168 protein-coding genes, 8 tRNA genes, 2 pseudogenes, 4 riboswitches and 1 other annotated feature are annotated in these 182,089 nt (G+C 32.0%); of the genes and pseudogenes, 26 read left to right on the forward strand and 152 right to left on the reverse strand.

What is annotated here, in order from left to right:
* Positions 1-221: 221 nt before the first annotated feature.
* The 16 genes from LGK97_RS04880 to LGK97_RS04955 form a co-directional block, all read right to left on the reverse strand.
* Positions 222-1,040, reverse strand: a complete 819-nt coding sequence (locus LGK97_RS04880) for a 3-keto-5-aminohexanoate cleavage protein (protein ID WP_226258632.1) — start codon at positions 1,038-1,040, stop codon at positions 222-224.
* A gap of 32 nt (positions 1,041-1,072) precedes the next feature.
* Positions 1,073-1,453 (reverse strand): hotdog domain-containing protein, encoded by a 381-nt coding sequence (locus tag LGK97_RS04885; RefSeq protein ID WP_226258633.1) that lies wholly within the window; start codon positions 1,451-1,453, stop codon positions 1,073-1,075.
* A 147-nt stretch (positions 1,454-1,600) separates the two neighbouring features.
* Positions 1,601-1,781, reverse strand: a riboswitch (Lysine riboswitch).
* Between the two features lie 139 nt (positions 1,782-1,920).
* The gene (locus LGK97_RS04890; RefSeq protein WP_226258634.1) at positions 1,921-3,339 is read right to left on the reverse strand and encodes a flotillin family protein; all 1,419 of its coding nucleotides are present in this window, start codon (positions 3,337-3,339) and stop codon (positions 1,921-1,923) included.
* An 18-nt stretch (positions 3,340-3,357) separates the two neighbouring features.
* On the reverse strand, positions 3,358-3,975 hold the full coding sequence (locus LGK97_RS04895) for a hypothetical protein (protein ID WP_226258635.1): 618 nt from the start codon (positions 3,973-3,975) through the stop codon (positions 3,358-3,360).
* A 138-nt stretch (positions 3,976-4,113) separates the two neighbouring features.
* Positions 4,114-5,007 (reverse strand): GNAT family N-acetyltransferase, encoded by an 894-nt coding sequence (locus tag LGK97_RS04900; RefSeq protein ID WP_226258636.1) that lies wholly within the window; start codon positions 5,005-5,007, stop codon positions 4,114-4,116.
* Between the two features lie 134 nt (positions 5,008-5,141).
* Entirely contained in the window at positions 5,142-5,978 is an 837-nt protein-coding gene (locus tag LGK97_RS04905; RefSeq protein WP_226258637.1) for a GNAT family N-acetyltransferase, read from the reverse strand.
* A gap of 59 nt (positions 5,979-6,037) precedes the next feature.
* Complete coding sequence (locus LGK97_RS04910; protein WP_226258638.1) at positions 6,038-6,649, reverse strand: TetR/AcrR family transcriptional regulator; 612 nt, start codon at positions 6,647-6,649, stop codon at positions 6,038-6,040.
* 194 nt (positions 6,650-6,843) lie between these two features.
* Positions 6,844-7,095 (reverse strand): cysteine-rich small domain-containing protein, encoded by a 252-nt coding sequence (locus tag LGK97_RS04915; RefSeq protein WP_226258639.1) that lies wholly within the window; start codon positions 7,093-7,095, stop codon positions 6,844-6,846.
* 30 nt (positions 7,096-7,125) lie between these two features.
* Positions 7,126-7,995 (reverse strand): formate/nitrite transporter family protein, encoded by an 870-nt coding sequence (locus LGK97_RS04920; protein WP_226258640.1) that lies wholly within the window; start codon positions 7,993-7,995, stop codon positions 7,126-7,128.
* A gap of 69 nt (positions 7,996-8,064) precedes the next feature.
* Positions 8,065-8,463 carry a hypothetical protein gene (locus LGK97_RS04925; protein ID WP_226258641.1) on the reverse strand — a complete coding sequence of 133 codons (399 nt, stop codon included), beginning with the start codon at positions 8,461-8,463 and terminating at the stop codon, positions 8,065-8,067.
* Between the two features lie 128 nt (positions 8,464-8,591).
* Positions 8,592-9,692, reverse strand: coding sequence for a hypothetical protein (locus tag LGK97_RS04930; RefSeq protein ID WP_226258642.1), 1,101 nt, complete (start codon positions 9,690-9,692; stop codon positions 8,592-8,594).
* 225 nt (positions 9,693-9,917) lie between these two features.
* A complete protein-coding gene (locus tag LGK97_RS04935; RefSeq protein WP_226258643.1) occupies positions 9,918-11,945 on the reverse strand; it encodes a urocanate hydratase in 2,028 nt (675 codons plus the stop codon).
* A 303-nt stretch (positions 11,946-12,248) separates the two neighbouring features.
* Complete coding sequence (locus LGK97_RS04940; protein ID WP_226258644.1) at positions 12,249-12,716, reverse strand: response regulator; 468 nt, start codon at positions 12,714-12,716, stop codon at positions 12,249-12,251.
* A gap of 223 nt (positions 12,717-12,939) precedes the next feature.
* Entirely contained in the window at positions 12,940-15,249 is a 2,310-nt protein-coding gene (locus LGK97_RS04945) for a hypothetical protein (RefSeq protein WP_226258645.1), read from the reverse strand.
* 34 nt (positions 15,250-15,283) lie between these two features.
* Positions 15,284-17,383, reverse strand: a complete 2,100-nt coding sequence (locus tag LGK97_RS04950; protein WP_226258646.1) for an efflux RND transporter permease subunit — start codon at positions 17,381-17,383, stop codon at positions 15,284-15,286.
* Positions 17,384-17,407: 24 nt separating this feature from the next.
* Positions 17,408-18,031, reverse strand: a complete 624-nt coding sequence (locus LGK97_RS04955; RefSeq protein ID WP_226258647.1) for a TetR/AcrR family transcriptional regulator — start codon at positions 18,029-18,031, stop codon at positions 17,408-17,410.
* Between the two features lie 306 nt (positions 18,032-18,337).
* Between LGK97_RS04955 and LGK97_RS04960 the strand changes: the two genes are divergently transcribed.
* Positions 18,338-19,402, forward strand: coding sequence for an AI-2E family transporter (locus tag LGK97_RS04960; protein ID WP_226258794.1), 1,065 nt, complete (start codon positions 18,338-18,340; stop codon positions 19,400-19,402).
* A gap of 79 nt (positions 19,403-19,481) precedes the next feature.
* Here LGK97_RS04960 and tsaD read toward each other — a convergent pair whose 3' ends face one another.
* Positions 19,482-20,504, reverse strand: a complete 1,023-nt coding sequence (tsaD, locus tag LGK97_RS04965) for a tRNA (adenosine(37)-N6)-threonylcarbamoyltransferase complex transferase subunit TsaD (RefSeq protein ID WP_226258648.1) — start codon at positions 20,502-20,504, stop codon at positions 19,482-19,484.
* 233 nt (positions 20,505-20,737) lie between these two features.
* Between tsaD and LGK97_RS04970 the strand changes: the two genes are divergently transcribed.
* On the forward strand, positions 20,738-21,376 hold the full coding sequence (locus LGK97_RS04970) for a RusA family crossover junction endodeoxyribonuclease (protein WP_226258649.1): 639 nt from the start codon (positions 20,738-20,740) through the stop codon (positions 21,374-21,376).
* A 220-nt stretch (positions 21,377-21,596) separates the two neighbouring features.
* Positions 21,597-22,631: a branched-chain amino acid aminotransferase gene (locus LGK97_RS04975; protein ID WP_264174969.1), complete on the forward strand. Its 1,035-nt coding sequence runs from the start codon at positions 21,597-21,599 to the stop codon at positions 22,629-22,631.
* 69 nt (positions 22,632-22,700) lie between these two features.
* Here LGK97_RS04975 and LGK97_RS04980 read toward each other — a convergent pair whose 3' ends face one another.
* A complete protein-coding gene (locus LGK97_RS04980; RefSeq protein WP_226258651.1) occupies positions 22,701-23,564 on the reverse strand; it encodes a hypothetical protein in 864 nt (287 codons plus the stop codon).
* A gap of 13 nt (positions 23,565-23,577) precedes the next feature.
* Positions 23,578-24,951, reverse strand: a complete 1,374-nt coding sequence (locus LGK97_RS04985) for an MATE family efflux transporter (protein ID WP_226258652.1) — start codon at positions 24,949-24,951, stop codon at positions 23,578-23,580.
* Positions 24,952-25,188: 237 nt separating this feature from the next.
* On the opposite strand from LGK97_RS04985, the gene LGK97_RS04990 reads away from it, so the two are divergent.
* The gene (locus LGK97_RS04990; RefSeq protein WP_226258653.1) at positions 25,189-25,800 is read left to right on the forward strand and encodes a DUF4230 domain-containing protein; all 612 of its coding nucleotides are present in this window, start codon (positions 25,189-25,191) and stop codon (positions 25,798-25,800) included.
* Between the two features lie 63 nt (positions 25,801-25,863).
* Here the strand turns inward: LGK97_RS04990 and LGK97_RS04995 are convergent, their stop codons facing one another.
* The 3 genes from LGK97_RS04995 to LGK97_RS05005 all read right to left on the reverse strand — a co-directional run bounded on the left by LGK97_RS04995 (position 25,864) and on the right by LGK97_RS05005 (position 28,524).
* Complete coding sequence (locus LGK97_RS04995; RefSeq protein ID WP_226258654.1) at positions 25,864-26,745, reverse strand: TPM domain-containing protein; 882 nt, start codon at positions 26,743-26,745, stop codon at positions 25,864-25,866.
* Between the two features lie 10 nt (positions 26,746-26,755).
* Positions 26,756-27,325, reverse strand: coding sequence for a LemA family protein (locus LGK97_RS05000; protein WP_226258655.1), 570 nt, complete (start codon positions 27,323-27,325; stop codon positions 26,756-26,758).
* Positions 27,326-27,504: 179 nt separating this feature from the next.
* Positions 27,505-28,524: a MarR family transcriptional regulator gene (locus tag LGK97_RS05005; RefSeq protein WP_226258656.1), complete on the reverse strand. Its 1,020-nt coding sequence runs from the start codon at positions 28,522-28,524 to the stop codon at positions 27,505-27,507.
* A 311-nt stretch (positions 28,525-28,835) separates the two neighbouring features.
* Between LGK97_RS05005 and LGK97_RS05010 the strand changes: the two genes are divergently transcribed.
* Entirely contained in the window at positions 28,836-30,479 is a 1,644-nt protein-coding gene (locus LGK97_RS05010; RefSeq protein WP_226258657.1) for a SulP family inorganic anion transporter, read from the forward strand.
* 148 nt (positions 30,480-30,627) lie between these two features.
* Positions 30,628-32,619 (forward strand): fructose-1,6-bisphosphatase, encoded by a 1,992-nt coding sequence (locus tag LGK97_RS05015; protein ID WP_226258658.1) that lies wholly within the window; start codon positions 30,628-30,630, stop codon positions 32,617-32,619.
* 71 nt (positions 32,620-32,690) lie between these two features.
* Here the strand turns inward: LGK97_RS05015 and LGK97_RS05020 are convergent, their stop codons facing one another.
* The 3 genes from LGK97_RS05020 to LGK97_RS05030 all read right to left on the reverse strand — a co-directional run bounded on the left by LGK97_RS05020 (position 32,691) and on the right by LGK97_RS05030 (position 36,385).
* The gene (locus LGK97_RS05020) at positions 32,691-34,073 is read right to left on the reverse strand and encodes a S1C family serine protease (protein ID WP_226258659.1); all 1,383 of its coding nucleotides are present in this window, start codon (positions 34,071-34,073) and stop codon (positions 32,691-32,693) included.
* Between the two features lie 262 nt (positions 34,074-34,335).
* Entirely contained in the window at positions 34,336-35,562 is a 1,227-nt protein-coding gene (gene pepT / locus LGK97_RS05025) for a peptidase T (protein ID WP_226258660.1), read from the reverse strand.
* 229 nt (positions 35,563-35,791) lie between these two features.
* Positions 35,792-36,385: a DUF1836 domain-containing protein gene (locus tag LGK97_RS05030; protein WP_226258661.1), complete on the reverse strand. Its 594-nt coding sequence runs from the start codon at positions 36,383-36,385 to the stop codon at positions 35,792-35,794.
* Positions 36,386-36,723: 338 nt separating this feature from the next.
* Between LGK97_RS05030 and trhA the strand changes: the two genes are divergently transcribed.
* On the forward strand, positions 36,724-37,377 hold the full coding sequence (gene trhA / locus LGK97_RS05035; protein ID WP_226258662.1) for a PAQR family membrane homeostasis protein TrhA: 654 nt from the start codon (positions 36,724-36,726) through the stop codon (positions 37,375-37,377).
* A gap of 149 nt (positions 37,378-37,526) precedes the next feature.
* A complete protein-coding gene (locus LGK97_RS05040) occupies positions 37,527-38,015 on the forward strand; it encodes a thioredoxin family protein (protein WP_226258663.1) in 489 nt (162 codons plus the stop codon).
* A gap of 70 nt (positions 38,016-38,085) precedes the next feature.
* On the opposite strand, the gene LGK97_RS05045 is transcribed toward LGK97_RS05040, so the two are convergent.
* From LGK97_RS05045 to LGK97_RS05095, 11 genes are all read right to left on the reverse strand, one after another.
* A complete protein-coding gene (locus tag LGK97_RS05045) occupies positions 38,086-39,258 on the reverse strand; it encodes an NADP-dependent malic enzyme (RefSeq protein WP_226258664.1) in 1,173 nt (390 codons plus the stop codon).
* A gap of 60 nt (positions 39,259-39,318) precedes the next feature.
* Positions 39,319-39,948, reverse strand: a complete 630-nt coding sequence (nth, locus tag LGK97_RS05050) for an endonuclease III (protein WP_226258665.1) — start codon at positions 39,946-39,948, stop codon at positions 39,319-39,321.
* A gap of 113 nt (positions 39,949-40,061) precedes the next feature.
* Positions 40,062-41,021 (reverse strand): L-threonine 3-dehydrogenase, encoded by a 960-nt coding sequence (locus LGK97_RS05055; RefSeq protein ID WP_226258666.1) that lies wholly within the window; start codon positions 41,019-41,021, stop codon positions 40,062-40,064.
* Between the two features lie 104 nt (positions 41,022-41,125).
* Positions 41,126-42,319 (reverse strand): glycine C-acetyltransferase, encoded by a 1,194-nt coding sequence (locus LGK97_RS05060; RefSeq protein WP_226258667.1) that lies wholly within the window; start codon positions 42,317-42,319, stop codon positions 41,126-41,128.
* 380 nt (positions 42,320-42,699) lie between these two features.
* Complete coding sequence (locus LGK97_RS05065; RefSeq protein ID WP_226258668.1) at positions 42,700-43,407, reverse strand: lysophospholipid acyltransferase family protein; 708 nt, start codon at positions 43,405-43,407, stop codon at positions 42,700-42,702.
* A gap of 38 nt (positions 43,408-43,445) precedes the next feature.
* Positions 43,446-44,438, reverse strand: a complete 993-nt coding sequence (gene queG / locus LGK97_RS05070) for a tRNA epoxyqueuosine(34) reductase QueG (protein ID WP_226258669.1) — start codon at positions 44,436-44,438, stop codon at positions 43,446-43,448.
* A 13-nt stretch (positions 44,439-44,451) separates the two neighbouring features.
* Positions 44,452-45,036, reverse strand: a complete 585-nt coding sequence (gene epsC, locus LGK97_RS05075) for a serine O-acetyltransferase EpsC (RefSeq protein WP_226258670.1) — start codon at positions 45,034-45,036, stop codon at positions 44,452-44,454.
* 21 nt (positions 45,037-45,057) lie between these two features.
* Complete coding sequence (cysK, locus tag LGK97_RS05080) at positions 45,058-45,969, reverse strand: cysteine synthase A (protein WP_226258671.1); 912 nt, start codon at positions 45,967-45,969, stop codon at positions 45,058-45,060.
* Positions 45,970-46,565: 596 nt separating this feature from the next.
* The gene (locus tag LGK97_RS05085; RefSeq protein ID WP_226258672.1) at positions 46,566-47,543 is read right to left on the reverse strand and encodes an NAD(P)/FAD-dependent oxidoreductase; all 978 of its coding nucleotides are present in this window, start codon (positions 47,541-47,543) and stop codon (positions 46,566-46,568) included.
* A gap of 139 nt (positions 47,544-47,682) precedes the next feature.
* A tRNA-Trp gene (locus LGK97_RS05090) sits at positions 47,683-47,758 on the reverse strand.
* A 266-nt stretch (positions 47,759-48,024) separates the two neighbouring features.
* Positions 48,025-48,645, reverse strand: a complete 621-nt coding sequence (locus LGK97_RS05095) for a CBS domain-containing protein (protein WP_226258673.1) — start codon at positions 48,643-48,645, stop codon at positions 48,025-48,027.
* 207 nt (positions 48,646-48,852) lie between these two features.
* Between LGK97_RS05095 and tsaE the strand changes: the two genes are divergently transcribed.
* The 3 genes from tsaE to rimI are packed head-to-tail and all read left to right on the forward strand — an operon-like array spanning position 48,853 to position 50,463.
* Entirely contained in the window at positions 48,853-49,311 is a 459-nt protein-coding gene (gene tsaE / locus LGK97_RS05100) for a tRNA (adenosine(37)-N6)-threonylcarbamoyltransferase complex ATPase subunit type 1 TsaE (RefSeq protein ID WP_226258674.1), read from the forward strand.
* Positions 49,308-50,021: a tRNA (adenosine(37)-N6)-threonylcarbamoyltransferase complex dimerization subunit type 1 TsaB gene (tsaB, locus tag LGK97_RS05105; protein ID WP_226258675.1), complete on the forward strand. Its 714-nt coding sequence runs from the start codon at positions 49,308-49,310 to the stop codon at positions 50,019-50,021. Before tsaE ends, tsaB begins: the two co-directional genes overlap by 4 nt.
* Complete coding sequence (gene rimI / locus LGK97_RS05110; protein ID WP_226258676.1) at positions 50,014-50,463, forward strand: ribosomal protein S18-alanine N-acetyltransferase; 450 nt, start codon at positions 50,014-50,016, stop codon at positions 50,461-50,463. The genes tsaB and rimI overlap by 8 nt, the downstream gene beginning before the upstream one ends.
* Before the next feature lie 58 nt (positions 50,464-50,521).
* On the opposite strand, the gene LGK97_RS05115 is transcribed toward rimI, so the two are convergent.
* Entirely contained in the window at positions 50,522-51,142 is a 621-nt protein-coding gene (locus LGK97_RS05115; protein ID WP_226258677.1) for an ECF transporter S component, read from the reverse strand.
* Positions 51,143-51,230: 88 nt separating this feature from the next.
* A riboswitch (FMN riboswitch) is annotated at positions 51,231-51,344 on the reverse strand.
* Between the two features lie 59 nt (positions 51,345-51,403).
* Entirely contained in the window at positions 51,404-53,566 is a 2,163-nt protein-coding gene (locus tag LGK97_RS05120) for a Tex family protein (RefSeq protein ID WP_226258678.1), read from the reverse strand.
* 194 nt (positions 53,567-53,760) lie between these two features.
* Between LGK97_RS05120 and LGK97_RS05125 the strand changes: the two genes are divergently transcribed.
* Positions 53,761-55,107, forward strand: a complete 1,347-nt coding sequence (locus LGK97_RS05125) for a M28 family metallopeptidase (protein ID WP_226258679.1) — start codon at positions 53,761-53,763, stop codon at positions 55,105-55,107.
* Between the two features lie 53 nt (positions 55,108-55,160).
* Here LGK97_RS05125 and LGK97_RS05130 read toward each other — a convergent pair whose 3' ends face one another.
* Positions 55,161-56,513 carry an MATE family efflux transporter gene (locus LGK97_RS05130; protein WP_226258680.1) on the reverse strand — a complete coding sequence of 451 codons (1,353 nt, stop codon included), beginning with the start codon at positions 56,511-56,513 and terminating at the stop codon, positions 55,161-55,163.
* Positions 56,514-56,536: 23 nt separating this feature from the next.
* Entirely contained in the window at positions 56,537-57,598 is a 1,062-nt protein-coding gene (locus tag LGK97_RS05135) for a 4Fe-4S dicluster domain-containing protein (protein ID WP_226258681.1), read from the reverse strand.
* 364 nt (positions 57,599-57,962) lie between these two features.
* Between LGK97_RS05135 and LGK97_RS05140 the strand changes: the two genes are divergently transcribed.
* Complete coding sequence (locus LGK97_RS05140) at positions 57,963-58,808, forward strand: DUF2785 domain-containing protein (protein ID WP_226258682.1); 846 nt, start codon at positions 57,963-57,965, stop codon at positions 58,806-58,808.
* 351 nt (positions 58,809-59,159) lie between these two features.
* Here LGK97_RS05140 and LGK97_RS05145 read toward each other — a convergent pair whose 3' ends face one another.
* The 23 genes from LGK97_RS05145 to LGK97_RS05255 all read right to left on the reverse strand — a co-directional run bounded on the left by LGK97_RS05145 (position 59,160) and on the right by LGK97_RS05255 (position 83,613).
* A complete protein-coding gene (locus LGK97_RS05145) occupies positions 59,160-60,008 on the reverse strand; it encodes a GNAT family N-acetyltransferase (RefSeq protein ID WP_226258683.1) in 849 nt (282 codons plus the stop codon).
* A gap of 697 nt (positions 60,009-60,705) precedes the next feature.
* Positions 60,706-61,140, reverse strand: coding sequence for a nucleotidyltransferase family protein (locus LGK97_RS05150; RefSeq protein ID WP_226258684.1), 435 nt, complete (start codon positions 61,138-61,140; stop codon positions 60,706-60,708).
* A gap of 95 nt (positions 61,141-61,235) precedes the next feature.
* Positions 61,236-62,234 carry a LacI family DNA-binding transcriptional regulator gene (locus LGK97_RS05155; RefSeq protein WP_226258685.1) on the reverse strand — a complete coding sequence of 333 codons (999 nt, stop codon included), beginning with the start codon at positions 62,232-62,234 and terminating at the stop codon, positions 61,236-61,238.
* Positions 62,235-62,290: 56 nt separating this feature from the next.
* Positions 62,291-63,157, reverse strand: a complete 867-nt coding sequence (locus tag LGK97_RS05160) for a DMT family transporter (protein WP_226258686.1) — start codon at positions 63,155-63,157, stop codon at positions 62,291-62,293.
* Between the two features lie 85 nt (positions 63,158-63,242).
* On the reverse strand, positions 63,243-66,317 hold the full coding sequence (gene ebgA, locus LGK97_RS05165; RefSeq protein ID WP_226258687.1) for a beta-galactosidase subunit alpha: 3,075 nt from the start codon (positions 66,315-66,317) through the stop codon (positions 63,243-63,245).
* 195 nt (positions 66,318-66,512) lie between these two features.
* On the reverse strand, positions 66,513-69,866 hold the full coding sequence (locus LGK97_RS05170) for an ABC transporter permease (RefSeq protein ID WP_226258688.1): 3,354 nt from the start codon (positions 69,864-69,866) through the stop codon (positions 66,513-66,515).
* A 2-nt stretch (positions 69,867-69,868) separates the two neighbouring features.
* Positions 69,869-70,573, reverse strand: coding sequence for an ABC transporter ATP-binding protein (locus tag LGK97_RS05175; RefSeq protein WP_226258689.1), 705 nt, complete (start codon positions 70,571-70,573; stop codon positions 69,869-69,871).
* A gap of 117 nt (positions 70,574-70,690) precedes the next feature.
* The gene (locus LGK97_RS05180; protein ID WP_226258690.1) at positions 70,691-71,293 is read right to left on the reverse strand and encodes a TetR/AcrR family transcriptional regulator; all 603 of its coding nucleotides are present in this window, start codon (positions 71,291-71,293) and stop codon (positions 70,691-70,693) included.
* Between the two features lie 104 nt (positions 71,294-71,397).
* Positions 71,398-72,505 (reverse strand): peptide chain release factor 2 gene (gene prfB, locus LGK97_RS05185; protein ID WP_226258691.1). Its coding sequence is split into 2 segments (ribosomal slippage): positions 71,398-72,426 and positions 72,428-72,505, totalling 1,107 coding nucleotides; the frame shifts between segments, so codons are not numbered across the junction.
* A gap of 91 nt (positions 72,506-72,596) precedes the next feature.
* Positions 72,597-75,101 (reverse strand): preprotein translocase subunit SecA, encoded by a 2,505-nt coding sequence (gene secA, locus LGK97_RS05190; protein WP_226258692.1) that lies wholly within the window; start codon positions 75,099-75,101, stop codon positions 72,597-72,599.
* Positions 75,102-75,299: 198 nt separating this feature from the next.
* Positions 75,300-75,833 carry a ribosome hibernation-promoting factor, HPF/YfiA family gene (hpf, locus tag LGK97_RS05195; protein WP_226258693.1) on the reverse strand — a complete coding sequence of 178 codons (534 nt, stop codon included), beginning with the start codon at positions 75,831-75,833 and terminating at the stop codon, positions 75,300-75,302.
* 492 nt (positions 75,834-76,325) lie between these two features.
* Complete coding sequence (locus LGK97_RS05200) at positions 76,326-77,006, reverse strand: ComF family protein (RefSeq protein ID WP_226258694.1); 681 nt, start codon at positions 77,004-77,006, stop codon at positions 76,326-76,328.
* Positions 76,979-78,007, reverse strand: a complete 1,029-nt coding sequence (locus LGK97_RS05205; RefSeq protein WP_226258695.1) for a hypothetical protein — start codon at positions 78,005-78,007, stop codon at positions 76,979-76,981. Before LGK97_RS05205 ends, LGK97_RS05200 begins: the two co-directional genes overlap by 28 nt.
* Positions 78,008-78,042: 35 nt before the next feature.
* A complete protein-coding gene (locus LGK97_RS05210; RefSeq protein WP_226258696.1) occupies positions 78,043-80,286 on the reverse strand; it encodes an ATP-dependent RecD-like DNA helicase in 2,244 nt (747 codons plus the stop codon).
* Positions 80,287-80,537: 251 nt separating this feature from the next.
* Positions 80,538-81,713, reverse strand: a complete 1,176-nt coding sequence (metK, locus tag LGK97_RS05215; protein WP_226258697.1) for a methionine adenosyltransferase — start codon at positions 81,711-81,713, stop codon at positions 80,538-80,540.
* An 83-nt stretch (positions 81,714-81,796) separates the two neighbouring features.
* A riboswitch (SAM riboswitch) is annotated at positions 81,797-81,899 on the reverse strand.
* 102 nt (positions 81,900-82,001) lie between these two features.
* A tRNA-Tyr gene (locus LGK97_RS05220) sits at positions 82,002-82,086 on the reverse strand.
* A gap of 5 nt (positions 82,087-82,091) precedes the next feature.
* Positions 82,092-82,166 (reverse strand) — tRNA-Thr (locus LGK97_RS05225).
* A 35-nt stretch (positions 82,167-82,201) separates the two neighbouring features.
* Positions 82,202-82,277: transfer RNA gene (locus LGK97_RS05230), tRNA-Val, on the reverse strand.
* 31 nt (positions 82,278-82,308) lie between these two features.
* Positions 82,309-82,393 (reverse strand) — tRNA-Tyr (locus tag LGK97_RS05235).
* Between the two features lie 60 nt (positions 82,394-82,453).
* Positions 82,454-82,529 (reverse strand) — tRNA-Val (locus tag LGK97_RS05240).
* Between the two features lie 32 nt (positions 82,530-82,561).
* Positions 82,562-82,646: transfer RNA gene (locus LGK97_RS05245), tRNA-Tyr, on the reverse strand.
* 5 nt (positions 82,647-82,651) lie between these two features.
* A tRNA-Thr gene (locus tag LGK97_RS05250) sits at positions 82,652-82,726 on the reverse strand.
* 197 nt (positions 82,727-82,923) lie between these two features.
* Positions 82,924-83,613: a hypothetical protein gene (locus LGK97_RS05255; protein WP_226258698.1), complete on the reverse strand. Its 690-nt coding sequence runs from the start codon at positions 83,611-83,613 to the stop codon at positions 82,924-82,926.
* 160 nt (positions 83,614-83,773) lie between these two features.
* On the opposite strand from LGK97_RS05255, the gene yyaC reads away from it, so the two are divergent.
* On the forward strand, positions 83,774-84,328 hold the full coding sequence (gene yyaC, locus LGK97_RS05260; RefSeq protein ID WP_226258699.1) for a spore protease YyaC: 555 nt from the start codon (positions 83,774-83,776) through the stop codon (positions 84,326-84,328).
* Positions 84,329-84,456: 128 nt separating this feature from the next.
* Here yyaC and LGK97_RS05265 read toward each other — a convergent pair whose 3' ends face one another.
* From LGK97_RS05265 to LGK97_RS05355, 19 genes are all read right to left on the reverse strand, one after another.
* Positions 84,457-85,491: a rod shape-determining protein gene (locus tag LGK97_RS05265; protein WP_226258700.1), complete on the reverse strand. Its 1,035-nt coding sequence runs from the start codon at positions 85,489-85,491 to the stop codon at positions 84,457-84,459.
* A gap of 135 nt (positions 85,492-85,626) precedes the next feature.
* Positions 85,627-85,881, reverse strand: a complete 255-nt coding sequence (spoIIID, locus tag LGK97_RS05270; RefSeq protein ID WP_226258701.1) for a sporulation transcriptional regulator SpoIIID — start codon at positions 85,879-85,881, stop codon at positions 85,627-85,629.
* Between the two features lie 120 nt (positions 85,882-86,001).
* Positions 86,002-86,790: a M23 family metallopeptidase gene (locus tag LGK97_RS05275; RefSeq protein ID WP_226258702.1), complete on the reverse strand. Its 789-nt coding sequence runs from the start codon at positions 86,788-86,790 to the stop codon at positions 86,002-86,004.
* A 99-nt stretch (positions 86,791-86,889) separates the two neighbouring features.
* A complete protein-coding gene (spoIID, locus tag LGK97_RS05280; protein ID WP_226258703.1) occupies positions 86,890-87,936 on the reverse strand; it encodes a stage II sporulation protein D in 1,047 nt (348 codons plus the stop codon).
* Between the two features lie 222 nt (positions 87,937-88,158).
* A complete protein-coding gene (murA, locus tag LGK97_RS05285) occupies positions 88,159-89,418 on the reverse strand; it encodes a UDP-N-acetylglucosamine 1-carboxyvinyltransferase (protein ID WP_226258704.1) in 1,260 nt (419 codons plus the stop codon).
* A 27-nt stretch (positions 89,419-89,445) separates the two neighbouring features.
* Positions 89,446-90,165, reverse strand: coding sequence for a YwmB family TATA-box binding protein (locus tag LGK97_RS05290; protein ID WP_226258705.1), 720 nt, complete (start codon positions 90,163-90,165; stop codon positions 89,446-89,448).
* Between the two features lie 316 nt (positions 90,166-90,481).
* A complete protein-coding gene (locus LGK97_RS05295) occupies positions 90,482-90,880 on the reverse strand; it encodes a F0F1 ATP synthase subunit epsilon (RefSeq protein WP_226258706.1) in 399 nt (132 codons plus the stop codon).
* An 18-nt stretch (positions 90,881-90,898) separates the two neighbouring features.
* Positions 90,899-92,296: a F0F1 ATP synthase subunit beta gene (gene atpD, locus LGK97_RS05300; RefSeq protein WP_226258707.1), complete on the reverse strand. Its 1,398-nt coding sequence runs from the start codon at positions 92,294-92,296 to the stop codon at positions 90,899-90,901.
* A 15-nt stretch (positions 92,297-92,311) separates the two neighbouring features.
* A complete protein-coding gene (gene atpG / locus LGK97_RS05305; protein ID WP_226258708.1) occupies positions 92,312-93,166 on the reverse strand; it encodes an ATP synthase F1 subunit gamma in 855 nt (284 codons plus the stop codon).
* 99 nt (positions 93,167-93,265) lie between these two features.
* Positions 93,266-94,777, reverse strand: a complete 1,512-nt coding sequence (gene atpA, locus LGK97_RS05310) for a F0F1 ATP synthase subunit alpha (RefSeq protein WP_226258709.1) — start codon at positions 94,775-94,777, stop codon at positions 93,266-93,268.
* Positions 94,778-94,793: 16 nt separating this feature from the next.
* Positions 94,794-95,327, reverse strand: a complete 534-nt coding sequence (locus tag LGK97_RS05315; protein ID WP_226258710.1) for a F0F1 ATP synthase subunit delta — start codon at positions 95,325-95,327, stop codon at positions 94,794-94,796.
* A gap of 1 nt (position 95,328) precedes the next feature.
* Positions 95,329-95,808, reverse strand: coding sequence for a F0F1 ATP synthase subunit B (locus LGK97_RS05320; protein ID WP_413228419.1), 480 nt, complete (start codon positions 95,806-95,808; stop codon positions 95,329-95,331).
* An 81-nt stretch (positions 95,809-95,889) separates the two neighbouring features.
* The gene (atpE, locus tag LGK97_RS05325; protein ID WP_226258712.1) at positions 95,890-96,138 is read right to left on the reverse strand and encodes an ATP synthase F0 subunit C; all 249 of its coding nucleotides are present in this window, start codon (positions 96,136-96,138) and stop codon (positions 95,890-95,892) included.
* A 28-nt stretch (positions 96,139-96,166) separates the two neighbouring features.
* Entirely contained in the window at positions 96,167-96,847 is a 681-nt protein-coding gene (locus tag LGK97_RS05330; protein WP_226258713.1) for a F0F1 ATP synthase subunit A, read from the reverse strand.
* A gap of 4 nt (positions 96,848-96,851) precedes the next feature.
* Complete coding sequence (locus LGK97_RS05335; RefSeq protein WP_226258714.1) at positions 96,852-97,226, reverse strand: ATP synthase subunit I; 375 nt, start codon at positions 97,224-97,226, stop codon at positions 96,852-96,854.
* Between the two features lie 741 nt (positions 97,227-97,967).
* The gene (gene wecB / locus LGK97_RS05340) at positions 97,968-99,104 is read right to left on the reverse strand and encodes a non-hydrolyzing UDP-N-acetylglucosamine 2-epimerase (protein WP_226258715.1); all 1,137 of its coding nucleotides are present in this window, start codon (positions 99,102-99,104) and stop codon (positions 97,968-97,970) included.
* A gap of 86 nt (positions 99,105-99,190) precedes the next feature.
* Complete coding sequence (locus tag LGK97_RS05345; RefSeq protein WP_226258716.1) at positions 99,191-100,219, reverse strand: MraY family glycosyltransferase; 1,029 nt, start codon at positions 100,217-100,219, stop codon at positions 99,191-99,193.
* Positions 100,220-100,255: 36 nt separating this feature from the next.
* On the reverse strand, positions 100,256-100,744 hold the full coding sequence (locus LGK97_RS05350; protein ID WP_226258717.1) for a deoxycytidylate deaminase: 489 nt from the start codon (positions 100,742-100,744) through the stop codon (positions 100,256-100,258).
* Positions 100,745-100,940: 196 nt separating this feature from the next.
* Positions 100,941-101,669, reverse strand: coding sequence for an ATP-binding protein (locus LGK97_RS05355; protein WP_226258718.1), 729 nt, complete (start codon positions 101,667-101,669; stop codon positions 100,941-100,943).
* A gap of 135 nt (positions 101,670-101,804) precedes the next feature.
* On the opposite strand from LGK97_RS05355, the gene LGK97_RS05360 reads away from it, so the two are divergent.
* Together LGK97_RS05360 and LGK97_RS05365 are read left to right on the forward strand one after the other, a co-directional pair.
* Positions 101,805-102,500, forward strand: a complete 696-nt coding sequence (locus LGK97_RS05360; protein ID WP_226258719.1) for a Crp/Fnr family transcriptional regulator — start codon at positions 101,805-101,807, stop codon at positions 102,498-102,500.
* Positions 102,501-102,843: 343 nt separating this feature from the next.
* A complete protein-coding gene (locus LGK97_RS05365; RefSeq protein ID WP_226258720.1) occupies positions 102,844-103,389 on the forward strand; it encodes an NADH peroxidase in 546 nt (181 codons plus the stop codon).
* Between the two features lie 68 nt (positions 103,390-103,457).
* On the opposite strand, the gene upp is transcribed toward LGK97_RS05365, so the two are convergent.
* The 10 genes from upp to LGK97_RS05415 all read right to left on the reverse strand — a co-directional run bounded on the left by upp (position 103,458) and on the right by LGK97_RS05415 (position 111,089).
* The gene (upp, locus tag LGK97_RS05370; protein WP_226258721.1) at positions 103,458-104,087 is read right to left on the reverse strand and encodes a uracil phosphoribosyltransferase; all 630 of its coding nucleotides are present in this window, start codon (positions 104,085-104,087) and stop codon (positions 103,458-103,460) included.
* A gap of 27 nt (positions 104,088-104,114) precedes the next feature.
* Positions 104,115-104,564 carry a ribose 5-phosphate isomerase B gene (gene rpiB, locus LGK97_RS05375; protein ID WP_226258722.1) on the reverse strand — a complete coding sequence of 150 codons (450 nt, stop codon included), beginning with the start codon at positions 104,562-104,564 and terminating at the stop codon, positions 104,115-104,117.
* Positions 104,565-104,643: 79 nt separating this feature from the next.
* On the reverse strand, positions 104,644-104,841 hold the full coding sequence (locus LGK97_RS05380; protein WP_226258723.1) for a hypothetical protein: 198 nt from the start codon (positions 104,839-104,841) through the stop codon (positions 104,644-104,646).
* A gap of 54 nt (positions 104,842-104,895) precedes the next feature.
* Complete coding sequence (locus tag LGK97_RS05385) at positions 104,896-105,942, reverse strand: L-threonylcarbamoyladenylate synthase (protein ID WP_226258724.1); 1,047 nt, start codon at positions 105,940-105,942, stop codon at positions 104,896-104,898.
* 11 nt (positions 105,943-105,953) lie between these two features.
* Positions 105,954-106,682, reverse strand: a complete 729-nt coding sequence (locus LGK97_RS05390) for a ZIP family metal transporter (protein WP_226258725.1) — start codon at positions 106,680-106,682, stop codon at positions 105,954-105,956.
* Between the two features lie 60 nt (positions 106,683-106,742).
* Positions 106,743-107,345 carry a hypothetical protein gene (locus LGK97_RS05395; RefSeq protein WP_226258726.1) on the reverse strand — a complete coding sequence of 201 codons (603 nt, stop codon included), beginning with the start codon at positions 107,343-107,345 and terminating at the stop codon, positions 106,743-106,745.
* A gap of 45 nt (positions 107,346-107,390) precedes the next feature.
* Positions 107,391-108,467: a peptide chain release factor 1 gene (gene prfA / locus LGK97_RS05400; RefSeq protein WP_226258727.1), complete on the reverse strand. Its 1,077-nt coding sequence runs from the start codon at positions 108,465-108,467 to the stop codon at positions 107,391-107,393.
* A 170-nt stretch (positions 108,468-108,637) separates the two neighbouring features.
* Positions 108,638-109,492 carry a peptide chain release factor N(5)-glutamine methyltransferase gene (gene prmC / locus LGK97_RS05405; RefSeq protein WP_226258728.1) on the reverse strand — a complete coding sequence of 285 codons (855 nt, stop codon included), beginning with the start codon at positions 109,490-109,492 and terminating at the stop codon, positions 108,638-108,640.
* A gap of 74 nt (positions 109,493-109,566) precedes the next feature.
* Entirely contained in the window at positions 109,567-110,502 is a 936-nt protein-coding gene (locus tag LGK97_RS05410; protein WP_226258729.1) for a DUF1385 domain-containing protein, read from the reverse strand.
* A 2-nt stretch (positions 110,503-110,504) separates the two neighbouring features.
* Positions 110,505-111,089 (reverse strand): thymidine kinase, encoded by a 585-nt coding sequence (locus LGK97_RS05415; RefSeq protein WP_226258730.1) that lies wholly within the window; start codon positions 111,087-111,089, stop codon positions 110,505-110,507.
* 173 nt (positions 111,090-111,262) lie between these two features.
* Here LGK97_RS05415 and rpmE point away from each other — a divergent pair, with 173 nt between their 5' ends.
* A complete protein-coding gene (gene rpmE / locus LGK97_RS05420; RefSeq protein ID WP_226258731.1) occupies positions 111,263-111,481 on the forward strand; it encodes a 50S ribosomal protein L31 in 219 nt (72 codons plus the stop codon).
* A 42-nt stretch (positions 111,482-111,523) separates the two neighbouring features.
* On the opposite strand, the gene rho is transcribed toward rpmE, so the two are convergent.
* The 18 genes from rho to LGK97_RS05510 form a co-directional block, all read right to left on the reverse strand.
* The gene (gene rho, locus LGK97_RS05425; protein WP_226258732.1) at positions 111,524-112,993 is read right to left on the reverse strand and encodes a transcription termination factor Rho; all 1,470 of its coding nucleotides are present in this window, start codon (positions 112,991-112,993) and stop codon (positions 111,524-111,526) included.
* A 189-nt stretch (positions 112,994-113,182) separates the two neighbouring features.
* Positions 113,183-113,527, reverse strand: a complete 345-nt coding sequence (locus LGK97_RS05430) for a hypothetical protein (protein WP_226258733.1) — start codon at positions 113,525-113,527, stop codon at positions 113,183-113,185.
* A 163-nt stretch (positions 113,528-113,690) separates the two neighbouring features.
* The gene (locus LGK97_RS05435) at positions 113,691-113,990 is read right to left on the reverse strand and encodes a ribose-5-phosphate isomerase (RefSeq protein WP_226258734.1); all 300 of its coding nucleotides are present in this window, start codon (positions 113,988-113,990) and stop codon (positions 113,691-113,693) included.
* A 214-nt stretch (positions 113,991-114,204) separates the two neighbouring features.
* On the reverse strand, positions 114,205-114,624 hold the full coding sequence (locus LGK97_RS05440; protein ID WP_226258735.1) for a DUF1934 domain-containing protein: 420 nt from the start codon (positions 114,622-114,624) through the stop codon (positions 114,205-114,207).
* Between the two features lie 13 nt (positions 114,625-114,637).
* Positions 114,638-115,621 (reverse strand): tRNA 4-thiouridine(8) synthase ThiI, encoded by a 984-nt coding sequence (locus LGK97_RS05445; protein WP_226258736.1) that lies wholly within the window; start codon positions 115,619-115,621, stop codon positions 114,638-114,640.
* 40 nt (positions 115,622-115,661) lie between these two features.
* Entirely contained in the window at positions 115,662-116,693 is a 1,032-nt protein-coding gene (locus LGK97_RS05450) for a D-alanine--D-alanine ligase family protein (RefSeq protein WP_226258737.1), read from the reverse strand.
* Between the two features lie 207 nt (positions 116,694-116,900).
* On the reverse strand, positions 116,901-118,271 hold the full coding sequence (gene ypeB, locus LGK97_RS05455; protein WP_226258738.1) for a germination protein YpeB: 1,371 nt from the start codon (positions 118,269-118,271) through the stop codon (positions 116,901-116,903).
* Between the two features lie 75 nt (positions 118,272-118,346).
* Entirely contained in the window at positions 118,347-118,976 is a 630-nt protein-coding gene (gene spoIIR, locus LGK97_RS05460) for a stage II sporulation protein R (RefSeq protein WP_226258739.1), read from the reverse strand.
* 60 nt (positions 118,977-119,036) lie between these two features.
* Positions 119,037-120,212, reverse strand: coding sequence for a Ger(x)C family spore germination protein (locus LGK97_RS05465; RefSeq protein WP_226258740.1), 1,176 nt, complete (start codon positions 120,210-120,212; stop codon positions 119,037-119,039).
* Positions 120,202-121,311 carry a GerAB/ArcD/ProY family transporter gene (locus LGK97_RS05470; RefSeq protein ID WP_226258741.1) on the reverse strand — a complete coding sequence of 370 codons (1,110 nt, stop codon included), beginning with the start codon at positions 121,309-121,311 and terminating at the stop codon, positions 120,202-120,204. The genes LGK97_RS05465 and LGK97_RS05470 overlap by 11 nt, the downstream gene beginning before the upstream one ends.
* A gap of 37 nt (positions 121,312-121,348) precedes the next feature.
* Positions 121,349-122,809 (reverse strand): spore germination protein, encoded by a 1,461-nt coding sequence (locus tag LGK97_RS05475; protein ID WP_226258742.1) that lies wholly within the window; start codon positions 122,807-122,809, stop codon positions 121,349-121,351.
* A 31-nt stretch (positions 122,810-122,840) separates the two neighbouring features.
* Positions 122,841-123,035: a CLC_0170 family protein gene (locus LGK97_RS05480; RefSeq protein WP_226258743.1), complete on the reverse strand. Its 195-nt coding sequence runs from the start codon at positions 123,033-123,035 to the stop codon at positions 122,841-122,843.
* A gap of 218 nt (positions 123,036-123,253) precedes the next feature.
* Entirely contained in the window at positions 123,254-124,096 is an 843-nt protein-coding gene (ispE, locus tag LGK97_RS05485; RefSeq protein ID WP_226258744.1) for a 4-(cytidine 5'-diphospho)-2-C-methyl-D-erythritol kinase, read from the reverse strand.
* A 199-nt stretch (positions 124,097-124,295) separates the two neighbouring features.
* Positions 124,296-125,858, reverse strand: coding sequence for a DUF3794 and LysM peptidoglycan-binding domain-containing protein (locus tag LGK97_RS05490; RefSeq protein WP_226258745.1), 1,563 nt, complete (start codon positions 125,856-125,858; stop codon positions 124,296-124,298).
* A 431-nt stretch (positions 125,859-126,289) separates the two neighbouring features.
* Positions 126,290-126,526: a Veg family protein gene (locus LGK97_RS05495; protein ID WP_226258795.1), complete on the reverse strand. Its 237-nt coding sequence runs from the start codon at positions 126,524-126,526 to the stop codon at positions 126,290-126,292.
* Positions 126,527-126,804: 278 nt separating this feature from the next.
* The gene (gene yabG / locus LGK97_RS05500; RefSeq protein WP_226258746.1) at positions 126,805-127,719 is read right to left on the reverse strand and encodes a sporulation peptidase YabG; all 915 of its coding nucleotides are present in this window, start codon (positions 127,717-127,719) and stop codon (positions 126,805-126,807) included.
* A 116-nt stretch (positions 127,720-127,835) separates the two neighbouring features.
* On the reverse strand, positions 127,836-129,986 hold the full coding sequence (feoB, locus tag LGK97_RS05505) for a ferrous iron transport protein B (RefSeq protein WP_226258747.1): 2,151 nt from the start codon (positions 129,984-129,986) through the stop codon (positions 127,836-127,838).
* A 57-nt stretch (positions 129,987-130,043) separates the two neighbouring features.
* Entirely contained in the window at positions 130,044-130,283 is a 240-nt protein-coding gene (locus LGK97_RS05510; protein WP_226258748.1) for a FeoA family protein, read from the reverse strand.
* 168 nt (positions 130,284-130,451) lie between these two features.
* Here LGK97_RS05510 and LGK97_RS05515 point away from each other — a divergent pair, with 168 nt between their 5' ends.
* Entirely contained in the window at positions 130,452-130,919 is a 468-nt protein-coding gene (locus LGK97_RS05515) for a metal-dependent transcriptional regulator (protein ID WP_226258749.1), read from the forward strand.
* A gap of 46 nt (positions 130,920-130,965) precedes the next feature.
* Here the strand turns inward: LGK97_RS05515 and LGK97_RS05520 are convergent, their stop codons facing one another.
* The 7 genes from LGK97_RS05520 to LGK97_RS05550 all read right to left on the reverse strand — a co-directional run bounded on the left by LGK97_RS05520 (position 130,966) and on the right by LGK97_RS05550 (position 135,747).
* A complete protein-coding gene (locus tag LGK97_RS05520; protein WP_226258750.1) occupies positions 130,966-131,127 on the reverse strand; it encodes a hypothetical protein in 162 nt (53 codons plus the stop codon).
* Positions 131,128-131,147: 20 nt separating this feature from the next.
* Positions 131,148-131,288 (reverse strand): hypothetical protein, encoded by a 141-nt coding sequence (locus LGK97_RS05525; protein ID WP_226258751.1) that lies wholly within the window; start codon positions 131,286-131,288, stop codon positions 131,148-131,150.
* 65 nt (positions 131,289-131,353) lie between these two features.
* Complete coding sequence (locus LGK97_RS05530; protein WP_226258752.1) at positions 131,354-131,674, reverse strand: energy-coupling factor ABC transporter substrate-binding protein; 321 nt, start codon at positions 131,672-131,674, stop codon at positions 131,354-131,356.
* On the reverse strand, positions 131,674-132,426 hold the full coding sequence (locus tag LGK97_RS05535) for an energy-coupling factor ABC transporter permease (RefSeq protein ID WP_226258753.1): 753 nt from the start codon (positions 132,424-132,426) through the stop codon (positions 131,674-131,676). Before LGK97_RS05535 ends, LGK97_RS05530 begins: the two co-directional genes overlap by 1 nt.
* Before the next feature lie 66 nt (positions 132,427-132,492).
* On the reverse strand, positions 132,493-133,320 hold the full coding sequence (locus LGK97_RS05540) for an energy-coupling factor ABC transporter ATP-binding protein (protein WP_226258754.1): 828 nt from the start codon (positions 133,318-133,320) through the stop codon (positions 132,493-132,495).
* Positions 133,321-133,332: 12 nt separating this feature from the next.
* Positions 133,333-134,235: a cobalt ECF transporter T component CbiQ gene (gene cbiQ / locus LGK97_RS05545; RefSeq protein ID WP_226258796.1), complete on the reverse strand. Its 903-nt coding sequence runs from the start codon at positions 134,233-134,235 to the stop codon at positions 133,333-133,335.
* A 180-nt stretch (positions 134,236-134,415) separates the two neighbouring features.
* A riboswitch (cobalamin riboswitch) is annotated at positions 134,416-134,599 on the reverse strand.
* Positions 134,600-134,742: 143 nt separating this feature from the next.
* Complete coding sequence (locus tag LGK97_RS05550; RefSeq protein WP_226258755.1) at positions 134,743-135,747, reverse strand: CotS family spore coat protein; 1,005 nt, start codon at positions 135,745-135,747, stop codon at positions 134,743-134,745.
* 140 nt (positions 135,748-135,887) lie between these two features.
* Between LGK97_RS05550 and LGK97_RS05555 the strand changes: the two genes are divergently transcribed.
* The gene (locus LGK97_RS05555; RefSeq protein ID WP_226258756.1) at positions 135,888-137,015 is read left to right on the forward strand and encodes a glycosyltransferase family 4 protein; all 1,128 of its coding nucleotides are present in this window, start codon (positions 135,888-135,890) and stop codon (positions 137,013-137,015) included.
* Positions 137,016-137,106: 91 nt separating this feature from the next.
* Here the strand turns inward: LGK97_RS05555 and LGK97_RS05560 are convergent, their stop codons facing one another.
* The 4 genes from LGK97_RS05560 to LGK97_RS05575 all read right to left on the reverse strand — a co-directional run bounded on the left by LGK97_RS05560 (position 137,107) and on the right by LGK97_RS05575 (position 140,285).
* Positions 137,107-138,162, reverse strand: coding sequence for a CotS family spore coat protein (locus LGK97_RS05560; RefSeq protein WP_226258757.1), 1,056 nt, complete (start codon positions 138,160-138,162; stop codon positions 137,107-137,109).
* A 32-nt stretch (positions 138,163-138,194) separates the two neighbouring features.
* Positions 138,195-138,965, reverse strand: coding sequence for a hypothetical protein (locus LGK97_RS05565; protein WP_226258758.1), 771 nt, complete (start codon positions 138,963-138,965; stop codon positions 138,195-138,197).
* Between the two features lie 80 nt (positions 138,966-139,045).
* Positions 139,046-139,270: a hypothetical protein gene (locus LGK97_RS05570; protein WP_226258759.1), complete on the reverse strand. Its 225-nt coding sequence runs from the start codon at positions 139,268-139,270 to the stop codon at positions 139,046-139,048.
* 4 nt (positions 139,271-139,274) lie between these two features.
* Positions 139,275-140,285, reverse strand: a complete 1,011-nt coding sequence (locus tag LGK97_RS05575) for a CotS family spore coat protein (protein ID WP_226258760.1) — start codon at positions 140,283-140,285, stop codon at positions 139,275-139,277.
* Positions 140,286-140,454: 169 nt separating this feature from the next.
* On the opposite strand from LGK97_RS05575, the gene LGK97_RS05580 reads away from it, so the two are divergent.
* Entirely contained in the window at positions 140,455-141,582 is a 1,128-nt protein-coding gene (locus tag LGK97_RS05580; RefSeq protein WP_226258761.1) for a glycosyltransferase family 4 protein, read from the forward strand.
* A gap of 69 nt (positions 141,583-141,651) precedes the next feature.
* Here LGK97_RS05580 and larB read toward each other — a convergent pair whose 3' ends face one another.
* The 4 genes from larB to larC all read right to left on the reverse strand — a co-directional run bounded on the left by larB (position 141,652) and on the right by larC (position 145,793).
* A complete protein-coding gene (larB, locus tag LGK97_RS05585) occupies positions 141,652-142,398 on the reverse strand; it encodes a nickel pincer cofactor biosynthesis protein LarB (protein WP_226258762.1) in 747 nt (248 codons plus the stop codon).
* 16 nt (positions 142,399-142,414) lie between these two features.
* Complete coding sequence (larE, locus tag LGK97_RS05590; protein WP_226258763.1) at positions 142,415-143,200, reverse strand: ATP-dependent sacrificial sulfur transferase LarE; 786 nt, start codon at positions 143,198-143,200, stop codon at positions 142,415-142,417.
* A gap of 260 nt (positions 143,201-143,460) precedes the next feature.
* A complete protein-coding gene (locus LGK97_RS05595; protein ID WP_226258764.1) occupies positions 143,461-144,372 on the reverse strand; it encodes a transposase in 912 nt (303 codons plus the stop codon).
* A gap of 104 nt (positions 144,373-144,476) precedes the next feature.
* The gene (gene larC / locus LGK97_RS05600) at positions 144,477-145,793 is read right to left on the reverse strand and encodes a nickel pincer cofactor biosynthesis protein LarC (RefSeq protein ID WP_226258765.1); all 1,317 of its coding nucleotides are present in this window, start codon (positions 145,791-145,793) and stop codon (positions 144,477-144,479) included.
* Between the two features lie 196 nt (positions 145,794-145,989).
* On the opposite strand from larC, the gene LGK97_RS05605 reads away from it, so the two are divergent.
* The gene (locus LGK97_RS05605) at positions 145,990-146,175 is read left to right on the forward strand and encodes a hypothetical protein (RefSeq protein ID WP_226258766.1); all 186 of its coding nucleotides are present in this window, start codon (positions 145,990-145,992) and stop codon (positions 146,173-146,175) included.
* A gap of 125 nt (positions 146,176-146,300) precedes the next feature.
* Here the strand turns inward: LGK97_RS05605 and LGK97_RS05610 are convergent, their stop codons facing one another.
* The 3 genes from LGK97_RS05610 to LGK97_RS05620 all read right to left on the reverse strand — a co-directional run bounded on the left by LGK97_RS05610 (position 146,301) and on the right by LGK97_RS05620 (position 149,582).
* Positions 146,301-147,485, reverse strand: coding sequence for a glycosyltransferase family 4 protein (locus LGK97_RS05610; protein WP_226258767.1), 1,185 nt, complete (start codon positions 147,483-147,485; stop codon positions 146,301-146,303).
* A 71-nt stretch (positions 147,486-147,556) separates the two neighbouring features.
* Complete coding sequence (locus LGK97_RS05615; RefSeq protein ID WP_226258768.1) at positions 147,557-148,546, reverse strand: lysylphosphatidylglycerol synthase transmembrane domain-containing protein; 990 nt, start codon at positions 148,544-148,546, stop codon at positions 147,557-147,559.
* Positions 148,547-148,550: 4 nt separating this feature from the next.
* Positions 148,551-149,582, reverse strand: a complete 1,032-nt coding sequence (locus LGK97_RS05620; RefSeq protein ID WP_226258769.1) for a glycosyltransferase family 4 protein — start codon at positions 149,580-149,582, stop codon at positions 148,551-148,553.
* Between the two features lie 288 nt (positions 149,583-149,870).
* Between LGK97_RS05620 and LGK97_RS05625 the strand changes: the two genes are divergently transcribed.
* Positions 149,871-150,080 (forward strand): hypothetical protein, encoded by a 210-nt coding sequence (locus tag LGK97_RS05625; protein WP_226258770.1) that lies wholly within the window; start codon positions 149,871-149,873, stop codon positions 150,078-150,080.
* A gap of 33 nt (positions 150,081-150,113) precedes the next feature.
* The gene (locus LGK97_RS05630) at positions 150,114-150,374 is read left to right on the forward strand and encodes a spore coat protein (protein ID WP_226258797.1); all 261 of its coding nucleotides are present in this window, start codon (positions 150,114-150,116) and stop codon (positions 150,372-150,374) included.
* Positions 150,375-150,444: 70 nt separating this feature from the next.
* Here the strand turns inward: LGK97_RS05630 and LGK97_RS05635 are convergent, their stop codons facing one another.
* The 9 genes from LGK97_RS05635 to LGK97_RS05675 form a co-directional block, all read right to left on the reverse strand.
* Positions 150,445-151,113, reverse strand: coding sequence for an ABC transporter ATP-binding protein (locus LGK97_RS05635; protein WP_226258771.1), 669 nt, complete (start codon positions 151,111-151,113; stop codon positions 150,445-150,447).
* Positions 151,114-151,134: 21 nt separating this feature from the next.
* Complete coding sequence (locus LGK97_RS05640; protein ID WP_226258772.1) at positions 151,135-151,944, reverse strand: ABC transporter permease; 810 nt, start codon at positions 151,942-151,944, stop codon at positions 151,135-151,137.
* Between the two features lie 6 nt (positions 151,945-151,950).
* On the reverse strand, positions 151,951-152,826 hold the full coding sequence (locus LGK97_RS05645; RefSeq protein ID WP_226258773.1) for an ABC transporter permease: 876 nt from the start codon (positions 152,824-152,826) through the stop codon (positions 151,951-151,953).
* Positions 152,810-154,000 (reverse strand): ABC transporter substrate-binding protein, encoded by a 1,191-nt coding sequence (locus LGK97_RS05650; RefSeq protein ID WP_226258774.1) that lies wholly within the window; start codon positions 153,998-154,000, stop codon positions 152,810-152,812. Before LGK97_RS05650 ends, LGK97_RS05645 begins: the two co-directional genes overlap by 17 nt.
* Before the next feature lie 287 nt (positions 154,001-154,287).
* Entirely contained in the window at positions 154,288-155,130 is an 843-nt protein-coding gene (locus LGK97_RS05655) for a CPBP family intramembrane glutamic endopeptidase (protein ID WP_226258775.1), read from the reverse strand.
* 37 nt (positions 155,131-155,167) lie between these two features.
* A complete protein-coding gene (locus tag LGK97_RS05660; RefSeq protein WP_226258776.1) occupies positions 155,168-155,629 on the reverse strand; it encodes a pyridoxamine 5'-phosphate oxidase family protein in 462 nt (153 codons plus the stop codon).
* A gap of 200 nt (positions 155,630-155,829) precedes the next feature.
* Positions 155,830-156,462, reverse strand: a complete 633-nt coding sequence (locus LGK97_RS05665) for a CAP domain-containing protein (protein ID WP_264174970.1) — start codon at positions 156,460-156,462, stop codon at positions 155,830-155,832.
* A 210-nt stretch (positions 156,463-156,672) separates the two neighbouring features.
* A complete protein-coding gene (locus LGK97_RS05670; protein ID WP_226258777.1) occupies positions 156,673-158,061 on the reverse strand; it encodes an alanine/glycine:cation symporter family protein in 1,389 nt (462 codons plus the stop codon).
* A 385-nt stretch (positions 158,062-158,446) separates the two neighbouring features.
* Positions 158,447-160,606: a DNA topoisomerase III gene (locus LGK97_RS05675; RefSeq protein WP_226258778.1), complete on the reverse strand. Its 2,160-nt coding sequence runs from the start codon at positions 160,604-160,606 to the stop codon at positions 158,447-158,449.
* A gap of 283 nt (positions 160,607-160,889) precedes the next feature.
* Between LGK97_RS05675 and LGK97_RS05680 the strand changes: the two genes are divergently transcribed.
* Complete coding sequence (locus tag LGK97_RS05680; protein WP_226258779.1) at positions 160,890-161,672, forward strand: 3'-5' exonuclease; 783 nt, start codon at positions 160,890-160,892, stop codon at positions 161,670-161,672.
* A gap of 41 nt (positions 161,673-161,713) precedes the next feature.
* Here the strand turns inward: LGK97_RS05680 and LGK97_RS05685 are convergent, their stop codons facing one another.
* Both LGK97_RS05685 and LGK97_RS05690 read right to left on the reverse strand, forming a co-directional pair.
* Entirely contained in the window at positions 161,714-162,316 is a 603-nt protein-coding gene (locus LGK97_RS05685; protein WP_226258780.1) for a hypothetical protein, read from the reverse strand.
* Between the two features lie 235 nt (positions 162,317-162,551).
* Positions 162,552-163,553: a phosphodiester glycosidase family protein gene (locus LGK97_RS05690; protein ID WP_226258781.1), complete on the reverse strand. Its 1,002-nt coding sequence runs from the start codon at positions 163,551-163,553 to the stop codon at positions 162,552-162,554.
* A 348-nt stretch (positions 163,554-163,901) separates the two neighbouring features.
* Between LGK97_RS05690 and LGK97_RS05695 the strand changes: the two genes are divergently transcribed.
* Positions 163,902-164,222, forward strand: a complete 321-nt coding sequence (locus LGK97_RS05695) for a DUF1540 domain-containing protein (protein WP_226258782.1) — start codon at positions 163,902-163,904, stop codon at positions 164,220-164,222.
* Between the two features lie 90 nt (positions 164,223-164,312).
* On the opposite strand, the gene LGK97_RS05700 is transcribed toward LGK97_RS05695, so the two are convergent.
* The 6 genes and pseudogenes from LGK97_RS05700 to LGK97_RS05725 form a co-directional block, all read right to left on the reverse strand.
* On the reverse strand, positions 164,313-164,858 hold the full coding sequence (locus LGK97_RS05700) for an NADH peroxidase (protein WP_226258783.1): 546 nt from the start codon (positions 164,856-164,858) through the stop codon (positions 164,313-164,315).
* A 79-nt stretch (positions 164,859-164,937) separates the two neighbouring features.
* Positions 164,938-165,618 carry a pseudouridine synthase gene (locus tag LGK97_RS05705; protein ID WP_226258784.1) on the reverse strand — a complete coding sequence of 227 codons (681 nt, stop codon included), beginning with the start codon at positions 165,616-165,618 and terminating at the stop codon, positions 164,938-164,940.
* A 37-nt stretch (positions 165,619-165,655) separates the two neighbouring features.
* Positions 165,656-167,422: an arginine--tRNA ligase gene (argS, locus tag LGK97_RS05710; protein ID WP_226258785.1), complete on the reverse strand. Its 1,767-nt coding sequence runs from the start codon at positions 167,420-167,422 to the stop codon at positions 165,656-165,658.
* Positions 167,423-167,469: 47 nt separating this feature from the next.
* Positions 167,470-167,717 (reverse strand) — a binding site (T-box leader).
* Positions 167,718-167,850: 133 nt separating this feature from the next.
* Positions 167,851-168,669, reverse strand: a pseudogene (locus LGK97_RS05715) (mannose-1-phosphate guanylyltransferase); the annotation flags it as partial.
* Positions 168,648-170,231, reverse strand: coding sequence for a recombinase family protein (locus tag LGK97_RS05720; RefSeq protein ID WP_226258786.1), 1,584 nt, complete (start codon positions 170,229-170,231; stop codon positions 168,648-168,650). The gene LGK97_RS05720 and the pseudogene LGK97_RS05715, both read right to left, overlap by 22 nt.
* On the reverse strand, positions 170,228-170,410 hold the full coding sequence (locus tag LGK97_RS05725; protein ID WP_226258787.1) for a hypothetical protein: 183 nt from the start codon (positions 170,408-170,410) through the stop codon (positions 170,228-170,230). The genes LGK97_RS05720 and LGK97_RS05725 overlap by 4 nt, the downstream gene beginning before the upstream one ends.
* Before the next feature lie 375 nt (positions 170,411-170,785).
* On the opposite strand from LGK97_RS05725, the gene LGK97_RS05730 reads away from it, so the two are divergent.
* Positions 170,786-172,618, forward strand: coding sequence for a peptidoglycan-binding domain-containing protein (locus LGK97_RS05730; RefSeq protein WP_226258799.1), 1,833 nt, complete (start codon positions 170,786-170,788; stop codon positions 172,616-172,618).
* 84 nt (positions 172,619-172,702) lie between these two features.
* On the opposite strand, the pseudogene LGK97_RS05735 reads toward LGK97_RS05730, so the two are convergent.
* The 7 genes and pseudogenes from LGK97_RS05735 to asrA form a co-directional block, all read right to left on the reverse strand.
* Positions 172,703-172,963: pseudogene (locus tag LGK97_RS05735) on the reverse strand (sugar phosphate nucleotidyltransferase); the annotation flags it as partial.
* A 184-nt stretch (positions 172,964-173,147) separates the two neighbouring features.
* Complete coding sequence (locus LGK97_RS05740) at positions 173,148-173,540, reverse strand: hypothetical protein (protein ID WP_226258788.1); 393 nt, start codon at positions 173,538-173,540, stop codon at positions 173,148-173,150.
* Positions 173,541-173,699: 159 nt separating this feature from the next.
* On the reverse strand, positions 173,700-177,773 hold the full coding sequence (locus LGK97_RS05745; protein WP_226258789.1) for an AAA domain-containing protein: 4,074 nt from the start codon (positions 177,771-177,773) through the stop codon (positions 173,700-173,702).
* Positions 177,774-177,862: 89 nt separating this feature from the next.
* The gene (locus tag LGK97_RS05750; RefSeq protein WP_226258790.1) at positions 177,863-178,861 is read right to left on the reverse strand and encodes a LacI family DNA-binding transcriptional regulator; all 999 of its coding nucleotides are present in this window, start codon (positions 178,859-178,861) and stop codon (positions 177,863-177,865) included.
* 208 nt (positions 178,862-179,069) lie between these two features.
* A complete protein-coding gene (gene asrC / locus LGK97_RS05755; protein WP_226258791.1) occupies positions 179,070-180,017 on the reverse strand; it encodes a sulfite reductase subunit C in 948 nt (315 codons plus the stop codon).
* Positions 180,018-180,031: 14 nt separating this feature from the next.
* Positions 180,032-180,823 (reverse strand): anaerobic sulfite reductase subunit AsrB, encoded by a 792-nt coding sequence (asrB, locus tag LGK97_RS05760; protein ID WP_226258792.1) that lies wholly within the window; start codon positions 180,821-180,823, stop codon positions 180,032-180,034.
* Entirely contained in the window at positions 180,824-181,831 is a 1,008-nt protein-coding gene (asrA, locus tag LGK97_RS05765; protein WP_226258793.1) for an anaerobic sulfite reductase subunit AsrA, read from the reverse strand.
* Between the last annotated feature and the right edge of the window lie 258 nt (positions 181,832-182,089).

Genomic DNA, 182,089 nt, shown 5'->3' on the forward strand with positions numbered 1-182,089 from the left:
TCAGTATTTTAAATTTATTACAGTAGCTTTTTAACAATTGAATATTTCTTCTGAAAATTTCTGCATCATGTAGGCTTGTTTGCTATGCCTATTTTTCTCCCCAACTGCTCTCCGAGCATAAAACCTAGGACACTATAATTACTTTATAGAAACTCAAGTTTTTCATATTAGTTTCCGTGACTACTCTACCTTAGGGGATATTAAAATTATTAATCGCTGTCTTATAGTAAACCCAATATTTCTCTTGTTTCTTTTGGAGTAGCAATTGGTCTTCCAAGCTCTTTTGCAATTCTAACTACTCTTTCTACAAGTTCTGCATTTGATTTAGCTGGTATACCTTTTTCAATGTACACGTTATCTTCAAATCCAACTCTTACATGACCACCCATAACAATTGCCATAGCTGCCATTTGAAATTCGCTTCTACCAATACCTGATACAGTGAAAGTACTTCCCGCAGGTATACTTCCTTCCATGAATACTAAATCCCTTGGAGTGGCAGTAATCCCGCCATTTACACCCATTACAAAATTAAAATGCATTGGTGTCTTTATAAAACCTTTCTTTTGTAGTCTTATAGCCATGTCTATCATGCCCTTATCAAAAACTTCAATTTCTGGCTTTACTCCTAGTTCAATCATCTTTTGGCCAAATTCTTTAATAGTGTTTTCAGTGTTTACGAAAACATCATCTCCACCAAAATTACATGTCCCTGCATCCAAAGTTGCCATTTCAGGCTTAAGGTCAACGGGTTGTAACCTTTCTGCGTTACTCATTCCAACTGCTCCACCTGTTGACGGTTGAACAATTGCATCTGGGCATCTTTCTTTAATAGCTTCCATACAAGCTTTAAATCTTTCCCTGTCTTGAGTAGGTGTTCCATCATCTTTTCTTACATGTAGATGAATAATACTTGCTCCTGCTTTATATGCTTTTTCAGCTTCTATTGCAATTTCCTCAATAGTATAAGGCACGTTTGGATTATGTTCTTTTGTAACTTCTGCTCCGCATATAGCTGCAGTAATTATTAACTTTTCCATGTTACGACCCCCTTAAACATATACTTTACATATTATTTTCTTTGTTTATCTTTTGGAACTACACACGTTCCGCTTGCTCTGCAAACTACTATTGGCTGCTCCAACAGATCACATGCTGAATCATTTATGTCTGGTCTTGGTACTATAACTTTTCTTGCCTCAAAAGTCATCTTTCTTGATGAATTACCTACATTCACTATTTCTCCAACAGCTTCTATGAAGTCTCCTGCATAAACAGGCGCTAAAAATTCTACAGCATCATATGCTTTGAATAATCCTTCATCACCATCATTTAAAATTAAAAGTTCTGTAGCTACATCCCCAAATAATTGAAGCATTCTTGCACCATCCACTAAGTTTCCACCATAATGTGCATCATGGGCACTCATTCTTAATCTAATTAAAGATTTCATTTTATACTCCTCCTCTTTTATTATAGTTATCTGGCTTGCACACCTCTGCTCTTTTATTTAAGAACAAAAAAAGTACGCTGAATTTTTCAGCGCACTAATTAACAGAAATACACAAACTATTAATGCAATGAAAAATTTCCTTTTCATTACATAAATAGCTCTCCATAAAAATCTTTATGACAGTGATAAAAATACTACTTCTTATCCCCAAGAATATTTCAAAGAACTAAAATACTCTTTCGGCGAACAAATCCTTCATTTTTGATATTGGATGTTCATATCCTTAGCACTCAAAAATTACCTCTTTACTCGCACCTCTATCTATGTGAAATTATTAAATTTTATTTATTTTTTCAATTACGACTTAATTATAATCCGTAAATAATTCAAAAGCAATAGATTTTTGAGAAAATTAAAAAATATTATTATTCACTATACAATTATGTCTTCTTTCAAGAATAAATCCCTTATTCTTCTAATATCACCGTTTCTGATTGAGTTTCAGTTTTGTTTTGTTTTTCAAAATTCCCTTTAAGATATTTAGGAAGCTCCATTCCTGCTGTTTTAAATACATCTTCTAGTGGTGGCACAGATTTTAACATTCCTGATAAAAAGTTAGCTGTAGTTGGCGTTCCATTTCCATTTCCCCCCATTGTATCCCACACAGTAATCTTATCAATTTTGATGTTTTTAATAGCTTCAACTTGCAATTTAACAAGTTGCTCAATTTTTTCAGTCATCATAAGCATTACTGCATTTTCTGCACTATTGCCTGATGCTTCAACAAGCTTTTGGAAACCTTCTGCCTGCTTGCTTAATATCTCCATGTTCCCTTTAGCTTCAGCTTCCATCTTAGATAATATGGCATCTGCTTCACCTTTGGCTATTCTTCTTATTGTTTCAGCTTTTGCTTCTGCATCAATTTCTACTTTTCTCTTTTCGATTTCGGCATGAACTATTACGTCTGCTTCTTTTGTAGCTCTTTCCCTATCAGCACGAGCTTTCTCTGCCAATTCTTCTGCAACATACGACTCTTCAAGAGCTTTAGCCGCTTGAACCTTTTGTGATGCATTTGATCTTCTATTAGCTTCTGCTTCTCTTTCCATTTTTTCAGCATCAGAATTAGCAACAGTTATCTTCGCTAAGTTTTCACCTTCTATTGCCTTAGCATTAGCTTCTGACACTCTAACTCTTTCCTCTTGTTTCGCATTAGCCTCACCTATGGCACCATCTCTATTCTTTTCAGCCACTGTTTTCTTAGCATCATTGATAGCTTTAGCTGCTGCTTCTTTACCAAGAGCTTCAATATATCCAGATTCATCTCTAATATCAGTGACATTAACGTTGATAAGCTTTAGACCTATCTTTTTAAGCTCATTTTCTACATTTTGTGAAACATTCAATAGAAACTTATCTCTATCAGAGTTTATTTCTTCAATGTCCATGGTAGCAACAACAAGTCTCAATTGTCCAAATATTATGTCCTTAGCCAATTCTTGAATTTCCCTCATAGGCAGTCCTAACAGTCTTTCTGCTGCATTGGGCATAACTGTCGTTTCTGTAGAAATACCTACTGTAAATCTAGAAGGTACATCAACTCTTATGTTTTGCTTACTAAGTGCATTTGTTAGATTAACTTCTATAGATATTGGTGTTAAATCTAAAAATTTATAACTTTGTATTACTGGCCATATGAATGCTGCTCCACCATGTATACATCTCGCTGATCTAGATTCCCCATCTTTTCCTTTTCCTGTTTTACCATATATAACAAGGATCTTGTCCGAAGGACATTTCTTGTATCTTGCAAATACTGCAACTACTGTTATGAAGATAGCTAAAGCAATAATGCTTGATAGGATTATTCCATAAGTATCTGTTGGCATAAAATTTCCCCCTAATATTTATTCTATTTTTTCCACCAGCAAAATCTGATTTTCAGTAATACCTATAACCGCTACTTTACTTCCTGTAGGTATGACCTCGCCATCTGTTACTGCATCAAGTAATCTTAATGCCCCCTGAACCACAACTTCTACTTTTCCATTCCCTTCTCTTCTTCTTGGAATACTTAGATAAACTAGACCCTCTTTGTTTAATGCATTCATCGTGTCCATAGTCCCATCCTCTACAAACTTAGTTAAAAAGTAGTAAATATACGATACTATAACCATCATTATAAATCCTAAGCCCAACGCTATAATGACTGTAGCTATATCTCCTATACCTGACGTGGTTGCCACAATTCCAGTCCATGAAAACACTGTAAAGAATGTTATTACACTCCTTATAGTAACTAACTTAAACTTGTACTTAAAATCTAAAAACTCTCCTGCACTATCACCCATATCTACGTCAGTTAACTCCTGTGGCATTTCCTCCATTGAATCTAGTGTATCTCCGTGATCTCCTAGACCAACAAATGTCATAATCACCTGCAAAATAAATACTGCAGTGGATGGAAATGCAAAAACCCAAAATATCTTTTCGAAATCCCCAATACCACCCCACCACTGTGACATATTACACCCTCTTTCTTTTTTAATATTTACAACTTCATATCAAATACCCTAATTACAATTATACACATAATAATCTTGATTTTACAGTTATATTTTCTTAATATTCTATTTATACTTCCCCACAGATATGATATACTTTTAAATGTTTTTTTCAAACCAATAAGAAAATACTGCTTCCTGTTCAAATCCATTTTCTTCATATAGCTTAACTGCAACCTTGTTAGAAGTAATTACTAAAAGCTTAATTTCCTCTAGTTCTTTTTCATAGAGTTTTTTTATACATTTCATAAGTAATGCATTTCCTAGTCCTTTTTTCTGATGTTTAGACGTAATGCCTATAGTATCAATCCATCCTATATTCCCATTTATAGAAAGTTCATATACACCGCAGGGTTTATTTTCAGAAAAACATACCCCAATCAAATCTTCATTGTTAGCATATCTAATTATATAATCCATTACTTCAAACTCATCAATAGTTCCGCCATTAGGGCTATCTTTAAAAGCTTCATTTTGAATATTCATATACTCTTTTGAATTTAAAATAGAAAGGGCTACAAGCTCTACATGGTTATTTGATTTTGAAATTGTATCCTTATCCCCTGCATATCTCATAACTACTGCATCATAAATATGATTGAACTTTAACTTATTAATACACGGTATAAGGTGTGTTTCATCTTTACGAAAACCAACCTTTATACTCCTAGCACCGTAATCATTACATTCAACAATTACTCTTTCTATCAAAAAACATAGGTTTCTTTCTAAGTTTTCATTTGCAATAAAAATGTCAGTAATAAACACCTCTTCTTTGATACTAATTTCCCTAGTTATTACAGCCATACTTCCTTTTATTTCATCGTCATCTATTAATATTAAAATATTATTACCATCATTAAAAATATCGCTTTCATATGTTCTAATCATTTCTACATAAGTTTTGTTATAATTTAAATCTACACTTTTGATGAAATTATATAATTCCTTTTTTCTCTGACTAGATATTACGTTAAATTGCTTTACCTCCATTAAACCATCACCTCGTATAAATAATTTTTTTAATAAATAGAAAGCAGAAACTATCCGCTATACTGTTAATTTAAGAAGCAAAGCTTGGAAAATTTAAATTTTCTAAGCTTTGCTTCTTAAATACACTTAAAATACTATAAATTGCAATACATTTCATATTGTGCTATTGGCTCTCTTGTGAACTTCATCTTTCTAAGATATAATTCCAAACTACTGTTATTAGAAAAAGAGACCCTTATCTTAGATTCTTTCATATCTACACACTTTTTAATAAGCGCTTTAGCAATACCTTTTCTTCTGTATTCTTTCCCCACACCTAAAAATTGGATAGCTCCTTTATTTATACTAATTGCACCAACTAACTTATTACTATCTTTAAACCCAAAAATTTTTGCCTGAGTTTGAGTAATATAATCTATTTCATTTTGCCAATTAATATGAAGCTCACAAAAGGCATTTCTAAACAACCTTAACTCTTCAATACTTATTTCTTCTATAAGCTCTGTTCTTTCGCCATAAAAAAAGTCTACCTTTTCAGTGGAATAATAAGCTATATCATATACTTTAAAATATCCATTAGCCTCATAAAAACTAATAGCAACATCATTAGATGTAATAACCTCTAAGAATAATTGTTTGCATTCTTTCTCTATTGCAATATTCTTATGCAGTTTTAATAACTGGGCTGCAATTCCTTTTTTTCTATGGAGTGGTGATACACACATTGTACCACAACGCATGGTTCTTATTCCATCGAAGTCTCTTATACCGCCCAAAATAAGTCCAACCCCCCTACCTTCCTCAATTGCAATAAAAGAGTGTTCTAAGCTATTTCCTTCTGCGCCAAAAAACCTTTCAAAAAAAGGACTTTCCGTTGTCTCAAGTTTAATTATATAATCAGAAAACCCATCACAAAATGCATGAAAAACTACTTCTTTATCCACATCAGCACAACACTTATAAGTTATCATTTTTTCCTCCTTTTAAAACCTAAATATTTATTTACCATCAATTCTTAAGGCTAACTACCTTATCCTTGAAATGTAGTTAAATAATTTACTAATACATCTATAGAAACTCCTATTTTTTCTTCTGTAAGCGGTTGTTTCATCACAGAAGCCATAAAAGCAACTCCATCAATAGTTGACATCATTAAATAAATAAAGGAATTTATATCTATTAAACTAGAAAACTCACCCGCTTCTATACCTCTTTGAAGTATAGCTTCAATGTCACTAAAGAATGTATTAAATCTTTCATTAGCCATACTTGTAAGTTCTTCGTCTCCATTAACCGAAGACCAAAACTCACTAGCAAACTTTGCCCATTTTCTATTCTCTTCATCTAAAAAACTACTCAATCTTGCATAAATATAGGAACTTATTTTTTCAGTTGCTGTAATATCCTTAGATAATTGTTTATTTATATTCATTTTTTTCTCGTCTGATCTTTTTACTATAGCTACAAACACTTCTTGTTTACTTTTAAAGTAAGTATAAAATCCTCCTTTGCTAATCTTTGCTTCTTTAATGATGTCATTAACTGAAACAGAGGAATAACCCTTCAAAAAAAACAATTCAAAGGCTACCTCCATAATTTCATCCTTTTTAGCTTTCCATTTTTCTTCACTTAGCTTCGGCATAATAACCTCCTACAATAAAAACGACCACTGGTCTCTTTCTAGATTATACTACTTTTATATTAAGGTTTCAATGCCTTTTTACTGAAATCCTCCACACGCCACTTGCCAAATAAATAGCACAAAAGCCATCAAAATACCTTATCAGCATTTTGATGGCTTACCACTACGATATTAACCTATAATGAACATGAAATTTATTTTCTTTTTGTTTTATTTACTTCCATTATCTTATTTACAATATAGTCATATCCCTTTTCAGAATGTGGAATCATACATGCCGAACAATCCTTAATACCGTTAAAATCTTTTTTATTTCCTCCACAGTCTTCAAGAAAGTATAGTGCACAATAGCAAAACAGGCAATTAAAGTTTTCATCATTTTTCACTTCATGACAAGGAAAATATTCACAATCTTTATTCCTGAAAAACTTATAATTATTATCCATGTTTTATCTCTCCTTTGATATTAACATTTATTATTTATTATCAAGCTCTTTTGGTGTTGCTTTAATGTAAACAAACCAGTAAACTGCTCCTACGAAAATACCTCCACCAATGATATTTCCAAGTGTTACAGGAATTAGATTATTAGTTATAAAACTTCCCCAATTAAGGTGCAGCAGTTTTTCTGGTGTTACACCTAGTGTAAGTGCAGCATCTGCATAGGCTTTTGTTCCTTTTGCCATTATTCCTGCTGGTATATAATACATGTTGGCCACGCTGTGTTCAAATCCTGAGGTAATGAATAACCATATAGGGAAAAAGACTGCAAACAATTTTCCTATCATATCTTTTGCACCGTAACTCATCCATACCGCCAAGCACACAAGCCAATTACACATTATCCCTAAGTAAAAAGCCTGCACAAATGTTAATCCAACTTTATAGCTTGCTATTTTTATGGTCATGCCCCCCAGTAAAGACGCACTACTTCCAAATAGCCCTGAGTTCTTCATCATATATGCAATAAATACAGATCCTACAAAATTACCAATGTAGACAAAAAACCAATTTTTAAACATTGCTTTTAGTGTAACTTTTTTATCAAGAACCCCAGCTATAATCATGGTATTCCCTGTAAAGAGTTCTCCACCTGCAACTAAAACCAGCATAAGTCCCGTTCCAAAAATTGCTCCAGCCATAGCCTTGCCAAGCCCATAGGTTTCAGGCTTTGCAAGCAAGTTATATGCTGCCATATTCGAACCTTCTGATGCAAATGCTATAAATGCCCCAGCTAAAACCCCTAATATAAACATATTCAAGGCAGTAAGTTTTGTCTTTTTCACACCAGCATTTATAGTATACTTTGCAATTTCAGAAGGGATTAAATATTTTTCTTCACTCATACGACGTCTATTCTCCTTTTGTAAGTTTCAACTTATTTGTATTTTATTTAAATTTTATTTATAACCTATTTATATCTTATTTATAAGCTGTCCTATAAGAGCACATACAATAATTATCATTATTGAAAATACTACTTGGACTGTTCCTTTATTTAGTGAAAAAGAAAAGTTTGTGTTATGTTTTTTATGCACTTCATTTTTATTAATTGGCATATTAACATGATGCACTACCTTAGGATGAGTATATAGAACTTCACCCTTTACATAAGCAGCAATGCTTATAATTAGAATAAATATCGAAATAATTATTGTAATAGAAAAAAAGTTTCTATCCATAGAATATGCTATCAGTGCGGCTATTGGAATAATAACTCCTAATAATGCAGCTAATTTGTTACCTATAGATTTTGCGATGCTCTTTTTAGGTACCTTTGTGTTTTTTTGCCTATACTCATTTTTCTTTTTCATAATAACCCTTCTTCCATATTTTTTTCAAAGTTCTTAAGGTTATTATACCAAATCTTTAAACTTTTGTAACAATATTTCATTCATCATATATAAAATACATTAAATAATTTGCATTTTAATTTAAAAAACTAAAATGCTACAACATTAGATACTCCTATATCTTCTAATAAGCTTTCATCCACAATAAAATCCTCTGGAAATTGTTTTGCTAAAAGCTGCTTAAACTTTATAAGTTGCTCTGCAGAAGGCTCTGGCTGTTTTGGCAATGTATTTTGCTTCTTATCAAGTTTATCGTCTTTTAGCTTATATATAAATTCATCCCCTACAATGCTTACATTATTGTGAATATCAAACTTTATATCTCCAGTTGTATCTCCACTTATGATTATTTTCTTTAAATCGCTTATTTCCTTACCATCATCATTTATTTTAGCTACCATAAGATAAGCACTTACTTCGCCATTTATACTTTCTGTACTTGGCACCCAACTCCTAAAAGCAAGAATCTTACCATCTTTAGATATAGCTCCATCGAATATTTCTTCCTCGTCATTACTAGCTTCATAAACTTTATTATCATTAATGTATAAGTTAGCCTTAGGTGCTGGAAATATATGAGGCGTATTACTATAAAGAATCTCTTTTCTACTTAAATTAACATCTCTTACAGTTCCTACACATTCTAATAATTCTACTTTACTTTTTATATTATATACTGCATACCCAGATGCAGATGGATTAATATGTCCAGAAATCAAAATATTTTCATTGTCTACCCATTCCAGCTCAACAACTTGCTGTGTGTTTTTATTTTCTATTACAATATCTGTTAAATTCTCACTTGAAATATCATAAATAATTACATGTGGGGGATATATTGCTTTTCCCTCATTAAAGTATCTAAATGCTATTTTAGTTTTATCTGGAGAAACCATTAATAAGTCCTTTGATTTTAAATCATCACCTAAGGATTTAATTTGATTTTTTATCTCATCGTAAAGATAAATATTATTATTCTTCTCAAAGGCTATTTTTGTTGGTTTTTTATCTACTATAATTTCTTCTTCTTTAACTTTAGTATCTGTGACATTTGAATCTGGTTTATTCTCAATTGAACCTTTATTAATTTTATCTGAACAAGCTACTAGTGCAAATATGCTTAAAGGTAAACATAAAAATACAATAAATAGCTTGAAAAATCTCTTAACTCTCTTATTATGAATATTCATAATCTTACTCCTCATTTAAACTTTTAAGAATAATTTTTATTTAAAATCATGGAAACCTAGATTATTATACTCCACTTATATTAGCGTATCAACTACTAAGTTATGTATTCTATAGTAATTTTATAAATGTTAATAATACATCTATAAGTATAAAGAAAAAAGGCATGAGTGTAGCCCTCTAATGCCTTTTTTCTTTAATCTTATTCTATTTATTAAAAGCTTCTTTTATTTATTAAAAACTTCGTCTATTACTTTAGAAATAATCTTTTCATCTGTTAAGTATGGCAATGTAATATGATCCACATTAGCATTTTTCTTGTTGTAATCCATGCTTGTTTCTATTGAGTGTGGATTTCTAGCCCAAGCACGTCTAGCAACTCCACCCATAACATCCCAAGCCATTGAAGATTTTATGATATTATCTATTCTCTCACTACCATCAAGCACAAGTCCAAAACCACCATTTATAGATTTTCCTATGCCTACGCCTCCACCATTATGAAGAGCAATTAAACTCATGCCTCTGGCAGCATTTCCTGCAAAACATTGAACTGCCATGTCCGCCATTACATTACTACCATCTTTTATATTAGAAGTTTCTCTAAATGGAGAATCCGTTCCACTTACATCATGATGGTCACGTCCTAGCATTATAGGGCCTACTTCTCCTAAGCGTACCATTTCATTAAACTTTAGTGCAATATCTATTCTTCCTTGGGTATCTTGATAAAGTATTCTAGCCTCAGTTCCCACTACTAGTTTATTCTTTTCTGCATCTCTTATCCAAATATAATTATCTCTATCTTGCCCACGCCTTGTAGGGTCAATACATCCCATAGCAGCCTTGTCCGTTTTTATTAAATCATCATGATCTCCACTTAAGCACACCCATCTAAAAGGCCCATAGCCATAATCAAAGAGCATTGGTCCCATTATATCTTCTACATAAGATGGGAATATAAATCCATCTTTCTCATCTATACCATTCTTAGATATTTCTGTAGCACCTGCATCATAAACAGCTTTCATGAAGGAATTCCCGTAATCAAAGAAATATGTTCCACGTTCTACTAACACCTTAATTAATTCGAAGTGGTTTACTAGTGTTTTATCAACCAATTGTCTAAACTTTTCTCTATCTTCTTTTAATAACCTTGTTCTTTCCTCAAAGGTAACTCCTTGTGGTGCATATCCTCCTTCATAAGGTGCATGACAAGAGGTCTGATCTGATAATAAATCTATTTTTATATTGTTATCTGCTACATATTGAAGTAGATCTACTATATTCCCATGATAAGCAATTGATATGCTTTCTTGTTTTGCTACCTTTTCTGCTACAATTTTAAATATCTCCTGCAGGTTATCTGACGCAATGTTTACCCAGCCTTGATCAAGCCTTGTTTTAATTCTTGAATAATCAACTTCTGCTATGATTCCAACTCCATTTGCAATTTCAATAGCCTTAGGTTGAGCTCCACTCATTCCACCAAGTCCAGAAGTTATAAATGTTCTACCTTTTAAGTCTCCATCATCCGGTATTCCAAGTTTTAATCTTCCTGCATTAAGTAATGTATTAAAGGTACCGTGAACTATCCCTTGCGGTCCTATGTACATCCATCCTCCTGCTGTCATTTGACCATAATTTGCTACTCCAAGTTGAGTGGCTACATGCCAATCCTTTGTATTATCAAACATTCCTATCATAAGTCCATTAGTTATAATAACTCTTGGTGATGTTGGAGATGATTTGAAAAGTCCAAGCGGATGCCCAGATTCTAATACAAGAGTTTGATTTTCCGTTAAATTTTCTAAGTATTTTTTTATAAGTGCATACTGCATCCAATTCTGGCATACTTGTCCTGTCTCACCATAAGTGACTAATTCATAAGGATATAGTGCTATCTCTGAATCTAGATTATTATCAATCATTACCTGAAATGCTTTTCCTTCTAAACAATTACCTTTATATTCATCTATAGGTTTCCCATAAATCCTTCCTTCTGGTTTAAATCGGTACCCATATATCCTTCCTTTTGTAGTTAATTCCTCCATAAACTCTGGTGCTAGCTTCTCATGATGTTTCTCTGGAATATACCTTAGTGCATTTTTAAGAGCAAGCTCTGCCTGCTGCTTTGAAAGTGTAAACCCTCTATCTGGCGCTCTTCTTATTCCCGGTACAAACTCAGGCATGTTTGGCAATTCATCGCTTATTTTAATTGTCATAGCTTGTTCAATATCAAAATTATTAATCATATTTCTGGCCTCCTGTGTGTTAATGCTATTATATTAGATAAACATTAAAGATATTATTATTTTTAATAAAAAACTAATAACATATTATTGATCTTATTTTCTGTATATTTTATATATTCTGCGTTCATTCTTATACTCCTTCAATTTTTCAGTATTAAGCGCCATCAAATATTGTTTACACGTTAATACTTCATTATGCTACATTAATGCATATCCCCGAAAATAAACAATGAGTACATAATCATTAAAAGGGGTAACAATTAATAATTATTACCATCCTTTAATTACTTATATACTCATCAACTAAAATATATATTTTTCTCCGCAGTACTTACAAAATCTTGCTTTCGACTCGCCCTCATCTGATTGCTCTCCACAATAAGTGCAGAATGATGGTTTAACTTGATTTTTCTGCTTGTCCAATAATTGACCATTTTCTTCGATAGACCTCTTTAACTTTTCTTTAGTTGCCGGAGTACGTATAACTGCATATATGATTTTCTTATTAAAGTCCTCCAGTTTCAAATCATTATTTGAGGATAAAATGCACCTTATCTCAGGCTTTCCATGTTTCACCTGTTGTAATATCTCATCACCTGTTTGTCCTTTCATAATAAAATTGGCTATAATAACATTACAGTTTAACTCTCTTGCATCACTAACTGCATCAAATTCATTACTTATTATAACCTCATACCCTAAACTTATAAGCATGTCCCTCATAATAAAATTTTCAAATTTACAATCATTAACCAGGAGCACTCTGTACATATATTTTCTCCTATCCCAATATTTTTATATAATATTTCTCATTCTGATTATTGACTTCATCAAATAAATTAAAGTCTTGTAATTTTATTCAAATTATAAAATCAGCATTTATTATATATAACAAAAGTGTATCATTATATTCAGAACTTTACAATTTCTTTTAGATGAAAAATGCAGATTGCTGGTATTTTATATCTATCCGCAATCTGCATTTTAAAACTTATTATTTTCTTGCTTGATCTTTTCCGCTAAATAAATTTTTTATCCATCCAAAGAATCCCGTTTTATCTTCTTTCACAGTTTTGGTTTCTTCTTTAACTTGTGCAACTTTTATTTTTATTTCATCAGTTTTCATAATAAATTTAACTTTACCATCCATATTATCGCCTACACCTGAAAATGTACCGTAATTATTAGATATTTTCACGAGCTCATCCTTTACATCAATAGCATCTTGTAACTCTCCCATTTTACTGCTTATATTTTGAATACCATCTTTATCAAATTTTTTCATATTCTCGTCTAGCTCTTTACTTCCATTTGCTAATTTTTCAGCACCTGTTTTTAATTTTCCTGATCCAACAGAAAGTTCTCCCAATGCTAAATTTAGTTTACCAGCACCTTGTGCTAATGGTTTTACTCCCTCATTATTTAATTTCATTAAACCATCTGCAACACTTTGAGACCCTACTACTAACTTTTGAGTACTTTCTCCCATTGTTTTTGTTCCTACACTCAAGTCCTTAGCTGCCACATTTAATTTTTCTGCTCCACCTACAAGTCCTTGGCTACCAGTTTTAAGATTTTCTGCTGCCGGCCTTAGTTGTTCTCCTCCTTGCGCAAGCTGAGTTGCCCCTTTAGCTAACTCTCCAGTTTTATCTGATATTTGTCTTGTAGCTTTAGTCAATTCATTAGAACCTGTGGCTGCATTTTTTTGCCCTTCTTGTAACTGAGTCATACCTGAATTTACTTGCTGTGAACCTGCTTTAATTTTTGCTATCCCTAATTCAAGGTCATCTAATCCTTGTAAGAATTCATTTCCACTACTCTTTAAGGATATAAGACCTGTTTTCTCACTTTCTAATCCCTCATTTAGATTCTGAGCTATTTCACCTGTACCAGGAATCTTTCCTAATAGACTAATAAGACCCTGTAATTTTTCTATTCCTGCTATTAAAGTACCTGTAGCCTTTATTTCTAATTCTTTACCTTTTTTTAATTTCTCTATACCTTTTAAGCTCTGCTCTGCTCCAGCTATTACTTGCTCTTGACCTTGTTTTAGCTTCTCTGTGGAATCCACCATTGCATTTAATCCTTGACTTAATGATTCCATCTTAACCGATACTGTAGTAGTCCCTTCAACTAACTTATTAGCACCTTCTGAAAGTCCTTTAGTCCCTTCAACAAGTTTTACGGTTCCATCTGATACCTTAACGGCACCCTCGGCAAAACCTTTTGAATTTGCCGAGAAATCTTCTGCTCCTAGTCCAAATTGCTGAGCCCCACTGCCAAACTTCGTAGTACCTATGGCAAATTCCTTTAATCCATCTGCTACCTGCACTGCCCCATTTTGTGCTGCACTAACACCTTCTCCAAGCTTTGTCATACCAGTATTTAATCCTAAGGCTCCAGCGCCTAGCTTATTTACTCCGCTGTCAAACAACTCCATATTATCAGCCAACGACTTTTGACCAAGAAATAATTTTCCCGTTCCACCTACTAACTTAGTACTGGCATCTTGGATATCATTTATACCCTTTACTAAATCCCCTAAAGATGAGGCACTTTTAAACTCTTCTATATTAGGAAGTTCAGGAGTACCTGTTATCATTATGGGACCCATTTCAAAGTTTTCTACCTGCGTCGTAATTTCTAAACTCTCTTTTAAGTCTAATGTACTATCCGACAAACCTAAGCTTTCCTTCATTCCTGGAAGGCAAATGAAAGTAACTATCTGGTTATTTCCGTCATTAATAATTTTCCCACTATTAATATTGACATTCTTAAAATTATCTACTGGCAAATCTAATACAGTTACAGTACTAAATGGAGTATATACCTTTCTGTTTTTTCCTTTAATATTAATCATATGACTTTCATTATTTTTATAATCAATTTTTATTTTGACTTCTCCACTTTTGCCTACCAATTCCTCTGGTTTAATTTCCTTTCCATTTAGAAAATACTTAACACTTACATCTATAGGTAGCTTTTTATCAGTAGTTCCTTTGTAATAAACATCATTCCCCTCTAACTTCCAAGTTAAATTTTCACCAACTCCACTGGGTTTTTCTTCACCCTTTACATTTTTTATACCTTTTAATATAGACTTATCCTTAATCTCAACATTTTTTTCATTAGAATGAATCCAATCACTTACTATTCTTTCTTTAACCTGTCCTTGCTGATTTAATGTAACGTAAACAGTTTCATCCTTTTGAATTAATTCAGTAGCATATACCATATTTGAACTAGCTAATGAGCCTATTAAAACAATACTTAATAATCTTTTAGACATACATTTATTTTTCACGCTAATACATCTCCTCTATGTTTTAACTTTCTGACTATGCTTTTACCTTAAGTTTATTAATCCCTTCCGGCTTAGATTTGAAATTTCTACTAGTCTTTATTATTAATTTTTCACTTACTAGTAGTATAGATGGAAGAACAAACAGGATAATTCCCATACTTATTAGTGCTCCCCTTGCCATCATTGTGCATAGTGAGCTTATCATTTCCATATCAGAAATGATTGCTACCCCTGCCGTTGCTGCAAAGAAAGTTAATGCGCTGGTTACAATAGATTTGGCAGATCCCTGAACTGCTATTTCCATAGCCTGGTTTTTCTCATGTCCATTTCTCATTTCTTCTCTAAATCTTGTTGTAAGTAATATTGCATAGTCAACGGTTGCACCTAGCTGTATAGTTCCAATAACTATAGATGCTACAAATGGGATAACATTACCCATGTAACATGAAATTGCCATATTTATAAATATTGCTAGCTGTATCGCTAAAACCAGAATTACTGGTATAGATAGAGATGAAAACACTAAAATTATTATAGCAAATATTGCACCAATAGATGCTATGCTAACATGCTTAAAGTCTACATCTGCTATTTCAGTTAAATCTTTAGTAAGAGGTCCTTCTCCTGAAACCATTGATTTTGGGTCGTATTCTTTTGTAATTTTAACTACTTCATTTATTTGAGCACTTTCTTCATTTGTAGCTGCTCTATATTTAGAATTTGCCATTATTAGTTTGTACCCACCCTTTTGTACCATATCTTTAATATCTTCGGGTATAAAGCTTTCTGGAATTAATGGTCCTAAGTATTTATCTGATGAAAGTACCTTTTCAATTCCATCTACCTTTTCTATTTTCTGCACCATTTCCTTTACTTTATTAGTTTCAAGCTTATCATTTACTATAATGAAGTGTGTTGTTGTCATATTATAATCTTTCTTTAGTTTGTTTGTTGCTACAATAGAATCTAAATCCTTTGGCAACGATTCATCTAAGTTATAATAAACCTTAGTGTGATTGTTTCCATAAATGGCTGGTATAAATGCAAGTAAAAATACTACAGTGATTATTTTATAGTGTTTTGTAGCCAACTTTGATGTCCTAGTAAATTCAGGTAGTAATGTCTTATGGCTAAATTTATGAATAGATTTATCAAATATTAAAATTAATGCTGGCAATACTGTTACTGTAGATATAACTCCAAGTAAAACTCCCTTTGCCATTACTATCCCAATATCTTTACCTAATGCAAGTTGCATGGTACATAATGCTAAGAAACCTGCCACAGTTGTTAGTGAGCTTCCTGTTATAGCGACTAATGTATTTGCTATTGCATCTCCCATTGCTCCTATGTGATCATTTGGCATAAGTTCTCTTTCTTCATCATATCTATGAAGTAAAAATATTGAGTAATCCATAGTTACACCAAGTTGAAGCACTGCTGCTAATGCCTTTGTTACATACGAAATTTCTCCGAGAAATATATTTGTTCCCATATTGTATAATATGGCATACCCTATACCTAATAAGAAAATAAATGGAATTATAACAGATTTCATTGTTAGTGATAAAACCACCACTGATAATATAACGGCAATCATTACATAAAATGGTGTCTCTTTATCAGCTAAATCTTTAGTATCCTTTACAATGGCCGATATACCGCTTAAATAACACTGCTTATTTGTTATCTTCCTTATATTTGCTATACCATTTTGAGTGGCTTCTGAAGATGCGGATTCTTTAAATTTAATTATTAGCATGGTAGAATTTCCACTATAAAAAGAACTTTTAATTTCATCAGGTAAAATTTCTTTAGGTACAGAAGTATCTAAGATATCATCTGTCCAAATAATTTTCTCCACACCTTGAACCTTTGCAATCTTTTCTTTTATTTTCACAACATCCTTAGCTTCCATATCTTCAACAATTAGCATTGCTGTAGCTGCACTTGAAAAGGTCTTATCTAAAATGTTTTGCCCTTTCATTGAATCAAGGTTTTGCGGAAGATAGGTTAAAAGATCATAGTTTATTTTTGTATTTATCATTCCAAACACAGATGGAATAAGTAATAATGTACAGATAATTAAAATTATTATCCTGTTTTTAGCTATAAAATGTCCAAACTTTTTCAATTAGGTCATCCCTTTCTTAGAACATTAATTTTGTAATATTTTTCTAATGGTTTTGAACAAAATTGGTTTCATGTTATCTATAGTATCAGGTTCCTCTAATATAATTGAGCTATAGCAAATAGATCCTGTTAGTTCAATAATCATAAATAATGTTTTTTCTGCTTCCGTGACACACATGTTTTTGCTTACTATATTATCCATAAATACTTTTGCAATTTCCTTCATTTCATTGTACTCTAAAGGCTCTGCCATTATTTTTCTATAAATTCCCCAAGAAAGATTTTTATATATAAGCCTTAAAAGTTTTTTATCGTTTCTTAAATACTCAATTATATAATCCACAAAAAATATTACTTTATCATCAAATTGTTGGAACTCCTTTTTCATAGATATCTCAATAGCTTCTTTTAAAACCTTAGAGCTCTTTCTTAAAACTATCAAATCAATAATATGATATTTATCTTTAAAGTAAAGATAAAAAGTTCCTTTAGCTACTCCCGCTTCTTTTACAATATCGTTTATAGCCGTATCATTAACTCCTTTAGTTGTAAAAAGTTCATATGCAGCGTCATATAGACTCTTTTGTTTATTTAATTTATTTGTTTCCGATTTGCTTTGCTTTTCTTTAGTAGTTTTATCTTTTTCCATAATACATTTACCACCTTATTTCTATTTTAATATTATGACCATTGGTCATTTATATGTTACACTTATTTATTATATGCTTTTATGACCAATAGTCAATAATTATATTGTGAATAATATGTGAATATCAAAAATCGCTTTAATCAAACTCAATTGCTAGTATTAGACATAAAAATATTATAAATATCTATTAAGTTTAACATCTATGATATAATCATATAATGCGGTTGTTAATAAAATAATTATTAATTAAGGAAGTGGAAAGACTTGTTCAAGAATACAAAGATACCCTATTTAAATTTAATTCCTGTGATTTTACTATCCTTTATCTTATTCAAATTAGTAAATAATCTTGGGTTGCTTACTGATAGTATCCATATTTTTATTTCATACATAAGCTCATTTATATGGGCATTCGGTATAGCATACTTGTTAAATCCTATAATGGTAATTATTGAAAATAGGTTTCACACAAGACGTGTTATAACTTTACTTATTATCTACATATGTGTTTTAAGCATATTATTTTTCAGTGTTACCATACTAACCCCTAATATAGGTGCTAGTATTCGTGAATTATCATATTCAGCTCCTCAATATATTTCCAAGACTCAAATTTGGATTTCTCAAAATATGGATAAAATTCAACTGCTTGATAAGTATGGTATAACTAAATATTTAGATGAAAGCACCTCTTCACTTATAACTAATTTAAGTAAGTATCTAAATACAGGTATTAACGTTGCTTTTATAACAGCCCTAGGATTCACATCTTCATTTATGAAGTTTGTATTTGGTTTTGTTGTCTCTATCTACCTTCTAAAGGATAAGGAAGTCTTAATAATAAATATGAAAAAGCTAATTTATGCAATATTTAAAAAAGAAAGAGCAGATGATTTTTTAACCTTTAGTAATGAAGTTAATTATATTTTTTCAAGCTTTGTTGTAGGAAAATTTATCGACTCCGTTATTATTGGTATTATATGCTTTGTGGGACTTAGTATCTTTAGCATCCCCTATACTGTACTTATAAGTTTAATAGTTGGAATTACAAATATGATCCCTTATTTCGGGCCTCTTATTGGAATGGTCCCAGCAACTATTATAACTCTTTTTTATAACCCTGTAGTTGCCTTCTGGGTACTTGTATTCATTGTTGTTCTTCAGCAATTTGATGGGTTATATTTAGGTCCAAAAATACTTGGGAGTTCCCTTGGTTTAAGCCCTTTACTTATTATCCTTGCCATACTCGTAGGTGGTGGAGCCTTTGGTATACTTGGAATGTTCCTAGGAGCACCTACCCTTGCAGTTATTGTACTTCTAACTAAAAGATTCATTAATAGGAGATTAGAAGAGAAAGATATTGTGTTATAAAAATAAAAAACAATGTAAGTATAATAAATTATACTTACATTGTTTTTTATTTTTATAAATTCTCTATCTTTATAGCATTCTAGCGCTCCCCAAGCTTTAAGTTCGGCATTGCGTTAAGAGTTAATCCCGAAACCCTTCCATTAATTAATTCAAAGTAAGCTGCACTTCCAATCATAGCTGCATTATCAGTGCAAAGAATCATTTCAGGAAACAAAACTTTTATATTTTTGTTTTGACCTTCCTTTATCATAGTCTCTCTAAGACAAGAATTTGATGCAACCCCTCCTGCTATAGCTATTTTATCAACACCTTTAATTTCACATGCCTTTAAAGCATTATCCACCAAAACATTAACCACTGCCTTTTGAAAGGAAGCTGCCACATCTGGCACATTAATCTCTTCATTTTTCATGTTCGCTTTATTTAAATAATTTAGCACTGCTGATTTAACTCCACTAAAAGAAAAATCTAAGCTATTATCATGAAAATTAGCTCTTGGAAACTTTATAGCATCTGCATTTCCTTCTTTTGCTATTTTATCTATTTTAGGACCACCAGGATATCCAAGACCAATGGCCCGAGCTACCTTATCATAAGCTTCCCCTGCTGCATCATCGCGAGTTTGGCCCATAACTTCGAAGTTACCATAGTCTTTCATGTGTACAATAGTAGTATGTCCCCCTGAAACAACTAAACATATAAATGGTGGTTCAAGCTCCTTGTGCTGAATAAAGTTAGCACTTATATGCCCTTCTATATGATTAACTCCGATGAGCGGTTTATTGGTTGCGTAAGCGAGTCCCTTAGCATATTGGACTCCTACGAGTAATGCACCTACTAGACCTGGTCCGTAGGTTACCCCGATTGCATCTATCTCCTCTAATGTTATCTTTGCTTCATCTAGTGCCTCTTGAACAACAGCGCTTATTGCTTCAATGTGCTTTCTAGATGCCACTTCAGGAACAACGCCTCCAAATTTCTCGTGTATATCAATTTGCGATGCAATTATGTTTGATAAAACCTGCCTGCCATTCACTACCACTGCTGCTGCTGTCTCATCACAACTTGATTCAATTGCAAGTATTTTAATATCTTTTTCCATTGTCTTTACCACCTTTAGTATAATATATATAATCATTCTTAGAATGCTTGAATTTTTTAATAGAATATCTTAATTATACTTTATTAACTTTATCATTTCAAACTTTTATATTACTTACCACGTGACCCTACAATGATAAGGCTTTTCTATGTTATAATTATATATATAACTATATTATAGCAGGTTCTTATTGACAGTTATTATCTATTAAACGTACATGCTAGGAGGCACATATGAGTATCAGTTACGCAAAAGTCATAATAAAAGGCTCACCTATTTCAAAATCAAATTTTAAGCTCTTCAATATGAATGGCAGGGCAATTTTACCCTATAATTCTGGCAAATATCATGATAGATATGCTTTATATGAAGAAGAAATTGCTTTTCAATGTAGAATACAAAATCCAGGTGTTACCTTAACAGAATCTCTTATCGCTGTACTAAAAGTATATTATAAAAGCGTAAAAAGACATCCTGATACAAATAACATTACAAAAAGTATCTTCGATGGAATAGAGAAAAGCGGCCTCATAGTAAATGATGCACAAGTTACAAGACTTATCATTGAAGAATTTTATGACACAGTAAATCCTAGATTTGAATTAGAGCTTTTTTGCGAAAGCACCTATGCTATGAATTATTCAGTAGTTGAAAGAAATGAAAAGGCACAATCTATAAATTATGACCCACCTTCAAATAAAAAGAATACCTTAAGTACTAAAGCAAATAAATCAAAGCCTGTAGATAACACTTGTCCCGATTCAAGACTTATATGTGAAATATGTAGGAAACCTGTATCAAAGGATGCCTGTCTTTCTGCCAACAAGGGCAAAACAACCTTATGTAAAAACTGTTTTAAAAAACTATTTTAAATACATATTATCAATGTATTTTTTGCTTATTTGAAAAATATTCAGCATTTAATTCACTAAAATGCTGATAATAATATTACATACCCATATTATATGTTATAATAATGTTGTATATATGTTATACAAATCTTATACAACATATAAAAATAAATACAATTTAATATTATCTTTTAATTGTTGTATAAATGTATTTTTAATGAAAAATTTACATAATAGGGGGATGCATATGAAAACAAATGTTAACATCGATTGGAGTAAATTAGGATTTAGCTACATGAAAACAGATTTGCGTTACATTTCAATGTGGAAAGATGGTAATTGGGATGATGGTAAACTAGTTGAAGATAACAATATCACAATAAGTGAAGCTTCAACTGCTATCCACTACGGCCAACAATGTTTTGAAGGATTAAAAGCTTATCGTACAAAAGATGGCAAAATCCAACTGTTCAGACCAGATGAAAATGCTAAACGTATCAGCAAAAGCTGTAAACGTATTCTCATGCCTGAAATACCTGTTGAAAAATTTATTGATGCATGTATTCAAGTTGTTAAAGCAAATGAAGCTTATGTTCCACCATATGGAACTGGTGCAACACTTTATCTTAGGCCTTATGTTATAGGTATTGGTGATAACCTTGGAGTAAGACCTGCCCCTGAATTCTTATTTGGTATATTCTGTTGTCCTGTAGGACCATACTTTAAAGGCGGAATGTCTCCAGTAAACTTTATGATTACAGAAGAATTTGATAGAGCTGCACCTCATGGAACAGGAGCTGCAAAGGTCGGCGGTAATTATGCTGCAAGTCTTTTAGCTCATCAAGATGCTGTTGATAAGGGTTTTGCAGACTGTATATATCTTGACCCTGCAACTCATACTAAAATTGAAGAGGTTGGCGCTGCAAACTTCTTTGGAATTACAAATGATGATGTGTTTGTAACTCCAAAATCACCGTCAATACTTGCTAGTATAACTAAACGTTCTCTGCTGCACGTTGCAAAGGAATATTTAGGATTAAAAACAGAAGAAAGAGATGTCTTAGTTGATAATCTAGATGAATTTAAAGAAGCTGGCGCATGTGGAACAGCTGCTGTAATATCACCTATCGGTGGTATAGCGTATAAAAATAACCTTCATGTTTTCCATAGCGAGACAGAAGTTGGCCCAGTTACTACAAAACTTTATAATACTCTTTACGGAATCCAGTTTGGTGACATAGATGCTCCAGAAGGATGGATGGTAGAAGTAAAATAATTATTTATAATTATTAAAAAAACACAACTTCAAACTTGAAGTTGTGTTTTTTATAGCTTTCACATCTAATTATTCATTATCAATATAATCCCCAGAAGAATTATTTTTTATTTCTCCGCTGCTATTTTCTGTATAAGATACACCATTCTTTTGTTTCTTATTTATAATACTTTTTCTTACTACTATGGACTTATCAATCTTACTTTTACCACCCGTATAGGAGTTATCTGTTTTATGAAGAAGCTTTTTAGCATTGCTGATTATATTCTCTGTAAGGTGCTTATATTGACTACTTTCCATGAATGTATTTTTCACACTATTTTTAATTACATCTAAATGAGTAAAATTATTCACCTGCAAACTTTCAATCTTACTACTTATATTTTCAATTTCTAAAAGACTTTCACCAATTAATTCAAATAAATTCTTTAAGCTTTCATTATTTTTAATTAATCCCGCAACCTTAACACATATTGTGCTTTGTGGGTTAGCCTTGCCTTCATAGTCTTCTTCACTTATTATTTCTAGTAGTATATCTGGTTGCTGGCTTATCAGTTCTCTAATTGTACTATTTTCTAAAAGCATTTTAATAGCAACCTCACTATTACTTCTAACAATAAGATTTTCACTTAAATCATCATAATCTACCTTTATATCCTGCATATCAAAGAAGCTTAGAATATAATTATTAAAGCACTCTGAAAAAACTTTAAACTTAAAACCACTCTTATTTAAAAACACACAATAAACTCTTGTATAAACACGCTCGTATCTATTATTAGAATCATATGTATCTAAAACAATAACCCAGTCGTGAAATTCTTTTACAACTTCATAAATCTTAAAAGTTGAGTCTTTAACTATAAACTTGGCACCGATATCATCACTAACCATTCTCCATATATCTTCATGGGTAGGACCGAATAAACTCATAAATATTCCTCCTTTATACATCCTCAAAAACTAATTCTTTATTGTAAAGATCTCTTGTCTTATATAAAGTCAAACTCAAAATAAACCTCACTACTAAATCTATGCCCATAACTATCCATACAGCCTTTATGCTCATATTAAATTTATAAGTTACGATGAGTGTTAAAGGAATCCTAATTATCCATATTCCCACCCCTGAAACAATCATAGGAACCTTTGTATATCCGGCTCCTCTAAGGGCACCATTAAATACCCCTGCAATATTTTGAGGTAGTTGTACAATTCCCATTATCACAAGGTACATTATTCCCATTTCAATGACTTTTTCATTATTGGTAAGAAGCCTTAGAACTGTGCTTGGGAGAAATATTAGTATAAATGCACTTATGCTAGTAATAACTGCCGATCCCCTAAGTAGTTCTTTCATATATTTGCGCCCTAAAACCTCATCTTTGGCACCAACTGCTTGGCCAATAAATGCTGTAGCTGCAACTCCAAATCCCATTGCTGGCATAAATGAAATAGATTCTGCTTGCAACCCAAGCTGGTAAGATGCCAATGCTGTTTCACCATAAGACAATATAATTCTTGTTAATATTATGGCAGATATTTGCCAAAATATCGACTCTAGTGCCGTAGGTGTTCCCACTTTGAATACTCCACTAATTTGCTTGAAATTTAATTTAAAGAACTTTTTATTAAATAGTGAACCTAGCATTCCATCTCTATTAAATAAAACATATATACCAAGGGCTGCGCCAATAATCTGAGCAATTAAAGTTCCAATTGCCGCTCCTCTAATACCTAAAACTGGCATTCCAAATTTACCAAATATAAATATATAACTAAATACAATATTGCTGATATTCATTATTATTGCAATCTTCATAGGGGTTTTAGCATTCCCGGTAGCCTGCAACACTCCAGCTGCTACAAGCATTACAACTACACAGGGTAATCCCCATGAAATAATCTTTAGATATAAGGTTGCATTTGCCAATAGTTCTGGTTTCGGATTGAAGATCTTAAGTAATACTGGTGCTTTCCAAAAAATAATCTGTTGTAATATAACAACTAATATTATTGAAGAAAGCAATGTTTGTTGAATAATATGCTTAACCTTCTTATGATCTCCTGAACCATAAGCTTGTGCCACAAAAACCGCCCCACCTGTTGTTATTCCTTTAAATAGCGCCCATATAATTTGTGTAATTCTTGTACTAATTCCTAGTGACGCTATGGCAATGGCATCAATTCTTCCTATCATTCCCATAGAAACAAATCCCGCTGTCATTTGCAAAATATTTTCAATGGTTATAGGCAAAATCATAGAATAAATCTTTTTACGAACCTGCTTTGTATCACTTACTTTTTCTATAGACTCCAAGTTATCACCCCTATGTATTATGTTATGTAAATTAATTAATCATCCTAATAACCCTAATTTAATAATATGCTTATACAATATTACTTTACTAACTCATTATATCAGATTTGCTTCGAGTATCTAATGATTTTTACATTATTTTATGTGAAATTTGTAGTTTTAAAACCATACTGATACACCATATAATATAATAGCCTATTTCTATAAATAGTTATCTACTTTAAGGAGTTGTTTGTTATGAATCTAAAAAAAAACCGTACCCCTATGAAATTTAAAAACAAACTATTTTTATTAATTGCACTTATAAGCTTAACAATTTCAACAATAATGCTTTATTCCATTTCAGAAGGTTTTGATAATGACAAAGCCATAACGTCTAACACAATTACTGAAAGATTATCTAAGATTTCAGAACTTTCCACCTCCAAGTATAGCTATACTAACGTATTATCCATTAAAGATAGTAGGAAATTTAAAGATTTCTCTATTCCCTTCACTGAAAAGTCCTTTCTTGTAAAATATAGCGGTTATGTTAAAGCTGGTGTAGATTTAAATGATATAGATGTTATTATAAATGAAAAAACTGTTACCTTAAGCTTAAAAAAAGCCAAAATATTTGATCATGTCATAAATACAGATGACCTACTCGTTTATGACGAAAAATCATCCATGTTTAATAAACTTAGTATGCAAGATATGATATATGAAATTAGTAATGAAAAAGGTAAAGTTGAGGTTGACTTACTAAAAACAGGATTTTTAGATGAAGCTAATACCAATGCTAAATTGCTTTTACAAGGTATCTTATTGGACATGGGTTTTCAAAATGTAATAATAATCTTTAAATAAAAAAGTTTTATAAATATTAAGAAGCAGAAAACCAAATGGTTTTCTGCTTCTTAATAATTTATATTACCAACTTCCAGAGGAACCTCCACCACTTGATGAACCTCCCCCAAAGCCTCCAAAACCACCGCTACTTCCTCCACCACTTCTTCCGCCGCGTCCACCTCGTCCGCCACGTCCAAGAATTGAGCTCCAAAATAGTAATTTGGTTATAAATCTAATCAATCTTCCCTTATTGAAAATTAGATCAAGTAAAGAAAGTACAATAACTCCGATTACTAAAAATCCATTTCCCCTACCGTTACTACTTGTATTGTCGCTGCTTTCAATATATCTTGGAATACTAACATTCTTTTCTAATATCACCCCGTATTCCTTGGCAATATTATCTGAAAGAATTGAATAAGCCTCCCTAAGCCCCTGTCCATATTGAGTCTGCTTAAATTTAGGTACCGCAATCTCATTCATCATTCTTGAAGAGTATATGTCCGTAACAGCACCTTCTAGCCCTGTACCTACTTCTACCCTCCACTGCTTTTCTTCCATTGATAATAAAATTAATAATCCATTGTTTTTATCCTTTTGTCCAATGCCCCACGCTCTAAAAATCCCTGTTGCATAGGATTCTATAGTTTCACCCTCTAAAGACTTTATAACTACAACAGTAGCTTGTGCACCAGTTTTATCTTCTAATTCCTTTCCTACGGATAAAATATATTGAGCTGAATCACTATCTATTACCTTAGCGTAATCATTAACATATTTTAATTCTGTAGCTTTCGGAAACTTTGGCGCTGCGTCTACTAAATTCATAACTACTATTTGACTTAACAAAAATGCACTTATAATAATTACAAAAAAGTTTTTTGCATTGATACTATGTTTTTTAAAATTATTTAATGTGCTATTATAAGTTTTTACCACTAGTTTCGTTAAATATATATTCATATTTTAACACCTACTTTGTAAAGTCGACTTTTGGCACTTCTTTAGCAGATTCACTTGCTTTGTAATACGCCCTTTCTTCAAATCTAAAAACTCCTGCAATAATGGCGTTTGGAAATTTTTTAATTGTAGTATTATAATTATCAACGCTTCTATTATAATCTTGTCTTGAAGTGCCTATTCTGTTTTCAGTTCCTTCTAGTGCCACTGTTAAATCCCTAAAATTCTCATTAGATTTTAATGCTGGATAGTTTTCCACAACTACCAAAAGTCTTGATAGTGAACTTCCAAGCTCCGCATCCGCCTGTGCTTTATCTGTTACAGTTTTTGCTCCTGCAAGTTTAGCTCTAGCTTCAGCTATTTTAATGAAAATATCTTTTTCTTGAGTAGCATATCCCTTCACAGTTTCAACCAAGTTAGGAATTAAATCAGATCTTCTTTGAAGTTGAGTATCAATATTTCCCTCTGCTACCTTTACCTTTTGTTCTAAACTTACCATCTTATTGTACCCGCTAATAATAGGCATTGCTATTACTAAGAATACGGCGATTACTACTATAACATTTCTTAAAGTTTTATTCATTTTTTCCACCCTTTCATTTTATAAATTTATAATTTAAAATAATCATTTGGTTCTTCAACTATTAAATCATCATCTGCGATGCTGCAATATTAAAATGTTGTTAAAGCAAACCCTTCCTTATAGAATAACTTATGAATTTTAAATGGATACTATACTAATTTGCTATTAATTCAATGAATTTATGTATCATTTAAAACTACATTTCTAATAACATCAAAGGTTCTTTTTATATACTCTTCTGTTTTATGGTTTCCTAATCTGTTATTAATCTTAGCCAAGAGGCAATTTAACCTTAGAATATCCTGAAAACTTATATCTTTCAATTCTTGAAAAATCAACAAGGTTTTTTGATTCTTTTTATAATCTTCTATTAATAAATCTTCTCCTTGTTTTGATATGTCCAAGTAGTAGGCATTTTTTATCAACGCTTTTTCTTTGCAAATAAAATTCTTGTTGTATAAGTTTTTTACTATAACATGAACTGTTGAAGGTGACCAAAAACTAATTTGGCTTAGCTGCTTTGAAGTAACTCCAGGAAACGCCTCAATTATCCACAATGCTCTAAGTTGAGCATAAGTAACATTAAACTCTTTAAGTGGTTCTCTATGGCTATCTTCAACAGTTAATACAAATATTCTTAAAAGATTATATATACTAGTTATCTTTTTTATAGTAATAATTTTATTTACATCAAAGCCTGTTAAATCAATTTTTAACTCTAATTCATTAATTTTTTCGATATAGTCAAAAACAAACTCTTTCTTTTCTTTTATAATAATCTTAGTAAAAATTCCTATGATAAAGTCTAACTCTTCATGGGAAAACAAATCAATTAAATCAAAAAGATAAAATTTTCTTTTCTCATCTTGTTTATTTGCACTAATAAAAGACATGCCCAATTGCGTTAATTGAAACTTATATACCTTTTTATTAATAGTTTCCCCTTTAAATATTAATTCTTTACTTATTAGAATTTTAATCATATTACTTACAGTAGGTGAAGTCCAACATCCTATCTTGGCAATACTACTAAGTGAAATGCCGGGGAATATTTTAATAATCCAAAGAACTCTAAGCTGTGGCAAAGTTATACCTGAACTTTCTACAGTTCTTGCATAATTAGATTCAATTTCTAAAAAAGCATATCTTGATAAATTATATAACGAATGTATATTAAATAAGTATTCTGTTTGATTCATAAAATATCCTCTCATACGTTAGTTATCTTTCCCATAAACTATTACTTAATTTGCATAACTATCATTTAATAAATTGTATCAAAGATGTTACATCAAATCAATAAAAGGATTTAATTATATAGAACAATACATATTTTTCATTGTCCTTTTTTGTGGAATATGCTATGCTTTATTAGGTTCTTTTAAGAAATTTTATTAAAAACTATTATATTTAACATAATACTAAAAGTAGCCGTTTTCAAGTAACTTAATGCTTGAATATCTGTTATATCTAATATTCGAATGCTAATTAAATTAAAGGAGTGAAAATTATGTTTGTCCCAAAACTAGTTACCTGTTTAAAAGATTATTCTAAAGAAAAGTTTGTTAAAGATTTTATTGCTGGAGTCATTGTGGCTATCATTGCTCTCCCACTATCCATAGCTCTTGCCATAGCTTCAGGAGTATCTCCTGAAAAGGGACTTTATACAGCAATTATTGGTGGTTTTATAATCTCTTTACTAGGAGGAAGTAGAGTTCAAATTGGCGGCCCTACTGGTGCATTTGTAGTTATTGTCTTTGGCATAGTTGAGAAGTTTGGTATAGATGGACTAATTGTATCGACTATCATGGCTGGCTTTTTTCTTATAATAATGGGCATTCTAAAATTTGGCGGTATGTTAAAATTCATTCCATATCCTATTACCACTGGATTTACAAGTGGTATTGCCATTACCATCTTTTCCACCCAGATTAAAGACTTCTTGGGCCTAACCATGAAATCAGTACCTTCAGAGTTTATTCCTAAGTGGATTGCTTATTTTAATAATTTAAATACTTTAAATTTACAAAGTTTAAGTATCGGTATACTTTCACTTTTAATAATTATATTTTGGCCTAAAATAAATAAGAAGATTCCTGGAACTCTAATAGCAATAGTTCTAACTACTGTACTGGTTCTCTTCTTTAACTTAAATGTAGAAACTATTGGAAGTCGTTTTGGTAACATTTCTAGCTCATTACCTAGAATCTCTATTCCCCATACCTCTTTTGCTATGATAAAAGAGCTAATGCTTCCGGCTCTAACTATTGCAATTTTAGGTGGTATAGAATCATTACTATCTGCCGTGGTAGCCGATGGTATGATTGGTGGATCACATCGTTCTAATATGGAACTTGTTGCTCAAGGCATCGCTAATATTTTTTCCGGTCTTGTAGGCGGCATACCTGCAACAGGAGCAATAGCAAGAACTGCAGCGAATGTAAAAAATGGTGGTAGGACTCCTATTGCTGGTATAGTACATGCACTATCATTATTAGTAATACTTCTGCTATTCATGCCTTATGTAAAACTTATACCTATGTCATCCTTAGCTGCAATATTAATTATAGTCTCTTATAACATGGGAGAATGGGACGCTTTTCAAAGAATATTTAAAGCTCCTAAGAGTGATGCTGCAGTTTTTCTAGTTACTTTTTCTTTAACCTTGTTCTTTGATTTGGTAATTGCCATAGGAATAGGATTGCTTCTCTCTGCACTGCTATTTATGAAAAGAATGGCAGATGTCACTGATGTACGATATATTCTTGATGAGCATGAAGATAAGGACCAAATTGAACTTATAGATAGCATAAAAACCCCAGAGCATGTATCCTTATATGAAATTAATGGACCTTTCTTTTTCGGCGCAGCAGACAAATTTGTACATGCTATTAGAGAGATAGGTATTCCCACTAAAATTTTAATACTAAAAATGGCCAATGTACCTGCCATGGATGCTACAGGATATCATGCATTGGAAATGCTTTATGATATTTGCAAAAAACATCATACTCAGCTAATAATGTTAAACCTTCAAGAACAGCCAATTAGCACCCTTGAAAAGTATGGATTTGTAGAAACCTTAGGAAGAGAAAATTTCTGTAGTAATGTTGAAGAAGCTATTGAAAGAGCTAATTCTCTACTAAAAATATAAATAACATTATATATTTTGGAGAGGAATAAAATTTATTTTCCTTTAATATTACAATACCATATACTAATGTATTATAATATTAAGTGTAGCATTTATATTATATAAGCTACACCAATAAATTTATAGCATTTATAAAGGGGAGTAATGAATGATATTTTCTAGTGAACCATCTATTGATACTATAGAAGAGGATTTGAGATATGTTAAACTATTAGCTAGCAAGTATCCTACAATTCCAGACGCTTGCACTGAAATCATAAATCTAGAAGCTATATTAAATCTACCTAAAGGCACTGAGCACTTTCTTACAGATGTTCATGGTGAATATGAATCCTTTAATCATGTCCTTAGGAATGCATCTGGAGTAGTCAAACGAAAGATTAATGATATCTTTGGGGCTTCGCTTAGAGATATTGAAAAAAAAGAACTAGCAACTATTATATATTATCCTGAACAAAAGTTGGATATAGCTATTAAACAAGAGGTTGATATAGAAGATTGGTATAAAACTACTCTTCATAAACTTATTAACATCTGTAGAACTATGTCCTCTAAATATACTAGATCTAAAGTAAGAAAGGCACTACCTCAGGATTTTTCATACATTATTGAAGAATTGCTACACGAACAACAAAGTACCTTTGATAAACAGGAGTATTACAATGGCATTATTCAAACAATAATTAAAATTGGAAGAGCTAAAGAATTTATAGTTGCTATTTCAAACCTAATTCAAAGGCTAACTATAGATAGACTTCATGTTTTAGGTGATATATATGATAGAGGCCCTGGGGCTCATATAATATTGGATACTTTAATGCACTATCATTCTGTTGACATACAGTGGGGTAACCACGACATGCTTTGGATGGGAGCTGCTGCTGGCTCTGAAAGTTGTATTGCCAATGTTCTTCGTATTTCTACTAGATATGCAAATTTAGACACAGTAGAAGAAGGTTATGGAATTAACTTATTGCCTCTTGCAACCTTCGCATTAGATTTTTATAATGGTGATCCATGTGAGTCCTTTAAACCTAAAGTTCTCCCTGAAAATAACTATAGAGAAAAAGATCTTAACCTAATGTCCCAAATGCATAAAGCTATTTCTATAATTCAATTTAAACTTGAAGGTGCAATAATAAAAAGGCGCCCTCATTATGAAATGGAATCTAGATTACTTCTTCACAAAATTGATTATGAAAAAGGCACCATAAATATTGACGGAAAAGACTATCCACTAAACGATACTAATTTTCCAACTATAGACCCAAATGATCCTTATAAATTAACTCAGGAGGAAAGAGAGCTTGTTGATAAACTTAAGTCTTCTTTTTTAAATAGTGAAAAACTTCAGAATCATATACGATTTTTGTATTCTAAAGGTAGTATGTATTTAAAATATAACTCAAATTTACTTTATCATGGATGTATTGCACTAAATCCTGATGGTAGCTTTAAAAAAATCAAAGTAAATGACACCATTTATAGTGGAAAATCCTATATAGATAAAACTGAGCGAGTAGCGAGAGAAGCCTATTTTGGCAAGGCCGATTCTGAATCTAAACTTTATGCCTTGGATTCCGTATGGTATTTATGGTGTGGTTGCAACTCTCCCTTATTTGGCAAGGATAAGATGACTACCTTTGAGCGATATTTTATAAATGACAAAAGCACTCATACTGAGGTAAAAAACCCATACTATAATTATAGAGATGATGAGAAAATATGTAATAACATACTCTTAGAATTTGGTCTAGACCCTACTGATTCACACATTATAAATGGCCATGTTCCCGTGAAGACTACACAGGGTGAAAGTCCTATAAAAGCTAACGGTAAACTACTAGTTATTGATGGTGGCTTCTCCAAGGCTTACCAACCACAAACAGGAATAGCAGGGTATACCCTTATTTATAATTCTTATGGTCTACTTTTAGCCTCCCACGCACCTTTTGAATCTACACAAAAGGCTATTGATGAAGGTAAGGATATCTTTTCTTCCACTATAGTTCTTGAGAAATCTACAAATCGGAAACGTGTAATAGATACGGACATAGGGCTTGAAATTAAAGAGCAGATTAAAGACTTGCAACTACTTCTTACAGCCTATAGAAAAGGGCTTATTAAAGAACAACGTTAACCTTATACTTAACCCTTTATAAACCCTAAATCAAAATCCACTTGGCCTTGTGAGGTCAAGTGGATTTTGTCTTATTCAGAAAGTGTTAAATCTAATTTTATTGTCTTGTTATTCCTAACTAATTCAACCTTAACCACATCAGAAGCTTTATGAGTGCCTTTGATCTTATTTAATTCGTCTACTGTTTTAACCTTTTGTCCATCAAACTGCACAATAATATCTCCATTCATTATGCCTGCTTTTTCTGCTGGACTAAAATTTTGAATCTCTGAAACATAAACTCCCACCGGAATGTTATATTGCTTAGAATCTTCCTCGGTAACATCCTTACAACTAATTCCTATCCTAAGAATTGGTTTTACTAAATTTTCCATCTTAGGATTTACAGAATTAATTGGTATTGAAAACCCTAACCCTTCTACCCCTTCTTGGCGTATTTTTGCAGTATTTATTCCTATAACTTGACCCTTAGAATTTACAAGTGGTCCACCACTATTACCTGGGTTAATTGCTGCATCTGTTTGGATGAATTTCAAATCCTTATTTTCAATATTTACTTGTCTATTAACTGCACTAACCACGCCTGCTGTAACCGATCCTATAAATTCTTTCCCTAAAGGATTCCCTATTGCTACTACAGATTCTCCTACCTCAAGCGCATCTGAATCCCCGAACTGTGCTACACCTGGAACCTTAGTATTTTCAGCTAGTTTTATTACAGCTACATCCGATGCGGCATCATAATTAACTACTTTTGCAGAAACTTCTTTCCCATCAATAAGCATAACCTTAATATTTTGAGCTCCACTTATAACATGATAGTTTGTCAAAATATATCCATCTTCACTAAATATTATTCCAGTCCCTACACCCTCAGTTGGAGTGGTTTGCCATCCACTTTTGGTAGTAGCGCTTGCACTAGTAGAAATTGCTACTACTGAAGGGCTTACTTTTTTTGCAATTTCAACTACACTTAAATTTTCAGTATTGCTGTCAGCAATGAGCTTTGCTTTTCCATCGCTAGAACTTTTTGCAGTAGTTACCTTAGATGTAATAGCCTTATCACTACTACCTGTATCTTTCATCATATTTATTGTAGCAAGACTAGCTCCTACTCCTGCAAGGGTAGAACAAATTGCACCTACTAATATATAGGATGCTATTCTATTTCTCATACCCCCTTTCTTTTTCACTTCTTCACTTTTTACTTCTACAAAATCAGTATTACCAAATGCAGTATAATCTTCTTCACTTTGTTTTCTCTGAGCTTCCTCATTAGGTGCATTAACTATAATATTTTCTTCAATTACCCCACTATTGTTTTCATAAGAGTCACTTACAACCTCATTTGAATTAACACTTTCACCTTCAATTACATTTTTATTCGTTTCATCATTTATATTCTCACTTATGTCATTTATTTTTTCATTCTTATCATTCATGTTCTCATTCATATTTTTGTCTCTCCTTTCAATTCCAATTTATATTCTATCCATAAGTACATATTACTATCTCTATGTTACAGTTTGGTGACAACTTTATTAACAAATCTTTAATTAATTTTAAACAAAAATCATTTTACAACTTATCTAACAGTTTATGAAGCTTTTACTTATGAAAAAATAAAAGAACTATTATATAAAAATATAATAATCCTTTTATTTTTAAATCATATTATCTCCATTTTATCTTCTTTGTATTAATACTTACAGCGTATTATTTACTAGCATATAAATCAACTATTTTAAGTATCACTTCAACAGCTTTTTCCATAGCAAAAGTAGGTATAAATTCATATTTACCATGGAAATTGTGTCCACCTGTAAATATGTTTGGTGTAGGAAGGCCCATAAAGGAAAGTCTTGCGCCGTCTGTACCGCCTCTAATTGGAACCATTATTGGTGTTACTCCTACTTCTTTCATCGCTAAAGATGCTGTATCTATAATGTGTTTAACTGGCTCTATCTTTTCTTTCATATTGAAATATTGATCCTTAACTTCTATTTCAACAGTGCCACTGCCATACTTGTCATTTAGTTTATCAGCTATATTTTTGATAAATATTTTTCTATTTTCAAAACTTTCATTATCAAAATCTCTTATAATATATTGAAGCTTTGTTTCTTCAACTTCTCCATTAAGGGCAGTTAAATGATAAAATCCTTCGTACCCTTCTGTAGTGCCTGGTGTTTCATCTTGCGGTAAAGCACTTATAAGTTCATTTGCTATAAGTGTAGAGTGAATCATTTTTCCTTTTGCTGAACCTGGATGAACGTTTCTTCCGTGAATTCTAATCTTTACTCCTGCTGCATTGAAGTTTTCGTATTCTAATTCTCCAACAGTTCCACCATCTACAGTGTATGCGAAATCTGCATTAAATTTCTTAACGTCAAATAAGTCTGCTCCACGGCCCACTTCTTCATCCGGTGTAAATCCTATACATAGGTTACCATGTGGTACCTGTGGATTTTGCATTAAGTATTCTACAGCAGACATTATCTCTGAAATCCCAGCTTTGTCATCTGCTCCTAGTAACGTAGTTCCATCAGTAGTAATAAGTGTTTTCCCTATATAATTCTTTAATTCAGGAAAATCCTTAGGAGATAGTATTATATTATTCTCTACATTTAATATTATATCCTCTCCATCATAGTTTTCTACAAACTTAGGTTTAACGTTTTTACCAGGCATATCTGGTGCTGTATCCATGTGTGCTATAAAACCTATAGTTGGTACATCCTTCTCTATGTTGGATGGAATCGTTGCCATTACATATCCATTCTCATCAACGCTTACTTGCTTTATCCCCATTTCTTTTAATTCCTTAACCAATTCTGTAGCAAGTATCATTTGCCCATTTGTGCTTGGCACAGTAGTTGATTCCTCATCAGATTTAGTATCGTAGCTTACATACTTTAAAAACTTTTCTATAACTTTTGACATATTCCCATCTCCTCGTTCTTCATTAAGTTGTACTTAAGTATATCAGTTTTGTTCAATGAACAAATACACAACGATCAATGATCAATTAAGGTTGCCTTTCTGTTATCACAGAAAATTTTTATTCATTGATCATTGATCATTTAATTTATTCCATTGTCCCAAATATATTATACTACAATGATTTCAAATCTTAAACATTGTTGCTGAACAAATTAAATATGTACAAATTCTATTGCTTTTTATTTAAAAAATTATCAATTAATTTTTCTGCCATTCTTTTTTGTGTATTCGCTTTATTAATAAGTAACAATATCATTAGTATTAATTCTATTAATTCTCCTTCCTCTCTTCCCATTTCCTTAATCTTGCCTTTTATAAATTCAGTATCTTTATTTATATCACACTCAAACTCTTGATTTTGAACTTCCTTAATATCTAAAAAGTTATTATATAAATCTTCTAATGAAAGACTTATGCCCTTTGGAGCTTTTGTATCAATAATAGAGTCAAATACTATATTAATATCACTTATTGATATAGTTTGTTTTAAATTATAAATAAGGGTAAGCAGTATCATGTGTTCATTAGTATATTTCTTATTTTTTGCTGGCATAAGAACTTTGCCTTTAGTATAGTTATTAATCATGGTTTTTGTAAGAATCTTATCTTCTTCATTTCTTTTAAGACTTGCAAACTTTTCATTAAAGAAAGTTGTAACTTGGTCCATATATAAATCTACGCAAGGTATTTCCATTAAACTAATATCTTTCGCGCCCACAATCTCTTCAACTAATTTGTTTAAGCTTTCCTTGTTATAATCCACTTTTCTCACCTCTTCTATATCATATATCATTAATTACTAGCAATCTATAATTAATAATATTATTTCATAATATTTTCAGCATTTCTAAGCTACATTGCGTAACTTAACAGTAATTTAGATTATTGCCCAAATTTGCTTGAAATTTGCCCATTACCATTATTGATATTTATAATCTTTCCTTGTAGTATTGATATATGCACAACATAGTTTTCAAAACTACGTATAGTATTATTGTAGCTGGATAGCATATATTTAGATACATATTAAAATAGTTTTATTTTACTTTTATATTATTAGCTTTAAATGATAAATTATAATTTAAAAAGGGAGTGAGTAATTTGCTATCAAAATTTAGAGAACCTATAAGTAGCCTTACACATTTAGTTGGAGCTTTTTTATCCTTAATTGGATTAATACTTCTGATTAAATATTCCTTGGACACCTCAAATTTATATAACACTATCATACTTGCAGTATTCGGCATAAGCTCAATACTACTTTACTCTGCGAGCTCGACCTATCACAAGTCCTTATCTTCAGCAAAAGTTATAAAAGTACTTAGACGAGTAGATCACTCAATGATATATGTTTTAATTGCAGGAACATACACTCCTATATGCCTAATTGCTTTAAAGGGAACCGTTGGAACCTTTCTTTTCTTAGGTGTTTGGCTTTTAGCCTTTATAGGTATTCTACTTAAAATAGTTTGGTTTGATGCTCCTAGATGGCTATATACAGGGTTTTATATTTTAATGGGTTGGATTTCTGTTTTTGCCGTTGTACCTATTATAAGAGCTATATCCTTAGGTGGTTTTATGTGGCTACTAGCTGGTGGACTATTTTATACTGTAGGTGGAGTTATTTATGCCACTAAATGGCCAAAAATCAACTTGAAGCTCTTTGGATTTCATGAGATATTTCATATTTTTATAATGCTGGGCAGTCTTTGTCATTTTGTACTTATGTTTAAGTATATAATGCATATCAGCTAAGTCTATTGTTGTAATATTTATTATCAAATGATAGAATTATAATTAATAGTTAGGCACATTAAAATAAATAGACTAGCGTACTGACTTGTTGTTTATTTAAATACACCTAATCTCATTTACTAATTTTATTGAAAGTAGGGATGTCAATTATGATGGATTTAACAAAGGGGTCAACTTTTGAAGAGTACTTAGAAAAAACAAAACTAAAATATGGTGATATACAACTTACAGCTTATAATTCTACTAATTTATCTTCAGCTACTAAAGAATCTTTGCAAAAATTAACTTCCCCTGTTAATGTTGCAATCTTTTCTGAAGGCCACTGCCCTGATTGCATTGTTACATTGCCTTTCATTAAGAGAATGTCAGAAGAAAATAAAAATATAAACTTATATGTGTTTCCAAAAACCGGATATGAAAGTTTCTTAGAGGAATGTACTGGCGACAAACGTATTCCAACTATCATAACTTTTGATAAAGAAATGAATCCAAAGGGAGCCTATGTAGAATTACCAAAAAAACTAGTAGAAAAAATGATTCCATTAAAAATTGAAGAAAAGAAAGCTCTAGTTAATGATTATAGACAAGGTGAGTATAACTCTATTATCGAAGAAGAACTTTTAGAAATTCTACTATAAATCCTGAAAAAGTACAAAAGACCTTAATGTAATATATGCATTAAGGTCTTTTGTACTTTTCTATTTTCAATTAAACTCTATTTAGTCCCATTTCTCTTGCTACTCTCATTACTTCATTTGATACAGCCTCGCAAACTCTAGGGTCAAAGGCACCTGGAATTATATAGTCTTCAGATAAATCTTCACTGCTAATTAAATTAGCAATTCCCCTAGCCGCACCGAGTTTCATCTCATCATTAATTTCTTTTGACCTAACAGCTAAAGCACCTTTAAATATTCCCGGAAAAACTAAAACATTATTTATTTGATTTGCAAAGTCAGATCTTCCAGTGGCAACTACCGTAGCTCCTGCTTCCTTTGCAAGTTCTGGCATAATCTCTGGTGTAGGATTAGCCATAGCAAAAACTATACTATCTTTATTCATAGTTGAAACCATTTCTTTTGTTAAAGCTCCCGGTGCAGATACCCCTATAAAAACATCCTTATTCACAATTACTTGCTCTAAGGTGCCTCTTTCCAAATCTCTGTTTGTACTTTTAGCAATTTCCGCTTGAGATGGGTTTAAAATAGCATCACCTTCTACTAAGACGCCATGCTTATCACATAGTAATATATGCTTAGCTCCTGCGCTAAATAATAGCTTACATATTGCAATTCCTGCAGATCCCGCTCCATTAATAACTATCTTTGCTGTTTCTAGTTTCTTATTAACAAGCTTTAATGCATTATAAAGTCCTGCTAAAACAACTATTGCTGTCCCATGTTGATCATCATGAAATACAGGTATATCTAATTCCTCTTTCAATCTTCTTTCAATGTAAAAACACTCCGGTGCTTTTATGTCTTCAAGATTTATGCCTCCAAATACTGGAGATATCAACTTAACAGTTCTGATAATTTCTTCTGGGTCTTCAGTATCTAAACATATTGGGAAAGCATCTATACCACCAAATTCTTTGAATAGCAATGCTTTACCTTCCATTACAGGTAGTCCTGCCTCTGGTCCGATATTACCAAGTCCTAGTACTGCTGTACCATTAGTAACTATTGCTACTGTATTTCCTTTTATAGTATAATCATAAACCTTGTTTTTATCCTTTGCAATTTCTAAACAAGGCTGCGCTACCCCTGGAGTATAAGCAACAGCTAAATCATGTTTATTTTCAACTTTTACCTTTCCAATTACCTCCAGTTTACCTTTGTTTTCTTTATGCATCTTTAATGATTCTTCTTGTATCGTCATATAAAATCCTCCTTATTTTTCTGTATGCTAGAAAACCCGTCTTTCGCGATGCTACAATTACTATTTTCCATTTAAAAATTCACAGTAAGGTGCTATAGGGCACTCATCGCAATTAGGTTTTCTAGCCTTACATACTTTTCGTCCATGCCATATTATATAGTGATGAGCATCACTCCACATATTTTTAGGAATGTTTTTCATAAGTTCCTGTTCTACATGTTCAACATCTTTTCCTTTGGCAAGACCAATTCTTTTTGAAACTCTAAAAACATGAGTATCTACAGCAATGGCCGGGATACCAAAGGCATTAGATAATACCACATTAGCAGTTTTTCTACCTACTCCCGGAAGCTCTATAAGCTCTTCCATGGTATCAGGTACCTGTCCATTATATTTTTCTAATATAATTTTCGTAGCTGCTAGTATATTTTTGCTCTTATTATGATAAAATCCGCAGCTCTTAACCTTTTCTTCTAGCTCTTCTATAGATAAGGTAATCATTGCTTGCGGTGTATTATACTGCGCATAAAGATCCTTTGTAATAATATTTACGCGTACATCTGTGCATTGTGCTGATAATATGGTAGAAACTAAAAGTTCATAATGATTTGTAAAATCCAGCCCACACTTTGCTCCTTCATAGGTTTCATTAAGAATTTCAAGCACTGCTTTTATTGTTTTTTTGTTCACATATATCACCTACTATTCAAACTATATTCTTATGCTTATTCTATCACAATATACATAGAAATAAAAATACGCCGTTCACCCCAATACCAAGGCAAACGACGTATAATTAAATATTACTTAGTTCCAATTCCTTTTGCTTTTAATTTTTCAAGCATATCAGTAGTCATTTTTGCTAAATCATATTCAGCTTTAAAACCCCACTCATTTTTAGCACAAGTTGGATCAATTGAATTCGGCCATGAATTAGCGATGTTTTGTCTTATTGGATCTACATCATAAGTCATTTCAAATCCTGTAATATGTTTTTTAATTTCAGCAGATATTTCTTCTGGCTCAAAACTCATAGCTGTGATATTAAATGCATTTCTGTGTATTAGTTTTGATGCATCAGCTTCCATTAATTGAATTATTGCATTTACTGCATCTGGCATATACATCATATCCATTTTTGTTCCTTCACCAATAAATGAAGTGTACTTACCTGACTTTAATGCTTCATAATATATATCAACAGCATAGTCAGTTGTTCCGCCACCTGGAAGAACTTCATAAGAAATTAATCCTGGGAAACGTACTCCTCTTGTATCAACTCCAAATTTGTGGAAGTAATAATCACATAATAGTTCTCCTGCAACTTTATTTACACCATACATAGTTGTTGGTCTTTGAATAGTATCTTGTGGAGTATTATCTTTAGGAGTAGATGGTCCAAAAGCACCTATAGAACTTGGTGTAAAGAACTTACAATTAAGCTCTCTAGCAACCTCTAAAGCGTTTACAAGTCCTCCCATGTTTAAATTCCAAGCAAGCAATGGTTTTGCCTCAGCAGTTGCTGACAATAAAGCTGCTAAATGGATTAATGTATCTATTTCATATTTTTTAGCAAGTTCAAGCATTGTTTTATGATCAGTTACATCTAATAATTCGAAGGGTCCTGTTGTAACTACTGGGCTACTCTCTATCTTTCTTAGGTCTGTAGCTATTACATTATCATTACCATAAATTTCTCTCATCTTCATTACAAGTTCTGATCCTATTTGTCCTAAAGCTCCTGTTACTAATATCTTTTTCATAATATTACCTCCGTATTTAGCTGAATTATGTACAATATTTTAATATTTAACGATACTTAATATAGCCTCTAATAAATAAAGGTTATATTAAGTCATATCTTGTTCTATTTTATTATGTTCATTTCTCTACCAACTTTTGCATAAATAGCTAAAGCATTATCTAGCATTTCTTTTGTATGAGCTGCTGAAGGCATATTTCTTACTCTTCCAGCTCCTTTGGCAACTGTTGGGAATACTATTGATTTTGCATAAACTCCTTGTTCAAAAAGCTTCTTACTAAATTCTTGAGTTTTAATCTCGTCTCCTATTATACATGGAGTAATTGGAGTTTCACTATTTCCAATATTAAAGCCAAGTTCTTTTAAACCTTTCTTTAAGTAATTTGCATTGTCCCAAAGTTTATCATGAAGCTCAGTGCTTTCTGTAAGAATGTTGATAGCTTCAATAGCAGCACCCGCTGCGCCTGGGGTCAGTGATGTTGAAAATAGGAATGGTCTACCACGAACCATTAGCCAATCAATTAAGTCCTGTGTTCCAGCCACATATCCACCTACAACTCCAATAGCCTTTGATAAAGTTCCCATTTGGAAATCTACTTTATCTGACAATCCAAAGTGATGAACTGTACCAGTACCTTTTCCAAGTACTCCTGAACCATGTGCATCATCTACATATGTTATTAAATCTAATTCTTCTGCAATCTCAACGATTTCTGGAAGCTTTGCAACATCGCCATCCATAGAGAATACACCATCTGTAATAACCATGATTTTTTCATATAAACCTGATTCTATTGCTTCTTTTGCCTTATTTCTTAAATCTACCATATCAGAGTGTTCAAATCTTATGATTTTAGCACCAGATAATCTACAACCATCTATTATTGATGCATGGTTTAAAGAATCTGAAAGAATTGCATCTTTTTTATTCATTACTGCTGAGATTGCGCCCATATTGCAATTGAATCCTGATTGAAATGCAATAGCTGCTTCTGTATGTTTAAATTTAGCAAGTTTCTGCTCTAATTTTGTATGAATTTCTAATGTCCCATTTATTGTTCTAACAGCGCCTGCTCCTGCACCATATTTCTTTGTTGCTTCAATAGTAGCTTCTATCATTCTAGGGTTAGTAGCAAGGCCCAAATAATTATTTGAAGATAAGTTTATTAATTCTTTATCTCCAATTGTAATAACAGGTCCATTTGCACCTTTCAGTACATTTATCACATTATACAAACCTTTGCTTTTTAAATCTTCTAAGTTTTCTTTTAAGAATTTTCCTAGCACTTTACTTCCCATAGTAACATACCTCCAACCTTTTATTTTGTAACTTGTTATAAGCATTGATTAAAGTTTCACACTTAATAACAGTTCTATTATATATCATTTATATACAAAATACCTAATTAAATTATAAAATTTACTATAATTTAATGAATATGTTGCATATATATGCTTGAATTATTTGAATATTTCTCACTGAAAGGTTCTATTATATTCATTTTATTATATTTCTGAAAGTTTTCCATCACTTTTACCAGTTCGTATTATTCTTGCAAAAGAGCAATGAATCCTTAAATATAAACCTATAAAATCTCTGTAACACATTGAAAAAAAAACAAGATTTCAGGTTTCAAACCAAAATTCTTGTTTTAACATTTCCTATTATTTATTATTACCTATTTCGTATCGGAATATACTCCCCTATATTGTTCAGGTAGTAGCACTGCTATACTTGACATTATCCCATGCATAGCTCTATCATGATACTGATTTTTGTCTTCATCCTCATGTTTGTCTAGGATTTCAATAGGATCACCAATGTTTATATTCACATCTGCATAATTAAACTTCTCAGATGCCATGTCATTGTCATTAATGGGAAGTAACTTTTCCGTTCCCCAAATACCCATTGGAATAATTGTTGCCTTTGACAACTTGGCCATTAATAAAAGACCCTTTTTCGCCTCAATCATTTTACCATCTCGACTTCTAGTACCTTCTGGAAAAATCATAATATTGCCGCCTTGCTTTAGTGTGTTAATAATTTTGGATATAGCATCCTTATCCGCGGAATTCGGCTTAATATTTATAGTCTTAGCTAAGTGAAACCCTAGTTTCGTAAGTTTATTGTCTGTTAGCTTTACACCTGCAACAAAAGTTACATTATAGTCTTTTAGTAGTCTGCACATAACTATTCCATCTGCATTACTTAAATGATTGCAGATAAATATTTTAGGCGATTGAACCTTATTGATCTTTTCCATTCCTTGTGTTTTAATATTTGCATACTTATTAATATATGAATCGATTAACTTATTTGCTATAAATGCCACAACTTTATCTGGCAAAATATCTATTAATTTTAACATAATCGGAGAAACCATTATAAATCCACCTTTCATAAATAATAATCATAGCATTATTATAATTTGAAAAACTTTAAAAGTCTATAATAATAATCCCTTATATAAGGTGATGTATCTCCTTGTATATCTATAATTTTATTTCTTTCAGTAGAAATCGCATTAATAATTGCATTCCTTTTAATTATATTTTTACCTCTCCATCCACAAGATGTCACTTTATACTTGTCTTTAAATCGTTGATTATCAATATTTATTAACCCTTGCAAGTCAATTTCCTTCATATATTCATAAGGCTTAAATTCCTTAATAGGACTAACTTCAATTTCCCTGTTGTATGGACACACCCTTTGACAAGTATCACACCCAAATAGTCTACCATTTAATTTCTCAAACCAAGAGTCATCTATATCCTTTTTCTGTGTTATATAAGATAGACATATATTTGCATTATTATTTATTCCTTCTTCTCCTTCCACTATGGAATTTGTAGGGCATGCCTTTAAGCAAATTTCACAATCACTACATTTTTGTCCGAGAGGCTTGTCTGGTTCCATTTTTAAATCTGTTATAATTTCTCCTAAAAAAACATATGATCCATATTTCTCTGTTATCAAAGTGTTATTTTTTCCTATGAACCCCACTCCACTGCTATATGCAATATATCTCTCTGGTAATGCGTTGCTATCTACAAAATGCATTGCTCTTGCTCCCATACTTCTAATGAATGCGCATATTCTGTCCATATACTCAGTTGTAACGCAGTGATAATCCTTTCCTATTGTATATTTAGAAAAATGAGTCCCTTCACTAAACTTCAAATCATGCATATATGGAAATACAACAGAAATTATAGTTTTCCCCTCTGGCATATATAAAAATGGATTTATCCTCTTTTCTATACTGCTTTCCTCAAATTCGTTTTCTAATTTAAGATTTTTTCTTTTGTGAAAATAAGGATTTAGCTCATGAAAAATCCTACATTCGCTAAATCCTATTACATCTAACCCATTTTTTTTGCAAAACTGAATTATCTCTTCCTTATTATCCATCTTGTCATCCCTTTTATATTATCATATCGTTGTATATTCTTTTAGATTTTCCTACATAATCCTTAATCTCTATTATAGTCATTGGCTTCTGAAGAATCATTCTTGCTGGAATACCAACTGCTGTGGTATTAGCTAATAAATCCTTTAAAACCACAGCATTAGCACCAATCTTACTGCCACTTCCAATTTTAATTGGACCCAGAACCTTTGCACCTGACCCTACCACAACATCACTTTCTAAAGTAGGATGCCTTTTGCCAGTATCCTTACCTGTTCCACCTAATGTAACTCCTTGATATAAGGTTACATTGTCACCTATTTCTGTAGTTTCTCCGATGACTACTCCCATCCCATGATCTATAAATAATCCTTTTCCTATTTTAGCCCCAGGGTGAATTTCTATTCCAGTAAAAAACCTAGCTATCTGAGATATGCTTCTAGATATAAAATAAATTTTATGGTTATATAGAAAGTGAGCCACTCTATATAATATTATAGCATGGATAGATGGATATAATAATATTACTTCAATGAAGCTTTTAGCCGCTGGATCTTTCGCTAATACATTTTTAATTTCATATTTTAACATTTTAAACATACAATCATTCTCCTATAGAATTTATTCATAAATTCCCATGGAAATATACTTTTCTCCACCATCTGGTGAAACAGTAACAACTTTTTTGCCTTTGCCTAACTTCTTAGCAATCTTTATAGCTGCTGCAATATTAGCTCCCGTTGAAATACCTACTAATATTCCTTCTTCTTTCGCCATTAATTTTGCCATTTCAAAGGCCTCTTCATCAGATATTTTCATTATTTCATCCACCACACTCCTATCATAAATATCTGGTACAAAACCTGCACCTATTCCCTGAATTTTATGTGGTCCAGGCTCTCCCCCTGATAATACTGGAGATTTTTCTGGTTCTACCGCAACTATTTTAATTCCTATCTTCATTTCCTTTAATCTTCTTCCTACTCCCGTAATTGTGCCGCCAGTTCCTACTCCAGCTACAAATATATCTAAATCTTTTACATCTTCCATAATTTCTTCTGCCGTAGTATCGTAGTGTTTTTCAGTATTTGCCAAGTTATTAAATTGTTGTGGTATAAAAAACTTAGAATTTCCTTCTGCTATTTCCCTTGCCTTATTTATAGCACCTTTCATACCTTTTGTTCCATCAGTAAGCACAAGTTGCGCTCCATATGCCTTAATCAAGTTTCGCCTTTCAACACTCATGGTTTCTGGCATAACAATTATTACTTCATATCCTTTAATTCTACCAATCATAGCCAGTGCAATTCCTGTATTTCCACTAGTTGGCTCAACTATAGTATATCCATCTTTTAGTAGACCGAGCTCCTCAGCTTTTTCTATCATGCCAAGGGCCGCTCTGTCTTTTATACTTCCTGCTGGATTAAATTTTTCTAGTTTTACAAAAATATCGGCCATGTCACCCTTTACTAATTTATTCAACCTAAGCATTGGTGTTGATCCTATCATATCTAAAACGTTATTATACATCATAATAATATCCCTCCAAGTTTAAAATAATTAATTTCAAAAAATTTTTGAATACAAAAAAAACTCCCTCTATTTTAGAGACGAAGTTTTGCTTCGTGGTTCCACTCTAATTTATAATCACAAAAGTAATTATAAGGCCACCTTTTTCAAGCACAGCGCTATGCTCTATCACAATAACGGGTGAATCCCGATGCAGCCTACCTGGTCATATTTAAATAAATAACAATTAAATGTACTTGTTACTTACCCTTATACGACTAATTCGGTGCATAACTCCAAAGGGCACTTCATATAAGTTTACCATAAGAATCTCTCAGCTTTAGACTCCCTCTCTGTATGTTTTCCTTATACTACTTTCCTTTTTCTAAGTATTTCCTAGTATTTTAGTATGGATTGTTTTTGCTTTACTATATTGTATTCCCAAGAACTTAATATGTCAATACTACTTTGCTTTTTTATATAACTTTTTTTAAATGCAAATAGTACTAATCCACTAACTTCAAAATTACAACTTTGGCACAACTTTAATAGTCTTTATAAAATAAAAAACTGTTAGAATAAACTAACAGTAATATGCATGAATAACAACGTTTAAAGTTCTATATATTAAAGTTCTTTACATACTCTGAAGTCCTAATACCTACCTCGCTGCTTTGTTTTACTACTTTCTCAGAAAAATTATATCCAAAAGTTACATTTCCACAGGCAAAGATTCCATCTATATTAGTTTGTAAATTCTCATTTATTTCAATTATGCCTGTAGATGGATTAATTAGTACTCCTGCTTGATTTGCTAATTCATTGTCTGGATATAATCCTACAGATAAAAGTAATGCATCACAAGGAATATATTCCTCACTACCTTTGACAACTTCATTATTATCTACTTTTGCTATAGTAACACCTTCAATTCTAACCTTTCCTTGAATAGCAGTAACTTTATACTTTAACTTTAAGGGTATATTAAAATCACTTAAAGAAGTAACTAGTCTTTTATCAATAGCATCAATAAAATCCTTACTTTCAACTACAGCTTTAACATTTGCACCTTCAATTGCCAATCTACTAGCAACCGTTAGCGCAATATCTGCTGTACCTAATATAACTATTTCCTTACCCGGCATATAACCTTCTATGTTTATAAACTTTTGTGCAGACCCTACAGTGTATATCCCTGCGCATCTACTGTCTTGAAGATGTGCAAAACCTCTTGGTCTCTCTCTGCACCCAGTAGCAATTATTATAGCCTTAGCTGTAATTTTAAAGATTCCATCATAAGCATTTACTGCATTAACTTCTTTAGTATCACTTAAATTTAAAACAGTGGTATTTAATTTATATGAAATTTTAAGTTCAATAACTTTATCTATAAACTTCTGCACAAACTCTGGTGCTGTTAAGTTTTCATTAAAAATATCCTTGCCAAATCCATTATGAATACACTGATTTAAAGCTCCACCTAATTGATTTTCCCTTTCTAAAATCAAAACACTGCATCCATAGTTTTCTTTAGCTGAAATAGCAGCTGCAAGGCCTGCTGGTCCACCACCAATTACTACTATGTCATATTGCTGCATTGCAAACCCTCCAGTTACAAGACATCTTAAAAATAACTAGAAAACTATCTAGCATGTTTTTAAGATATCTAATATTAAATTTGACCTTTGATTATATCTAAACGTAAAAACCTGTGAAATTAATTTCACAGGTTTTGTTTGGCAGGGGTAGTAGGACTCGAACCTACAACCAATGGTTTTGGAGACCACTACTCTACCAATTGAGCCATACCCCTTTATTACATTCATATTGTAACATGTTATCTTTAAAGATGCAAGTATTTTTTTATCTTTTTAATTTATTAAGAAACATGGCAAATATATCTTGTATCACTTCCCATGTTTCTTAATCTAGCTTAGTATATCTAAATCATCACCTACGGTGCTGCAATATTAACGACTTCAGAAGGAAATTTAAACTTCTACTTTAGTTTTTTATTTGTTATAAAGTGTAATGCCCATTTATAGAAATTGGCCACTTACCTTCTGAAATGTCGTTAAGCTATTGAACTTTAAAACCCGCTGCTTTTACTTTTACAACAATATCATCAAAATTATCAGTATCAAGTCTTACAATAATTTCTTTAACATCAGTAACACTTTTCGGATCTACAATTACAAAGCTAATTATATCACCTTTATTTTCAGTTATTATCTTTGTAAGTTTAGAAACTTGTCCTTGAATATCATAAGCTATAACAGCTAATCGCTTGCCTTTGTTAAGACCAAACAGTTCAGTGAATTGATGGAATATAGCATGATGTGTAACTATTCCCTTAAACTCACCAATGTTATCCACTACAGCAACAAATGAAACATTTTTTGTTTCCAAAAAGTGTGCTGCTTCTTCTACTTCCTGCATTGGATTAATAATTGGGACATCAGTTCTCATTACATTTTCAACTACAAAGTCAGATAATAAACATTTCTTATCAACGCATTTTTCATAATAATAAGTATAAATTCTTTCTTTTGAAATTGTTCCATAGAATTTATTATCTTCAACTACAGGAATTGATAAGAAGTTATTCATATCCATAATTTCTAAAGCTCTACCTATAGTTACCTTTGGTGTTACTGTAATTAATTTTTCTTTTGATAGCATCAAGTTATTAACAAACATTATATTCGCCTCCTTAATAAGGTATATATGTTATTATACCTCATCTTGTAATCTAAATACAATCAATTATCTACTACTTGATTTATAATTATTTACTATTCCATTCTAGCTTAATAGTATACAACAATTCTATATATTATAGGTAATCTCCATATTGCCTTTTCTTTTTATATGTTTTAGGATAAAATATTTAGTGAGGTGAAACTTATGGAATTAATAGTAACAACAGTTGATGAAACTTATAAAGTTGGAGAACAATTAGGTGCACTTGTAAATCCAGGTGATATAATATGCTTAATTGGTGATTTAGGTACCGGAAAAACTCACTTAGCAAAGGGAATTGCAAAAGGATTAGGTATTGACGATCATATTACAAGTCCTACTTTTACAATTGTAAATGAATATACAGGCCGTTTAAAATTAAATCACTTTGATGTCTACAGGGTAAATGACCCTGATGAAATAGAAGCTATAGGCTTTGATGAGTATATATTTAGCAATGGAGTCAGCATTATTGAATGGGCAAATTATATTGAAGATTTGATTCCACCCGAAAACTTAACCATTACCATAGAGAAACTTCCTGATCTTTCAAATGATCACAGAAAAATTAGTTTTAAATATTCGAATAAAAGATATGATTATATAAAGGAGATAAAACTATGAAGATCTTAAGTCTAGATTCTGCTACAGAATCAGCAACCTGTGCAATCCTTGATGATAACAGAATCCTTGGCGAAATAACTTTTAACTATAAAAAACAACATTCTTTGGTGCTTATGCCTATGATTGATGAGTTATTTAACAACACAGGACTAAATATAAGTGATATTGATGGCTTTGTAGCCTCAAAGGGCCCCGGTTCCTTCACTGGCCTTAGAATAGGAATGTCCACTATTAAGGGTTTAAGCCAAGGCACGAAAAAACCTTTTGTAACTATATCCACATTAGATTCTTTAGCCTATAACTTAGCCTATACACCTGGAATTATCTGCCCAATACTAGATGCCTTAAGAGATAATGTTTATACAGCTTTGTATAATTTTGATAACTTCAAACTCACCCGCACTAGCGACTATATGAATATCTCAATAGACGAATTAATAAATATGCTTAAAGAGAAAAATTGCAATATTTCCTTTGTAGGAGATGGGACTTTCAAGTTTAAAGAAAGACTTATGGATCATCTAAGTGGAATCAGTTTTGCTCCAGCACATTTAAATTTAGCTAAGGCTTCCTCCTTAGGAGAATTAGGGCTTAATCTCTTATCTAAAGGAATGGAAGATGATATTTATGCCAGCGTGCCAATTTATCTTAGAAAACCTCAAGCTGAGCGCGAATATGAGGAAAAGATGAGGCAAATGGAAAATGAGTAACGATTTTAAAATTTACCCTATGGATAAGTCATCTATTAATTCAATACAGAATATTAGCGAATTAAGTTTCCCCATTTCCTGGAGCATTGAATCACTTGAAAGTGAGCTTGATAACAAGTTTGCTAAGTATGTTGTATTAAAAAATGGTAATTCTATAATTGGTTATGGAGGCATGTGGGTAATTATAGACGAGGCCCATATTACTAATGTTGCAGTTCACCCTGATGCTCGCGGTGTTGGTGCTGGAGACATGATAGTTGAAGCCCTGTTTAGAATTTGCAGAAAACATAAAGTTACAGGAATAACCTTAGAGGTTCGGAGTTCGAATTTTGTGGCTATAAATCTATATGAAAAACATGGATTTGAAAAAGAATGCATCAGACCTCATTATTATGAAGATAACCAAGAAGATGCAGTGATTATGTGGAATAGGAACCTATAAAAGGCCAGCAAAAAAGGCTAGCATTTCTGCTAGTCTTTTGTATTAATTGCAAGTTTTTCTAATTGTTGCTTTCATGTTTTAGTTTCATGTGTTCTTTATGAAGTACGGGAGATACTCTCTTATATAAAGCTAATGTTAATATAGATACTATCAATCCTTTAAGTAAATTAAATGGAATAATAGACCAAAGAATAAATGAATTCAAATCTACAATGTTAGGATTTAATGCTGTTCCCATTTTTACAACAACAGTTACAGGGAAACTTAAAACTTTTTCGTATAATGGAAGAACAACATATATATTTAATATTCCTGCAAAGATAGACATTACAATTGAACCTATTAATAAGGCAACAATTGCTCCATTTTTGCTTTTTCTAATCTTATATACATATCCAGCTACGTATACTAAACATCCTCCAACTAAAAAGTTTGCAAGTTCTCCAACGAAAGCTGTTTTTCCTGCTAGCATTCCGTGCAATATGTTTTTAAACAGTTCAATAATAACTCCTGCTACTGGTCCTAATGCAAAGGCTCCTAGAAGCGCCGGTAAGTCGCTGACATCAATTTTTAGAAAATCTGGAAATATCGGCAATGGTAATTCAATGTACATTAAAAGAAAAGCCATAACAGATAAAAGTGAAATTTTGATTAGTTTAACAAGTTTTTCGTCTCTCATTTTTATACCCCCTAATTGAATATACCTTCTAGGGATGGATATAATAAAAACCCCAACATAGAACTATGTCAGGGCAAATTCACATATATCTCATCTTCTTTCATCCAGACTATACTGTCGGCTTCGGAATCAAACCGAATCTGCCTTACGGCTCGCGGGCTTTACCGCCGGTGGGGAAATTCGCCCCGCCCTGAAGATTATCAAATTTTTATTTTTACAACTTAATTATACATGCCTTTGGTCAAAAAAACAACATATTAATTATTGATTTTTCATTGATAGCGATATTCTTTTTCTTTTCTCATCAACTTCCAATACACTAACCTCAACTATATCTCCAACCTTTACTACATCTAATGGATGTTTTACAAATCTATCCGATAACTGACTTATATGTACAAGCCCATCTTGATGAACTCCGATATCAACAAAAGCTCCAAAATCAGATACATTTCTTACAGTTCCCATAAGTTTCATTCCTGGTTTAAGATGAGACATATCAACTACACCTGTTTTTAATATAGGTTTAGGTAATTCTTCTCTTGGGTCTCTACCAGGTTTTTTAATTTCCTTAATAATATCCTTTAGTGTTGGTACCCCAATCTCCAACTCTTCAGCCAAGGTATTTATATTAAAGTTACTCATTCTTTCATCAATATCCTTAAAGTTTAAAGATTTAAGTTCATCTTTTGAATACTTTAAAAAATCCAATAATTTTTTTGTAGCTACATAGGACTCAGGATGAATTGAAGTATTATCTAAAAATTCCTTACTTTCCATAACTCTTAAAAATCCTGCACATTGCTCGTAGGCCTTTGCGCCTAATCTTTTTACTTTTAATAGTTCTTTTCTAGATATAAACTTACCATTTTCTTCTCTATAAGCTACAATATTTTGAGCTATAGATGGATTTATACCAGATATATAAGATAACAAAGAAGACGTTGCAATATTAAGGTCTACCCCTACAGCATTAACGCAGTCTTCAACTACTCCTTTTAAAGATTCATCAAGCTTTTTAGGTGCAACGTCATGTTGATATTGGCCAACCCCTATAGCCTTAGGATCAATTTTTACAAGCTCTGCTAAAGGATCTTGAAGTCTTCGACCGATAGAAATAGCTCCCCTTATTGATACATCTATGTCTGGATACTCTTTAGATGCAAGTTCTGATGCTGAATATACAGATGCCCCCGCTTCTGAAACTATAACATAATACAAATCCTTTGAGCATTCAGCTTTAAGCTCTTTAATTATCTGCGCTAAAATTTCTTCGGACTCACGACTTGCTGTTCCATTACCTAAGGATATTACTTCTACATTATGTTTACTTACTAAATCTTTTATAATACCAATAGACTTTTGAACTCCATCCTTACTTCCTGCAGTAGCATATACTGTAGCTATGTCTAAGAGTTTACCAGTCTCATCAAGTACCGCTATTTTACACCCTGTTCTAAATCCTGGGTCAAATCCAAGTACTACCTTTCCTTTTATAGGCGATTGCATTAAAAGGGCTTTTAAGTTTGCCTTAAAGATTTCAATAGCTCCTATTTCACCTTTTTCTGTTAACGAAGATCTCATTTCTCTTTCAATTGAAGGGAAGATAAGTCTTTTTACAGTGTCTATTATACTTGCCTCTATATACTTATCAGTTTCATTATTTCCTTTTAAACATTTACCTCTTAAATATTCAACTATCTTATCATTATCTGCTTTTACTTTTACAGAAAGTACTTTACTATTTTCGCCCCTATTTATAGCAAGAATTCTGTGTGGGGGAATAGATTTTATACCTTCCTTATACTCATAGTACATTTCAAATGGCGTAGTATCATCGCTGCTACCCTTAGTTTCTATACTCCCTTGGCTATAAACTAATGCTCTAATCCATTTTCTATAATCGGCTTCATCTGAAATCATCTCGCTTATAATGTCTTGTGCGCCTTGGAATGCCTCCAAATCGCTATTTACTTCTTTTTCCTCACTTATAAATTGCTTAACATATTCATTTATATCGCCTTTAAACTCTCCACTAAAGATAATTTCAGCAAGTGGCTTCAATCCCTTTTCTACTGCAATTGTAGCTTTAGTTCTTTTTTTGGGCTTAAAGGGTCTATATATATCCTCAATCTCTGTAAGCGTCTCGCATTTTTCTATTGATTTCTCTATTTCTTCTGTTAGTTTCTCCTGCTCTCCAATAAGACGTATAACATCCGCTTTTCTTTCCTCTAAGTTTCTAAGATATATTAGCCTCTCTGTAAAGTTTCTAAGTATAATATCATCAAGTCCACCAGTTCTCTCTTTTCTATATCTAGCTATGAAAGGCACTGTGTTACCTTCATCTAACAACTCAATTACACTTTGTGACTGTTCTTTAGTTATTCCAAATTCTTTAATTAACCTACTCTCTATATTTCCCATGTTTTTTAGCTATTCCTCATAGCACATCGAAACAAATAACCACCAACTACGTTAATTTGTTTATATCTGCATAAATAGCCAACCCTCCTCACAAATTTATATTTTAATTTAATTGTCTAATTTACATATTTAATCATACCCATAATTATATACTCATATCTATATAAAATATAGTAAGTATTAGGAGTCGTTATATGAAAAAAATAATCTATACATGTTTTCTAGCTCTTTTCATCTTATTGTTTATTTATAGTTCCCATGTATATTATACCCTATATACATTCAATCCTACAAATGTATACCAAAATATAAAGTATATCTCTTCGGACCAATTTAAAGGCAGGCTACCTGGAACTTTAGAAAATCAAGAAATTGCTACTTATATCAATACTGAGTTTAAACGCAGCGGCTTAACTCCTTATAAGGGAACAGAATTTCAAAACTTTAAAGTGATGTATCCAAAGAAGATTTCAAAGACCCCCTTCTTAAAAGTATCAGATGTGGAAGGAAATGTTGTAAAAAATTTTGTTTATAACAAGGATTTTAAAGAAGATATGTTAAACTTTAAAGTCAATGAACTAAATTTCAGCAAAAGTAATATTACGAAGGTAAAAAGTGACCACATTGATGTCAGCACTGCCGAAGGTCTCTTTCTGTTTTTTGTTCCTTGTAAAAATGATTTATCCTTTAGAAGTTCCTTTATTTCGGATGCAAATTATAATATGTATATAATGGTTACCAATGAGACACTTGTAAAGCTTAAAGAATTCATGGATATGAACTACTCCGTTGATTGTTTTATTCCTTTTGAAGTTTCCGAGGCAAGTATAAATAACGTTATGGGCTATTTAGAAGGTAGCGATACCTCTATTCCACCAATAATTGTTTCTGCACACTTTGACCATATTGGCACGGATTTAAATGGCACTATTTATAATGGTGCACTAGATAATGCATCTGGGCTTTCCTTTATGCTGGAAATGAGCAAGTATTTAACTTCTCTTGGCAAACCTTTCCGAAGTATTCTTTTTATAGGCTTTAATGCAGAAGAGTTCGGATGTTTAGGTTCAAAAGCATTTATTTCAGAATACAAAGATTATATAAAGGATAGTAAAGTTTTTAATTTTGACATGATTGGTGGAGATATCGGTGTTCCACTATGCATAATGGGAGGAAAAAAAGACACTGATAAAACCCCCCTAATAAAATCAGTTTCAAGTACCTGCAAAACAGAAAAGATCTTCTTCAATTACCTTTTTGAAGATGCCAGTGACCATGAAGGTTTCAGAAAGCAAAACATCGATGCTATAACTTTCTGTGACAATGATGTAAGTCGAATACACACTCCAAAGGACACTTTTGAACATATTAATTTAGAGTCTATTGAAAGATGCTATACCGTAGCCTCTGAGGAACTTGTAAAATCCTCCTTTAAAGGTAGCTTTATTATTATAAATTATAAAGAATGCTTTGTGATTTCTATCCTTGGAATTTTAATATTTACTTTACTTTATAAAAAAAAATACAAAACTAAGCTTTAAAAATGGTGTGTTTTGAAAGGGCTAACTTTCAGAACACACCATTAAAACAATGCTCAACTATTATTTAAAGTTTTCTTATAAAATATAAAAAATGAACTACTAGTTACAATAACAGCTATAATGTCTGCTATAGGCTCTGCCAATAAAGTGGCAAATAATTTATCTTCAAAAAAGTTTGGAAGAATAAATATAAGTGGTATTAATAAAATAACTTTTCTTAACAAGGCAAGAAGCGTTGATATTCTCGCCTGTCCTAAGGCTAAAAAACATTGCTGACAAGCTATTTGAGCCCCAAATATAGATATACCTACAAAGTAAATTCTAATACTCCAAACTGCCATAGCTGTAAGATCTGGATCGCTAGTGAATACAGATACAAAAATTTGTGGGAACAACATTAAAATACTTGTCATAATGACTGTATAGGAAACACAGCAGGTGAAAAGTAATTTAAAGGTAGCTTTTACCCTATGTAAGTTTTTAGCTCCGTAATTATAACTTATTATAGGTTGAGCTCCTTGGGTTAATCCTGATAGTGGAAGAAATATTATTTGCATTATACTAGCTAATATTGTCATGGCACCTACTGCTATATCTCCACCATAAGCTTGAAGTTTTGTATTTAGAGATATTAAAACTAAACTTTCAGTAGATTGCATAATGAAGGGTGATACTCCTAAACTTATAATTGGAATAAGAACTCTAGCTTTAGGTACTAAAAACTTCTTACGTATTTTTAGGGTTGTCTTCTTTCCAAATAGAAATTTCAAAACCCAAATAGCTGAAACCATTTGTGCTATTATTGTTGCCAAAGCAGCTCCTTGAACTCCCATGTCAAATACAAAAATTAGTATTGGGTCAAGCACTATATTTATTACTGCACCGATTATTACAGTACACATACTTATTTTTGTGAAGCCTTGGGTATTTAAAAATACATTCATTCCTAAAGCTAATTGAACAAAAACTGTTCCAATTAAGTACAAGGTTATGTAATCTCTTGCATATGCAATGGTTTGCTCGCTAGCACCAAACGCCCAAAGAATTGGGTCTTTAAAAACCATGAATATCAGGGTTAAAGTAAGCCCCGTAATAATAAGCATAGAAAAGCTATTGCTCATTATTTCTTCAGCAGCTTCATTTTTCTTTTCACCCATTTTCATAGCAGCAAGTGGTGCTCCACCCATACCAATCAAAGCACTGAAGGCTGATATTACAAGAATTATAGGAAATGATACCCCAACTCCCGCCATTGCAAGCTCACCACTTGGAAGCCTACCTATAAATACTCTGTCTACAATATTGTAGGAAACATTTACTAGTTGAGCTATGATACAAGGCAACGCTAGTTTAAATAATAACTTCCCAATTTTACTGTTTTCAAATTCTGAACTTATTGAACTCATAAAAAACTCCTTACTTTCTCACCTTATTTTAACCATTCAGGTTCTTCTCTTATAATTGGTCTTATACCGTACTTTTCTTCAAAGTTTTTTAAAATATTTTGCCTAGTTTCTGAGGATACATTAATACTCTCAATTAAATCTTTTGATATACCATAAGTAAATGGGCAATTAGCTATACATAAACCACAATCCGTCCCTAGGCTCCTCCATCTTCTATAACACTCTTCAGCATTTATCTTCCATCTTAATATACCTTCATCTTCTGCCATTACCCCCTTAGGTATTGCTTTTCCTGGGCACGTCTTTGCACATCTTCCACAATCTAAGCAAAACTCTTTTACACCAAAATCTTCTCGTATATCTGGCACAATAGGCATATCTGTGGTCACTACTCCAAGTCTAACGCAGGCTCCATCTTCTTTAGTTATAATCAATCCATTTCTTCCTAGCTCCCCAAGCCCTGCATCTCTTGCTACTAGTGGTGCTACTACTAAATAGTTTCCATCCATATGATTCCTAGCATCATACCCTAGCTCCCTAATATAGTATGAAATAATCATTCCAATAGTTGCTGATTCTACATATCCTTTCGCAACAGCTATTGATTCTGGAAGCTTTGGTGCTCTCATAATCATTTCTTTATCCATAGATACCGCAAATACAATTCCATACTTATGTTTTTTATTAATTTCTTCACCATAATTTTCCTCATGTCTTCCCCTATGAGAATAATAATGATAATCTTTCATTTCCGCTATACCAACTAATTTTGCGTTATAAAACTTAGCTAATCCCTTAATTCTTTCTGTCATAACAACTGGATCTACTGAAGTTTTGCTTTGAGCAACCTCACCTTCGCTATGTTTCCTTATGTCATATAAATATTTAAAGGTGGCGTCTACCATAGGTGAATTTATGTTATTAAACATAACTGAACCTTCTCCGCCCATTGGTAGTAAACTCCTTAATGAATCATCCATTCCTTTTAAATTGGGTTTTTCAGCATAATAATCATTATAAATTTCGCTTCCTTGTTTATAATTCATTCTTGCAAACATAGTGTCTCTTTCATCAAACTTTTTCATATATTTCTCCTTTGATGTGCCTTAGGACTTTAGAATGCCTTTTGAGATATCTTAACACTTTGAGAGTAATCATTCAACACTTTGAATGATATACTTTCCTTTTTAACATACTATGTTAAAATTAATAAATTCTTTATAACTTGTAAATTTTAATTATAAAAATATTTTCCATTGTATGGTACATACAATATGTGTCATAATAAAGTTGTCCAATCTTTGGATTAATGATTATATTGTTAGGATGTAGCTAATCTTGAATCTGTAGATTTAGCTCAGAAGCTTGGCTATGTGCTCGATGAAGCTTATGACACATACTATATTCACTCAAAATAAACCTAAATTAATAAACAAGGGGGATGATTAAATGAAAACTGTGCATCAATTAAAACAGCAGTTAATAGATATTAAAAACAACAACTGGAGCGTTCCAAGTGACATAGACAAGTATGAACTAGCCCTAGAAATGTTAGAAAATATAGGTTCCGTAGATCCTGAGCTTCGCGATGAACTTATTTTAGAACTCCTTTCTGACATGATTGTAGAAAATCAATTAACAGATGGAGATGTAAAAAATTTACTTAAATTATTATTAAGCGAAAAGCATCTATTTTATAATATTGGTAAAATTGAAGATGATTCTGTTTTTAATAGGGCCTTTACTTTATTAATTACAGAAGCAATGCTACATCGTCATAATCAAAATAAGGACATCCTTTTTCCAGAAGAAGAAATAAAAAGAATTTGTACAGATGTAATAAAATACACAAGACAAGAAAAAGATGTAAGAGGATATGTAGAAATTAAGGGGTGGGCACATTCTACCGCTCATGCAGGTGATGTATTTTGTAATCTTGTTCAATGTACTGAAATTGAGAAGCCAGAATTAATAGCAATATTAGAAGCAATAAAAGACAAGGTATGTATAAGTTATTATGCATATATAAATAATGAGGATGAAAGGCTCATATGTGCTGTTATGGAAATACTAGAAAAAGGGAATTTTAATGATGAAGAATTTATAAATTGGATAAAAAGCTTTGAAGATGTTCAAATAACAGGAAAGTACCCAGAAGATCACAATCTAATAAGTAATCGAAAAAACTTTTTATCAGCACTATATTTTAGACTTAAAAGAAGAAATGAAAAAATCGAATTCTTGAATACAATAGAACAAGTAATGAATAATATAACTCCAAACCATTTTAAATAGAATGAGTATTTTAAGCATATCAAAGCTTTTTTTAGATTTAAAGAATCATAATTTCAATAATGGTAATTCCTCACTAGTAGTGGAAAATGATAATTATGATGTAGCGTTGACCATGTAAATTGCTGGTTTTTAAATACATAAATAAGGTGCGAATTTATATGAATTATCGCACCTTTTATGAATGTTAAGAACTAAATGCTCTAAATTTCACAGAATATGAGCTAATAAATGGATTTCAACTGAAATGGGTTACTAAATATCTATTTGAGAACTTCCTAATGCCTCATTATATCTTCTCGATACTTTTTAACTAATATTATTCCTTTCTACTTATACTATCTTGCAGACAACCTAAGATTGCTTTTTAACTAGCCTTCTGCAATCTTGAACTTGAATAACTTGAAATCCAGCATTTTTGTATAATCTTAATGCCTCTTCATTACTGGCTAATGCATTTAAGTTTACACCTGTTGGATCTTGCTCCAACCCACGATTTACTGTAAATTCTAATATCTTTCTTCCATACCCTTTTCCCTGATACTTTACATTAACAAATAGTAAATCTATTTCTGCATTTTTAACCATGGAAGCTCCTATCATATCATTATTTTCAAAAAACAAATAAGTATACTCCTTTTCATTTAAAGTCCACTTTCTATTGTTTTCAAGAGCTTTTTCACCTGCTGCTAAATACCAATTATATGGCTTTATATCACAGTTTTCTCTCAGTTTTGAAAAAGCCTCACTCTCTAAGCTTATTTTATCTATATAATTCTTATCTTCATATTTCTTTACACAAAGGTTGTGCTCATTAAATTTTCCACCTTTATATGTGAAACGATGTACAGAAAACCAATATTCAAATCCAACTTCGTCAAAAAATTCTTTCCACTGCAAATTATCTTTTACATGAAAAGTTTTAATAAATGTAGTTGAATTCTCTACAAAAAGTTTTTTTGCTTCTTCCCAAAGCTTTAAGCCTACCGATCTTATTAATTCGTTAGAAGCTACTCCCATTTCAACATTACAATAATCACCACTAAACCCTAAATGAATAAATCCTTTTATGCCATTGTCTTCGTATACCAGTATTTTTTCTGCTGATTTTAAATCTTCAATTTCTTCTGGCATTGCCATGTACTCTAAAGTATATATTTTTACTATTTCCTCAATATCATTTTGTGTATAATTTCTAACCATTTTAAATTCCCCCTATATATCTAGTGTACTTGATTGTACACTGATTAATTTTACTTGTTTATTATTTTATTATTTCTTAATGATAACTCAATCACTTTAACACCTCACTTTTTATTAATGGGCAATTTCCAAACAATAAAAATAAGCTGCAAATGAACTAATGTCCATTTACAGCTAATAAATATGCATAAATATATACCCATAAAACACACTTTTAATATACCTCAAACTTATATATAATTAAAAATGGATATAAAAATACCGTGCACATAAGAGCACAGTATTGTATATTGCAATATCATAGATTGTAACATAGCCAATGTCCTTAACTTATCTTTCTAAAAGAAAGCGTAAATATACTTGTTGTATTTTTCGCAGAATAAATAAGCCTTAAAATAGACTCCTTTTATACTTCTTTTAGAACTGTATTCAATTAATACATTTAGTTAAGACTGACTAGCTTCATGATTTTATCTCCTTTTAAATATATATTTATATAAGTTATACTTTATTGTCTATATTTACAATTTAACATTAACTTATTCAATTGTCAATAGTTTTAGTTTTATAGCTTAAATCATCACTTGATGTACTACAACATAATAATAACTTTACCTTTATTTAGTTTTCACCCTTATATAAAATAACCTTTAATAAAATCATATAATTCTTCCATTATAATTTTATTACTCGTTCTTTATTCAAATCCAATAACCTCCCTATCTAAAATATACCAGAACTCCTCATTTTCCTTGTAAAGTCTATCGTAAAAGTCTGTGGCTTCATCTAATAGCTTATCTCTTATTATAATGAATTTACTATTTAAAGCTGCAATTTTAATAACATTACTTACGTTTTCATCATTTATATCTATTAAATCTACATTTCTTTGTAATTTTCCCTCTAGAACTTGTGTTAATTCTAATTCTTTACTAAAAGATATCTTATCCTCACCAATTATAGCTATATCTATATCAGATTCCGAATTAAAGTCATCGTTTGTAAAGCTACCGAAAATAATTACATTACTTATTTTATTACTTAAAAATATATTTTTAAATTCCGCGCATGTAATTATTTCCAATAATTCTTCTTTAGTTTTTAAATCATCAGTATAGGCTTCATTAAACATAGACTTTTCTCCCTTATTTTTAATAATTACTTTTGTTAATTATTATATTCCAATCATTGCCTTATAACCATACTGTATTCACTAATTTCCCATCCCTAATCTATCTTTTTACAGCTTTCTCTTATAATAAGTTTTGTTGGTATAATAACTTTTTTGCTGATTTTCCGTTGATCTTTTATTCTTTCCATTAAGAGTGCTACAGATGTTTTACTTATAAATTCTGTATGTACTCTTATTGTAGTTAAAGCAGGAACTATATATTGAGCAGTTGATATATCATTAAATCCTATTATGCTTATATCTTCAGGAATCCTTAGTCCCTTTTCTTGTATTGCCTTATATGCGCCTATAGCCATAGAGTCATTTGCCATTATAAATGCCGTAGGGTAGCTTCCTTTATCCAATATATCCTTAGTAAGCTCATAGCCACTTGCGGGGGTAAATCTTCCTAGCCTTACATATCTCTCATTTAATAATCCTTTTGGCCTCATGTAATCATAAAAAGCCTTTTCTCTAGTATCTATAATCTCTATGTTGTCCTGAGTCTCAATGTCCCGTCCACCAATAAAGCCTATAGATTTATGACCTAAGTCAGTTAGATAATCTAAAGCCTTTTCTATAGCCTTTCTCAAATCTATAATAACGCAATCAAAACTTTCATCTTCAGTGGCATAATCTACAAAAACTATATTATTATTTTTTACTTTAAACTCATTTAGTTCGTTTTCACTGAGGTTTCCAATGATAATTAGTCCATCAATATTTTTTATCTTATCATAAGATTCTTTATCTCCAACATTAAAAAATTCTACCCTTTCTTCTTGTAGCATTTTTTCAATAGAATTTCTTACAAAAAGATAATATGTATCTTCCATTTCTTCTATATCAGAGTATTGCTTCTTTATGCCTACCTTGTAGAAGTTTTTTTTGCTTTTCCTCTCTTTGGTAGTGACATATTCAAGTTCTTGAGCAATTTCAAATATCCTCTTTCTTGTACTATCCGCTACACTTATGGTTTCATCATAGTTTAAAACTCTAGAAACTGCAGCTATAGATACTCCCGCTCTTTCCGCTATATCTTTAATTGTGGCCATATATATCACATACCTTTCTACTCATGTATATAACTTATAATCAAGCTAATTAACTATTAGGATTTAACTTTTATAAAATCAAGTTTTGTTTCTGCAATTATTATTGCTACAAAAATTATTATGCAACCTATAATCATCTTTGAATTTAAACTCTCACCAAGGAATATTATTGATGAAAGGGTACCAAAAACTGCTTCTGTAGATAAAATCATAGCAGTCTTTGTAGCATTAACATGTTTTTGAGCTATATTCTGAATGAGAAAAGCTATAGTTGTACTTATAACCCCTAAATATAGTATAGCAAAAATACCTTTAGTAGTTAGCATCGCAGCATCTTTCGTGAAAAATAATGATAACATTGACAAAACAAAAGCTGTTATCATCTGCACTATTACTAGCTGCACAGGGCTATATATTTTTGTATAATACCCTATAGAAATAATATGCATAGCAAAACCTAATGCACAAACTAATGTTAATACGTCTCCAGACTTTACATTAAAAGAGCCTTCTAAGGTTAAGAAACTTATACCTACAATAGTAAGCACAGCTCCAATTATTGAATATTTATCTGGTTTTCTTTTTAACACTATCCAGTATAAAAAAGGAACCATCACTACATTTGTGGCAGTTATAAAAGCATTTTTTGAAGGAGTAGTATACTTTAGACCTATGGTTTGAAAGGCAAAGGCCAAAAATAAAAAAACTCCAATTACTACTCCAGCTTTAATGGTTGGCAATTCAATTTTTTTAAACTCTCTCCAAAATATTATAATCATTATAACACTAGATATAAAAAATCTATAGGTCATTATTTGAAATGGAGATAGTCTTGCATCAAGAGCCATCTGAGAAGCTGCAAAACCAGTTCCCCATATAATGGCCACCAGTGCTAGTGCTAGATCTGCTGTTTTGTTCTTCATAATATCACCCTTTATATTAAATATTCGTTTGCAAAGTATGATCCAAATCTACTAAAGGATATTTTACTAATATCTATATTCAAATTTATTCCTCCTCTAATATTTCCTTTGCTTTTACTAAATCTGAGATTTCTTTATTGTTATATATAGAAAGCTTCATAGAAAGCCTAAATGGCTCAAATTTGCATTGATACTTATCTAATTGACTTTGGCCACAAGAGTTAGACCCTAATCCATTTTGCTTATAATCTATATTCAGTGTTATGTATTCTCTTTGTTTCAAATCTACAGTGTGCTTTGCTTTTTCTAGGTCTATGGCTTCATAATACATTGCACTAAAATCAAAACTTTCCTTAGCTTTAGCCATTATTCCAACACCTCTATCATTTACAAGCCTTACCCACTTACAATCAGTTCTATTACCATTTTCCTGCGGCTTTACATAATTAGTGAATAATTCTTCTACACTCTTACCGTATACTCCAAATAAATTGCATTGCTTTGAATCAGAGTAAGATTCTCCAGGCCCTCTTCCATACCATTTTGCATTAAAGCAATCTTGGCTTAGCTTCATCTTAACACCTATTCTTGGTATCATGCTTGGAGCATTTTCTATTCTTCCTGAAGGAATCCCTTTCACTGAGAATAATATATCTCCTGAAGAATAAATCTTGTATTCATAAGTACAATGGTAATACCAAGAGGAGTTAGTGGTGCCATTCATTGTTATTACCCTTATGAGCACATAGTCATTTCTTTCTTCATACATAAAGTCCTCTACTACCTCATGCATCAGATGCATAAAATATTTTTTGCGATAGTCCTCTAATAGGTACATATCATTGTCTATAGGAGCTCTCCAAAAATTTAATCTAGGTCCTTCACCAACTACTCTATATCCATCCTTTTCGATGAATAATATGTTCCCTCTTACCTTATCAAAAGCTACTGAAAACTCTTCTCCCTGAATTAATAACTTGCAGTGTTCTTCATTAATCTTTAAATTTCCTTCAAGTTTTATAGCATTACCTTTTAAATACATAGGAAGCTTAAATTGAGCTGTAGCAAGTTCATGACCTCTTCTAGCCCAGTTTAATTCCTTATTTAATACATAGGATATATTTAAGTAATAGTCTGTTTCTACTTCTACTGGAAAATCCAAAGGATATTCTAATGTTATTTCTTTTTCACTTCTTGCTTTAATACCCTTTATTTCTACTTTGTTACTATAAATTATTTTATCATCTTTAACTATAGAGTATATTAAGTCCAAATTATCTAAACTTATAAAATCATATCTATTTCTTAAACTCAGTATTCCTTTATTTAAATCAATTGCAGTAGTTTCAACAGGCTCGATTACTTTCTTATATTCTAATAACCCTGGTGATGGGCTTCTATCTGGCATAAGCAATCCATCTATACAGAAGTTTCCATTGTTTGGGTCATCTCCAAAATCTCCGCCGTATTTATAAAATACTTCTCCATCTTCATTCATAGATTTTATACCATGGTCAAACCATTCCCAAATAAATCCCCCTTGGAGTTTATCATGTTTATAAAACAAGTCTTGATATTCCTTTAGATTCCCTGGACCGTTACCCATAGCGTGACAATACTCACATATTATATGAGGTTTCTTAGACTCATTTATTATCTTATCCATCAATAGACCAGTTGGACGTTCTAGCCAAGTATACATTGTAGAATAAACGTCCACTGCTTCAACTTCACGATCCCCTTCATAATGTACTAATCTAGTAGGATCCAATTCTTTAGCTTTTTTAGTCATAGCTTTAAAATTATGACCAAAGGCAGACTCATTACCTAGAGACCACATTATTATACAGGGATGATTCTTATCTCTATGGATCATTCTCTCAAGTCTACTTACATAAGCTTGCTCCCAAGCCGGGTCATCACTAATCCATTTATAGTCCTTAGTTAATTCAAAACCGTGACACTCTAAGTCCGCTTCATCAATTACATACATACCATATTCATCACATAGCTCATATAAACAATCTGAATTAGGGTAGTGGGCTGTCCTTATAGCATTAATATTATATTGTTTCATTAATGTTATATCCGCTTCTATTTCTTCTTTAGCTACTACTCTTCCATTAACAGGGTTGTAATCATGTCTATTTACCCCTTTGAACTTAATAGCTACTCCGTTTACCGTAAATGTTTCGCCCTTTAGCTCAATCTTTCTAAAACCAATCTTTTGTGGAATGACCTGAACTATCTTTTCGCCTTGCTTTAAAGTAATTAGTAGAGTATATAAATTAGGATCTTCTGCTGACCACTTTAATTGGCTTATTACCTCTTTCTCAAAGACTACCTTCGAGCTTTTTACTAAAACTTCTTTTTCAAATATAACCTTGTGATTTTTATCCAACAATTCATAAGAAAGAGTACAATCTTCACTCTCTCCCCTTAATTTTGTTTCTACCTTTAATAAAGAATTTTTATAATTCTCACCTAAATCTGTTATCACATAAATATCATCTATTCCATTGGCCGGCTCCGAGTACAGCTCTACATCTCTAAATATTCCACTTAACCACCACATGTCTTGATCTTCAAGGTAAGTTCCATCAGACCATTGATAAACTCTTACTGATATATTATTGCTACCTGCTCTAACCAAATTAGTTATATCAAATTCTGATTGAATTCTTGCTCCTTTGCTGTAACCAGCCTCTTTTCCGTTTATCCATAAATGAAAGGCAGAATCCACTCCATTGAACTTTAAAATAATTCTATTACTAAACCAATTATCATTTAAGTAAAACTCTCGTCTATATATCCCCGTGGGATTTTCCGTTGGGACATAAGGAGGATTTATAGGAAAGTTGTACCACAAGTCTGAATAATGCATTTTACCATAGCCCTGCAGTTGCCAATTTCCAGGTACAATTATATTATCCCAGTGTGAATCATTAAAATCTTCTTTAAAAAAATCTTCTGGTGAATATTCCGGAGCATCTAAAAACATAAATCTCCAGTTCCCATTTAATATTTTATAACTATGAGAATATTTCTTTTCATCTAGTAAAGCTTTCTCCCTATCTATATAAGAATTAAACTGCGCTCTGGCCTCTAATCTATTTGTATTATCTAGTTCTATGTTTTCCCACTCTTTTACTTTCCTCATTTTCTTCCTCCTTATTGCCTTAACATTTATTCTTTAATTACATTTTACTAAATATATTAGTAAAAATCAATGTTTCTTTACTAATATTTTTAATAATTTTACTTAAATTTTACTAATTGTACTTTAGCTAGCATTACTTTATTAAAAAAAGTGCTCAAGTGATTAATTTTCTATCACTTGAGCACTCTTTTTTAGTTATTCTGCACTTTTAAGAGATTCTATCATATCAATCTTATCAAACCTACCATACATAGCTAAGTTTACAATTACTGAAAACAGTATTGTAAGTAAAACGGAATACACAAAATAAATTGGACTAATCTTCCTTAAAAACATAATTACGTCTGTTTCAGCACTGTTAATTACATAACTGTTAAGTACGATCCCCACAAAAATTCCTGTTAGACTTCCAATAACAGTTAATATGATATTTTCTCTGTATATATATTTTGCAAGCTCATCATTATAAAATCCTAAAAGCTTTATTGTTGCAAGTTCTCTCCTTCTCTCACTAATATTTATATTTGTGAGATTGAATATTACAACAAAGGCTAAAACCCCTGCGGCCACTATTAATACTAGTACCACTGAATTTATACTATCAACAGCCTTATTCATGTCAACATGAACATTACTCTTAAATCCTATAGAGTTTACTCCTTTAATACTTTTTAATGTAGTAGATGTGTTATTCTTATAAGTTTCTGAAACATTTTCAATAAGTCCATAAAAACTATTGAAGATTGGATTGCTACCCGTTACCTTTTGGTAATAAGAAGGACTTATATAAATATAGTGTTGAACGTAATGTTCCGTGATACCCTCAATCTTAACTTCTAAGTCCTTATCATTTAAAGTAATTACAATTGTGTCTCCTGCCTTTTTATTAATAATCTTAGAGAGTTTCTTAGTTATAATTACACCTTCATCTCCAAGATTTAGTTCTTTATCATTCTCTTTTAAGTTTATATAGCTGCTTAAAGCTTCCTTCTTTTCAGGTACAACCACATATACATCATGACTTAGAGCATTATCCATTTTAACAGTTGCATTCTTCGAGTAGGTAAACAGTATTGATTTAACATTAGTGTCTTTTACTATTTGTTCTTTTATGCTATTTTTTTCAGTTTCTCGTACATTTTTAGTAAGGGTCCCTTGCATATCGTATTTATAGATATCTCTAAATTGCTTTTCTGTTGAGCCTACTATTCCTTCTTTTAATCCGAAACCTGTTACCAAGAGTCCCGTACAAGCTGCAACACCTATTACAGTCATGAAAAGTCTTTGCTTATATCTAAATATATTTCTTGCAGTAACTTTCCTTGTAAAACTTAATCTTTTCCATATAAAATTCACCCTTTCCAGCAATATTACTTTTCCTGACTTTGGCGGCTTTGGTCTCATTAAAGAAGCCGGTTCTTCTCTTAGTTCCTCCAGTGTTGCAGCCACTGCAGCTACTGCCGTAAATAATATGGCAATTAAAGATGCTTGAAGCGCAAGACCATTATTAAATGGTGCTAAAGACCTTGGAATAGCATAAAGAGAACCATAAGCCTTCATTATAAGCGGTGGAAACAACCTAAAACCAATTGATACACCAATAAGACTACCAATGAGACTTGCAGATAATGCATATATAAGATAATGAGATACTATAGCTGCTCTAGAATATCCTAATGCCTTAAAAGTACCTATCTCTATCCTCTTTTCCTGAACCATCCTTGTCATAGTTGTAAGACTTACTAGGGCCGCTACCAAGAAAAATATCAATGGAAATAACTTTCCTATATTATTAATCCTATTGCTATCTTGTCTATAGGTTTCGTATCCTATATTTGCAGACCTTCCAAGGACATACCAATCCGGTGTTTTAATATCTTCAAGTTTATCTCTGTTTTCCTGAATTTCAGCCTCACCCTCTTTAATTTTGGTGTTTGCCTTTTCTTCCTCTGTTTTTAACGTTTCAGTATTTTTCTTAATTTCTATCTTGCCATCTTCAATTTCTTTTCTTGCTTTATCTATCTTCGCTAATCCTTCTAATCGGCCTTTGTTTAATTGAACTTCTGAATCCTCTATCTTTTCCTTACTTATTTTTAACTCTGCTCTTCCAGCAGCAATTTTAGCCTCGCCACCTTGAAGTTGCTTTTCATTATTACTTAGTTGCGACCTACCAACAGCAATATCACTTGCGCCCTTATCAAAGCTTCCTTTTAAAGCTTCTATGTCAAAATAAGGTTGCATAGCTTCTATCTTATTATCACTTTTTAGTGCCGTATACATGCTATCAAAATCTCTACCTTTAATATCCCTTTCATAGGTATCATTAAGAAAATTATACTCAGCAATATACATAGTATTATTTGGATCAGAATCCATTTGTTTTTTTGAATCATTTACCTTTTGAGATACTGATGATGAAATATCACTTGCAGCCTTTTGTTTTCCTAGGTTAATATCTTTTTCACTGTTATTTAACTTAATTTTGCCTTCAGCAATTCCAAGCTTACCTTTTTCTATATCCTTGTACTTAGCATTAAGTTCTGCCTCTCCTAATATTATCTTTGCTTTTCCATCTTTTATTTGTTTTTCACCATCAGCCATTTTTTCATTGAAGGTAGCTTCACTTTTTTTAAGTTCCAACATGCCCACATCTATTTTATTTGATGCATCCTTTAGTTTACTATAGCCCTCTTCAAACTTTTCCTTTGCTTCCTTTTTAGAATCATTCAATTTAGCCTCTGCATCATTAAGCTTGTCATTTCCTTCTTTTAAAATACCAGCATACCGAATCTCACCCCTTGATGTTCCAAGGTCTTTAAGTGCTTTTTCTATACTTGCATTAGCTTTTTTGTAGTTTTCATTATTTATAAGACTACTTTCTGACTCACTGCTCTTTGTTCTTACATATACTTCTGTATAAGCATCGCTTTTAAATACAGTTGGTAGTATATATATGAATCCTCTTACAGAACCATTTCCAACAGAACTAAGTTGCCTTTGCTCTGATATATACAAAGGTGACTTTGCAGTTCCAACTATTTTAAATTCAGTATTATTCAAGTTGTCTTGTATATTGCTATCGTCTCCTGATTTAAGCACTATCTTATCATTTAGCTTAAGGTTGTTTTGCAAAAGAAACTTCTCCTCTACTACCGCTTCATTATCGGTAGTTGCTTTTCTACCACTAACCATCCTTACGCTATTTATAGAATTTTCTTCAGGTTGTGAATTTATATTTAGAACTAACATTTTTTTATCTTTCTCTATTACTGCATCTATTGAATATGATCCTTCTACCTTCGTTACACCCTCTTGTTTTTCCACTACACTTATATCATCCTTAGTAAGTCCAAGTGTAGAAATTAGTTTGAAATCCATAAGGTTATTTTCACTAAAGTACGTATCTGCCGATAACTTCATATCTGGACTTGTGGCTCTAATGCCTGCATAAAATGCTACACCAATTGCTATTATTATGACAATAGAAAGAAATCTTGATAGTGTCTCTTTTACATCGCGAGTTAAGTTTTTAAAAAATGTCTTCTTCATGATTACCACTCTATACTTTCAATTGACACTGGATTTGCGTTCTTCTCTATGCTTTTAATCTTACCACTTTTTACTCTTATTATCTTGTCTGCAATTGGTGCTAAGGCAGAGTTGTGAGTTATAATTATAACCGTCATATTATACATTTTCTGTGTATCAGCTAAGAGCTTTAGTATTGCTTTACCAGTATTATAGTCAAGGGCTCCTGTTGGCTCATCACAAAGTAGTAATTTAGGATTTTTTGCAATAGCTCTTGCTATAGATACTCTTTGTTGTTCTCCTCCTGAGAGTTGAGAGGGAAAGTTTTGAAGCCTTTCTCCTAGTCCTACATTTTTAAGCACCTCTACTGGGTCCATTGGGTTTTTGCATATCTCAACTGCAAGCTCCACATTTTCAACTGCATTTAAATTTTGAATTAGATTATAAAATTGAAATACAAAGCCTATGTCTTCTCGTCTGTATTTGGTTAGCATCTTTTTATTATACTTACTAATTTCATTACCATCCACATAAATGCTTCCCTCTGTTACCTCATCCATACCTCCTAAAAGGTTAAGTATTGTAGACTTGCCTGCACCACTTGCACCAAGAACAATAACAAACTCTCCCTTATCTATAGAAAAGGAAACATCATCCACTGCTTTAATAACAACTTCCCCCATATCATAACTTTTCTTCACATTTTTAAGTTCAATAAAACTTTCCATTCTATGCACTCCTTCCATCTATTTATATATCTTCCACTTCTCTTTTTTTATATCATGAACTGCCATTCTCTTTTATTTGAAAAAAATATTAGTTTTTCTTTATATAATAAAATCACACTACAGATTCTCACATTCTAACTTATTTTTAATATCAGTATAAAGGATATCAATTATATTTAGTATATATCTCCTAACTTCTGATCCATCATCGTGCCTTTCAAGTATTATTGAAATACTCTCAACAAGGCTATGTGAAATAAGATATATAACAAGATCATCCTTAAGCTTTTTACCTTCCACAGACAATTCATATTTCATTTTTTCAGTAACAATTCTAGTTACAAAGTTAGTAAAGTTATTCTTACAATTTTCATACTTAGACCCATCACTTTTATTAAGTAATATAGCAATTTCTGTACTGCTTTCATTGAATATCTCCATTATTTCTTCCATGAGCTGATAAAATATATGTTCTGCTTTATCATTGAGCTCAACCTTATCAAACTGGTTAATGTAATCTATTAGCCTGTAATATACTATTCCTATGAGGTTTTCATATAAATCTTCTTTAGAATTAAAATATTTATATATATTCCCCACAGATGTATTTGAGTTTTTAGCTATACTTCTTATAGAAGTTCCCTTATATCCAAATTGCCTAAATTCCTTTAATGCTTCTTTCACTATTTTATTTCTAACTTCATCCTTTAAATATTGCATTAGAAAACCTCCGTTCTCTTTTAAAGTTTATACTAGTTTAAAATTATTGTCAATAAATAAATCAAAAAATAAAAATGGCTATATTAGTTTATAGCCACTTTGCCTTACTTGTTGCTTTGTCTTAAATACTCCTCAATAAAGATATCAATATCCCCATCCATAACAGCATCTACATTTCCCATTTCTGTATTGGTCCTATGATCCTTAACCAAATTATAGGGATGAAATACATAGGATCTAATTTGACTTCCCCAACCATTATCCTTTAAATCTCCAGTTAAGTCTTCTATCTTATCTTTTTTAGCTCTTTCCTTTAAATCTAAAAGTTTTGCCATGAGCATTTTCATTGCAGTTTCTTTGTTACTATGCTGACTTCTTTCATTTTGACACTGAACTACTATGTTTGTAGGTATATGTGTAATCCTTACAGCTGAATCGGTTTTATTTACGTGCTGTCCTCCTGCTCCCCCAGATCTATATGTGTCTATCCTAAGATCATCAGATTTTATATCAATATCTTGACTTTCAGTAAGCTCTGGAAGCACCTCACAAGAAGCAAATGAGGTTTGCCTTTTTCCGTTTGCATTATAAGGTGAAATTCTTACAAGCCTATGCACTCCCTTTTCAGCCTTTAAATATCCATAGGCATATTCACCAGTTATTTTTAATGTAACTGCTTTAATCCCTGCCTCATCAGCTGGTTGATAATCTAAAACTTCAACTTTATATCCCTTCTTTTCGCACCAACGTGCGTACATTCTATAAAGCATTTCTGTCCAATCCTGAGCGTCATTACCACCTGCACCAGTATGAAGAGTTAAAATAGCATTGTTTTTATCATACTCTCCTGCTAATAAAATCTCTATCCTAAATACATCTGTGTCATGGGCTAATTCTTTTAATTCACTTTTTATTTCTGACATTGATCCGTCATCGTCTTCTTCCTGACTTAGTTCTATAAGCACATCTAAATCCTCTATCCTGCTAATAACTAAATTAAACCTATCAAGTCTATCTTTAATACCCTTAGCTTGTTGTGCAATTCCTTGGGCTATAACTATATCATTCCAAAATGTTGTCTCCTGCATTTTAAATTCTAGCTCTCTTAACTCTTTTTCCATAGTTGCTATGTCAAAGGGACACCCGAACTTCTTCTATGTTATTTTTTAATACATTTAATTCACTGATTATTTCTTCTATTTGTATTATCAATTGCTACACCTCTCTCATCATATTTAAAAAGAGGCAAGCAAGAATTAATTGCCTACCCCTTTTATAGCTTACAAGTTTAAATTATAAACTATTATTGTCCCCTGCCGCAGCAGTTTTTATATTTTTTCCCTGAACCACAAGAACAATCATCATTTCTTCCTGGTTTAGATTCTTTTTTAGTTGGCTCATTTTTTATAGAATCATCATGATTTGTTGATGTAATTTTTGCAACCATTTCCCTTTCAGGTGCTCTTTCTATTTGTACATGGAATAGGTATTTAACAGTTTCTATTTTGATATTTTCAATCATTTCAGCAAACATATCACTACCTTCCATTTGGTAAGCTTGTGAAGGATCTTGTTGCTTATATGCTCTAAGTCCAATACCTTGCTTTAAATGTTCCATATCATCAATATGATCCATCCATTTACTATCTACTACTCTTAAAAGAATAACTCTTTCAACTTCTCTTACTTGTTCCTCACCAAAGTGTTCTTCCTTTTGAGCATAGATTTTTTGTGCTACATCTAAAAGAGTAGCTTTAATCTCCTCATTAGATGCTTTAGATAATTCTTCTATTGAAAGAATACCTTTTGGAAGGAATATATCTTCGAGATAATTAATTAACTTTATTAACTCTTCGTCAAAAGTTTCCTCAACTCCGGTAATATGAGATGCAACTGAAGTATAAATAACATCTTTTATCATTTCTTCAATTTGACCTTTTATATTTTCGCCTTGAAGAACTTGTGTCCTTTGTCTATAAATTATTTCTCTCTGCTGATTCATTACATCATCATATTGAACAACATTCTTTCTTATATCAAAGTTATTTCCTTCAACCTTCTTTTGAGCACTTTCGATTGCGCCACTTACCATTTTACTTTCTATAGCATCTTCATCAGTTAATCCTAACTTTTCTACAACGCCTTGAAGCCTTTCAGATCCAAATATCCTCATTAAATCATCTTCTAGTGATATGTAAAATCTTGAACTTCCCAAATCACCTTGACGACCAGCACGACCTCTAAGTTGATTATCAATACGTCTAGATTCATGCCTTTCAGTTCCAATTATCTTAAGTCCTCCAGCTTCAATAACACCTTCTTCAAGCTTAATATCCGTACCACGGCCCGCCATATTAGTTGCTATAGTAACCATACCAAGTGCTCCTGCATGAGATATTATATCTGCTTCTTTTTCATGATATTTAGCATTAAGTACTTGATGAGGAACCCCGCGTCTTTTAAGCATTTCAGATAATAGTTCTGACTTTTCTATACTTACTGTACCTACTAGTACAGGCTGTTTATTCTTATGCGTTTCAACTATTTCATCTATTATAGCTTTATATTTTCCCTTAACAGTTTTATAAATTAGGTCTGGATTATCAAGTCTTGCTAGTGGCTTATTTGTAGGAATCACTAATACATCCAGTCCATATATTTCTCTAAATTCATTTTCTTCAGTAAGTGCAGTACCTGTCATTCCTGATAACTTTTTATACATTCTAAAGTAGTTTTGGAAGGTAATCGTTGCAAGAGTCTTTGACTCTTTTTCGATTTTAACCCCTTCTTTCGCTTCAATAGCTTGATGAAGTCCGTCACTGTATCTTCTACCTTCCATAAGTCTTCCAGTAAATTCGTCTACAATAATAACTTCTCCTTCTTTTACCATATAATCTTTATCTTTTCTCATCATATAGTTTGCTTTCAAAGCTTGCACTACATGGTGCTGTACACTCATATTTGTTGCATCAGCATAATTTTCTAAGTGGAAATACTTTTCTGCCTTGTCTATCCCTGCATCAGATAATATAACAGAACTAGCTTTTTCATCTATAGTGTAATCATCCTCTTTTACTAGTCCCTTTACAAAGTAATCTGCTACCTTATAAAAATCTGTGGATTTTTCTCCTTCTCCAGATATTATAAGCGGTGTTCTAGCTTCATCTATTAATATAGAGTCAACCTCATCCACAACTACAAAGTTTAACTTCCTTTGAACTCTTTCCTCTTTATATACAACCATGTTATCTCTTAAATAATCAAAACCAAATTCATTATTTGTTCCATAGGTTATATCTGAATTGTAGGCTGCCTGCCTTTGAGTTTGATCTAAATCATGAATAATTACACCTACAGAAAGTCCTAAGAACTCATGTATTCTACCCATCTCATCTCTATCTCTTTTGGCAAGATAATCATTAACTGTAATTATGTGAACTCCCTCGCCTGTTAATGCATTTAAATATGATGGAAGTGTCGCTACTAACGTTTTTCCTTCACCAGTTTTCATTTCTGTTATTCTTCCTTGGTGTAGGATTATACCCCCAATTAGTTGCACTCTAAAATGCTTCATGTGAAGAACTCTCCATGAAGCTTCTCTAACTACTGCAAAGGCTTCAGGTAATATGTCATCTAAAGTCTCTCCGTTTTTCAACCTAATTTTAAATTCTTCTGTCATTGCTTTAAGTTCGTCATCACTTAGGCTAGTCATCTTTTCATCTAGGGCCTCTATTTTATCTACAGTTGATATTATTCTTTTTATCTCTCTATCACTATAACTACCAAATAACTTTTCAAAAAGTTTCATACTTTTCATCCTCACAATTCATATTAATACGTCCTAATTATGTCCTTTTAAATTATACCACTTAACTTCTTGCTATTCAACTAGTATGGTTTTATAAAATCTGTAAATTATTTATGAATAATTTTCTATTCTGCTTTTTAAAAGCTAAAAAGGATTAAAATAAGCCTAAACTTACTTTAATCCTTTAAGTTTTATATCTTAAAATCCTGATTCTATTAAACCATAATTTCCATCTTTTCTTTTGTATACTACATTTACTTCTGAACTTTCATCATTCATATATACAAAGAAACTATGACCAAGTAACTCCATTTGAAGTACTGCTTCTTCTGCTGACATAGGTTTGAAAGAGAATTTCTTTATCTTTACTATTTTAGAATCAATATTCTCTTCGTCATTATCAGCATACTGTGGAATGCTTTGGAATTTAAGAGAATTTCCATGGTTTCTTCTTTCGAGTCTTGTCTTTTGCTTTCTGATTTGTCTCTCTAATTTATCAATAACAATATCTATTGAAACATACATATCTTCATTTAGCTCTTCCGCTCTTAAAATAACTCCATTGAATGGAATTGTAACTTCTATAGTGTGATTATTTTTTTGTACCCTCAAAGTTGTATGAGCCTCAACATCTGAACCAAAGTATCTATCAAGTCTTGATAGTTTCTTTTCTATAATGCTTTTTAGAGCCTCTGTTACCTCTATGTTTTTACCAATTACTTTAACTTTCATAATTCCAGCCCCTCTCTTATATATATACTGCTTTACTTCTAAGCATGTTATATATTTGTTATTTCAATTCTATTACTTTTAGTACTAAATAACAAGTATCAAATTCAGAATATACATAATATTAAAGCATTTTAAAGCGTAGTATCTTAATTTCTCTTGTTTTTACCCTATTTATCGACGTATATTGCTAATTGTCTGCAACTTCACTTTATGATATAATTCAATTATACGTGAAAAATAAAAACTCCTAATATAATATTAGGAGTTTTTATATACTAAGCTAGTTGACCTGGTCTTTGACCCCACACTCGCCTGCTGGAGCTTTTGCTACCCGGAATTAACCTCTCACTACTTACACTCTCGCCCACATGACGGCAGGACTAACATCTAAGCCGCACCATGATCATTAAAACTTTGTTTAACTTACGTGGATCGTTTCGCCTGCGACTGGCATCGACTTTCAACCACAAACCTAACTTACTACAATAAATATTATACATTACTTTTGGCTATAGTCAATATATAAACATCATTTTCTCCTATTTTTTTTAAGCAGTGCGCACAATGAAATGCCGTAGCTCCAGTTGTTATAACGTCATCAACAAGTAAAATCTTTTTATTTTTTGTTAGTTTACTCTCTTTAATATCAAAGCATTGTTTCATGTTATCCCACCGCTCCTCACCACTTAACCCTATTTGATCCTTTGTATCCGAGGTTTTAACTAAGTTGCATATTACAGGAACATTTAAAAACCGTGATAAGTATCTTGCCAAAAACTCACTTTGATTATATCCTCTATTTTTAAAAGCTTTTTTAGTCATGGGCACATACGCAATTAAATCAAATTGTAATTTATTTCGAAGCACAAGCTCTAACATATATTTTGCTAAAATTTCGCCACATATAAAATCACTTTTATATTTAAGTCTAATAATTAGCTCCTTTACTATATTAGAATAATAAAATACTGACCAAACAAGATACTCCTCCTCAATATTGCCTATATAAAAACTCTCCTGCGGCTGTTTTAATTTCTTTTTGCACTTAATACATAACTCTTCGCTTTCTGTTGTGTATTCCTTGCAGATTACACAATAGTCATCACCTGAGTATATAAGTGAACCTAAACAATAAAGTATTCTTTTTATAAATTTAATAATCCTTCTTCCCACGCTTTCTCATTAAATTCCCTAGCCATATTTTTAGCTTTATCCATTTGTATAGTTTCTACGTTGGCTAAAAATATAGCCTCTCCCCTTTGAATATTGTCATATCTTCCAACCTTACTTGATAAATATAATAACTGCTTATGATTAAACCTACTATTATCAGCAAAATATACAATAACATCAACCTCATGGAATTCAAGGTAACTTTCTTCAAAGTCATTAGTTACAATTATACCTTTATCTTTATTCATAAACCTTATAGGAATATTAGTATCACTTTTACTACTAACAAATAAGAATAAGTCTTCACTTAACTTTTCCTTGAAGTTGCTTAAATATTCGAATACGGCAGATGCTTTTTCTTCATCTGGCGTGAAAATTATTACCTTTCTATTAGATATCATTGACCAATTTAAATATTCATAAACCACCAAAGGTATGTCTATATTAAGATTTATTCTTGTGGTTATGATTCTTGGTTCAATTATTGGAGTTTTATTATTTTTTAATGGGAATATAATCGAAGCATCCTCACTTAAAATATTCTCTACTGAATAAGCTATAGCTGTGCCTTCTGATTTACACATTTTTAATATGACACCTTTTATTTGTTGTTTGCTATACCTTGGGAAGCTTCTAATATCATTATAAATAACCAAATCAAATTTTCTATGAAATTTCAATGCGCTTTTATGATTGCATATATGTAAATACTCATTCACAGTGCTATAATTATCTACAGGTGAGTATACATTTTTTCCTAAGTTGCTAGCCCCTTCTATAAAATAAACAATATCAATACTGCCTTCTTTTTCGTTAGTTATATATAATATATCTTTCTTTTCATTGGCATATTCAATTATGGTTTCTAACAATATATCAGAGGAATTATAAAACATAGATACAACATCAAATCTCTTTTTATCACTTAAAGAATACTTCATGACTTCCTTGCTTATTTTATCTTTTTCCTTGCTAAGGCTTAAGTTTGAGTAGAAAGACATGTAACCCCTCCTTTATTACTGAAAGCTATTTTAATCTAATCAATATGATTTTCATCATGACTAAAATTTGAATCTACTATCTGTCTTATTCTATAACCTAGACCAGAATATCTTTCAAAACTTCTATTATTATTTTTCATAAAATTAACGGCCTTTACTGTGCCCACTAAAACAACCAAGCTCTTTGCCCTAGTTATTCCTGTATAAAGTAAATTCCTGTTCATTAAAAGTGGTGGTCCCATAAACATAGGCATAATGACAACTTCAAACTCACTACCTTGGCTTTTATGTATGGTAATAGCATACGCTAATGTAAGTTCTTCTAAAAATATACCTTCATATTCTACACGTTTATCATCATCAAAGACCACAATAATATTTTCGTTATCCTCATTAATGTCTTCGATGTAGCCTACGTCTCCGTTAAAAATCCCAACCCCTGATTCTTTACTGTTCCCACTAATTTTATCCCACTTTATAGAATAGTTATTTTTGATTTGCATAACCTTATCTCCCACCCTAAATATAGTGTTTCTATAATCCTTTTCTTTCTTATATTTAGATTTGGGATTTAGTATTTGTTGAAGTTTCTCATTTAAATTTTCTATTCCTAGTATTCCCTTTCTCATTGGTGAGAGTATCTGAATATGTTTCATCTTATCCCAGCCCTTATTGAAGTTTGGTAATCTAGTGTTAATTAAAGTTATTATGCTATCCAAAATTTTCTCCGGGTCGTTATTTTCAATAAAATAAAAATCTTTACCCTTTTTATTTAAAATAGGCATTTCTCCATTGTTAATCTTATGAGCATTAACAATAATCATACTTTCTTGTGCTTGCCTAAAAATCTCCTTTAGTTTAACCACCGTTACACATTTACTTTCAATAATGTCTCTTAGTACATTTCCTGGCCCCACTGATGGTAATTGATCAACATCTCCAACAATTACAAGTCTGGTTCCTATACTGATAGCTTTTAATAAACTATTCATAAGCAATATGTCTATCATTGAAGCTTCATCCACAATTAGCACATCACAATCTAGTGCTGTTTCATCACTTCTAAAAAACTGTGACCCATCATCACCACCAACTCCAAGTTCTAATAGCCTATGTATCGTCTTAGCTTCACGACCTGTAGCTTCTGTCATCCTTTTAGCAGCTCTCCCAGTTGGTGCTGCCATAAATACTTTCATCCCTGCCTCTTCAAACACTTCTGTAATACAATTAATTATGGTGGTTTTCCCCGTACCTGGTCCTCCAGTTATAACCTCTATACTATTCTCCATAGCCCCACAGATAGCAGCCTTTTGCGATGATGCAAATTGTATATTCTTTTCTTTCTCAAATTTTTTAATTTCCTCTTCTACATCTATCTCCAATGGGTCATATTTCGCTACGGATATAGTTATAATCTTTTTAGTAACACCTAATTCACAATAATAGAAGGGTATGGTAAAAACACATTTTTCTTCATCTATATCTTCTACTTTAAGCTTTCCCTGTAATACATTATCATAAACATTTCTTTGGATTTCTTCATCCGAAACCCCAAGAATCTCTTTAGCTGACTTTTGTAACTTCTCTAAAGGCATATAGGTATTTCCAAGGGCACAAAATTCATTAACCACATAGTTAATTCCACTTTGTATTCTAAAAGGCGATTCCTTATCAATACCTAAACTTCTTGCTATCTTATCAGCAATTTTAAATCCTACTCCAGAGATAGTTTCAGTTAATATATAAGGGTTTTCTTGTACCACCTTTATAGATTCTCCGCCATATTTTTTATAAATCTTAACACATTGGTTTGGCGTTACACCATAAGTTTGAAGAAATATCATTATATTCTTAACTTCTCGTTGCTTAGAATAAGATTCGAAAATTAACTGAATCTTTTTTCCCCCTACGCCATCAATCTCTTTTAACCTTTCAATTTCATTGTCTAGCACATTCATAGTATTCTCTCCAAAGTGCTTTACAATTTTCTTAGCTGTTATTGGCCCAATCCCTTGAATTACCCCTGAAGCTAAGTACTTTTCTATGCCTGCAATAGAACTAGGTATTACTTCCTCACAATGCACTATTTTAAATTGCTTTCCAAATTGAGGGTGGGTAACCCACTCTCCCGTTAATTTTAAGTTTTGACCTTCACTTATATATGGCACAACGCCTACCACCGTTATTTGTTCTTTACTATAATTCAGATGAGCAATTATGTACCCATTTTCTTCATTATGAAATACTATATCTTCAACTACTCCTTGTATTTCTGGCATAAAATCTCCCCTACTTACAAATTTGTATATTAACATTATATCATATGTATTTTACATTTTTCCCTTTATTATACCCCTATCTTAAGTTTTATCAAAATACAAATTAATAATTCACAAAATGGGTAAAAATATATATTCTAAAGATTATTCGAATTGTTTTAGATTAAGGTATCATAAAAAAATAATTACCTATGCAAAATAAGGATAACAATCAACAATTGTTATCCCTATCCTTACTTCTATATATTTTATTATAAATACTTCTTTATTTCTTCAACCTTGTTTAATCTTTCCCAAGTCAAATCTAAATCAGTTCTTCCAAAATGACCATAAGATGCTGTTTGTTTGTAAATAGGTCTTCTTAAATCTAGCTCTCTTATAATAACAGCTGGTCTTAAATCAAATACCTTTTGAATTATTTCAACAATCTTATCATCGGCAATCTTCCCTGTTCCAAAAGTATCAACTTCTATAGATACTGGTGTAGCTACACCTATAGCATAAGCAAGTTCTATTTCTAATTTATCTGAAACTCCCGCTGCTACTAAGTTTTTAGCAACCCATCTTGCAGCATATGCAGCAGATCTGTCAACCTTTGTTGGATCTTTTCCTGAGAATGCTCCACCGCCATGTCTTCCGTATCCGCCATAGGTATCTACTATTATTTTTCTTCCTGTTAAACCAGAGTCCCCTTGTGGTCCTCCAATTACAAATCTACCTGTAGGATTTATATAGTACTTAGTGTTATCATCTAATAATTCACTTGGAACTATAGGCTTTATTACATGTTCTAATAGATCACTTTTAATTTGATCATTTGTTGCCTCTTCTCCATGTTGCGTTGAAATAACAATTGTATCTATTCGTACTGGTTTATTATCTTCATATTCAACAGTAACTTGAGTCTTTCCATCCGGTCTTAAGTATTCTAAAGTTCCATTCTTTCTTACTTCACTTAATCTTCTTGATAATCTGTGAGCCATAGCAATGGGTAATGGCATGTACTCTGGTGTCTCATTGGTAGCAAATCCAAACATCATGCCTTGATCTCCGGCACCTTCTGAATCTGTCCTTGAAAGTTTACCTGTCTTAGATTCTAAACCCTCATTAACTCCCATAGCTATATCTGATGATTGTTCATCAATAGACGTAATTACTGCACATGTGCTAGCATCAAATCCATATTTTGCTCTTGTGTATCCTATCCCTTCAATTGTATTTCTAACAATCTTAGGAACATCTACGTAGCAATTAGTTGTTATCTCTCCCATAACTAAAACCATTCCTGTAGTAACCGCTGTTTCACAAGCAACCCTAGCATAAGGATCTTGTTCTAAAATAGCATCAAGCACGGCATCCGATATTTGATCACACATTTTATCTGGATGTCCTTCTGTAACTGATTCTGATGTAAATAATCTTTTCATTATAATTTTCCTCCTAATGTGCCAATTTTTTTATAAAAATAAAACCCCTTCTAAATATATAAGAAGAGGTGTTTTAAGCATCTCTCTCATCTTGCAGGTTATAACTGCAGGAATTGGCACCATTGTGTATTACACCGGTTGCCGGGTTTCATAGGGCCCAATTCCCTCCACCTCTCTTGATAAGAGTTATCAATATTAAGTTTTATTCATCATATCACACAAACTTGTCAGTGTCAATATAGTACTATATTACTTAAAGCAGTAAAAAAGACATCTACAGATGTCTTTTGGTGGAGGAAGACGGATTCGAACCATCGAAACATTACGTAACAGATTTACAGTCTGCCCCCTTTGGCCACTCGGGAACTCCTCCATATATGGAGCTGGCAATAGGAATCGAACCTACAACCTGCTGATTACAAGTCAGCTGCTCTACCGTTGAGCCATGCCAGCATATATGTGTGCCTATTCTACTTTTAAGAATTTTATGGTGGGAACAACAGGGTTCGAACCTGTGACCCTCTGCTTGTAAGGCAGATGCTCTCCCAGCTGAGCTATGCTCCCATACTTTTTTTATAACCAATATTAATGAAAATGGTGGAGGAAGACGGATTCGAACCATCGAAACATTACGTAACAGATTTACAGTCTGCCCCCTTTGGCCACTTGGGTATTCCTCCATATGCACATCTAACAATTCTTAGTAAGAATATATCAGTGTATTAAATAAAAATTGTTTATGGTGGGAACAACAGGGTTCGAACCTGTGACCCTCTGCTTGTAAGGCAGATGCTCTCCCAGCTGAGCTATGCTCCCATGCTTTCTTTATATTTCGATATTAATAAAAATGGTGGAGGAGGACGGATTCGAACCATCGAAACATTACGTAACAGATTTACAGTCTGCCCCCTTTGGCCACTTGGGTACTCCTCCATTTTTGGAGCTGGCAATAGGAATCGAACCTACAACCTGCTGATTACAAGTCAGCTGCTCTACCGTTGAGCCATGCCAGCATTTTATATTTTTTACCTTACATTGTCGACAAGAATTATTATACTGCTTTAATTAATTAATTTCAAGTCCAACTTTTTTCAATTAGCTAATTTAACTCTATATTGCTATATAATACGCACATTTGCTCAATATTAAACCTTTATGTAACTTAGCATACTCTCCTGAAGTTTGCCCGTCCCTTTTATATATCCTACCTTTAATATAAACTTTCTGCTGCATCCATATCTATAAACTTACCAGCAATTCTTCGAACTTTTTTATATTCCTTTTCTGATAGACCTTCTCTTAATAATTTTAGTGCCTTTAGAACTCCATCTTCAGCATTATCCTCATATAAATACTTTTCCGCTTTATTGTAATTCTCTTTTCCCAGCTGCATACTAGCATATAGTATTCGTGCCTTATCAGAAATAGTTAGGTTTTCTATTATCTTCTTTGTTGATATTTTAAATACTGATTGTTCGCTTTCCTTATTATTATAGTAGTCTTCAAAGTCATTAGTTCTTACTCGTGAGTGTAACTCAATATACTTACCTTTCCCATCATACCCCTTTCTAACATCCTCATTAGACAAACTCATATTTGAATTGCTATTACCGCTTTCTTCCTCATCTTTAAACTGCCTGTTGAGTTCTTCTTGAGATATATCTCTGATTTCAGAATGATTTTTGTCATTTGAAGCTTCACCCTCATCTTTTACTACCCCTTCAACATCCTTACTATTGACCCTGGGTATACTTTTGTTATACGGAAGTAGTTCTTGCTTAGGTAATTTACTTTGTACATAGTTTATGGAATCAATTGTATATCTGTTATAACTCCCCATAATAAATACGCTTGTAAAAGTAGCCATTATAATAATGACTACTAGGTTAGATCTTTTCATAAGTACATCACCTCAAAAATTAATGTATTTAAATTATTTCCCTATTAATCACCTTTTTATTCTTTAATTATAATAATATACAGAATTTATTCATATAAATTACTTATAGAAAAATAATTAAGAATTGTTTTTTTTAGCACAATAAAAGGCGGTGTGTTTCTTGAGTAAAGCTAAAACCCATTATAAAGATCCTTTAGCATACTATACAATTTCTAACTTTTTAAAAGACTATATTAACAAGAATACCTTAATCGTTTGTATAGGAACTGATAGATGTATAGGGGATTGTCTAGGTCCCTTAGTGGGTACATTTTTAAAAGACAGTTCTTTCCCACTACCTGTATATGGCACCATCGATAATCCAATCCATGCTTTAAACATTGATAGAAAGCTCTCTGAAATAAATGCCTTACACCCAGGCTCGACTATAATAGGCGTAGATGCATGTTTAGGCGATATTTTAAACATTGGTGAGATCCAAGCCAGAGATTATCCTATTCATCCTGGTAAAGGTGTAGGCAAGTCACTTCCTAAAGTTGGAACCGCTTCGCTAATAGGTATAGTAGATTCAAGCGATGATAGTGAGTTGTTCACTAATAGAAATATAAGATTAAGTTTAGTAATGGACATTGCTAGCGTTCTAAGCAGATCTCTTTTGCATTCATATTACCTGTACTCACTTACTGATGAAGGAGGTAACTCTAATCTCCGTTAGGATTTCTGCGTCGCTTCCTTGAAATTCTTAGTAATAGTTTTACTTTATAGAACCCCTTAATATATAAAAATAAGCAATACAATTAATTTAATAATTGTATTGCTTATTTTTATAGCTTGTTTACACTTTTAACTCGTTAAGTATATTTCTTCTTTACTAGTTGAATCACCCAACGTATCCATGAAATCCAACACCTTACCTGTCCCTAGGGCTACACATGAAACTGAATCCTCAGCAAGATATACTGGGACCTTAGTAATTTCTTGTATAAACTTATCTAGCCCTTTTATCAGAGCGCCTCCCCCAGTCATAACTATACCTTTCTCAGCTATGTCTGCAGCAAGCTCTGGTGGGGTCTTTTCTAATACAGAATGTGTACATTCCGCTATTAAAGTAACTGTTTCATTTAAAGCTTCTCTCATTTCTTCCGATGTCACTGTTAGGTTTTTAGGAAGTCCAGTAACTAAATCTCTTCCCCTTATATCCATGGTAGTATCTTCTTCTTGTTTATAAACACACCCTATGTTTATCTTTAAATCTTCTGCAGTTCGCTCGCCAATCATTAATTTATGTTTTTTTCTAATGTACTTTATGATAGCCTCATCAAACTTATCTCCGGCCACCTTAATTGATTCACGAACAACCATACCACCTAAAGAAATGACTGCAACATCAGTGGTTCCTCCACCAATATCAATAACCATATTCCCACTTGCTTTAGTAATATCAAGTCCTGCTCCTATTGCAGCTGCTAGTGGTTCTTCTATAAGATGAACCTTTTTAGCTCCAGCATTTCTAGCTGCATCCTCTACTGCTCTTCTTTCTACTTCTGTTGCTTCACAAGGAACACATATTACAACTCTTGGAGCCGATAGTCTCCTTTTTCCACAAGCCTTCTTTATAAAATGTTTTAACATTTTTTCAGTTATATCATAATCTGAAATAACACCGTCTCTCATAGGACGTATTGCCACAATATTGCCTGGCGTTCTCCCTATCATTTTTCGAGCTTCTTCTCCCACTGCCAATACCTTGTTATTATTTCTATCTATAGCAACAACAGAGGGCTCTTTTAAAATGACACCCTTACCCTTGATGTATACAAGTACTGTAGCTGTACCCAAATCTATTCCCATATCTGTTCCCATTCCAAAAAAAAACATCTAAAACTCACTCCTGCTCTTTAGTATATTCAATATTTAAATTATACTAAACTCTATTCTATAAAGCCATAAGAAATCCTCTTTTTTTATAATTATAATTTTTATATTTTTTATATTTTATAGCTTATAATGTTTTTATCCTTCTATTGCTTTGTATTTTAACATAGTTGCTCTTCCACCCCTGATATGTCTCTCAGATTTATTTAAATCCAAAATTGTTTTTGCTTCGTTAGCAACTTGAGGGTTTATTATAGGCAATCTTTCTGTCATATCCTTGTGTATAGTACTTTTGCTAACTCCAAACACTTTGGCAGTTCTTCTTATTGTGGCTTTTGATTCAATAATATACTTAGCAACTTCTAATACCCGGTCTTCAATATAGTCTTTCAAAGTGTTACCTCCTTAACCCTTCTATATTTATAAATATGCAATACCTTGCTTTTAAATTCCATACCAATTAGCCATTTGACCATATATTTTGTAAATATGACTAATTGATATGGTTATTAATTATTGTTTAACTTCTTTAGTTTGGTATTTATCATATTTTACATATTTAGCAGGGTCAATCTTCTCATATTTTGTAGGGTCTTCCTTTCTTAACTTCAAAACACTAAAATGTAGGTGGTTCCCATAATCTTCTTTATATGAGTTTAAACTTGTGTTTCCCACTGTTGCTATTTTTTGCTTTTTAGTTACCTTATCACCTTTTTTTACTAATATCTTTTCATCCAAATTTGAATATTTAGTAAAAAGGCCATTTTGATGGTCTATTATAACCATCTTACCCTTTTGTTCCTCAACATCAGTGCCGACTTCTTTAACTATTCCATCCATAACCGCTAAAACTGGTTCCCCTAGTTTTGCTTGAATATCAATACCCAAGTTTGTTCTATAAGTTCCATCAGTCTTCCATATAATTGGACTAACCTCTTTTGAATATTCTCTTGCTAGAAGTCCATTAGCTACAGGTTTTTCAAATTTGGTATCAACTGTTTTAGACACTGGTGCTGTTGTCGTTAAATTATCCGTTGTGACTTTTTTAATATTAGGTACTGCTTTAAGTACTGTGGTCTTTTCTGCATCCTTTTCCTTTACTTGAAGAGCACCTTGGTATTCTTTTTCCTGTTCGTTTAAAACATCTCCTGCACTTGCTTGTTGCTTGCTTAACTGTTTCTTATTGCTATTTGTTGTTATGGTAGCAACTGTGGCTACAATACACAAACAAACAAATAAAATAACATAGAAGCCTTCCTTCTTGAAAAAGTTTAATGTCTTATTGTTTGCTTTCTTATCCATACAAACACCTCCATTTGTATTTTTGTCCATATTGTATTAAAACATACACATTTTATAAATATTTTTCCACATATTTCACACTTTTGTAAAACAGACCTCTCATTTGGATACATCAGTACCTTGATAATAATGATTTAATATATCAACATAACCCTTTCCTTCCTTAGCCATGGCATTTGCTCCCCATTGACTCATACCCACACCATGACCATAACCACTACAATCAACTTCTACATTGTTTGAATTGAATTTTATTTTAAAATTTGATGATTTTAACCCTAACATAGTTCTAAATTTACTACCTGTCATGGTTATACTCCCTACCTTAATGTTTTTAACGCTTCCTGCACCAGTTCTATCAATTACAACAATTTGATTCTTAATATTAGCGGTGGTTACCTTGGAATCTTTATAGTTATTATTTATAATCTCACTTAATTCTTTATATTTGAAAGTTTTACTACTCTTAAAGTTTTTTGTTTCTTCTTCACCAGGACTTTCCACGCTCCTTAAATAAGGTACCTTATTACTAAATACATCCTCCGAATTTTCCGTCATACCGCTACTAGTTGCAAAATAATAAGGCTCCATCACTAATTCATTGTTGTAGATCAAAACTTTCCCTCTTGTGCTCTCGACTGCCATCTCAATCTTTTCCCAATTCTTTTCTGCTGAGCTACTAGCCCACAATTTCATTCGTTCTTCTTTGGTCATATACGCTTGACAATGAACCGTATCACATAAACTTGCTCCATAACCATTTTTACATGGTGTTCCTCCTAGTTCTGCAATATGAGCCAATGCATAAGTCCTAGCTGCCACCGCTTGAGCCTTAAGGGCTTCTATCCCAAAGTCCGCAGGCATTTCAGCAGCAACAACACCAGTAATATATTCCTCTAAATCAAGTTCTTTTATAATCTTCTCTTTTGATAAACTTACTTTTATTGTAGAGATCTTTGGCATTACACCATCTTTAATAATCTTCTCATATACATCTGATTTGATTTCTGAGTTTTTACTTTTACCTATACTATTACTCTCTCCTATACCCACTATTAAAACAGAGGTTATAAATATAAATGCTATAAAAGCAATTATTAATAAAAGGATATCTTTCACATGCCCTAAAATAAAACCTCTTCTCATCTTTTTTCCTCCCGTTATAAAATAAATTTCACTTTATACATATTAAATAACCATATATAATATTACTTCTTTATTGTATCTATCTCCTACCAACTAACTTTCTACTATCTGATATACTACAAAATGAGAACGTCTAGATAAACCATAATCAAAATATAAAAGAATTGAAATATATACGCATTATATATTCCAATTCTTCAACTTTCATATTAAATAATTACCTTAGAAGCTTACTCTTTCAATATCTGCACCTAGACCTTTTAATTTCTCTTCGATAGAAACGTACCCTCTATCAATGTGATATATATCGCTTATTGTGGTTACCCCTTCAGCTGTAAGTCCTGCCAAGATTAACGCCGCCCCCGCCCTCAAGTCTGTAGCTTTAACTTCTGAACCTGTAAACCTTCCTATACCCTCTATTACAGCACTTCTACCATCTATCTTTATATTAGCACCCATTCTTTTTAATTCTACAGCATGCATAAATCTATTTTCAAATATGGTTTCTGTAATTATACTTGTACCCCTTACCGTGCATAATAAACTCATCATCTGCGCTTGCATGTCTGTAGGAAATCCTGGATATGGCATAGTTTTTATATCAATTGGATTTAGCTTTTTTCTACCATCAACTATTATACTATTCTTATTAATTTCTATTGCCACTCCCATTTCAGTAAGCTTTGCTATTATTGGTTTTAAATGGACCTCATCGATATTATTAATTTTAAACATACTTTCAGTTATTGCTGCTGCCACCATGAATGTTCCGGCCTCTATCCTATCTGATATTGGTCTATAAATAACTTCTTTAAAGTCTTTAACTCCTAAAATTTTTATGGTATCTGTCCCTTCTCCACTCACTTGCGCTCCCATAGCTTTTAAAAACCTTGCTAAGTCAACAATTTCTGGCTCTTCTGCCGCATTTCCTATTACTGTTTCACCATCTGCAAGTGTTGCCGCCATCATTATATTTTCAGTAGCACCTACCGAAGGATAGTCTAAATATATGTTGGTCCCCTTTAATTTTTTTGCTCTTGCTTCCACATATCCATGACCTACGGATACCTCCGCACCTAGGGCTGATAATCCCTTTAAATGAAGATCTATAGGCCTTGTTCCAATATTGCATCCCCCTGGCAACGAAATTTTAAAGTTGCCAAATCTTCCAAGCATAGGACCCATTATTAAAAAAGATGCTCTCATTTTTCTAACTAATTCATCATTAGCATTATCTTGAAGTAAATTTGCAGTATTAATTATCACCTTTTTATTAACCTTATCTATACTAACACTTGCTTTAAGAGATTTTAGCACCTCACAAATTACAAATACATCTTCAAGCATAGGAGCATTTTCAATAGTACAGTTATTTCCATTTAATATTGTTGCTGCAATTATAGGAAGCACCGAATTTTTAGCTGAGCTAATGTTCACTTCACCCTCTAATCTTTTCCCACCTTTTATAACTAATTTATCCATCCTTATCCTCCATTATATTGTTAATTTTTAATAAGTTGTAATTATCTCAGGTGTACCTATGATAATGTACCTTCCAGAAGAATAATCACATACAGCATAATTAAAATCTATTAACTTGTTATTAATTACCTCTTCCTCGTACCTTTTCGTATATGCCACAGTACTTAATCCATTATTTATGCTCACTGTTTCGATGTTCTTGCTTTTATTGTGTTTTAAAATCTTTATTATTCCTTCATTGGTAGCGCAAAGGCTTTCTATTACTGTATTAGTGTTAATATCTTGCATTTTAGCCTTTAAGTATTGAAAGTACTTAATATCCTTACCTCTATAGCCAATAGTATTATTGATATTATTTTTAAGTAATTCTAGCCCATTTTCATTACCTATCTTGCTTATGTTTATCCTTATAACATTCTCATCATTGTATACCATGAATTCTATATATCCTTGGACACCTTCACCTGAAAACTCTATACAATAGGAAATTTCATTTTCGAGGTAGCTTACCTTTATCTTTTCATCATTAAGTTCTAAGGCGTTAATTAAATAGTCACAAACTTCTTTTGGCTCTTCTAAAGTCTTAAAAGATACCTTCAGTCCGTATTCTACGGTTTCACTATTAGTTTGAAGTATTATTTCATCAAATAAATTAAATTCTTTCATTGCACCCGATACCCTAATATTGACTTGTAAAATTATTAGGACCAATACTATGCACAAAAGTGATATACTTTTTCTTTTCATTTTAATCCCCCTATCATTTAATTAAATTCTTGACCATAAATGATTATTTTATTCTATAAATCACGACTTTCTTAATATTCATGCTATTAATAAAATCATCCCCCAGCACAAATGTGAAGAGGGCTATTTGATTCATTATATAGATAGGGGTATGTAAGTATTAATATACCTATTGTTATATTATTAATATATAGACTTTTAATAAAATTGTGATTAAAAACTTTAACGACATACCTTTGAATGTAATTTAAAGTGCCTTGGAAGATTTTTAAGCACAAAAAAATGGAGATAAATTAATATCTCCATTTCATAAGCGCTACTCTGTTGCCTTAATTCTCATTATAGCTCTTAAGACAGCATTTTCTGCTCGTTTAACATCATTTGTATCCTTATGGTTTAATCTCTCTTCTGCTCTTTCCTTAGCCTTTCTTGACCTTTCAATATCTATATCACCTGGCCACTCACAAGCACTACATAATATTTCTACTTGATTATTATGCACACTTAAAACTCCCGTTGATGTAAAAGCTTTTAATTCTTTCCCATTTAAATCTATAAATGTTGTCACTGTAGGTTTTAATGGAGCTACCATAGAAACATGGTTAGCAAGAATGCCAAATCTTCCTTTTTCACTCTCTGTATATAAATTCAGGATCTCACCGCTATAAAACTCCTTTTCCGGAGTAACTATAGTAAGCTTTATATGGTCTTTCATATAAAAACACTGACCTTTCTATTCATTAGCCATTTCCTTTGCTTTTTCTACCGCCTCTTCTATAGAACCAACAAACATAAAGGCTGCTTCAGGTAATTTATCATGCTTTCCTTCGAGAATTTCTTTAAATCCCCTAACAGTTTCTTTAACGGGAACAAACTTACCCTTCATTCCTGTGAACTGCTCTGCCACAGTAAATGGTTGAGATAGGAACCTTTGGATTTTTCTCGCTCTTAACACAACCACCTTATCTTCTTCAGACAATTCATCTATTCCTAGTATTGCAATAATGTCTTGAAGTTCTTTATATCTTTCAAGTATGTGTTTAACCCTCATTGTAGTATCATAATGTTCTTGCCCAACAATTCTAGGATCAAGCATTCTTGATGAGGAGTCTAGTGGATCCACCGCTGGGTAAATACCCAGTTCTACTATTCCCCTAGAAAGCACTGTTGTAGCATCAAGATGGCTAAATGTAGTAGCTGGTGCAGGATCCGTTAAATCATCTGCTGGTACATATACTGCCTGAACAGATGTAATCGATCCGTGTTTTGTAGATGTAATTCTCTCTTGCAATTGTCCCATTTCCGTAGCTAGTGTTGGTTGATAACCAACAGCGCTTGGTATTCTTCCAAGTAGTGCGGATACCTCTGATCCAGCTTGTGTAAATCTAAATATATTATCTATAAACAGCAATACATCTTGCCCATTATCTCTAAAATTTTCTGCCATAGTAAGCCCAGTTAAAGCAACTCTCATTCTAGCTCCAGGTGGCTCATTCATCTGACCAAAAACCAAAGCAGTTTTAGATATAACCCCTGATTCCTTCATTTCATTATAAAGATCATTACCTTCACGAGTTCTTTCACCAACTCCAGTAAATACGGAAAGTCCACCATGTTCTCTGGCAATATTATTCATAAGCTCTTGAATAAGAACTGTTTTACCTACACCAGCGCCACCAAAAAGACCAATCTTTCCACCCTTTTGATATGGTGCTATTAAGTCTATTACCTTGATACCAGTTTCAAACACCTCTGGTTCAACAGATTGCTCTTCAAAGGTTGGTGCTGCCCTGTGAATAGGCATATATGTATCTACCTTAACTTCTCCCATTTCATCCATTGGTTTTCCGAGAACATTAAATAACCTTCCTAATACTGGATTTCCAACCGGGACTGTTATTGGACTACCTGTGTCCACAGCTTCTAGTCCTCGCCTTAATCCTTCTGTACTTTCCATAGCTACTGTCCTTATGATATCATCACCAATATGCTGCTCAACTTCAGCTACAACTACTTTATCTCCCATTTGAATTTCAATACTGTTGTAAATATTGGGAAGGCTATCTGAGTCAAACTTTATATCTATAACAGGTCCTATTATTTGAACTACTTTTCCTATATGTCCTGGCATTGCTTTCTCTCCTTTTTACCTTTGAGCTTCTGCTCCTCCAACTATTTCTGAAATCTCTTGTGTAATTGCACTTTGTCTAACCCTATTATACTTTAAATTAAGCTTATCCAGCATATCATTAGCGTTATTAGTAGCTGCTCCCATAGCCTCCATTCTAGCTCTGTGCTCACTAGCTTTTGAATGTAACATGGAATTAAGAATCTTACCCTTCAAGAATAATGAAGTAATGTCATACATTGATTTTTCATCTATTGCCTCAATATCTACATATTCCTTATTAGTATTCTCTTCGCTTTGAAAATTCAATGGAAGTAACTTTTCAATTTTAACTTGATTTTTCAGCGCTGAAACAAGCTTCTTATACACAATGTGAACTTCACCTATTTCTTCTCTACTATACATTCTAAGTGCATGCTCAATAATCTCATCAGCATCTTTTGCAGATGGAACATCTGAAACCTCAACATATTCAGCAACGGTTTCAATGTTAAGCTTTTTAAATATAGCTCTTCCTTTTTGGCCTACTACAATGATATCATAGTCTTCCTTATTACCTTTTAATCTACCTAACAATTCATTTACCACTGAAGCGTTAAATCCTCCGCAAAGACCTGTATCCGAGGTCAATACAATATACAATTTCTTGCTGTTGTTATTTCCTCCTAAGTATATACTATCATCTTCGTAATTTTCCTTAACCTGCTTCACAGTCTCTTCAAGCTTATCTACATAGATATTGTTAACTTCTACTTTTTCTCTTATCTTTTTATATTTTGATGTAGCAACTAGTCCCATGGCGCTGGTTATTTTCTTTGTGTTTATTATAGATTTTATTCTTCGTTTAATTGCAATAAGCCCCGTACCTGCCATGTTTCACCTCTCTTTAGCCTTGTTAAATGTATTGCCAAGACAAATTGATTATCACCTAAAGGCGATTATTAACGGCTTATTTCTTAAATGTATTTAAACTTATTCAGTTAAAAATACTTTTTTGAATTCTTCTATAGCTTCAATAAGTTGTGGCTTTATTTTATCGTCCAGAGTCCCAGTCTCGGCTATAGTTTTTCCTACTTCTCTATGATGGGTATCCATATAATCCAAAAACTCTCTTTCAAATCTTGTTATCTGATGTACTGGGATATCCATAAGATGGTTATTCGCTCCAGCAAAGAAGATCATGACTTGATTTTCTACTGACATTGGCATATATTGATTTTGCTTTAGTATTTCAATTAATCTTTTTCCTTTTTCTAATCTCATTTTTGCATCTTTATCAAGATCTGTACCAAATTGTGCAAAGGCTGACAACTCTCTATATTGAGCCAATTCAAGTCTTAGAGTTCCTGTAACCTTCTTCATGGCTTTTGTTTGAGCGTTTCCGCCAACTCTTGATACAGATATTCCTGCATTAACCGCTGGTCTTTGTCCTGAATTGAACAATTCAGCCTCAAGAAATATTTGACCATCTGTTATAGAAATAACATTAGTTGGTATATATGCCGTAACATCACCTGCAAGAGTTTCTATTATAGGAAGAGCGGTCAATGAACCTCCCCCTAATTTATCTGAGAGCTTTGCTGCTCTTTCTAATAATCTTGAATGAATATAAAATACATCCCCTGGATAAGCTTCTCTACCTGGTGGTCTACGAAGTAGTAATGACATGGTTCTATATGCCACTGCGTGTTTCGACAAATCATCATATACTATTAATACATCTTTACCCTTATTCATAAAATATTCACCCATGCTACATCCAGAATAAGGAGCCAAATACTGTAGCGGAGCAGATTGAGAAGCTGTTGATGCCACAATTATCGTATAATCTAAGGCTCCCATTTCAGCTAATGTGTTAACAGTATGTGCAACAGTAGACTGTTTTTGACCTATTGCTACATATATGCATACAACGTCTTTACCCTTTTGATTTAAAATTGTATCTATGGTTAAAGCTGTTTTACCTGTTTGTCTATCTCCAATTATAAGTTCTCTTTGTCCTCTTCCAATTGGAACCATAGAGTCTATTGCTTTTATTCCCGTTTGAAGTGGTTCTTTAACTGATTGTCTTTCAATAACTCCATGTGCCTCTACTTCTACAGGTCTTGTCTCTGTTGTATTAACTGGCCCTTTACCATCTATTGGTACTCCCAGAGAATCTACAACCCTTCCTATTAAAGCCTCCCCTACAGGAACCTCCACTACTTTGCCACTTCTCTTTACTATGTCACCTTCTTTGATACCTTCTCCTGCCCCTAAAAGCACGCAACCTACGTTGTCCTGCTCTAGATTAAGGGCCATACCATATACTCCATTAGGAAACTCTAGAAGCTCACCTGCCATACATTCATCTAACCCATAAACTCTTGCGATTCCATCACCTATTTGAATTATGGTACCCGAGTCAACAGTATCAATTTTTTTCTCGTATCTCTCGATTTCTTGCTTTATTATGGATGTTATTTCTCCCGGTCTTATATTCATAAACTCACCTCTTTTCCTATTTAAACATTAATTTCTTCATTTCATCTAATTTATTTTTTATTGTTCCGTCAATAACGTCATTGCCAACCCTTATATATACTCCACCTATAATGCTCTTATCTAACTTTTCATCAAATATAATTTTCTTATCATACATGTTTTGTAATTTAATGCGCAAGTTATCTCTTTGCATTTCTTCAAGCGGTATTACCGTTTTAACAGTAACTACCAACTGGTTATTGCGCTCTAAGTGAATCTTTTCCATCTCATTGAGTTTTTGCTCTGTAAATAATATCCTGTCTTTTTCTATTAGAATAAGTAAAAAGGATAAAAGATCCTCATCAATCTTTCCTTTAAAAATTTTAATAAACATCTTCTTTTTTGCATGTGTGCCTATTAGTGGATGCTTAATAATCTTTAGAAATTCAAGATCATCTTTCATAAGTGCAACAATTTCGCGGAGATCACTTAAATATTCATCTACTTTTCCTTTTTCCTCAGCAACTGTATAAAGTGCTAGTGCATACCTTTTATCTAAGTATTCATACATCTTAGCTACCTACCTTAAGTATAAAATCCTCTATTAATTTTCTATGTTCTTCCTTATCTATAATCTGTTCAAGAGCTCTTTCAGACAATATTAAAGATAAATCTATAACTTGTTTTTTAATTTCACTTTCTGCTTTTTCTTTCTCTCTTTGGACTTCAACCCTTGATCTTTCAATGATAATGGCCGCTTCTTTTTTAGCATCTTCAATCAATTCTCCAGATACCTTCTCTGCCTTTTGTTTGTATGTCTCAACTATTCCCTTGCCCTCTTGTTTTGCTAACTCTAATTTCTTACCATTTTCTACTTTTAGCCTACTAGCTTCATCCATATCCTTGCTTGCTTTTTCAAAAGAAGATTCCAATTCTTGTTTTCTTGTTTCTAAAATATTACTTACTGGTATAAACAGAAAACGCTTAGCAATGAGAAGTAGTATAAGGAAATTCACCATTGCAGCTATAATATTACCTAAATTCATTTCTATCATATAAAATCACGGTTTATAAAGTTTCTTTACCCTTATGCAAACCGAGAATTTCACCTACCTTCCCTTTACTATTTCTCTTTAGCCTTTTACACCGAGTAAAATTAATAATAATGCTATTAAGAAACCATAGATAGCTGTTGCTTCTGATAGCGCTCCACCTATAACTAATGCTCTAATTATTTTATCACTAGCTTCTGGTTGCTTTGCAATACCCTCTACAGCCTTTGCTGTAGCATTACCTGTTCCTATTCCACCACCTATAACCCCGATTGCTGCTATTCCTGCTCCTATTGCACACATTCCTGCTACAAATCCTGCTGAATCCATAAAATATTCCTCCAATTCTTTTTTTATTTTAGTGTTCTGAAATTATTACAATATTAATCATTGTTAACATTACAAATATAACCATTTGGATAGTTCCATCAAATAAATCAAAATACATATGTAATGGTATTGGTATTCCTAGTTGCGCTACCCAAGCAATTCCACTGAGTCCACCATACACTAATTCCATAATTATAGTTGCCGCAAACATATTTCCAAATAGTCTTAGGCTTAAAGACACCGGCAGCATAATTCTTTCCATTATGTTTATTGGAAGCAATAAGGGTAATGGTTTTGCATAGCCAGTAAAGTAATGTTTTATACCTGCTTTTTTAATTGTATAACCCTGTATAACTAAAAATGTGATTAAGCTCATCCCTAAAGTTACACTATAGTCTGTAGTAGGTGATTTTATTCCAAATAGCCCCACTAAATTCATTGATAAAAGATAAACACCTAATGTGCCTATAAATGGAACAAAACTCTTGAAACTTTTACCCATAGTTTCTTCTACTGTTTTTACAACAAACTCTACAAAAATTTCGACTATATTTTGTTTTTTATCTGGTATCTTTTTAAGATTTAAATTAATAAATGCTATTAGCAAGCTCAATCCCAAAATTATTATCCACTGTATTATCAGGCTCTGTGTAATTTTAAAGTTATATCCAAATAAATTAACACTAAGTAGTTGCGAAACATCTCCCACTTACTCACTTCCCTTCACACTCTTTAATATTAATTCCGTAAAGTACTAGAGAAATAAGCTGTGAACTATATCCTAATATATACGCAATTATAGCAAAGTTATAATAATCAAAAACCATTAAGCCTATTACACATACTATAACCACCCTAAAAACAAACCCAATAAAAGTAATAATCCCATATTTATTTTTTGTTTTGGATAATATCAAATTAAAAAATAATGAGTTTAATAATAAGGTAATACTTGCTAATATTAGACCCAATAAAAAAAACACTGCGTATTTTTTAGCAATAAAATAAATTACAGTAGTTCCTACGAGTGCTATAAAAAAATTATAAAAGTTAATCTTTTTATACATCTGTGTTGACTTAATATTCACTTTTTTTCTCCTTACAATTTACTAACATTTTCAATTATAATCCTGAAATTTTCATAAATGAAACCTCGAATTTCTCTTATTTTCACTATATAAGGCGATTTATGGCTGTTTTATCTTGTTAATCTCACCTTTCCTCTCCCTAACTCCGTTTTAAGATGTATTAACATTTAACAAAAAATTCACATCATTATTATTCAATTGATATCTTTGTCCCAATTTTCTAAATACTTTCAATAAATTTAATGTTACTTCTAGAATCATTGATTTCTAACAATCCTTAAAGACCTTGAAGTATTAATTTTATTTAATTAAACATTTACATAAATTTAAAATTAATTATATATCCCGTTAAATATTTTGTCTTTTTAAAATAATTGAAATATTGTACATGACTTCTTGCAAAAGTTTTTATTTTTCTTTACACATTTACATTATCTTTATCATTTATTGCTAGAAATATACATGCATTTTTAGATATTTTAGTGCGTATAGGCTTTTAAATACCTCATATGAGGATAAAGAATACATTTAACCTATGCAATTTACTATTTATAAAAATGACTTTTAAAACTTTCAAAACTTTTATTTCCTATTGTTTAAATCATAAAAAAGAACAAAAATAGATCTGAAAATTTATTTTCTAAATTATCAGACCTACCTTAACAGAGTTTAATATTAAATTTAGCAACATTATAAACCTTTATAAGTGTTTTTATAACATTTTTAGATAGTGTATTTTATTTATCTTTGTATTTTATTATTATTAAAGTATCTTAATAACACATCCACTATTTTAACAGAAGCATCCCCATTGCCATAAGGATTAATTGATGTACTCATGTTATTATACTCATTTACATCATGAAGCAGTTTATTAGCTTCTAATACAATTTTGTCTACATCTGTACCAACTAGCCTTACTGTACCAGCTTCTTCTGCTTCAACTCTTTCCGTAACAGTTCTAAGCACTAATACTGGTTTACCTAAATGAGGAGCTTCTTCTTGAATCCCTCCTGAATCAGTCATTATAAGATAGGATTTCTTCATTAAGTTATGAATTTCAGTGGTATCTATAGGATCAAGTATATGCACCATATCCACACCTTTTAGACTGCTCTGCACCATATCCTTCACTACTGGATTTGGATGTACTAGAAATAATACTTCTACGTCTTTGTTTTCTCTAACAAGAGTTTTAATCGCATTGCATATATTTTCAATTCCAATTCCCCAATTTTCTCTTCTATGAGCAGTAACTACTATGACCTTTTTGCTTTCATAGTCTATTTGATTTAACTCATGGTTTTCAAAAATATAATCTTCTTTAATTGTAAACTTCATGGCATCTATAACTGTATTGCCTGTAACAAAAATTGAGTTCTCCTCTATTCCCTCTTTTAATAGATTTTCTTTAGATGTAGTAGTAGGAGAAAAATGTAAATCTGCCAATGAGCTAGTCAATTTTCTATTAATTTCTTCAGGATATGGAGAAAACTTGTCAAAGCTTCTAAGTCCTGCTTCTACGTGACCAATATGTATCTTTTTATAAAAGGCTGCTAGAGATGCGGCAAACGTTGTTGTTGTATCTCCATGCACCAGTATCATATCCGGTTCTTCCTTTTCAAAAATCTCTCCCAGGCCTGAAAGTACAGAACAAGTTACACTAGTTAAACTTTGTTTTGTTTTCATTATGTTTAAATCATACTGAGGTATAATGTTAAAGGTTTCTAGAACCTGATCAAGCATTTCTCTGTGCTGAGCTGTAACGCATACAATACATTGTATCTGTGGTACTTTTTCCAGCTCCTTAATTAGAGGTGCCATTTTTACAGCCTCAGGTCTTGTACCAAAAACTACAATGACTTTGATTTTTTTCATAAGATGCCTCCTAATCTAATATAGCTTACTTTGATTTAAATATAATCACATATAATCTTCTATTTACTAAATACTTATATATTTAGCTACTCTTCATGTTCAAAAATGCCATACTTCCAAGCTATTGAAACTATAATAACAATTATTAATGCCAACAAAAAATAAGCTCTTTGAGTACTAATTCTCATGGCTATAATAGAAAAACCACCTAGCACAGCACTTATAAAATACATAATGATAACTGCTTGTTTTTGACTAAGTCCCATATCTAAAAGTCGATGGTGTAAATGCCCTTTATCTGCTTGCATCATTGGTTTACCGTTAACTTTCCTTCTAATCATTGCAAAAAGAGTATCATAAATAGGTAATCCAAAAGCTAAGATCGGTACAGCGATAACAAACGCCGTTGCTGATTTAATAGCTCCCTCAATTGAAATGGCTGCTAAAAGGAATCCCAGTAGTTGCGAACCTGTATCTCCCATAAAGATGGAAGCCGGATTAAAATTATAGGGCAAAAATCCTAATATTGCTCCACTTAGAACTGCAGTTAAAAATGCGGCTTCTAGCCTTCCATTTCTTATTGAAACTATCATTAAAGTTACAGATGATATAAATGCTATGCCCGCAGCCAACCCATCTAATCCGTCTATTAAATTAAAGGCATTAGTTACTCCTACAATCCATATTATTGTTACCGGAACATAAATCCACCCTATATTTAGATAGGGATAAAACGCCCTAAAAGGATTGGTTACAATTGATATTTTTATACCCGCCTGTAAAAGACATATAGCTGCCAGCACTTGTATTAAAAGCTTGTACTTAGGCCTTAAATCTTTAACATCATCTATAATACCACCTAGAACAATTACAGTGGCTCCAAGAATTATGCCCTTTTGAGAAGTTGTTAAAATACCATTATATAAGATTATTCCTATAACAAAAGCTACATATATAGCAAGCCCACCCATAATTGGGATAGGTTTATTATGTATTCTTCTTTCATCCTTGGGAATATCAATTGCATTAACCTTTATTGCAATCACTCTAACTATTGGAGTAATCATAATAGAAATTAAAGCTGTAATTATTGCTAAACCATAAATATTACTCATAATAAAACCTTTCTTTCACAAAATAGTGTTTTTTATTTAATATCCTCCATCACCTTCAAATGAATCATCATTTTCTATCCATTCCTCTACACATACAGTTTCATATGCCTCTTTTGTATCTCTAATTATTACTTTCTCAATTCCTGAATTAATTATAAATCTTTTGCATAAAGAGCAAGGAGATGCATTTTTAACTAATTCGCCACTGCTAACCTCTTTGCCAACTAAATACAAAGTGGCACCTAGCATATCATGTCTTCGCGCTGATATAATAGCATTTTGCTCAGCATGAACCGATCTACAAAGCTCATATCTCGTTCCCCTTGGAACCTTTAACTCTTCCCTTCTACAAACCCCTAAATCGCAGCAATTTTTTCTACCTCTAGGCGCTCCTGAATATCCAGTGGACATGATTTCATCGTTTTTTACTATTATAGCCGCAAAATTTCTACGTAGACAAGTGCCGCGTTCTAATATGGTTTCGCATATATCTAAATAATAATTATGTTTGTCAATCCTTGCCATTGTTATACCCCATAAAAATATATTTTAATTATATAGATAGAAAATCAAAGTTCAATTTAAAATCTAATAATCAATCACTACTAGTTTACACTAAATAATCGATAATTTAAAGTCTTTAATAATCTACCTCATACATTATAAAAAAAAGAAAAATACAGATTATATTCACTGCATTTCTCTTTTTAGTAGAGTTCTATTATATTATTACTCCATTTATACCGATAGTTACCTCTCTATATGGAACTATTATTCCAGATTGTAGCATAGCTTCTTTTACAGAACTAACAATACCAGAGCAACAAGGCACTTCCATCCTAACTACTGTAATACTTTTAATATCGTTATCTTTTAATATTTCTGCAATCTTCTCTTTGTAATAATTATTGTCATCCAATTTTGGGCAACCTATCAAGGTTACTTTTCCTTTAATAAATTCTTCATGAAAATTCCCATAAGCATAAGCGGTGCAATCAGCTGCAATTAAAATATCAGCCCCATTTAAAAATCCTGAACTAGAGTTTACTAGTTTCAATTGAACTGGCCATTGGTTTAATTCTGATGAAACAGTTATATTCTTCTCACTATTTATTTTATTTGACATCTTTGATGCCGTTAAATTCGTACTTCTCTTTATAGATTTTTCCATTGTTCCAGGACATCCACAAGGCAAATCAGGTTTCTTCGTATTTTGCTCTTTTTTTGCTTCAACAGCGGCCTCATCATAATCCACTGCATCTCTTTCAACTATTTTAATTGCGTCTGTAGGGCACTCTGGTAGACAATGTCCTAGTCCATCACAATACTCATCACTTATAAGCTTAGCCTTACCATCAACCAATTCCATGGCCCCTTCATGGCAAGCCTTAATACATAATCCACAACCATTGCATTTTTCTTCATCTATTTCGATAATATTTCTTTTCATATTTACGCCTCCTAATATATTTCTTTTTAGGTGCCTCAATTTACTATTTAATTGACTCGATATATTAATTATATTAGAATTACTTATAATAATATGTAACTCACGTTACCAAATTAAAATTTTAGAGGTGTTATCATGGATAAGTTAGTGGATAATTTAAGGCATTGCATCTTATTTAAAGATTTAACTTCCGAAGAGCTTCAAAACTTAATAATGAATGTAAACTATTCCATTTCCGATAATTGTAAAAACTGTTTTGAATGCCGTACTTGCATAGTTGCACTAGAGGGTGATACCTGTGATACTTTAGGAATTATAATTGCGGGAGAACTAGAAGTTCAAAAACACTATGCTAGTGGAAAAGTCGTTACATTAGCAAAGTTAAATAAAGGAAAAACCTTTGGCGAAGCAATTGCTTTTTCAGAAACAAATTTATATCCAGCTACTATAGTATCTTCCAAAGGTTCTGTTATACTATATATTTCAAAAAAAGATATTATAGATATGTGCAGTTCTTATCCTAAGGTACTAAATAATTTTATGCAACTGTTATCAAGTAAAATTCTTTTACTGAACAAAAAAATTAAAGAACTATCTTTTGAAACCTTAAGAGAAAAAGTATCCAGCTACTTACTTTCTCAATACGAACTTCAAAAATCCCTAGACCTCACACTTCCTATATCTAGAAAAGACCTTGCACAGCATCTTGGTGTACAAAGGCCATCTCTTTCAAGGGAGTTCGTCAATATGAAGAATGATGGTTTAATAGACTTTAATAAAAACTTAGTCCAAATAAAGGATTTAGAGGCCATCGAAGACATGCTGATTTAATGGCATTTCAGAAGGAAGCTTCACACCTATTGCATAAATGGACACCACCACCCTGTTAACCGTAAAGCTTCAGTAGGAATCTATACTTCCTTCTGAAGTCATTAATATTACAGCACCGCAGGTGATGATTAGTACAATTGTCGAATACAATCAAACCCTTTAGCTAAAAAGTATTTAATTTTACTTGATAATTATTATCCGTTGTGATATAATAATTCTTGTAAGGAAGTTAAATTTGTACTTCCTATTTATTTAGCAAATTATATTATTTAATATAAGAAAATATGGGAGTTAGCAATTAATATTGCTTCCTACCCTAAAGAAATTCGAGGGGGAAATAAATATGAAGAAATTTGTTTGTACAGTCTGTGGATATGTTTATGAAGGAGATTCTGCGCCAGATACGTGTCCAGTTTGCAATGCAAAAAGTGATAAGTTTATAGAAAAGAATGAAAATGATATGTCTTGGGCAGATGAACATAAAGTTGGAGTTGCTAAAGATGCTACTCCTGAAGTACTAGAAGCATTGAGAGCTAACTTTGTTGGAGAATGTACTGAAGTTGGTATGTATCTTGCAATGAGTCGCCAGGCAGATAGAGAAGGTTTCCCTGAAGTTGCAGCTGCTTATAAAAGAATAGCCTTTGAAGAAGCTGATCATGCTGCAAAGTTTGCTGAATTACTTGGTGAAGTAGTAACAGCAGATACTAAGAAAAATCTTGAAATGAGAGTTGATGCTGAACATGGAGCTTGTCAAGGTAAGAAAGATTTAGCTACTTTAGCTAAAAAACTCAACTACGATGCAATCCATGATACAGTGCATGAAATGTGTAAAGATGAAGCACGTCACGGTGCTGCCTTCAAAGGATTACTTACTAGATATTTTCAATAAAAGTCAGTAAAACATAAAAAAGCAACTTACAGATAAATTTCTGTAAGTTGCTTTTTAAGTTTTACTGACTATTTAGTTCCGAATAATCTATCTCCTGCATCACCAAGGCCTGGTACTATATATCCTTTTTCATTTAATCTTTCATCAATTGATGCCACATATATATCTACATCCGGGTGCGCGTTCATAACAGCTTTGATTCCTTCAGGTGCAACTATAAGACACATAAGCCTTATATTTTTCGCTCCTCTTTTCTTAAGTGCTGAAATTGCATCTATCGCAGAACCTCCTGTAGCAAGCATAGGATCTGTAACAATTATATCTCTTTCATTGATATCTTGAGGTAATTTACAGAAATATTCAACTGGTTGCAATGTTTCCTCATCTCTGTACATTCCTATATGGCCAACTTTAGCTGCTGGTATAAGCTTTAACATCCCATCAACCATACCAAGTCCCGCTCTTAATATTGGCACTATAGCCATTTTCTTTCCAGCTAAAACTTTGCATTTAGTAATACAAATAGGAGTTTCTATATCTACCTCTTCAAGCTGTAAATCGCGTGTAACTTCATAAGCCATTAGCATCGCAACTTCTTCAACTAATTCTCTAAAATCCTTTGATCCTGTGTTCTTATCCCTTATAAGTGCCAATTTATGTAGTATAAGTGGGTGTGCAATCTGTGTTACTTTACTCATTTATATTTCCCCCTGTCTTTTTAATATTTATTTGGAATATTTTCTTTCGATTTCAGTAATCTTATCGATTCTATTTTGATGTCTATCCCCTGCAAACTCAGCGTTTATAAAAGCATCTACTATATCCAATGCTAATCCCTTGCCCACTACTCGCTCTCCTAAAGCTAATATGTTAGCATTATTATGTTCGCGAGTTGAGTGTGCACTAAACGTATCGCTGCATAGTGCAGCCCTTATCCCTGGAACCTTGTTTGCTGCAATACTTATTCCTATCCCTGTTCCACATATTAATATACCTAGTTCAAAGTTTTTTGCTACTACTTCCTCTGCAACCTTTAATGCATAATCTGGATAATCACAAGAAGCCTCATTATGAGTCCCAAAGTCTGTTACTTCAATATTCTTACTCTCTAAATGGCTAATTATCTCTTTTTTTAAGTTTAACCCACCATGATCACTACCTAATGCTATTTTCATTGTAAAACACCTCCAAGATATATTTTCTTATTAAGAAATACTATATTACAAAAAAAGAAGACATTGGTATTAAAATAAATTATTTAAATACCATTATCTTCTTTATGTTATCCAATAACAAGAATATATTATTCATCAATTCATTAAAAACTTTCAAACAAGTTGAAATATTCTTAACAAGTGAGTCTATACCACCCGTACCATATGCTTTATTTAAAATAGCTTCTAACATATTTGTTCTTCGCATTTCATTATTACAAACATACAATACTTCCATGGTTGACCTCCTTGTAATTCTTTAGAATAAATATCAGTTATAAATTGTATCTACCTATACATAAGTTATATCAAAACCTGCCGACTTCTTAAGCCTATTCATTATAGCAACACCTATACCCTTTTCATCAAAAGCTTCAGATAATATTAAATCTACATCTATATCATCAAAACTTCTCAAAACCTCAAACAGATTTCTTCCTACAATATCTAGATGATCCCTGCTTCCTAAAGAAATAACTGTTCCATAGGGATATAGTTCTTTAGTTTCATCTGTTGCAATAATACCTATTTTTTTGTTACCTATATTATTTTGCACTATTTCATTGATTTTTGCAACTGTTTTTTCTAAATCTCCGCATATAATCTTTACAGGGGATTTTGGTGCATAATGCCTATACTTCATACCAGGTGCTTTAGGCTTAAAATCCTCTGTTTGTTTACTCATTATACTTTTATCAATATATATATCTTTATCTACCTCTTTTAACATTTCAATGGTTATAGCCCCAGGTCTTAGGATGCATAAAGGAGCACAAGTACAGTCAACTATTGTGGACTCAAGACCTACTTCGCTTTTATCTCCACCTAAAATATACTCCACCTTGCCACTTAAATCTTCAATACAACTTTCTACATCTGTAGGACTAGGTCTTCCAGATATATTAGCTGAAGGTGCTGCAATAGGGGTCTTAGCCATTTCAATAAGTTTTCTAGCAATAGGATTTGAAGGCATTCGTATGCCTACAGTACTTAATCCAGCACTAGTAGTTTCAGGAACTAAATCAGACTTGTTGAAAATTAGTGTTATTGGTCCAGGCCAATATCTATTCATAATCTCTCTGGCTATGTTAGGTATTTCTTTAACTAAAGGTTCTATATTAAAATCAGCTACATGTACAATAAGTGGGTTATCCTGCGGTCTTCCCTTAGCTTTAAAAATTTTTTCTACAGCCAGCTTATCTAAGGCATTTGCACCAAGACCATACACTGTCTCCGTAGGAAAAACAACCAATCCTCCTTCTGATATAACAATGCCTGCCTCACTAATTATATTTTTATCTATATTATCTTCATCTAAAATCGCAATCTTTGTATTCATCTTTACACCTCTTAAATCACATTAGTCATTATTAACCCAACTATTATCCCTAAAAGCATACCCAATGTACTTGTTGTTCCCGGCCAAAGCTTCTTAGCTTCCGGAATCATCTCTTCATAAATCACGTATAACATGACCCCTGAAGCAAAAGCTAGCGAACTTCCTAATATATTTGTAGATATACTTCCTACATAAATACCTATCCAAGCACCAATTGCAGTTGGTAGTGCTGTTAAAAAAGCATAAAACAAAATTTTTCTATTCTTCATCCCTGAAAGCATGAGAGGTGCAGCCACCGCTAGCCCCTCAGGCACGTCATGTATGGCAATTATCACACTCATCTTAAGCCCTAAGCCTTCACCATTGACAAACCCAAATCCCATTATGAGCCCTTCAGGAAAGTTATGAATCATTATGCCCATGGCAACCATAAACGCCACTTTCGTATACCTAAAGTTCACATTACTACTGAAATTACTTATTGCATCTATTATTACAACACTAATAATTCCTATGATTAAAAACAACAAGGTCCTAAGTAATCCCGTTTTACTTGTGGCTTCTGGAATAAGCTCAAAAACTACAATGGAAAGCATTAGTCCCGATGTAAATCCTATGATACTACCCAAAACTTTTTTAGAAGGTTTATTCATAGTAACCCCTAAAAGTGCGCCTATCATAGTTCCAATTAATGCTATTATACCAGAAAATATTACTATTAATACAATTCTATCTCTCAAGTTTATACCCCCACTCTTATAGAACTACAATTACAAAAGTTATAATTCTATATACTAATTTTATTTATATATGTGGGGGTTTATGCTGTATTCTCTATATTCTTTAATTCTTTCTATGGCATCATCAGAAAATACCGCTTGAACACTAGATTTATATAGTTCATCTAACAAAACATACTTCATGAATCCACCATTCTTAATTATGAAATAGAAATATTCTTCTTCAGGCTCTTCAATTTTAGCTCTGTTATACATATAAGCTACATAGGGGTATTTTTTCAAAAAATTTATGCCTACAGGGTTAATCCTTTTATTTCTGAATCTAGACTTTGTTATTATAATTATTTCCAGATTTCTATCTCGACCTTCAGTATGAACTAAGGCAACCTTTTTGCATGTTATAATAAATTTAGCCTTTAAAATTCCACACCATATACTGATCTTATATCCATCTCGTTTAAAGTCAATGTATTCTTCATCAATTCTATGAATCACAACAAAACCAATGAGCAGCTCCATGCAACATAAATATATTGCAAAGAATATACTTGTAATCTTTGACATTATTAGTATAACTGGTAATAAAACAAAAATAAAGCTCATTGATAGCATAAAACGTTTATAAGTTTTTTTTTGCTTTCTAATGGCTTTATTTATATTCATAATTTCACCTTCACTTATAATAATACATTCTTCATAAACTAATTCTTAATTATTGTCTCCCATAGCTTTCATTTTTTCTGCTTGATCAGCGGTTATTAATGTATTTATCATTTCATCTATGTCTCCATCAAGAAAAGATTCAAGTCTATAGAGTGTTAACCCTATTCTATGGTCTGTTACTCTTCCTTGAGGGTAGTTATAAGTTCTTATTCTTTCGCTTCTATCTCCTGTACCAACTTGACTCTTCCTGTCTTCAGCTATCCCTGCAGATCTTTCAGCTTCAGCTTTATCAAACAATCTAGCTTTTAATATTTTTAGAGCTTTTTCTTTATTTTTTAGCTGAGATTTTTCATCTTGACAAGAAACCACAAGTCCTGTAGGAATATGGGTCATTCTAACTGCAGAGTCCGTGGTGTTAACACACTGCCCTCCATTACCAGACGCTCTAAACACATCTATTCTTAAATCGTTAGCACCAATTTCTATATCTACATCTTCAACCTCTGGCAAAACTGCTACGGTAGCTGTAGATGTATGAATTCTTCCACTTGATTCTGTGTCTGGAACTCTTTGGACTCTATGCACTCCACTTTCGTATTTGAATTTACTATAGGTAGATTCGCCTTTTATCATAAATACCACTTCTTTAAATCCGCCGATATCAGTTTCGTTTGCACTCATAACTTCAACTTTCCATCTATTACGTTCTGCATACCTTGTATACATTCTAAATAAATTTGCTGCAAATAGTGCCGCCTCGTCTCCACCTGCGCCCCCTCTGATTTCAATAAATACATTTTTATCATCATTTGGGTCTTTAGGTAAAAGTAAGATTCTTAACTCTTCCTGCATAGCTTCTTTAATTTGAATGTTTTCCTTAATTTCCTCTTGAATCATATCTTTCATATCTTTATCGGATTCTTCTTTGAGCATTTCTTTATTTGTCTCTAAATCTTGTTTAGCTTTTTTATATATTTTATATTTTGTCACAAGTATCTCTAGCTCTGCATGTTCTTTACATAACTTTTGCCATTCTTTTTGGTTAGCAATAACTGAAGCATCGCTAATTTTTATAGTAAGTTCATCATATTTATTTTCTGTAAATTCAAGCCTATCTAACATTTTTTTATCACTCCGTATATATATTTTCACATCTCTATATTATATCACAGTTATATTCAATATACAAATTGCGTATAACTGTATTTCTATACTTTAATATCCCTTTAATATCCTAATTCACCTGGCCTTTTAACAACATCACAGATGATGATTTAGCTTACTAAAACACCTTATTCTACTAAGGTTCCTTTTATAACTCTATCATTCCCAGATAGATCTTTGATACATTCAATATTCTTAAATCCTGCTTTAAAAAGAATATTCGTAACCTCTTCTCTTTGATCATATCCTATTTCAAAAGCTAAAAGTCCGCCTTCCTCAAGCAATAGTAAGCTTTCCTTCGTAATTCTTCTGTAAAAGTCTAGGCCATCTCTACCTCCACTTAGCGCTATGTGCGGTTCATAATTCTTTACATCATCCATTAAAGTAGGTACAACATCTTCTCTTATATACGGAGGATTTGACACTATCACCTGAAACTTCTTATTTTGACTAATTGCTACTTGCAGCAAATCACTGTGTTCTACCTGAACCCTTTTAGATAAGCCATGTCTTTCTATATTAAGTTTTGACACAGCCAACGCATCATATGATATATCATACATCATTACATTTGCATCTTTATTAAATTCAGCTATAGCTATGCCAATAGCTCCACTTCCACAACAAACATCGCACACTTTAGTATAAGCATTTTCTTTTATATGTTTAATGACTTCTTCAACTAAAATCTCAGTATCCGGTCTTGGTATTAACACTCCAGGCTTTACTATGAAACTTATACCCATAAATTCACATTCACCAAGGATATATTTTATAGGCATCTTATTTTCTCTAAGCTTGATTAGACTAAAAAACTCCTCTTGTTGATTTTGACTAAGGTTAAAATCTCTATTAAGCATTATGAACAATTTATCCTTATTTAAAACCTTACTAAGCAAAAGTTGTGAATCTAATAAATAACTTTCAATTTGAATCTTTTTTAAAACTTCATATGCCTCAAGAAGTATTTCTCCTATATTCATAGTCTTTCACCTCTCTCCACGATTACCACTTTATTAATATATATACCTTCATGGTAACAATGTTCTTGTATTTATTAAACTATCGCCTGTGGCATTTGAATATTAACCACTTCAATACCCTCAGCAACCTTAAGTGCTCTTATTGCTACCTCGATTTGAGATAAATCAGGCTCTCTTGTAGTCAGATTTTGTAACTTAAGCCCTGGATAAGAAAGGATTTTAGATAATCTACCAGTGCTTTTTCCCATCCACTTAATAATTTCATAACTTACACCTGAAATCACAGGGAGCAAAATAATTCTATATAATATTCTCTCTCCAATTGAGTTCCAACCTGTTAAAGAGAATACTATTATGCTTACTATCATGACTAAAAATAAAAAGTTTGTGCCACATCTTGGATGTAACCGACCAAACTTAGCTGCATTCTCTGGAGTTAACTCAATATTATTCTCATAACAAAATATAGTTTTATGTTCAGCACCATGATATTGATACACTCTATTAATATCTTCCATCTTTCCTATTAAATAAACATATAACAAGAATATCAAAACCCTAATTACTCCTTCTACAATATTCATGCCCATTGTACTTGCGCCCATATTACTAAAAATATTAGCTATAAGCGTGGGTAGAATGAAAAATAATCCTACTGATATGCCCAATGAAATAACAAGCGATATCCCCATAATTATATCATTACTTTTTTCTTTGAAGATCTTTTCTATCCATTTATCCAATTTTGAAGACTCCCCTTCATCCTCAAAAAACGAAGCTGAATAATTTAAAGTTTGAACACCTATAACTAATGATTCAATTAATGAAATAAATCCTCTTATTATTGGAAGTCCGAAAAACTTATTCTTTTTAGAAAAAGAAGTATAGTTTTTTTGCTCTACTACAATTTCTCCTTGAGCAGTTCTCACTGCAGTAGCAATACCTGCACTTCCTCTCATCATAACACCTTCAATTACTGCTTGACCTCCGACATTTACACTTTTAGCCATAGTTACACTCCTTCTCTAGGAATAATGTGACACTTTCTACATCTTGCTTCATAGGATTCTAATGCCCCAATTAACACAATAGGATCCTCATATTTAGCTGGCCTTCCATTAATTAATCGCTGAGTTCTAGTAGCTGGGTTACCGCATACTACACAAATAGCTTGAATTTTGTCCACAAATTCTGCCACAGCCAGTAGCGCAGGAATAGGTCCAAAGGGCACTCCTTTAAAATCCATATCTAACCCCGCACAGATAACTCTTTTATTATTATCAGCTAAAGTAGTAATTACATCAATTATACCCTCATCAAAAAACTGCACCTCATCGATAGCAACAACTTGTGTATCAATATCTAAGAGTCCCAATATCTCTGTGCTATCCTTAACTGGAATAGCCTCTTCCTTTTCTCCACAGTGGGACACTACATCTTCTTTATCATATCTATTGTCAATCTCCGGTTTAAAAACTTGTACCTTTTGTTTTGCAATTTTTGTTCTTCTAATCCTACGTATAAGTTCTTCTGACTTACCACTATACATAGGTCCTATAATAACTTCTACCCAACCATGATCTTTCGGTCCATACATACTTTTACCTCCAATTTAATAAAAAAACTTAAGCATATATATTTTATCAAATATATACTATATATTAAAGCAAAAATTAATTTTATTCTTATTGACTTAATTCATATTAATATGATAAACTTAAGTAGTTGACGATACGGGTATATATCTAGTATTTGAAAGAGGTGAATAATATGCAAGAAGGAATACATCCAGAATACCATAATGATACAGTTGTTAAATGTGCATGTGGAAACACTTTTATTACAGGTTCTACTAAACAAGAACTTAAAATAGACGTATGTTCTAACTGCCATCCATTCTACACTGGAAAGCAAAAGAATATTGATGCTGGTGGAAGAGTTGATAGATTCATGAAGAAATTCAACATTAAAAATGAAGATGCAGAATAATATATTAATGGGAAAGATTTAATTATCTTTCCCATTTTTTATTTATCTAGCTAACATCTCAAAATTTTTATTTATCATTTCTAAAAACTCACCATTACTTTTAGTTGTAGCTAATAAATTTAACAGTTTTTCTGTTACACCAATAGCATTACCTTCTCTATACATTATCTTTCTCAAGTTATATATAGTTTCCATCTCGATTTTAGTAAGCAATAAATCTTCTCTTCTTGTTCCTGATTTATATATATCAACTGCTGGGAATATTCTTCTCTCTTGAAGTTTTCTATCTAAATGAACTTCCATGTTTCCTGTACCCTTGAATTCCTCAAAAATCATATCGTCCATTCTACTTCCTGTCTCTACCAAAGCAGTAGCAAGTATTGTTAAACTTCCACCCTCTTCAATATTTCTAGCCGCTCCAAAAAATTTCTTTGGCATTAAAAGCGCACTAGGATCAAGTCCACCAGATAAAGTTCTGCCTGAAGGTGTTACAGTTAAATTATAAGCTCTAGAAAGCCTAGTTAAACTATCTAATAGGATAACTACATCTTGACCTTGCTCAACCATTCTTTTAGCTCTTTCAAGTACCATATAAGCCACTTTTGTATGGTGATCTGGTTCTTCATCAAAAGTCGAATAAATAACTTCGCCATTAATAGACCTTTGCATATCAGTAACTTCTTCTGGTCTCTCATCTATTAAAACAACAATTAATTTTACTTCTGGGTGATTTACAGAGATACTGTTAGCGATTTTTTTAAGAAGTGTTGTTTTTCCTGCCTTTGGTTGTGCTACAATTATTCCTCTTTGGCCTTTACCTATAGGAGAAATAATATCCATGATTCTTGAAGACAAATCATTTGGAGTAGTTTCTAGTCGCAATCTTTGAGTTGGATAAATAGGTGTTAACTTATCAAAAGGTCTTCTGCCTACAGCTCTCTCAGGATTTTCTCCATTGACTCCCTGTACATATAATAAGGCTTTAAATTTTTCACCTTCTTTTGGTGTTCTAACCTTACCTTCTACTTCATCACCTGTCTTTAAGTTAAATCTTCTGATTTGAGAAGGTGAAACATAAATATCATCAGGGCCAGATAAATAATTTTGTCCTCTTAGAAAGCCATAACTATTGCTTTCAATTATTTCCAAAACTCCTCTTGCCGTTCCTGATTCGCTTATCATTTCTTGCAACTTTTCTCTTTTATTCTCATTTTGATTTTTAAAACCTGTGTCAAACTCTTCACTTTCAATAATTTGATCACCTTGAACGGATTCATCTAAGATCTTTTTCTCCGAACTTTCTATAATGTTATGTTCAACTGTAGGAGTATTCTTTGGACTTATCTTTTCTGTTAAAATAACTCCATCCTTTTCCATTGAAACTGGTGTCATTTTTTTTACTTCATCAATTAATTCGCTTTTTTTAAGCTTAGAAATGTTTTTAACACCGAGTTCTCTACAATGTTCCCGTAGTTCTACTACTGTCATATTGTCAAAATCCTTATTTATCAAAACCTGCACCTCCGAGGGGTATTTCATATACAATATCTATTTAATAAATATCATGGAAACTTTAAAAACGTATTTACTATCCAATGAATTTCTTTGAAATGATATGTTGTCTAATTATATCCTATTTAATAATTTTAATCCACTATAATAAAGCACGCACTAATCTGCAAAATCTATTCATACTTTCTTTTATATCATAGCGCCAATTCTTTTTATAGTTTGCCTGTGTTCCTTAACCTTTTGTATAACTTTTTCATTCTTTCCAATGAAAAATATAGGTAAGCCTAGTTGCTCACAACCCCCTATAACCATATTTCTTTTCAATAATTCATTAACATTATAATGATAAAAGTGGAACTCACCACATAGTGGGCACTTCACCCTTATTATTATTTCATTACCTTTTTTAATCTCAACGTTTAAAGAGGGAAATCTAGCGTTAATACTCTCAAATTCAAATATTGTCAGTTCTTCAATCTTATATTCACCATTAGAATTCTTTAAAGCCATAGCAATATTAGTGTCGAATATCAATTACTTCACCCCTATAATATATATTTTCTCATGCAAAGTAACCTTTTGCGATAACTTACAATGTTTAAATATAAACTTATTTTACTCTGCAATAGTGTTTAGTATTAAATTCTATACGTTTTATAAAATTCCTGCTAAATTTTAATATGTTCTACTAGTTAACTTATTCCACTTTAGTAATGCCCAATATATCCTCTATTTCAAAATACATCTCTCTAAATTCTCTATTAATAAAAAATCGTTCCTCTGCTTTTTTTGAACCGTAACTAACAGCTCTTTTATTTAAAATTAGAAAATCCTTATATGCACTTTCCACATTCCCACATCTATATTTTTTTAATAGTAAGAACAGAATATATTTACACTCTCTATCTTTTAATACTTTTAGTAATTCATATGTTTTTATACCTTTGACTTCACAAATAGCTTCTATTATCTTCTCATAATCAATACTTTTTAACACAAAACCACTCCTAGCTTTTATATGCATTTTTTATTTAAATGCACCTTAATTAAATTATTGACAGCTATTCATTTAAAATATCCGTAAAATGAAGTTTTAAATTCCCTTTAGTATCAAAAACTAGGCTTATGGCAGTATATTATCCCTATAATTGAACAAAGGCTATGTTCTAATATAGAACATAGCCAAAATGTAAATATTTTTTAATTTTTTATTATGCTTTAATGTTAATTTCTAATATGGTGCTCAATGTTTGCTGATTACCTATTATCATATCATAATCTATAAATACATCTCCGCCATTACTATTGATGTTCATCTTTAAATCCTTAGTATCCACTGTAAGATCTAATCCACCATGAGGTGTATTGTATAATGTTAAATCCCTTGCATCTTTTTTAAATTTCATTTCAGTATTAGTAGTTCCCGTCCTTATAAGTGTGAATCTTTCTTCGTCTATTTTTAGTGTAGTAGTAGTTCCCTTCATTCCTGAAATCTCTGTTTCTTCGTATACTGCATAATAAGAATTATCTTCCTTGTAGAACTTACCAGGTGTCACTACCTCAATTATATCGTCTTCATCTTCACTATCATTTTGTCTGCTAACTACTGAAATTATTGCATTCTTTTTCATAACTTACTCCTCGCTAATTTAAAATATAGTTGTTTATCTCTTCTTCTGTTGCTGGTACAACATCTATGGACTTATATATAGGATTCTCATATTCCATATAATTAACTGTTATATTCTTTTCATCTTTACCTTTGCTATATCTTCCTGAAACCTTAGCTGCAAATTCAATATCCTCATTTGTAGCCTTTCCAATTATAACAACTATAGAGCCCGTATACTCCTTAGATAAGAAGATTAAGTCTTCCTTAGTTAAAAGTTTCTTAAGTATTTCCCATTCTTCCTCTGTCCTTGCAGATATAATCTTAGCATCTTTTGATACCCTAAAGTGTCTTCCTATTTTTAATAATTCTAACTCTTTACTAGATATATCTTCTTTATTCTCAACTAGTTCCCTAAGTCTTAAGGAATAGTTAGGTTCTGTAAGTTTACATCCCCCTGCAGGTGATGGATAATCAACAATACCCCACTTTTCTGCCAGTTCCATTTGAACCTTTCTGTTTCTCCCTTTTATATCTAGAAGAGCTTCTCTATCTATTAGGCCTTCTATCTCCATTTCAGTTGGATTAAGATTCTTAGCACATAAAGGTCTCAATATTTTTCGCCCTATACCTGATTCATTTTTTACAATGTCTAAGGCTGATCTATTTTGAGACATAGGTCTTTGATTTAAAACTTCACCTGTTATAATGAAATCTGCATGAAACTTTTCCAATAATTGCCCACAGTATCTCATCATCATTGCATGACAATCAATACAAGGATTCATATTTTTACCATGCCCGTGTTTTGGCCTTTTTACCATTTGAAAATGTTCATCTGAAAAATCTATAACTTCTAATGGAATACCTATTTGTTTAACCATTCTTAATGCATTATCCTCATTAAAAAAATTGGATTTAAAACATATTCCTATAACTTCTATACCTTGTTCTTTTACAAGTTTTGCTGCTAATATACTATCAAGGCCTCCAGAAATCATAGCTAAAGCTGTTGTCATAATCTTTCTCCTCTCTTTATTGAATTCATATTTAAACTTACTATTTATTGTTTCTTTCTATTGCTAATTTAATTAGCTCGTCTATAAGCTGCACATACGTCTTTCCTGTAGCTTGCCACATTTTTGGATACATACTTATTTTAGTAAACCCAGGTATTGTATTAACCTCATTTAAATAAACCTCTTCTGTTTCTTTATCCACTAAAAAGTCAACTCTTGCCATACCAGCACAATCTAATATTGTGTAAATTTTTATAGCCTCTTCGCGAATGCTTAGTAGCTTAGCTTCATCAAGTGCTGCCGGTATCAAAAGCTTAGAAGCTTCACTGTTATATTTAGCTTCATAATCATAGAATTCCTTTGCTGGAATAATCTCACCTGGAATGGATGCCTCAGGGTAGTCATTTCCAAGCACAGCTACTTCAATTTCTCTTGCATTTATAGCCTGCTCAACTAAAATCTTTCTATCATATTTTAACGCTTCCTCTACACCTTGTATTAGCTCTTCTTTGTTATGTGCTTTTGTTATACCTACAGAAGATCCACTATTAGATGGCTTAATAAATACTGCATAACCAAGTTTTCTTTCTATTTCTTCCAATAAAACATCTTTATTTTCTACATACTCATGTGCATTAATTACCACGTAGTCAGCTTGTTTTATATTAAAGTTTTCTAATAAGTATTTTGTATATACTTTATCCATGCACATAGCCGAAGACATAACTCCAGGTCCTACGCAAGGTATATTTAACAATTTACACATTCCTTGAATAGTTCCATCTTCTCCATACAAACCATGTAATACTGGAAATACTACATCTACCTCTTTATTAAATAATATATTTTGACCTCCTGGCATTTTATAATATTCGTCTTTTTCCCATTCTCCACTCTCTATATTATCTAATTTACCCGTATATTCAAACCATAACCCAGCCTTAGTTATCCCTATAGGGTATATATCATATTTTGTTTGATCAATATTTCTTAACACAGATGTTGCTGATACCCTTGATACCTCATGCTCAGTAGACTGTCCACCAAACAATATTGCTACTTTCTTTTTCATTGACGCTCTCTCCTTATAACCATAATACCTATTTTATGAATAATAAAAAAATAAGTTTACTAAATAATTTTACTTCAGTATCATATTATATCATTTATATCTATTAGTTTGTAATTTAAATTTAAAAAAACTCAACAGAAGAAAGGATATATATGCATTTTATGCAATACATCCTTCATCCTATGCTAAAAAAACCTTAACATCTTCTTATATAGTTAGTTTACCATTAGGCGTATCTATTATTTCAATTATTCTTTGCTCATAGCCAGTATCAGCATCAATGTATACTATGAAGTTTTTTTCTTTGTATTCCCCTAAAAACTCATAGCACAAAGCTTCCTTATTAGACTCAGTTGGTATTACAGCTAAACTAACCTTGCTTATCTTTAACCTTTTTCCTACTCTTTCTTGTGCCTTTTCTAAAGTTACTTTTGGACTACTTAAATTTCTTTTTTCAACATGAGATACTAGAAATTTTTCAGATTCTATTCCTATAATACTACCATCATCTAAGGCAATTTTAAGCTTTACTTGATCTGGGTAAATAGCCACTTCCCCTTGATTGTATACATAGCTTACTACTGCTGTATTTTCATAATTTAGTACATAAGTTGGTTGCATATTTTTGTATCCTATCCTTGAAATAAAATCGCTTCCAGCTACTGTTGCCTTTTTAATATCCAAAGTCGGTTTTCCTATAGCTCTATTATCTAGTAAATACACTACCCTACCACCATTTTTACTTACTTCTATTATTGTTTTGGCAGCATTCTTATCTCTCCCTTTAAATGTTATATGAAAGGTATATGTAGGTATTCTAGTTTTTCCTTCCACTGGCTTATTTTCAATATCTACAATATTATCTTTTCCAAACATGGTCCTCACTATTTCCATTGCATCTTTTTGACTTACTTCCTTTTGAGACATTATTTTAGGCTTTATTTCTAATACATTGTCAGAAAATGGTCCATCATAAATTAATGCTGGATATTGAACTATTTGTTTTTGAATACCCTTAAATTTCTCACTTACAAGATTATCTCCAGTCTTTTCAAATACTCCACTACTTTTTTTCCTAATCTCTCCCCATTTCACTTTTCCTTCATTTATTTCAGAAAGCACTCCATTTAATTGTTCCTGAAGTGTATATGATTGCTTTTCTAGTCCATCAATTAATTCATATTCCTTATCGCTAAGATCCTTTCCCTCCGAAGATGCCTTTGCTAATGTATAACAAAATCCACCTACTTGCGTTAAAAACTCACTAGTATCTCCAATAACTGATTGGTCAAGAGGCAGTGAATGTAATTTATCACTTGCAGTGGCCGAATATCTAAAGATCTCTTCAAATACCACAATGCTTTGCTCTCTAGAACCAACAATTGCAGATTTCCCTAGATTTACTCTTATATTTTGTACAGAGCTAATGAGCTCATACATATTCTTACTGTATTGACCTTGAAGGTAATTTCTATAATCCAATCTTTCCAAAAACATTAATATCGCAAAAGTAGTTGAAAATACCACAATTATAGTAACTGCACTTGTATACAAGATTCTCTTTTTTATCATCTTCATATATTTTCCTCCTGATATTCTTCCACGGCATATAAAATTATTAACTATCTGCTAGTAGTTTTGCAAGTAAGTTATTTAGCTAAATAATTTACTAAAAATCTCAGTTAACTTAAATTTAACGATTATCTTTTTATTACTTACAGTATTATCTACTAATTTGTATTCATCCTCTGATAATACATTCTTCATTTCTTTTTCAGTTTTTTCATAAGATACATTTCCTTTTGTAATATCTACAAAGCATAATGGTGGAAACATGACGCACCACCAATTTTGACCTGTGCCTGTTCCAATAATTATTCTATAAGCTTCATACTTACCTTGAGGCAAGGTTATATTACCATAGGTTTTAACTGGAAAATACTCCTGTGAAAGAGCTGTAGCTACTGAATATTTAAATCCATTTTCTTTTATAACAGCTTCTGAAATCCCTTTAATGTTTTTATCTTCATTATTTATAATTTTTCTGGATTCCTCTATATCTTTACAGTCTTTAAGTTTTGGTGATACATATTTTAAAACAGCATCTCTTATTTTTAATTTTAATCCTTGATCTATTTTGTCATCACTATTTGCTATTACATGAAATCTTATAAGTTTGCTAGAGATATCCTGTTGGCTTGCCTTGCCATTTATAGTGCTTGTATTTACAACTATTGAAATTACAATAATTATGGTACTTACTGTTAATATAAATTTTTTCATGTTCATCCCCCCGAATACAATAATTTATATTAGTATCATTCCCATATTATGTAATCCTATTCACTTCACTGCCCCTATTCTTCGTATTTTAGAACTAACAGTCACATTCACTGATGCGCTTTTATATTTTTCATTCCAATCCTTCTCTATTTCATTCCATAAAGAAGGCTTAAACTTTTCAATATGCTCTCTGACACCAAATGGATCAATTTCAAATTCTTCTTTAGCTATTTTTATAATCTTTTCACACTCTTCACTTATAGATTTATTAAACATATCCTGTATTTTTTGCAACTCGTCCTTTTCAAGCACCGTCTTACCTGTATAATATTCAGCTAATTGCCCTTCAAGCTCTAAGTCTATATTAATGGATAACTTATCTCCTTTTTCTTCAATTCTAAACTTCCTCTTATATCCACTTATTATATAGTCAACCGGGTGTCCTTCAATATAGATAACCTTTTTACCAGTATTAAACTTATTACTTAATAACTGAACATCCATTAGCTCTAAAGGTGTAAAATATCCCTTTAGTTTATAATCCTTAATTATGGCAGCACCAGTTAAAATGAGTTCATTCTTTTCCTTATCTATAGTTATTCTAGGTATTAATGCATTCCCGTTTTCACTTAAAAGAATAAGAACATTATTTAAATCTATATTCATGATTCTAGAGTTCTTCTTACTATTCTCCATAAGTCCAGAAATATAATATTGTGTACTGTTTTCTGTCATAGGTTTAAATTTTATGTAATCTTCAGCTTTACCATCAGATACAACCACCTGCATGTTCCTATTTAAGTTAGGATTTCTGTCTAAGTAATCTATTACTTCTTTAAAAGTATCCTTGTGCCCTAATAAATCACTGCCTAATATAAGAAGTTTGCTATGTCCCATGTATATACTTCTACTACTTTTAGCCATAGCTTCAGAGGCAGCATCTTCCATAGAGTAGGCTTCCGTACTAATGTATTTCTCTATAGCACCTCCATTCTTACCTACCTCTATCTTGCTCATATCAGGAAATCCATAAGTTACATTTATCTTTTTAATTTGTCTCTCTGCAAAAGGTTCTTCCGGATTAATACTTTTCATTTCCTCTTCCTTATTGATATCTTCTCCCGGGTCAACAGCAATAGTAGATATGAAGTTATTCCTATCTATTTCTGTCCTATCCCAGCATCCACTTAGCATCACACAACTTAAGATAATTAGTAATATCTTCTTAAACTTCATTTCCCCTCTTCCCCCTTCCTTTATGCCTTCCTACAAATAAGGTAAGCATAGGTAACACTACAAAGACGAATGTAGCAGTTAATAGAACTGCGGCATTCTTAAATTGCAAATTATAAAGCTCTGCTATGTTTTCTGGATATAATGCTATAACATAAATAATTGGCATAATTAAAAGTGAAGATAACTTAATATCTTTTAACTTAAGTACATTCTTTATGATCTCACTGGAAAAGAAATAAGTGTTAACAAAAGTGGTGAAATAAAAAAGTATCCACAGTGCCATCACCATACCCTCCCAATGCTCTATGAATATTCCAGGCATATTTAAAGTCTTTATCATAGATATAGTTGGCCATAACAACATCCTGCCCTTCGCCTTAGAAAATACAGATATCACAAGTATCATTACTACTATATAAAAAATTGTTACGAAAATAATACTCCTTTTTAATACCCTTTGTGATTTTTTTTTGTTTTTCACGTATGGAAGAATAAGATAAGCTATTTCAATTCCACCAAAGCAGAATAAAATATACCTAGAAGCCATAACATAATCAATTGGTTTATTGTTCATAACTGGTAATACATTTGTGAAGTCAGCATTTATTGCTACAAGTAGGAAAACCATGAAAGCCGGGATAAACATAATCCAAAATGAAATTTCATTAAATTTAACTAAATCTCCTATTTCACCTCTAACTAAGTAGGTAGCCGTTAAAATAGTAACCATTAGAATGAATTCCGTAGGTGTCTGTCTTAATAAATATTGTTTAATTACTTCAACAAATTCTCTCATTCCTAATGAAACAATAAAAATACTATACATTGCAAAAATCATAGAAAATGCTCCCCCAAGGCCCCTTCCAAAATTATTTTGTAGGATGTTTGTAAAATCTTCAAAATCATTTTTCTTTATGACCCTATAAATAAGGTACAATAATAAAAAAGCTATTATTCCTCCTATTAAAGCAACTATCCAAGCATCGCTGCCTACTTTATCTATGATTTCCCCTGGTATTGAGAATATCCCTACACTTACTATAGCTACAGCTATAGTAGTAAATAAACCAAAGTCTCCTATTATTTCTTTATCTCGCATAATACCACCTTCCCCTCTACATGAAACATGTTACAAATCACTTTTGCCTTATCTTATCTCCTGGTTTCATATAGGTAGGTCTTTCTTTTAAATCTGATATTGGTACTCTGATATATAAGTCTTTCAAATCCTTAATATTAGTATTAACTGCTGGTGCCAAATAAGGTATACCAAAACTTTTCATTCTAACTAGATGTATGAGTAATACAATAACTCCAATCATTATTCCATAGAATCCTACAATTGCTGAAGCAATAATTAGTAAAAATCTTACAAGCCTAATGGCCGTAGTAACATCGTAATTTGGCGTCACAAATGTAGTTATTGCGGTAATTGCTACAATGATTATCATAATTGGGCTGACGATTCCTGCACTCACTGCAGATTGCCCTATAACAAGACCTCCTACTATACCAATAGTAGTCCCTATGGGTCTTGGTAATCTAACCACAGCCTCCATAAGAAGCGCTAAAAACACTTCCATAATTATTGCTTCTATAAATGCTGGGAATGGTACCCCTTCGCGAGAGGCTGCTATAGCATAAGTAAACTTTGTAGGCATTATGTTTGTATGGAAAGATGTAATCGCCACATAAAGTGCAGGTGCTGTTAGCGAAATCAGTATAGCAAACAACCTAATAAATCTAACAATGGAACCATGCATCCATCTTTGATAATAATCATCTGGTGATTGAAATAAATTTGGTAGGGTTGTTGGAACAATAATTGCAAAAGGTGAGTTATCTACCACCAATGCTACCCTTCCTTCGTATAATGCCGCTGCTACTACGTCTGGCCTCTCCGTGCTTTGTATTTGTGGAAATGGTGAGTATTTATTATCCTCAATTAATTGTTCTATATATGCACTATCAAAAACCGCGTCAATGTTTATTTTATCTATTCTACGCTGAAGTTCATAAAGTACATCTTTATTGACTATGTCATCAATATATATAATAGCCACATCTGTTTTCGATCTGATTCCTATAACCTTAGCTTCAATTCTTAGTCTCGTATCTTTAATTCTTCTCCTAATCAAGGCAGTATTGAATCTCAGTGTTTCTGTAAACCCATCTCTTGCTCCTCTAATTACTGTCTCTCCAAATGGATCACCTACTCCTCTAACAGGCCAAGACCTTGTAGCAATGACATATGCACAATCCAGCTCATCTATAAACATTAATGTCTCTCCAGAAAGTACAGCATTGACTCCCTTACTTAGTTCTTTTATTTCATGCATATCTGTTACTGCTAGTATGTTATCTTTAATTTGCTCTACATCCTCTATGCCTCTTGAACATAACATTAATGGTTCTAATACATAATGATCTAGCAAGATTTTATCTGCCATTCCATCAATGTAGACTAAGCCCGCCTTCCAATCTCCTACATTAAAAAACCTAAAAACAACATCTGAATTGTCTTTTAAAACTTCTTTTAAGTAGATTATATTTTCTTCTGCAAGAGGTTGGATTTTATCATTAATTTTTTCTTTCACAATATCACTTCCTCATATGTATATAAATTTACTATAATAGTATTAACCTAAGTATAAATAAAGCAGAGGTTACTATAATCGCTAACAACCCTAGTATCCTCGCTTTTCTACTAGTCCCATCCATACCTGCTTTTGTAAAGCTCTTTGCATCAACAGTAAATACAATTGTGCCTTGTATAAGCATCATTGCTAAAAAATACATATCAAACGAATTTAAAATTCTCATGCTTTTACTCCCCATTTAAGTACAATTTTCAAAACAATATAGACCATATATAACTTACTCATAAGTAACCATACTTTTCTTTTCTGTAGCTAGTTTTTACGACACTGACCTAAAATATTCACTAAGCTTATGAAAATAAAAAAACAAATGAAAGATTAATATAATCTTTCACTTGTTTTTCATTTACATCTACACTTCAATTCAATTTAGAGCCACATCTAAATTGTTCTTGTTATATATACTTCTCTATATTGAGTTTTAAATTTATCATAGCATCTTTGTGCTTTTAACATATCATCGAAAAAGGCAAATATTGTTGGTCCACTTCCGCTCATCATTGAACCCATTGCACCCATTTTAATCATATCTTCCTTTATCCTTTTGAGAACTGGGTATTTTCTTAGCGTAACATTTTCAAGTAAATTCTTCATATTAATACAAACATCTTCTAGGTTTTCCTGCTCCATAGCTTTTATTAATGCTCCTGTATGTGGATGTTTAAATATCTTACTAATATCTAGATTTTTATAAACTTCCTTAGTGGATACTCCAAAGTTAGGCTTAACCAATACTAGAATTTGGTTCTTAAATGGCTTTAATGGAGTAATAACTTCTCCTATACCTTCACAAAGCGCTGTTCCACCAATTATGCAATAAGGCACGTCTGCACCTATTTTGATACCTAGACTCATAAGTTCATTGTCATCTACGTCTACTTTAAATAATTCTCTTAGTGCCTTAAATACAGCTGCTGCATCCGCACTACCACCTGCCATGCCTGCTGATACAGGAATGTTTTTATTAAGATATATGTTTACACCATCACAAATGTTATATGTATCCATAAAAAGCTTCGTAGCTTTATATACTAAATTCTTATCATCTATTGGTATGTATGGTTTATTGCAACTTATATTAATCCCTTTACTGCACCTTTCAAAGGAAATAGAATCATATAACTCTACACTTTGCATAATCATTTTTAGTAAATGATATCCATCTTCTCTTTTACCTACCACATCTAGGGATAGGTTTATCTTCCCGTAAGCTTTTACTAGCATGATTCGCCTCCACCTTTTATTAATAATTATTTAGCCTGACTTACACTACCGCACGAATATAAGAGGATGCCTTCCCCCTAAATTATTGTTAATAAAAATAGTATATTACAAGAAATTTAATATTGCTACATATAATTTGAAATAAATTAATAATCCCCCGTATGCTATAAACAACACGGGGGATTATTAATGGTTTAAACTATATAATTACTCTGCCCGGTATTATAAGTTTTTGTGAAACCTTTATAACATTTGGGTCTTCTATTTGATTCACCCTTGCAATTTCTTGAATTGTAGTATTATACTTCTTAGCAATCTTCCACAAAGTGTCGCCTGATTGAACTACATAAATAGTAATACCAGCCTTTTTCTTAGGTACTTCACCCTCTACTGTGTAAACATCAACTAAGAATTTCTTTTGCACCATATAATTCACTCTTACATATACTTTCACAACAGCTCTAACAGCAATGTTTCCTGCCTCAATATCAACATTTATACTTTCTAATGAAACTTTGCACATACTACTCATATTTATCTTTGTGCCTAGTATCTCAGCTCCACAGCTAAAAGGAATTTCTTCAGATACAGCACAGAGGTATTTTTCCTCGTCATCACTTCTGTACAATATAGTAACGTTCATTACACCTTCAATTATAACCTTGTCTTCAACTACCTTTTTATCCGTTACGCAAACGCTAGAGTTGCACATAATAATCTTGCTTGCTCTACCCATGCTACTATTTAATTCTATATCTCCCTTAACCAATGTCTCAGTTAATAATTGCCCTTGCATTACATTAAGTCCATAATCCTTTTTATCCATCTCAAGTTTAGTAGTTGGTGAATACACATCCTCTATCATATCCACTTCTTCTTTGTTCATGGCCCTGGTGTTGGTTTTTATCATAAATTCTACATCTATAATTCTTTTTTCGCCCAATTCATCTTCTTTAATGTCAAATTCCATAGCATCTATTCTAAAGTCTGTATAGTTATCCATATAAGGGTTTATATCTTGGAACTCTAGTTCCTTATTAAGCATTACATCATGTTCAATGTAAGTTAATTCTCTGCTATCCTTTCCCTTATACATAATATTAACACATGCATAGGCATTTATTTGAATTCTTCCTTCATAAAGCTTTATTTCTTTCTTATGGATATTAATATCATACTTTATAACCTTTGCTATCTCTGGCTTATCCATTGGGATTTTCATATTAGCCTTTCCAATAAGTTCTCCATTAAAATTCCTTATTACTTTATCTATGCTAGTAGGATTTTTTAAATATTGAACATCCTTAACTGCTTCAATATCTTTAACTATTTGAAAACTAAAATTTTTATATACCTCAGATTTTAACTTCAAGATGCCCTCTAGACTTATTTTTCTTTCATTAACTATTTTGCAATCCATATGTTCTACAAAACATTCAGCTTCACAAAGCATTTCAGGCTTCGCACCCATTACATCTATGGAATTTGAGAACTTAGAGGTGTATATAACGTTTTCCACATCACTTCTATCTTGATCTTTTGTAATATAAAGTACATTATATTGAATTTGCCCTTCTAAATATACCTTATCTTGGATTATTTCCTTAGAGTCTATAGTAGCTTTAACGTCCAGCATAAGTATCTTTCTAACATCCGGATGAGTATCTGGTATTACATATTCTTCTCTTACTACTGTATCAGCAGTATTTTCCCCTAGCAGTTGCTCATATTCTATATTTTCTCTTACTAAACTTATCTCCATATTATACCTCCTTGTATTTCTATTGTTAGGTAAAGCTTATAAGCTGTTACCCTCCTAAAATACTTACTATTAATATATATAGAAATACTAAACAAAATATGATATTACCTAGGTTTATTCGTATTGCAAAATTCACCATAATTCTTAATAGTTCCACCCACGTGGCAAGTGGCAAAACTGACAATCTCTAGCATATAAGTGTTATCCACATCCACTTCTTCAAGTTGATTCCTATATAGTAAAAAAACAAAAGCGCATATTATATGGAGTGCATGGTTATTGCTAACTAAATGCATTCTATATAATATACGCCTATTAATCTTATGTAATGCACATAAAAGTAGATACCAGGTAAATACTCTTGTTATCTACTTTCATGTGACTTGATTAATCTACAAACATAAAAACAATACTGATGTACTGTATCGCTCTTATCCTGCAAAAACTATTTGAACCGTTTTTGTCAAAACATCTGAATAACTATATGTCACTGTCCTGTGGGTGTCATTTTCCAACCTAATAACAAAGATACTTGGATACGTCTTTTCAATAATTCCATTATCTACGAGAATTTTCCTTCTTCCACCATTAGCCTTTAATGTTACTCTTTCACCAACATGACTCTCAATTTCATCTTTTATTGAAGTCAATACATTTATCTTTTCCAAAGTAAACACCCTCTTTCCACATCTATAGTATATCTCATATATTCATTCTTGTCAAGTAAACTTATTATTTTATCACTACTGTAATGATTTTGTCAATATTAATTTTATGTTAATTAAATGTATTTAATACTGCTTTTTATAGTATCTCCTTGAATTATATATATATTCAGATTTATGAACATAACCCCCACACAAAGTATGAGGGCACTTTTAAGCATTTAAAATAAAATACCCATTGCAGTGTCTAATTACTATTTATAGCCCCCTTATGTGTTTATCTATATATACTGTGACTTGGGAAACCCCTCTCTATACTTTCCCCTAGTTTGTAATCCACCTATTCCTCTTAGTCCTGTTATAGTGTTTTGAATAACATCTTCTATAGCTACAACACTATCTATATTTGTATAGGCAATCTTCTCAGAAACTAAAACCGGGTCTAGGCAGTGGATTAGCACCCTATTGGGAGAACTAGCAAAGTTTGCACCAGCATCTAGTAGTGCCTCATAACAAGATTGACATGCCCCTGCAAATATAACTAGATCATCATAGTTGCTATTGTAAGCCCTAAGAGCCGTGACAGCCTCTACAAAGTATTTAGAATTTCTGTAACTGCTTAAGTTTATATAGTCAGTTACTCCTTTTATCATACCATCGTGACCTGTTATTACTACTATATCTGGCTTAATCTCCTTAACCAAATTTACTATTTCGCCTGGTTGGTCTTTCTCTAATATTACACGACCTACAGCCTCTAGCGACAATTGCTTATAGGTTTTTAAGCAAACCTCTAAGTATTCTGCATCACCATCCACATGTAGTATTTTACCGGGTCTTCCAAATGTCATATCTTTGTTTTTGCTTTCCTTATATTTACCTTGCCTAGATTGTATGATTTTATTTTTTTCACTAATATCTATAGACCCATCTCTATCTCCCCTAGTTCCTTTTATCCTATTCATTAGAACTCTCTTAATAGACGCATTTACTTTCTTATTAAAGATTTTATCGATTTCACCAATATTATCTTCTGAAACTGCTTCTAAATCTTCTATAGGTGAATCCGCTTCAATTCTCAAATTAATCCCTTTAAGCAAATACACCTCTTTATCATCATTAAATTTAATATCTATAATTTTAAAGGTAATATCTCCACCATAAGATTTTCTTACTACAATGTCTCCTATTTTCATAATATCATCTCCATATTTAAACTCGTAATATATATTATGATAATATAATTAATAGGTGAACTAAAAAACCATGAGAACCCCCATGGTTTTATATAATTGTTAAAGAATATATAATACTATATAAGCCCTATCATCCGTACAGTACTTGCAACTATAAAACAAATAACAACACCTGTAATAGTAGGAACAAGGAATGAAACCATAGTCCATTTAAAACTTTGGGTTTCTTTTTTTATAGTTAAACACGTTGTCGCACAAGGCCAATGCATCAAAGAAAATAACATAACACATATAGCAGTTAGCCATGTCCATCCATTTGAAATTAGAAGACTTTTTAATTGGTCTAAACTACTAAGCTCAAGCATGCTACCTGCAGACATGTAACTCATAATTATTATAGGTACAACTATTTCATTTGCAGGAAACCCTAAAATAAATGCCATTAAAATATAACCATCTAATCCAATAAGCCTTGCAAAGGGATCAAAAAAATTAGCGCAATGTGTTAAAATACTTAAATTACCTATATGAATATTAGCCATTACCCATATAACAATTCCTGCTGGTGCGGCTACTACTACAGCCCGCCCAAGTACAAATAGGGTCCTATCAAATATAGATCTTACAATAACCTTGCCAACCTGTGGTTTTCTGTATGGCGGTAACTCTAAAGTGAAAGTGGATGGGATACCTTTTAATATTGTCTTTGACAAAACCTTGGACAATATTAATGTCATAACAACTCCTAGTACAATTACACCAGTGAGAATTAGTGTGGATATTACAGATTGAAAAGGACCAACTATAATTCCAGCAAAAAACATAGTGATAACTGCTATAAGCGTTGGAAATCTACCATTACAAGGTACAAAATTATTAGTGATAATTGCAATAAGCCGTTCCCTTGGCGAATCAATTATTCTGCATCCAATTATAGCAGCAGCATTGCAACCAAACCCCATACACATTGTTAATGATTGTTTCCCACAAGCGCAGGCTTTCTTGAAATAATTATCAAGATTAAAAGCTACCCTAGGTAAGTAACCTAAGTCCTCTAGCAATGTGAATAGGGGGAAGAATATAGCCATCGGAGGTAGCATAACAGCTACTACCCAAGCAAGCGTCCGATACATGCCTTTAACCAATAATCCATCTACCCACACTGGAGTACCTACCCAAGTAAAAAAATCCGTAAGCCTAGCTTCAACCCAAAACAAAGCATCAGCAATTATTTTAGAAGGAATATTAGCCCCAGTAATGGTAATCCAAAATATCACACTTAAAAGAAGAATCATAATTGGAATTCCAAATTTCTTAGAGGTGAGATATTTATCTATCTTTCTATCCATATCATTGTAGTTCTTATTTTTAACAGAAACTACGCTACTCCCTATTTTTTCAGCAGTACGTACCAATTGAGAGACAATTTTATCGCGAAAAGCATCAGAATCAATTCCCTGTGACTCAAGTAGAGTTCTTACTTCATAAACTTGCTTCATAATTTCATCTTCTTTTGTTAAATCAAAATTAAGATACTTGCTGATTGAAGATAATAGTGTTTTATCACCATCTATGAGCTTTAATGCTGCCCATCTAGAGTTAAGTTTATTTTGAAGTTTTAATTTAACTATATTTTCAACTTTAGATATTGCGTTTTCTATGGATTCTTCATATACAATGTTTATAATGCCTGGAGTATTTTTATTTGTTGCAACATTTAGAACTGTATCCATTAATTCATCTAGGCTTTTTGCCTTAACAGCACTTGTTCCTACAACAGGAACTCCAAGTTGTTTTGATAATTCTCGTAGATTTATGGATATTCCTTTTCTCTTTGCTTCATCCATCAGATTAACACATACAACAACTTTAGAAGTTATCTCAAGGGTTTGGAGCACAAGATTTAGATTTCTTTCTAAACAGGTGGCATCTACTACAATTACTGTTGTATCTGGATTCCCAAAACATATAAAATCTCTGGCAACCTCCTCGTCAACGGAATTTGACATTAATGAATAGGTACCTGGAATATCCACTAAAATAAAATTATTATTTTTATAAGAATAGTTTCCTTGGGCATTTGTCACAGTCTTACCAGGCCAGTTACCAGTATGTTGATTTAGTCCTGTTAAATTATTAAAAACAGTGCTTTTCCCAACGTTAGGATTACCCCCCAAGGCTATTATTTTATCCTTTGGTGTTGTTTTATTAATTCGAAGTTCTTTTTCTAATGCTCCTCTCCCAGTTGAAGCATTTGTTAAACCCATAAATACATCCTCCTTAAAAAATGTTGCATTTAGATAAACAGATTAATGATTATTAACCTAAATTGTTTCTACTAATATCATGGATGCTGCTTCACTACGAAGTGCAATCACTGCACCGCGAATAAGATAAGCAACAGGATCCCCTGATGGGCTTTTCTGCAAAGATTCTACAACAGTATCATTAATTAGTCCGAGGTCCAACAACCTTCTTCTTAATAATCCATCGGAAACAAGTTTCTTTACTTTGCATTTTTCTCCAAGTGGTAATGAGCTAAGTGGAATATAACAATTATTCATATAGAATAAACCTCCTCTATAATTTAAAACCCATTATTTTATATCTAAAATTTTCATGAAATCATTTGCTGCTGGGAAAAAAACTTTCCCTACACTAAAATATGTTAAATACTTTTAAATGTTACGAATATATATATAAATATAAATTAAAATAATGGCGGTGATTAAATGGATGACAGATTTCATACTGTCCGTGGATATGAATTACAAAGATATGATAAAAATTTACTTACCCCTGCATTAGAGGACTATCTTGAGATGATATATAGGAATAGTCTAAATGAAGATTATATTAGAATAAATATACTTGCACAAATGTTAAACGTTAAGGATTCTTCTGCTTCAAAGATGGTAAAAAAACTTGGTGAGTTAGGATTTGTAAACTATGTAAGGTATGGGATTGTAACTCTAACAGATGAGGGCAAAAAAATAGGTGAGTACCTGTTAAAAAGGCATAATATAATAGAAAGCTTTTTGTCTTTTATGGGTGGCAAGGAGGATGTGTTGATTCAGACAGAACTTATAGAGCATATTATTACCGAGGGCACAGTGAAAAACATGGAGATCTTGCATGACTTTTTTAGAAATAATATAGATATATTAGAAAGATATACAGCTTATAAAACACATTTGTAAATGAAGATGCCACTATTAAAAATAATAGTGGCATCTTCATTTACTTTTATCTAAATGTTTCTTTAAATTTTTTCCACAAAATCTTTTTTAATTGAATTTTATTTACAACAGAATTTTTATTAATCTCTGCCATAATAATCTTATCTGCGCCAATATTTCCTGTTATATTCGTTTCAGATTTTTCACCTAAGTTTCTATACATATTCATATTAATTCTCCCTTCAAACCCTAAATATTATTTAATCCTAATTTTAGAATTTGAGGTGGTTCAGGGAAGCACCCATATGCACTTGCTCTTTTTAAATTTAAATACGTATCATTAAATAAACTATTTAATGAAAACTTTATTAACTTATTTATCTTATCCATATTTATAACGCCTCCCATCATATGAATGAATAATTAGTATGCCAAGGTTTAAATCCAGTATTTACTCACTTTGCTTTATTTTCTTTATTTTCTTTTTTAGTTCTCTCTACAAATCTTCCTAGAAAAAAGAAAAGAACTCCAACTCCAATAGCTGTCTGTAGACAAAATAATAAACTCTCAATCTCACCCGGTATTTCTCCACCAATCCAAGTTTCCATAATCGGTGTAGCCCAAGGCTCATACTCAGTACCTGTAATCTGTGAAACCACCTTACTTCCTGCATCATCAGATCCACCAAACTCAGCACCCTTTAACGCAAATAATGGTATAATTGCAATCAAAGCAGCAATAGTTAATAAAATTATAACTTTTTTCATCTTTGACATTAATTTTCACCTCCGTTTAGAAATCCAAGATCTGTAAGTTCAGATTTTGCATATGTTTCAAGACCCATAATAATGACAACAGTAAGAATACCTTCAATTATTGCCAGTGGAATCTGTGTTGGTGCAAATACTGCAAGGAATTTAGCTACTGATGCTCCCACCCCTCCGCTTACAGATGGATATGCAACTGCAAGTTGAATGCTTGTTACACAATAGGTTAATAAGTCACCAAGTGACGCTGCCAAAAAAATACCTACATACTTATTTACTTTAAGATTTTTGCATAATTTGTAGATTGCATAAGAAACAAATGGTCCAGCAATAGCCATTGAAAAAGTATTAGCACCAAGAGTAGTGAGTCCTCCATGGGCAAGTAATATTGACTGAAAAAGTAGTACAATAAGTCCTAGAATACTTACTGCTAAAGGTCCAAATAAAATTGCCCCAAGTCCGGTACCAGTCATATGTGAGCAACTTCCTGTTACGGATGGAATCTTTAAAGATGATAGCACAAAAACGAAAGCCCCTGCCATAGCAAGAATGGTAATAGATTTACGACTATGAGAAAGTTTTCTCTTAATTGATAAGTAGCCTGCTACTAAGAATGGAACACATATAGCACCCCATATAATACAGTACTTTGGTGGAAGATATCCTTCCATAATATGCATAGCGTTTGCTGTGGAAGAGACTCCAAAGAACAATGCAAAAGCTATGGCAACAAATATAATTCTCTTTTCTTTTTGATTCATTTTGCTTTTCCCCCTTATTTTGTTTTTATTTTATATTAAACTAAGCTAAAGCACTTAGCAAACCACCTATTTTTCAAGTATTTCTTTGAATTCTTTAATACCTTTGGGGTAGACATTTGCATCTTCTAGCAAATGTTTCTCTACAAGTAATTCATATACTTCAAGCATGGTTGGTTGTTTTAAATTTGCCTGTTTTAAAATGGGCTTATTCTTAAAAATTTCTAAGGGTGTTCCATCTGCAATAATCTTCCCTTCGCAGAATACAATAACCCGCTCCGCCCATCTATATGCAAAATCCACATCATGGGTGGAAATTAGCATTGTCTTCCCCTCCAAGCCAAGCTTTTCTAGAACCTCTTCTAACATCAATGCATTTAAGGGGTCTAGTGATGCAGTAGGTTCATCAAAAATAATAATTTCTGATTTCATAGCAATGATACCTGCAATGGTAACACGTTTTTTTTCACCACCACTTAAATAGTGTGGTGGACGTTCTTTGAAATCTGATATGTTCATGTATGCCAGCGCCTCTTCAACTCGCTCAAGTACCTCTTCTTTTGAAAGCTTTAAATTCATGGGGCCAAATCCAACTTCTGCCCTAACTGTAGATGCAATTATTTGATTGTCCGCATCCTGAAATACGATTCCAATATTTTTTCGAAGCTCTTTCAAATTCTTTTTATTAACGGCAGCACCCCTATAAAATATCTTTCCATGCTCTGGTGTAAATACACCGTTTATGTTTAAGAAAAATGTTGATTTTCCAGATCCATTGGAACCAATGACAGCGATTTTCTCACCTTCATATATATCCACGCTTACACCATCCAGCGCAGCCTTTCCATTTCCATAGATGTAGTGAAGATTTTCTATACTTAATATTGATTTCCCCATAATATCCCCTCTCTATCTTGTAAAACTCCAAACTAAAATCAAAAAAATTATAAATGCTACTGCCGAGATAATCTGTATCAGTTCTACTTTTTTACTTTCTTCCAAAAATATAAGGTCCCCGTCATAGCATCTGGACTCCATAGCATCATAATAAGTGTTTGCCTTTTTCAGCGAAACAACCAGCATATTGCTTGCTATGCTCCCAAATGTATAACAAGAAGTTTTAAAATCACAGTATCCCAGACGAGATTCCGCAGAATTTTTCATTTTACTATAGGTATCCATTAAAATAAATATGTAACGGTAAATAAGATTCATCAGTTCTATAATAAGCTTTGGAACGTGTGCCTTCCGAAGCACATAGATAATCTCAGAAGATGGCGTTGAAAGTGTCATCATCTGTAGCGCACTTACAGCTGCAAAAACCTTTAAAATCAAGAATACTACTTCCTTAATTTTATCCTGAGAAGTAAAAACATAGCAAAGCCCAAGATATAAGTTATACTGGCCCATTGGCTGTCTTGAAAAATCAATGGCAATGGTAAATGTTCCAAGTAGAATAAATACCATGGGAATTTTCAGTATTGATAAATACTTACTCGCCTGAAGTCCCCCTTTAACAATGGTTAAATACGCCATTGCAATTATAATCAAAGCAGATACATAGGGGTTTTCTAGTGTAATACAAAGAATCAGTATTACAACGGAAAAGGCTACTTTAAATGTTGGATTCCAGTGCCTGATTTGTGAAGCATACGCATAAAAATCTATTGAAAACCCTTCGCCATGTTTATGTCCGATTCTATGGTGATGGTAAGTCGTACCATCACCATTCGCGCGCAAACCTTTACGTTTCCATTTGAAGAATAAAATAGCCAACAAAAATATGATACATAAAATAATGATTTTCCCCATTTCACATCTCCTACCTAATGATGAGTTAGATTCATTTTGACGGTTTATAGAATAGTTGTATTTACAAAACAAAAAATCCCTTTAACTAAAGTGTTAAAAGGAAACGCTTGAAAATATGCTTATTTCTATGAAATCAGCAAACAAATCTTCATTATAAAGCCCTCTCTATCACTCGTAGAGTTTATGGTGCAAAATATAGGCAGGTCTTCTGACTCAAGAATCATTACTTAAGTACGCCTTCCCCGTTTCCAAGTGGCATAATGTACTTAAATTCATCTATTACAGCTACGAGATAGTTCAGGATTTTAACCTGATTCCCTTTTAATTAATTAATTTTAATTAAACCTATATTTTATTATTTCATTTTTATAATTCTTTCACATATAATTTTATTATAACAGTATTAATAAAAATTTACAACTAGTCCATTATAAAACTTAGGGAACTTAAGCTCATAAATTATAAATGCCATGCAAATAATTTATTTACATGGCATTACTGCATATACTACCTCTGATTAAAGGCTTTCCTATATTCTTCAATAAATGCCATAGACTTTTCTCTTTCAGAAACTAACTCCTCTATCTTCTTGTTAAAGGTATTTTGAACCCATGTAACTTCATTATAGTAATACCTATTACACAGCCTCCAATAGCGTTGTGGAAATACCAAGAATGCATATATGAGCCTGTACTCTTCTTCTAACAGAGGATTTACACTGCTATATGCTTGCAATATTATTTCAGCATACTTTATGTCCCAATCCTGCTTCTTAAGCACCTTTATCAAAAAATTAGATAAATCATATGCTTTTACTTCTCTTTTGCAATAATCAAAATCAATTATATTAACATCATTATTTTTATCAATAACAATATTATGATAAGTATAGTCATGGTGGCAAAATCCTTTTTCTTCTTCAGTTTGCCTACATATGTCAAAATACCTAGAATCATCTAATATAGCCATAGCTCTTTTTCCTAATTCTTTTTGCGCATCCATGCTTTTAATATAATTAATATCAAAGTCAGTTTTAAAGTTCTTCTTTTTTCTAATCATGTCTTTCATTTTATCAAAGGATTTTATCCTCTTTTCCATTAAGTGTGGCCATCTTCCAAGGTCTGTTTTTAGCTTGCTATTTTCTGGTGGTTCATAGCCCTTAGATGCAATATGCATATAAGCTAACTTTTTTGCAGCTTGAACTAATTCCTCCTCTACGTGAAAGTCACACTCTCTACCGTCTATCCACTCAGAAAGAGTATAGATATCTTCATTAACTAAGGCATAAGGATTTCCTTCAGTATTCAAAAAATATCTATCAACTTTATCAAACCCTTTACTTATAAGATGTTCTTTGGCTCCGTATACAAACAAAAGTTTTTGTGTCCCATAATTTATCTTCTTTAGACATTTAGCTCCATCATCTGTCTTCAAAAGATAGACTCCTTTATTAGGACGTATACTTTCTATTTTTATACCATATTGTCTTTCTATTTCAAATTCTCTCATCATATTACTCACCCCCCTTTATAATTTATATTACAAATATTTTTTTTTAGAATAAATTCTTATATGTTTTAATAACATTTATGCGCACCTTTAATATAATAGAGTATATGGACAAATTAAATCAGTATTTAAGGAGTAGTAAAATGAAAATTGGGATTGATGCTAGAGCTGCAAAATGGTATAGGGGAACTGGTATAGGAACTTATTCTTATCAACTAATTCACTCTTTAAATAAAATTGACAATTATAATGACTATTTACTTTTCCTCCCAGATAATTTTAAATTAGACATTCCCTTTCAAAAAAACTTTCATGTAAAAAACATTAAGCAAGATAATCAAAATAACTTCTGGAATGAAGTAAATATACCTAACAAATTAATAGACAATTCCATGGACATATATCACGTTCCTCAAAATGGTATTGGGTTACCTATAACTAAAAATTGCCCCTTCGTTATTACTTTACATGATATTATTCCCTATAAGATGCCAGATACTGTTGGAGAGCAATATCTAAAAATTTTCAATGAAAAGTTACCTAATATTATCCCCTTATGTGATGGAATAATCACAGTGTCAGAATACTCAAAAGAAGATATCGTTAAAGCCTTCAACTTCCCACGGGAAAAAATATATGTAACTCATTTAGCTAGTGAGGATATTTATAAACCTTATGACAAAGTTATTAGTAAATCAATCATTGAAAAGAATTATTCTATTACAGGAGACTATATTCTTTATATAGGCGGGTTTAGTCCTCGGAAAAATATTATTGGGTTATTAGAATCCTTTAGTCTTCTTTTACCAAAGCTAAAAAAGGATATTAAGCTAGTCGTTGCAGGTAGTAAAGGCAAGTCATATGACATGTATAAAAAAAGAGCACAATCTCTGCATATTGAAGACAAAGTAATTTTCCCTGGTTTTATATCTATGGATCACATTCCATTTATGTATAATGCTTGCGAGCTTTTCGTATATCCTTCTTTTTATGAAGGTTTTGGATTACCTCCTATTGAAGCCATGGCCTGTGGTGTACCTGTGATTGCCTCCAATGTCACCTCCATTCCTGAAATAGTTAAGGATTCCACCTTGCTTGTAAATCCATACGATATTAATGACTTAAGTGAAAAGATGTATGATGCTCTCCTTGATAGTGACTTAAGGCAATGTCTTATAACAAAAGGGTTAAAGAGGGCTGCTGATTTAACTTGGGAACATACCGCTTCAGCTACTCTAGATGCTTATAAACACATATTGTTAAATAAATAACTCTATTAAGCAAATATAAAGTCAAACTTGCCACGTGGGTGGCACTAGAAAAATCCCCCTTAGTGTATTTATCACTATGGGGGTTATTCATTTAGCATTTATAATAATTCTTAAAAGCCTTTAAAAAATCTTCTCTATATTTTTCACACTCAACCTTTTTCTTTAATTTACTTAGGAATAGCTCATCACTCCATTGTTTTTTCCTTGTGTAATAATCTCTAACTATGCTATAAAAGTCCTCTGGAAAGCTAAGCATACTGTATAATACTTTTATCTCCCTATGATCTAATGGGGTTACCTTTGAATATTCCCTTAAAATGCTATGACATTTTTCTATATCATAGGCAAAATCCTTAATTACTTTATTTGTAAAATTACAAATATCATGTATCTTTAAATCTATAACAGAATAATCAAAGTCTAAAAAGTGCACCTCTTCTTCATTAATCAATATATTATGGTGAGCTAAGTCATGATGGCAGAATACAACTTTATTTTTCTCCTTACATAAACTATAATACTCTGATTGTTCTAGCTCCCTTATACTTTGTATTATACTTTCCTCATAGTACTTTTCATGCTCTAAAAATATGCAATCAAATTCACTTTTGTTTTCAGATAAAGTTGCTATTTCTTTAAAAAGAGTGAGCTCTTTTAACTTTCTATTGAAATTTTCTATCGCCTTACCACATAGGTATCGCTTCGGGTTCTTTGCTAATAGCTGCGAAAATCCCTCTTCATATATAATACCCTCTGATGCTCTATGGAGCTCTGCTAGCGCTCTAGATGTAAGCATAACATCTACAGGGTTGCTATACTCGCACTCTCTCCCCTCCATTAAATTCATAATACAATATATGTCACCGTTCCAAGGAAGACATATGCATTGTTTTCTTGTCTTTTCAAATTGAATGATTCTATCAAAATTATTCTTTCTAATATACTCCATACCATAATTAATAAACTCAAGCTGCTCAGCATCATAACTAACTTTTTTTAAAACCTTATCACCTTTATCACTATTTAGTATAAATACCTTTCTTACTGGAATAACATCATGAACCACTAAATCAAATTCACTAAATAAGTTTACATCTAGATCATATTTACTTAAGTAATCTTTATCTTTATATCTAACATCTAACATCTTATCACCTCTTTAAGTCATGGTATTCTAAATTAGGGTAAAAAATCCCTTTCTTCAATTATAGTTTTTATAAGTTTTTCTGGAAACTTTTCTTCATTCCATTTATTTTTACCTACCCTATACTTATTGCAACATCTCACAAACTCATAAGGGTAAGAAATTAAAGCAATTAAAAATTCTGAGCTATTTTCATTTAGTCCTTCAATATAACAAAACTCTTTAGCAAGCTTTTTAAAATCAAGCTTCATACCTTTTCTCTTTAGTCTACTAAGCAAGAAAAAACAGTCCATTTCCAACATATTGTAGCTACAGTTCCCAAAGCTAACCACATTAGTAAGGTTATCCTTTCCTAGGTTTCTAAAGTCTGTATCCCCTAGGCATATTTCTGTACGCCTCATACTTCTTGTAATAATCCCTATATAATCTGATTTGTATATTTCTCTTATGCACTCCTCCCCTTTATTTATAAATTTATCACCATATTTAACAATCAATTCTTCAAAAGAATTCTTAGCTCCATTGCTTTTAATAATATTTATGTCTGCAGATAGCTTCCTAATGGATACTTTATATTCCTCTACAACTTTCCCTGTATTGTTATTCAATTTATTCCTCACATAACCGTTAAACCCCATAGCCTTTTCATGAAAATCACGCATAGCATCAAACTGATTTATTATTAACCCTTCAGTTATGCCTATCTTTGTATTTTTATATTTAAATTCTACTTCAATCCTTTCTACATTATTAATTCCGTTGAATGTCATATAATCAGAAAAATCATTGTAAATGCTTATTGTCATTAGCACCACCTCTAATTAAGTATATTTAATATATTAGATGTATTTATATATCAGTTAACTACTATATAAATATCCAAAGGTTATCTACTCTTTTTATAATTCTTATCCATTTTCTTTAATATCTCTCTTTGCTCAAATTCTAACTCCCTAAGTTTCTTTTGTCTCTTTTTTATTTTTTTCAGATTTTTAACTTCTTCCTTTAAGTTATCAAGCTTCATATCATATTCTTCTACAGTGGATTCCTGTGGCTGAATTATGTCAATTTGGCTTTCGTCCATGTACGCATCTTCTTTGCTTTTACCCATAATACTACCTCCCATATTTTAATTGTCTAAACTTTTCAATAAAAATCTGCCTATCCACTCTATCCTCATCTAGCTTTTCAAGCTTCCTTAGGAAAAACTCTTCGCCCCAAGCCTTCTTTTCCCAGTAATATTGGATTCCTCTTTGCCAATATTCTTGTGGAAACTCCATAAATGCTGCCATTACTTCTATATCACTTTTATATATTAAATTTTTAGAATCATATTCATCCATTATAATAAGTGCATTTTCTATATTCCACTTACCATTTTTCATTCTTCTTATTAGAAGACTACTTAGATCATGTAAATGAGTGTCTAAGATGCAATAATCAAAATCAATGATATTCACCCCTCCATCTGCCCCTATTAACACGTTATGATGGGCATAGTCATGATGGCAGAATCCATTATGTTTAATTTCTTCATTCATCTTAATTATATATTCGCTTTTGCATAAGTTATCTATAGATTTATCACTCCTTGCTAACTCCTCCCCCATTACTTTCAAATAATAATTATCAAATTCTGTTTTATGTGGCTTTTCATTTATTCTTCTTTTAAAATCTAATATCTCGTTTTTTCTGGTTTTGAAAGTTTCTATCCATTTAAGCCATCCTACCCTAGGGTTCATGTCAGGTGTAACTTTAAAATTCAAACTCTTTGTGTGAAGCTCTGCAAGCTTTGAAGTGCACAATTTAATTTCTACAGGATTATCATAATTACACTCCCTTGCATTTAGCCACGGCGTTAGGTATGCATATTTATTCTCAAGAGCTATATATTCCTTATTATCTTTAGTATTAATAATCTGTGGTATATCTTTAAAATCATTGCTTTGCAAATGCTTTATTGCAGCGATAATAAATAAAAAATGCCCAAAGTCATAATTAATGATTTTTAAGCAATACATCTGATCTTTAGTTTCTATTCTGTATACATTTTTTATCTTCTCTATATTTTCAATGTATAGGGAATAATTTTCTTTCACTATTTCTTTTAATTCTTGTATCTCCAAATGAATTCCTCCGAAATATTGTTCTATTTCAGTATATGGACTTGCTAAATAATTTGTGCTTAAATAGCACACTTTTCAAGTGAAAATAATATATTAATGTATGTTATCTTTTAAGCAGTTCTTCAACTATAAATATATGGTTTTTCATTAATTTTAAGGAGTGAACCCAATGAGAATCGCAATTGATGCTAGGGGCATCAATTTATATAGTGGTACTGGCATAGGAACTTATACAGAAAATGTACTTAGAAATTTAATTAACATAGATGATACGAATAATTACCATGTTTTTTGGTCAGGTAATGATTATGAAAGTATAAAAAGAGAAAACTGCAAAATAGTAATGACCTCTAAAAAACAACAGAGATTCTTTGAGGATTACTATTTCCCAGAAAATATATCTAAAGAAAACATAGATGTATATCATATGCCTCAAAACGGCATAGGTTTTTCACAGGAGGTATCCTGCAAAAAAATAACCACCATACACGACCTAATTCCATATGTTATGCCAGAAACAGTAGGCAAAGGATACTTAATAAAATTTTTAAAAGAAATGCCCATGATTATAGGTGGTTCCGATGGGATAATAACTGTATCTGAATTTTCAAAACGAGACATCTTGAAATTCTTTCCTATAGATGAAAGTAAAATCTTTGTAACTCCTTTAGCTGCAGATAAAAAATATGTACCAAAAGACAAAATCTATTGTAGAAACTTTCTAAAAGATAAATATAACTTAGCAGATCCATTTATACTTTACCTAGGAGGATTTAGCGAAAGAAAGAATATTGCTTCTGCTTTAATTGCTTTTTCTAAAGTTTATAAAGATTTAGATAAAAAATATAATTTAGTAATTGTTGGTGACTATAAAGATCCTAGTCAACGGTTAGTAAAGCTTGTCGCCGAACTGAAAATAGACTCTAATGTTATTTTTACTGGTTTTGTGCCAGAGGAGCATTTGCCTATGTTCTATAATGGCTGTGATACCTTTATATATCCTTCTTTTTACGAAGGTTTTGGTCTTCCACCACTTGAGGCAATGAATTGCGGAACTCCCGTAATAGCATCTAATCTTACCTCTATTCCAGAAGTAGTTGGAGACGGTGGAATTCTAATAAACCCCTATGATATCTCAGAGATATCTTTTGCCATAGGTAACTTGCTTGGAAGTGAAAAATTAAGACAAGAATTAAGCTATAAGGCATTAAAAAGAGCTAAAGAGTACTCTTGGCAAAACACTGCACGAAGCACGCTTAAAGCTTATGAGAGTGTATATAACCTTAAATCTTCTTAAAATAAGGGGTAGCTTTTAAGCTACCCCTTATTGCAAACTCTTAATATTTAATTATCCTCTGCTATGTTATTAAAGTTTATTAATAATGCTTGCTAAGTACCCTGCCCCAAAGCCATTGTCTATATTAACAACACTAACTCCGCTAGAGCAACTGTTTAACATGGATAATAATGCAGCAAGTCCTTTAAAATTAGCTCCATACCCTACACTGGTTGGAACAGCTATAACTGGCTTATCCACAAGACCTCCAACTACACTAGTTAGGGCACCTTCCATTCCTGCCACAGTTATAATCACTTTAGCTCCCCTTATAACATCTAAGTTTTCAAATAGCCTATGAATACCAGCTACCCCTACATCATATACTCTTTCAACAGTATTCCCAAAAATCTCTGCTGTAATGGCAGCTTCTTCCGCCACTGGTATATCAGAAGTTCCTCCCGTTACTAATGCAATATATGAACTTGGTCGCTGCACTTCCTTTCTTTTAATTACAATAGTTTTAGCCAGTTCATTATACTCGGTATCCTTATATATCTCTTTTACCCCTTCATACATTATCCTTGAAGCCCTTGTTCCAAGAATGTTTACATCCTTAGTAAGCATTAATGTAACTATGGCTTTTATCTGCTCAACTGTTTTACCTTCGCAATATATAACCTCAGGATATCCAACTCTTAGTTCTCTATGATTGTCTATCTTTGCAAAGCCTAAATCTGAATATGACAAATCTTTTAATTTATCTACGCCATCATCAATGGATATATCCCCATCCTTTATTGACTTAAGAAACCTTTTCATCTCTTCTGAATTCATATACTCACCACCTTTTTCAATTTAAACTTCCCATCTTATATCCTTCTAAATCCAGCGTTACATATTTAAATCCCAATTCTTTGAGTTTCATTGAGATTTCTTCTAGTATTTCTTCATTTAAAATTTTGATGAAATACTTCTTTGGTAATTCAATCCTTGCTAAGTCTTCATGACTTCTTACCCTAGCACCAGTATAACCTAGTGACATTAAATATACTTCAGCTGCTTCTATTCTTTCAAGTTCTGCCTTAATCACTTCTTGTCCATAAGGTATCCTTGACAGAAGGCAAGCATAAGCAGGTTTATCCCAAGTTTGCAGCTTAAGCTCCTTAGATAAACTTCTTATCTCGGCCTTTGTAATTTCATTTGCTAAAAGAGGGCTTATTATATTTAATTCCTTAAGAGCCTTAAGTCCTGGTCTATAATCCTTAGTATCGTCAAAATTTGTACCATCTAAAACATTGCATATTCCATATGCCTTTGCTTCTTCTTTTATTTTAGTAAATATAGCATTTTTGCAAATATAACATCTATCTCTAGGACTAAATCTTATTTCCTCAATCATCTCTACTTCAAGGAATTTATATTTAACACCAAACTCATTTAGCAAAACTTTAGCTTCTTCAACTTCCCATTTAGGAGTGTATGGTGCTATTACCATAATAGCCAGCACATTTTCCTTGAGCACATCACTACAAACTTTCAGTAATAGAGTGCTATCTACCCCTCCTGAAAATGCAACTGCAACACTGCCAAGATTTTTTAAGTAGCTTATTAAATTATTGTATTTCTCTTTTAACATAATTACCTCCATTTAAAACTTGTTGGTGACGGTTAACAATCTTTTGTCATCTATATTTGTACAAGTTTTTTCGCAAAGGCCTGTACCTATCCATTGCTTAATCCATGACTTAAACACTTATTTTTATTTTTATCGCGTTATGGCATTAACAAAACAGTATATTTGCCTATACTTGTCCGACTTTATAGTATAGAAACAAAAATAGTTGTCTATTTTTTTAAAAACTTTCTTGTCTATTGCAATACATTAATGAATTATTACTAAGCATAACATTTAATAAATTCGCTAATGACATTTTCATACTTTTCTTCACTTCCAATTAATTCTATACCAATAGTGCTTAATCTTGATATTCCAGCTGATGTAATATTTCCAAATATATTAGATATATCGATAGATTTAAAATTGCAGAGGCTCCTCATTAGTACAACCGTTAATGCTTTTGCTTGTACAAGCTTTCTACTATACTTCATGTGAACGTAAGTTTTTGATACATTCATCTTTGATACTATAAACTCTATTATATCTTCAGGCTTAAAGTTTCTTACAAGTATCTTCCTTCCACTTTTATATTCTGTTTCTTCATTTCCAAATTCAATTTCTTCTTGCATTTTCTCTTCGTTGCATCCAAAAACAAGATTATAGTAATTTTTTCTTGCACTTTTAAGATTATTTCCAAAAAAACTCATGATAAAAGCATAATCAACTAATTTAAAATGATCCCGTCCTTTTCCTATAAATATTGCTAAACTAGAAAAAGAATATTTTTCAGGACAATCTTTAAACCCTACTATATCCTTAGGATTGTTATGTATATATAGTGATACGGTCTTCAAATACCTATCATTATCTACTATCTTGCTCATAAATCTATCTTTAAAGAGATGACCATCTCTTTCATACTTTTTATTAAAATACATTGCATAAGAAAAATTTATCCCATGCATGACTTTTGATATATCTGCACCATTAGAATCAACCAACAAATGTGCATGGTTATCCATAAGGCAGTATCCATAGATTTTAACATTATAGAGCTTTTTATATTTCTTTATAAGAAACAAATATTTATTCTTATCTTCATCATCTCTAAATAAATTTACCTCGGTGATACTTTTACACATAATATGAAATATAGCGTCCTCTGCTTTTAATCTTGCCTTTCTTGCCATAAAAGAATTCCCTCTCTTCATAAACTTTTCTTTACATTCTTGCCTATGTTTCGAGATGATATTCATATTCTTATGCCAATAGTTCACTTAGTTGTTAACTGTCCCTAAGCCTTTCCCAACTCTCTCCCTAAACTTTCATATACTTCTCTTGCAGATACCCCTCTCTTTTCAGCTATTTTCTTGCACTCTTCATATTCAAATTTACTTTTTATCTTCTCGCCTTTGTAATAAGCTTCTTTCACAGTAACTTCACCGTAACTAGTATTTACTTTAGTAAATTTCCTTTCAAGCATTGTCTTATTTACTTTAAAACTTCTTATTCCAAAAGTAGTTGTTTCCCTAAATAATACTTCTTCAATCTTTTCTCCTTTGCTTTCTTCACATAAAACACTTATCTTAACACATGGTCTACCTTTTTTCATTATAATTGGAGTTAAATATACATCCAATGCGCCCTCATCAAAAAGCTTATCAATAATAAACTCATATAACTCTGGATTCATATCGTCTATATTACATTCAATAATTTGCTGTTCTACTTCATTATCACATTTAGTATTATTTACTTGCTCCAATTCATTATTATTATTATTAATTATTTCACTATTTACTTCTTCTACTAGCATAACTCTTAGTACATTAGGGATTTCAGTATCTCTATTTCCTATACCATAACCTATTCTATTTATAATAAAATTCTTATCATCTTGAAACTCATCTACAGTGGCTGCTAAAATTGCCGCACCTGTAGGTGTTGTTGTCTCAAAGGCTACAGCTCCAAGTTTTACTGGTATACCTTTTAAAATTTCCACTGTGGCAGGTGCTGGTACTGGTATAACTCCATGAGCACACTTAACAAATCCACCCCCAAGTTCTATGGATGAACTCATTACTTTATCAACATTTAAAATGTTTAAACAAATGGCAGCCCCTACTATATCTACAATAGAATCTACTGCACCTACCTCATGAAAATGAACTTCATATAGCGATTTCCCATGAACCTTTGCCTCAGCCTCTGCAACCTTCATAAATATTTTTTTACTTAATTCTTTGACTTTAGAGTTCAACCCACTGCTATCTATAATTTCCTCAATGTCTTTAAGATTTCTTTGTCCATCATGATTATGAGTGTGAGTGTGATTATTATGATTATGATCATTGCCATTATCCCTGTGAGAGTGTTCACCTCCATCCCCCTCATGTATATGTTCATGAGAATACTCTTGTAAAATTACATCTACCTTAGTTCCCTCTATGCCTTTTTTAATGCCTTTTGACACTTTTATTTCATATTCATTTACATTCAACTTACTTAATTCATCTATTAAATATTTCTCATTTACACCTAAGTCTAGTAATGCTCCTAAATTCATATCTCCACTAATTCCAGAAAAACAATCATAGTAAAGTGTTTTCATTTTCAGTTCCTCCGTTTCTTTTGTATTTATTACATTGTACCAAATAATCAAATATTATTGGACAAATATATATAAAAAAATTCTTCTTTAATTAATAATTAATTGCATATAATTATTAATACTAGTTGATATATTTTTATATTAGAGTTATAGTTAAATAACTAGATATATAATATTAAAAAGGAGTGGATTATGAATGATAAATAAGGATAAAGTATCTAACCCAATAATTCCTGAAAAGTCAGATAAGGCAACTACTATAATAATCCCAGAAGAATTAAAAGAAGATAAAAAGATTAAAAAAGAAGATTATTATGAGCAGCCACCATCAGATTCAGATTTTGATATATGCGGACCTATGAATTGTGACAAAGAACTTTAAATAAATTAAAAACCAATGATTTTACCTTGAATATACTCATGGTAAAGTAATTGGTTTTTTATATTATTACCCTATACGGTTTTTTTCACTTTCACAATATCCTAAATGATTATTGTTGTTACGTACTATGTCACTTTTTCACTTTGTAACATATAGTTTTGTTTTTCAACTTCCATATAAACCTTCTCAACATTTTCGCCAAAGCATGTAGACGATAATGGTCTTATTCCATCATAAGCATTTTTGACCATTATCATTGATCCCTCTTTGTTCATTAAGGTTTGATACAATATTTCAGCTAAATCCTCATCTTTATAAAATAATCTTCCATTAACCTTATCTTCAATTATACCATCTAAATTCTTATCATACTTAGCCACTACAGGCACTTGTGCTGCCATAGCTTCTGCAAAGGTCAATCCCTGCGTTTCCGTTAGTGAGGCTCCTACAAATACATCTCCTAGCTGATAATATTTTCCAATATCTGCATATGGCCTTTCACCTGCAAACACTACTGAATTTTCAATTTCTAGCTCCTTACATAACTCTTGTAGATTTTCACGTTCTGGTCCATCACCTACAATTAACAACTTACAACTAGGTATTTTGTTAGTTAGTTCCTTCATACTACTTATAATTACATCTAAACTTTTTTCTTTTGCTAATCGCCCAATAAATAAAATCACTGGCTGGGTTTCATTTATTCCAAGAAATTTCTTTTCATCGCGGATAATTTGATCATTGTAATTACTTCTCTTAAAAGGCTCAATGTCAACTCCTGTTGGTATTACATCTATGTGCCTTCTTAACCCATACTGCCACAATGCATCCTTTACCTTTGTAGTTGGTACTATTATAGCACTGCAATCCCTACAGTATAGCTTACTTATTTTCTTAGCAAGTTCAGATGCTGGTTTAATCATTATCCCACGAGATACATAGTGCACATAATCCTCATACATTGTATGATAAGTATGAACTACAGGAATATCCAATTTTTTAGCAACTATTCTTCCAAATATACCTATGCTAAACTCTGTTTGCGTATGTATTATATCTAAGTCTAATTCCTTTATCTTATTCATAATCTTACGTGAGTATATTACCCCAACTCTTTGAGACGGTAAAAGAAAGAACGGTATACTAGGTAGCCTAATAATACCTTCCATTTCTTCTACATCTGGATGTGTAACTGTAATAATGGTTACACTATGCCCAAGTCTAATTAATTCACTTTTCAGTATCATAGTAGAAGTAACTACCCCACTTACTTGTGGGTAATAAGCATCAGTGAAAATTCCAATATTCATAATATATCCCCTTTAAATACAATGATTTCCTCTTAAAATATATTTATTTAGCATGTATTAATATCTAACCTTTAATTTTTCATAACGGCATAAAATCCAAAGACTATACAGGAGTAAAATGTAATCAATCTCCATAATAATATAGCAGCCATTATATTTGTAGACATAAAAAATAAAGTAAAGAACATGTAAAAGGCTCCCTCTGCTCCACCCACAGCTCCAGGCAATGGTATAAACGCAGTTAACATTATTACAAATGCAGTTCCAGCAATCATACTATCTATACTAGCACCTTTCATTCCAAAGCTAAGATAAATAAAATAAGGTATACTAAAATATATTGTTAGCTGAGCTATTGTATAAAGAACAGCTTTAGTCATTAACTTTTTACTATGTCTTACTATATCTATGTTATCGTGAAATTGGTCCAAGTTATCATCAATGTGCGATTCAAGTTTTGAAATATTCTTTACCAATTTAAGTTTTCCTAATATCTTAGATAGGCCTATTATTAACTTATGTGTTAACTTACGATATTTTGAAAATATAATTAAAAATAAAATCACACTGGCATTAACCGTAAATCCTATGCCTATCAAGTAAAATAAATTACTCATTTTGCTTTTAAAAAAAGCTGATTTCCAAAGTATAAGTATTAATGAGTATATAGTTAGTATTGATTGATATACAATAAATTTAATCATAAGGGCAGACCCTGAACTACCAGCTCCCAATTCTTGCTTTGTTAGTGTATATAGCTGCATTGGCTGACCACCAGATGCAAATGGTGTTATTGAATTAAAGTATTGTCCTATCATAGTTACTTTAAATGCTTGTTTAAATTTATAATCTTTTTTCATTAAAAATATAACTGTTTGCAATGTTTTAGCTTCAAGAACCCAACATAGTATCATTGCAAGAACTGCTACAACTATCCAACGAACTTGTAGGTTTTTCATTTGATGAATTAAATCCATCCATCCGTTTGTGAAAATAATTAATAATATAAATATAAACCCAGATGCTATTCCCACAATAAAATTAAGTTTGTGATTTTTCATTAACTTACCTTCCTTTTATTCGACATACCTTTTCATAGAAGTCTTTCCACATAGCAAGTACATTCTCTCTCGAATAAAAATTGTGCCCTCTTATAGCTTTTTCCTTAGCTTGATTGTAATAATCTTCATCATCTTTTAATTTTCTTATAGATCGTATAAACCCTTCGTTATCATGCTCCTTTAAGTAATAATCAAATAAAATATCCTCATATAGCTCTAAATCCCGCAGCAATATTGGAGTGGACGTATTCATCGCCTCAAGTATTGACATAGGAAAAAGCTCATTATAGGATGGCATAAAAAGTACATCTGCTATGTTATATATATCATTCATCAAATTTCTTTCAACTATTCCTGTAAATAAAATATTTTTCGGTGCATTATCCATTTCATTTTTTAATTCTTTATATCCATCAGTAATATTACCAAAGGAAAATCCACCTGCCCAAATAAATTGTACCTCTGGGAGTTTTCTTGCAATATCAATAAAATCCATAACGCCTTTTCGAGTTTGTATTTGTCCTACTCCAAGTACAACAAACGCATCCTTTGCAATTTTCAACTTTTCCTTAGCTATATATTTATCCTCTAGTGAAAGCGTATAAAACTTTTCCGTAGAAACAAAGTTGGGTATATAAGTAATCTTTTTCCTATCAATATTGTAAGCTTCAAGCTTAGTTATAAAGTTTGGATTTACTGTAACTAGATAATCCATACTGTTATAGAAACTTATAATATATTTATAAAAAATCTTTTTAATCAAATTGGGTAATTTTATACTTCCTTCAATAGTCTCCGGCAAAAAATGCACATATCCTACTGCTACACCTTTTCTCTTGGCAAAAGGAATACTTAAATAATGCTTTAAATCAATAGTATGATAATGCATTATTTCTGTTCTTGCCATTTTATTTATTATAACTTTATATTCCGTTCCGAGTCCCTCTTGAACTAAGCTTACCTGTTCTAAATAAGCTGATCCCACTCCTTGACCTTTTACTTTATCTGCTGAGGAAAGCATATTGATAGTAGTCATAACAGTCACTCCCATCTAATTTAACCTTATCACTATATTTATTGTACCCTAATATTATTAAGTATTGATTAAATTCACCTTAAATCCTTCTTAAATCTTTCCGGTTTACCATAAAAATATATTTATAACAGCTTATGTATACGTTTTATGATCTGTTTTAAGCTAACGTTCTTAATTGATATCAATATTGTAATTTCATATTCCTTAACTTACCACCCATATTAAAATTTAAAGTGTATATAATATTCTTGTAGTCACTTAAATAAAAAATTGGAGGTAATAATTATTATGAATAATACTACAGATAAACAAATAGAAAGTAACAACCTAAAGGTTATTAAAGATCAATTAGGTTATGAAGCATTACTCAATAAAAAGTTTAATGAATATGGATCACAATGTACAGACCAAAATTTAAAAAACCTTTGTAACGAATCTAGCCAAACACACAAACAAAACTTCAATACATTAAAAACTTACCTTGACTCTCATCAATAATATGTAAATGGAGGGATCTATATGAATACAATGATGTCAGAAAAAGATTTAATGCAGGATTTACTTGCTACAGAAAAACAAGTTATTTCTGCTTATAGTACAGGAATAACCGAAGCTTCCTGTCAAAACTTGAGAAATACACTAATTGGGAACTTTACAAATGATCAAAACATCCAATATAAAATATTTGAAGCTATGAAGCAAAAGGGATGGTATCCAACTAAAGATGCTCCAGATTGTGATGTTCAACAATTAAAAAGCGAAGCAACTCAAATGATGGGTGAATTAAAATAATACTCTAACTCTCCATTAACTTGAAAAAGCCTCTTACACTAAAATAAAATGTAAGAGGCTTTTTTTATATTTATATAACATTTATCTCATCTATCTTTCCTTTTGACATAATGGCAATTTTATCAGAAAGAAAGTATGCTTCTTCTTTAAAGTGAGTTACAAATACAATTGTAACTCTATTTTCTTTATGTATCTTATGCAATAGTTCTCTCATCTCTAACCTTAACTCTTCATTCAACGCACTAAAAGGCTCATCCATTAAAAGCACCTTAGGATTCACAACTAAAGCCCTTGCTATAGCCGTTCTTTGTTTTTCTCCTCCACTTAGCTGGGTGGGAAATCTCTTTTCTAAGCCTTTCAATCCAAGATTATTTAAGATAGCTTCTGCTTTAACAACCCTTTCATTTTTGCTAATGCCTTTCATTTTTAGCCCAAATGCTACATTCTCTATAACGTTCATATTTGGAAATAGTAGCGGCTCCTGAGCTACCAATGCAAAATTTCTTTTCTCGATGGGTATATTTGTATTGTCTATGTCTTCTACAAATATACTACCACTATCTGGGGGCACGATTCCTGCAATAGTTCGTAATATTGTTGTCTTTCCACAACCGGATGCTCCTAAAATAGATAGAAACTCCCCATCTTCAATAGTTAGATTTATATTAGAAAGCAAAAATGGTTCATCCTGCTCTGACCCATACTTCTTACAAATATTCCTAAGCTCTAGCTTTGCCATAAAACCACTCCTAAAATCTTCTTAAATAATTTTAAAGTACCTCTTTTTATAGTACCTTTTAAGCATAAAATCTATTAAAACTAAATTTATTATTGCTAAAAAAGAAAATAACACACCATATACCGAACCAATTGCATTGTCTCCTCCATTTATAAAAGGGAACATTACTATCGCTATAGTCTCAACTTCCCCCCCACCAACTAGAAAGGTTAAGAAATATTGACTAATAGAAATTAAAAAAGTAAGGCTAGCCCCTGCAACTATACCTGGAAGTATATGTGGAAGACTTACATAAACAAACCTAGAAATCGCGCTGGCTCCAAGCACTGCAGCTTGTTCTTCTAGTGATGAATCCAGTGTTCCATAGCTCACCATTAAAGCCTTTATCATATAAGGCAGTGTAGGCAAAATATGTGCTACAATAACTCCATACATGGTTCCCGTTAATCCAAGCCTTACAAAGACTACATACATCCCCATAACTGCAGTGAAAGATGGAATAATAATAGGCGCAAATAAAAGCCCTTTTATTATAAACTTTCCTTTAAATTCATATCTTACTAGTGAAAATGCTGCTGGGACAGCTAGCCCAATATCTATAATAACTACAGAAACTGCAATAATTAAGGTGTTAAAAATTGCTTGAAAAGTATTTAGATTTTCGTGAAAAACATATTTAAACGCCCTTAATGTTACTTTATGTGGAATCGCACTTGGCCATCTAAAATCATAAGCAACACTGTTTATAACTAAAGGTATAAAGGGCAATAAAAAAACTAACAAAAGAATACTTATTGTAATGTAGTACTTAACCCTTTTACGCCTTTTCATTTTGCTTTACCATCTCGCTTCCTTAATATCTCTTCCTTTAGCTACTTTATATGCTAAGATCCCAAGCATTGCTGTGATAACTGCTAAAATAAAGTTTGCTGCTAGAGCTACCGGTCTATCTGATATTTGACCATTATAGTACATATTATATGAATACACAGAAATAAACTTTGGATATGTTACTCCTAATAAGTAGGGCACCTCAAAATCGGAAAAAGTAAAAGCAAATACTATAATCACCGAAGATATCCATGTTGGAATCATTAAAGGTAGCATTATTTCTTTAAAAAACTCCTGCCTCCTAGCTCCAAAAACCTGTGCTATTTCTAGCCAAGAATCTTTAGTTCTACTTATTATAGGAAAAAGCATAAGCATTATAAAGGGGGTTTCTTTCCATACATATGTTAGAATGATTCCTAAACTATTAAGGTCATTAACAACACTTGGAAATCCATCCATACTTCTAGTTATTCCTATTGAATAGGATATACTAGATAACCACCCACTTTTCATAAACAAAAGCATAATAAGATATGCTGCAGTAACATGTGGAACCAACATTGGAGCCATAAAGGCTTTCCTATAAACAGCAGTTTTTTTGTTCTCACCTAAAATAAACATTATCCTAACCAATATTATTGCTAAAACTCCTGATAAAACACTTGAAATCATTGCCACCTTTAAGGTTAGAACTAAGGAATTTATAAAATCCTTTGACAATATAAGTTGCCTATATGCATTTATGGTAAAATGTGAACTCCCACCTATATCCATGAGCCCTAGACTTTGAAGTAGTCCTAGTATTAATCCTCCAAAAAATATTATTCCTATAATTATTAACGAGGGTAAAATTAGTATATAAGGCCTACTTTTTTGCCACATTGTCTAGCCATCCTTTTTCGAGAAACTCTACATAATCAGCCTTAATTTCTGGTGTTCTATGGCCTTGAAGTACTTCTAAACTTAATGTTGAGGCACCCCTGTCCATTGCATTTACTTTTTTAACATCTTCAGCTGATAACTTGTTAATGTCTATTGCCAATCCATCTCCCCAATTAGTAGGGTCAAATTTTGCTATTTGTGCTTCTGGCGATAACAGGAAGTCTATCGCTTCCTTTGCTGCTTCCTTTTGAGTTGAGTTAAATGGTATAGTTAAAAAATGAGTATTTGATAAGGTTCCTTTATCTAACACAAATGTTTTTGTAGACTTTGGAAAGGTTCCTTTATTTATTTCACTCTCTGCTCTTGCTTCATCATATCCCATGGTCATCCATACTTCACCTTTAGAATAAAGCATATCTAGCTTTGCCAAACTTTCTGGATAGGTCTTGCCCTTTTGCCAAAGAGAAGGCTCTATTTCATTAAGATAACTCCATAATGGCTTTGACGCTTCTATCATTACATTTTCGTTAAAATCTGCCATGAATTTTTCATATCCTCCATTGAGTTCAAACAATCCTTGTCTTAAAAATGCACTTCCAGTAAAATCATCTGAAGCTGGATAAGCAAATTTCCCCGGATTGTTTTTTATCCATATCTTTAGCTCTTCAAAAGATTTAGGAGGATTCTTAACCTTTTCAGAGTCATATATGAAAACAAATTGAGCTTTACCCCAAGGTGCTTCAAGTCCATTAGTTTCTTCACCAAAATCGTATTTTACCTCAGGGGAATCCTTTGCAACATATTCATTATAGTTTGACAATGTATCTACAAAAGGCTCTGATAAAATTCCACTATCTTTTGAAAGTCTAAAATTTTCACCATTTAACCAAAGTATATCCGCACTTCCATCACCTTTCCCAACTTGCTTCTCAGTAATTAACTTATTTACAGTATCTTTTATATTTGTTACTGGTACTCTCTTTAATATTATTCCCTTTTCCTTTAATTTAGGAGCTACCCATGTGTCCATATATTTATTTATAGATTCGCTGCCTCCCCACATATACATACTCACCATTTTTTCTTTATTGTCTTGCTTTTGACCACAAGATACAAATATTACTGAAATAGCAATTAGAGCCATTAAACTTATTACCGCACTTCTTTTTTTCACAAAAACACCTACCTGTATTTATTTTTTATGTTAGGCATATGAAAATAAATAATCAGTTGAAGAATTCCCCTATTCGCTTTCATATACCTAATCTTTTTAACATTGAGATTAATTATATCATTAAAAATAAAATTTATAATGCTTAACCTATCTTTTTCTATTTCATTTTCATATAGATGCATTCCAATCTATAGATTTATATAATACAAATAAACCACCACGCTATGATAGCATTAATAATCATAGCGTGGTGGTTCATTATGAAATAATTGCTTTCTTTAAATAATCTACATTTCTACAAATTGCTTATATATCTCTGGATTTTCTTCCATCTTATTTTGATTATATCCTTTACAAGATATCACCAAAAGTATCACTCCTATAATAAGAAATATGCCATGTGCTACCATAGAATACTTGCCTGCTATTGTCATAAATAGAGAAGACATCGTAATAGCTAGAATATTATTTGTGAAGTGTGCAAATATACTTAAATAAATTGATCCTGTCTTTAAATATATAGCTCCAATTACTATACCGAGTAAAAATGCATTTATACCTTGAGGGATATTCATGTGCACTAATGCAAAGAATAGTGCAGATATTATAAGTGCTATAGCTGGATTTATCTTTTTAGACATTCCTTTTAACAGTATCCCTCTGAAAATAACCTCTTCATATACAGGTGCTACAACAGCAACACTAAGTATTAATATAATTGGTGAAACCGCTAATTCTTCGAAGGCATCATTTATAAAATCAGGCACAGTTATATCGCTAATCAACAAAGTTAAACTGTTATCAAATATCATTCGGAAGGCTATAATTATCAAAGCTGTATAAATAAATCTTCTTGGCCCAAAGTGATGTTTAGTTTTTTGCTCACCTGTCTTATTACTAAACCACTTTAGTAAAATCACAATAACCACATATTTCACTAAAATACCTAAAGAAAAATCTATATAGGGCGCTGCTTTTCCAAAGCTTTCTGAAAATAAATTTAAAATGGTTATTGGTATTAGTCCCAGCGTTTCCAATAAGACTGATAGAAGTAATACAAGAAATGTTTTAACAATTCCCATTTTTTTAATACTTGTAGTCCCATTTTCTATGTTTCTTAAAACCTTCATTATATCACACTCTCTAAGCTTATTTTAATATTCTTTCTTATACTCTATGCTTACCACTAAAGCTATATATCTCTATTTTAATTAATGTAGTTTCTTTTTTTGCCCTATCTATATATAACTGTCCCTCTTGCATAAACTCTGGGCTATATTTTTTTATAAACTCAATAAGCGGTTCATATTTTTCTTCTTCGTTTAAGGTTACTGCTCGTCCAAAAGCTATTACACTTTCATACTCTGCACTAAACTTGTCTGGTAAAATCTTTGTTTTTCCAACTACTGTGAAACTCACTTTATCATTTTCACTAATATTATTTAGTTTAGTACCAACACTTGCGCCGTGAAAATATATATTCTTATCTATAACCACATAGCTTAAAGGCACTCCATAAGGTTGATTATCCACCCCACAAGTTGAAAGTATACCATATTTACCTCTTTTTAGAAGTTCAAGAGCTTCCGTATCACTCATTTGCCTTTCAATTTTCCTCATTGCTTTCATTGTACTATCACTGTCCCTTCATATCTTATAGTTATAAGTGTAACATAAATATTATAAAATAATATATGAATTTAGTGGTAATATTGGTTATATATTATTAATAATATATAATCCTTAAAAATGACCTATATAATAAAAAGTCTGTGCTTCTAATCATTGTTAAAAACAACATTTAGAAACACAGATTAGTATTTAATTATTTATCTTCCTATAAACTGCTGCGTCCAATAAATAGCACCACTTTTAGACTTTGCTACTCCTACTCCTATTTCAGTGAAATTTCCACTTAAAATATTGCTTCTATGTCCAGGAGAATTCATCCAAGAATTCATTACTGAAGCTGGGGTTTGTTGCCCCATTGCAATGTTTTCGCCTGCTGACATATATCTTATTCCAAAGTTCTTCATCATATCAAAAGGTGAGCCATAGGTTGGTGATGTATGAGAAAAGTAGTTTTTATCCCTCATATCCTCTGACTTATATCTAGCCACCCTTGAAAGTTGCCAATTGTGTCTTAACGGAGCCAATCCTTGCTTTGCCCTCTCTTGATTAACTAGCGTTATTACTGCTTTTTCTAAGGTTTTAACCTCAGTTAAATTTGGTACTTTTATCACCTGACTTGGGTATATCATACTCGGATTAGCCACCTGAGGATTAACAGATATTAATTCTGAAACCCCTACCTCATACATTTCACATATTTTCCACAAGCTATCTCCTGATTTAACTGTGTAATTGAAAGTATTATATTCTTGGGCATTTACTACTGAGCTTACTTTTGTTATTGCTAGCATACATACAGTTAATACTAATGTTTTTAAAATTCTTTTCATTTGTATTCCTCACCTTCCTAATTTAAATATATAAAATAAATTAATTTACTTTATAATTATATTCTTTCATTTAAGTGAGGTTTTTATTTTTTTAATTTATGGAATGTAATAGATAATATGCTATAAGTACATATTGTTAGTTATAAATTCACCAAAATATTAAAGATCCTGGCATTTTAGCATGCCAGGATCTTTAATTATAATTTCTTTTTACATTGGTAATCCTTTTCCATTTTCATCAACTTCCAATATTTTGTCAGTATCTATTCCTTCAAGATTGTCATCCCATAAATATTTTTTAGTTTCACTAACAATCACTGGGCTGAGCAATATTAAAGCAAATAAATTTGGAATTGCCATTAATCCATTAAATAAATCTGCCAAATCCCAAACTAAGTTAAGTGAGAACACTGAACCAACAAAAACAAATATAACCCAAAGTACTCTGTAAGGAACTATTGCCTTTTTACCAAGTAAGTATTCAATTGCCTTTTCTCCGTAATATGACCAACCAAGTATAGTTGAGAATACAAATGTTATAAGTCCTATTGTTAAAATTATAGGTCCTATAACAGGAATTGCAGCAAATGCTCCTTTAGTAAGTGCAGCACCCTTTGCACCTTCTTGCCATAAACCTGAATTTACAATAACAATACCTGTCATTGCGCAAACCACAACTGTATCCCAGAAAGTTCCTGTTGCAGAAACCAAGGCTTGTTTAACTGGATTTCTTGTTTGAGCTGCAGCTGCAACTATTGGTGCACTACCAAGACCTGATTCATTTGAGAAAAGTCCTCTTGAAACTCCATATCTCATTGCCATCATAATCCCTGCTCCCGAAAATCCACCAACAGCAGCTTGAGGTGTGAATGCATCTCTGAATATTAAAGCTATTGTACTTCCAACAGTTTTATATCCTATTACAAGAAGTATAATACAACCGATAACATAGAATATAGCCATGAATGGAACTAAAATATCACAAACCTTAGCAATCTTCTTTATTCCGCCAAGTATAACAACTGCTACTAATATAGCTATTACAATTCCTGTAGCCCAAGTTGGAATTTTAAAGGTTTCATACACCATTGATGATACAGAGTTAGCTTGTACCATACATCCAATACCAAAGGCTGCGATACTCGTAAATATTGCAAATATTACTCCAGCCCATTTTGCATGAAGAGCATGCTCTAAAACATACATAGGTCCACCTGCCATTGTGCCGTCTTTAGTTTTAACACGATACTTAACAGAAAGTAATGCCTCAGAATATTTTGTTGCTATTCCAAAAACTCCTGTTAACCAACACCAAAGAACAGCACCTGGTCCGCCTATTCCAACTGCTGTTGCAACACCAACTATGTTTCCAGTTCCTATGGTAGCTGCAAGTGCTGTTGTTAAAGCACTAAATTGACTTACATCACCCACGCCATAATCATCTTTTGTTACTGAAATCTTTATAGCCTTGAATATATACCGTTGAATAAACTTAAGCCTAAAAGTTAAAAATAAATGAGTCCCAAATAGTAATGCAATAAGTGGTATTCCCCATACCCAACCATCAATTTTGGCAATTAGTTGGCCGAACGCTTCCATAATAATTCCCCCTTATGTATTTTATAATCTTATAATATATTATATATCATTTGCAATATTGCACAAGTCAGAATTTTGCGACAAATTCTTTTATAAATATTAAAAAAACTTGTAATCAGTTAAATTCTTCAATTACAGTCACACCCTTCCTCCTGGGGCCTCTTATTTGTATCTGCGAATTAACTTTCTGTCTCCTATTTATATAATATAAGTTTAATTTCTGAAGTATTCATTTCGCATATACTTCATTTTACAAACATTGTCATACTGGCTCGCAAATATAGCTCTCCATTACAAGAAAATAAAAAAGCATTTCATTAAATTTTATTCTAATGAAATGCTTAAATCTAACAACTATGCCACTTGCCACCCGGGTGGCACTTCACTATTTTAGTTTAAGCTTAGCAAAGGCCTCAGCCATAGCAGAATTTATAGGCTCATCTTTCTTATTCTGCTGATTTAAAAATCTACTAACATCCTTTTTATCTAGAGCACCTTTTTCTGATTCGCGACGTTTAGTAAAGGCTGAAAGTTTTTCTCTATAGCCGCAGCCACAAGCGAAAATCTTATTGTCGCCATCTCCCCTAATCTCCATCTTCTTGTGGCAAGTAGGACAACGTGCATTTGAAACCTGTGAAACACCCTTACGATATCCACAGTCTCTATCTGGACATACTAGCATCTTTCCCTTTTTGCCGTTAACTTCAAGAAGATACTTACTACATTCAGGACATTTAACTCTTGTAACATTGTCATGTTTGTATACTTCTACAGAACCTACTACGTTCCTCACAAGCTTTGAAGCATATTCTCTCATGTCCTTTACAAAATTCATAGAATTAGCTTTCCCTTTACTTATAAGTTGAAGTTGTTTTTCCCACTTAGCAGTAAGTTCTGGTGATTTTAACTCTTCTGGAACTAAGTCTATTAACTGAATTCCTTTTGAGGTTGGGAAAATATCTTTGCCTCTCCTCTCCATATAAAAAGTATTAAATAGTTTTTCAATTATATCTGCACGAGTTGCAGGAGTTCCAAGTCCCGAGGTATTATCCAACGCTTCCCTTAAACTGTCATCTTCTATATCCTTTCCTGGATGTTCCATAGCTGTAAGTAGCGTTGCTTCATTATACCTAGCTGGTGGCTTAGTCTTTTCATTTATAGACCTAACCAATGTGAGCTTAACTGTGTCACCCTTATTTATTGGTGGAAGAGACTGATCTTTTTCTTCGCTATCGTCAGAACTACTTATTTCTTTCCATCCCTTTGACTTAACTATTTTACCCTTTGCAGAGAAGCTTTCGCCCTTTACATCTATCTTTACAGTAGTTTGCTCATATTCAAAAGCTGGACTTAAAACCTCTAAGAATCTCTTTACAACTAGATCATAAATACTTCTTTCCTCTTTGCTTAAGCTTGATAAATCCACATGCTGCTCTGTAGGAATTATAGCATGATGGTCTGACACCTTGCTATTATCAACAAGTCTATTTGTAGTTTGTATTCTATTTTTTATTATATTTCTAGCTGCTTTTTCATAAGGTCCTATTGCTATACTCTTTAATCTATCAAGTAGTGTAGCTACTATGTCTGTAGTAATATACCTTGAATCCGTTCTAGGGTAAGATAATAACTTATGATTTTCATATAATCTCTGCATTAAATTAAGAGTTTGCTTTGCAGAATATCCAAATCTTCTGTTCGCATCTCTTTGAAGCTCTGTTAAGTCATATGCAAGTGGCGGAAGCTCTTTTTTAGATGTTTTATTTACTTCTACCACTGTTCCCATTTGATTATTTACCTTAGCAACTATATCTTCTGCCTTCTTCTTGTCAAAGCTGCGTGTTTCACCACTTTTACTTGACCAATTCACTGTAAAGTTGTTTACCTTACCATTCACTGTCCAATAATCTTTTCCAATAAATTTCTTTATCTCATTTTCTCTATTAACAATAAGCGCTAAAGTTGGAGTTTGAACTCTTCCAGCAGATAATTGAGCATTATATTTGCAAGTTAGCGCTCTTGTAACGTTTAATCCTATAAGCCAATCCGCCTCTGCTCTTGATTGCGCAGCCCAAAATAGATTTTCATAGTCTCTTCCCGGTTTAAGATTAGCAAATCCATCCTTTATTGCTTTTTCAGTTTGGGAGGAGATCCATAACCTCTTTATAGGCTTTTTAAAGCCTGATTTTTGAAGAATCCAACGAGCCACAAGTTCGCCTTCACGCCCAGCATCTGTTGCAATAACTAGTTCGTCTACATCAGCTCTTTTAAGAAGTTCGTTTACAACCTTATATTGCTTTGAAGTTTCTTTAATAACTACCAATTTTAAATCCTTAGGTAGCATTGGAAGATCTTCCATCTTCCAGCTCTTATATTTTTGATCATAATCCTCTGGACCAGCTAGCGTAACAAGATGCCCCAGTGCCCAAGTTACAATGTATTTTTGTCCCATTAAATATCCATTTCCGCCTTGGCTACACTTTAAGACCTTAGCTAGCTCTTTTCCAACAGAAGGCTTTTCTGCAAGCACTAAAATTTTTCCCATATATAAAACTTCCTCTCTTATGTTCATAATTTACTTTATACTAATATGTTCTTTTATTTGTTCTATAAGTAATCATACATTAGAATAATATACTCCTTATATATTTACCAAGTCCTATTATAATCTAACACCCATACACATCTATTATAAACTACTTTATACATATTGTTAATTTATTTGTTTAACTGCATTTAAGTAGGAAGGTGTAAGTGTTTTTTTATTATCATAAATGATATACTATATAATGCATCTTAATAAAATAAGCAAATTTAGAGGTAAGTTTATGAACTATATAGTATTTGATTTAGAGTTTAATCAAGGCTACAATTTTGAAAAAGAACCTAAAATCGCAATAAATCCTAAATGCCCCTTCGAAATAATTCAGATAGGCGCAATAAAGATGAATGAAAATTTTGAGACAGTTGGAACTTTAGATATATTAGTAAAACCTGAAATCTACACTAGGCTTAACCCGTTTGTAAAAGAAATAACTGGACTAACAATTGAGAAGTTAGAAAAAGGCATATCCTTCAAAGAAATGTATAAAGAAGTTATAGAATTTATTAAATCTGATAGAAGTATATTGTGTGTATGGGGTGTAGCTGATGTAAAAGAATTATTTCGAAATATTCAATATCATGAACTAGATACTTCACTATTGACCACAGAATATATCAACATTCAAGCTTGTGCTTCTAAAGTATTTAACTGCAAAAGAGGTATTAATATTGGGTTAGGAACTGCATCAGAGCTTCTAGAAATACCTATTGTAGGCAGTTTTCATAATGCTTTTAATGATGCCTATTATACAGCTGAAGTGTTTAAACGAGTTTATAGTGACGAAATTAAAACTATGGTGTATCACCCTCATAAAAACACAAGGTTAAACAGAACAGATGCTCAAAAGCACAAAATTGATACTCTTAATTTAATGAAACAATTTGAGAAGATGTTCCATAGAGAGATGACTGACGAAGAAAAATCTATAATTAAACTAGCTTATATTATGGGTAAAACAAAACAATTTCAAATAAAGACTACTTCAGATTCCATAACAAAAAAATAAAATCAGCATAGAACTCTCTTCTATACTGATTTTTAGAATGATTATTGACCTTCTATTTCATCATCTAATTTAACATTTTCTAAATTAGCTTTTCTATTGTCTAAAGTATTAAGATTTATAGGATGAGTAACCATATCTTCAGCAGTACCCATTATATATCTGTTTAAATAGATTTTTCCTTCTGGAGTATTTGCTACTGCATAAGGTTCTGTTTCTTTCTTAAAAAGAACCCATGTATAACCATTATTGATTACTCTGTTTACATCTTCTTTATCAATTATAGTTCTTGATCTCTCTTTACCATATCTATCTCTTAGTATTACGGCAACAGTTTCTTCATCTATTTCTTCGTAATCATTAGGTGTATTTTGATTATATACCTCTAAGTTGCATTTTCTATTATCTAAAGTATCTCCGTTGCAATGTCTAATAGGTGCTTTCGGATGAGTTCCTAAGATGAAGGATTGTAATCCCTGCTTTCTTCTGTACTTTTTCTCCTCAATATAATAGCTACCTAGATTTTGTGCTAAGTAATTATTAAGATCTTTATTCCACTCTGCAAACCAAAGGCCTTTTTCTAATACTCTTTGTAAATCTTCAGTATCTATTTTGCCTTCAATTACTGTGCCATCTTTTTTAAGCAATTTTAAAAAAGTAACCTCTTCTAGTGTTTGGTACTTATTAGATTTAATTTCAACTTTATTTGTCTCTGTTTTTTTTACTTCTGTTGTATTTTCGTTTTTTATAATGGGACACCTCTTTCTTCTATTTAAGTATTTTCAAAAAATAACCAGTCAGCATACTAGCCTATTTTACTACATTATTTTATTATATCACATTTATTAGGTTAAAAACACTTAAGTTCAAAATCAAATTTATTTATTTTACTATCCATGCACTTGGCAACGGCCGCTCTCCAAATTTACTGCTTGGACTATTTATAAGTTTATCTTCATAATACATAACAGAAGAAGAACCCCCGTCTAGATTAGCTGCATTAACACATCCCTCTGATATCATTATATCTTGAATTTCCTTTATTGTGGCACCTATTGAATGTAGCTGCCTCCCATCTATTACAAGAAAAACAACACTTCCATCTTCCTTTTGACCAATTACAGTTCTAGGGTTAATACCCCATCCTCCATCTCCATATATTTTTACCGGCTTATTGTTTACTATGAGAAATGGATAAAATGACACTCCCTCTTGTATATTGAGTTTCTTTATTTCATTTATACTATAGTTTCCCAAAACTAACACGCCATTTTTATTAAAGCCTATAAGACCGTAGGTTTCAACGCCTTTCTCATAATATACTATTTCTCCACCTTTAATAACTATTCCTGTCGGAACTCCACCGTTTCCCTTTCCTTCAACATCTACAAAACCTGAACCATTGACTCCAGCTATACCATTTTCCTGCTTAACTAACTCTTTTATATATGTTCCGTTTTCTCCTATGCTTTTTGAAACCGATAGTTTTATCCTCTTAGGGTCCTTAACTGTAAATATATACCCTTTGTACTTACTACCAGATATATTAGTCATACTTACATCTGGTTTCTCCGTATACTTAAATAAGTCATCTGGCTCGTCCGCTTCTGCATCCTCGTTAACTATATTTATATCCTCTGTATTAGTACCCTCACTAATTGTTGCCACTGTATTTAAAGCCATTATCTTTTCAACGGTACTAGCACTCGCCACAATATTTGCTACATATTGATGCCTCATAGTAACCATAAATGATGTAACTAAATAATTTTGAAGTCTTGGAAATATTCCTATTCTAATTGAGCTTATGCCTATCACTGCATTTATAATAACAATTAATGTAAGGCTTAAAATAAAACTTAAACTCTTTTTTATGAGCTTCATAAAACAACTCCTTTTACAAATTCACCATGGAGATTCAGATTCTCTGTGTATTCCTAGTTATTCCATGTATGTTTATTTGCTTTAAATAAATTCACCAAGTTATTACTCCTAATACCAACATATATTTTTTCTATATACTATAGTACGTATTTGAAATGCATAAAGTTGCTAACTTATTTTACAACTATATAAAAATTAAACTTTGAATCAAAAAACTATTTAAACATTTATTATAAATATTTTGTTTTGTTTTTGGTTAAACTTCATAATAGATATATTAAGGAATCTAAAAAAATAGCTTAGTGGACTGACTAGTTATCTTTTAAGGATACCCAAGGAGGGAATATTATGTCAAAAATTAATTGTAGCGTTACAAACTGCTCCCATAATAATGAACATGCTTGTTTTGCTAACGTAATAAATGTTGGCGGAAAAAGCGCAATAAATGATTCTGATACTTGCTGTGCTTCTTTTTTAGATTCAAAAATTTACAGTGATCTTACCAATAACATTAATGAAAATGGTGATGAATGTAGAGCAATTACCTGTAATGTAGGTACTTGTACTTATAATTCTGATAATCTCTGTAATGCTAAGTCTATAGATGTAAGTGGTGACAATGTCAATCTCTATTCAGAAACTAACTGCTTAACATTTAAAACCACATAATCAAATTATCTCTATAAAAATAAAAGGTTCCTTAGTATAACTACAATCTGTAGATCTACTAAGGAACCATTTAGGCATATTTAAACCTATTTATTTATCGAAATATCTTTCTAAAAGTCCTTTAAAAGCTCTTCCGTGCCTTGCTTCATCTTTGCACATTTCATGCACCGTATCATGAATAGCATCAAGATTCTTTTCTTTTGCGAGAGTTGCAAGCTTCTTCTTGCCAGCGCAGGCTCCATACTCAGCCTCCACTCGTGCCTTTAAATTTTCTTTAGTATTAGGTTTTACCAATTCTCCTAGAAGCTCTGCAAATTTAGATGCATGCTCTGCTTCTTCATAAGCAATTCGCTTATAAGTCTCACCGATTTCTGGAAAGCCTTCTCTATCTGCCTGCCTTGACATAGCAAGGTACATGCCAACCTCTGTACATTCAGCTATAAAGTTGGATCTTAGGTCATTTACAACTTCAATATCAACATCTGCTGCCACACCAATTCTATGTTCATCTGCCCATACTAAGTCATCTTTTATTTCATTAAATTTACTTGAATCAGCCTTACAAATGGGGCATATCTCTGGTGGCTGTTCCCCCTCATGAATATATCCACAAACCGCGCAAACAAATCTTTTCATTTATAATCCTCCTGAGCAATATATATTTTCAGTATAGTATTCTTCTTTTTCATATATTTTACTCAAGGATTATAAATATTTATTCATTCCTTAGCTCCATTATCTCCTTTTCAGTGAGATACCGCCACTCGCCCACCTTTATACCCTCGATTTTTACATTTATTATTCGAATTCTCTCTAGTCTCACAACAGTATATCCAAAAACTTTGCTCATTCTTCGAATTTGCTTATTAAGTCCCTGGGTGAGAATAATACGAAAAGTATCTTCGGTAACCCTACTAACTTTGCAAGGTCTTGTGGTAATGCTACAAATTTCCACGCCTTCAGACATTCCCTTCATAAAAAGCTCATCAAAAGGCTTATTTAAAGTTACTATATATTCTTTTTCATGTTCATTTTCTGATTCTAAAATTTTATTTGCAAGTTCGCCATCATTAGTCATTAATATTAATCCTTGCGATGCTTTGTCCAGTCTCCCAATAGGGAAAATATATTCCGGATAACCCATAAGATTAATTATATTGTTTTCCACACTTTTTTCTGCAGTACAGGTTATGCCCACTGGTTTATTTAGTGCAATGTAGATTTTATCTTTCTCTGGTATAGGCTCATTATCAATAAGAATAATATCCTCTTTTTCTACCCATTGTCCCTTTGTGCAAAGCTTCCCATTTACTATTATTCTATTATCTTCAATAAGTCTATTTGTTTCTGTCCTTGAACATATCCCATAATTGCTAAGAAGTTTATTTATTCTCATCTTTAAATATTTATCCTTTCACTCTTGTTCTTTGATATTACATCTCCTCAGGTGTTTCAATTCCTAGTAAGTCTAGACCTGTTTCAAGAATATCCTTTGTTAGATTAATTAAATTTAACCATGATATACGTTTCTCTAAATTCTCTTCTTTTAATATCCTATTTTCATGATAAAACCTATTAAATATATTTGAAATCTCAAATATATATTCGCAGATCTTATGTGGAGCTCTTTCGATAAAGCTGCCTTCAATGACTTCATTGAATTTAGAAAGCTTAAGCATAAGATCTCTTTCAACATCACTTGAAGGCCCTAGAATTACCTTTGGTAATGATATATCTTTGCTTTGTGCTTTATTTAAAATAGATTTAATTCTTACAATGGTGTATTGAATATATGGTCCTGTATTTCCTTCAAAGGAGGCAAATCTATCTATATCAAATACATAATTTTTTGTAGCTTGATTTGATAAATCGCCGTACTTAAGAGCAGATACTCCAACCTTTATAGCAATGCTATCCATATTTTCAGAAGACATATCCGCATTGTTTACTTGTGATTTTTCCTTTACCTTATCTTGAATTGTTTGGATTAAGTCTTCTAGCTTCATTACTCCGCCTTCTCTTGTTTTAAAAGGTTTTCCATCTTTGCCATTCATGGTTCCAAATCCAATAAATTCAAGGCTCAAATCTGCTTTAACAATTTGTGATTTTCTTGCACATCTAAAAACCTGCTCAAAATGAAGTCCTTGCCTTTTATCAACCACATATATTATCGCATCAGGATTATAATCATTTACTCTTTCCCAAATAGTTGCAAGGTCTGTTGTGCTGTACAAGCTCGCTCCATCAGATTTAAGAACTATAAATGGTGGTACCGTGTAAGTGTCATCTTCTTTTGCAACATCAACCACAAGAGCACCTTCACTTTCATAAGTATAGTTATTTTCTTTTAAATAATTAACCAACTTTGGAATATACTTTTGACAGTCACTTTCACCCTTCCATAAATCAAATTCAACATTTAAGTTACCATAGTTTTTCTTTAAATCTGCAACAGATACCTTAATTATTTGTTTCCATAATGCAACATAACCTTCTCTTCCATTTTGGAGTTCAAAGGTAGCATTTCTTGCTTCTTCCATAGCCTTTTCATCTTCCTTAGCAAGTTTACTTGCTGCAGGATATATACTTTCTAATTCTTTAATATTAAATGGCGCCTCCCATGGGTACTCTCCCTTAAAATCCTCATCAAAGTAAGGTAATTCACTCTGACGTCTTTTAAGCTCTGTAATTACCATACCTATTTGCAATCCCCAGTCTCCTAAATGAACGTCCCCTATTACATTATGACCTTGGAACCTTGATATACGTTTTATACTTTCACCAATTATTGCAGCACGTAAATGTCCTACATGAAGTGGTTTTGCAACATTTGCTCCACCATAATCTACTATAATGGTCATAGGTTTTTCAGGCTGTGTGCAACCATATTTCTTATCACCGTAAATATCATTAATATATCTTGTTAAGAAACTATCTTTAACAGTAATGTTAATAAATCCAGGCCCTGCTATAAATACTTTTTCAAAAGTAGGTTCATTTTGTAATTCTTCCATTACCTCATTGGCAATCATTATAGGAGCTTTTTTATATTTTTTCGCTGCAGGCAGAGCACCATTACATTGGAATTGGCTTAAATCATAACGATTAGACACCGTAACTGTTCCGTACTCTTTGTCGTAGCCAAGTTTTTCAAACTTTTCTTTAACAATATCATCTAGAATGTGTATTAGTTTTTGCATATTATACCTTCCTCTCTTTTTATAAAACAAAAAACCGCCTCTTAAATATAAGAGACGGAAATATATCCGTGGTACCACTCTAATTGACTATAAATCACAAGCTTTAGTTACTATTATAATGCTTGATAAAATATTATAGTCCACTTGAAACTTTAACGCAGTTAACGACTTGCCTTACTCAATTTTCAGGCAGCTTCTCAGAGGTTCTTTTCCCTTTTTATATTCTATGAGCCTTACACCCTCACCCACTCGCTTGAGACATCTAAAAAAGTACTCTTCTCTTCATAGAATTTATAACTTTTTATGGATTATATTACCACCATGGAATTACTTTGTCAATAGACATAATTGTTATTTAATTATCCCATTCTTTCTTCTATTTAATCCTTTAACTTATCACTTGCCACGTGGGTGGCACTAGACACTTATCATATATATTTCTTCGTTTCTCCGGATCCTCTTAATTCATTTACTAAATGCTTAATCTCTTGATCCTTATTTTTATCCATTACCAATATAACATCTCCTGCATCTACAATTATAAGATCCTTTACTCCGAAACCAATTATTAGCCTATCCTTCCCAAATACTGAGCAGTTTTGACTTTCTTCCATAAATGCATTTCCCAAAACATCGTTACCACGTAAATTACTAAGGAATCTTGAAAGGGATGCGAAAGTGCCGATGTCATCCCACACAAATTCACACTTTATAACAAATGCTTTTCTAGTTTTCTGCATTATTCCAAAATCTACTGATATCCCATCTATTTCATTGTACTGCTCTTTTATTACTTCTCTTTCTTCCTCCGTGTCAATCGCTTGATAGATAGTGATTAATCTCTTATACATTTTAGGTAAGTATTTCTCCATTTCCCGCAAGAATACATCTGCTCTCCATATGAACATACCACTGTTCCAAAGGAAATTTCCTTTTAAGAGTAAATCTTTAGCTACTTCGGCGTTAGGTTTTTCTAAAAATCGTTCTACTTTGAACGTAGGTATTTCACCGGTTACTCTGTCTCCCATTTCTATATAACCATAACCAGTTTCTGGTCTTGTGGGCTGTACTCCTATGGTGACTAACGCTCTCTTTTTATTTGCAACTTCAACTGCTTGTAAAAGAGTTTCTTTAAACTCTCTTTCATTTTCTATGAAATGATCAGATGGTAGCACTATCATAGTCGCATCCTTGTCCTGTTTTAATAGCTTAGCAGCAGATAGACCTATACAGGTGGCAGTCCCTTTGTAGACGATAGAGGTCTTTGGAATTTAAAATAAACCTCTACCCTCTTTTCCTTTCTATCTTTATCCTCCTTAACAATAATCCTATTTATTAAAGATTCTACTAGTCCTCTATCTATTTCCTTTACCTCTAATACCTTTTCTATTTCATCCTTATATATCTGAAGTATGTCATAAGTATCTTCATTATTTATCAGTATTTCATCTAATTCCTTTTTCCTTTTAATTAGTTTTTCTTGGCTCTTTTGAATAGCTTTAGCCATATTATTAAAGTTTCTTTCAGTGATCACTTCCATTAATTTATCCTCATATAACTTCTGAAACTTAGTATCTGTTGTTGATAACTTCTCCTGGACTGTTAGTAATTCCTTTTGAAAGTTATAATCTAGGCATATATCTTTTAGTAAATAATAATATTTATCCTTGTCTATACTTTTATTTATAATTTTTTTTAGATTTGTTTGTATTAGTGTTAACAGATATTCCTCCTTTACACTGTGTGCTGTGCAACGATTTCCTCCCATTTGGCTATTTGCGCATTTATAACCCATATATTTTGCCCTATAGATCATTGTCCCACCACACTCTGCGCATTTTAAAACTCTAGAAAATGGATGAATAACTCCATTTTTATATCTATACCCACTACTTCTCTCTTCCATAAGCTTTTGAACCTTGTTGAATGTTTGTTTATCTATTATCCCAGCAAACTCTCCTCCAATTATCCATTCATGTTCCTGCGTAGCTATTACCTTTTTTATCTTATAACTCACCTTTTTCCATCGTTGTTGAACCATATATCCCCCATACTTAGGGTTTTTAATAATTGAGAATATAGTATTATTTGTCCAAATGCCAAACTTCTTTCCTTTAAAATTTTTAAGTCTAGCTGATGGAGGCTCTATACCCTTTTTATTTAAATATGTTGATATCCTTCCAGCTCCCCATCCACTTACATATAGACTGAAGATTTCTTTAACTACTTCTGTAGTTTCTCCACCCTCTGCTACCAGCACTATGGTCTTTTGATTCCCTTCATAAATCTCTTCAAATTTATATCCATATGGAGGTTTGCTTGCAATAGATGAGCCCCTCTCCATTCTATCAGTCAATGCGCTTCTTACTCTCTTACTACAATCCTTAATATACATCTCATTAAGAATATTTTTAAAAGGTATGATATCATTAAATTCATTTTCCGTATCTACGTTATCTAAAACAGATATGAATCTTACATTGTTAACTTTAAAATAGTCCTCTAAATAATAACCGGCAAGAATATAGTTTCTTGAAAACCTTGACAGATCTCTTGTAAGAACAATGTTTACCTTTTTATCCTCAATATCCTGTTTCATTCTAATAAATGCATCTCTATCAAAGTTTGATCCCGACATCCCTTGATCTTCATATACATCTATTAAATTATATACCGCTTCTTTATCATATCTCGATTTTTCCAAAAGCCATTTTTTCAAATTGCCAACTTGTGCTGGAATAGATTCACTTTGCTCTTTTTTGCCCGTAGAAACCCTTGCATAAATTGCTACATTCCATACTTTTCTCATTTTGTCTCATCTACCTTTTCTTCTGAATCATTTTCAGGTGGATAGTTTTTATTATAGAGCACAATGTCCCTATTTTTTATTTTGTAATGTACCTCTTTTATTTTCTCCTCAATTATTTGCTCAATTAAACACTCCAAATTCTCGTTACCAAAGTTGACCTCTGATTGGATTTTTAGCACTTTAATCCCTCTTAATTATTGCTTATATAAGAATTGTATTTACACCAACTTTTATATATGATTATATTTTTATATCTACAATATTTTCACTTAAAAACAACTACTAACTTTGTACATAATCTATTACCACTAGAGTAATAATTATGAATAATATGAACAATATGAACAATATCAACAACTCGCACTTATAGTATGTACTTTTAATTAACTTATTGTTATAATTTGAATATGAATATCTCACAAATAAATCCAATTTACTTCTAGTTTGATAAATAACAATCAATATTGTTATTTTATTAACTTATCTAAATTTAGTTTTATTTGTAGATATATTACTTTTAAATTATATCCAAAGGGGGAATTTCGTTGAATAAAATGTCAAAATCATTAAGTTGTTCACTAGCAGCAATATTTGCACTTTCTATTGCAGTAATTAGCCCAAAGGTAGGACCTTTTAGTGTTGATGCTGTTTCCGCAGCTACTACAGCAGCTCCTGCTACACCTAGTAAGCCGTATACACCTAGTAAAACGACTACACCTAGCAAATCAACTACATCAGTTAATTATGCACCGGCAACAAGTGTAACTCGTTTACTTAGATTTAATTCTATGGGTGGCGATGTTAAACTTCTACAAACTACCCTTAACACTAAAGGGTACAAGCTTGACGTTGACGGTATCTTAGGAAAGTTAACTTTAGCTGCAGTAAAAGACTATCAAGGTAAGAATGGTCTTGCTGTTGATGGTTTAGTTGGACCAGCTACTCTTGCAAAATTAAATGCAAAACCAGTAACACCTCCAGCTGTTAAACCACCTGTTGTTAAACCACCAGTTGTTGTTCCACCTGTAGTGGTACCACCAGTTGTTGTTCCACCAGTAGATGTTCCACCAGTAGATGTTGTAACTTCTGCTTCACTAGTAAGTGATGCTGCTGTTTTCGAAAAATCAATTGGTAAAGATGGCAAATGGATTATTGCTACTACTAAAGATTTAACTTCAACTAAAGACCTTGTTTTAGAAGGCGAATTCAAAAATGGTAAAAAAGATACTGTTACAGGTGCTGATCTTATCCAACGTAAGATAGGTCTTTACACTCAAGATGATAAGCGTAATGTAACTGCTAGATTCACTCTGACTGCTCCAAAGTTAACTATTAATAGCCCTATGGCAAGTTTGGAGCATGGAACTTTTAAGGGTGATCTTTATGTTTCATCTGCTAACTTTAAGTTAATAGATCAAAAAGTTGACGGAAATGTATATTTTACTACTCAAATAGCTAAAGATACATTTAACCAAGATACTAAAAGCGTTGTAACTGGAACTAAAGAATTAATAGAAGTAGATGCTGTAACAAGCCCTTCATTAGTAAAGGATGTAGCTGCTTTTGAAAATGCAATTAGCCCAAAAGGTAATTGGATTGCTTCTGTTTCAAAAGATTTAACTACTACTAAAGAACTTGTTTTAGATGGCGATAAAATGAATACAAAAACTCCTCCTGTTTCAATGCGTAAAATAGCTCTTTATTCTCAAGACGATAAGCATGTTACAACTCGTAAGTTTACTTTAACAGCTCCAAAATTAACAATTAAGAGTGTAGATGCTAATATTTCAAAAGGAATTTTCGTTGGTGATATTTATGTGTCAGCAAAAAACTTCCAATTAATAGATGCTAAAGTTGATGGAAATGTATATTTCACTACTCAAGAAGCTAAAGATACATTCAAGATGGATGCTACAAGTTCTGTAACTGGCGGCAAAGAATTAATAGAAGTAGATGCTGTAACAAGCCCTTCATTAGTAAAGGATGTAGCTGCTTTTGAAAATGCAATTAGCCCAAAAGGTAATTGGATTGCTTCTGTTTCAAAAGACTTAACTACTACTAAAGAACTTGTTTTAGATGGCGATAAAATGAATACAAAAACTCCGCCAGTATCAATGCGTAAAATAGCTCTTTATTCTCAAGATGATAAGTATAATGTAACTCGTAGATTCACTTTAACTGCTCCAAAGTTAACAATTAAAAGTGTGGATGCTAATATTTCAAAAGGGATTTTTGTTGGTGATATTTATGTGTCAGCAAAAAACTTCCAGCTAATAGACACTTCTGTTGTGGGAAATGTGTATTTTACGAATAAAGAAGCTCAAGATACATTCGTAAAAGATGCTAAAAGCTCTATATCAGGATTACAAGCATTAAAGCTTAATTAATTACTAATCTTTAAAGAAACCCTCATGTGCACAATTGCATATGAGGGTTTTTTGCGCTAAAAAAATGACCTATAACATTAATAAGGCGGTCTCCTTATTACTAGGCTCTACAAATATATTTGATTTGCAGATTTCTGGAAGCTCATTGCAGATTTTATCAAAATATTCTTCATTGGTAACTACATAAATATTTTCGTTACTAACTAAACACTTTATTCTATCCACAGTGCTTCTTAAAAAGCTCTTATTATTAATAATATTCAAAAACTGCTTTGGGTTTTGTGCACGAGATAAAGGATAAAGTCTTGTTCCTTTTCCACCTGCTAAAATTAGTACATATAGCAAAAAACACCACTCCAAATTATTACTTATTTCATTTTATGAAACATTACTATATGTTGTGAGAATAATTTGTAATATATGATTTGCTTTCATATATTACATAACTTTTGATCAATATTCATAATAAAAAAATGTGTATAAATGAAGATATATTCTTCATTTATACACATTTTTTATTTAAACATATTTATTTCAAGTCTGAAGCAACACATTCCTCATCAAAAGGCACAATAAATTCCAGGCTATCTGTTGGCATTTTGCCTCCACTCTTTTTTAATAATTCGAAGGCGTCATATTCTTTAAGGTTATGTTCCTTTAGAATAGATGCTATATCTCTTTTTCCATGAAAAGATATACGTTTTGAAAAGGAGCTAAATAACTCTTCCCTAAAATATTCTACGTCTGTTTTAGGCAGATATGGTAGTGGAGTGAATCCATATAGTTCAGCCTTTTTCACACCATCAGTATCATACTTAAAATAATATTTTTCTAGTGTTTTGCTAAGTTCGCCTACTTTAAAAGGTTCTCCTTGTTCGTTTCTCCATATCATCCATATTACATCCTTCACTTCGCTAGCCATCCCTTTCACCCTCTTATTACAAAAATTCATATTATTATTATACTGTTGTTATTATAGTATTATGATAATAACTTTATAATCAATATTATACCAAAAAAACCATAGAAAGTCAAGCTTTTTGTATTTTCTTGTCGCATTATGAAGTTTTATCAGTTATGCTTATGTTTTAAGATTGTTTAGTTTTTGGGCCAACCTCTCCATGACTGCACTAGGGTTTCTATAGAATTCACTGGCACGTATTTTATAAAACTCCCATCCCATTCTCTCAAGACATAGCTGCATTTCATATTGCTTTTGCCAATCATAATCTTCATTCCCTAACATACCAATGCATTTAACTGCTATCTTTTTATAATGTGTGTCTTTCACATCCGTTGATATATCTGTTTCTACAACAAAATCTATAGTGTATTTTCCCACTTTAACCTTTGGCGTAATCTTATATCCGCTTTCTTTTATAATGCCTTTAATGTTATCTTCGAAATCATTTAATACCAAATATTCCTTAGATATAGCTTCTTCCTCATGCCAATTTTCTGAAAGACAGTATTTTAATAGAGCGTATCTAACACATTTATTATTAAGATCCTCTAAATCTACTGAGTGAAATAACCACATTTGATTTCTTGCACGACTTGCCGCTACATTAAATCGTCTTACATCAGACCCCTTTGTTAACGCTGTAAACTTAGCATTATTTGCAATAACCATAGATAGAAATATTATATCTCTCTCATCCCCTTGGAAGGAGTATGCATCGCCACATATAAGTCTTCTTTGTAGAAGTTCTTCCATTCCTAGCGCATTCACTAGCATGCTCTGTATTAGTTCAGCGTGAGCATCCCCTAGTAGTGATATAACTCCCATGGTCATTCCATTATATCTTTCATCTTTGCAGCACTCTAATATCCTTTCTACAATGCACTCTGCTTCTTTTACATTTAACGCTTTATTTTCATCCCTTAACCCATCTTTAACTTTATGGGTTACTATGAAAGGCCCAACCTTTTCCCTGTCATCTACCCGTCTTAAAGGTATTATTTCATTGGAGTAGCACAATTCATTACTAAATCCAATTATTTCAGGTGCACATCTAAAGTGCTCCTTTAATAACAGTCTATTTGGAAACACCCTTAGTGCTGTATTGTATAAACTAGTTTTTAAATCAAACCACTCTGCATGTGGAATATCCTCTAAATAGGTATTTATTAAAGTTTCTACAACAGCATGATCCTTTCCAATAGCTTCAGGGCTTATTTGTTTTTCATCCCCTACAATAATTGCTTTCTTAGCCCTCATTAAAACCGTTATAGCGGATATATCACTTTGACTACTCTCATCTACAATTACCACATCAAATAAATTATCCGTAAGCTTTAAGTTTTCCATAACTCTATTTATTGGCATAATCCATACCGGAATTACATCCTTGCACTTATCCATCTCTCTTTGTGCAATCTTTCTATACTTTACTGCTTGAGTACCTGTCCCTTTTCCTATTCTCTTTATAGCTTCCATCCAAGTAAATAAACTTCTTTTTTGAGCCTCAGTGGTACGCTGTATTTGATTAAACCAACTTCTTTTAGAAACAAGCTCTCTTATAATATACTTTTCTTTAATTCTTTCTTGTGCTATTTTCTTTTCTATCGCTTCTATATCCACATCTTCTAATTTACATAAGAAATCATTCCATTTTTTCCACTGCCATGCCTTTTCTAAGTCTAAACTTCCCTTGCTACTTGTTAAAAAAGCTTCATCGTTTGTGATATCTTTAAGTAAAAGAGGGCAGCATATTTCTAGTCTTTTGCTTAACTCCTTTAACCTTAACACCTTTGGAGCTAAGTGAGATAGGTTGTCTATCTCTAAATAAGCTGCTTGTATACTATCAATATTTCTTGCATCTATGGCATTGCTAAGTCTACCTAAGCATCCCTCACTGCAAAGCGCTCTCTTTATCTCTTCCACTTCACAGTTTAACTTGTTATATTTACTTATTAGTTTTAAACTTTCAAACCCTTCCTTAAGATAAATATATGTTTCTTTTTCATGCCAACACAAATCTTTAGTAAAATTTTTATCTGGTATAAAATTAATTATGTTATTTCTAAAATTCTTGTCCCAATCAATAATGGTTTCAATTTTTGCAATATCTTTAGATATTGCAATTATAAAGTTTAAGTCTGAATTACTTATAGGCTTTCCACCATACTCTTGCATTATATTATTCCAGTGATCTTTAAGTTCCCTTTCTAATAGCTGTAGCTTTACATATAAATCAACTACTATTACTTGTTCACTACTTTTTATAAATTCATAATCTACCTTGCAACCTTCAAATATATATTTAAGATTTCCATGGAGCATCTTAAATATAACTCCTAGTTTTGCTTTTTCCCTAATTGTTCTTGCAACTATATCAAAATCTGCTTCAAACTTATTTATGTCACCATAACTTGGTATTTCTAACTTATGACTCATTAGTTCTTGCTTAATTCTACTTATATTGCTTATATAGTCATTACATTTATATACTAATTGTTTCCACATTAACTGTGACTCATTTCCCTCATAATAATGCTTCATAACATTACCTAACCAATTATTTTCAAATCCATCAAGTCCTTCTATGGCATCCTCTACAAGTTTCAATAGTCTTCTATTTCCGTAGTCAATAGAGCGTGCATCATTCCAATTTTCAAGATTCTTCTCGTGAATATGTTGCTCTTGCTCTAACTTAGATATTTCTACTATTTTCCCGCAAAGTTCTTCCTTCTTGGGTATTACTGTTATATATTCATATATCTTATTTACCTGCGTAATTTGATCTTCATTAACCATGTTTGCTAATGCACGTAGCTCATTAAATTCTTCATTACTTAGTGGGCTTTCCTCCTTAAATTGAAGCTTGTCTACTATCCATGAATGATTGTCTTCGTTGTCTTTAACCCACTTAGCCATATGCATTAAGCTATATTTTTGACCTTGATATTCTACGTTTTCATTTTCTCTATCTTCAATACATTTTAGATCTTTATATAAACTTTCTTGTATTTCAAGGCACGCAGAATGTTTATATTTTAATAACTTTATTTCTTTACGTAATTCTTTAGTATCCATAGACAGGTTCTCTGTTATCTTTCTAACAGACTCATCTACTTCTTCTAGTGATTTCGTATCATTCCCTAAAATACTTATACATAATGCCCTAACTTCCTCGGGTATTTTATTAGACAAAACTCTTAATGCTCTATCTGTTTGACTTGTCACCAGTATCCTTTTACCATGGGCTAAAAGATGACATATTAAATTAGCTATAGTATGACTCTTACCAGTACCCGGTGGTCCTTGTACAACAATGCCAAAGTTTTCAGCTAATCTTTTAGTTATTTCCATTTGTTCTTCATTTGCCTCAAGTGGAAATAATATATCCTCCCCTACTTCTCTCCATTCATTAATAGTATCAATATCTTCTACTAATTCCTGCTCTGAAACCAGTGCCTCTATGGTTTTTGGTATAGGAAAACCTGCTCTTATTTGTGACAATACATCACTTAACTCCATATTCCAAAGTCTTGTGTCCACCTTTCGAAGGATTACACAAGGCGCATTGTGAAATTGTATGTTTACTTTGGGCTCTATATCTACGCCTTGACTCAGCTTATCAACATAAACGCTCCCCTCCTTGGCTTTTAAAAGTATAGCCAGTTCCTCAAAGATTTCTGAAGCCATTTCGATATCTCTCACATCTAAAGCCATGTCTTTTGCTTTACTTCGAAGATTTATCAAACTATCTAAGTTTACCTCTAAATATTCATTCAAAAACTCAAGTTCTACATTAGTTTGGTTATTGTAGGGGTTTAAAGTAAATATTTTTTCTTTTAAGTCAAACTTTAGTTCCATCTTTGTTGTAAATATAGGATGAACTATTTTCTCATCTTCTCTTTGCCAAACTAAAAGTCCATTTGACCAAATTATCTCTAAATCCTCGCTATTTTTTTCAAGCTGTAAATATATTTTTTGGAATTGGCTGTATAAAATTTCTGATCTCTCATCTATACTTAGCCAATAATCCTTATTTTCATCCTTATTAAAATTACATCCACTAGTGTTTTGGAGCTGCTTTTGCCAATATACTTTCTCATATTCACAAACATTTCTTATAGTTTTTTCATTCATGTTTTTTATGCTGAGTAAATATGAAAATATTTTCTCTACCTTGCTATTAATATCCAAGCCCTACTACCTCCGATTTCGTAATTAATATTTATAAACTAATGTAAAAAGTCTTATTAAAACTTAATCGGTTTTAACAAGACTTCTAGTTATTTACAGGAATCTCTCTCCACTATTTTATAAGGTAATACAAAATGTTTTTCATCAACCGGTAAGCTATTTATGGATTTTATTAGCATCCTCATACTTACAGAGCCCATGTCATACATTGGCTGAGCCACTGTGGTTAGTTTTGGATAGAATATTGAAGCCGAATATATATCATCAAAACCCATAACATCTATGTCTTCGGGCACTCTAATAGATTTGTCCCTTAAAGCATTTATTACTCCCATAGCGATTTCATCACTAGCACAGAATACTGCATTTACGTCAGCACTCTTGCCTAATATAGCATTTATTCCCTCATATCCATCTCTAGCCTTAACTCCACCGAAATAAACCAAATCTTCATTAAGTTTTATTCCCATTTCTTCTAAACCTTTTTTATAACCTTCATACCTTTTAGATAAGGCATTACCTTTTTCTATTGAAGTGCCTACATATGCAATTTTTTTATTCCCATTGTTTATTAAGTACTTTACAGCATCTGTTGCTGCCATTACATTATCAATGGTAACACTAGGAAATATGCCATTCGCATCTGTAGTTTCCACAAGAACTGTTGGCATTTCAAGCTCATGTATTAAATCTACAATATTTTCTCCTATTGAATTGCTCATGCATATAACTCCATCTATCATCTTTTCTTTAAGTATTCTTAAAGCTTCCATTTCCTTTTCTACATCTAAATCTGCATTGCAAAGCATAATGTTATAATTATATATATTAGCTACATCCTCACAGCCTCTAACAATTTCAGGATAAAATTGATTTGATATATCTGGTATTATTATTCCTATTGTGCTAGATTTTTGTGTTTTTAAACTTCTTGCAACTATATTAGGTCTGTACGCTAATTTCTTTATAGCATCTTTTACCTTTTGCTTAGTATCTTCATTTACCACATCTATATCGTTTAAAACTCTAGATACTGTGGCAATAGAAACTCCCGCTTCCTTTGCAACATCTTTTATTGAAGCAGCCATATTCTCAACTCCTACTATTTCATTATCTCTTTATTATACTTATAAAAACCTGTTATTTCAAGGCATAATATGAACTTTTAACTATTAGTATAATTATAATATTTCCCACAAAAATAAACTTTACAATAATATACATAAGTCTGTGAGCTTTTGGGTTTCTCCATACAAAAAAAGTATGCATAGATACTACTGCATACTTTTTTGTAATTTACCAGTTAATATATTCTTTAACCTTAGCTTTATCACCCAGTTTTACATCTTTTAAAACCCATTCTCTAAACGCCGGGTATCCTGTTCTATCCACAATATACCCTATGTGCTCTTTTCCACCTGGCGCATCTTTGTCTATATTTTTATCAATATATGAGTAGGTGTTTTTTATTATTTTAATTATACTTTCTTCGTCAACCCAAATTATAAAATCCTGAGCAAGCCTAGGATTCTTCTTTCCGGTTCTACCCATTATCACAAGTTTGTAGTACTTTTCCTTGCTTCTGCTCCAGGCACCTGTAGGACATTTACCTACACACTCTCCACAACCAATACATTTGTCATGATCTCTTACTATTTTGAAGTTTTCCATTTTAAGTGCACCAGTAGCTCTTTTAGTGCAGTTAGTTACGCAAGCTTTACAGCTGATGCATCTATAGTATTCATACTGTGGCTCTGTCATCCCTATAATTCCAAAATCCTGCATCCTAGCTTTAATACAGTCATTAGGACACCCTGTTAAAGCTACCTTAACATGATAGTCATTAGGAAAGATTTCTTTTTCAATTCTTTTTGCAAATTCTGTAGTATTATAATTTGCAAAAGGACAGACATTTGCCCCGATGCAGGCTGAAACATTTCTAGTTCCTGCTGCTGAATACCCAGTATTGGGTGAAATCTGATTTATCTCAAGACCTTCTATTACCGATTGAATCATTTCGTTAACTTCTGGTATTTTATCTATATCAATATTTGGTATTTCAAAGCCTTGTCTTATAGTTATATGAATGTTTCCATCTCCGTAAGTCTCCGCTACCCTTTGTAGTACCTCTAAATGTTTAGCCTCTATATGTCCCCCTGGTACCCTTATTCTAATAGCAGTTTTACCACGTTTTTTAGTTATTCTATAGGCATTTTTTTTAAGTAACTTGGTGTTTATATCCATGATTTTCCCCTCCCCTAATCTACTAAATGAACTGCATCCATATAATTAAAAACAGGTCCCTCTAAACAAATATAAGTATCATCTATTTTACAATGTCCACACTTACCAACTCCACAGCACATCTTTCTCTCATAAGATACCCATATATTCGCTTCTTTTACCCCTTTTTTTATAAATTCAGCTACAGTAAATTTCATCATTATTGGAGGTCCTACTACAATAACTTGTACCTTTTCTATATTTTCTACTGAAATATCTGCAACATACTTTGTTATGAGTCCTACATTTCCCGGGTAACCTTCCTCTGCACTATCTACAGTTAAAGTTACATTTATGCTCTCAGACCATGCTTTTAAATCATCTTTAAACAGAATATCATTAGGTGATTTAAATCCTGTTATTAAATTAAAGTTCTTAGTTTCCTTTGGATGCTTTGCAAAATAATCCACTATTCCCTTTACAGGTGCAAGCCCGGTTCCACCAGCAGCCACGATTATTTCTTTATCCTTGTAAAGATTAACATCAAATCCATTGCCATAAGGTCCTCTTAAAAACAAGGTACCTCCTACAAAAAAACTATGAATTACATCTGTAACTGTACCTACACGTCTTATTGTTAGGTCAATGTAGCCTTCTCCTATTTCACTAACAGATATTGGTGATTCACCAAACTTTGGTATAGATACCTCAAAAAATTGACCTGGCTTTACCTCTCCATTAAACTCCATTCTAAAAGTATAATCCGTTTCTGTATGTTTTTTTATATTAAGTATCTTAGATTTAAAAGGCATATATATATTTTTCATTTATTCCACCTCATCCATTGCTTTATTTAACTTGTTTACACAATTTGAAAAAGATATATATTCAGGGCATATATCATCACATCTACCACAGCCTATACACATATGGTATCCAGCTCTTTTTTTAAAGTCATATACCTTATGCATAACTTTAAACCTCATCCTATCTTTCTTGTCCTTCCTAAACCCGTGTCCCCCTGCCATATCACTAAAGCCATCTACATGACAAGATGCCCATACACGCCTTCTTTCTCCTGCATTCTTATTATCTTTATAAAAAACATCCTGCATAGTAAAACAGGCACAAGTACCACAGACAAAATTACATCTTCCACAGGCAATGCACCTTGAAGAATATTCATCCCACATCTTGGACTTGAAAACTCTTTGATCTAAGTTTTCAGGTATTTTTACTACTATTTCATTAGCAAGTACAAATTCTGGTTCTACTTCTAACTCATCGGTTTTATCCTCATTAAAATAATTCATTAATTCATGGGATTTACAATCTATAAAAACTTCATCATCTTGAAGCCTTGCATACATGTCATAACTTTCCGTCTTATTTGAACCCATGCTAGCACAAAAACAATTTTCAAAGCTTTCACTGCAACCCATAAGTACAAATTTAACCTTTTCTCTTAAAACCTTATAGTAATAATCCTCATCACCATTTTTTAAATAAACCTCATCTAATCTCTTCATAGCATGAATATCACAGCTTCTTAAAAAAACCAATATTTTCTTTTCATCTTCTTTTGGCTGCAAACATTCCTCTTCTGTAAAGTAAAATAAAGTTTGAGTAATAGGAAGTATTACTTCTTTAGGAGAAAAATCAGATTTTAAATCAAACTCAACTTCTTTTATGCTCATTATTTCCCCATACCTAATAGTATCAGTATCTGCAAAAGTTCCTTTCCCCTTGAGTTTTACTGGTGCATATACCTTATATTCACGTCGCAAGTTTTCTAGATACTCATCAAACTTCTCTATTTTTAACTTAAAACCCATAAATGTGACCCCTCCACTATAATAATTTTACATAATTCTTATCTATTGTGAGTAAACTTACTTTGTTAATTAGTTCACAATAAAGATCAAATTAATATCAAGTTATATCTATTCTATTCTAAATAAAAAAAAGAGTATGTGACTTTTTATAATGGTACCTATAGGAAGGACACTTAGAAAAAAAGTGTTTGGACTATAGGTACTTTTTTTGTATAATTTATATAAGGATAGGATGGTGGAAAATGAGTAAGGTTTTAT

Origin of the sequence: Clostridium sp. CS001, from assembly GCF_020443565.1 — a bacterium.
Classification (GTDB): Bacteria; Bacillota; Clostridia; order Clostridiales; family Clostridiaceae; genus Clostridium_AD.

Excerpts from the sequence above, each read along its gene's own strand:
- LGK97_RS05705 (WP_226258784.1), bottom strand. The coding sequence starts at position 165,618 with ATGAGAATAAATAAACTTCTTAGCAATTATGGGATATGTTCAAGGACA.
- argS (WP_226258785.1), bottom strand. The coding sequence starts at position 167,422 with ATGCAAAAACTAATACACATTCTAGATGATATTGTTAAAGAAAAGTTT.
- LGK97_RS05440 (WP_226258735.1), bottom strand. The coding sequence starts at position 114,624 with ATGAAAAAGAATGCAATAATTTCAGTAGTTAGCAGACAAAATGATAGT.
- LGK97_RS05490 (WP_226258745.1), bottom strand. The coding sequence starts at position 125,858 with ATGGAGATAAGTTTAGTAAGAGAAAATATAGAATATGAGCAACTGCTA.
- atpD (WP_226258707.1), bottom strand. The coding sequence starts at position 92,296 with ATGCCAGGACATATAGGAAAAGTAGTTCAAATAATAGGACCTGTTATA.
- hpf (WP_226258693.1), bottom strand. The coding sequence starts at position 75,833 with ATGAAAGTTAAAGTAATTGGTAAAAACATAGAGGTAACAGAGGCTCTA.
- prfA (WP_226258727.1), bottom strand. The coding sequence starts at position 108,467 with ATGTTAGATAGGCTTGAATTTACAGAAAATAAATATGATGAACTTACT.
- LGK97_RS05550 (WP_226258755.1), bottom strand. The coding sequence starts at position 135,747 with ATGATGAGAGAATTTGAAATAGAAAGACAATATGGTATAAAAATAGAA.
- LGK97_RS05465 (WP_226258740.1), bottom strand. The coding sequence starts at position 120,212 with ATGAAGTTTAAGAAGATATTACTAATTATCTTAAGTTGTGTGATGCTA.
- LGK97_RS05360 (WP_226258719.1), top strand. The coding sequence starts at position 101,805 with ATGGATAAGTTAGTGGATAATTTAAGGCATTGCATCTTATTTAAAGAT.
- LGK97_RS05205 (WP_226258695.1), bottom strand. The coding sequence starts at position 78,007 with ATGTCTTTCTACTCAAACTTAAGCCTTAGCAAGGAAAAAGATAAAATA.
- LGK97_RS05595 (WP_226258764.1), bottom strand. The coding sequence starts at position 144,372 with ATGGCAAGAAAGGCAAGATTAAAAGCAGAGGACGCTATATTTCATATT.
- LGK97_RS04995 (WP_226258654.1), bottom strand. The coding sequence starts at position 26,745 with ATGAATATATATTTAACGAAACTAGTGGTAAAAACTTATAATAGCACA.
- LGK97_RS04925 (WP_226258641.1), bottom strand. The coding sequence starts at position 8,463 with ATGAAAAAGAAAAATGAGTATAGGCAAAAAAACACAAAGGTACCTAAA.
- LGK97_RS05445 (WP_226258736.1), bottom strand. The coding sequence starts at position 115,621 with ATGACAACAGCTTTAGCTATGATTTCTGGAGGCCTTGATAGTATATTA.
- LGK97_RS05350 (WP_226258717.1), bottom strand. The coding sequence starts at position 100,744 with ATGGCAAGGATTGACAAACATAATTATTATTTAGATATATGCGAAACC.
- LGK97_RS05040 (WP_226258663.1), top strand. The coding sequence starts at position 37,527 with ATGATGGATTTAACAAAGGGGTCAACTTTTGAAGAGTACTTAGAAAAA.
- LGK97_RS05610 (WP_226258767.1), bottom strand. The coding sequence starts at position 147,485 with ATGAATATTGGAATTTTCACTGATGCTTATTACCCACAAGTAAGTGGG.
- atpE (WP_226258712.1), bottom strand. The coding sequence starts at position 96,138 with ATGGATTCAGCAGGATTTGTAGCAGGAATGTGTGCAATAGGAGCAGGA.
- LGK97_RS05175 (WP_226258689.1), bottom strand. The coding sequence starts at position 70,573 with ATGGAAAGTTTTATTGAACTTAAAAATGTGAAGAAAAGTTATGATATG.
- LGK97_RS04905 (WP_226258637.1), bottom strand. The coding sequence starts at position 5,978 with ATGATAACTTATAAGTGTTGTGCTGATGTGGATAAAGAAGTAGTTTTT.
- LGK97_RS05355 (WP_226258718.1), bottom strand. The coding sequence starts at position 101,669 with ATGAAAAGAAATATTATCGAAATAGATGAAGAAAAATGCAATGGTTGT.
- LGK97_RS05380 (WP_226258723.1), bottom strand. The coding sequence starts at position 104,841 with ATGGAAGTATTGTATGTTTGTAATAATGAAATGCGAAGAACAAATATG.
- LGK97_RS05365 (WP_226258720.1), top strand. The coding sequence starts at position 102,844 with ATGAAGAAATTTGTTTGTACAGTCTGTGGATATGTTTATGAAGGAGAT.
- asrB (WP_226258792.1), bottom strand. The coding sequence starts at position 180,823 with ATGAAAAATATATATATGCCTTTTAAATCTAAGATACTTAATATAAAA.
- LGK97_RS05145 (WP_226258683.1), bottom strand. The coding sequence starts at position 60,008 with ATGGTTAGAAATTATACACAAAATGATATTGAGGAAATAGTAAAAATA.
- secA (WP_226258692.1), bottom strand. The coding sequence starts at position 75,101 with ATGAAACTTTTTGAAAAGTTATTTGGTAGTTATAGTGATAGAGAGATA.
- pepT (WP_226258660.1), bottom strand. The coding sequence starts at position 35,562 with ATGTCAAAAGTTATAGAAAAGTTTTTAAAGTATGTAAGCTACGATACT.
- LGK97_RS05620 (WP_226258769.1), bottom strand. The coding sequence starts at position 149,582 with ATGACTACTATCAATATGCTTTCCTCAGCAGATAAAGTAAAAGGTCAA.
- LGK97_RS05210 (WP_226258696.1), bottom strand. The coding sequence starts at position 80,286 with ATGCCAGAAATACAAGGAGTAGTTGAAGATATAGTATTTCATAATGAA.
- LGK97_RS05315 (WP_226258710.1), bottom strand. The coding sequence starts at position 95,327 with ATGTATGAATACTTAGATAAAAGGTATGCACTAGCACTTTATACAGTT.
- rpiB (WP_226258722.1), bottom strand. The coding sequence starts at position 104,564 with ATGAAAATAGCATTAGGTAGTGATCATGGTGGGTTAAACTTAAAAAAA.
- yabG (WP_226258746.1), bottom strand. The coding sequence starts at position 127,719 with ATGAAAATAGGAGACATTGTAGTAAGAAAATCTTATGGTGGAGATATT.
- LGK97_RS05570 (WP_226258759.1), bottom strand. The coding sequence starts at position 139,270 with ATGGGTAAAAGCAAAGAAGATGCGTACATGGACGAAAGCCAAATTGAC.
- LGK97_RS04890 (WP_226258634.1), bottom strand. The coding sequence starts at position 3,339 with ATGCCAACAGATACTTATGGAATAATCCTATCAAGCATTATTGCTTTA.
- LGK97_RS05750 (WP_226258790.1), bottom strand. The coding sequence starts at position 178,861 with ATGGCTGCTTCAATAAAAGATGTTGCAAAGGAAGCGGGAGTTTCTATT.
- LGK97_RS05345 (WP_226258716.1), bottom strand. The coding sequence starts at position 100,219 with ATGAGTAATATTTATGGTTTAGCAATAATTACAGCTTTAATTTCTATT.
- LGK97_RS05120 (WP_226258678.1), bottom strand. The coding sequence starts at position 53,566 with ATGGGAAATATAGAGAGTAGGTTAATTAAAGAATTTGGAATAACTAAA.
- ypeB (WP_226258738.1), bottom strand. The coding sequence starts at position 118,271 with ATGAAGATGATAAAAAAGAGAATCTTGTATACAAGTGCAGTTACTATA.
- LGK97_RS05020 (WP_226258659.1), bottom strand. The coding sequence starts at position 34,073 with ATGAATGAGAACATGAATGATAAGAATGAAAAAATAAATGACATAAGT.
- LGK97_RS05410 (WP_226258729.1), bottom strand. The coding sequence starts at position 110,502 with ATGGCTAAAAGTGTAAATGTCGGAGGTCAAGCAGTAATTGAAGGTGTT.
- LGK97_RS05045 (WP_226258664.1), bottom strand. The coding sequence starts at position 39,258 with ATGACGATACAAGAAGAATCATTAAAGATGCATAAAGAAAACAAAGGT.
- asrA (WP_226258793.1), bottom strand. The coding sequence starts at position 181,831 with ATGGGTTTTAAGTTAAAAATAGAGAAGTTTGATGAGTATCTAGAAAAC.
- LGK97_RS05450 (WP_226258737.1), bottom strand. The coding sequence starts at position 116,693 with ATGAAAAAGAAAGTAGCAATATTGTTTGGTGGACAGTCTACTGAGCAT.
- LGK97_RS05605 (WP_226258766.1), top strand. The coding sequence starts at position 145,990 with ATGATAAATAAGGATAAAGTATCTAACCCAATAATTCCTGAAAAGTCA.
- LGK97_RS04900 (WP_226258636.1), bottom strand. The coding sequence starts at position 5,007 with ATGGAGGTAAAGCAATTTAACGTAATATCTAGTCAGAGAAAAAAGGAA.
- wecB (WP_226258715.1), bottom strand. The coding sequence starts at position 99,104 with ATGAAAAAAATCAAAGTCATTGTAGTTTTTGGTACAAGACCTGAGGCT.
- LGK97_RS05555 (WP_226258756.1), top strand. The coding sequence starts at position 135,888 with ATGAAAATTGGGATTGATGCTAGAGCTGCAAAATGGTATAGGGGAACT.
- LGK97_RS05680 (WP_226258779.1), top strand. The coding sequence starts at position 160,890 with ATGAACTATATAGTATTTGATTTAGAGTTTAATCAAGGCTACAATTTT.
- LGK97_RS05095 (WP_226258673.1), bottom strand. The coding sequence starts at position 48,645 with ATGTTTGTTAATAACTTGATGCTATCAAAAGAAAAATTAATTACAGTA.
- epsC (WP_226258670.1), bottom strand. The coding sequence starts at position 45,036 with ATGTTTAAAATGTTAAAATATGAAATTAAAAATGTATTAGCGAAAGAT.
- LGK97_RS05170 (WP_226258688.1), bottom strand. The coding sequence starts at position 69,866 with ATGAAGAAGACATTTTTTAAAAACTTAACTCGCGATGTAAAAGAGACA.
- LGK97_RS04885 (WP_226258633.1), bottom strand. The coding sequence starts at position 1,453 with ATGAAATCTTTAATTAGATTAAGAATGAGTGCCCATGATGCACATTAT.
- LGK97_RS05665 (WP_264174970.1), bottom strand. The coding sequence starts at position 156,462 with ATGAAAAGAATTTTAAAAACATTAGTATTAACTGTATGTATGCTAGCA.
- LGK97_RS05530 (WP_226258752.1), bottom strand. The coding sequence starts at position 131,674 with ATGTCAAAGATGAAAAAAGTTATAATTTTATTAACTATTGCTGCTTTG.
- LGK97_RS05625 (WP_226258770.1), top strand. The coding sequence starts at position 149,871 with ATGAATAATACTACAGATAAACAAATAGAAAGTAACAACCTAAAGGTT.
- LGK97_RS04940 (WP_226258644.1), bottom strand. The coding sequence starts at position 12,716 with ATGTACAGAGTGCTCCTGGTTAATGATTGTAAATTTGAAAATTTTATT.
- LGK97_RS05535 (WP_226258753.1), bottom strand. The coding sequence starts at position 132,426 with ATGAATCAAAAAGAAAAGAGAATTATATTTGTTGCCATAGCTTTTGCA.
- LGK97_RS05255 (WP_226258698.1), bottom strand. The coding sequence starts at position 83,613 with ATGAAAAGATCTAACCTAGTAGTCATTATTATAATGGCTACTTTTACA.
- LGK97_RS05395 (WP_226258726.1), bottom strand. The coding sequence starts at position 107,345 with ATGAATATAAATAAAGCCATTAGAAAGCAAAAAAAAACTTATAAACGT.
- LGK97_RS04990 (WP_226258653.1), top strand. The coding sequence starts at position 25,189 with ATGAATCTAAAAAAAAACCGTACCCCTATGAAATTTAAAAACAAACTA.
- LGK97_RS05180 (WP_226258690.1), bottom strand. The coding sequence starts at position 71,293 with ATGCAATATTTAAAGGATGAAGTTAGAAATAAAATAGTGAAAGAAGCA.
- spoIID (WP_226258703.1), bottom strand. The coding sequence starts at position 87,936 with ATGAGAAGAGGTTTTATTTTAGGGCATGTGAAAGATATCCTTTTATTA.
- tsaE (WP_226258674.1), top strand. The coding sequence starts at position 48,853 with ATGGAATTAATAGTAACAACAGTTGATGAAACTTATAAAGTTGGAGAA.
- LGK97_RS05415 (WP_226258730.1), bottom strand. The coding sequence starts at position 111,089 with ATGTATGGACCGAAAGATCATGGTTGGGTAGAAGTTATTATAGGACCT.
- LGK97_RS05085 (WP_226258672.1), bottom strand. The coding sequence starts at position 47,543 with ATGCAGCAATATGACATAGTAGTAATTGGTGGTGGACCAGCAGGCCTT.
- LGK97_RS05675 (WP_226258778.1), bottom strand. The coding sequence starts at position 160,606 with ATGGGAAAAATTTTAGTGCTTGCAGAAAAGCCTTCTGTTGGAAAAGAG.
- LGK97_RS05385 (WP_226258724.1), bottom strand. The coding sequence starts at position 105,942 with ATGAATACAAAGATTGCGATTTTAGATGAAGATAATATAGATAAAAAT.
- LGK97_RS04915 (WP_226258639.1), bottom strand. The coding sequence starts at position 7,095 with ATGGATAATAATTATAAGTTTTTCAGGAATAAAGATTGTGAATATTTT.
- metK (WP_226258697.1), bottom strand. The coding sequence starts at position 81,713 with ATGAAAAGATTATTTACATCAGAATCAGTTACAGAAGGACATCCAGAT.
- LGK97_RS05115 (WP_226258677.1), bottom strand. The coding sequence starts at position 51,142 with ATGAGAGACGAAAAACTTGTTAAACTAATCAAAATTTCACTTTTATCT.
- LGK97_RS05655 (WP_226258775.1), bottom strand. The coding sequence starts at position 155,130 with ATGAAGGTTTTAAGAAACATAGAAAATGGGACTACAAGTATTAAAAAA.
- LGK97_RS05155 (WP_226258685.1), bottom strand. The coding sequence starts at position 62,234 with ATGGCCACAATTAAAGATATAGCGGAAAGAGCGGGAGTATCTATAGCT.
- LGK97_RS05630 (WP_226258797.1), top strand. The coding sequence starts at position 150,114 with ATGTCAGAAAAAGATTTAATGCAGGATTTACTTGCTACAGAAAAACAA.
- LGK97_RS05690 (WP_226258781.1), bottom strand. The coding sequence starts at position 163,553 with ATGAAGCTCATAAAAAAGAGTTTAAGTTTTATTTTAAGCCTTACATTA.
- murA (WP_226258704.1), bottom strand. The coding sequence starts at position 89,418 with ATGGATAAATTAGTTATAAAAGGTGGGAAAAGATTAGAGGGTGAAGTG.
- atpA (WP_226258709.1), bottom strand. The coding sequence starts at position 94,777 with ATGAATATAAGACCGGGAGAAATAACATCCATAATAAAGCAAGAAATC.
- LGK97_RS04970 (WP_226258649.1), top strand. The coding sequence starts at position 20,738 with ATGAGTATCAGTTACGCAAAAGTCATAATAAAAGGCTCACCTATTTCA.
- LGK97_RS05565 (WP_226258758.1), bottom strand. The coding sequence starts at position 138,965 with ATGACAATAAGCATTTACAATGATTTTTCTGATTATATGACATTCAAC.
- LGK97_RS05125 (WP_226258679.1), top strand. The coding sequence starts at position 53,761 with ATGAAAAAAATAATCTATACATGTTTTCTAGCTCTTTTCATCTTATTG.
- LGK97_RS04895 (WP_226258635.1), bottom strand. The coding sequence starts at position 3,975 with ATGTCACAGTGGTGGGGTGGTATTGGGGATTTCGAAAAGATATTTTGG.
- LGK97_RS05720 (WP_226258786.1), bottom strand. The coding sequence starts at position 170,231 with ATGAGAAAAGTATGGAATGTAGCAATTTATGCAAGGGTTTCTACGGGC.
- LGK97_RS05560 (WP_226258757.1), bottom strand. The coding sequence starts at position 138,162 with ATGTTAGATGTTAGATATAAAGATAAAGATTACTTAAGTAAATATGAT.
- LGK97_RS05540 (WP_226258754.1), bottom strand. The coding sequence starts at position 133,320 with ATGGGGAAATCAATATTAAGTATAGAAAATCTTCACTACATCTATGGA.
- LGK97_RS05660 (WP_226258776.1), bottom strand. The coding sequence starts at position 155,629 with ATGAAAGCAATGAGGAAAATTGAAAGGCAAATGAGTGATACGGAAGCT.
- LGK97_RS05580 (WP_226258761.1), top strand. The coding sequence starts at position 140,455 with ATGAGAATCGCAATTGATGCTAGGGGCATCAATTTATATAGTGGTACT.
- LGK97_RS04975 (WP_264174969.1), top strand. The coding sequence starts at position 21,597 with ATGCATATGAAAACAAATGTTAACATCGATTGGAGTAAATTAGGATTT.
- LGK97_RS05480 (WP_226258743.1), bottom strand. The coding sequence starts at position 123,035 with ATGAGAATTTTAAATTCGTTTGATATGTATTTTTTAGCAATGATGCTT.
- LGK97_RS05670 (WP_226258777.1), bottom strand. The coding sequence starts at position 158,061 with ATGGAAGCGTTCGGCCAACTAATTGCCAAAATTGATGGTTGGGTATGG.
- LGK97_RS05055 (WP_226258666.1), bottom strand. The coding sequence starts at position 41,021 with ATGAAAAAGATATTAGTAACAGGAGCTTTAGGACAAATAGGATCAGAA.
- LGK97_RS05635 (WP_226258771.1), bottom strand. The coding sequence starts at position 151,113 with ATGGCAAAGCTAGAGCTTAGGAATATTTGTAAGAAGTATGGGTCAGAG.
- LGK97_RS05290 (WP_226258705.1), bottom strand. The coding sequence starts at position 90,165 with ATGAAAAGAAAAAGTATATCACTTTTGTGCATAGTATTGGTCCTAATA.
- LGK97_RS05060 (WP_226258667.1), bottom strand. The coding sequence starts at position 42,319 with ATGGGAAGTAAAGTGCTAGGAAAATTCTTAAAAGAAAACTTAGAAGAT.
- rimI (WP_226258676.1), top strand. The coding sequence starts at position 50,014 with ATGAGTAACGATTTTAAAATTTACCCTATGGATAAGTCATCTATTAAT.
- LGK97_RS05015 (WP_226258658.1), top strand. The coding sequence starts at position 30,628 with ATGATATTTTCTAGTGAACCATCTATTGATACTATAGAAGAGGATTTG.
- LGK97_RS05130 (WP_226258680.1), bottom strand. The coding sequence starts at position 56,513 with ATGAGTTCAATAAGTTCAGAATTTGAAAACAGTAAAATTGGGAAGTTA.
- LGK97_RS05525 (WP_226258751.1), bottom strand. The coding sequence starts at position 131,288 with ATGGATAAGATAAATAAGTTAATAAAGTTTTCATTAAATAGTTTATTT.
- LGK97_RS04930 (WP_226258642.1), bottom strand. The coding sequence starts at position 9,692 with ATGAATATTCATAATAAGAGAGTTAAGAGATTTTTCAAGCTATTTATT.
- cysK (WP_226258671.1), bottom strand. The coding sequence starts at position 45,969 with ATGATGTATAATAACGTTTTAGATATGATAGGATCAACACCAATGCTT.
- LGK97_RS05695 (WP_226258782.1), top strand. The coding sequence starts at position 163,902 with ATGTCAAAAATTAATTGTAGCGTTACAAACTGCTCCCATAATAATGAA.
- rpmE (WP_226258731.1), top strand. The coding sequence starts at position 111,263 with ATGCAAGAAGGAATACATCCAGAATACCATAATGATACAGTTGTTAAA.
- LGK97_RS05000 (WP_226258655.1), bottom strand. The coding sequence starts at position 27,325 with ATGAATAAAACTTTAAGAAATGTTATAGTAGTAATCGCCGTATTCTTA.
- feoB (WP_226258747.1), bottom strand. The coding sequence starts at position 129,986 with ATGGGTTTAACAAATGCTTCAACTGGGAGAGGAGCATTAGAAAAAGAA.
- LGK97_RS05520 (WP_226258750.1), bottom strand. The coding sequence starts at position 131,127 with ATGAATATGTATAGAAACTTAGGTGAAAAATCTGAAACGAATATAACA.
- LGK97_RS04920 (WP_226258640.1), bottom strand. The coding sequence starts at position 7,995 with ATGAGTGAAGAAAAATATTTAATCCCTTCTGAAATTGCAAAGTATACT.
- ebgA (WP_226258687.1), bottom strand. The coding sequence starts at position 66,317 with ATGAGGAAAGTAAAAGAGTGGGAAAACATAGAACTAGATAATACAAAT.
- LGK97_RS05470 (WP_226258741.1), bottom strand. The coding sequence starts at position 121,311 with ATGCGAGATAAAGAAATAATAGGAGACTTTGGTTTATTTACTACTATA.
- LGK97_RS04955 (WP_226258647.1), bottom strand. The coding sequence starts at position 18,031 with ATGGAAAAAGATAAAACTACTAAAGAAAAGCAAAGCAAATCGGAAACA.
- asrC (WP_226258791.1), bottom strand. The coding sequence starts at position 180,017 with ATGGATATAAACACCAAGTTACTTAAAAAAAATGCCTATAGAATAACT.
- LGK97_RS05730 (WP_226258799.1), top strand. The coding sequence starts at position 170,786 with ATGTCAAAATCATTAAGTTGTTCACTAGCAGCAATATTTGCACTTTCT.
- LGK97_RS05150 (WP_226258684.1), bottom strand. The coding sequence starts at position 61,140 with ATGTTTAATGAAGCCTATACTGATGATTTAAAAACTAAAGAAGAATTA.
- LGK97_RS05515 (WP_226258749.1), top strand. The coding sequence starts at position 130,452 with ATGGATGACAGATTTCATACTGTCCGTGGATATGAATTACAAAGATAT.
- larE (WP_226258763.1), bottom strand. The coding sequence starts at position 143,200 with ATGTTAAAAGAGAAATACAATAATTTAATAAGCTACTTAAAAAATCTT.
- queG (WP_226258669.1), bottom strand. The coding sequence starts at position 44,438 with ATGGATAATAAGGAAGAGATAATTCAGTTTTGCAAAAAAAATGGGTTA.
- tsaD (WP_226258648.1), bottom strand. The coding sequence starts at position 20,504 with ATGGAAAAAGATATTAAAATACTTGCAATTGAATCAAGTTGTGATGAG.
- tsaB (WP_226258675.1), top strand. The coding sequence starts at position 49,308 with ATGAAGATCTTAAGTCTAGATTCTGCTACAGAATCAGCAACCTGTGCA.
- larB (WP_226258762.1), bottom strand. The coding sequence starts at position 142,398 with ATGAATTCAGAAGAGATGAAAAGGTTTCTTAAGTCAATAAAGGATGGG.
- LGK97_RS04980 (WP_226258651.1), bottom strand. The coding sequence starts at position 23,564 with ATGAGTTTATTCGGTCCTACCCATGAAGATATATGGAGAATGGTTAGT.
- LGK97_RS05275 (WP_226258702.1), bottom strand. The coding sequence starts at position 86,790 with ATGGATAAGAAAGCAAACAATAAGACATTAAACTTTTTCAAGAAGGAA.
- LGK97_RS05265 (WP_226258700.1), bottom strand. The coding sequence starts at position 85,491 with ATGTTTTTTTTTGGAATGGGAACAGATATGGGAATAGATTTGGGTACA.
- LGK97_RS05140 (WP_226258682.1), top strand. The coding sequence starts at position 57,963 with ATGAAAACTGTGCATCAATTAAAACAGCAGTTAATAGATATTAAAAAC.
- LGK97_RS05065 (WP_226258668.1), bottom strand. The coding sequence starts at position 43,407 with ATGGTTTCTCCGATTATGTTAAAATTAATAGATATTTTGCCAGATAAA.
- LGK97_RS05160 (WP_226258686.1), bottom strand. The coding sequence starts at position 63,157 with ATGAAGAACAAAACAGCAGATCTAGCACTAGCACTGGTGGCCATTATA.
- LGK97_RS05700 (WP_226258783.1), bottom strand. The coding sequence starts at position 164,858 with ATGAAAAGATTTGTTTGCGCGGTTTGTGGATATATTCATGAGGGGGAA.
- LGK97_RS05010 (WP_226258657.1), top strand. The coding sequence starts at position 28,836 with ATGTTTGTCCCAAAACTAGTTACCTGTTTAAAAGATTATTCTAAAGAA.
- upp (WP_226258721.1), bottom strand. The coding sequence starts at position 104,087 with ATGAGTAAAGTAACACAGATTGCACACCCACTTATACTACATAAATTG.
- ispE (WP_226258744.1), bottom strand. The coding sequence starts at position 124,096 with ATGCTAGTAAAAGCTTACGGGAAGATAAACCTATCCCTAGATGTGGTA.
- larC (WP_226258765.1), bottom strand. The coding sequence starts at position 145,793 with ATGAAAACACTTTACTATGATTGTTTTTCTGGAATTAGTGGAGATATG.
- LGK97_RS05615 (WP_226258768.1), bottom strand. The coding sequence starts at position 148,546 with ATGAAAAATCACAAACTTAATTTTATTGTGGGAATAGCATCTGGGTTT.
- LGK97_RS05135 (WP_226258681.1), bottom strand. The coding sequence starts at position 57,598 with ATGAAAAAGTTTGATGAAAGAGACACTATGTTTGCAAGAATGAATTAT.
- LGK97_RS05740 (WP_226258788.1), bottom strand. The coding sequence starts at position 173,540 with ATGGCTAGCGAAGTGAAGGATGTAATATGGATGATATGGAGAAACGAA.
- LGK97_RS05645 (WP_226258773.1), bottom strand. The coding sequence starts at position 152,826 with ATGTGGCAAAAAAGTAGGCCTTATATACTAATTTTACCCTCGTTAATA.
- LGK97_RS04935 (WP_226258643.1), bottom strand. The coding sequence starts at position 11,945 with ATGATTAATAATTTTGATATTGAACAAGCTATGACAATTAAAATAAGC.
- LGK97_RS04910 (WP_226258638.1), bottom strand. The coding sequence starts at position 6,649 with ATGCCGAAGCTAAGTGAAGAAAAATGGAAAGCTAAAAAGGATGAAATT.
- LGK97_RS05640 (WP_226258772.1), bottom strand. The coding sequence starts at position 151,944 with ATGAAAAGGCGTAAAAGGGTTAAGTACTACATTACAATAAGTATTCTT.
- cbiQ (WP_226258796.1), bottom strand. The coding sequence starts at position 134,235 with ATGGGGAAAATCATTATTTTATGTATCATATTTTTGTTGGCTATTTTA.
- LGK97_RS05005 (WP_226258656.1), bottom strand. The coding sequence starts at position 28,524 with ATGAATCAAACAGAATACTTATTTAATATACATTCGTTATATAATTTA.
- LGK97_RS05295 (WP_226258706.1), bottom strand. The coding sequence starts at position 90,880 with ATGAAAGACCATATAAAGCTTACTATAGTTACTCCGGAAAAGGAGTTT.
- atpG (WP_226258708.1), bottom strand. The coding sequence starts at position 93,166 with ATGGCAGGTACGGGGCTTATTGCAATTAAACGAAGAATAAAATCTATA.
- LGK97_RS04880 (WP_226258632.1), bottom strand. The coding sequence starts at position 1,040 with ATGGAAAAGTTAATAATTACTGCAGCTATATGCGGAGCAGAAGTTACA.
- spoIIR (WP_226258739.1), bottom strand. The coding sequence starts at position 118,976 with ATGAAAAAATTTATATTAACAGTAAGTACCATAATTATTGTAATTTCA.
- prmC (WP_226258728.1), bottom strand. The coding sequence starts at position 109,492 with ATGAATATAGGAGAAATACTTCTTGAGGCATATGAAGTTTTAAAAAAG.
- LGK97_RS05510 (WP_226258748.1), bottom strand. The coding sequence starts at position 130,283 with ATGAATAATTGTTATATTCCACTTAGCTCATTACCACTTGGAGAAAAA.